This is a genomic window from Cytobacillus pseudoceanisediminis (assembly GCF_023516215.1).
Classification (GTDB): domain Bacteria; phylum Bacillota; class Bacilli; order Bacillales; family Cytobacillaceae; genus Cytobacillus; species Cytobacillus pseudoceanisediminis.
The window spans coordinates 4,293,015-4,523,700 of record NZ_CP097349.1; the positions used below are offsets into that span (position 1 = coordinate 4,293,015).

196 protein-coding genes, 31 pseudogenes and 1 riboswitch (1 of these 228 running past the window's edge) are annotated in these 230,686 nt (G+C 44.1%); of the genes and pseudogenes, 188 read left to right on the plus strand and 39 right to left on the minus strand.

What is annotated here, in order from left to right:
• Together M5V91_RS23120 and M5V91_RS23125 are read right to left on the minus strand one after the other, a co-directional pair.
• Window positions 1–197 carry the beginning of an ABC transporter permease gene (locus tag M5V91_RS23120; RefSeq protein WP_251174335.1) on the minus strand. Its footprint begins 832 nt before the window's first position, so 197 of the gene's 1,029 nt are visible here — the first part of the coding sequence; it begins with the start codon at window positions 195–197; its stop codon lies beyond the left edge, outside the window.
• Window positions 194–918 (minus strand): annotated as a pseudogene (locus tag M5V91_RS23125) (ABC transporter ATP-binding protein). The gene M5V91_RS23120 and the pseudogene M5V91_RS23125 overlap by 4 nt, the downstream one beginning before the upstream one ends.
• Before the next feature lie 208 nt (window positions 919–1,126).
• Here M5V91_RS23125 and M5V91_RS23130 point away from each other — a divergent pair.
• The 3 genes from M5V91_RS23130 to M5V91_RS31135 all read left to right on the plus strand — a co-directional run bounded on the left by M5V91_RS23130 (window position 1,127) and on the right by M5V91_RS31135 (window position 2,503).
• On the plus strand, window positions 1,127–1,849 hold the full coding sequence (locus M5V91_RS23130) for a Crp/Fnr family transcriptional regulator (RefSeq protein ID WP_019380553.1): 723 nt from the start codon (window positions 1,127–1,129) through the stop codon (window positions 1,847–1,849).
• Between the two features lie 220 nt (window positions 1,850–2,069).
• Window positions 2,070–2,327 carry an SRPBCC family protein gene (locus tag M5V91_RS23135; protein WP_284521514.1) on the plus strand — a complete coding sequence of 86 codons (258 nt, stop codon included), beginning with the start codon at window positions 2,070–2,072 and terminating at the stop codon, window positions 2,325–2,327.
• Window positions 2,273–2,503, plus strand: a complete 231-nt coding sequence (locus M5V91_RS31135) for an SRPBCC family protein (protein ID WP_500797329.1) — start codon at window positions 2,273–2,275, stop codon at window positions 2,501–2,503. The genes M5V91_RS23135 and M5V91_RS31135 overlap by 55 nt, the downstream gene beginning before the upstream one ends.
• A gap of 111 nt (window positions 2,504–2,614) precedes the next feature.
• Here the strand turns inward: M5V91_RS31135 and M5V91_RS23145 are convergent, their stop codons facing one another.
• From M5V91_RS23145 to pdxK, 4 genes are all read right to left on the minus strand, one after another.
• Complete coding sequence (locus tag M5V91_RS23145) at window positions 2,615–5,911, minus strand: alpha-amylase family glycosyl hydrolase (RefSeq protein WP_019380555.1); 3,297 nt, start codon at window positions 5,909–5,911, stop codon at window positions 2,615–2,617.
• 206 nt (window positions 5,912–6,117) lie between these two features.
• Window positions 6,118–6,783, minus strand: coding sequence for a bacillithiol biosynthesis deacetylase BshB2 (gene bshB2 / locus M5V91_RS23150; RefSeq protein WP_026041611.1), 666 nt, complete (start codon window positions 6,781–6,783; stop codon window positions 6,118–6,120).
• Between the two features lie 43 nt (window positions 6,784–6,826).
• Entirely contained in the window at window positions 6,827–7,174 is a 348-nt protein-coding gene (locus M5V91_RS23155; protein WP_251174334.1) for a YojF family protein, read from the minus strand.
• A gap of 281 nt (window positions 7,175–7,455) precedes the next feature.
• Window positions 7,456–8,283: a pyridoxine/pyridoxal/pyridoxamine kinase gene (gene pdxK / locus M5V91_RS23160; protein WP_251156332.1), complete on the minus strand. Its 828-nt coding sequence runs from the start codon at window positions 8,281–8,283 to the stop codon at window positions 7,456–7,458.
• A 411-nt stretch (window positions 8,284–8,694) separates the two neighbouring features.
• Between pdxK and mobA the strand changes: the two are divergent.
• From mobA to M5V91_RS23190, 5 genes and pseudogenes are all read left to right on the plus strand, one after another.
• Window positions 8,695–9,251 (plus strand): annotated as a pseudogene (gene mobA / locus M5V91_RS30685) (molybdenum cofactor guanylyltransferase).
• Window positions 9,252–9,313: 62 nt separating this feature from the next.
• Window positions 9,314–9,777, plus strand: a pseudogene (locus tag M5V91_RS23175) (molybdenum cofactor biosynthesis protein MoaE).
• On the plus strand, window positions 9,770–10,000 hold the full coding sequence (moaD, locus tag M5V91_RS23180; RefSeq protein ID WP_019380562.1) for a molybdopterin converting factor subunit 1: 231 nt from the start codon (window positions 9,770–9,772) through the stop codon (window positions 9,998–10,000). The pseudogene M5V91_RS23175 and the gene moaD overlap by 8 nt, the downstream one beginning before the upstream one ends.
• A 28-nt stretch (window positions 10,001–10,028) precedes the next feature.
• On the plus strand, window positions 10,029–11,048 hold the full coding sequence (locus M5V91_RS23185) for a thiazole biosynthesis adenylyltransferase ThiF (RefSeq protein WP_217026008.1): 1,020 nt from the start codon (window positions 10,029–10,031) through the stop codon (window positions 11,046–11,048).
• Window positions 11,049–11,209: 161 nt separating this feature from the next.
• Complete coding sequence (locus M5V91_RS23190) at window positions 11,210–11,542, plus strand: hypothetical protein (RefSeq protein WP_284521518.1); 333 nt, start codon at window positions 11,210–11,212, stop codon at window positions 11,540–11,542.
• A gap of 229 nt (window positions 11,543–11,771) precedes the next feature.
• Here the strand turns inward: M5V91_RS23190 and M5V91_RS23195 are convergent, their stop codons facing one another.
• Window positions 11,772–12,101 carry a YflT domain-containing protein gene (locus tag M5V91_RS23195; protein WP_251174333.1) on the minus strand — a complete coding sequence of 110 codons (330 nt, stop codon included), beginning with the start codon at window positions 12,099–12,101 and terminating at the stop codon, window positions 11,772–11,774.
• A 183-nt stretch (window positions 12,102–12,284) separates the two neighbouring features.
• Here M5V91_RS23195 and M5V91_RS23200 point away from each other — a divergent pair.
• The 3 genes and pseudogenes from M5V91_RS23200 (at window position 12,285) to M5V91_RS23210 (ending at window position 14,118) form a co-directional block, all read left to right on the plus strand.
• Window positions 12,285–12,961, plus strand: a pseudogene (locus tag M5V91_RS23200) (uracil-DNA glycosylase).
• 483 nt (window positions 12,962–13,444) lie between these two features.
• On the plus strand, window positions 13,445–13,720 hold the full coding sequence (locus tag M5V91_RS23205; RefSeq protein ID WP_009332335.1) for a YwdI family protein: 276 nt from the start codon (window positions 13,445–13,447) through the stop codon (window positions 13,718–13,720).
• A 26-nt stretch (window positions 13,721–13,746) separates the two neighbouring features.
• Window positions 13,747–14,118 (plus strand): DUF423 domain-containing protein, encoded by a 372-nt coding sequence (locus M5V91_RS23210; RefSeq protein ID WP_009332334.1) that lies wholly within the window; start codon window positions 13,747–13,749, stop codon window positions 14,116–14,118.
• Between the two features lie 39 nt (window positions 14,119–14,157).
• On the opposite strand, the gene gerQ is transcribed toward M5V91_RS23210, so the two are convergent.
• From gerQ to hemQ, 3 genes and pseudogenes are all read right to left on the minus strand, one after another.
• Window positions 14,158–14,676, minus strand: coding sequence for a spore coat protein GerQ (gerQ, locus tag M5V91_RS23215; protein WP_251174332.1), 519 nt, complete (start codon window positions 14,674–14,676; stop codon window positions 14,158–14,160).
• A gap of 45 nt (window positions 14,677–14,721) precedes the next feature.
• Window positions 14,722–15,131, minus strand: a pseudogene (locus M5V91_RS23220) (cell wall hydrolase).
• A gap of 153 nt (window positions 15,132–15,284) precedes the next feature.
• The gene (hemQ, locus tag M5V91_RS23225) at window positions 15,285–16,028 is read right to left on the minus strand and encodes a hydrogen peroxide-dependent heme synthase (RefSeq protein ID WP_009332332.1); all 744 of its coding nucleotides are present in this window, start codon (window positions 16,026–16,028) and stop codon (window positions 15,285–15,287) included.
• A 383-nt stretch (window positions 16,029–16,411) separates the two neighbouring features.
• Between hemQ and pta the strand changes: the two are divergent.
• Window positions 16,412–17,388, plus strand: a pseudogene (gene pta, locus M5V91_RS23230) (phosphate acetyltransferase).
• A gap of 215 nt (window positions 17,389–17,603) precedes the next feature.
• On the plus strand, window positions 17,604–18,446 hold the full coding sequence (gene lipL, locus M5V91_RS23235) for an octanoyl-[GcvH]:protein N-octanoyltransferase (protein ID WP_034296184.1): 843 nt from the start codon (window positions 17,604–17,606) through the stop codon (window positions 18,444–18,446).
• 152 nt (window positions 18,447–18,598) lie between these two features.
• Here lipL and M5V91_RS23240 read toward each other — a convergent pair whose 3' ends face one another.
• Entirely contained in the window at window positions 18,599–19,351 is a 753-nt protein-coding gene (locus M5V91_RS23240) for an RsfA family transcriptional regulator (protein ID WP_009332329.1), read from the minus strand.
• Window positions 19,352–19,731: 380 nt separating this feature from the next.
• Here M5V91_RS23240 and M5V91_RS23245 point away from each other — a divergent pair, with 380 nt between their 5' ends.
• The 3 genes and pseudogenes from M5V91_RS23245 (at window position 19,732) to M5V91_RS23255 (ending at window position 22,108) form a co-directional block, all read left to right on the plus strand.
• Window positions 19,732–19,956, plus strand: a complete 225-nt coding sequence (locus M5V91_RS23245; RefSeq protein WP_009332328.1) for a YuzB family protein — start codon at window positions 19,732–19,734, stop codon at window positions 19,954–19,956.
• Window positions 19,957–20,239: 283 nt separating this feature from the next.
• Window positions 20,240–21,541: an HD domain-containing protein gene (locus M5V91_RS23250; protein WP_009332327.1), complete on the plus strand. Its 1,302-nt coding sequence runs from the start codon at window positions 20,240–20,242 to the stop codon at window positions 21,539–21,541.
• 58 nt (window positions 21,542–21,599) lie between these two features.
• Window positions 21,600–22,108, plus strand: a pseudogene (locus M5V91_RS23255) (YwgA family protein).
• 235 nt (window positions 22,109–22,343) lie between these two features.
• Here M5V91_RS23255 and thmT read toward each other — a convergent pair.
• Entirely contained in the window at window positions 22,344–22,529 is a 186-nt protein-coding gene (thmT, locus tag M5V91_RS23260; RefSeq protein ID WP_009332324.1) for a 2-hydroxymuconate tautomerase, read from the minus strand.
• Window positions 22,530–22,708: 179 nt separating this feature from the next.
• Between thmT and M5V91_RS23265 the strand changes: the two genes are divergently transcribed.
• Together M5V91_RS23265 and M5V91_RS23270 are read left to right on the plus strand one after the other, a co-directional pair.
• Window positions 22,709–23,368 (plus strand): site-2 protease family protein, encoded by a 660-nt coding sequence (locus M5V91_RS23265; protein ID WP_019380571.1) that lies wholly within the window; start codon window positions 22,709–22,711, stop codon window positions 23,366–23,368.
• Window positions 23,369–23,440: 72 nt separating this feature from the next.
• Window positions 23,441–23,916: pseudogene (locus tag M5V91_RS23270) on the plus strand (YwhD family protein).
• A gap of 222 nt (window positions 23,917–24,138) precedes the next feature.
• Here M5V91_RS23270 and M5V91_RS23275 read toward each other — a convergent pair.
• Entirely contained in the window at window positions 24,139–26,208 is a 2,070-nt protein-coding gene (locus M5V91_RS23275; protein WP_251174330.1) for a transglycosylase domain-containing protein, read from the minus strand.
• A 365-nt stretch (window positions 26,209–26,573) separates the two neighbouring features.
• Here M5V91_RS23275 and speE point away from each other — a divergent pair.
• The 9 genes and pseudogenes from speE to M5V91_RS23320 all read left to right on the plus strand — a co-directional run bounded on the left by speE (window position 26,574) and on the right by M5V91_RS23320 (window position 32,801).
• A pseudogene (gene speE / locus M5V91_RS23280) lies at window positions 26,574–27,400 on the plus strand (spermidine synthase).
• A gap of 60 nt (window positions 27,401–27,460) precedes the next feature.
• Window positions 27,461–28,339 carry an agmatinase gene (gene speB, locus M5V91_RS23285; RefSeq protein ID WP_026041615.1) on the plus strand — a complete coding sequence of 293 codons (879 nt, stop codon included), beginning with the start codon at window positions 27,461–27,463 and terminating at the stop codon, window positions 28,337–28,339.
• A 254-nt stretch (window positions 28,340–28,593) separates the two neighbouring features.
• Entirely contained in the window at window positions 28,594–29,046 is a 453-nt protein-coding gene (locus M5V91_RS23290) for a YwiB family protein (protein WP_019380575.1), read from the plus strand.
• Window positions 29,033–30,700: an arginine--tRNA ligase gene (gene argS, locus M5V91_RS23295; protein WP_019380576.1), complete on the plus strand. Its 1,668-nt coding sequence runs from the start codon at window positions 29,033–29,035 to the stop codon at window positions 30,698–30,700. The genes M5V91_RS23290 and argS overlap by 14 nt, the downstream gene beginning before the upstream one ends.
• Window positions 30,701–30,791: 91 nt before the next feature.
• Window positions 30,792–30,971 carry a XapX domain-containing protein gene (locus tag M5V91_RS23300; RefSeq protein ID WP_009332314.1) on the plus strand — a complete coding sequence of 60 codons (180 nt, stop codon included), beginning with the start codon at window positions 30,792–30,794 and terminating at the stop codon, window positions 30,969–30,971.
• Window positions 30,971–31,222: a hypothetical protein gene (locus M5V91_RS23305; RefSeq protein WP_251174329.1), complete on the plus strand. Its 252-nt coding sequence runs from the start codon at window positions 30,971–30,973 to the stop codon at window positions 31,220–31,222. The genes M5V91_RS23300 and M5V91_RS23305 overlap by 1 nt, the downstream gene beginning before the upstream one ends.
• A 103-nt stretch (window positions 31,223–31,325) precedes the next feature.
• Window positions 31,326–32,228 (plus strand): DMT family transporter, encoded by a 903-nt coding sequence (locus tag M5V91_RS23310; RefSeq protein WP_251174328.1) that lies wholly within the window; start codon window positions 31,326–31,328, stop codon window positions 32,226–32,228.
• A gap of 25 nt (window positions 32,229–32,253) precedes the next feature.
• The gene (locus M5V91_RS23315; protein WP_284521519.1) at window positions 32,254–32,631 is read left to right on the plus strand and encodes a cupin domain-containing protein; all 378 of its coding nucleotides are present in this window, start codon (window positions 32,254–32,256) and stop codon (window positions 32,629–32,631) included.
• Window positions 32,628–32,801: a hypothetical protein gene (locus M5V91_RS23320; protein WP_284521520.1), complete on the plus strand. Its 174-nt coding sequence runs from the start codon at window positions 32,628–32,630 to the stop codon at window positions 32,799–32,801. Before M5V91_RS23315 ends, M5V91_RS23320 begins: the two co-directional genes overlap by 4 nt.
• Window positions 32,802–32,984: 183 nt before the next feature.
• Here the strand turns inward: M5V91_RS23320 and uvsE are convergent, their stop codons facing one another.
• The gene (uvsE, locus tag M5V91_RS23325) at window positions 32,985–33,941 is read right to left on the minus strand and encodes a UV DNA damage repair endonuclease UvsE (protein WP_251174326.1); all 957 of its coding nucleotides are present in this window, start codon (window positions 33,939–33,941) and stop codon (window positions 32,985–32,987) included.
• Window positions 33,942–34,333: 392 nt separating this feature from the next.
• Window positions 34,334–35,515 carry a cardiolipin synthase gene (gene cls / locus M5V91_RS23330; protein ID WP_251174382.1) on the minus strand — a complete coding sequence of 394 codons (1,182 nt, stop codon included), beginning with the start codon at window positions 35,513–35,515 and terminating at the stop codon, window positions 34,334–34,336.
• Between the two features lie 276 nt (window positions 35,516–35,791).
• Between cls and M5V91_RS23335 the strand changes: the two genes are divergently transcribed.
• From M5V91_RS23335 to hxlA, 22 genes and pseudogenes are all read left to right on the plus strand, one after another.
• The gene (locus tag M5V91_RS23335; protein ID WP_009332309.1) at window positions 35,792–37,903 is read left to right on the plus strand and encodes a (Fe-S)-binding protein; all 2,112 of its coding nucleotides are present in this window, start codon (window positions 35,792–35,794) and stop codon (window positions 37,901–37,903) included.
• Window positions 37,904–38,230: 327 nt separating this feature from the next.
• Complete coding sequence (locus M5V91_RS23340; RefSeq protein WP_251174325.1) at window positions 38,231–39,418, plus strand: acetyl-CoA C-acetyltransferase; 1,188 nt, start codon at window positions 38,231–38,233, stop codon at window positions 39,416–39,418.
• Between the two features lie 700 nt (window positions 39,419–40,118).
• Window positions 40,119–40,973 (plus strand): 3-hydroxybutyryl-CoA dehydrogenase, encoded by an 855-nt coding sequence (locus M5V91_RS23345; RefSeq protein WP_009332307.1) that lies wholly within the window; start codon window positions 40,119–40,121, stop codon window positions 40,971–40,973.
• A gap of 49 nt (window positions 40,974–41,022) precedes the next feature.
• Window positions 41,023–42,153, plus strand: coding sequence for an acyl-CoA dehydrogenase (locus M5V91_RS23350; protein WP_009332306.1), 1,131 nt, complete (start codon window positions 41,023–41,025; stop codon window positions 42,151–42,153).
• 264 nt (window positions 42,154–42,417) lie between these two features.
• On the plus strand, window positions 42,418–43,557 hold the full coding sequence (locus M5V91_RS23355; protein WP_019380585.1) for an acyl-CoA dehydrogenase: 1,140 nt from the start codon (window positions 42,418–42,420) through the stop codon (window positions 43,555–43,557).
• Between the two features lie 326 nt (window positions 43,558–43,883).
• Window positions 43,884–44,526 (plus strand): annotated as a pseudogene (locus M5V91_RS23360) (TetR/AcrR family transcriptional regulator).
• A gap of 58 nt (window positions 44,527–44,584) precedes the next feature.
• Window positions 44,585–47,851: a fused isobutyryl-CoA mutase/GTPase IcmF gene (gene icmF / locus M5V91_RS23365; RefSeq protein ID WP_251174324.1), complete on the plus strand. Its 3,267-nt coding sequence runs from the start codon at window positions 44,585–44,587 to the stop codon at window positions 47,849–47,851.
• Between the two features lie 148 nt (window positions 47,852–47,999).
• Entirely contained in the window at window positions 48,000–48,176 is a 177-nt protein-coding gene (locus tag M5V91_RS23370) for a hypothetical protein (protein ID WP_019380588.1), read from the plus strand.
• Window positions 48,177–48,584: 408 nt separating this feature from the next.
• Window positions 48,585–49,163: a DNA-directed RNA polymerase subunit delta gene (rpoE, locus tag M5V91_RS23375; protein WP_019380590.1), complete on the plus strand. Its 579-nt coding sequence runs from the start codon at window positions 48,585–48,587 to the stop codon at window positions 49,161–49,163.
• 272 nt (window positions 49,164–49,435) lie between these two features.
• Window positions 49,436–51,043 carry a CTP synthase gene (pyrG, locus tag M5V91_RS23380; RefSeq protein ID WP_009332300.1) on the plus strand — a complete coding sequence of 536 codons (1,608 nt, stop codon included), beginning with the start codon at window positions 49,436–49,438 and terminating at the stop codon, window positions 51,041–51,043.
• 197 nt (window positions 51,044–51,240) lie between these two features.
• Window positions 51,241–52,229 (plus strand): annotated as a pseudogene (locus M5V91_RS23385) (LacI family DNA-binding transcriptional regulator).
• 20 nt (window positions 52,230–52,249) lie between these two features.
• Window positions 52,250–53,206 (plus strand): sugar kinase, encoded by a 957-nt coding sequence (locus M5V91_RS23390; RefSeq protein WP_009332298.1) that lies wholly within the window; start codon window positions 52,250–52,252, stop codon window positions 53,204–53,206.
• 11 nt (window positions 53,207–53,217) lie between these two features.
• Complete coding sequence (locus M5V91_RS23395; protein ID WP_284521521.1) at window positions 53,218–53,649, plus strand: SIS domain-containing protein; 432 nt, start codon at window positions 53,218–53,220, stop codon at window positions 53,647–53,649.
• Between the two features lie 123 nt (window positions 53,650–53,772).
• The gene (allD, locus tag M5V91_RS23400; RefSeq protein WP_251174322.1) at window positions 53,773–54,783 is read left to right on the plus strand and encodes an ureidoglycolate dehydrogenase; all 1,011 of its coding nucleotides are present in this window, start codon (window positions 53,773–53,775) and stop codon (window positions 54,781–54,783) included.
• 27 nt (window positions 54,784–54,810) lie between these two features.
• Window positions 54,811–55,815 carry a TRAP transporter substrate-binding protein gene (locus M5V91_RS23405; protein WP_174751741.1) on the plus strand — a complete coding sequence of 335 codons (1,005 nt, stop codon included), beginning with the start codon at window positions 54,811–54,813 and terminating at the stop codon, window positions 55,813–55,815.
• A 78-nt stretch (window positions 55,816–55,893) separates the two neighbouring features.
• A complete protein-coding gene (locus M5V91_RS23410; protein WP_019380594.1) occupies window positions 55,894–56,388 on the plus strand; it encodes a TRAP transporter small permease in 495 nt (164 codons plus the stop codon).
• Window positions 56,385–57,659 (plus strand): TRAP transporter large permease, encoded by a 1,275-nt coding sequence (locus M5V91_RS23415; RefSeq protein WP_009332293.1) that lies wholly within the window; start codon window positions 56,385–56,387, stop codon window positions 57,657–57,659. Before M5V91_RS23410 ends, M5V91_RS23415 begins: the two co-directional genes overlap by 4 nt.
• Window positions 57,660–57,671: 12 nt before the next feature.
• Entirely contained in the window at window positions 57,672–58,691 is a 1,020-nt protein-coding gene (locus tag M5V91_RS23420) for a zinc-binding alcohol dehydrogenase family protein (protein ID WP_009332292.1), read from the plus strand.
• An 11-nt stretch (window positions 58,692–58,702) separates the two neighbouring features.
• Window positions 58,703–59,338 (plus strand): bifunctional 2-keto-4-hydroxyglutarate aldolase/2-keto-3-deoxy-6-phosphogluconate aldolase, encoded by a 636-nt coding sequence (locus tag M5V91_RS23425; protein ID WP_251174321.1) that lies wholly within the window; start codon window positions 58,703–58,705, stop codon window positions 59,336–59,338.
• Entirely contained in the window at window positions 59,335–60,396 is a 1,062-nt protein-coding gene (uxuA, locus tag M5V91_RS23430; protein ID WP_251174320.1) for a mannonate dehydratase, read from the plus strand. The genes M5V91_RS23425 and uxuA overlap by 4 nt, the downstream gene beginning before the upstream one ends.
• Before the next feature lie 11 nt (window positions 60,397–60,407).
• Window positions 60,408–61,247, plus strand: coding sequence for an SDR family oxidoreductase (locus M5V91_RS23435; RefSeq protein WP_009332289.1), 840 nt, complete (start codon window positions 60,408–60,410; stop codon window positions 61,245–61,247).
• A gap of 92 nt (window positions 61,248–61,339) precedes the next feature.
• Window positions 61,340–61,966, plus strand: coding sequence for a 3-hexulose-6-phosphate synthase (gene hxlA / locus M5V91_RS23440; RefSeq protein WP_009332288.1), 627 nt, complete (start codon window positions 61,340–61,342; stop codon window positions 61,964–61,966).
• Window positions 61,967–62,010: 44 nt separating this feature from the next.
• Here hxlA and M5V91_RS23445 read toward each other — a convergent pair whose 3' ends face one another.
• Window positions 62,011–62,532 carry a DUF2529 domain-containing protein gene (locus M5V91_RS23445; protein ID WP_009332287.1) on the minus strand — a complete coding sequence of 174 codons (522 nt, stop codon included), beginning with the start codon at window positions 62,530–62,532 and terminating at the stop codon, window positions 62,011–62,013.
• 218 nt (window positions 62,533–62,750) lie between these two features.
• On the opposite strand from M5V91_RS23445, the gene M5V91_RS23450 reads away from it, so the two are divergent.
• From M5V91_RS23450 to M5V91_RS23490, 9 genes and pseudogenes are all read left to right on the plus strand, one after another.
• Complete coding sequence (locus M5V91_RS23450) at window positions 62,751–63,128, plus strand: response regulator (protein WP_175502221.1); 378 nt, start codon at window positions 62,751–62,753, stop codon at window positions 63,126–63,128.
• Between the two features lie 254 nt (window positions 63,129–63,382).
• Window positions 63,383–64,239 (plus strand): annotated as a pseudogene (locus M5V91_RS23455) (class II fructose-bisphosphate aldolase).
• A gap of 192 nt (window positions 64,240–64,431) precedes the next feature.
• Window positions 64,432–65,076 carry a fructose-6-phosphate aldolase gene (gene fsa, locus M5V91_RS23460; RefSeq protein ID WP_009332284.1) on the plus strand — a complete coding sequence of 215 codons (645 nt, stop codon included), beginning with the start codon at window positions 64,432–64,434 and terminating at the stop codon, window positions 65,074–65,076.
• Window positions 65,077–65,607: 531 nt separating this feature from the next.
• The gene (murA, locus tag M5V91_RS23465; RefSeq protein ID WP_251174318.1) at window positions 65,608–66,894 is read left to right on the plus strand and encodes a UDP-N-acetylglucosamine 1-carboxyvinyltransferase; all 1,287 of its coding nucleotides are present in this window, start codon (window positions 65,608–65,610) and stop codon (window positions 66,892–66,894) included.
• 166 nt (window positions 66,895–67,060) lie between these two features.
• Window positions 67,061–68,023: a class II fructose-bisphosphatase gene (glpX, locus tag M5V91_RS23470; RefSeq protein WP_251174317.1), complete on the plus strand. Its 963-nt coding sequence runs from the start codon at window positions 67,061–67,063 to the stop codon at window positions 68,021–68,023.
• 402 nt (window positions 68,024–68,425) lie between these two features.
• Window positions 68,426–69,691 (plus strand): transcription termination factor Rho, encoded by a 1,266-nt coding sequence (gene rho / locus M5V91_RS23475; protein WP_009332281.1) that lies wholly within the window; start codon window positions 68,426–68,428, stop codon window positions 69,689–69,691.
• A 330-nt stretch (window positions 69,692–70,021) separates the two neighbouring features.
• Window positions 70,022–70,234 carry a 50S ribosomal protein L31 gene (gene rpmE / locus M5V91_RS23480; RefSeq protein ID WP_009332279.1) on the plus strand — a complete coding sequence of 71 codons (213 nt, stop codon included), beginning with the start codon at window positions 70,022–70,024 and terminating at the stop codon, window positions 70,232–70,234.
• Window positions 70,235–70,437: 203 nt separating this feature from the next.
• A complete protein-coding gene (locus M5V91_RS23485; protein WP_009332277.1) occupies window positions 70,438–71,058 on the plus strand; it encodes a thymidine kinase in 621 nt (206 codons plus the stop codon).
• Window positions 71,059–71,528: 470 nt separating this feature from the next.
• Window positions 71,529–71,969, plus strand: coding sequence for a putative periplasmic lipoprotein (locus M5V91_RS23490; protein WP_251174316.1), 441 nt, complete (start codon window positions 71,529–71,531; stop codon window positions 71,967–71,969).
• Between the two features lie 29 nt (window positions 71,970–71,998).
• Here M5V91_RS23490 and M5V91_RS23495 read toward each other — a convergent pair whose 3' ends face one another.
• Both M5V91_RS23495 and M5V91_RS23500 read right to left on the minus strand, forming a co-directional pair.
• Window positions 71,999–72,961: a DMT family transporter gene (locus M5V91_RS23495; RefSeq protein WP_251174315.1), complete on the minus strand. Its 963-nt coding sequence runs from the start codon at window positions 72,959–72,961 to the stop codon at window positions 71,999–72,001.
• A gap of 11 nt (window positions 72,962–72,972) precedes the next feature.
• Window positions 72,973–73,626: a GntR family transcriptional regulator gene (locus tag M5V91_RS23500; protein ID WP_071159486.1), complete on the minus strand. Its 654-nt coding sequence runs from the start codon at window positions 73,624–73,626 to the stop codon at window positions 72,973–72,975.
• 217 nt (window positions 73,627–73,843) lie between these two features.
• Here M5V91_RS23500 and prfA point away from each other — a divergent pair, with 217 nt between their 5' ends.
• The 34 genes and pseudogenes from prfA to M5V91_RS23670 all read left to right on the plus strand — a co-directional run bounded on the left by prfA (window position 73,844) and on the right by M5V91_RS23670 (window position 103,153).
• On the plus strand, window positions 73,844–74,917 hold the full coding sequence (gene prfA / locus M5V91_RS23505; RefSeq protein ID WP_019380601.1) for a peptide chain release factor 1: 1,074 nt from the start codon (window positions 73,844–73,846) through the stop codon (window positions 74,915–74,917).
• 7 nt (window positions 74,918–74,924) lie between these two features.
• Window positions 74,925–75,778: pseudogene (gene prmC / locus M5V91_RS23510) on the plus strand (peptide chain release factor N(5)-glutamine methyltransferase).
• Window positions 75,779–75,915: 137 nt separating this feature from the next.
• Complete coding sequence (gene spoIIR, locus M5V91_RS23515) at window positions 75,916–76,590, plus strand: stage II sporulation protein R (protein ID WP_026041616.1); 675 nt, start codon at window positions 75,916–75,918, stop codon at window positions 76,588–76,590.
• 170 nt (window positions 76,591–76,760) lie between these two features.
• Complete coding sequence (gene gsiB / locus M5V91_RS23520) at window positions 76,761–77,141, plus strand: glucose starvation-inducible protein GsiB (RefSeq protein WP_251174313.1); 381 nt, start codon at window positions 76,761–76,763, stop codon at window positions 77,139–77,141.
• A gap of 184 nt (window positions 77,142–77,325) precedes the next feature.
• The gene (locus tag M5V91_RS23525) at window positions 77,326–77,772 is read left to right on the plus strand and encodes a GNAT family N-acetyltransferase (protein ID WP_019380603.1); all 447 of its coding nucleotides are present in this window, start codon (window positions 77,326–77,328) and stop codon (window positions 77,770–77,772) included.
• Between the two features lie 176 nt (window positions 77,773–77,948).
• Window positions 77,949–78,990: pseudogene (locus M5V91_RS23530) on the plus strand (L-threonylcarbamoyladenylate synthase).
• 111 nt (window positions 78,991–79,101) lie between these two features.
• Window positions 79,102–79,653 carry a manganese efflux pump MntP gene (locus M5V91_RS23535; RefSeq protein WP_009332258.1) on the plus strand — a complete coding sequence of 184 codons (552 nt, stop codon included), beginning with the start codon at window positions 79,102–79,104 and terminating at the stop codon, window positions 79,651–79,653.
• Between the two features lie 190 nt (window positions 79,654–79,843).
• A complete protein-coding gene (locus M5V91_RS23540; protein WP_251174312.1) occupies window positions 79,844–80,284 on the plus strand; it encodes a low molecular weight protein arginine phosphatase in 441 nt (146 codons plus the stop codon).
• 16 nt (window positions 80,285–80,300) lie between these two features.
• A complete protein-coding gene (locus M5V91_RS23545) occupies window positions 80,301–81,596 on the plus strand; it encodes a methyl-accepting chemotaxis protein (RefSeq protein ID WP_251266801.1) in 1,296 nt (431 codons plus the stop codon).
• A gap of 104 nt (window positions 81,597–81,700) precedes the next feature.
• Window positions 81,701–82,141: a ribose 5-phosphate isomerase B gene (gene rpiB, locus M5V91_RS23550; protein ID WP_009332252.1), complete on the plus strand. Its 441-nt coding sequence runs from the start codon at window positions 81,701–81,703 to the stop codon at window positions 82,139–82,141.
• Window positions 82,142–82,163: 22 nt separating this feature from the next.
• Window positions 82,164–82,730, plus strand: coding sequence for a TIGR01440 family protein (locus tag M5V91_RS23555; protein ID WP_251174310.1), 567 nt, complete (start codon window positions 82,164–82,166; stop codon window positions 82,728–82,730).
• Between the two features lie 136 nt (window positions 82,731–82,866).
• Entirely contained in the window at window positions 82,867–83,208 is a 342-nt protein-coding gene (locus M5V91_RS23560; RefSeq protein WP_284521522.1) for a sigma-70 family RNA polymerase sigma factor, read from the plus strand.
• Window positions 83,209–83,216: 8 nt separating this feature from the next.
• Window positions 83,217–83,399, plus strand: coding sequence for an RNA polymerase sigma factor (locus M5V91_RS23565; protein ID WP_284521523.1), 183 nt, complete (start codon window positions 83,217–83,219; stop codon window positions 83,397–83,399).
• Window positions 83,392–84,387, plus strand: coding sequence for an anti-sigma factor (locus M5V91_RS23570; protein ID WP_251174309.1), 996 nt, complete (start codon window positions 83,392–83,394; stop codon window positions 84,385–84,387). Before M5V91_RS23565 ends, M5V91_RS23570 begins: the two co-directional genes overlap by 8 nt.
• 177 nt (window positions 84,388–84,564) lie before the next feature.
• Window positions 84,565–85,806, plus strand: coding sequence for a serine hydroxymethyltransferase (gene glyA / locus M5V91_RS23575; protein ID WP_251174308.1), 1,242 nt, complete (start codon window positions 84,565–84,567; stop codon window positions 85,804–85,806).
• 468 nt (window positions 85,807–86,274) lie between these two features.
• Window positions 86,275–86,904, plus strand: a complete 630-nt coding sequence (upp, locus tag M5V91_RS23580; protein WP_217025985.1) for a uracil phosphoribosyltransferase — start codon at window positions 86,275–86,277, stop codon at window positions 86,902–86,904.
• A gap of 60 nt (window positions 86,905–86,964) precedes the next feature.
• Entirely contained in the window at window positions 86,965–88,110 is a 1,146-nt protein-coding gene (gene wecB / locus M5V91_RS23585) for a non-hydrolyzing UDP-N-acetylglucosamine 2-epimerase (RefSeq protein ID WP_251174307.1), read from the plus strand.
• A gap of 69 nt (window positions 88,111–88,179) precedes the next feature.
• Complete coding sequence (locus M5V91_RS23590) at window positions 88,180–88,371, plus strand: hypothetical protein (RefSeq protein WP_251174306.1); 192 nt, start codon at window positions 88,180–88,182, stop codon at window positions 88,369–88,371.
• 240 nt (window positions 88,372–88,611) lie between these two features.
• A complete protein-coding gene (locus M5V91_RS23595; protein WP_192907957.1) occupies window positions 88,612–89,208 on the plus strand; it encodes a hypothetical protein in 597 nt (198 codons plus the stop codon).
• Window positions 89,209–89,296: 88 nt separating this feature from the next.
• On the plus strand, window positions 89,297–89,536 hold the full coding sequence (locus tag M5V91_RS23600; RefSeq protein ID WP_009332231.1) for a hypothetical protein: 240 nt from the start codon (window positions 89,297–89,299) through the stop codon (window positions 89,534–89,536).
• A 166-nt stretch (window positions 89,537–89,702) separates the two neighbouring features.
• Window positions 89,703–90,992: a serine hydrolase gene (locus tag M5V91_RS23605; protein ID WP_251174305.1), complete on the plus strand. Its 1,290-nt coding sequence runs from the start codon at window positions 89,703–89,705 to the stop codon at window positions 90,990–90,992.
• A 78-nt stretch (window positions 90,993–91,070) separates the two neighbouring features.
• The gene (locus M5V91_RS23610; protein WP_284521524.1) at window positions 91,071–93,338 is read left to right on the plus strand and encodes a S8 family serine peptidase; all 2,268 of its coding nucleotides are present in this window, start codon (window positions 91,071–91,073) and stop codon (window positions 93,336–93,338) included.
• A gap of 302 nt (window positions 93,339–93,640) precedes the next feature.
• On the plus strand, window positions 93,641–93,862 hold the full coding sequence (locus M5V91_RS23615) for an AtpZ/AtpI family protein (protein ID WP_009332225.1): 222 nt from the start codon (window positions 93,641–93,643) through the stop codon (window positions 93,860–93,862).
• A gap of 5 nt (window positions 93,863–93,867) precedes the next feature.
• Entirely contained in the window at window positions 93,868–94,242 is a 375-nt protein-coding gene (locus tag M5V91_RS23620; RefSeq protein ID WP_009332224.1) for an ATP synthase subunit I, read from the plus strand.
• Window positions 94,243–94,263: 21 nt separating this feature from the next.
• Window positions 94,264–94,977 (plus strand): F0F1 ATP synthase subunit A, encoded by a 714-nt coding sequence (gene atpB, locus M5V91_RS23625; RefSeq protein WP_009332222.1) that lies wholly within the window; start codon window positions 94,264–94,266, stop codon window positions 94,975–94,977.
• 75 nt (window positions 94,978–95,052) lie between these two features.
• Entirely contained in the window at window positions 95,053–95,265 is a 213-nt protein-coding gene (gene atpE / locus M5V91_RS23630) for a F0F1 ATP synthase subunit C (protein WP_009332220.1), read from the plus strand.
• 149 nt (window positions 95,266–95,414) lie between these two features.
• Window positions 95,415–95,936 (plus strand): F0F1 ATP synthase subunit B, encoded by a 522-nt coding sequence (locus M5V91_RS23635; protein WP_009332218.1) that lies wholly within the window; start codon window positions 95,415–95,417, stop codon window positions 95,934–95,936.
• A pseudogene (locus M5V91_RS23640) lies at window positions 95,933–96,467 on the plus strand (F0F1 ATP synthase subunit delta). Before M5V91_RS23635 ends, M5V91_RS23640 begins: the two are co-directional and overlap by 4 nt.
• Window positions 96,468–96,491: 24 nt before the next feature.
• Window positions 96,492–98,000 (plus strand): F0F1 ATP synthase subunit alpha, encoded by a 1,509-nt coding sequence (gene atpA / locus M5V91_RS23645; RefSeq protein ID WP_009332214.1) that lies wholly within the window; start codon window positions 96,492–96,494, stop codon window positions 97,998–98,000.
• 86 nt (window positions 98,001–98,086) lie between these two features.
• The gene (locus tag M5V91_RS23650; RefSeq protein ID WP_009332212.1) at window positions 98,087–98,944 is read left to right on the plus strand and encodes a F0F1 ATP synthase subunit gamma; all 858 of its coding nucleotides are present in this window, start codon (window positions 98,087–98,089) and stop codon (window positions 98,942–98,944) included.
• A 193-nt stretch (window positions 98,945–99,137) separates the two neighbouring features.
• Window positions 99,138–100,559, plus strand: coding sequence for a F0F1 ATP synthase subunit beta (gene atpD / locus M5V91_RS23655; RefSeq protein ID WP_009332211.1), 1,422 nt, complete (start codon window positions 99,138–99,140; stop codon window positions 100,557–100,559).
• Window positions 100,560–100,581: 22 nt separating this feature from the next.
• Window positions 100,582–100,989, plus strand: a complete 408-nt coding sequence (locus M5V91_RS23660) for a F0F1 ATP synthase subunit epsilon (protein ID WP_009332209.1) — start codon at window positions 100,582–100,584, stop codon at window positions 100,987–100,989.
• A gap of 209 nt (window positions 100,990–101,198) precedes the next feature.
• A complete protein-coding gene (ftsZ, locus tag M5V91_RS23665) occupies window positions 101,199–102,359 on the plus strand; it encodes a cell division protein FtsZ (protein WP_217026595.1) in 1,161 nt (386 codons plus the stop codon).
• A gap of 563 nt (window positions 102,360–102,922) precedes the next feature.
• On the plus strand, window positions 102,923–103,153 hold the full coding sequence (locus tag M5V91_RS23670) for a hypothetical protein (RefSeq protein ID WP_019380615.1): 231 nt from the start codon (window positions 102,923–102,925) through the stop codon (window positions 103,151–103,153).
• 62 nt (window positions 103,154–103,215) lie between these two features.
• Here M5V91_RS23670 and M5V91_RS23675 read toward each other — a convergent pair whose 3' ends face one another.
• A complete protein-coding gene (locus tag M5V91_RS23675) occupies window positions 103,216–103,932 on the minus strand; it encodes a LysM peptidoglycan-binding and 3D domain-containing protein (RefSeq protein ID WP_251174304.1) in 717 nt (238 codons plus the stop codon).
• A gap of 646 nt (window positions 103,933–104,578) precedes the next feature.
• Here M5V91_RS23675 and M5V91_RS23680 point away from each other — a divergent pair.
• The 20 genes and pseudogenes from M5V91_RS23680 to M5V91_RS23780 all read left to right on the plus strand — a co-directional run bounded on the left by M5V91_RS23680 (window position 104,579) and on the right by M5V91_RS23780 (window position 125,788).
• Window positions 104,579–104,953 (plus strand): NADH-quinone oxidoreductase subunit A, encoded by a 375-nt coding sequence (locus tag M5V91_RS23680; protein ID WP_009332205.1) that lies wholly within the window; start codon window positions 104,579–104,581, stop codon window positions 104,951–104,953.
• The gene (locus tag M5V91_RS23685; protein WP_019380617.1) at window positions 104,944–105,456 is read left to right on the plus strand and encodes a NuoB/complex I 20 kDa subunit family protein; all 513 of its coding nucleotides are present in this window, start codon (window positions 104,944–104,946) and stop codon (window positions 105,454–105,456) included. Before M5V91_RS23680 ends, M5V91_RS23685 begins: the two co-directional genes overlap by 10 nt.
• 3 nt (window positions 105,457–105,459) lie before the next feature.
• Window positions 105,460–106,837 (plus strand): annotated as a pseudogene (locus M5V91_RS23695) (NADH-quinone oxidoreductase subunit C).
• A 21-nt stretch (window positions 106,838–106,858) separates the two neighbouring features.
• Window positions 106,859–107,874: pseudogene (locus M5V91_RS23700) on the plus strand (NADH-quinone oxidoreductase subunit D); the annotation flags it as partial.
• A gap of 65 nt (window positions 107,875–107,939) precedes the next feature.
• Window positions 107,940–108,946, plus strand: a pseudogene (nuoH, locus tag M5V91_RS23705) (NADH-quinone oxidoreductase subunit NuoH).
• A gap of 393 nt (window positions 108,947–109,339) precedes the next feature.
• Entirely contained in the window at window positions 109,340–109,759 is a 420-nt protein-coding gene (gene nuoI / locus M5V91_RS23710; protein WP_009332200.1) for an NADH-quinone oxidoreductase subunit NuoI, read from the plus strand.
• Window positions 109,756–110,277: an NADH-quinone oxidoreductase subunit J gene (locus M5V91_RS23715; RefSeq protein ID WP_019380621.1), complete on the plus strand. Its 522-nt coding sequence runs from the start codon at window positions 109,756–109,758 to the stop codon at window positions 110,275–110,277. The genes nuoI and M5V91_RS23715 overlap by 4 nt, the downstream gene beginning before the upstream one ends.
• Window positions 110,274–110,588 carry an NADH-quinone oxidoreductase subunit NuoK gene (nuoK, locus tag M5V91_RS23720; protein WP_009332198.1) on the plus strand — a complete coding sequence of 105 codons (315 nt, stop codon included), beginning with the start codon at window positions 110,274–110,276 and terminating at the stop codon, window positions 110,586–110,588. The genes M5V91_RS23715 and nuoK overlap by 4 nt, the downstream gene beginning before the upstream one ends.
• A 144-nt stretch (window positions 110,589–110,732) precedes the next feature.
• Complete coding sequence (gene nuoL, locus M5V91_RS23725; protein ID WP_439649948.1) at window positions 110,733–114,113, plus strand: NADH-quinone oxidoreductase subunit L; 3,381 nt, start codon at window positions 110,733–110,735, stop codon at window positions 114,111–114,113.
• Window positions 114,114–114,119: 6 nt separating this feature from the next.
• Window positions 114,120–115,633 (plus strand): annotated as a pseudogene (gene nuoN / locus M5V91_RS23730) (NADH-quinone oxidoreductase subunit NuoN).
• A 291-nt stretch (window positions 115,634–115,924) separates the two neighbouring features.
• On the plus strand, window positions 115,925–116,176 hold the full coding sequence (locus M5V91_RS23735) for a DUF1146 family protein (RefSeq protein WP_009332194.1): 252 nt from the start codon (window positions 115,925–115,927) through the stop codon (window positions 116,174–116,176).
• A gap of 272 nt (window positions 116,177–116,448) precedes the next feature.
• Entirely contained in the window at window positions 116,449–117,192 is a 744-nt protein-coding gene (locus M5V91_RS23740) for a YwmB family TATA-box binding protein (RefSeq protein ID WP_217035403.1), read from the plus strand.
• A gap of 33 nt (window positions 117,193–117,225) precedes the next feature.
• Window positions 117,226–118,536: a UDP-N-acetylglucosamine 1-carboxyvinyltransferase gene (gene murA, locus M5V91_RS23745; protein WP_251174299.1), complete on the plus strand. Its 1,311-nt coding sequence runs from the start codon at window positions 117,226–117,228 to the stop codon at window positions 118,534–118,536.
• Window positions 118,537–118,911: 375 nt separating this feature from the next.
• Entirely contained in the window at window positions 118,912–119,142 is a 231-nt protein-coding gene (locus tag M5V91_RS23750; RefSeq protein WP_284521527.1) for a hypothetical protein, read from the plus strand.
• 62 nt (window positions 119,143–119,204) lie between these two features.
• Entirely contained in the window at window positions 119,205–120,497 is a 1,293-nt protein-coding gene (locus M5V91_RS23755) for a sensor histidine kinase (protein WP_284521528.1), read from the plus strand.
• Window positions 120,498–120,518: 21 nt separating this feature from the next.
• Window positions 120,519–121,205 carry a response regulator gene (locus tag M5V91_RS23760; protein WP_009332190.1) on the plus strand — a complete coding sequence of 229 codons (687 nt, stop codon included), beginning with the start codon at window positions 120,519–120,521 and terminating at the stop codon, window positions 121,203–121,205.
• A 182-nt stretch (window positions 121,206–121,387) separates the two neighbouring features.
• The gene (locus tag M5V91_RS23765) at window positions 121,388–122,365 is read left to right on the plus strand and encodes a tripartite tricarboxylate transporter substrate binding protein (protein WP_019380628.1); all 978 of its coding nucleotides are present in this window, start codon (window positions 121,388–121,390) and stop codon (window positions 122,363–122,365) included.
• 12 nt (window positions 122,366–122,377) lie between these two features.
• Entirely contained in the window at window positions 122,378–122,827 is a 450-nt protein-coding gene (locus M5V91_RS23770; RefSeq protein ID WP_019380629.1) for a tripartite tricarboxylate transporter TctB family protein, read from the plus strand.
• Window positions 122,828–122,848: 21 nt separating this feature from the next.
• Complete coding sequence (locus tag M5V91_RS23775; protein WP_009332187.1) at window positions 122,849–124,354, plus strand: tripartite tricarboxylate transporter permease; 1,506 nt, start codon at window positions 122,849–122,851, stop codon at window positions 124,352–124,354.
• A gap of 66 nt (window positions 124,355–124,420) precedes the next feature.
• On the plus strand, window positions 124,421–125,788 hold the full coding sequence (locus M5V91_RS23780) for an SLC13 family permease (RefSeq protein WP_251174297.1): 1,368 nt from the start codon (window positions 124,421–124,423) through the stop codon (window positions 125,786–125,788).
• Window positions 125,789–125,863: 75 nt separating this feature from the next.
• On the opposite strand, the pseudogene tcuA reads toward M5V91_RS23780, so the two are convergent.
• Window positions 125,864–127,362, minus strand: a pseudogene (gene tcuA, locus M5V91_RS23785) (FAD-dependent tricarballylate dehydrogenase TcuA).
• Between the two features lie 123 nt (window positions 127,363–127,485).
• Here tcuA and M5V91_RS23790 point away from each other — a divergent pair.
• Both M5V91_RS23790 and spoIID read left to right on the plus strand, forming a co-directional pair.
• Complete coding sequence (locus M5V91_RS23790) at window positions 127,486–128,343, plus strand: LysR family transcriptional regulator (protein ID WP_071157178.1); 858 nt, start codon at window positions 127,486–127,488, stop codon at window positions 128,341–128,343.
• A gap of 105 nt (window positions 128,344–128,448) precedes the next feature.
• Window positions 128,449–129,480, plus strand: coding sequence for a stage II sporulation protein D (gene spoIID, locus M5V91_RS23795; RefSeq protein WP_251174295.1), 1,032 nt, complete (start codon window positions 128,449–128,451; stop codon window positions 129,478–129,480).
• A gap of 31 nt (window positions 129,481–129,511) precedes the next feature.
• Here spoIID and M5V91_RS23800 read toward each other — a convergent pair whose 3' ends face one another.
• On the minus strand, window positions 129,512–129,931 hold the full coding sequence (locus tag M5V91_RS23800) for a VanZ family protein (protein ID WP_019380634.1): 420 nt from the start codon (window positions 129,929–129,931) through the stop codon (window positions 129,512–129,514).
• A gap of 141 nt (window positions 129,932–130,072) precedes the next feature.
• Here M5V91_RS23800 and spoIIQ point away from each other — a divergent pair, with 141 nt between their 5' ends.
• The 7 genes and pseudogenes from spoIIQ (at window position 130,073) to M5V91_RS23835 (ending at window position 137,152) form a co-directional block, all read left to right on the plus strand.
• Window positions 130,073–131,038: a stage II sporulation protein SpoIIQ gene (gene spoIIQ, locus M5V91_RS23805; protein ID WP_009332181.1), complete on the plus strand. Its 966-nt coding sequence runs from the start codon at window positions 130,073–130,075 to the stop codon at window positions 131,036–131,038.
• Window positions 131,039–131,276: 238 nt separating this feature from the next.
• A complete protein-coding gene (locus tag M5V91_RS23810) occupies window positions 131,277–131,882 on the plus strand; it encodes a pyroglutamyl-peptidase I (protein WP_251174294.1) in 606 nt (201 codons plus the stop codon).
• Window positions 131,883–132,190: 308 nt separating this feature from the next.
• A complete protein-coding gene (locus M5V91_RS23815) occupies window positions 132,191–132,373 on the plus strand; it encodes a hypothetical protein (protein ID WP_009332179.1) in 183 nt (60 codons plus the stop codon).
• 117 nt (window positions 132,374–132,490) lie between these two features.
• Complete coding sequence (locus M5V91_RS23820) at window positions 132,491–132,820, plus strand: DUF4212 domain-containing protein (RefSeq protein WP_284522301.1); 330 nt, start codon at window positions 132,491–132,493, stop codon at window positions 132,818–132,820.
• 93 nt (window positions 132,821–132,913) lie between these two features.
• Window positions 132,914–134,583 (plus strand): annotated as a pseudogene (locus M5V91_RS23825) (sodium:solute symporter family protein).
• Window positions 134,564–136,474 (plus strand): DUF294 nucleotidyltransferase-like domain-containing protein, encoded by a 1,911-nt coding sequence (locus M5V91_RS23830; protein ID WP_251174293.1) that lies wholly within the window; start codon window positions 134,564–134,566, stop codon window positions 136,472–136,474. The pseudogene M5V91_RS23825 and the gene M5V91_RS23830 overlap by 20 nt, the downstream one beginning before the upstream one ends.
• A gap of 17 nt (window positions 136,475–136,491) precedes the next feature.
• A pseudogene (locus M5V91_RS23835) lies at window positions 136,492–137,152 on the plus strand (3'-5' exonuclease).
• 83 nt (window positions 137,153–137,235) lie between these two features.
• On the opposite strand, the gene M5V91_RS23840 reads toward M5V91_RS23835, so the two are convergent.
• Window positions 137,236–137,874, minus strand: a complete 639-nt coding sequence (locus M5V91_RS23840; RefSeq protein ID WP_009332174.1) for a LysM peptidoglycan-binding domain-containing protein — start codon at window positions 137,872–137,874, stop codon at window positions 137,236–137,238.
• A gap of 692 nt (window positions 137,875–138,566) precedes the next feature.
• Between M5V91_RS23840 and spoIIID the strand changes: the two are divergent.
• The 7 genes and pseudogenes from spoIIID (at window position 138,567) to M5V91_RS23875 (ending at window position 143,679) form a co-directional block, all read left to right on the plus strand.
• A pseudogene (gene spoIIID, locus M5V91_RS23845) lies at window positions 138,567–138,838 on the plus strand (sporulation transcriptional regulator SpoIIID).
• Between the two features lie 521 nt (window positions 138,839–139,359).
• Window positions 139,360–140,360: pseudogene (locus M5V91_RS23850) on the plus strand (rod shape-determining protein).
• Between the two features lie 328 nt (window positions 140,361–140,688).
• Window positions 140,689–141,528, plus strand: coding sequence for a flagellar hook-basal body protein (locus M5V91_RS23855; RefSeq protein ID WP_251174292.1), 840 nt, complete (start codon window positions 140,689–140,691; stop codon window positions 141,526–141,528).
• Window positions 141,529–141,562: 34 nt separating this feature from the next.
• On the plus strand, window positions 141,563–142,390 hold the full coding sequence (locus M5V91_RS23860) for a flagellar hook-basal body protein (RefSeq protein WP_217035385.1): 828 nt from the start codon (window positions 141,563–141,565) through the stop codon (window positions 142,388–142,390).
• 17 nt (window positions 142,391–142,407) lie between these two features.
• The gene (locus M5V91_RS23865) at window positions 142,408–142,677 is read left to right on the plus strand and encodes a DNA-directed RNA polymerase subunit beta (RefSeq protein ID WP_251174291.1); all 270 of its coding nucleotides are present in this window, start codon (window positions 142,408–142,410) and stop codon (window positions 142,675–142,677) included.
• 127 nt (window positions 142,678–142,804) lie between these two features.
• Window positions 142,805–143,233, plus strand: a complete 429-nt coding sequence (gene fabZ / locus M5V91_RS23870) for a 3-hydroxyacyl-ACP dehydratase FabZ (RefSeq protein WP_009332168.1) — start codon at window positions 142,805–142,807, stop codon at window positions 143,231–143,233.
• Window positions 143,234–143,370: 137 nt separating this feature from the next.
• Window positions 143,371–143,679: a hypothetical protein gene (locus M5V91_RS23875; RefSeq protein ID WP_251174290.1), complete on the plus strand. Its 309-nt coding sequence runs from the start codon at window positions 143,371–143,373 to the stop codon at window positions 143,677–143,679.
• Between the two features lie 49 nt (window positions 143,680–143,728).
• Here M5V91_RS23875 and M5V91_RS23880 read toward each other — a convergent pair.
• A pseudogene (locus M5V91_RS23880) lies at window positions 143,729–144,186 on the minus strand (YwpF-like family protein).
• Between the two features lie 268 nt (window positions 144,187–144,454).
• On the opposite strand from M5V91_RS23880, the gene ssb reads away from it, so the two are divergent.
• The 3 genes from ssb (at window position 144,455) to M5V91_RS23895 (ending at window position 145,620) form a co-directional block, all read left to right on the plus strand.
• On the plus strand, window positions 144,455–144,823 hold the full coding sequence (gene ssb / locus M5V91_RS23885; RefSeq protein WP_009332165.1) for a single-stranded DNA-binding protein: 369 nt from the start codon (window positions 144,455–144,457) through the stop codon (window positions 144,821–144,823).
• Window positions 144,824–144,828: 5 nt separating this feature from the next.
• Window positions 144,829–145,011 carry a hypothetical protein gene (locus tag M5V91_RS23890; RefSeq protein ID WP_226280796.1) on the plus strand — a complete coding sequence of 61 codons (183 nt, stop codon included), beginning with the start codon at window positions 144,829–144,831 and terminating at the stop codon, window positions 145,009–145,011.
• A 222-nt stretch (window positions 145,012–145,233) separates the two neighbouring features.
• Window positions 145,234–145,620, plus strand: a complete 387-nt coding sequence (locus M5V91_RS23895) for a hypothetical protein (protein WP_009332163.1) — start codon at window positions 145,234–145,236, stop codon at window positions 145,618–145,620.
• A gap of 7 nt (window positions 145,621–145,627) precedes the next feature.
• On the opposite strand, the pseudogene M5V91_RS23900 reads toward M5V91_RS23895, so the two are convergent.
• From M5V91_RS23900 to M5V91_RS23910, 3 genes and pseudogenes are all read right to left on the minus strand, one after another.
• Window positions 145,628–148,446, minus strand: a pseudogene (locus tag M5V91_RS23900) (DEAD/DEAH box helicase).
• Entirely contained in the window at window positions 148,439–149,212 is a 774-nt protein-coding gene (locus tag M5V91_RS23905) for a hypothetical protein (protein WP_284521529.1), read from the minus strand. The pseudogene M5V91_RS23900 and the gene M5V91_RS23905 overlap by 8 nt, the downstream one beginning before the upstream one ends.
• A complete protein-coding gene (locus M5V91_RS23910) occupies window positions 149,116–150,057 on the minus strand; it encodes an SWIM zinc finger family protein (RefSeq protein WP_284521530.1) in 942 nt (313 codons plus the stop codon). The genes M5V91_RS23905 and M5V91_RS23910 overlap by 97 nt, the downstream gene beginning before the upstream one ends.
• Before the next feature lie 267 nt (window positions 150,058–150,324).
• Here M5V91_RS23910 and M5V91_RS23915 point away from each other — a divergent pair, with 267 nt between their 5' ends.
• Window positions 150,325–151,536 carry an MFS transporter gene (locus M5V91_RS23915; protein WP_251174288.1) on the plus strand — a complete coding sequence of 404 codons (1,212 nt, stop codon included), beginning with the start codon at window positions 150,325–150,327 and terminating at the stop codon, window positions 151,534–151,536.
• A gap of 478 nt (window positions 151,537–152,014) precedes the next feature.
• Here the strand turns inward: M5V91_RS23915 and M5V91_RS23920 are convergent, their stop codons facing one another.
• Window positions 152,015–153,562 carry an alpha/beta hydrolase gene (locus M5V91_RS23920; RefSeq protein ID WP_251266806.1) on the minus strand — a complete coding sequence of 516 codons (1,548 nt, stop codon included), beginning with the start codon at window positions 153,560–153,562 and terminating at the stop codon, window positions 152,015–152,017.
• 145 nt (window positions 153,563–153,707) lie between these two features.
• A riboswitch (cyclic di-GMP riboswitch) is annotated at window positions 153,708–153,791 on the plus strand.
• 60 nt (window positions 153,792–153,851) lie between these two features.
• Between M5V91_RS23920 and M5V91_RS23925 the strand changes: the two genes are divergently transcribed.
• The 20 genes and pseudogenes from M5V91_RS23925 (at window position 153,852) to M5V91_RS24020 (ending at window position 175,722) form a co-directional block, all read left to right on the plus strand.
• Entirely contained in the window at window positions 153,852–154,781 is a 930-nt protein-coding gene (locus M5V91_RS23925; RefSeq protein WP_071157188.1) for a methyl-accepting chemotaxis protein, read from the plus strand.
• A 110-nt stretch (window positions 154,782–154,891) separates the two neighbouring features.
• Window positions 154,892–155,296 carry a hypothetical protein gene (locus M5V91_RS23930; protein WP_251174287.1) on the plus strand — a complete coding sequence of 135 codons (405 nt, stop codon included), beginning with the start codon at window positions 154,892–154,894 and terminating at the stop codon, window positions 155,294–155,296.
• 20 nt (window positions 155,297–155,316) lie between these two features.
• A complete protein-coding gene (locus tag M5V91_RS23935) occupies window positions 155,317–156,123 on the plus strand; it encodes a YwqG family protein (protein ID WP_251174286.1) in 807 nt (268 codons plus the stop codon).
• Window positions 156,124–156,513: 390 nt separating this feature from the next.
• Window positions 156,514–157,445 (plus strand): annotated as a pseudogene (yhfZ, locus tag M5V91_RS23940) (GntR family transcriptional regulator YhfZ).
• 67 nt (window positions 157,446–157,512) lie between these two features.
• Entirely contained in the window at window positions 157,513–157,887 is a 375-nt protein-coding gene (locus M5V91_RS23945) for a PRD domain-containing protein (protein WP_009332153.1), read from the plus strand.
• Between the two features lies 1 nt (window position 157,888).
• Window positions 157,889–158,247: pseudogene (locus M5V91_RS23950) on the plus strand (DUF2620 domain-containing protein).
• A gap of 27 nt (window positions 158,248–158,274) precedes the next feature.
• Window positions 158,275–159,567 carry a YhfT family protein gene (locus M5V91_RS23955; protein ID WP_217026567.1) on the plus strand — a complete coding sequence of 431 codons (1,293 nt, stop codon included), beginning with the start codon at window positions 158,275–158,277 and terminating at the stop codon, window positions 159,565–159,567.
• A 33-nt stretch (window positions 159,568–159,600) separates the two neighbouring features.
• Window positions 159,601–160,518, plus strand: a complete 918-nt coding sequence (locus M5V91_RS23960) for a phosphotriesterase family protein (RefSeq protein WP_251174285.1) — start codon at window positions 159,601–159,603, stop codon at window positions 160,516–160,518.
• The gene (locus M5V91_RS23965) at window positions 160,518–161,660 is read left to right on the plus strand and encodes an aminotransferase class V-fold PLP-dependent enzyme (RefSeq protein ID WP_019380671.1); all 1,143 of its coding nucleotides are present in this window, start codon (window positions 160,518–160,520) and stop codon (window positions 161,658–161,660) included. The genes M5V91_RS23960 and M5V91_RS23965 overlap by 1 nt, the downstream gene beginning before the upstream one ends.
• Window positions 161,661–161,687: 27 nt before the next feature.
• Window positions 161,688–162,848, plus strand: a complete 1,161-nt coding sequence (locus M5V91_RS23970) for a YhfX family PLP-dependent enzyme (protein WP_251174284.1) — start codon at window positions 161,688–161,690, stop codon at window positions 162,846–162,848.
• 2 nt (window positions 162,849–162,850) lie between these two features.
• On the plus strand, window positions 162,851–164,044 hold the full coding sequence (locus M5V91_RS23975) for a phosphopentomutase (protein ID WP_251174283.1): 1,194 nt from the start codon (window positions 162,851–162,853) through the stop codon (window positions 164,042–164,044).
• A gap of 661 nt (window positions 164,045–164,705) precedes the next feature.
• A complete protein-coding gene (locus M5V91_RS23980; protein ID WP_251174282.1) occupies window positions 164,706–166,013 on the plus strand; it encodes a M14 family zinc carboxypeptidase in 1,308 nt (435 codons plus the stop codon).
• Between the two features lie 653 nt (window positions 166,014–166,666).
• Window positions 166,667–166,855, plus strand: a complete 189-nt coding sequence (locus M5V91_RS23985; protein WP_284521531.1) for a hypothetical protein — start codon at window positions 166,667–166,669, stop codon at window positions 166,853–166,855.
• The gene (locus M5V91_RS23990; protein WP_284521532.1) at window positions 166,852–167,361 is read left to right on the plus strand and encodes a hypothetical protein; all 510 of its coding nucleotides are present in this window, start codon (window positions 166,852–166,854) and stop codon (window positions 167,359–167,361) included. Before M5V91_RS23985 ends, M5V91_RS23990 begins: the two co-directional genes overlap by 4 nt.
• The gene (locus tag M5V91_RS23995) at window positions 167,354–168,400 is read left to right on the plus strand and encodes a methyl-accepting chemotaxis protein (protein ID WP_284521533.1); all 1,047 of its coding nucleotides are present in this window, start codon (window positions 167,354–167,356) and stop codon (window positions 168,398–168,400) included. Before M5V91_RS23990 ends, M5V91_RS23995 begins: the two co-directional genes overlap by 8 nt.
• A gap of 238 nt (window positions 168,401–168,638) precedes the next feature.
• Window positions 168,639–169,256 carry a cell wall hydrolase gene (locus M5V91_RS24000; RefSeq protein WP_251266810.1) on the plus strand — a complete coding sequence of 206 codons (618 nt, stop codon included), beginning with the start codon at window positions 168,639–168,641 and terminating at the stop codon, window positions 169,254–169,256.
• A gap of 194 nt (window positions 169,257–169,450) precedes the next feature.
• A complete protein-coding gene (locus M5V91_RS24005; protein ID WP_251174279.1) occupies window positions 169,451–170,017 on the plus strand; it encodes a 3D domain-containing protein in 567 nt (188 codons plus the stop codon).
• 228 nt (window positions 170,018–170,245) lie between these two features.
• On the plus strand, window positions 170,246–172,993 hold the full coding sequence (locus M5V91_RS24010) for a DUF8508 domain-containing protein (protein WP_305137864.1): 2,748 nt from the start codon (window positions 170,246–170,248) through the stop codon (window positions 172,991–172,993).
• 109 nt (window positions 172,994–173,102) lie between these two features.
• Window positions 173,103–175,085 carry a bifunctional metallophosphatase/5'-nucleotidase gene (locus tag M5V91_RS24015; RefSeq protein ID WP_251174277.1) on the plus strand — a complete coding sequence of 661 codons (1,983 nt, stop codon included), beginning with the start codon at window positions 173,103–173,105 and terminating at the stop codon, window positions 175,083–175,085.
• A gap of 145 nt (window positions 175,086–175,230) precedes the next feature.
• On the plus strand, window positions 175,231–175,722 hold the full coding sequence (locus M5V91_RS24020) for a hypothetical protein (protein WP_251174276.1): 492 nt from the start codon (window positions 175,231–175,233) through the stop codon (window positions 175,720–175,722).
• Between the two features lie 100 nt (window positions 175,723–175,822).
• Here the strand turns inward: M5V91_RS24020 and M5V91_RS24025 are convergent, their stop codons facing one another.
• Window positions 175,823–177,937, minus strand: a complete 2,115-nt coding sequence (locus tag M5V91_RS24025; protein ID WP_251174275.1) for an SA1320 family protein — start codon at window positions 177,935–177,937, stop codon at window positions 175,823–175,825.
• 13 nt (window positions 177,938–177,950) lie between these two features.
• A complete protein-coding gene (locus M5V91_RS24030) occupies window positions 177,951–178,892 on the minus strand; it encodes a DUF1672 family protein (protein WP_251174274.1) in 942 nt (313 codons plus the stop codon).
• Window positions 178,893–179,202: 310 nt separating this feature from the next.
• Here M5V91_RS24030 and M5V91_RS24035 point away from each other — a divergent pair, with 310 nt between their 5' ends.
• From M5V91_RS24035 to M5V91_RS24070, 8 genes are all read left to right on the plus strand, one after another.
• Complete coding sequence (locus tag M5V91_RS24035; RefSeq protein WP_019380682.1) at window positions 179,203–180,498, plus strand: amidohydrolase; 1,296 nt, start codon at window positions 179,203–179,205, stop codon at window positions 180,496–180,498.
• A gap of 16 nt (window positions 180,499–180,514) precedes the next feature.
• The gene (locus M5V91_RS24040; RefSeq protein WP_251174273.1) at window positions 180,515–181,942 is read left to right on the plus strand and encodes a M20 family metallopeptidase; all 1,428 of its coding nucleotides are present in this window, start codon (window positions 180,515–180,517) and stop codon (window positions 181,940–181,942) included.
• 491 nt (window positions 181,943–182,433) lie between these two features.
• Window positions 182,434–183,981 carry an AbgT family transporter gene (locus M5V91_RS24045; RefSeq protein ID WP_251174272.1) on the plus strand — a complete coding sequence of 516 codons (1,548 nt, stop codon included), beginning with the start codon at window positions 182,434–182,436 and terminating at the stop codon, window positions 183,979–183,981.
• A gap of 20 nt (window positions 183,982–184,001) precedes the next feature.
• Window positions 184,002–185,276, plus strand: coding sequence for a M20 family metallo-hydrolase (locus M5V91_RS24050; protein WP_251174271.1), 1,275 nt, complete (start codon window positions 184,002–184,004; stop codon window positions 185,274–185,276).
• Between the two features lie 63 nt (window positions 185,277–185,339).
• On the plus strand, window positions 185,340–186,578 hold the full coding sequence (locus M5V91_RS24055) for a M20 family metallo-hydrolase (protein ID WP_251174270.1): 1,239 nt from the start codon (window positions 185,340–185,342) through the stop codon (window positions 186,576–186,578).
• Between the two features lie 21 nt (window positions 186,579–186,599).
• Window positions 186,600–187,910 (plus strand): helix-turn-helix domain-containing protein, encoded by a 1,311-nt coding sequence (locus M5V91_RS24060; protein WP_019380687.1) that lies wholly within the window; start codon window positions 186,600–186,602, stop codon window positions 187,908–187,910.
• A gap of 268 nt (window positions 187,911–188,178) precedes the next feature.
• Window positions 188,179–189,069 (plus strand): acyl-ACP desaturase, encoded by an 891-nt coding sequence (locus M5V91_RS24065; RefSeq protein WP_251174269.1) that lies wholly within the window; start codon window positions 188,179–188,181, stop codon window positions 189,067–189,069.
• Window positions 189,070–189,333: 264 nt separating this feature from the next.
• Window positions 189,334–189,633, plus strand: coding sequence for a SpoIIAA family protein (locus M5V91_RS24070; protein ID WP_251174268.1), 300 nt, complete (start codon window positions 189,334–189,336; stop codon window positions 189,631–189,633).
• Window positions 189,634–189,817: 184 nt separating this feature from the next.
• Here the strand turns inward: M5V91_RS24070 and M5V91_RS30690 are convergent, their stop codons facing one another.
• The 4 genes and pseudogenes from M5V91_RS30690 to M5V91_RS24085 all read right to left on the minus strand — a co-directional run bounded on the left by M5V91_RS30690 (window position 189,818) and on the right by M5V91_RS24085 (window position 191,203).
• Window positions 189,818–189,934: a hypothetical protein gene (locus M5V91_RS30690; protein ID WP_369425999.1), complete on the minus strand. Its 117-nt coding sequence runs from the start codon at window positions 189,932–189,934 to the stop codon at window positions 189,818–189,820.
• Window positions 189,935–189,963: 29 nt separating this feature from the next.
• Window positions 189,964–190,191, minus strand: a complete 228-nt coding sequence (locus tag M5V91_RS31140; protein WP_500797330.1) for an AAA-type ATPase lid domain-containing protein — start codon at window positions 190,189–190,191, stop codon at window positions 189,964–189,966.
• 96 nt (window positions 190,192–190,287) lie between these two features.
• A pseudogene (locus M5V91_RS31145) lies at window positions 190,288–190,790 on the minus strand (sigma 54-interacting transcriptional regulator); the annotation flags it as partial.
• Window positions 190,787–191,203, minus strand: a complete 417-nt coding sequence (locus M5V91_RS24085) for a PAS domain-containing protein (protein ID WP_284521535.1) — start codon at window positions 191,201–191,203, stop codon at window positions 190,787–190,789. The pseudogene M5V91_RS31145 and the gene M5V91_RS24085, both read right to left, overlap by 4 nt.
• A 231-nt stretch (window positions 191,204–191,434) precedes the next feature.
• Between M5V91_RS24085 and M5V91_RS24090 the strand changes: the two genes are divergently transcribed.
• From M5V91_RS24090 to M5V91_RS24190, 21 genes and pseudogenes are all read left to right on the plus strand, one after another.
• Window positions 191,435–192,691: a Zn-dependent hydrolase gene (locus M5V91_RS24090; protein WP_251174266.1), complete on the plus strand. Its 1,257-nt coding sequence runs from the start codon at window positions 191,435–191,437 to the stop codon at window positions 192,689–192,691.
• An 81-nt stretch (window positions 192,692–192,772) separates the two neighbouring features.
• The gene (locus M5V91_RS24095; protein ID WP_251174265.1) at window positions 192,773–193,987 is read left to right on the plus strand and encodes a M20 family metallopeptidase; all 1,215 of its coding nucleotides are present in this window, start codon (window positions 192,773–192,775) and stop codon (window positions 193,985–193,987) included.
• Window positions 193,988–194,007: 20 nt separating this feature from the next.
• Entirely contained in the window at window positions 194,008–194,715 is a 708-nt protein-coding gene (locus tag M5V91_RS24100; RefSeq protein WP_251174264.1) for a DUF5058 family protein, read from the plus strand.
• A gap of 15 nt (window positions 194,716–194,730) precedes the next feature.
• Window positions 194,731–195,444, plus strand: coding sequence for a small-conductance mechanosensitive channel (locus tag M5V91_RS24105; protein WP_251174263.1), 714 nt, complete (start codon window positions 194,731–194,733; stop codon window positions 195,442–195,444).
• 85 nt (window positions 195,445–195,529) lie between these two features.
• On the plus strand, window positions 195,530–196,300 hold the full coding sequence (locus M5V91_RS24110; RefSeq protein ID WP_284521536.1) for an amidase family protein: 771 nt from the start codon (window positions 195,530–195,532) through the stop codon (window positions 196,298–196,300).
• Window positions 196,301–196,311: 11 nt separating this feature from the next.
• A complete protein-coding gene (locus M5V91_RS24115) occupies window positions 196,312–196,956 on the plus strand; it encodes an amidase family protein (RefSeq protein WP_284522303.1) in 645 nt (214 codons plus the stop codon).
• Between the two features lie 536 nt (window positions 196,957–197,492).
• Complete coding sequence (gene codB / locus M5V91_RS24120; protein WP_009332129.1) at window positions 197,493–198,761, plus strand: cytosine permease; 1,269 nt, start codon at window positions 197,493–197,495, stop codon at window positions 198,759–198,761.
• The gene (locus M5V91_RS24125) at window positions 198,751–200,016 is read left to right on the plus strand and encodes a cytosine deaminase (RefSeq protein ID WP_251174261.1); all 1,266 of its coding nucleotides are present in this window, start codon (window positions 198,751–198,753) and stop codon (window positions 200,014–200,016) included. The genes codB and M5V91_RS24125 overlap by 11 nt, the downstream gene beginning before the upstream one ends.
• Window positions 200,017–200,373: 357 nt before the next feature.
• Complete coding sequence (locus tag M5V91_RS24130; RefSeq protein WP_251174260.1) at window positions 200,374–201,990, plus strand: ABC transporter substrate-binding protein; 1,617 nt, start codon at window positions 200,374–200,376, stop codon at window positions 201,988–201,990.
• 60 nt (window positions 201,991–202,050) lie between these two features.
• Window positions 202,051–203,117: pseudogene (locus M5V91_RS24135) on the plus strand (M42 family metallopeptidase).
• Window positions 203,118–203,556: 439 nt separating this feature from the next.
• On the plus strand, window positions 203,557–204,498 hold the full coding sequence (locus M5V91_RS24140; RefSeq protein ID WP_251174258.1) for a 3-hydroxyacyl-CoA dehydrogenase family protein: 942 nt from the start codon (window positions 203,557–203,559) through the stop codon (window positions 204,496–204,498).
• 12 nt (window positions 204,499–204,510) lie between these two features.
• Entirely contained in the window at window positions 204,511–205,272 is a 762-nt protein-coding gene (locus tag M5V91_RS24145) for an SDR family NAD(P)-dependent oxidoreductase (RefSeq protein WP_251174257.1), read from the plus strand.
• Between the two features lie 56 nt (window positions 205,273–205,328).
• Entirely contained in the window at window positions 205,329–206,612 is a 1,284-nt protein-coding gene (gene hisD / locus M5V91_RS24150) for a histidinol dehydrogenase (protein ID WP_251174256.1), read from the plus strand.
• Window positions 206,613–206,663: 51 nt separating this feature from the next.
• A complete protein-coding gene (locus M5V91_RS24155; RefSeq protein ID WP_284521537.1) occupies window positions 206,664–207,668 on the plus strand; it encodes a LacI family DNA-binding transcriptional regulator in 1,005 nt (334 codons plus the stop codon).
• A gap of 193 nt (window positions 207,669–207,861) precedes the next feature.
• On the plus strand, window positions 207,862–209,172 hold the full coding sequence (locus tag M5V91_RS24160) for a GntP family permease (RefSeq protein WP_009332117.1): 1,311 nt from the start codon (window positions 207,862–207,864) through the stop codon (window positions 209,170–209,172).
• A gap of 307 nt (window positions 209,173–209,479) precedes the next feature.
• On the plus strand, window positions 209,480–211,264 hold the full coding sequence (locus M5V91_RS24165) for a sigma-54-dependent Fis family transcriptional regulator (protein WP_251174255.1): 1,785 nt from the start codon (window positions 209,480–209,482) through the stop codon (window positions 211,262–211,264).
• Between the two features lie 151 nt (window positions 211,265–211,415).
• Window positions 211,416–212,610, plus strand: a pseudogene (locus M5V91_RS24170) (iron-containing alcohol dehydrogenase).
• A 15-nt stretch (window positions 212,611–212,625) separates the two neighbouring features.
• Window positions 212,626–213,978, plus strand: coding sequence for a GntP family permease (locus tag M5V91_RS24175; protein ID WP_251174253.1), 1,353 nt, complete (start codon window positions 212,626–212,628; stop codon window positions 213,976–213,978).
• A gap of 37 nt (window positions 213,979–214,015) precedes the next feature.
• Window positions 214,016–215,473, plus strand: coding sequence for a CoA-acylating methylmalonate-semialdehyde dehydrogenase (locus M5V91_RS24180; protein WP_009332113.1), 1,458 nt, complete (start codon window positions 214,016–214,018; stop codon window positions 215,471–215,473).
• A gap of 142 nt (window positions 215,474–215,615) precedes the next feature.
• A complete protein-coding gene (locus M5V91_RS24185) occupies window positions 215,616–216,584 on the plus strand; it encodes a methyl-accepting chemotaxis protein (RefSeq protein WP_284521538.1) in 969 nt (322 codons plus the stop codon).
• A 20-nt stretch (window positions 216,585–216,604) separates the two neighbouring features.
• Window positions 216,605–218,602 carry a HAMP domain-containing methyl-accepting chemotaxis protein gene (locus M5V91_RS24190; RefSeq protein ID WP_251174252.1) on the plus strand — a complete coding sequence of 666 codons (1,998 nt, stop codon included), beginning with the start codon at window positions 216,605–216,607 and terminating at the stop codon, window positions 218,600–218,602.
• 504 nt (window positions 218,603–219,106) lie between these two features.
• Here M5V91_RS24190 and M5V91_RS24195 read toward each other — a convergent pair.
• From M5V91_RS24195 to M5V91_RS24220, 6 genes are all read right to left on the minus strand, one after another.
• Window positions 219,107–219,382 carry a hypothetical protein gene (locus M5V91_RS24195; RefSeq protein WP_019380720.1) on the minus strand — a complete coding sequence of 92 codons (276 nt, stop codon included), beginning with the start codon at window positions 219,380–219,382 and terminating at the stop codon, window positions 219,107–219,109.
• A 4-nt stretch (window positions 219,383–219,386) separates the two neighbouring features.
• Window positions 219,387–219,626 carry a CGCGG family putative rSAM-modified RiPP protein gene (locus M5V91_RS24200; RefSeq protein WP_369425913.1) on the minus strand — a complete coding sequence of 80 codons (240 nt, stop codon included), beginning with the start codon at window positions 219,624–219,626 and terminating at the stop codon, window positions 219,387–219,389.
• A gap of 63 nt (window positions 219,627–219,689) precedes the next feature.
• Window positions 219,690–220,655 (minus strand): nuclease-related domain-containing protein, encoded by a 966-nt coding sequence (locus M5V91_RS24205; RefSeq protein WP_251174251.1) that lies wholly within the window; start codon window positions 220,653–220,655, stop codon window positions 219,690–219,692.
• 113 nt (window positions 220,656–220,768) lie between these two features.
• On the minus strand, window positions 220,769–221,098 hold the full coding sequence (locus tag M5V91_RS24210; protein WP_251174250.1) for a hypothetical protein: 330 nt from the start codon (window positions 221,096–221,098) through the stop codon (window positions 220,769–220,771).
• A gap of 111 nt (window positions 221,099–221,209) precedes the next feature.
• Window positions 221,210–222,622, minus strand: a complete 1,413-nt coding sequence (locus M5V91_RS24215) for a COG1470 family protein (protein WP_284521539.1) — start codon at window positions 222,620–222,622, stop codon at window positions 221,210–221,212.
• Between the two features lie 83 nt (window positions 222,623–222,705).
• Entirely contained in the window at window positions 222,706–223,713 is a 1,008-nt protein-coding gene (locus M5V91_RS24220; protein WP_284521540.1) for a PIG-L family deacetylase, read from the minus strand.
• A 311-nt stretch (window positions 223,714–224,024) separates the two neighbouring features.
• Here M5V91_RS24220 and M5V91_RS24225 point away from each other — a divergent pair, with 311 nt between their 5' ends.
• From M5V91_RS24225 to argH, 7 genes are read left to right on the plus strand one after another with little or no spacing between them, the layout of a single operon-like run.
• The gene (locus tag M5V91_RS24225; protein ID WP_284521541.1) at window positions 224,025–224,552 is read left to right on the plus strand and encodes an ROK family transcriptional regulator; all 528 of its coding nucleotides are present in this window, start codon (window positions 224,025–224,027) and stop codon (window positions 224,550–224,552) included.
• Entirely contained in the window at window positions 224,462–224,968 is a 507-nt protein-coding gene (locus M5V91_RS24230; protein ID WP_284522304.1) for an ROK family protein, read from the plus strand. Before M5V91_RS24225 ends, M5V91_RS24230 begins: the two co-directional genes overlap by 91 nt.
• A gap of 32 nt (window positions 224,969–225,000) precedes the next feature.
• Complete coding sequence (locus M5V91_RS24235; RefSeq protein WP_284522305.1) at window positions 225,001–225,234, plus strand: ROK family protein; 234 nt, start codon at window positions 225,001–225,003, stop codon at window positions 225,232–225,234.
• Window positions 225,235–225,251: 17 nt separating this feature from the next.
• Window positions 225,252–226,346 (plus strand): extracellular solute-binding protein, encoded by a 1,095-nt coding sequence (locus M5V91_RS24240; protein WP_251174247.1) that lies wholly within the window; start codon window positions 225,252–225,254, stop codon window positions 226,344–226,346.
• A gap of 14 nt (window positions 226,347–226,360) precedes the next feature.
• A complete protein-coding gene (locus M5V91_RS24245) occupies window positions 226,361–227,467 on the plus strand; it encodes an ABC transporter ATP-binding protein (protein WP_019380724.1) in 1,107 nt (368 codons plus the stop codon).
• Complete coding sequence (locus M5V91_RS24250; protein WP_251174246.1) at window positions 227,464–229,155, plus strand: ABC transporter permease; 1,692 nt, start codon at window positions 227,464–227,466, stop codon at window positions 229,153–229,155. Before M5V91_RS24245 ends, M5V91_RS24250 begins: the two co-directional genes overlap by 4 nt.
• Window positions 229,156–229,170: 15 nt before the next feature.
• Window positions 229,171–230,661 carry an argininosuccinate lyase gene (argH, locus tag M5V91_RS24255; protein WP_251174245.1) on the plus strand — a complete coding sequence of 497 codons (1,491 nt, stop codon included), beginning with the start codon at window positions 229,171–229,173 and terminating at the stop codon, window positions 230,659–230,661.
• Window positions 230,662–230,686: the final 25 nt, after the last annotated feature.

Consider the following 230,686-nt stretch of genomic DNA (forward strand, 5'->3'; position numbering starts at 1 on the left):
GCATCTTCCAGGTTAAGCTGAGATTCCAGTTTTTCAGAGATATCAATGAGGCCAATTTCAGGCGTATATTCATCTCCGTTAAACACAAGGTGAAGCATAGTCAGGACCAGGATAGGAGCGAAGATCAATAGAGCCATCGTCCGTTTATCTCTTACAATCTGGCGGAGTATCCGTATAACCAGGGCCATAATCCTCATACTTGCGCACCTCCATATGCCAGGAAGGCATCTTCAATATTGGCAGAGCTGGTCTGCTGCATCAATTCTTCCGGTGTTCCAGCTGCAATGAGCTGTCCGTCTCTAATCATGCCAAGTCTGTCACACTTTCCAGCTTCATCCATAACATGAGTCGTCACCAGGATAGTCGTTCCGTTTTCCTTCAGACTTTTAAAAGATTCCCAGATGCTTTTTCTGAGGACAGGATCGATTCCTACAGTAGGTTCATCCAGTATGAGGAGACCAGGGCTATGCAGAAGGGAAATGGCAAGGGAAAGTCTTCTTTTCATACCCCCTGAATAATCAGAAACCAGCTTGCCGAGATGGTCAGTTAACGAAACAATTTCCATTACCTCATTCATCCGCTGCTTTTTTCTTTTCCTTTTAATCCATACAGCGCTGCAAAAAAATCAAGATTTTCCTTTGCTGTTAAGTCAGTATATAGAGCGTCAGATTGTGCCATATAGCCAATTCGTTTGATCAAATCCAGCTGGGGCATTTTTTCGCTGAAAATATGGTTTTCCCCCTGTGTTGGCACCTCCAGTCCTGCCAGTTGTTTAACAAGCGTCGTCTTGCCGGCTCCAGATGGGCCGAGCAGGCCAAAAATTTCACCCTCGTAAATTTCAAGGTTAATACCTTTTAAAACCTGGTGCTTTCCATAAGTCTTGGATACATTTTGGATGGAAACAATTGAATTTTTCATTGGTTCACTCCTTTTCAACTAGAAAGTGAGTAATCACTCACACCAATCATAAAGGGAAAACAGTCTATTTGTAAAGTGAGTAATCACTCATTAATTTCGACAAATGGAATTTCAAGCAATGAGCAGGCTTTTGTGAGTTAAGTCACTTCTTCCTAAACCCATCTTAGCTAAAATATTTCTAATAGAAATGTAAAAGCGGGGGATGGGAATGGAAAATGAAAAGCAGGATCATAGACCGTTGATCGATGAATTTTTAGGCAAGATTGAAATTTTTAAAGAGCTCCCCAGTGAATCCATACAGCTGATCGATAAACGAATTATTAAGAAAGCTTATTTGAAGGGCGAAAGAATTATGTCTGAATATGATGTCGCCAAAGGAGTTTACTTTGTTCATTCCGGCATTGTGAAGCTGACGAAACAGGATGAACATGGCAACGAACTGATTGTCTGCATTAAGAAAAAAGGCGAGATTTTTGCAGAAGCCAACCTTTTTAACCAGACGGGCCAAACCTATCCTGCGACGGGTACAATGGTGCAGGATGGTGAAATCTACTTTCTGAACACGGATGATCTGGAACAGGAGCTTCTGTATTCACCGGAAATGGCTGTTCAGATTATCCGCTATATGAGTGAATCGCTGCGTGATATGACCTCTATTCTGAGGGACATCGCCCTGCTTGATGTGTACTCGAAAACTGTCCGGACATTGGAAAGGCTCGCGGAAAAATTCGGCGCCAACCACTGTAATCGGATGCATCTTGAGCTTCCCATAACCGTCCAGGAATTCTCCACCCTTGTCGGAACATCCCGGGAAAGTGTCAGCCGGGTTTTTTCCAGACTGAAAAAAGAAGGAATCATCGAAATTACAGGCAGAAAAATCGTCATTGTGGACTGGTGCAAATTCTGCTCCCTTTACCATCAGAGGCTGTAAGGGCGAGTTGCTTTTTAAGGTGAGAACATATATGAAATTCGAGAACTGTCTTGCTCCACAAGGAATGCTCCGGCAGCTTTATCATCGCACGACTAAAAGTGCAAGCCTTTGGAAGGATATGGCGTTCTCAGTCTGTGTTCGCACTTCCGCTTTTCTTAGTCAGCCCGGCTTTTTTGTTATATAATAGAGTCATAGACTCTATGACTCTGAGGTGCAAAGCATGGCTGATTTTCGTTCCAGTGAGATTATCAATAAACCTGTACATGAAGTATTCGATTATATGATTAAAATGGAAAATGTCCCTGAACTCATGCCGTTTGTTGTGAACGTGGAAAAACAGACCGAGGGCGAGATCGGAAAAGGAACAAGGTTCATCGAAACCCGTATGGTCAGAGGGAAAAAATCAGTGCAGATATTGAAATTATTGATTTTGAACAAGACAGAACCTATACCACCCGCAGCAATGCAAATGGACTGATAACAGAATATAAATATGATTTTCATGAAATAGAAGAAGGAACGCAGGTGGAGATGGAAGCAAACGTTAAAACCAGCGGCCTTGTCGCCAAATTAACGAAGCGTTTCATCGTGAATATTGTGAAGCGGGAAGATGGAAGCCAGCTTCAGTATTTGAAGGAAATGATGGAGAAATAAGCAAAGCGCAAGGCGCCTTGACTATCCCCCACACCTTTAACGGTTTTCGTCGTACCTTGAGCTAAACAGTAAAACAGGGAGCCTCTCCATTAGAGAGGCTCCCTGACTTTATTAATCCCTTTTTTCATCCAAAACTAGAATGACCGTACCGCCCTCATTTCTGCCGGGCAGTTTGACTTTAATCTGCTGATTTTTGTCCACTGAATATTTCTTTCCGGAATATTGGTCAATGACCTTGCTGCCGGCGGCAAATGGGACCTTTACTGTTACTTTCTTTTTATCCGTCATAGTGTTTATGCCTACAACAGCATTTATGCCGTTATAGGAGCGGTTAAAGACTAAATACCCATTAGCGTCTCTGCCTGCGAGCTTTTCGCGTGTACCTTTTGAAAACACTGCCGAGTAATCTTTCCGGATGTTAAGGAGCTTCTGGTAGTGCTTGTGCATGTCATTTCCGATTAGGGACCAGTCAAAGTCATAGCGGTTTTCATTAAATTCTCCTTTATCCATATCTCCTGCATGTTTGCCGGAAAGGCCGATTTCTTCCCCATAATAGATAACTGGCTGTCCCTTTGCTGTTATTTGGAGGGCAGATGCGATTTTCATTTTGCCCCAATCATTGCCCGCACTTGTGATCAGGAAGCCGTCTTCATCATGGCTGCTTAAGAATTGGCCAAGAGCTGCCGTATTTGAGAGCTTATCATTTCGAGCCTGCAATTTTGCTTCAGCTGCGTCGATTTTGCCGTTAATGAAATCAGCAGCGGTATGTTTAAAATCAAAATCGAGGATGGAATCCATTTCGCCGCTGTTCAGAAAGCCTCCATGTTCATCGATGTGGCCGCCGTAATATTCTCCGATGATTTTAAAGTCAGGCCTGATTTCAGTCAGGGCATTTTTAAATGCTTTCCAGGTTGTATGCTCCACGTGCTTAACGGTATCCACACGGAAGTAGTCAATCGTATCCCCGCGGTCTGTTCTTGCTTTTTCAAGCCAGTCTGTCTGCCAGTCAATAATTTGTCTGCGGACCTCTTCTTCCTCAGTTTTAAAATCAGGCAATCCGGCCAGCTCGCCGCGGATGGTATCATTTCCTCCATCCCGCAGCATGCCGGCAAAGCGCTCGCGGTCAGCATCAGAAGGGAAGTTGGGAATTCCAAGCCCAATGGAGGGATCGTTTTCCTTTAATCCATATCCGGTATGGTTCAGTACCACATCCACCATCACTTTTATGCCGCGGTCATGCGCTTTTTCCAAAAGTTCCTGGAATGTCTTAATGTCCCCAAGATGCTCATCCAATTTTGTAAAATCCTTTGCCCAGTAGCCATGATAGCCATATTGGTTTCCATCTTTATCATGGCGCAGGTCCCAATTGATGTTGTCGACGATCGGTGTAATCCAAATCGTGTTAATGCCAAGGTCCTCGAGATAATCCAGTCTTTCAATCACACCCTGGAAATCCCCGCCATGATAGGTTTCCAGATGGGACGTATCATAATTTGAATGGTTTGGATCATCGTTGGTAGAATCTCCATTGTTGAAGCGGTCTGTCAGCATAAAGTAAATGCGTGCTTCATCCCAATCAAAATCATCCTTTTTGCCGCTGAAGGTGCGGGTTTTGACTTCAACGGAAGCTTCTCCCGCATGAAAATTCCCATATTCATCAATCACTGTGATCGGCAGCTTCTTAATGCCTGCCGTTACAGATTGATCAATGGAAATGGTGTGTGCATTTAATGCCGGGTCAATACTGACTTTGCTGCTTCCGCCGATAGCAGATAGGTCTGCGTAAGCTTCTTTAATAGATACCTCAGGATCTGAAAGTATTGTTTCAATAGACAAAACGGCATTTTCATTGTATGAAACTTTATTTGGACTCACGTCAGTTCTGATCTCTGCTGCTGGGTTTTTATAGGTGATGGATGACTTTTCATTAAAAGGATCTTTTATTTCAGAAGTCTCTCCATCTCTAGTAACAAGGAAAGAGTACTCGTATGTGCCTTCTTTTAAGTGATCAATCGTCACAAAGAAACGTTCTTCCTTAAGGGAATACTGCATATCATAAATCTGTCCATTCAACTTTGCCTGAACCTTTTCAATCGAATCCATTTTTCCCTGTTTGAACAGCGCCGGATCTCTAAAATAAAGAGTAAGACTGCCATTGTTTAGAAGAGGACCCGTAATAGAAGGGACCTGATAGAATTCACTCTGGCCGCTTTTGACAATAACCTTGGTGTACTTGTCATTCCCTGTTTTAATATAGCGGTCGGCTCCATAAGGATCCTTTTGATCCCAGCCTGTTCCTTTGCGAAGCACAAATCCCATTTGCTCACTCTGCTGGCCAATTTCAATCAATGCAACAGCCCCCTTGTCATTGACTTCGGTAAAATCTGCCTGCCCATCCTTTAAGCCAGTCTGCCAGGTCCAAATGTTCCAGCCTTCATAATCGTGATTGTCTCTTACATACGTAAACTCAATAAAACGACGGTTATCTCCAGCATTCCGATCGTCAAATTCCTCTTTTGAGTAATAAACGGTTTGGTCGCCCTCAGCGAGCCATACTTCTGCCTCATTTTGGCCATCAGGCATGGTGATGGTTCTGGAAACATCCTGAGTATCCCAGTTTCCGGGACGGGGAATGACATGGATTTTACTCGAAGGAACAGAAATCTCAGCTTGGGCAAATCCTTCTGTCCGGTTTGTAAATGGGTAAGCCTTGCCATTTTTTCCGTCCTCCCATGCCCATAAATCCCAATTGAATTGCTCACCGTCATCGCGCCAGTAGTTTATTGTATAGCTATTCATCTGACCGATAATGCTGAAGCTATGCTCCAGTGTATAGCCATTGAATTCGCCAATGACAGTTACGCTTCCTGCTTCAGCAGAATTGGAGATTGCCAGCTGATTATTTTTCACCTCAACGCCATTTGCTTCAGTTTTTAATCTCCAGGCTGGCTGCACATCTTCGATAGTGCCGTTGCTATGTACTAATTTGGCTGAAAGAGGAATCAGGGTATCTTTTACAGCATCAGCAGGCATTTCAGTCGTTAATCCGCTAATAGCCAGTAAGCTGTTTCCGTTACCAGTCTTGCTATTTGCCGGATCGGCAATCCAATTGCCGTCATCCAGAATAAATTTATATTCATAGACTCCAGGTGATAAATGAATAGTCTTTGACCATATATTGTTTTCGCCTTTCGTCATTGCCAATGCTCCATCTTGCCAGCCGGTAAAACTGCCGGCGACCCGGACCTGCTGAGCTTCTCCCTGATAGGAGAAAGTAACTTGACTCCCGTCTATTACTGGACTTTCGCCTGTGCTGGCAGAGGATGAATGCGGGTGAATTCCTGTGAATAAACTGAGAATCAGGCTTAGGAGCATGATCAAGATGCCAGCTTTCCTATATTTGTCCATAAAATTCCCTCCCTATAATTGGTTAGCTAAAGTGTGTAAGGGTGTAGTGCAAGCGATTGCACCAAGAAGCAAATGAAATCGCTTGCAGATACTTAAGGAAATTCTAACATCATAATAGGGAAAGCTCATGGGCAGAAAGTAGTTAATATTCAGAAAAAACAAACACTAAAAAGCCGCTCTGAAACCAGAGGCGGCGTGCTCTATCTTTAGAATTTATAGGTCCAAAAACGTTCTTTATACATTCTGGCCAATACTTCAGGCTCTTGCTTTTTAATGCTTTCTTCCATATTCGCTGCCATCAGCTGTGTCTGTGAGGCATGTGCCTTGATCGCTGCAACTTTCCGGTCTGCAACCGCACTGACGTCATTGACAATATCTGCCTGGCCGATTTCTTCCTCACAGTTATTGGAGAATGCGACACAGTGAACCTTCGGACGCTTGTCAGCAGGCAGCTCTTTTACCGCACGGATCACAGCGGCGCCTGTTGCGTCATGATCCGGGTGCACAGCGTATCCCGGATAGAACGTGATGATGAGGGAAGGGTTTGTCTCACCGATGATGACTCCTAGTCTGTTCGCGAGCTTTTCTTCATCCTCAAACTCCACGGTTTTATCCCGGTACCCCAGCATTCTTAAGTCCTGGATGCCCAGAACCCTGGCTGCTTCCTCCAGCTCTTCTTTGCGGATTTTCGGCAGAGTTTCCCTGGTGGCAAAAGGGGGATTACCCATATTGCGCCCCATTTCTCCAAGCGTCAGGCATGCGTAGGTGACAGGTGTGCCGTTATCGATATGTAAGGAAATCGTTCCTGAAACGCCAAATGCTTCATCGTCCGGATGAGGGAAGATGACGAGTACATGTCTTTCCTTTTCCATCATGGTCGTGCTCCTTTCCATTTGATGTCCTCTGAGCCCCTATTTATTCAAAAGGATTTTCACTAATTTGCAGGGCGACTGCAAGCTTGCCGCTGAAATCGTGGCCGGCTAAAAGGAGCCTGTCTTCTTTATCGACTTCAAAGTGGGTAATTCCTTCAGCATACACCCAGCCAAAATTCATTTTCAATCCAACCCGGTAAGGGCCTTTTCCGGTGATTTTTCCATGCTCATAAACCAATTTGGCATTGCGGATATAGGCGCCTGAAGAAAAGAAGCTTTCATCAAAATGGGAAGCATACGCTCCATTTGTTGTTTCCAGATGAATAAAGACCTCTTTATTGGCAAAGCGGTCAATCTCTTTTTGCACGTGTTCTTTCACTGCTGGTTCCACTCTATAGTCCCCCTTCCGTTTTATCTTCATATATTCGTTTGAGACGGTATTTATATGTTTATCTTACTAAAAAAAGAAATGAAAAGCGAAAAAGTAATCTCAGAAAGGGTGCTAAAAAGATATAACCGCGAAATTGTTATATTATCCGCGAAAAAACAAATATAACCGCGGAAATTTAATTTTATCCGCGAAAAAAATCAATATATCCGCTAAATCCCCGTTTTATCGGGTGAATTGCCAATTGCAAAAAACAGAGCCCCTCGGACTCTGTTTCACCATGCTTATTCTGAATCAAGACTGCCTGCGCTATATTTGCGGTAAGCACCAGGCATCGTAGGGCCAACATACTCATTTAGCTTAAAGCCATGGTTGATGGCGGCAGTGATGAAATCCTTCGCTGTTTGAACCGCTTCTTTGACAGGTTTGCCTTTCGCGATTTCTGCTGTGATTGCAGAAGAGTAGGTGCAGCCTGCGCCATGAGTGTAAGTCGTTTCAACGCGTTCGCTTTCATAAAGAGTGAACTCTTGTCCATCATATAGAAGGTCAACGGCTTTTTCGTGCTGAAGCTTGCTGCCGCCCTTGATTAATACATACTTCGCACCAAGTTCATGAATTTTGACAGCCGCTTCTTTCATGTCCTCCACAGTTTTGATTGGACCTGTTTTAGCCAGCTGCCATGCTTCAAATAAATTTGGTGTTACCACTGTTGCAAGCGGCACAAGCAAATCTCTTAATGCTTCGTTCAATTCAGGATGAATCGGCTCATCTTCACCTTTGCAGACCATGACCGGGTCGATGATAACATGGTCCAGGCTGTTTTCTTTAATGGTCTTGGCCGCAATTTTAATCACTTCTTCAGAACCTAGCATGCCAGTTTTCATCGCATCAATACCTGTAGATATGATCGTTTCGATCTGTGTTTCCAGAATGTCTGTAGAAATCGGGAACACGTTGTGGCTCCAGTTATTTTTAGGATCCATCGTCACAATGGTAGTCAGCGCAGTCATCCCGTAAACGCCAAGCTCCTGGAATGTCTTAAGGTCTGCCTGGATTCCCGCGCCGCCGCTCGTATCTGAACCGGCAATGGTCATTACTTTTTTCATCGTCATATGCATAGTTCCTCCTTGAAGTACTGCTGGATATCTTTTTCTAATTATAACAATAATTGAAAAAGGTAAAAACTATAACGGACTGCAGATAGCATTAAGTTAACCGCTCCTTTAGGCAAAAATACGATGCACATCACTTGAACGCACATAAAAAAGGCTATGCACACATAAATCACGCTTATCCGCACGTAAAAAAATTTATCCGCTCATAAACTTCGTCTATCCGCACATAAATTAACTTCAGAAAAAAATCCTGCTGAACGTCACAATATTGCCAACTCCAGCGGCCTTCGTATAAGAAACAGGCCGGAATAGATGGTAAAATAAAAGGATAACGATAAGATACATTGAAAGACGGTGAGGAAAATGAGCAGTACAGGCATCATTTTGGCAGGAGGGCATTCAAGCCGGATGGGGGAGAATAAAGCCCTGCTGAAAATAGGCGGCAAAACGGTAATTGAACGAATCGCCGATCAGCTGTCTTCTATATTGCCCAATGTCATCATCGTAGCCAATAAACAGGAAGATTATCAGTTTCTCGGCCTTCCCCTTGTGAGCGACCGCTGGAAAGAAAAAGGGCCACTGGCTGGAATCCATGCCGGCCTGTCTGAATCCAGGACCCAAAAAATCTGATTGTGGCCTGTGATATGCCATTCATATCCGGGGAGCTTGCCAGGCTTCTTCTTGAACAGCTGGATCAGCATCAGGCATCCGTACTTGAAATCGGAGGGCAGCTTCACCCGCTTTTTGCCGCTTACCGAAAGGATGCAAAAGATGCAGCAGAGCTGGCATTGAGAGAAAATAAGCTGCGGATCCGCCAATTTCTGCAGGAAATAGATAGCAGAATCATAAAAGATGAAGAGCTTAAGAATATGGGGTTTTTATATAGGGATGCGCACTTTTTTAACATGAACCGTCCTGATGAATACCGGCAGGCACTGAAACTGGCCGAAGATGCCTCAAAATAAGAATGCATTCATTTCCATTCCGGCTCTGTCTATGTCAAAATCAAATAAAAAGAGGTGATTCCATGAATTTTGAGATTTCTAAAGATCCGATCGATATCCAAAGTGTGATCGATAAAGTGGTGCAGCGGGAAGCGGGAGCGATTACGACCTTTATCGGAACCGTCCGCGAGCTGACACATGGAAAAAAACACTTTACTTAATATATGAAGCATATGAATCAATGGCTGTGAAAAAACTGGAGCAGATCGGAACCGAGATAAAAGAGCGCTGGAACGGGGCAGAAGTGGCAATTACCCACCGGACAGGCAAGCTGGATATCACCGATGTAGCGGTCGTCATTGCCGTTTCCACTCCACACCGTGCGGATGCTTATGAAGCAAACCGCTATGCGATTGAAAGAATTAAAGAAATTGTGCCGATTTGGAAAAAGGAACATTGGGAAGATGGCGAAGAATGGATCGGCAATCAGCTGGAAACAGTGGCATACCCAAAAGGAAAACCGGAGGAGAAGGATTTACATGAATAAAATTATGTTTTTTGCCCATTTGCGGGACCGTGTTGGAGAAGAGTCTTTGACAAAGGATGTCAGCGGCAAAACAATCTCTGAACTGAAACAGATGCTTGAGGAAAATTACGGGCTGAAGCTTGATTCAGTCATGGCAGCCGTGAATGAAGAGTTTGCTTCTGATGATGAAGTCATTCAGGACGGAGATACAATCGCCTTTATCCCTCCAGTCAGCGGAGGGTAATGGCAGCTTCAAGAGAGGAGGGGGCGCATTGTCTGAAAGGTATTCTCGCCAGGCTTTGTTTCCGCCTATTGGAAAAGTGGGGCAGGAAAAAATCCGCTCCAAGCATGTGCTGATAGTCGGTGCCGGCGCTCTTGGCTCGGGAAATGCGGAATTGATGGCGCGTTCAGGTGCCGCCAAACTGACGATCATTGACCGGGATTATGTCGAGGAAAGCAACCTGCAGCGCCAGCAGCTTTTTGCAGAAAGCGACGCCTTAGATAAAATGCCAAAAGCGGCCGCAGCAGAAAAACGGCTAAAACAAATTAATAGCGAGGTCGAAATCCGCTCGATTATTGGCGATGCTACTCCGGAAAAGCTGGAAGAGCTTGCTGAAGGGGTGGATCTGATCCTGGATTCGACCGATAACTTTGAAACCAGGATGACCATTAATGATATCTCTCAAAAATTTAATATTCCATGGATTTATGGAGCCTGTGTCGGCAGCTTTGGCATGAGCATGACAATCATTCCCGGGAAAACGCCATGCATGAATTGCCTGCTGAAAAAGATTCCGATCCAGGGGATGACTTGTGACACCGGAGGAATCATTGCCCCAGCTGTGCAAATGGTCGTCGCCCATCAGGCAGCTGAAGCGCTGAAAATTCTGGCTGAGGACTGGGAAGCCGTGCGTACCGCTATGGTCAGTTTTGATTTATGGCGAAACCAGTACACCAGCATGAAGGTGTCAAAAGCGAAGGATGAAGGCTGCTTATCTTGCGGAACAGAAAGAACATATCCTTATCTGCAGCCGGAAAATATGATGAAATCCACTGTTCTCTGCGGAAGGGACACTGTTCAGATCCGCCCGCCAAAGGAGCAGGAAATCGAATTCGCTGAAATCGCACGGCAGCTGAAAGCACTTGGCTACCAGGTGAAAGGCAATCCGTATCTGCTTTCCATCGAAATGGAGGAGCAGCGCCTTGTCCTCTTTAAAGACGGACGCGCCCTTATTCATGGCACAAAGGATTTAGCGCAGGCGAAGTCCATTTATCAGCGGATTATGGGTTAAAGTGAACTTCAATCAGTGGGGTTCTGTTTAGTTGGGGCCCACAGGACGTGGCGTTTTGGCCTTTACGGTCAGTAAGAGTCCGATAAACTAGTGCTTTTTCATTATATATAAGCCCCTTCCTTTTTTGTAAAATAAAGACAAAAAGACAGAAGAGGTTAATAATGATTACATTCATGTATTTTTTCGGCTATTTGTTTGACCAGCTGCTGGTCAATTTTATAGGGATGGTCCTGATCCTTTACAGCTTTATCATTCCGGTTACCCCTATGTATAAAACCAAGCGTCCTGCAGATCTAATCGTGCATATAAGCCGGATTCTTTTCGCTATCATTCTCCCATTCCTGAACTTTTTCTATTTTTTATTCAATAGCGGGGACTGGGCGACAGGGGAAGGCATTGCAGCACCGGAGCATTTTAGCACTTTCATCTGGGTTCAGGCTGGTTTGATTGTGCTGCCTGAACTGGTTTTTTCATCCTGTCAAAAGTCAATATAACCAGAGTCTGGTGGTATGTGCTATACCCGGCTCTGCTGATTGGGCTATGGGTTTGGATGTTTTAAGGGCATAAAAAAAGCGATGAAAAATTTTTCATCGCTTTTTTATACTGTCTAGCTGCTCCAGCGCCTACCCCCTCGAGGTCACAAGCTTGTCTAGTTTCGGCTCCTAGGGACTCGGGGTCATAAGTCGTTTCCTTCCAGAAGGAAAAACGCCTCCGCTTTTCTAATTATTTTACTTCGTCTGTACCTACAATAACTAACTTGCCTTCATCCAATACTTTTTCATATTGTTCTGCTTCTACCGTCGTTAACCCAACAGATTCAAATTTTGTACGAAGCTCATCTCCGCGTTTTTTGAACACGTTGCCGACAGAATCGAGTAGGCCCTGCTCCTTCATGCCGACTTCGCCTGTATCCGTCGCGTCAGAAAGGTGCTCTGAGCGATCCTTGTCATGTGCGAAAATATAGATGTTTTCCTTATTGAATCCCTGGCTTTGCAGCATTCCAATCGTATCTGTAGCCTGTACACCATTTTCAACAACTTTAATTTTATACATATATAACATCCTCCTTAAAAGATTTGCAGATTTATTTAAATGGCAGCATGTCCTGCCGTTATATTTATTACATATCCGTTCTAAAAAATTTTAAACATGTATGCAAGAATGAAAGATTATGCCATGATAACCAATGGGTATTAAGAATAGGACTTTTCAAATAAGAGGAGGGAGAGTTGGCGGATGAAGCGTATCTTAAGCAATGACTGGCAGGAGATTTTGGCAGAGGAATTCGAGAAACCTTATTATCTCCATCTTCGTGAATTTTTAAAAAAGAATATGAGGAGCAAACCATTTATCCGAGGCAGGAGGATATTTTCAATGCGCTCCAATATACAGCTTATAAAGACGCAAAGGCAGTAATATTGGGGCAGGATCCTTATCATGGGCCGGGGCAGGCACATGGATTGAGCTTTTCGGTACAGCCTGATGTAAAGCTGCCTCCTTCGCTGAAAAATATATTCAAGGAAATGCAGGATGACCTGGGCTTCGAGGTGCCAAACAATGGCTATCTATTAAAATGGGCCCGAGAAGGAGTGCTGCTCTTAAATACCGTTCTGACCGTCCGCAAAGGGCAGGCGCACTCGCATAAGGGGAAAGGATGGGAAACTTTCACCGACACGGTTATACAAAAACTGAATGAGAGGGAAAAGCCCGTGGTTTTTATTTTATGGGGCAAACCGGCTCAGGAAAAAGAAGTGCTGATTGATGCTTCTAAACACTATATAGTAAAATCGCCGCATCCAAGTCCATTTTCGGCGAGAAAAGGGTTCTTTGGCAGCAGGCCATTTTCAAGAACGAATGAGATATTACAAGAGCTTGGGGAGGAGCCCATTGACTGGCAGATTCATGATCTCTGATTCTTTTCGTCATGTTTCACGTGAAACATACCGTTTCGTGTAAGAGAATAAGAGAAGTGCTCGAAATATGCATGTTCGAGAAGGGAAAGGAAAATGAGTTCACAGAAAATGGCTTGTTTTAAATGCAAATAATTCTGTGTTACTGGGACCGGTACTATCCAAAAGGCTGCAGGGCTTTTCAGTTTACCCTGTCTAGCTCAGCGCCTACCCCCTCCAGGGTTGGGGGTGGGCGAAAGGCGCGTCCGCTTTTCTTTAAAACCAGGCGGATGCCCTCTCTCGAAGTTTTCCGGGCATCTGGCCATCCTTGTTTGCGTTTTGAAAAGGAAAACTGATAAACTTTATATGGCCGGTAACATTGGCGATTTTTTAAAAAGAATGTATACTTTTTTTGGACTTCAGGAATTGTCTAGCAGAAGCAGCCTGACACTTGAGGGTAGAGGGTGGCAAGGCGCTTGTGCTTTTTTACAGAAAGAGGTGTAGAGAATGAATATCTCTGTTCAGAAGCTTTTAGGGAAGATGGAAAAGGAATTGCTGGAAGCAAAAAGCAGCTCTTCAGACGCCAGAATAAGAGAAAGAGTGCAGGCGATCAAGTCATTATGCGAGCTGGTTTTGGAAGAGTCGGATACAGGAAGTGTGTCTGCTGTTGCTTCTATTAGCCATACATACAATGCACCGCCTGCGGCTCAGCCAGCGGGTCTGCAGCCAAAGAAAATGCAGATGGAAGATGAGGCAAACGGCGATTCATTATTCGATTTTTAATAAAACGATAAGAGGTGCAGGGGATTATGAAGCTATTTATTATAATTGGAGCCATTAATGCTTTTTTAGCAGTTGCATTAGGTGCATTCGGAGCGCATGGGCTTGAGGGGAAAGTGGAGCCGAAGTATTTGGAGATATGGAAAACAGGTGTAACCTACCAGATGTTCCACGCAACAGGCCTTTTGATTATTGGCGTCCTGCTTGGCAAATTGCCGGCGACATCTTTATTATCCTGGTCAGGCTGGCTGATGCTGATCGGCATTATCCTTTTCTCAGGAAGCTTATATGTTTTAACATTAACAAAAATCAGCGTGTTGGGTGCCATCACCCCGCTTGGCGGAGTCTCTTTCCTTGCGGCTTGGGTGCTGCTGATCATTGCGGCGGTAAAATATTTATAATAGGAAAGGAGCTTTGACGGGGTCAAAGCTCCTTTTTCATTACCTCGGCGAATATTGCGACATTCCTTGCCCTCCGCCAAACGGATATTCATATTCTATTTCTTCATCAAATGTTACATAGTCTAAGTAGATCATTGGAAGAAGGATGCGTTGGCCTGTTTGCGGATCGCTCAGTATCAAGTGATCCCGTCCGGCTGCTTCAATGATGCCTTTAAATATTTTGGCGTTCCATTCCGTATTGTTTTCGAATGTTGCATAAACAGTCGCGAGTTTTCCTCTGTTCAGGCGAAGAATATTTTCGATGTAGGATTGTTCAAGCGGGAGCATGCCTGGAATAGAAGGAGCAGCTGAAGGGGCACCCATACCGCCGCCGGCGCCTGCACCTGGAAACATCCCGCCCGAACTCGTACCCGGAATTGTTCCGCCTGTTTGAACGGGCTGGAACTGCGGCTGACCCTGCGGCTGGCCCTGAAAGTTCTGAGGCATTTGGGTGCCGTCCGTGTAACGCTGCTGCTGGTAACCATAAAAAGGGTATTGACCATAATTTGATTGACTCAATTTTTTCCCTCCTAAAATTAAAATCAGCCATTTCTATCCGCATTGCTAGTAGACTGTCGGACAGTCCTGCGGGGTAGATTTATAAAAGCAATGGGCTATAAACCGTCCGGCATTCCCTTGGCTGTACCATTGGGCCGGGCAGCTGCCTTGTGGCCGAAAGAACCATAATGCACTGCTGGCAGAGTAGTGTTGGTGACCGCTTATTACTTTGCGGGCGAGGTCAATCTCACTGCCGCGCACCTTGATAAAAATTGCCTTTTTGGTTGGCTTCAATCCCGCTTGGGTTCTGATAGACCATTCTCCTGATGGAGCAGGTATCCTTGAAGGCCCAGACATTCACCCCGGACACGGTTAACCCCTCACATTCCCAACCATCAGCATGCCGTGCTTCCCATCGCACGCATGAGCCGGCCGAGGAGCTTAACATCTTCCTCGGTGTAAGGGATAACTCCAATCTCTTCACCTCTCTTTAATAAGCCATGATGCTGCGGATAAGAGAATTGCTTAGGTATAAGAGAAACTCACTATTTCATTACTATGTAGAGGCATGTTTTTTTATGACCTCCGGAAAAAGAAAAACTCCCAGCAGAAGCCGGGAGTTTTAAACATTATACGTGAAGGAATTTTTCAACCTTGTCCTCTTCAAGGATGTTGCCAACGAAGAAGGAGCCGAATTCACCGTAGCGGGCACTGACTTCATCGAAGCGCATTTCATAAACAAGCTTTTTAAACTGAAGAACATCATCAGAGAAGAGGGTAACGCCCCATTCGTAATCGTCGAAGCCGACTGAACCTGTGATGATCTGCTTTACCTTTCCTGCATACTGGCGCCCGATCATGCCGTGGCTGCGCATCATATTGCGGCGGTCTTCCATCGGAAGCATGTACCAGTTGTCATTGCCCTGGCGGCGCTTGTCCATCGGATAGAAGCAGACATGCTTTGCTTTCGGAAGTTCTGGGTAAAGGCGTGCCAGGATCTGAGGATTCTGGTAAGGATCTTCTCCTGCCGGCAGGTAGTTGCTCAGCTCGACAACAGAAACATATGAATGAGCAGGGATCGTGAATTCAGCTAACTTAGTTTTGTTGAATTCGTTTTCAATTTCATTTAGCTCTTCCATTGTAGGCCTTAAGATCATCATCATAAAATCAGCTTTTTGGCCGACAATTGTATAAAGGGCATGGCTGCCGTTTTTCCCGCTTTGTGTTGTATTCCACTTGTCCACTAGGGCCATAAATTCGTGGATCGCTGCCTGACGCTCTTCGCTGGGAGCCATTTTCCAAGTTGTCCAATCAACTGTGCGGAAGTCATGTAAACAATACCAGCCATCAAGCGTTACTGCTGCTTCACTCATTATAATCACTCCTAATATGTACTAAAATTCTCATCATTACTATAACATAGTTTCTCCAATTAACATGTGTACAAAACTTGAAATGTTGGAATTCAGCAGGGTGACAGGCACCTATACCAATTTGCCGAACTGGCATAGGTGCCTGTCACCGCAAATTCCCGTTTACAAAGAGGGGATTATGGATATCTTAAAAAAGGTATAAAGGTGGACTGTCAGAAGGATATTTATTATTGGAAATTTACCGAAAACAAAAACTTTTTTGTTGTAAACGCTAACAGTATGTGAACTCCTTGAAATTCTTAGGATGAGGAGTATTCTAAGGGAGTATATAGGAGAATTTCTATTGAATTGAACGGAAATTTAGTGCCGTAGGAGGAATTAGCATGAGTGATTTATTCACAGTATTGAAAGAAAAAGTAACAGGGCAGAATTTAAGAATCGTTTTTCCGGAAGGACAGGATGAGCGTATTTTAGCGGCTGCAGGAAGATTGGCTGCGGAAAAAATCATCACTCCGATCCTTATTGGAAACATCGCAGAAATTGAAGCAAAAGCAAAAGACATGGATATCAGCCTGGAATCAGCTGAAATTTATGACCCGAATAACTTTTTAATGATGGATGAGCTTGTGGCTGCATTTGTTGAAAGACGCAAAGGCAAAGCGACAGAAGAAGATGCACGCAGGATCCTTCTTGATGAAAACTATTTTGGAACCATGCTTGTCTATGCGAACAAAGCAGACGGCCTTGTGAGCGGAGCTGCCCATTCAACAGCTGACACAGTGCGCCCGGCTCTTCAAATCATTAAAACAAAAGAAGGCGTGCGCAAAACATCTGGTGTATTCATCATGGTCCGTGACGGTGAGAAATATGTTTTTGCCGATTGTGCCATCAACATCTCACCGGACAGCCAGGACCTGGCGGAAATCGCGATTGAAAGCTCGAAAACAGCCAGAATGTTCGATATCGAACCGCGTGTGGCCATGCTGAGCTTCTCAACAAAGGGATCTGCCAAGTCACCTGAAACGGAAAAAGTTGCGGCGGCACTTGAAGCGGCTAAAGTTCGCGATCCGCTTTTAATCATCGATGGGGAATTCCAGTTTGATGCAGCATTCGTTCCATCGGTAGCTGAGAAAAAGCTCCGGATTCACCAATCCAGGGAGATGCAAATGTATTTGTTTTCCCTAGCCTGGAAGCCGGAAACATCGGCTACAAAATTGCCCAGCGCCTAGGAAACTTCGAGGCAGTGGGACCAATCCTTCAAGGCTTGAACCGTCCGGTTAATGACCTGTCCCGCGGCTGCAACGAGGAAGACGTTTACAAGCTTGCTTTAATTACTGCAGCTCAAGCTTTACATCAATAATACAGCAGCTTAGAAGCCGGTCCCTTGTGACTGGCTTTTTTGCTATAATGTATCTGTTATGGGCCTTTGGCCGATAAAGGCTCAAGTTTGGCCGCTAAAATGCCATATTTGGCCGATAAAACTATAACTTAGGCTGATAAACCAGCTGATTTGGCCGTTAAATAGATAAATTCTGCCGATTAACTCGAATATCGGCAAAAGGGGATCAAATGAAGATGAATTCGCTACAAGACTTACTGTTTCAGGAAGAATGGAGGGTTATTGACCAGTCTGCTGCAGGCATCCACTTAAATGCCCTGCACTCTTTCGGGATGGACGATACACTATGTGCTTCTGTCGGATCGGGTGAGGCGCCTGCGACCGCGAGGACATGGGTTCACCATAATACCATTGTGCTTGGAATCCAGGATACGAAGCTGCCTTTTTTAACTGAAGGCATCCAGTCTTTAAAGAGCCAGGGGTACGAAGTGATTGTACGAAATTCCGGCGGCCTGGCAGTTGTCCTGGATCAAGGGGTCCTGAATATTTCGCTGATTTTTCCTGAAAGTGAAAAGGGAATTGATATAAACCGCGGATATGATGCGATGTGGATGCTCATCCAAGAGATGTTTTTCGATTTTCATATAGAAATAGAAGCGCGTGAAATTGTCGGCTCCTATTGCCCGGGAAGCTATGATTTAAGCATCGGGGGACAAAAGTTTGCCGGCATCTCGCAAAGGCGCCTCCGCAATGGCGTGGCGGTCCAGATCTATCTGTGCGTGGATGGCAGTGGAAGTGAGCGGGCCGATTTGATTGGCAAATTCTATTCTCTTGCTAAAAAAGAAGAACAGACAAAGTTCCAGTACCCTGAAATTCAGCCGGCTGTGATGGCATCACTATCGGAATTGCTGGGTACAGAACTGACGGTACAGGATGTGATGCTACGCTTTTTGCAGTCATTGAAAAAGAAAGCAGGCCGCCTTTATGCAGGGCAGCTGACAAATGTGGAAGCAGGCCTGTTTGAAGCCTATTACCGCCGTGTGATAGAACGGAATGAGAAAGTACTTGGCAGCGAATAAATAAAAGAAGAGCCGCAGTCATAAACGATCTGCGGCCCTCCTTGAAAGGAATTGCTGCCATTTTCTCCTGCTCCCGCTGCCGGGAACACCTTTTTTGTTTTAGAATTTTCAGCGCCTGCACCCTTGGGCGGGCAAGGCGCTTTTAGTTTTTCTTATTCAGCTACTCTTTCCAAATTGCCGTTGCGGTCCATTTTAAACTTGGATGCCGGCCTTTCTTCTTCATCAAACAGAACAAAATTGCGGGCTCTGTTCATGATTTTCATCAGTGTCTCGTAATCTTCCTGAATGGTTACCGTATTCTGCTCCAATTCGCCGATTTTGCCTTCAAGCTCTTCGTTTCGGCTTCTGAGATCGGCATTTTCCCGCTTCAATCTTTCATTCTCACTCTTTAGTATATCAAGCTGAATGCCTGAATGATTCAATGTTTGCAAGTATGTGATAACGGTATCCATATCCAGCTGTGCAGGCGCAGTATAAACCGGCTCTGAATAGGTGAAGGATGAGACCGTCTCTGTTTGGGTATGCGATTCATCCTCTGTGCGCTCTTCGTAAAAATCTGCCGGTGATGGCGGTAGGACCGCATTTGTCTTAATTGGCGCTGCTTCAACCTCCTGCATAGTTGGAACCGGCGGAGAGTATAAGAGTTTCTTTTTGCCGCCCTGATCCTTTCCTAGCATTCTTTGTCTCTGCTTGCGCTGTTTCTTGGCTAATTGAAGTGCTTTTTCATACTGGTGCCTCACTACAGCGTTCCAGCGGAATCCGCATGCCGCAGATGTGCGGTTCAGCTTGTCCCCAACTTCCTCAAAAGCGTTTAACTGAGTGCTGCCTTCCCTCACATGCCGCAAAACAGTTTCTGCCAGCAATAAATCGTTTTCATCTGTCCAAGCGTCCTGACGTATTTTCATGTAACCTCAACTCCCTAAATTATTACTTTTTGCTGTTGCCTTAGTTAAAGGATGGACAAACTTGGCAGGTTTTATACAAAGGTGATTAAAAGGATAGTAGATTTTTTAAAATTTTATTTTTCGCTAGATACGTATGGCGGTTTTGTGAAGATTACTAAGATTCACCACCCAAGTTAATGATTACAGCTTGCAATAGAGCTGGATAAGTTTTAAAATAGCCTGTAGCAGTTGGCAGGGCAGTCCTTTTTATCTGAATAGGAATGCTTTGCAGCGGATATGCTTTAACGAAGAAGATGACGAGGCGCGCCATGCGCTGTTAAAGCTCCCGGAACGGGGAGCGCATAATATAAAAGATTGACCGCAGAAAGGGTTGTAATAAAATGGCAAACGAATTTCGTGTTTGCGACGATTGTCAGGCTGTAAATCTGAAGACATTAATACCGCGATTAAAAGAAATAGATCCTGAAGCAAAAATTGATGTCGGCTGCCAGTCCTATTGCGGGCCAGGCCGCAAAAAAACATTTGCTTTCGTCAATAACCGTCCCCTTGCCGCACTGACGGAAGAGGAATTGATGGAGAAAATTAATAAAAAGCTGAAAAAATAAAGATCACCCTGACTCCTGTCCTGAGGTGATTTTATTTTTTGCCTGAGTTTATGATTGAGCTTCGATTGGTAAATAGACTTAGGAGGCAATATTCGTTTTTAGAAAAGTCGAAAAATATTTCCAGGGAAGATGATTGCTGTATTGCGGTTTCTGTCGAACAGCCATGAAAAACAAAGAATTTTGTGATGAATTGACACCGTGATCGGGATATAATAGGTATACGCCAGAAAATGGGAACAGCAGGTTTGGAACTCGTGGACACAGGAAAAGCGGAGGGTACGGAATGGCATATTCAGCGGAAAAGTTAAGTGAGGAAAAAGTATTTAAAGATCCCGTTCATCGTTACATACACGTAAGAGACAGAGTAATCTGGGATTTAATCGGGACAAAAGAGTTTCAGCGTCTTAGAAGAATTAAGCAGCTCGGGACAACTTATTTAACCTTCCATGGTGCTGAGCATAGCCGCTTTAACCACTCGCTCGGAGTTTACGAGATTGTGCGGCGCATTTCCGATGACGTCTTTTTGGGCAGGCCGGAATGGGATGAAGAAGACCGCATCCTGACCTTATGCGCGGCACTTCTCCATGATTTGGGACACGGCCCGTTCTCACACTCCTTCGAAAAAGTATTCGACCTCGATCATGAACATTATACGAGGGCAATCATTCTCGGCGATACCGAGGTCCATCAGGTGCTCACCAGGGTAAGTGCCGATTTTCCTCAGAAAGTGGCAGATGTGATTGCCAAAACTTCTAAAAATAAGCTGGTCGTCAGCCTGATTTCCAGCCAGATTGATGCGGACCGGATGGATTATCTGCAGCGGGATGCTTATTTTACGGGTGTCAGTTATGGCCACTTTGACATGGAGCGGATCCTGCGTGTCATGAGGCCGCGGGAAGACCAGGTCGTGATCAAACAGAGCGGGATGCATGCCGTTGAGGATTACATTATGAGCCGGTATCAGATGTATTGGCAGGTGTATTTTCACCCGGTTACACGCAGTGCCGAGGTGATCCTGACCAAAATCCTTCATCGCGCGAAAGATTTGCATGAACAGAAATACAGGTTTAAATATGATCCAATCCATTTTTACTCTTTATTCAATGGTGAAATCACTCTTGAAGATTATATAAAGCTCGATGAAGCTATTATTCTTTATTATTTTCAGATGTGGCAGGAGGAAGAAGATCCGATACTGAAAGATCTCTGCTGCCGATTTATGGACCGGAATTTATATAAATATGTGGAATTCGACCCGGCGAAAGAGTACAAGAAGCTGGCGGAGCTGTCGGCTTTGTTCAAAAAGGCAGGCATCGATCCGGAATATTACCTGGTCGTCGATTCTTCATCTGATTTGCCTTATGATTTTTACCGTCCTGGCGAGGAAGAAGAAAGATTGCCGATCCATTTGCTGCTGAAAAATGGGGATATCCGCGAGCTTTCCCGCGAATCGGAGATCGTGGATGCCATTTCCGGGAAGCGACGCACTGATCATAAGCTTTACTATCCGGCTGATTTTATTGCAGACGACAGCAAAAAGCCAAACATTAAAAAACAGATTAGAACGCTGCTGGAAATCGATTAAAACTACATAATTGGTTTTCTATAGATACGGGAAAAAACGGAGTAGGAGATGAAGAGCTTTGTTAAAGGATCACGCCAAACTAATGCATGCCATTGCAGTCTCTGAAGAAATCGTGGGACGGAAAAAGCTGCAGAAAATGATTTATATCGCCAAAAACATCGCATTTCCCTTTCAGGAAAGATTTCAATTTCACTTTTACGGGCCATATTCGGAAGAATTGACACTAAGGGTCGAAGAACTCTGCAACATGGGATTTTTAAACGAAGTAAAGGAAAAAAGGGCGGCTATTACCAGTATCGGTACACCCTTACTGAAACCGGCAAGGAATTTCTGGACATTAATGCAGTCGAAATGCCCAGTCTGCAGGATTGCCTGCTTGATATGAACGGCCAGAATGCAAGATTCCTTGAACTCGTCTCAACGGTCCTTTATTTTAATGACCTCCCAAAAGAAGAAGTGAAAGAAAAAGTCTTTACCCTAAAAAGCAAACAGCGCTACACGGATGAAGAAGTGGAACAGGCGTATCAATATATTGGAAGCTTAAGAGAAAAAGCCGGGCTGCATTAAGCGCCTGGCTCTTCTTTTTGCTGAAAAAGTCTTACCGCACATAAATCAGGTTATCCGCACGGAATTTTTTTATGCGAAAGTAAAATCATACTATGTGCAAATAAGATTTTTTATGCGAAAGTAAAATCGGTCTATGTACAAATAAATTTCTTTATCCGCAAGTAAAACCTCTCATTATGCAAAAAACCATAAAAAAGCAGCTTCCGTAATGGAAAACTGCCTTCTTTACGCAATTCTACTGATCGCTTAAGCGTTTTCCGCCGACAGCATAGTGATTTTTGGACATTTCTTCGATAAATACGACGATTTTATCTTCAGGGGCTCCAGTCGTTTCGCTTACGGCAGCTGTTACTTTTTCAGCGAGCGCTTTTTTCTGTTCTTCAGTGCGGCCTTCAAGCATTTTAACGGTTACGTATGGCATTTTCTTTTCCTCCTCACTATTTATGCTTGTATTTTTCCACTTTTTCTCGCAATGTGCAAGCCTGATTCCCTTTGCTCAGGCGTTCATGTATACTTTTAGGTAAATAGCATCGGCTTTTCCTACATAGTATGTATAAATAAAGCCTGGCATTTCAGCCGGCAGGAGAGGGGTTTTGGCATTTGGAACAATTTTTGGCGTTTTCTCTCAGGGAGATTCCCTATGTCGCGGTAACATTGATGATTGCCTTTACGGTCCATGAATTTGCCCATGCCTATGTGGCTTATAAGTTTGGAGATCCCACTGCAAAAAATCAGGGCAGATTAACACTAAATCCCATGCAGCATCTGGATCCGATTGGAACAATCCTGATTTTTATTGCCGGTTTCGGATGGGCCAGGCCGGTACCGGTCAACCGCTTCTTTTTCAAAAATCCGAAGCTTGCCGGGATATCTGTTTCAATTGCGGGACCGATATCCAATCTGGTGATGGCTGTCCTGGGTTTTTTCATCTGGTATGCTCTTGCCGGAACTGGACTCGCAGCTTCATTTCCAGCGTTTGTGGCAGATTTCCTGAATATCTTTATTCAGCTGAATTTAGTGCTGTTTGTATTCAACCTGCTGCCGTTTCCGCCGCTTGATGGCTACAGAATTATTGAAGATTTGGCGCCAGCCCATATTCGCCCGAAAATGACTCAGTTTGAGGCGTATGGCTCCGTTATTTTCCTTATTCTTGTCATTACACCGCTGGATCAATACACCATCCAGCCGATATTTAACACCGTATTGCCGGTACTTGCGAGCGGCCTAAATGATTTTTTCTATGAAATATTTATGACATAATAATAAGAGCCTAATTTTTGCTTAGGAGGACTTGAAAATGGAAGAAAAAAGAAAAAGAAACTCGATTTTAATATAATCAAGAGCGACCCGACTGAAGGACATGGCGGTTTTGGGGTCGGGACTCTGAGCCTTGATAATGTGACACCGGTTATTATTGATGTGGATGCCGGTGAGGCGTCTATTGAAGTGGGCGCCATGCATGCGCGCAGCCCTGTTGAAAAAGGCATCAAGTTTTTGAAAACCAAAGAAGAAGTGCCTAACGGGAAGCCGTACTGGCTGATTTGGGTCACCATTGACCGCAAAGAGGGAGGCGCTTATTATGCAGGTGTTACTGCATGTGAGATGACGGTCGACAGAGAAATCCGCCGGGGCTACAAATCGCTGCCAGAGCATGTGAACCGCATGGATAAATCGATTAAAAGACACATCATAGTGGATCATATGGACGAGAAATCCAAAAAGTGCTGGCAGATTTCCTGAAAAACCATGACGCCGGCATGTGGGAAAGATCAGCGGAACAGCTAAAAAAAGATTTACAAGCCATTTAGAAAAAAGTCTAATTTTGTGACGAAATTGTGACATTTTTTTGACGTGATTTTCTAACTACTTGTACAATTCCAATAAAAAAAGTAAACTATTTAACAGTGTGAAGGCACAATATAGCACTAGGACACGAAAAACCCCGGGATTCGGACCCCGGGGTTTTTCACTTTTATTAAAATGACAGGCACCTATACCAGTTTTACAAGTGGTATAGATGCCTGTCACCGTTACGAAGCCCACCGAAACAGTTTCTTATACCAAGGTGTGTCAGGCTTCTTTTCCGGCTGCTCAGTTTTATTCTCTTCTTTATGGCTCAAGTGGTCTGTACAGTATTCCGCAGGTTCTGTGCCTTCTGCGAAGTAGGTTAGGCGCTTGACCGGGCAGTTTTCCCCGGCAATTTTCCCGTTGGATGGATCAATGTAGACGCCGACTGTATCTTTGGGCGCTTTGAATTCCTTGGCCGGCTTTCCTTTATGGGCTTCCTCCATGAACCGGATCCAAATGTTTTTGGCATACGTTTTATCAACGGTTTTTGTAATGACCTGGCCTTTGTCATAGCCGGTCCATACCGCTGTGACAAGCTGTGGTGTAAAGCCGGCCATCCAGCTGTCTGTTTCTGTTGAACCGGACTTGCCGGCGTAAGGGCGGGTCATATCGTTGATGACTGTGCTTCCCGTTACTTGGGCATAACCGTTCAGCTTCCGGTCAAAAATACCTGTCATCATGTGGGTCATAACGAAAGCAAGGTCAGGCTTCAGAATCTTCATCTGGAATGGCTCCTGCTCGTAGATGACTTCGCCTTTATGGTTCTCCACACGCTTAATCAGTACCGGGGAGATCTTTTTTCCTCCATTGGCGAACATGCTGTAAGCGTTGGCAAGCTCAATGACTCTCATGCCGGATGTGCCGAGTGCAAGGGACGGCACCTTCGCCATCTTAGAGGTAATGCCAAATTTCTTGGCTGTATTGACAAGCGTCTCTTCCCCTAAAAATAAATGAGTTTTCACCGCGTAGACATTGTCAGATAGAGCAAGGGCCTGGGCCATTGTGATATCGTCATCCGCATACTTGCTGTTGAAGTTATGCGGTGTGTAGTCCGGCGTACCGTCTTCAAACCGAAAAGTCGTCTGCTCGCTCCGGATTGGGGTGGAAGGGGTGAAGCCCTGCTCCAATGCCGCGTAATAGAGAAGAGGCTTTATCGTCGATCCTGGCTGCCTGACTGCCTGGACTGCACGGTTAAAGGGACTTGCCTCATAATCACGTCCGCCAACCATTGCTTTCACATACCCGTTTTTCGGATTCATGGCAACAACTCCGACCTGAATCTCCGAGTCTTTTGAAATAAGCTTATCTATTGTTTCTTCCGCGATTTCCTGTTCCTTCAGATTCAAAGTGGTATAAACCTTTAATCCGCCCAATTCAATCGTACGGTCATCCAGATTCAGCTGTGTTTTAAGAGCATTGCGGACAGCATCCTGAAAATATGGGGCTGTTTTCGATCTTGGGTGCATGTGCTCGCCAACCAGCTCAAGCTCTTCTGCTGCCGCAAGATCTGCTTCTTTTTGGCTGATGAGCCCGTTCTTCACCATCGTCTGCAGAATCACTTTCTGACGCTGATCTGCTTTTTCTGCTGATGCAAATGGCGAGTAGATGCCAGGACCCTTAGGGATGCCGGATAAAATGGAAGCCTCAGCTAATGACAGCTCACTTGCATCCTTCCCGAAATAGAACTGGCTTGCTGCCTGTGCGCCGTAAGCTCCATTGCCGTAATAAATCGTATTTAAATAGCCTTCAAGGATTTCCTTTTTCGTATAATTCATCTCAAGCCTGATGGTATAAAAGGCCTCAAGCAATTTCCGCTTCCAGGTTTTTTCATGTTCAAGAAACAGGTTGCGGGCATATTGCTGGCTGATGGTGCTGGCACCCTGAACTTTGGCCATTGCCTTTATATCAGCGAGGGCGGCACCTGCGATTCTTTTATAATCAAATCCATTGTGCTCGAAAAAATTCTTATCCTCTATCGAGACCGTCGCATCAATTAAATGCGGGCTGATGTCATCGAGTGGTGCCCAATAGCGTTTTTGGCCGTTGCTGCTTTCACCGATAACCGTGCCATCATCCGAGAAAAATAAAGTCGATTGCGGAACAGCGAGCGGCGGCGGCCCCAAAATTTTGGCATATACCAGAATGCCTCCGATCATCACGGCGGCTAAAGCCATTCCTATTAAGCTAATAATGAGAACCGCACGCAAATATTTCATCGTTTTTCGAAAACGCTGATCCGTCATTAATTCCATATCAAGCACCCCCTATTTATCTGTTTTTTATAGTGAAAAGTTGATACAGCGCCAAGTGACCAAAAAGATAAAAACTGACCGATAAAGGTTCCAAAGTGGCCGATAAAATTAAAAGCTGACCGATAAGTGCGGCGAAGTATCCAAATAATTCCCTAATAAGTGCTCTATGTATCAGTATTGAAAAAACAGAGCGATTTTAAACATCTTTCTCTACTAATTAGCGAAATTTTTCTTGCAATTTTGCTAGATTCATCTATACTTTTTCTGTGTTTGTTATTTGCATGTTAGGGAAGTATAAAAGATGAAAATGCTTTTTGCTGCTCTTTAGTGATAATTCATTTTTTTATGGAAGGAATGATTAAAGAATGGGACTTTGGTTTACAGAGAAACAAACAGAGAACTTTGGCATCACGATGAAGGTGAAGCGTACTTTACATACAGAACAGACAGAATTCCAAAAGCTTGATATGGTGGAAACAGAAGAGTGGGGCAATATGCTTCTTCTTGATGACATGGTTATGACTTCAATCAAGGATGAGTTTGTTTACCATGAGATGGTTGCGCATATTCCTTTGTTCACACATCCAAACCCTGAAAACGTTCTTGTTGTTGGCGGCGGTGACGGCGGCGTCATCCGTGAAGTCCTTAAGCACCCAAGCGTGAAAAAGGCGACTCTTGTGGATATCGATGGAAAGGTTATTGAGTACTCAAAAAATTCCTTCCTGAGATTGCAGGCAAGCTTGATGACCCTCGCGTTGATGTGCAGGTAGGTGATGGCTTCATGCACATTGCCGAAAGCGAAAATGAATATGACGTGATCATGGTTGACTCAACTGAGCCGGTAGGACCTGCGGTAAATCTATTCACGAAAGGCTTCTATGCTGGAATCTCTAAAGCCTTAAAAGAAGACGGCATCTTTGTGGCCCAGTCTGACAACCCTTGGTTCAAAGCGGACCTTATCCGCAACGTACAGCGCGATGTGAAAGAAATTTTCCCAATCACTCGTCTTTACACTGCGAATATCCCTACTTACCCAAGCGGCATGTGGGCGTTCACAATCGGATCTAAAAAATACGATCCATTAGAAGTAAGCGAAGATCGCTTCCATGAGATCGAAACAAAATACTATACGAAAGAATTGCATAAAGCGGCATTTGTATTGCCTAAATTTGTTGCAGATTTAGTGAAGTAATGGACAGGCTGCGTTTCAGAGCAGCCTTCTTGAATACATAAAAAGTGAGGGATGACCTTGGTGCGTTTTGATGAAGCCTATTCAGGCAATGTGTTTATTAAAAGCCATCCTAGTTATGAGGAAAGTGAAGCGGTCATTTATGGAATGCCAATGGACTGGACAGTCAGCTATCGTCCGGGCTCCCGTTTCGGCCCTGCCCGTATCCGAGAAGTGTCAATCGGGCTTGAAGAGTATAGCCCATACCTGGACCGTGAGCTTGAAGAGGTAAAATATTATGATGCCGGCGATATTCCGCTGCCATTCGGAAATCCGCAGAAAAGCATCGATATGATTGAGGAGTTTATCGATCAGCTTCTGGCGGAGGATAAATTTCCGCTTGGCATGGGCGGAGAACATTTGGTTTCCTGGCCTGTCATCAAAGCAATGTACAAAAAATATCCAGATTTGGCGATTATCCACATGGACGCCCATACAGACCTTCGTGTGGATTATGAAGGGGAGCCATTATCTCATTCAACGCCAATCCGCAAAGCAGCTGATTTGATTGGTCCTGGCAATATCTATTCTTTTGGCATCCGTTCCGGCATGAAAGAAGAATTCCAGTGGGCGAAGGAAGTCGGCATGCACATTTCAAAATTCGAAGTGCATAAGCCATTGAAAGATATTCTTCCTAAGCTTGCAGGACGTCCGGTCTATGTAACGATTGATATTGATGTTCTGGACCCTGCCCACGCGCCGGGAACAGGCACAGTCGACGCAGGCGGCATTACGTCAAGAGAGCTTCTTGCTTCTATTCATGAAATTGCCCATTCAGATGTTAAAGTCGTTGGAGCTGACCTTGTCGAGGTTGCGCCCATCTATGATCCATCTGAACAAACAGCCAATACAGCAAGCAAACTGATCCGGGAAATGATTCTTGGATGGGTTAATAAAAAATAAACGGGGACTTCGGTCTCCGTTTTTTTATTCAAGAAATACTGAACGTCGATAACTGTCTAGCTCCAGCGCCCACCCCTTCGAGGTCACAAGCCAATCCTCCCAAAAAGGCAAAGAACGCCTTTCTGGGAGGCCCGTCTTGTGCTTGTCGGGGGTGGGCAAGGCGCTTCCACTTTTCTTTCTGTCACCTTCTTGCACTTTCCCCAGCGAGTATTTATACTTATATAGTTATATATGATGAAAAGGAAGTGTTGCCGTTGTCCAGTCGCTCAGCGGAACAAATGCCTGTGAAGATTAATGTGAAGACAGATATTCGCAAGCTTGGCAGCAAAGAGACTTTTGAATTGACTGCTTTTGGCCGATACTATATAAAAGATTCTGCCCGATTCCTTCAGTATGATGAAGTAATGGAAGAGGGAACAGTAAAGACGATCATAAAAATGTCCGATGCAGACGGACTGATTTTACGAAGCGGCGCCGTAAAGATGAGGCTCCCTTTTAGAATGAATAAAAAGCTCCGCGGCAGCTATGAAACGCCTTACGGAGTGTTTGAAATGGGCACGGTGACAAAGCGTATGGTCCATCAATATGATCACGAATCTGGTGAAGGTTCGATTGATATTTTATACGATCTGAAAATGCAGGGATCCCAGGCAGGTACATATCATTTGGCGATTACGTTTGAGGAGGAGAACAATGAACATAGTTGAGCAGGTGCAAGGCAAATTAAAGCAGGAAATTAAGGATGCGGTTGTAAAGGCTGGCTTAGCAGCGGAAGAGCAGATTCCTGATGTAATTCTGGAAATCCCGAAGGAAAAGGCTCATGGAGACTATTCCACGAATATGGCAATGCAATTAGCACGTGTGGCAAAAAAAGCGCCAAGAATGATTGCAGAGGAGCTTATTGCTCATTTTGACAGCTCAAAGGCTTCAATTGAAAAAATTGAAATCGCAGGACCTGGCTTCATTAATTTTTACATGAATAATTCTTATTTGACTGATCTGATTCCTGCCGTTCTGGAAGCAGGAGATCGGTACGGAGAAACAACAGTTGGAAACAGCCAGAAGATCCAGGTCGAGTTTGTTTCAGCTAACCCAACAGGGGACTTGCATCTTGGACATGCCCGCGGGGCAGCTGTCGGCGACTCCCTATGCAACATTTTAGACAAAGCTGGCTATGAGGTTTCCCGTGAGTACTATATCAATGATGCCGGCAACCAGATTAACAATCTTGCTCTATCGGTTGAAGCGCGATATTTCCAGGCTCTTGGCCTTGAAAAAGAAATGCCGGCTGACGGCTACCATGGCGAAGACATCATCGGCATCGGCAAAAAGCTGGCTGATGAGTATGGCGATAAGTATGTACATGCGGATGAAAAAGAGCGTTTTGACTTTTTCCGTGAATACGGCCTGAAATATGAAATGGCAAAGCTGAAGCAGGATCTGGAAGATTTCCGTGTGCCATTTGATGTTTGGTATTCTGAAACATCTCTTTATAATAATGGCAAAATCGACACAGCCCTTCAGGCATTGAAGGATAACGGCCACATCTACGAAGAAGAGGGTGCAACCTGGTTCCGCTCAACTGCTTTCGGTGATGACAAAGACCGTGTTCTTATTAAAAATGACGGCTCTTACACATATCTGACTCCAGATATCGCTTACCATAAAGACAAGCTTGAAAGAGGCTTTGAAAAGCTGATCAACATTTGGGGTGCTGACCACCATGGCTACATTCCGCGCATGAAAGCGGCCATCCAGGCGCTTGGTTATGACCGTGAGGCGCTCGAAGTCGAAATCATTCAGCTTGTACACTTGTACAAAAACGGCGAAAAAATGAAGATGAGCAAACGTACCGGCAAAGCGGTAACGATGCGTGACCTTGTGGAAGAAGTAGGTCTGGACGCAACACGCTATTTCTTCGCGATGAGAAGCGCAGATACGCATCTTGATTTTGACCTTGATCTGGCTGTCTCACAATCAAATGAAAACCCTGTTTACTATGCCCAGTACGCACACGCGCGTATTTCCAGCATCCTGCGCCAGGGTGAAGAACAGGGCATGTCTGCCGAAGCTGCAGATTACTCCCTGATTCAGGCAGAAAAGGAAATCGACGTTCTGAAGAAAATCGGCGAATTCCCGCAGGCTGTCGGCGAAGCTGCGCAAAAGCGCATGCCGCACAGAATCACGAACTATATTTATGAACTGGCTTCTTCTTTCCACAGCTTCTATAATGCTGAAAAAGTACTGGATGCGGAAAATCCGGAAAGAACCAAAGCCCGATTGGCACTGATCAAAGCAGTCCAGACTACCTTGAAGAACGCACTGAAATTAATCGGAGTATCTGCTCCGGAAAAAATGTAAAACTCAAAGCTGGCACTTATAGGTGCCGGCTTTTTCATGTTTTTGACGAAAAAGGGAAAGCTAAAGGCATATGTTATTTTAGGAGGATCTCATGAAAATCGTTCTTTTATCCATACTTACAGGATTTCTCGTCGGATTTGTCTTTGCTTTCATGAAGCTGCCGATTCCCGCACCGCCCGCACTGCCTGGCATTATGGGGATAGTCGGCATTTACCTCGGGTTTAAAGCATATGAAGTGGTTCTGCCCTGGCTGCAGGGAATATTGAGATAATGGAAAAGGGTGTCCACGTAAGTTATGGGCACCCTTTATGTCTAAATGTGAACTTTACAAATAAATCCGGAATGTTGCAAATAAACCTGGGAAATCAGCAAACAATAGCTAAAATTGGCAAACAAATCAGGAAAAAAGCAAACAAACCTGGTAAACCTGCAAACAAACCGAAAACAGGCAGCAAACCAAAAAGTTACGGGCTAATCCTCAGAAAATTAGTCAGCCAACCCGGCAAATCAGCAAAAAAATAATAAATTTTGCATACAATCCGCAAGTAAATCAAACTAAACTCCGCATTTTACTTCGGGACGAGCATATCATGGTAGAAACCTTCCCGAAAGGACATGCTCGCCCATGAAGCCACAATTGGCAGCCTCTTTTTACGCAACCATTTCGATCAGTTTTTGGGGAGTCTCTTTTGTTTCCACAAAAGCTGTTTTGGATAAGCTGGACCCTTATACATTGATCATGCTCCGGTTTGCCATCGGGGCAGCTTTTCTGCTCCTTGTGCTTCTCTTGAAAAGATATCCGCTCCAGATTCCGCTCAAATATATTCCCCATTTAATTGTTCTCGGTGTACTCGGCGTTTTCATCCATCAGGTCATCCAGGTATCAGCTCTAAAGACAATAGACGCCTCATCTGCGGGGTGGATCATTTCTTTTTCACCTGTTTTTACCGTGCTTCTCTCCATGATTTTTCTCCATGAAAAATTGACATTTCTTAAGACGCTGGGCATTTTAACTGCGATTTCCGGGGTCCTCATGGTAACAGGAGCGAGAAGCGGCCAGACGCTGGGATTTGCTTTAAATATAGGGTATTTCCTCATGATCCTAAGTACACTGAATTGGGCCGTATATTCGATTTTGGTGAGAAAACTGCAAATTAAGCTTCCTTCCCTTGTGGTCACTTTTTATATGAGTTTGCTTGGATGCGTGTTGACCATTCCCTTTTTAATGAGAGACAGAGGGTGGGAGAAGTTCCATCTTTTATCCGATTCTGAATGGGCTCATATATTGTTTCTGGGCATATTTGTGTCGGGGATTGGCTACTGGTACTGGTCCAAGGCTCTCGAGGTTTTGGAAGCTTCCAAAGTATCAATGTTTATCTATATGGAGCCGCTATTTACCTTTATTGCGGCCGTTTTATTGCTTCGTGAAAAAATTTTCTTCATAAGCTTCATGGGCGGGATCATAATTATTATAGGAGTGATTATGGTGAATGGTCAGCTGAAATATTTTTCATGGAGGAAACGATAATCCAGAGTAAAGGGGGAGTCGTTTAATGGCCTTGAAGGAACGGTTTAAAAACAGTTTGGATTCATTGAAATCACCTTCTGCAGAAGAACTTAGAAAGGCTTTGGCATCACTTGATATCAAACTTGAGGAGTTGTTTCCTCACTTGCAGCCGGCAGATGGAAAACCCTACTACCGCAAGCTGCTTTACCAAAGTGAAGAAGTGGAGCTGCTCGTCATGAACTGGTCAGATATAGAATGCGCCCCGCATGATCATGGAAATTCAAAGGGATGGATTCAAGTGTTAAATGGAGATGTGGAAAATACTGTTTATGAAGTGAAGGAAGACGTCCCAATTGAGCTTTTTGCAGAGATAAAGTCCAAAGACTCCTTCTTTTTTGCTCTCAAAAAGGGGTGCACAAAATGAAGAGTGCAGGCAGGGAGAACCTTGTCACACTGCATCTTTATTCACCTCCGATTACTGGTATGAAGGTGTACGACCTTCAAAAGTGCTCTGCCTGTGTAGTCTCTGAAGACTGTGGGGCCTGGTGGCCTGAGGAGCAGAGGCAGAAGGTGAAGGAGATTCAGTTAAAATAAAGGGGCGTTCCGCATGCGGAACGCCTTCCATTACGAATGACAAACTTCGGAATTAGATAACTGTCTAGCTGCGGCGCCTACCCCCTCGAGGTCACAAGTCAATCCTCCCAAAAAGGCAAAGAACGCCTTTCCATGAGGCTCATCTTGTGCTTGTCGGGGGTGAGCAAGGCGCCTCCGCTCTTCTTATTTCCATTCTACCTCCGCCCCGCCAATCCTCTTCACCCCGCGGATGCTGCTGATATCTTCTGTCAGCTTAAGCGCCGCCTTGTCCTTTGCTTTAGCTTCAATCATGAAATCGATATCCCGGTTAAAGGTTTTCAGCAGATCGAGAAGCGGCCTGATGAAATCAATGTCAACATAATCGGCATGGGACCGGAAGGCTTTTTCTGATTTGGGAGAGGAAATGTGGATTTTCGGCTTGAGTCCTGTTTGTTCCCACGTCTGAAAAATCCCAGGGAGAAGCTCATCCAGCGGGCGGGTGCCGAGGTTCGCCATATGGTGGTGATAATCGAACACAAGGGGAATGTTTTCTTTCTGGCAGGCCAGGAGAGTTTCCTCCGCGTTATAGGTTTTGTCATCATTCTCGAGTGTCATTTGCTTTTTAATAAGAGATGGCAGTGTCTTGAGATTTTCATGGAAACGGTGGATGGTCGTGAGCTTGTCACCATAAGCCCCGCCAATATGGATATTAATGAAGCTCTCGTTTTCAACCCCCATGGCCTCGAACATCCGGTAATGGTATTCCATATCTTTGACTGCATTTCTTGTCACATCGTCGCGCGGAGAAGTGAACAGGGTGAATTGATTGGGGTGAAAGCTGACGCGTAGCCCGTGTTTTTTAATCAATTCACCAATTTCAAGCCATTTTTCCTTAAAGGGTGTGACAAAATCCCATAAAACCTCCGGATGTGTGGCCAGAGGTACGATGGAGCTTGAAAGCCGATATAGCTGAATTTCATGGGCGATATTAAAATAAAGCATTCTTAACGTATTTTGCAAATTCACTGCTGTGACGGCCTTCAGCTTTTCCAGCCTTTCTTCCTCAGGCAATTGCTGATAGCGCGTAAAAGTCAATGTTCTCGCAGGAGATGCCTCCCACAGGCTGATGGCATGAGAAACATATCCCAGTCTTATTTTCAATTTGCAGCACCTTCTTTATGCTGGTCTATAATCTAACAGAATGTAAATCTTTGTATTTCGAGAGCTGTCTAGCGCAAGCAGCCTACCCCCACGAGGTCACAAGACAGTTCCTTTCAGAAGGAAGAACGCCTTCTTACAGGAACTGTCTTATGCCTGTCATCCCTGGGCAGTCACCTCCACATTTCGGGCAATCCTCCTAAAAAGGCAAAGAACGCCTTTCCAGGACGCTCGTCTTGTGCTTGGGGCCCCCAGGACAAGGAAGGCTTCGTCAGCATAATCATCGCACGACCAAAAGTGGCAGCTTTTGGGAGGATGGGGGTCATGCAGACGTTGCCACAGGACGTGGCGTTCTTAGTCTGCGTTCCTTCGTGGGCAAGGCGCTTCCGCTTTTCTTACAGGAAGCTTGCCACAGACCGGGCAAGCATTTCCTTGAATGTCCGTAAAGGGTCCAGCCGGTTTAATTCTTTTAGCGTCAATCTCTTTGCATTGTCTATGTCTTTGTCCAGAACAGACCTGATCTGCTTTATGAACTCTTTGTCATAAATAAAGCAATTGATTTCATAATTTAAAAACAGGCTCCGTTTATCAAAATTGGCTGTTCCAATATCGCTGATTTCATCATCGATGATGATCGCCTTCGCATGGTAAAAGCCATTTTTGTATTCATACACATAAGCTCCTTGTTTAATCAAGGTTCTTAAGTAAAGATAGGAGGCTTCCTTAACAAGAATATGATCGGTAATGCATGGGACAAGTATCCTGACAGTTACCCCGCGTTCCAGGGCATGGATTAAATCCTGAAAAAGCCTTTTGCCCGGAATAAAATAGGGTGTCCCAATCGTAATGCTCTTTTTCGCATTCCGAATTAAGGAGGAGAAGCTTTCTTCTAAAAATGCTCCTTTATAAGATGCGAACTGATGGCGGTAATCTCCTGCAGGCTGCTCAGGAAAATAGACTCTGTTTGCGAGCAGGTCAGTCTTTGTTGCTTTATACCAATCGATTAGAAACTCTCTTTGCAGATCCTCTACCCCTTCACCACGGAATTTCAAATGATAGTCACGCCAGGGACTCAGCTTTTTATCCAGATTGATGTATTCTTTGCCAATATTGAAGCCTCCGCTGTAACCGATCTTTCCGTCAATAACGGTGATTTTCCGATGGTTCCTGGCCTGGAAAGAATAGAAGAGAAATGGAAGCTTTGGCACATGTGCAAACGAAAACTTAATGCCGCTGCTTTTAAGATCCTTAACGGTTTTTCGTTTAACCGGAAAGCTTCCGGCCCAATCCAGCAAAAGGCGGACTTCCACTCCTTCTTTTGCTTTACCCTTTAAAATGGTTAAAAACTCCTTGCTGATTTTATCATCCTTCACAATATAAAATAAAATATGGATGTGCTTTTGCGCTCTTCTTAGCTCGGAGAATAAATCATCAAACAAAGCAGGTCCGTCTGCAAATAGTTCCATATCAGACTGCCGGATGGGTAAGGCGGTCCGCTCAAGCTTTTTCATATGGCTTTTCCGGCCCCATGTAAAATCGATATAGAGCCATAAGGAGATGACGAGTAAAACGGCCATAATGATATTCCAGACAGTCAATGCAATCTTCCTCTCGACAGGATTTTCCTGTTAGTATTTCCTGCAGAGCTTTTTCTATCATGGAATCTCCCAAAATGGGAGGACTTTTCACCTTTATAAAGAATTTAATAAATGAAAATAATGAAATTTTTCGAACAAGTTTAACTAAAAATGGTTGACTGAATGCTCATTCATAATATAATGGGAGTAAGAGTAAATTCAGAAAATTATATTGTTTTTAAAATTTTCTAAGATGAAGAAAGGAGCACCATGCCTATGAACGGTTTATTATGGATCAACTTAATTGCATTTCTTCTTGTAACCGCTTACGCCATCAGCCTGTTTGTCTATGTTGTGAAGACGCGGATTGAATATATCAAGCTTGGCAAAAAGGTGGAGTTTGACGGCAAGGTGAAAGAACGCCTTGAGAAGATCTGGGTCAACGTATTTGGCCAGAAGAAGCTTTTAAAGGATAAGAAAAGCGGAATTATCCACGTGATGTTTTTCTACGGCTTCATTCTTGTCCAATTTGGAGCAATCGATTTTATTATCAAGGGAATTAAGCCAGGTGCGCATTTGCCGCTTGGACCATTATATCCTGGCTTCACCTTTTTCCAGGAAATTGTGACCTTGATGATCCTTGTAGCGGTAATCTGGGCTTTCCACCGCCGTTATGTGGAAAAGCTTGTCCGTTTAAAACGCGGATTCAAATCAGGTCTCGTTCTTATTTTTATCGGAGGGCTCATGCTTTCCGTACTGCTTGGCAATGGAATGGGCATGATTTGGCATGGCCATGAAGGAACCTGGACAGAACCGGTTGCTTCTCTGATTGCCGGTGCATTCGCATGGATGGGTGAAACGGCTTCAATAGTTGTGTTTTACATCTCATGGTGGATTCACTTAGTATTCCTTCTCGCTTTCCTTGTGTACGTGCCGCAATCCAAGCACGCTCACTTAATCGCCGGACCGGCCAACGTATATTTCAACCGTCTGGATAATCCGGGAAAATTAAAAGCAATCGACTTTGAAGATGAGTCACAGGAAAGCTTTGGTGTCGGAAAGATTGAAGATTTTACACAGCATCAGATGATCGATTTCTATGCATGTGTGGAATGCGGACGCTGTACCAATATGTGTCCGGCAACCGGCACGGGAAAAATGCTTTCTCCGATGGATTTAATCCTGAAATTGCGTGACCATTTAACCAATCATGGTGCTGTTGTCACTTCGAAGCAGCCTTGGGTGCCGACATTTGCGTTTTCAAATACGAAAGGCAATCAGCTTGCCCTTGCTGCTGCAGGCCAGGGTGCAGAAGAAGCTGCTGCAGGCCTTGCATACAGCCCTAGCCTGATTGGCGAAGTCATTACAGAAGAAGAAATCTGGGCTTGTACGACTTGCCGAAACTGTGAAGACCAATGCCCGGTTATGAATGAACATGTTGATAAGATTATTGATCTGCGCCGCTACCTTGTTTTAACAGAGGGTAAAATGGATGCGGATGCACAGCGCGCCATGACCAATATCGAGCGCCAGGGAAATCCTTGGGGACTGAACCGCAAGGAGCGCGAAGACTGGAGAGAAGCACGCGAAGATGTTCATGTTCCGACAGTGAAGGAAATGAAAAAGGCAGGAGAAGAGTTTGAATACTTATTCTGGGTTGGCTCCATGGGATCTTATGATAACCGCAGCCAAAAGATCGCTCTTTCCTTTGCGAAACTAATGAATGAGGCAGGCGTTAAATTTGCGATCCTTGGAAACAAAGAAAAGAACTCTGGTGACACACCAAGACGTCTTGGAAACGAGTTCTTATTCCAGGAGCTTGCCACAAAGAATATTGAAGAGTTTGAGAAAAATGAAGTGAAGAAGATCGTAACGATCGATCCTCATGCCTACAACATTTTCAAAAATGAGTATCCGGATTTTGGATTAGAGGCAGAGGTTTATCACCATACTGAAGTTCTTGCTAAGCTTGTAGAAGAAGGCAAGCTGAAGCCGCAATATGCTGTGGAAGAAACGATCACATTCCATGATTCCTGCTATCTTGGACGCTACAACGAGGTGTACGATCCTCCTCGTGAAATCCTTAAGAGCATTCCTGGCGTTAAGCTTGTGGAAATGGAAAGAAACCGCGAAACCGGCATGTGCTGCGGAGCAGGCGGCGGCTTAATGTGGATGGAAGAAGAAACAGGGCACCGCATCAACGTCTCACGCACAGAGCAGGCACTCGCAGTGAATCCATCCGTGATCAGCTCCGGATGCCCATACTGCTTAACGATGCTTTCAGATGGCACGAAAGCAAAAGAAGTGGAAGAACAGGTTCATACGTACGATGTTGCCGAAATTCTCGAAAAGTCTGTTATAGGTGAAAGCCAGAACTTAGCATCCTAACATATTGAAAGTGGAAATTGAAGCACTGAAGCAAATTTCAGCTAAAGCATTTTGACGAAAAATGTTTTTACCAGAATTTTGTGTAAAGTGTTTCAATTTCTGCTATTTTTCTAGTAAAATAGAACATGATAAAGCGCTTACAATTTTGCTTGTTTGCTGATGAGGGAGAAAATCCTTTGATTTCGCGGTTTTTTCGAGCGAGCGTTCAGTCAGCCAACGCGCCTTCACTGATATTTAACTTCAACCAGAACTGCTTCATAGACCCGATTTTTTTTCAAATTAATTATTAGAACATTTTAAATTAATAGTACAAGGGAGCGATTCTTAATGGGGAAAACCGTAATTCTTAGCGGAGTAAGAACACCTTTTGGAAAATTTGCCGGAGCGCTTAGCAGCTTTACAGCTTCTGACCTTGGCGGATTTGCAGTAAAAGAAGCGCTGAACCGCGCCGGCGTCAATCCAGAGGACGTAGATGAAGTGATTATCGGAACCGTTCTTCAGGGCGGCCAGGGCCAGATCCCTTCACGTCAGGCTGCCAGAAAAGCAGGCTTGCCATGGGAAGTGAAAACGGAAACGATCAATAAAGTATGTGCTTCCGGCATGCGTAGCGTAACATTAGGGGATCAGATTATCCGGGCGGGTGACGAGGAAGTCATCGTGGCCGGGGGCATGGAATCCATGAGCAATGCTCCTTATATTTTGCCGAAAGCGCGCTGGGGGCTGCGCATGGGTGATTCAACGGTTAAGGACTTAATGGTTCATGACGGATTAAGCTGCAGCTTCACAGGCGTCCATATGGGAACATACGGAAACTCGACAGCTAAAGAGTTTGAAATCAGCCGTGAAGCGCAGGACAACTGGGCACTAAGAAGCCATGAACGTGCCATTGCAGCAATGGAATCCGGCAGATTGGCAGAGGAAATCGTGCCGGTGGAAGTGCCGCAGCGAAAAGGTGAGCCAATCGTTGTTTCCCAGGATGAATCGCCGCGTAAAGATACTTCCCTAGAAAAGCTGGCTAAGCTGGGGTCGGTTTTTAACTCCGATGGTACGATCACTGCGGGGAATGCGCCTGGCGTTAACGACGGAGCAGCAGCCTTAGTATTGATGAGCGAAGAGCGGGCAGAACGCGAAGGCAAAAAGCCGGGAGCTTATATTCTTGGCCATACAGCGCTTGCAGTGGAAGCCAAGGATTTCCCGCAAACCCCTGGACTTGTCATTAATGCTCTATTGAAAAAGACAGGAAAAACCCTGGAAGAGATTGACCTATTTGAAATTAACGAAGCATTTGCGGCTGTTGCTTTAACAAGCGGAAAAATTGCCGGTCTTGATGAAGAGAAAGTGAATGTTAACGGCGGTGCCGTTGCCCTTGGACACCCAATCGGCGCGAGCGGAGCGAGAATCATCCTAACACTGATGCATGAACTGAAGCGCCGCGGAGGCGGAATCGGCATTGCGGCCATCTGCAGCGGCGGAGGCCAGGGAGATGCGGTGATGATTGAGGTTCCGAAGCAGTAATCTGTTTTAGGACGGCGGTGCAGCCAGAATAGCACCGGTGAAGAGGAAAATGGTAGTTAATCAAGGTGAATTACGCCGAAAAAGCAACAGCGAAGAGGGAAATGGTAGTTAATCAAGGTGAATAACGCCGAAAAAGCGGCGGTGAAAAGGAAAATGGTAGTTAATCAAGGTGAATAACGCCGAAAAAGCGGCGGTGAAAAGGAAAATGGTAGTTAATCAAGGTGAATAACGCCGAAAAAGCGGCGGTAAAAAGGGAAATGGTAGTTAATCAAGGTGAATAACGCCGAAAAAGCGGCGGTGAAAAGGAAAATGGTAGTTAATCAAGGTGAATAACGCCGAAAAAGCGGCGGTGAAAAGGAAAATGGTAGTTAATCAAGGTGAATAACGCCGAAAAAGCGGCGGTGAGAAGGAAAATGGTAGTTAATCAAGGTGAATAACGCCGAAAAAGCGGCGGTGAGAAGGAAAATGGTAGTTAATCAAGGTGAATAACGCCGAAAAAGCGGCGGTGAAGAGGAAAATGGTAGTTAATCAAGGTTATTAACGCCGAAAAAGCGCCGGTGAAGAGGAAAATGGTAGTTAATCAAGAAGGAATGACGCCAAAAAGAAGAAAGCACAGAGAAAAATGACAGTTAATCAAAACAAACAAGCATTCAAATAAAAGAGTAATACAGGCCAAAGCCCAAGATCGGAGGATACAAATATGAACGTAAAAAACATTATGGTAATCGGTGCTGGACAAATGGGTTCAGGAATCGCGCAGGTTTGTGCGCAGGCAGGCTACAGCGTCATCTTAAACGACCTAAAGCCGGATTTTGTTGAACGCGGCATTGGCGTAATTAAAAAGAATCTTTCCCGCCAGGTGGAAAAAGAGCGCATGACAGCGGAAGACATGGAAACAGTGCTGAAAAATGTAACCGCTTCAACTGATCTGCAGGACGCAAAGAACGTTGAGCTCATCATCGAAGCAGCCGTTGAAAATATGGAGATTAAAACAAAGATCTTCAGCCAGCTGGATGAAATCGCTCCAGAACATGCGATTCTGGCAAGCAATACATCATCCCTTCCTATCACAGAAATCGCGGCTGCCACAAAACGTCCGGAAAAAGTCATCGGCATGCATTTTATGAACCCGGTACCAGTGATGAAGCTAGTAGAAATCATCCGTGGCCTTGCAACTGCAGACGAAGTGTATCAAACCATTGAAGACATCACAAAGACGCTTAAAAAAGTGCCGGTAGAAGTGAATGACTTTCCTGGATTCGTATCCAACCGCATCCTGATGCCGATGATTAATGAAGCAATCTTCACGCTTTATGAAGGGGTTGCGACAAAAGAGGCCATTGATGAAGTGATGAAGCTTGGCATGAACCATCCAATGGGGCCGCTGACTTTGGCTGATTTCATTGGCCTGGATACATGCCTGTATATTATGGAAACCCTGCATGAAGGCTTTGGCGATGATAAATACCGTCCATGCCCGCTTTTAAGAAAATATGTAAAAGCTGGCTGGCTTGGCAAGAAGACAGGCAGAGGCTTCTACGTTTACGAAAAATAATCACAGGAGCCCGGCTGAATAGAGCCAGGCGGCATCGGAGGGTATACAAATGAACCTGAGATTTACAGAAGAACAGGAAATGATGAGGAAAATGGTGCGTGATTTTGCGCAAACGGAAATCGCCCCTTTTGTGGAAAAAATGGAGCAGGGCGAGTTTCCAAGGGAGATTCTCCGCAAAATGGGCGAGCTTGGCCTGATGGGGATACCGATTCCTGAAAAATACGGCGGATCCGAAATGGACTTTACCTCCTACATTATCGCCATCCATGAACTGTCCCGTGTGAGTGCGACAGTGGGCGTTATTTTATCGGTCCACACATCGGTTGGAACAAACCCAATCCTTTACTTCGGTACGGAAGAGCAAAAGCAGAAATATATTCCGAAGCTTGCTTCAGGCGAGTACCTCGGAGCTTTTTGCCTCACTGAACCGAGCGCAGGCTCGGATGCGGGAAGCCTGAAATCCCGTGCGGTAAAAGATGGAGACCATTATGTCATTAATGGTTCAAAAGTGTTCATCACGAATGCTGGCGAAGCAGACGTATATATTGTATTTGCATCCACAAATCCGGAGCTTGGCAGCAAAGGCATCTCCGCTTTTATTGTAGAGAAAGATACGCCAGGCCTTGTATTTGGGAAGGATGAGCACAAAATGGGCTTGCACGGCTCAAGAACGCTTCAGCTGACATTTGAGGATATGCGTGTTCCTTCTGAAAATCTTCTCGGCAATGAAGGAGAAGGCTTCAAGATTGCGATGGCCAATCTGGACGCCGGACGGATCGGTATTGCTTCACAGGCGCTTGGAATCGCAGAAGCAGCCTTTGAAGCAGCCGCAAGCTATGCGAAGGAACGTGTACAGTTCGGCAAGCCGATCGCTGCTCAGCAAGGTGTCGGATTCAAGCTTGCAGACATGGCGACAAGCGTCGAAGCTGCAAAACTATTAATCTATCGCGCAGCAGACATGCGCCAACGCGGCATTAAATGCGGACTGGAAGCCTCAATGGCAAAGCTGTTTGCATCCAAAACAGCAGTAGACGTGTCAACAGAAGCCATTCAGGTATTCGGCGGCTACGGCTACACGGAAGACTACCCGGTTGAGCGCTACTTCCGTGATGCCAAAATTACCGAAATCTATGAAGGCACAAGCGAAATTCAGCGGATTGTCATCAGCAAACAGCTGTAAAGTTGTGAAATATGTTTTTGAAAGTGTGCTTAATGGCGCCTAACTTTTAAATGCTGAGTTGATTGTAGCGGAAGGCACTTGATCCTCGAAAATGCTGCCGCATTTTCTTCGTGCAGAGTCATTCAAGGATGTTTATTCAACGTCCTGCGGGAGGAGGCTCCCATTCCTCCCCGCGGAAAGCAAGTGCCCCGTGCTGAAATCAACGGGCAGAATTATAAGGCCTGCTAATATATCAACGAATCCATATAAAGCGAGGGAAAGACAATGAATTTCCAATTGAGTGAAGAGCATGAAATGATCAGAAAAATGGTGCGCGATTTTGCCAGGAATGAAGTGGCGCCGACTGCTGCTGAACGCGACGAAGAAGAGCGCTTTGACAGAGAGATTTTCGACAAAATGGCGGAGCTTGGCTTAACAGGGATTCCGTGGCCTGAAGAGTATGGCGGAATCGGCAGTGATTACCTTGCTTACTGCATCGCAGTTGAAGAGCTTTCCAGAGTATGTGCCTCTACAGGTGTAACTCTTTCAGCACATACATCTCTGGCAGGCTGGCCGATTTTCAAATTCGGAAGCGAAGAGCAAAAGCAAAAATACCTGAAGCCTATGGCCCAGGGTGAAAAAATTGGCGCTTATGGCCTTACTGAGCCAGGCAGCGGATCTGATGCCGGCGGAATGAGAACAACGGCACGTCTTGAGGGTGATCATTACGTCTTAAACGGCAGCAAAATTTTCATCACAAACGGCGGAATCGCAGATATCTATGTTGTATTTGCCCTGACAGATCCAGCTTCCAAACATAAAGGAACAACAGCGTTTATCGTGGAATCCGGCTTTGAAGGCTTCTCAGTGGGCAAGAAGGAAAAGAAACTGGGTATACGTTCCTCACCTACAACTGAAATCATTTTTGAAGAGTGCAAGGTTCCGGTTGAGAACGTTCTAGGAAACGTAGGCGAAGGCTTTAAAATTGCCATGATGACACTTGACGGCGGCCGCAACGGCATAGCTGCCCAGGCAGTCGGGATCGCGCAGGGCGCACTGGATGCTTCAGTTGAATATGCAAAAGAACGCCAGCAGTTTGGCAAGCCTATTGCTGCCCAGCAGGGAATCGGATTTAAGCTGGCAGACATGGCCACAAGCATTGAAGCTTCAAGACTATTAACGTACCAGGCAGCATGGCTGGAGTCAGAAGGGCTTCCATACGGAAAAGAATCTGCCATGTCCAAACTGCTTGCTGGTGATACGGCTATGAAAGTAACAACAGATGCCGTCCAAATCTTTGGCGGCTACGGATATACAAAGGATTATCCGGTAGAACGCTTCATGCGTGACGCCAAAATTACGCAAATCTACGAAGGCACACAGGAAATTCAGCGTCTCGTAATCTCTCGTATGGTAACGAAATAATTGTTCTAAAACGGGTCGTTTTGGTAAAATTTGTGTCTTTAGAGCTGCTGACTAAGTTTAAGCAATGAGTTGATTGCAGCGGAAGGTGCGAGATCCTCGAAAATGCTATCGCATTTTCTTCGTGCGGTGTTTTTTCTGGGAAGCTTATTCAACGTCCTGCGGGGTAGCGGGACAGGTGAGACCCCGCAGACGCAGAGCGTCGAGGAGGCTCACCGCCCGCCCCGCGGAAAGCGAGCATCCTGGAGCGGAAATCAACGGGCAGAATTCATAAGTTAATACACATTTATAAACAGGCATTATGATTCACGGGAGGCGGTAGGTAAACAATGAAAAAACGGGAAGTGCAGGCTTCTGTTAAAGATGAGCGTCTTGTCAAAAAGAGACGTGATCAGATGATTAAAGGTGCCGTCACCCTTTTTATCCAAAAAGGGTTCCATCGTACAACAACTAGAGAAATCGCGAAGGCATCTGGTTTTAGTATTGGAACGCTTTATGAATACATCCGTACGAAGGAAGACGTACTATATCTGGTTTGTGACAGCATTTATGACCAGGTCGCTGAACGGCTTCAAAAAGGTCTTGATACGAAACAGGGCACGCTTGAAAGCCTGAAACAGGGCATCGCCGACTATTTCAAGGTTGTCGATGAAATGCAGGATGAAGTGCTCGTCATGTACCAGGAAGTAAAGGCTCTGACAAAGGATGCGCTTCCATATGTTCTGAAAAAGAAATTGAAATGGTCGGCATGTTCGAGCATGTCATTACACTTTGTGTCGAGAACGGGGAACTGGACCTGCCGGAGAAAAAATCAAAATGATTGCCCATAACATTTTTGTCCAGGGGCAAATGTGGGCATTCCGCCGCTGGTCACTGCAGAAAATGTACAGCATCGATGAATATATCCAGCTGCAGACCAATCTCCTTATTCAAGGAATAAAGGATCCGGGAAGAGTTTCGGAAAAAGCTTAATAATAGCGTGCAGGCAACAGTGCACAGTTGCCTGCGCTTACGGACAAGGGGGAGAACGATGAGCAATCCAGAAGTCTATAAGCCGAAAAATCATATTCGCTTCGTTACGGCTTCCAGCCTATTTGACGGACATGATGCTTCCATTAATATTATGCGCCGCATCATTCAGGCAAGCGGTGCAGAGGTCATCCACCTCGGGCATAACCGTTCTGTGGAGGAAGTCGTAAATGCTGCAATCCAGGAAGATGTGCAGGGAATCGCTATTTCCTCTTATCAGGGAGGACATGTAGAGTACTTCAAATATATGTATGACCTTTTGAAGGAGCGGGGCGCATCCCACATCCGCATTTATGGCGGAGGGGGCGGTGTCATTATCCCGAAGGAAATCAAAGAATTGCATGACTACGGAATCGCGAGGATTTTCTCTCCGGAAGATGGCCGCCAATACGGCCTCCAGGGGATGATTGATCAAATGATCAAGGAGTGTGATTTCCCGACTTTCACAGCTGAAGCATCCGAGCAGATTGAAAAGCTTCAGGATGGGGAAACCAATGCCATTGCCAAGCTGATTACACTGGCTGAGCATCAGGTAACCGTAGGCAAAGAAGCGGCAGCATCGCTTGAGCCGGTCATGGAGAAAGTGAAGTCACTGGAAAAGCAGGTACCTGTAGTGGGAATTACGGGTACAGGCGGTGCTGGAAAAAGCTCGCTGACTGACGAACTGATCCGCCGTTTCATTAATGAAATTCCGGAGAAAAAAGTTGCGATCCTTTCTGTTGATCCGACAAAGCAAAAAACAGGCGGTGCGCTTCTTGGCGACCGTATCCGCATGAACGCCATCTTTAATCCGCGAGTCTACATGCGAAGCCTGGCAACAAGAAATTCCCGCAGCGAGCTGTCGCTTGCGATTCAGGATGCCATATCAGTTGTCAAAGCAGCCGGCTTTGATCTGATTATTGTAGAAACAAGCGGAATCGGGCAGGGAGATGCCGGCATTACTGAAATTTGTGATGCTTCCATGTATGTCATGACAAGTGAATTCGGCGCGCCTTCCCAGCTTGAGAAAATTGATATGATCGATTATGCAGACTTGATCGTCATTAATAAATTTGAGCGCAAAGGTTCTGAAGATGCCATGCGGCAGGTGCAAAAGCAGTACCAGCGCAGCCGGATGCTTTTTGAAAAAGAGCTGGAAGACATGCCTGTCTACGGAACCATTGCCAGCCAGTTTAATGATCCTGGCACAAATGCGGTGTTTGCGGCACTTGTGGAAACAATTAATGAAAAAGCAGGTACAGACTGGAAGACAAGTTTTACAAAAAACGCAAAAGTTGAAAAGCAGAATGTGATTATCCCGAATGAACAGCGCTATTATCTGCGCGAAGTGTCTGAAACAGTCCGCGGCTACCACAAGAAAGCGGAGGAGCAGGCCGATCTTGCCCGCAAACTGTTCCAGCTCGAAGGGGCTCTGCTTGCTGTGAAAGAACAAGAAGGAAATGAACAAGTCATTGCTTCTCTTGACGCCATTAAATCAGCAGCAGAAGAAAAGCTGTCTGCTGAAACAAAGAAAATCCTTTCTGGCTGGGATGATCTAAAGGAAAAATACTCAGGCGAGCAATTTGTGACAAAAATCCGCGATAAAGAAATCGTGACGGTTTTAAAAACAAAAAGCTTATCCGGCCTATCCATTCCAAAAGTGGCACTGCCTAAGTATAAGGATTACGGAGAAATCATCCGCTGGGTATACAGAGAAAACGTGCCGGGTTCATTCCCTTATACAGCTGGTGTTTTTCCATTTAAACGCGAGGGTGAAGATCCGAAGAGACAGTTTGCCGGAGAAGGTACACCTGAACGGACAAATCGCCGCTTCCATTATCTGTCCAAGGATGATGCCGCGAAGCGTCTGAGCACAGCGTTTGATTCTGTAACCCTATACGGGGAAGATCCTGACTATCGCCCGGACATTTACGGAAAAGTCGGGGAAAGCGGAGTCAGCATCTGTACGCTGGATGATATGAAGAAATTGTATGCAGGATTCGATTTGTGCCATCCATCTACATCTGTATCGATGACGATTAATGGGCCGGCACCGATTATTTTGGCGATGTTCATGAATACGGCCATCGAACAGCAGATTGAAGTAAAAGAGCAGGAGCTTGGCCGCGTGCTGACACCTGAAGAATTCACAGAAGTTAGGGCGAAAACACTGCAGACTGTCCGCGGGACGGTTCAGGCTGACATTTTAAAGGAAGATCAGGGACAGAATACTTGTATCTTCTCGACTGAGTTTGCTTTGAGGATGATGGGGGATATCCAGCAGTACTTTATCGACCATAAAGTCCGAAATTATTACTCTGTTTCTATTTCCGGTTACCATATCGCAGAAGCGGGCGCAAACCCGATTTCTCAGCTTGCCTTTACACTGGCAAATGGCTTCACCTATGTCGAGTACTATTTGAGCAGAGGCATGAACATCAATGATTTTGCACCAAACCTTTCATTCTTCTTCTCCAATGGACTTGATCCGGAGTATACGGTGCTGGGCCGTGTGGCGCGCCGCATCTGGGCAACGGTTATGAGAGATAAATATGGCGCCAATGAAAGAAGCCAGAAACTGAAGTACCATATCCAGACTTCAGGGCGCTCTCTGCATGCACAGGAAATTGATTTTAACGATATCCGCACAACGCTGCAGGCATTAATGGCGCTTCAGGATAACTGTAACTCCCTTCATACTAATGCTTATGATGAAGCCATTACGACACCGACAGAAGAATCTGTCCGCCGTGCGATGGCCATCCAGATGATCATTACTAAAGAGCATGGATTATCGAAAAATGAAAACCCGCTTCAGGGTGCATTTATTGTAGATGAATTGACAGACCTTGTGGAAGAGCAGGTGCTGAGAGAGTTCGAACGCATCAATGACCGCGGCGGCGTGCTTGGCGCCATGGAAACTCAATACCAGCGCGGCAAAATCCAGGATGAGTCCATGTATTATGAAATGAAGAAGCACACTGGTGAGCTTCCAATTATTGGAGTTAACACGTACTTAAATCCTAATCCTCCTTCAGAGGATGAAATGAATAACATGGAGCTTGCACGGGCAACGAAGGAAGAAAAAGAAACACAGATCCGCAATCTGCGCAGCTTCCAGGACCGCAACAAAGGCAAATCGGAAGAGGCGCTGAAACAATTGAAGGAAGCAGCAGTCAGCGGCGGCAACATTTTTGCCGAACTGATGGAAACCGTCAAAGTGGCAAGCCTTGGCCAAATCACCCGTGCTTTATACGAAGTGGGTGGACAGTACCGCCGGAATATGTAAAACCAAATGGATCAACAGGGCCTGCAGCTGCAGGCCCTTGTTTTCTGCACTTTTATTTAACATAGAATTAATATAAAATACATCCATATCCTATATAATGGAATCAATACATAGCAGTGCACTTCGGGGACCCTGAGGATGTGAAAAAATGAAAAAAATCTTGCTCTACGCAGCCATACTTGCAGCTGCTGCAGGAGTTTACTTTTTATATGGAAAACAGCTGGGAGCCATTGCATTCTTTGTGCTCTCCTTCTACTTCACCTGGCTCGCCTATAAAAAATGGGACCGGCCGGTAAAGGGGAGGAGAAAGAGGAGGGTAAATTAGCTTCTTTTTAACGGATAATGTAAAAAAGTTAATTGTCTTGTTAATACAATGAGAGTTTTTCTGCTGAGTTAATTGGAGTGGAGGACACTTGATCCTCGAAAATGCTGGCGCATTTCCTTCGTGCGGTGTTCATTCGAGGAAGCTTATTCAATGTCCTGCGGGAGTCCCCGCTCCTCCCCGCGGAAAGCAAGTGCCCGCAGATAATTTAAAATCAAGAATAAATCGCATAAAAATACGCAGAACAGCAGATATAACTGGCATAAACCGTAAAAATTTGTTTATAATGAAGAATATGCCTTCTTGGAGGCTGTCCGCACGCATTTTCATACAGTTGCGGAACTTCAGCTTTAATAGTTTGTGATTTGCGCTGCAGAATGAGCGTTTACATAGGGAAAGGAAGTGCTGATATTGAGTTTGGAACAGTTCTCAAAAGAAGAATTACAAGAAATGTCATTAATCGAAGTGGCTTATGAACTTCTGACAAGCAAAAAAGAACCAATGGCCTTTAATGACATTATGAATGAAGTGGCTAAACTTATGAACCTTTCAGAGGAACAAGTCAGGGGAAAAATTGCACAATTCTATACAGATTTAAATATAGATGGCCATTTTATCGGATTGGGCGATAACCGCTGGGGCCTTCGTTCATGGTATCCGGTTGACCAATATGAAGAAGAAATCGTTACCGTAATCAAGCCTAAGAAGAAAAAGGCGAAGAAAAAGGACGACGAGGATCTCGATCTTGAAGATTATGATGAGCTTGATGAAGAAGATATCGATTACGACGATATCGACGGATTTGACGATGATGATCTGACAGAAGACGATGATGACGATCTTCTTGACGATGACGATGATCTTGATGATGATGAGTTCGAGGACGATGATGAAATAATCGAAAAAGATGAAGAATACGACCTTGGCGATGAGGACGAAGAGCTTGAGGAAGATGATCTAGACGCTGACGAAGAGGAAGAAGATTTATAATCTTGACATTTCGTTTCAGGGCTTGTAGAATACTTTTTGGGCTCCTTAAAAAAGGACGATTCGTTTAGACGCTAATAGCGCTCCCTTACTTACTTAAGTAAGAGGGGCGCTTTTTATTTTTTTATAGGCCATGTGCCTTTTTAAAAGAGCTAAACCATCCCTTTGCGATAAGCTTCCGCTGAAAAAATCGGAGGCTGAACAATAGAATTTTTATCATCAAGTCTTTAAACCGGCATCATTATGCACAAACTGATATCAAGGGGGAATTTTTCATGACTAAGTATATTTTTGTTACGGGCGGAGTTGTTTCGTCACTAGGAAAAGGAATCACGGCAGCATCACTTGGCCGCTTATTGAAAAACAGAGGGTTAACGGTTACGATTCAGAAATTCGACCCTTACATAAATGTGGATCCGGGAACAATGAGCCCGTACCAGCATGGTGAGGTGTTTGTAACAGGTGACGGCGCGGAGACTGACCTGGACTTAGGTCACTATGAGCGTTTTGTTGATATTAACCTGACTAAGTACAGCAGTGTAACAACTGGTAAAATTTACTCAACTGTCCTAAGAAAAGAGCGCCGCGGCGACTATAACGGCGGAACGGTACAGGTTATTCCGCATATCACAAATGAAATCAAGGATAAGGTTTTCCGTGCAGGCCATGAAACGAATTCTGATGTGGTCATCACAGAAATCGGCGGAACAGTAGGGGATATTGAGTCACTTCCATTCCTTGAAGCGATCCGCCAGATTAAGAGCGATATCGGCCGCGATAATGTGATGTACATTCACTGTACATTGGTTCCTTATATCAAGGCAGCAGGTGAAATGAAAACAAAGCCTACACAGCACAGTGTGAAAGAACTGAGAAGCCTTGGCATTCAGCCAAACGTCATCGTTCTTCGTACAGAAATGCCAATTTCCCAGGATATGAAGGATAAAATTGCGCTATTCTGTGATATCGATAAAGAAGCAGTTATTGAAGCAACAGATGCGGATACATTATATTCTATACCACTATCTCTTCAAGATCAGAAGCTTGATGAAATTGTCTGCAAGCATTTGAAGCTGAATTGCGGAGAAGCGGACATGACAGAGTGGAAGCAGCTGGTCGACAAGGTTCTGAACCTTTCCAGAAAAACCAGAATTGCCCTTGTCGGTAAATATGTTGAATTGCAGGATGCTTACATTTCAGTCGTCGAAGCCCTAAAACATGCGGGTTATGCTTTTGATTCTGATATTGAAATCAAATGGATCAACTCGGAAGAAGTGGACAGCAGTAATGTCAATGAACTGCTTCAGGATGCTGACGGAATTCTGGTTCCAGGCGGATTTGGCGACCGTGGCATTGAAGGGAAAATCCTTGCGATTCAATATGCCCGTGAGAACAAAAGGCCATTCCTTGGCATCTGTCTTGGGATGCAGCTGGCTTCGATTGAATTTGCAAGAAATGTACTGGGTCTTGAAGGGGCACACTCAGCAGAAATTGCTCCTGAAACACCGCATCCAATTATCGACCTTCTGCCTGAGCAAAAGGATATTGAGGATTTAGGCGGAACTCTAAGACTTGGATTGCAAGCTTGTAAATTGAATGAAGAGACAAAAGCCTTTGAGGCATACCAGGACGAAGTGGTATATGAGCGTCATCGCCATCGCTATGAGTTCAATAACCACTACCGCCAGGATATGGAGAAAGCGGGCTTTGTCTTCTCTGGTACAAGCCCGGATGGCCGCTTAGTGGAAATCATCGAAGTGAAGGATCACCCTTGGTTCGTTGCTTCCCAGTTCCATCCTGAATTTATCTCAAGACCAACTCGCCCTCAGCCATTATTCCGTGAATTTGTGGGGGCTTCATTGAAATTTAGCGAGAAATTATAATGTGGAAAAATCCCTCCGGATGCGGAGGGATTTTTTTGTTCAAACCGTTGTTGAATGATTCCTGCTAAAAATAAAATTCAGAAATTTTAGTATTGATTTTGAAAAGGTTTTCATTTATACTTTCCCTAAACCGGTTTACTAAACCGATTTACTAAATCGGTTTAGCGAGAGGATAGTACAACATGAAAAAAATAACGATGTTAGATGTTGCGCAAAAAGCAAATGTATCAAAGAGCACAGTTTCACAGTATATCAATAATCGCTACGAGTATATGGCGGAATCTACTAAAATGCGAATTGAAGATGCCATTCGCGAGCTGGGATATATCCCTAATTTCGTAGCTAAAAGTTTGAAGCAAAAGAAGTCATCAACCATTGGAGTGATTGTTGCCAATATACTTCATACGTTTTCGACAGAAATTATCAGGGCCATTGAAGATGTTTGCGAAAAAAATGAATTTCATTTGTTTGTCTGTAACGCAGACGATAATCCGGAAAAAGAACGTGCATACATTGATATGCTCTTAGCTAAACAAGTTGATGGACTGATTATCTTTCCGACCATCGGAAATGAAGATCAATATAAACGGCTGAAACTTTCAAATTTCCCTATTGTTTTTGTAGATAGAAAGCTTGAAAAAACAATTTATCCAACACTGCTTTTGGATAACGAGAGAGCAGCTGAGATTGCCGTTCAGGAAATTGTCCAAAAAGGCCATAGGAAAATAGGGCTGGTATCCATGTCCTTAAGCCAAAAAGTGACACCCCGGATCGAACGGATAAATGGATACAAGAAAACGCTGAAACAAAATGATTTGCCTGTAAAGGATGATTGGATTATTGCGGCAGAAAGAAAAGACATTATCCCTGAACTAGAAAAAATGTGGCTGAAAGAAGAAACGCCAGAGGCATTTTTTGCTACAAACGACCTTTCACTCATTGAACTTTTGAAATTTTTAAGAAAAAGAATTTGAAGGTTCCTGATGATGTAAGCGTTATTGCAGTAGATGACTCTGATTTCCTGGAAATCTCGGCAACACCAATAACAGCCATCAAACAGCCGACTTTTGAAATTGGCAATGATGCCGCTTCAGTTTTATTAGATTTAATTAGAAATCCTCAGTTTGAGGAAGTATATGAGATTAAAAGATATGCTCCTGCTTTAGTTGAGCGGGAATCTTTATAGAGTGTTAGGAGAGAAAAATAATGTCATCACCATTCAAAGTTTTAACAATCGGAGATGCCATGATAACACTGAACCCAGCTGTAAAAGGACCACTTAGATATGTCACCCAGTTTGAACGCAAGGTGGGCGGTGCAGAACTTAACTTTGCCATTGGATGTGCAAGGCTTGGGTTAGACAGCAAGTGGATTAGCCGGCTGGGGGAAGATGAGTTTGGCAGAGTCATATATAACTTCGCTCGGGGAGAGGGCGTAGATGTATCGGGTGTGGATTTTGTAAGCGGCTGCCCGACATCACTTAACTTTAAGGAAATTAATGAGGATGGATCAGGCAAGACATTCTATTACCGATATAACTCGCCTATCTTAACCTTGACACCGGAAATGATTCAGGAAGAACTGTTTGAAAATGTAGATCTTGTCCATCTTACAGGTGTTTTCCTTGCTATTGATTCAAAGAACATCGAAACTGCCGCAAAAGTGATTGAAGTCGCAAAACAAAAAAAGATTCCAATCTCCTTTGATCCAAATATCAGACTGAAGCTTTGGTCGATTGAAGAAGCGAGAAAAGCATATAAAGAAATTCTTCCGCATGTTGATATCCTGCTGACTGGATTAGAAGAGATCAGGCTAATAAGCGGAATGGAAGAAGAAGATGAACTTGCACTTTTTGCCAGAGAATATGGCATTAGGGATTTGGTCTTAAAGGATGGCGCTAATGGATCAAAGCTATTCCGGAATGGCGATTGGACACGGGCAGAAAGCTTCCGTGTGACTCCTGTTGATACTGTCGGAGCCGGGGATGGATTCGATGCGGGATACATTTATGGCTGGCTGAACGGCTTCAGCAAGGAAAGACTGCTTCAATTTGCTAATGGCGTAGGTGCTCTGGTTACAACCGTCTCAGGAGATAATGAAGGTCTTCCTTATCTTAGTGAAGTAAACGCATTTATTAATAATGACCTTATTGTTGAAAGATAAGGGGTGGACAAATGGATACGATTCTTACAATTCTTAAAGAAATGAGAGCAGTATGCACACATGTCGATAAGAACGAATACGGCTCTTTCGTAGCACTTTTAAAGAGTGACGCTCGTTTCTTCTTTACTGGGGAAGGCCGTTCAGGCCTAGTGGCAAAGGCGATTGCCATGCGTCTTATGCATAGCGGAAAAACAGTCTATGTTTTGGGAGAAACGACAACACCGGCCATACAGGAGAACGATATACTAATCGTTTTATCTGGCTCAGCCAAAACAGGACAGACCATAAGTTTTTCTGAAAACGCCTTCAAGGCGGGGGCGAAAGTATTTCTGATCACAACTGACAAAGAGGCTATTCACCAGCCATGCTTTACGGGGGAATGCAGATTCCTGCGGCAACAAAATACCGCCTTTCAGGAGAACCAGATACGATTCAGCCTCTAGGGAATCAGTTTGATCAGGCTGCACATCTTATTTTAGATGCAGCAATCATTGATAGTTTATCAGAAAGAAATTCGAACGAAGAAATGGTCAAGAAACATACCAACCTGGAGTAGGGGGATCATTATGTCTACTGTGACAATTCATCATGAAGAAGCCAAGAAGCTAGTAGTTCAGAAATTAACAGATGCTGGCTTGCTGCATGAACATGCAGAAAAAGTTGCGGAAATCCTGGTTCATGCGGATTTAAGAAATGTTAATTCACATGGTGTACTTCGTACTGAACATTATGTGAACCGTTTAAATGCGGGAGGTATCAATCCCGCTGCCGAGATTTCATTCAATAAAACTGGTCCTGTGACAGGGGTAGTCGATGGGGATGACGGATTTGGACACGTCATTGCAGATGAAGCCATGAATCATGCCATCCAGATGGCAAAGGAAAATGGTGTGGGAATGGTCACAGCCATTAACAGCAGCCATTGCGGGGCACTTAGCTATTTTGTTCAAAATGCCGCAGAGGAAAACCTGATTGGAATTGCGATGACACATACCGATAAAATTGTCGTGCCATTTGGAGGCAAAGATGCTTTCCTTGGAACCAATCCGATTGCCTATGGTGTACCGGCAAAAACACAGAAGCCATTCATCCTGGATATGGCAACATCGAATGTAGCTCTGGGGAAAATCCTTCAATATAAAGAAGAAGGAAAAGAAATTCCAAAAGGATGGGGTGTAGACGAGAATGGGGAAACCGTAACAGATCCTTCCAAAGTCGTTTCACTTTCTCCGTTTGGCGGGCCTAAGGGCTATGGACTATCAATGATTGTCGACATCTTCTCGGGTTTGCTTGCAGGTGCAGCTTTTGGGCCGCATGTAGCCAAGATGTATGGAGACCTGGATAAGAAGCGGAAGCTTGGCCATTATTTCTGTGCAATTAATCCAGCATTCTTCACGGATGCAGAAGCATTCCTGGAAAATATGGATCAAATGATGGAGGAAATCCGTCAGGCCCCTCCAGCTCCGGGTTTTAAAAGTGTTCTTGTGCCAGGTGAAATTGAACAAATGAATGAAGAAAGAAACCTTGAAAAAGGGATAACAATTGCTTCAACGGTCCATCAGTTTTTAACAAACTAAACCTATAGAAAAAAGGGGAGAAACATAATGAAATTGAAGTGGTTATCTGGTGTTTTAGCAGCGACATTGATGCTTAGTGCCTGCGGTTCGGGCGGTTCTAATGGGGCAAGCGGCGAGAAGCAAGAGGGAGAAGTAATCAAGTGGAAGTTTGGCCACTTGGCAGATGAGAATCACATTTGGCATAAAACGGCTGAGGAATTTGCAGATCTGGTTAATGAAAAAACAGAAGGGCAAATTGAAATTCAGATATTCCCGAATAACTCTCTTGGCGGAGAAACAGATACAATCAATGCCATTCAGGCGGGTACAGCTGACTTGGTTATTTCTGGTGAAACCATGCAAAACTGGGCACCTAAGGCTGCTTTAATGGCAGTACCGTATGCCTTCCGTGATCTTGACCATGTAAAAACGGTTGTAGAAGGGGAAATCGGTGAAGAAATTGAGAAGGAAATCACTGAAAAAGTTGGCTTGACTCCTTTGTATTATCATACACGTGCTCCACGTAACTTGACTTCAAGTGAGCCAATTGAGTCACCATCTGATTTAAAGGGTTTTTCTATGCGTGTGCCAAATGTTCCATTGTTCCTGAAAGTCTGGGAAGCCGCAGGTGCTAAGCCGCAGGTTATGGACTTCAATGAAGTATTTACTGGCCTCCAGCAAGGAGTTATTAAAGGACAGGAAAATCCGGTTGATTTAATACAGAGCGGCGGGTTGTATGAAGTTCAAAAGTATGTGAATCGTACAGAGCATGTATATTCATGGATTTATATCCTAATTGGCAACAAGCAGTTTGAGGCCTTGAATGATGAACAGAAAAAAGCAGTGACAGAAGCAGCTGCAGAAGCGCAGGCATTTGGAGAAAAACTTTATGATGAAGAAATTTCCAAGATAGAGTCTGAGCTTGAAAGTGAAGGAATGGAGTTTGTTGAAGTTGACCAGGATGCCTTCCGTGAAAAAATGCAGCCTGCGATTAAAGATAGCCTTAAGCCAGAACAGTATGAGCTTTATGAAAAAATTCTAGAGGTAGAATAATAGTCTTATTGGAACAAGTTAAAGGCACCGCTGACTATTTTGCCAGCAGTGCCTTTAATTAAAGGAAGGAATGAAAAAATGAAAATACGAATTTGGCTTGACCGAATATTAGCCTTCTTGACTGTTATAAGTTTTTCCGGGGTTATTATCGTGGTTACCATTCAAATCATGTCGCGCTATCTTCCCTACACAGCAATTTGGACGGAAGAGCTTACGCGCTATTTGTTTATATACTCCATTTGCTTTGGGGCACCGCTAGCTTTGCTTCGAGGCGAGTTTATTAATGTAGATCTGATTCTTACAAAAATGTCACATGCTTTTCGCCGGTATTATGAAATTGGAATTTATTTGCTGATTATATTGTTAAGCGGGGTTCTCGTTAAAGAAGGATGGTTCTTTACACAGCTAGGGGAAAATCAGACTTCAGCCACAATGCCTTTTCAAATGTCGGTAATCCACGCTGCAATATTTATCATGAGTGCATTTTTATTATTGTATTCAATTGTCAAAATCATTAGGCTAATCCGAAATGAAGAAGATTTTAATTCACAAATGGGTGGTGGGGAGCTATGATGGCAGCCATTTTGTTTTTCTCGTTCATAATCCTGATATTCCTAGGCGTGCCAGTAGCATTCAGCCTTGGCCTATCTTCACTTTTTTATTTAATACTGGCTGATATCCCGTTAAGCATCATTCCGCAAAAAATGTTTGGAGGGCTAAACTCCTTTGTTTTGCTCTGTATCCCCGGGTTTATTCTGGCAGGAAACTTAATGAATGCTGGCGGTATTACAGATCGCATCATTCAGTTTGCAAATAATTGCTTCGGCCATATCCGAGGGGGACTTGGCTTAGCGAATGTAGGATCATCGATGGGGTTTGCAGGTATTTCAGGTACAGCTTTGGCAGACACAGCCAGTATAGGAGCTATTCTTATTCCTGCTATGAAAAAAGAAGGGTACGGAGCAGGTTTTTCTGCAGCTGTAACGGCATCTTCATCAACAGTTGGCCCGATTATTCCTCCGTCTCTTCCGATGATTATTGTCGGGACACTTGCATCAGTATCTATTGGCGATCTGTTTTTGGCTGGTGCCCTGCCAGGGTTATTACTTGGCCTGGGATTAATGATTCCAACCTATATTATTTCTGTTAAAAGAAATTATCCAAAAGGGGAAAGAAAGTCACTAAAGGAAATATGGAAAAGCTTCACTGGGGCGTTCTGGGCACTATTTATGACAGTTATCATTATGTATGGAATTCTCGGAGGCTACTTCACACCGACTGAAGCGTCTGTCATTGCAGTATTGTATGCCTTTGTTATTGGAATCTTCGTTTATAAAGAGCTTCCCATTAAAAAAATTCCGGAAATTATGCTTTCTTCCATGACAGGTACGGCTTCTATCATGCTTCTCGTAGGTTTTGCAAACCTTTTTGGCTGGATTATGGTAAGTGAGCAGATTCCACAAATGGTTGCAGATGCAATTCTCGGAATCTCGTCAAACCCAATTGTCGTTATTTTATTGATTAACTTGCTGTTATTGTTTGTTGGAACGTTCATGGAGACGATTGCGGCTCTAGTCATTCTGTTCCCGGTGTTATTACCGGTAGCTGCTTCCATTGGTATGGATCCGGTTCAATTTGGGGTCATGATGGTATTAAACCTTGTTATTGGCCTAGTAACGCCTCCTGTTGGTGTTTGTCTATTTGTAGCATCACAAATCGGCAAGATCTCAATTGGAAAAACAGCAAAAGAATTACTGCCATTCTTAGGAGTCAGTCTGGCTGTCTTAATGCTTGTGGCTTTTGTGCCGCAAATCTCACTGTTTCTTCCAAGTTTATTTGAATAGGGGGTAGTAATAATGAAAGCAGTACAAATTCCAAGTGCAATGGAAATGGAAGTCATTGATATAGAAAAACCAGTTATCCGCAATCCTGATGAGGTTCTAGTAAAAGTTAAAAGAGTTGGAATATGCGGGTCTGATATGCATATTTACCATGGGACAAATCCACTTGCAACCTACCCAAGAATTGTTGGCCATGAAGTGGCAGGAGAAGTCGTTGAAGTCGGGTCAAATGTTTCAGGAATGAAACCAGGTGACCATGTTGTAGTGGAGCCAATCCGCTATTGCGGAGAGTGCTACGCATGCCGAAAAGGACGCCCGAATGTATGTCAGTCTTTATCTGTTTTTGGTGTTCATGAAGATGGAGGGTTGCGGGAATTCTTTGTACTGCCTGAAAATCAGCTTCATGTTGTGAATTCATCATTAGAATGGGATGAAATTGTATTGGCTGAACCCTACACCATTGGAGCTCAGGCTGTATGGCGCGGGGCCGTTGGAGAAGGAGATACTGTATTCATCCAGGGAAGCGGCCCGATAGGCATATGCATTTTAAAAATGGCGAAGCTGCAGGGTGCAAGGGTTATTATCAGTGATTTGAAGCAGGAACGACTAGCATTTGCCAAGGAAAATGGGGCAGATGAAATCATTAATGCATCGGAAGAGTCTGTAGAAGATCGGGTATTGGAATTGACAGATGGTGAAGGACCAAATGTAGTGATTGATGCAGTATGTCTGCCTTCTACCTTTGAGCTTGGCGTAAATCTTGTATCACCTGCCGGCACGGTAGTTGTTCTGGGGTTTGATGAACGGCCATCCTCTATTCCGCAATTGCCAATAACGAAAAAAGAAGTAACTATTGTCGGTTCGCGGCTCCAGACAAACCAATTTGAAAAGGTTGTATCTCTGCTGAATGTAGAAAAACTTCAATCAAACGGTTTTATTACCCACCATTTTCCGATAAGTGAAGTGCAGGAAGCATTCCGATATGTAGAGAAGAATCCTGACCAGGTTCGAAAAGCAGTTATTGTTTTCGATTAAGGGGAGATTAGATGAACTTAAAAATAGAGAAACTTAATCAGCTGGTAGAATCAAAAGTGGTTGCAGTTGTGCGAGGAAAAACACCTGAAGCAGCGATTAGTATTTCTGAAGCAGCTATTGAAGGCGGATTTCGTGCTATTGAAGTGACTTATACTACACCTGCAGCGGAAAAAGTGTTTGAGGCTTTAAGAGGTTCAGACGGTGTAATCGGTGCTGGGACAGTTCTGGATTCGGAAACAGCCCGACATGCCATTTTAAATGGGGCGGAATTTGTTGTGAGTCCGCATTTTGATAAGAATATAGCCTTGATTTGCAATCGCTACAGCATTCCATACCTTCCTGGATGCATGACCATAACTGAAATCATGACAGCACTCGAATATGGCTGCGACATTGTAAAGCTGTTTCCGGCCAATCGTTTTGATCCATCATTTATAGGTGCAGTCAATGGTCCCCTGCCCCAGGTGCGAATCATGCCCACTGGCGGGGTGAATTTAGATAATGTAGGTGCGTGGCTTGAAGCTGGCGCTGTCGCAGCCGGAATTGGAAGTGACTTAAACAAGGCATACAAAGCTGGCGGTAAAGAATCAGTAAAAGCACTTTGTGAAAAATATGTCGAAGCTATAAATGGAGGCACCGAAAAATGAATATGACCTTTCGCTGGTATGGCAGGGATAATGATACTGTAACCCTTGAGCAAGTAAAACAGATTCCCAATGTGAAAGGAATCGTTTGGGCCCTTCACAGAAAACCTGTCGGGGAAGTCTGGGAGACAGACGAGATCAAATCTGAAGTTGAGTATATAAAGTCCTTTGGGTTTCATGCAGATGTAGTGGAAAGTGTTAATATACATGAATCTATTAAGTTGGGAAACAATGAAAGGGATTTATTTATAGAAAATTATAAAAAAACCATTCGGAACCTGGGTGAATTTGGGGTTAAAGTTATTTGTTATAACTTCATGCCTGTCTTTGATTGGACACGAACTGACTTATACCGCTCACTTCCAGATGGCTCAACGGCATTATTTTATGAAAAGAACAAAGTGGAAGAACTGGATCCGCAAGATTTAATCAAAACGGTTTCCGAGGCTTCTGATCTGACTCTGCCTGGCTGGGAGCCAGAGAAAATGTCACGGATTCAAGAGCTATTTGCAGCGTATCAGCATGTAAGTGCAGAGGACTTATGGGAAAACCTGAGCTATTTCTTACAGGAAATTTTGCCAGTGGCAGAAGAAGCAGGCATCAAGATGGCTATCCACCCGGATGATCCGCCATGGTCTATTTTTGGCCTGCCGCGAATCATGACGGGAGATGAAAGTCTGCAGAAGCTCCTTTCTATCTCTGATTCACCTTCCAACGGCATTACTTTTTGCACGGGATCGCTAGGGGCCAACCCGCAAAACGATATGGTTGAACTCGCAAGAAAATTTGCCGAAAGGTCACCATTTGCACATATCCGAAATGTAAAGATTTTCGAGAACGGTGATTTTATTGAAACTTCTCATTTAACAGCAGATGGTTCCATCAATATTAAAGGGGTCGTCAAGGAGTTATCTGAGATTCAATATGAGGGGTACGTGCGTCCTGACCACGGCAGGCATCTTTGGGGTGAAGAATGCAGACCAGGTTACGGATTATATGACCGGGCTCTTGGAATCATGTATCTTCACGGATTATGGGATGCCTATCAATCTGAGAAATAAGGAGAATGCTAATGTTTCCAATACACGGAAATTTAAATGGAAAAACAGCTGTAATTACGGGCGGAAGCGGCGTGCTATGCTCGGAAATGGCCAGGGAGCTCGCAAGACATGGGGTGAAAGTGGCCATTCTTAATCGTACGGCAGAAAAGGGAGCTGCAGTATCAGCCGAAATTGAGAAAGCAGGGGGGACAGCGATTGCTGTTGCAGCAGACGTCTTAGATCGTGAATCCCTGGAAAAGGCAAGGGAAGAAGTGATCAGCCACTTTGGCAGGGTGGATATATTAATTAACGGTGCAGGCGGGAATCACCCGGATGCCATTACTTCTGTAGAAACCCATAATGTGGAGCCTTCTTCTGAAAAGTCCTTCTTTGATATGGATGAGAGAGGCTTCTCCCAAGTATTTGCCAGCAACTTTACCGGAACTTTTTTAGCCAGCCAGGTTTTTGGCAAAGAACTGTTAAAGCAGGAATCGCCTATCATTATTAATATCTCATCAATGAGTTCCTACTCACCAATGACAAAAGTGCCTGCCTATAGTGCAGCCAAATCAGCCATTAACAATTTTACAATGTGGATGGCTGTACATTTCGCAGAAACAGGTTTGCGGGTAAATGCAATTGCACCGGGCTTTTTCTTAACAACTCAGAACCGCAATTTATTATTGAATCAAGATGGTTCCCATACGGCCAGGTCAGAGAAAATTATTGCTCATACACCAATGAAAAGGTTTGGCCAGCCGAAGGATTTGCTTGGTGTACTGCTGTGGCTGGCTGACGAAGAATACTCGGGTTTTGTAACAGGTGTTACAGTACCAGTTGACGGCGGATTTATGGCATACTCAGGAGTTTAATATGAAAAATAGGGCCACAGGAAGTATTCCTGTGGTTTTTGTTTCAGGCTTCTTCCTTTTTAAAATACAATTCTAAACGAAGGAGAATAGAAGTGAAAATTCAGCTTGCACTTGACCGTTTAACCGAGCAGGAATGTTTCCGTATTGCAGATGAAACTTGTGAAAATATAGATTGGATTGAGATCGGAACGGGCGTGATTAAAGAATATGGTATGAAGATAATTCGGGAAATGAAGGCTGCTTATCCAGATAAAACAATTGTGGCGGATATGAAAACTTGTGACGCAGGAAAATATGAAGCAGAACAGGCCTTTAGAGCAGGGGCGGACATTATGACTGTGATGGGCTTTTCACATGACAGCACGATAAAACAGGCATTAGAGATTGCAAATACCGCCAATAGAAGAATTATGATTGATTTGCTGGGAGTTCAGGACGCAGAAAGAGTAAAGAGCCTATATGATTTAGGGGCGGACTTATTTTGTCTCCATATAGGAAAGGATATGCAGAAAGAGGGGGCTATAGCAGATCCCGATTTATTTAGCCTGGTAAAAGGGTTAAATGACATAGAGGTTGCTATTGCAGGCGGGATTTCAGAAAAAACAATCGGAGAATTGAAGGACAGTATTGCCGATGTAGTCATTGTTGGAAGTGCCATTACAGGGAATCAAGCCCCAAAAGAAGCTAGCTCGGCAATAAAAAACAACCTACAAAAATGACAGCAGAATCAGCCCTCGAAGTGGGTGCTGATTCTGCTCATCTATTATTCATACTCCGCCAAAATCTCTTCAATCGTAAACTTAATTCCATAATAAACAAATAAAGCAGCCATGGAAGCCGGATAGCCGAAGCGGTTTCCTTCTTCATCAGGCAGAAGCCCTTTAGCAAGCTTTAAATCAATATGGACATCAGCCAAATCAGCGAGATTTTCACTGCTTTCGGTTTTGATGGTGCTCACTGCCACAAAGGGAATTCCTTTTTCGGACAAAGATTTTGCCAGAGCGGCTGCGTCTTCATCATCTGAATGTCTTGAGAAGATGATTACTCTGTCTGTTTCTGAGACTTCCTCATCACTTTTCAAAATCGCTGCATCTCTAAGCGGTTCCTGGCTTTGAACGGCTTCATAGCCGATTGCAGCCATTTCTTTTGTACCATAAATATATATTTTCCCATCACCGGCGGCAGCCTGAGCCAATAAGCGTGCACTGTCCTCGATGGAAAACTCTTCCTTTTCCTGAAGTCTTTTAAACAAGCCTGTCAGCTGGGTAGAAAACATCTTTAGCAAATTATTTCACTCCTTCGGTCACTGCACTTAGAGGTTCTATTATAGTGAAAAGGAAGGGAAAGGTAAAATATTCACATTTGAAATTGCAAATACCAGCAGGAATAATCATGTTTCACAGAGAATTTAGCTGTAGGAGAATGTATAGTTAAGTGACCTGCAGTCATAATTCAGTATTGGTTTTAAACCTAAGTGCTTTTAATACGACAGGAAGAGGTGGCTTGATGAAAGGGAAAATATTAATTGTAGATGATCAGTTCGGAATCCGTATTTTGCTTAATGAGGTACTACAGAAAGAAGGGTACGACACATACCAGGCTGCCAATGGAGTCCAGGCTCTCGACATTGTTTCCAAGCATTCGCCTGATCTTGTTCTTCTCGACATGAAAATACCGGGAATGGACGGGATTGAAATTTTAAAAAGAATGAGAGTGGTGGATAAAGATATCCGTGTCATTATCATGACTGCATATGGTGAACTCGATATGATTCAGGAGGCCAAGGATTTGGGAGCTCTTACTCATTTTGCGAAGCCATTCGATATTGATGACATCAGGGCAGCGGTAAAGAAATATTTGCCTGTGCCTAACTCGAAATAATCCAAAATTAACCGTTTTTAACCTGAAATTCCATCGCTATAAAAATGATAGCGTTTGCTTTATGACAATTAACAAAAACGCTCTGGAATAATGGCTTTTCTAAGTCCTTTTTGGTATGATAACAGATGAATTCCAAAGGATCGTCTTCGTTTAGCGGACTATTTTAAGGGTACATATTCGATAGTGTTAAGGGGAAAACTTTAACAGTATTTAGTCTGACGAACTTAAACGATTATCAATAAGGAGGAAGAAAAATGCCTTTAGTTTCTATGACTGAAATGCTTAATAAAGCAAAATCAGAAGGCTATGCAGTAGGTCAATTTAACTTAAACAACCTTGAGTTTACTCAAGCTATCCTGCAGGCGGCAGAAGAAGAAAAATCACCTGTTATCCTTGGTGTTTCCGAAGGTGCTGCACGATACATGGGCGGTTTCAAAACGGTTGTAAAGATGGTTGAAGGACTGCTGGAAGATTACAAAATTTCCGTTCCAGTGGCTATCCACTTAGACCACGGTTCAAGTTTTGATAAATGTAAAGAAGCAATTGATGCAGGATTCACATCCGTTATGATTGATGCTTCACATGATCCATTTGAACAAAACGTTGAGACTACTTCAAAAGTAGTTGAATATGCACATTCAAAAGGCGTTTCAGTAGAAGCGGAGTTAGGAACTGTCGGCGGACAGGAAGACGATGTTGTTGCTGATGGCGTTATTTATGCTGATGCTAAAGAATGTGAAGAACTGGTAAAACGCACAGGCATCGACTGCCTTGCTCCTGCACTAGGTTCTGTTCATGGCCCATATAAAGGTGAGCCAAATCTTGGCTTTGCTGAAATGGAAGAGATCGGAAGCCTTACTGGTGTTCCTTTAGTTCTTCATGGCGGAACTGGAATCCCAACAAAGGATATCCAAAAGTCTATCTCTTTAGGAACTGCAAAAATCAATGTAAACACTGAAAACCAAATTGCTTCTGCAAACGCGTTCGCGAAGTATTGGCAGCAGACACAGAAGTATACGATCCACGCAAATACTTAGGACCAGCACGCGAAGCGATTAAAGAAACTGTAATCGGCAAAATGCGCGAGTTCGGTTCTTCAAACAAAGCATAATAAATATCATTGGATAAGAAACCGCTTCTAGTTTTAGGGGCGGTTTCCCTGTATTTTATCTGGCGGTTCGCTGAGTGCCAGCTGGGGATTTCTGCTTCCAAATGTAAGGCTTTACAGAATCACAACTTTATTTAATAATACATAGATATCCGCAACAAAAATTATCAAAATATTAAACAAGGTGGGATTATTATGAAGTTTTTCATCGATACAGCAAACATGGACGAAATTAAAGAAGCATATGCCCTTGGAGTAGTAGCAGGGGTAACAACCAATCCATCATTGGTGGCAAAGGAAAAGAATGTATCCTTCCCTGACCGTCTTCGCGAAATCACGGATTTGGTGCCAGGCTCAGTAAGCGCCGAGGTCATCGCCCTTGATGCTGAAGGCATGATTAAAGAAGGAAGAGAGCTGGCAGCGATTGCACCAAACATCACAATCAAGGTGCCAATGACACCCGATGGCCTAAAAGCAGTAAGTGCTTTCTCGAAAGAAGGCATTAAAACAAATGTAACGTTAATTTTCAGTGCAAACCAGGCGCTGCTTGCTGCAAGAGCAGGTGCTACATACGTTTCTCCATTCCTTGGACGTTTGGACGATATTGGCCATAACGGTCTGGATCTCATTTCCACAATCGCAGAAATCTTTGCGATTCATGACATTGATACAGAAATCATTGCCGCTTCCATCAGACATCCTCAGCACGTGACGGATGCAGCATTAAGAGGAGCTCATATTGCGACAGTTCCTTATAAAGTCATCCAGCAATTATTCAACCATCCTCTGACAGATAAGGGAATCGAAGCATTCCTGGCAGACTGGAACTCAAGAGGATAATGGAATCTGCGAAAAAATAACTTTAGGATACTGGCTTTGCTTATTTAATACTTTGAGAGCTGTCTAGCGCAAGCAGCCTACCCCTCGAGGTGTCGGGGGTGGGCAAGGCGCCTGCGCTTTTCTTGAGCAAAGCCTGCCCCATCATTTGTACCCCGGATTTTAGTGCTTCTCTCTTAATTTTAACTTTTTTTGAATACAATACATGAGATTTGATTTTTCGTGTAAACTATAGGATAAAGATAATGTCGGAATCTGTAAAAAACGAATGGAAAATTGTTCCATGTTCATCTTGCGATGTTGCAAAATGCAGATACATGATAATATGAAAGTGCATATTTTCCCAAAGACTATTTTTCCGATATTAAAAATAGACAGGCCTATTTGGTTTCTTATAGAATCTGGGGCTATTTTCTGGCGGAATTGGTTAGAAAAGTAGTGTGTAGCTTTTGCTGTAAGGGCTATCAATTTTTATAATATTGAAGTCAAATGTCAGCATGAGTGTTTTAACAACGGCTTAGAAGGGAGTTACAAATGGAAAAGCTAATGATTGCAGGCGGATATCCATTAAAAGGAACAGTCCGGATCAGCGGAGCGAAGAATAGTGCTGTAGCATTGATTCCAGCTACCATTTTAGCGGAATCCCCTGTGACAATTGAAGGTTTGCCGGATATTTCGGATGTACAAATTCTAAAAGATTTGCTTGAAGAAATAGGGGGCACTGTCGAATTCTCTGAAAATGATATGACAGTGGATCCCTCTTCCATGATTTCCATGCCTTTGCCGAACGGAAAAGTGAAAAAATTACGCGCTTCCTATTATTTAATGGGAGCGATGCTCGGCCGATTTAAAAAAGCGGTTATTGGACTTCCTGGCGGATGTCATCTCGGACCAAGGCCGATTGACCAGCATATCAAAGGTTTTGAAGCTCTTGGCGCGCGTGTGACCAATGAGCAGGGAGCCATTTACCTTCGTGCCGATGAGCTTCGCGGAGCCCGTATTTATCTCGATGTTGTCAGCGTTGGGGCAACCATCAATATCATGCTTGCTGCTGTCAGGGCAAAAGGCAGAACAATAATTGAAAATGCTGCAAAAGAGCCTGAAATCATTGATGTTGCTACGCTTTTAACCAATATGGGGGCGAAAATCAAGGGTGCCGGCACAGATGTGATCCGCATCGATGGCGTAGACCAGCTGCATGGCTGCCAGCATACGATTATCCCAGACCGGATTGAAGCGGGGACCTATATGATTGTTGGTGCAGCGGCTGGAGAAGGTGTGCTGATTGACAATGTCATCCCCCATCACCTTGAGTCCCTAATAGCAAAGCTGCGCGAAATGGGCGTTCAGGTTGAAACGAACGACGATCAGGTATTTGTTGGGCCAGCTGAAAAAATGAAAGCAGTGGATATTAAAACGCTTGTTTATCCTGGATTCCCAACAGACCTTCAGCAGCCGCTGACTTCTCTGTTAACTGGTGCAGTAGGGACAAGCATGGTTACGGATACCATTTATAGTGCCCGTTTCAAGCATATTGATGAGCTGCGCAGGATGAATGCCAACATTAAAGTTGAAGGACGCTCGGCAATCATCAATGGGCCAATTCAGCTTCAGGGTGCTAAAGTTAAGGCGAGTGATTTGCGCGCAGGCGCAGCACTGGTAATTGCCGGCTTGATGGCTGAGGGAGTTACCGAAGTCACTGGTTTAGAGCATATCGACAGAGGCTATAGCCACCTTGTTGAAAAGCTGAATGGACTCGGTGCCACAATCTGGCGCGAAGAAATGAGCAAAGACGAAATGGAACAAATGAAGAACGCATAATAGAGAAACATCTTGTGATATTGACAGCTGACTGATTTACTTGGGCCAAAGCCTAAGTGACATCAGCAGACAAATATAAATTAAGGCGGGCTTTTGCGGTGCCGGCGGTAATAGCCGGTCTGCATTCGCCATGCTGCCAGCCTTAGAATCTGGGGAGGAAGAATCGATGGAAAGAAGTTTGTCAATGGAATTAGTTCGCGTAACAGAAGGTGCCGCTTTAGCATCAGCACGCTGGATGGGCCGCGGATTAAAAGATGAAGCGGATGATGCTGCTACTTCTGCAATGAGAGATGTATTCGATACTGTGCCAATGAAGGGAACAGTTGTTATCGGAGAGGGCGAAATGGATGAAGCGCCAATGCTTTATATCGGGGAAAAGCTTGGAACAGGCTATGGTCCGCGTGTAGATGTTGCTGTCGATCCGCTCGAAGGCACCAACATCGTAGCATCTGGAGGCTGGAATGCATTAGCTGTTCTTGCGGTAGCTGACCACGGAAACCTTCTGCATGCTCCGGATATGTACATGGACAAAATTGCAGTCGGTCCTGAAGCGGTTGGACAAATTGATATTAACGCTTCTATTTTGGATAATTTGAAAGCGGTCGCAAGAGCAAAAAACAAAGATATCCAGGATGTTGTGGCTACAGTGCTTAACCGTGAGCGCCATGAGCACATCATCAGCCAGCTTCGTGAAGCTGGTGCCAGAATTAAATTGATCAATGATGGGGACGTGGCTGGAGCCATTAATACCGCATTTGATGAGACTGGCGTTGATATTCTTTTCGGATCTGGTGGAGCACCTGAAGGCGTATTGGCAGCTGTTGCCCTTAAGTGCCTTGGCGGAGAAATTCAAGGAAAACTTCTTCCGCAAAATGACGCAGAGGCTGAGCGCTGCTTGAAGATGGGCCTCGATATTAATAAAGTCCTTCTTATGGAAGACCTGGTAAAAGGCGATGATGCCATTTTTGCTGCAACAGGTGTAACAGACGGAGAGCTTCTGAAAGGCGTACAATTTAAAGGTTCGTATGGTTCGACCCATTCGCTTGTCATGCGTGCCAAATCAGGTACGGTCCGCTTTGTCGAAGGACGCCATAGTCTAAAGAAAAAGCCAAATCTTGTTATTAAATAATTTTCATAAAAGATAGATAAGAAAATGAGAGCTGGCCATCTGCGCCAGCCTGCTCATTTTCATTTCCTTCCTGCTATATTTTCCATCTCAAATTTAGTTATTGATTAATTTTCATATTAAGGGGTAAAATAGAGATTGTTTTTTAAATTGGCTCCAGCGCTTCCCCCGAGGGTCAGGCAAGGCGCTTACGCATTTCGGAGAAGAGGATGCCTCCAATATCAACTAAAAAACGGACAATAAACCGTTCCATTCCTCGAAACCTTTAATTAAGAACATAATGATAGATTCTTCAGCTATTTTCAGTGCCTCAAGTATCTTTCCCTTTCCTTTCATATAAAGTCCATTATTTGTACAGCTGCATATGGAGGAAATGATTGAAAATTTCAAAAGTGTGGTGTAAAAATGGGTTTAAACATTTCAAGTTTAGAAAATATGAAGCTGAAAGAGCTTTATGAACTTGCCCGTGAATATAAAGTTTCTTATTACAGCAAGTTATCGAAAAAAGAATTGATTTTTGCCATCCTGAAAGCAAGAGCAGAGCAGGAAGGCTACTTTTTCATGGAAGGTGTCCTGGAGATCATTCAGTCAGAAGGATTCGGCTTCCTTCGTCCAATCAATTATTCACCAAGCTCTGAGGATATTTATATTTCCGCTTCCCAGATTCGCCGTTTCGACTTGAGAAACGGAGATAAGGTTTCAGGAAAAGTCCGTCCTCCAAAAGAAAATGAGCGTTATTTCGGCCTTTTGCAAGTTGAAGCCGTAAATGGCGATGATCCGGAATCAGCAAAAGAGCGTGTTCACTTCCCTGGTCTGACTCCTTTATATCCAAACCGCCATATGAAACTGGAAACAGGTACAAGACAGCTGTCTACAAGAATTATGGACCTGCTTGCACCGGTTGGATTCGGGCAGCGCGGTCTGATTGTCGCGCCGCCAAAAGCAGGTAAGACCATGCTGTTAAAAGAAATTGCCAATAGCATTACAACCAACCACCCGGAAGCGGAACTGATTGTTTTATTAATTGACGAGCGCCCGGAAGAGGTAACAGACATCGAGCGTTCAGTTGCAGGCGATGTGGTCAGCTCTACATTTGATGAAGTGCCTGAAAACCATATTAAAGTGGCCGAGCTCGTTCTTGAACGCGCTATGCGCCTGGTTGAGCACAAGCGTGATGTTGTTATTTTGATGGACAGCATTACAAGACTGGCAAGAGCGTATAACCTGGTTATTCCTCCAAGCGGAAGAACACTTTCCGGCGGTATTGACCCGGCTGCATTCCACCGTCCGAAGCGTTTCTTCGGTGCAGCGCGTAACATTGAAGAGGGCGGAAGCTTGACGATTTTGGCAACTGCACTCGTTGACACGGGTTCACGCATGGATGACGTTATTTACGAAGAATTTAAGGGGACAGGCAATATGGAGCTGCACCTTGACCGCTCCTTGGCTGAAAGAAGAATCTTCCCGGCCATCGACATCCGCCGATCCGGAACGCGCAAAGAAGAACTTCTTATACAGAAAGATCATCTGGACAAGCTGTGGGCAATCCGCAAATCCATGTCCGATTCACCGGATTTTGCTGAAAAACTGCTTCGCAAGCTAAGACAGACAAAATCGAACGAAGAGTTTTTTGCTAACTTGGCAGAAGAAATGAAGGCTAAGCGTTCTTAATAACCTTGAATGCTCATGTAGCTATTTAGAAACGCTGTTTATGTTAAGTTTGTTTTCTGCAGTAATCTAAATTATTCTACTGAGTTGGTTGGAGCGAAGGCCCCGGTTCCTTACCGCGGAAAGCAAGTGCCCGCAGCGGAAATCAGCGGACGCCTTTAATAAGCAAAAACAGCATTCTGGAAATTCCAGGATGCGGAATTCGCATATTGCAAAATATACATGGACTTGTTATAATGATGACAGTGTGTTTTTGAAGTTTACGGCAATTCATGATTGCCCGTAATATATAACTCTGTTTCGAATGATTCAGGGCGGAAGGAGATGAAAAGAATGAAATCAGGAATTCATCCTAACTATAAAAAAGCAATGGTGAAATGTGCTTGCGGTAACGAGTTCGAAACCGGTTCTGTTCAAGAAGAGATCCGCGTTGAAACTTGCTCTGAGTGCCACCCATTCTATACTGGACGTCAAAAATTCGCTGAAGCTGGCGGACGTGTTGACCGTTTCAATAAGAAATACGGCATTAAGTCAGAACAAAAATAATAAACAACAAAAACAGGCAAGTTAACTATCTTGCCTGTTTTTTATTGCGAAATAAGCCTTATTGGATATGAAGAACTGTTTTGAGTGGACTTTTTTGCCTTGAAAAAAGCCGAGTATAATACAAATTACAGCTCGACCCTTTCTTCATAAATTAATGATAACAAGCCATTCTATTAGTTAGAACGAGGAAGGAGAGGCCGTTCATGTACGTTATGAATCATCACGGATGGGTGGAAGTCATTTGCGGCAGCATGTTCTCCGGCAAATCAGAAGAACTGATTCGCCGTGTGCGCAGAGCTCAGTTCGCCAAACAGCAAATCGCTGTATTTAAGCCGCAGATCGATAACCGATACAGTGATGAAGCTGTCGTTTCACATAATGGAACTTCGGTCATAGCTAGACCCATTTCCCAGTCTACCGATATTTTTAAATACATTACAGCTGACATTGACTTGATTGCGATTGATGAAGTGCAATTTTTTGATGATGAAATTGTAAAAGTCATTCAGCACCTGGCTGACAGCGGACATCGTGTCATCGCTGCCGGGCTTGACCAGGACTTCCGCGGGGAGCCGTTTGGCCAAATGCCTGCCATCATGTCGATAGCAGAATTGGTTACAAAGCTTCAAGCCGTCTGTGCCGTTTGCGGTTCACCTGCAAGCCGTACACAGCGCCTGATCAATGGAAAGCCAGCTTCATATGATGACCCGGTTATTTTGGTCGGCGCATCAGAAGCATATGAACCGCGCTGCCGCCATCACCATGAAGTTCCCAAGTCGCCAAATGTTCTAGACAAACATAAAACAACCGAGTTTTTATCATAATTTTATACTAAACGATCTCTCTGCCCTGGCATGTTCCGGGCAGTTTTTTTGTTTGCGGGGTTTTTTATGGTGCAGGAAAAGGAAAACGGAAGGCGAAATTAAAAATTTCGTCATGAGCGGCTCATAAAAATGAAAACGAAGCGAGAAAAGGTCGGCATGACCGCCTCATGAAGCCGAAAAACAGAAGGTAAGCCGGGAAAAGGGCGCCATGACCGCTCCATGAAGCCGAAAAACAGAAGGGAAGCCGGAAAAAGGTCGCCATGAAGGCTTCATGAAGCCCAAAAACCAAAAGGAAGCTGCGAAAAGGTCGGCATGACCGCCTCATGAAGCCGAAAAACGAAAGGGCAGCCGAAAAAGCCGCCATGAACGTTCAAGCCGCTAACTCAAATCCTTCACTACCCCAGCTCTGCCTTATATTGGACTGCACATTCCTCCTAATAGCGGACATGCTATAAAAAGGAGGTGCAGTAATGAAAAAACTTAGTGTTTTCCTTTTGATGCTCGCCTTTATGGCTGGCTGTGCCAACAATCAGGCAACTGAGAGTGAGTATGACCATGAGACCCAGGATGGAGTTTCATTTATAAATAATGATCTGGACCGTACAGAGGACAATGATACATTGGACAGGACGATGAGCGGAGAGCAGAACCCAAACTTTATCAATTTTGACGGCAAACGTCTGGATAATCAGGATGATATCGACCAGGCCCGCAAGGTCGTTGCTGCTCACGAGGGGTATCGCCCGGGAGCTGTTTGGGTAAATGGAGAGGATATGTGGGTGACTGCATATCGACAAGGCAATATGACCCACCAGGAAAAGATTAATTCACAGGCTCGATTGCACAAAGATCTCATTAAAGCTCTTCCGACTTATCACATTGAAGTAAAGGTTCAGGAAGACCGCACATAAAAAAGGCCCTGCTTACCTAGGGCCTTTTTTTACGCAGCCTTTCTTTTTAATTTTACTTTATTTGAAGTTACATAACTGTGCAGCACCATGCCGATGATCACAAGTGCCATCCCTGTCAAAGAAATTCCAGATGGCAGGGGGCTTGACAGCAGCAGCACTTCGCCGAGAACAGCAAAAAGGACCTCGAGAGACTGGGTTGCTTCCACCGCACCTAGTTTTTGCATATTGCCGCGGACAAGGTCAGTGGCTGCAAAGAAAAGCACCGTGGCAAAGACCCCGGAAAAAAGGGCTACTAAACCGGACTGAGTGACCTGGCCAAAGCTGGGCACTCCGCTTGTTGCCATGGCAGCTGCAGAAAGAATGACCCAGAACGGAAGACTGGCAATTGTCATTCCGAGCACACGCTGGTAGGCATCCAGCCGATTTTCACACACATCCATCATTTTGCGGTTGCCTAATGGATAGGCAAAGGATGCGATAACTAAAGGAATGATTACAAGCATGGTATCCCGAAATGAAATGGAGGAGGCATGCTCGACTTGCATCACAGCAACTCCAAGAAGAATGATCAGGCTCATCATCAGACCGCGAAATGGTACCTTTCCTCTAGCCTTAACAGTTCCTTTTCCAGTTCGATATGCAACGAAAAACAGCGGTGCAAGCAGGGAGCCGGAGATTATCGTAATCTGCCAGGTCCCGGCAATCAGCCAGCCGGGACCATAGGCTGCTGCAAAACATAACGGAGCATAAAATAAACCGAAGCCAACAAAGCTCCATAACAGCCATTGCCCGGGAGTTTTTTTCATCTCAGTAAATAATGGCCGTAAATTCCCTCTGAATGCCACAATGGCACCCAAGAGGGGAATCATGAAAAAATAGCGGAGCGATGCACTCCACAGCCAGCTCCCGCCATCCATTTCCATTGCCCGGTTCAAAACAAATGTAAAAGCAAAAAAGAAGGCGGAGCAAACGCCTAATAGAATAGCCTTCATGCGAGTTCACCTCATTTCCCTGTTAAAAGCCCGCCAAGGCTCAGCCAGTTTTCCTCCACCAGTCTGGATGCCAGCTGCTCCTGGCCTTGCCTGCTAGCTTCCATAATTTTTTTGTGCTGTTCAACAGATTTCAGCCCATTCATAGATCCGAATTGAGCAATTTCCAGACGCTGAATTTTGGGCATAATTCTCTTTAATGCTGAGATAATTTCGGGATTATCTGCAGCAGAAAGATAAACCTCGTGGAAGGCTTCATCTGCTTTTACTGCACCAAGAATATCCTGTTTTTTCATAGCGGCCTCCAAATTTTTATTGGCTGCCTCAAGCCTTTTAAAATCACTTGGCACTAAGCGGGGAACGCCAAGCCTGGCACCTAAAGCATGCAGGGAAGCTGCCACAGGAAAGGCGTGGCTGGCACCTTCTTCATTTAGAGGGGTGACTCGGGTTGATGAACCGGGCGTCGATACAACAAGCCCTTCATCCTCAAGCCGTTTTAAGGCTTCCCGGACAGGCGTGCGGCTGATCCCAAAGTCTTCTGCCAGTTCCTTGTCATGAAGGCGCGAACCCGGTTCAAAATCAAGCTGGATAATATTTTTCTTAATTGTTTCGTATACTTCATCTCTAAGGGACAAACGTTTGATGGGTGTAATGTTTTTGTTTTTCATAAAACCAATATATCGGATATCACAAAAATCCGCAATGATTTTTCAGAAAATTTATTAACAGGGAAGAAGTCATCCTTATTCCCGAATGGTTTTGACTGCAACAATCACCTATACTATAATTAGAATGTTATGGAGTTACGGCTTTAAATAAAATGAAACTATACCCCGCTGGGACAATATCCGGCGGTTATTGGATAAAAAATTGAGGTGAATGGCTGTGTTTGATCGTCTTCAATCTGTCGAGGACCGTTATGAAAGATTAAATGAGCTTTTGAGCGATCCGGAAATTGTCAATGATCCGAAAAAGCTTCGCGAATATTCAAAAGAACAGTCTGGTATTCAGGAAACTGTGGACACATACCGCGAATATAAAGAAGTGAAAGAGCAGTATCAGGATGCGCGTGCCATGCTTGAAGAGAAGCTTGATGCCGAAATGCGCGAAATGGTAAAAGAAGAATTGTCCGAGCTTGAGGAAAGAAAAGAGGATCTGGAAGCACGTCTGAAAATCCTCCTCATTCCTAAAGATCCTAATGATGATAAAAACGTTATTATGGAAATCCGAGGTGCAGCCGGCGGTGATGAAGCTGCATTATTTGCAGGTGACTTATACCGTATGTACAGCCGCTATGCCGAGACGCAGGGCTGGAAGATCGATGTCATTGAGGCAAGCTCTACGGGCGTTGGAGGCTATAAGGAAATCATCTTTATGATCAACGGAAATGGCGCTTATTCCAAGCTTAAGTTTGAAAATGGCGCACACCGTGTTCAACGTGTGCCGGAAACTGAATCCGGCGGGCGCATCCACACTTCAACTGCAACAGTTGCGGTTCTTCCTGAAGCAGAAGAAGTGGAAATTGACATTCATGAAAAAGATATCCGTGTGGATACATTTGCTTCAAGCGGACCGGGCGGACAGAGTGTTAACACGACGATGTCAGCTGTTCGTCTGACTCACTTGCCGACAGGTACGGTTGTATCCTGCCAGGATGAAAAATCACAGATTAAAAATAAAGAAAAAGCGATGAAAGTTCTTCGTGCCCGTGTTTATGATAAATTCCAGCAGGAAGCACAGGCCGAATATGACCAGCAGCGTAAATCAGCAGTTGGTACCGGAGACCGCTCTGAGCGTATCCGGACGTACAACTTCCCGCAAAACCGTGTAACGGATCACCGCATCGGCTTGACAATCCAAAAGCTTGATCAGATCCTTCAAGGCAAGCTCGATGAGGTTATTGACGCGCTGATCGTTGAAGAGCAATCTGCGAAGCTGGACAGTGCATCCAATGAGTAATCCAACTATGAAAGTATATGAAGCCCTCAACTGGGCTTCTTCTTTTTAAAAGAGTCAAACCGCGATGAGAATGCCGGTGAGCTGTTATTGCAGCATTTTATGAAGATGACCAGGGCAAGCTTTTTGGCTAATTTACGTGAAGATTTGAATCCGGAAGTCCTGGATGAATTCCAGAAGGCAGTGCAATCACACGCTGCGGGCCAGCCTGTTCAGTATATCATCGGCTCTGAAGAATTCTATGGGCGCGCCTTCCAGGTGAATGAAGATGTACTTATTCCAAGGCCAGAAACGGAAGAACTGGTTTATAACGCTCTGCAGAAGATAAATAAGCTGTTCGGCTCTGTGAATGGACTTGAAATGGCAGACATCGGTACAGGCAGCGGGGCGATTGCCGTTACGATGAAGCTTGAAAAACCGGAATTAAATGTCACGGCCACAGATATCTACGGACCAACCCTTGAACTGGCTGAGAAAAATGCAGAACAGAATGGCTCGGAAATCGATTTTTATCAGGGTGACCTTCTCCAGCCTCTTATTTCAAAAGGGAAGAAATTTGATATCATTCTATCCAATCCTCCATATATACCGGAAAAGGATATCGAGTGGATGTCAGATATAGTTACCGAGCACGAACCGCACCGCGCCCTCTTTGCGGGTGAAGACGGACTGGACTTATACAGGCGCTTCATGGAAGAGCTGCCAGCTGTCATCAAAGACCGTGCCATCATCGGCTTCGAGGTGGGTGCCGGCCAAAGTGAAGCAGTTTCATTACTCCTGAAGCAGGCATTCCCGCAGGCAAATGTGGAAACAGTCTATGACATTAACGGCAAAGACCGGATGGTTTTTGCGGAAATAGAGTAACACAGCCGCCGGCATGGCGGTTTTTTATTAGGTGAGAGGCACTGCATCAGAATACTATAAAAAAATTTAATTTTAATAGTTTAAGATTCTGGCAACCTGTCCACACTGTGGATAGTGAAGGGATGGTGCCGGAAATGATGAATACAAAAACGATTGTGAAATTATATGTACTGATTTTATCCTTAGGAACCATTTTAAGTTTATATATACCGCAAACAGAAGTGACGGCAGATGAGCCGATGGTCATACCAAGTGAGGCAATCAGGCTGCGCATTCTGGCCAACAGCGATAATGAAGAAGACCAGGCGATTAAGAGGAAAGTAAGGGACGCAATAAATGCAGAGATCACTGAGTGGGTGGCAGATTTAACTTCAATCGAAGATGCACGTGAACTGATCCAGTCCAGATTGCCTGAGATTCAAAAGATTGCAGAAGAAGTTGTAGCTGATGAAGGATCTGATCAGAAAGTAAATGCCGACTTTGGAAAAGTCAGCTTCCCGACGAAATTATACGGACAGTTTTTATATCCGGCTGGCGAATACGAAGCGATCTTGATCACTCTTGGCGAAGGAAAAGGAGCCAACTGGTGGTGTGTGCTTTTCCCTCCTCTTTGCTTCCTTGATTTCTCAAACGGTGTGGCTGTAAGCGAAGGCTTTGAAGAAGGAGAAAAGAAGGGAGAAGTAAAAGCAGAAGAAATCGCTGCTGATACAGATTCCGAAAAAGAAACAGCACCTGTTTATACAGAAGAAGATGAAGAACCTGTGGAAGTAAAATTCTTTTTAGCTGAAATATGGGAGAAAATCTTCGGTTAGTCCTTGCTGCAGAGCGAGGTCTTCCTTTTTAGAATCATTATAAAAACTGGAAATCAAATTACATTTAAGACAAGCATTTAACATCTTCTTTTCATGCGTTTGATTCTACTAAAAACGGATATTTAAAGTAGTGTAACAACAAAACATAAACAAAAAGGAGATGAAAGATAATGGCTAAAAACAACAATAATAACAACGATAAAATGTCTCGTGAGGAAAGGGGACGCATGGGTGGAGAAGCAACAAGCCGCAACCATGATAAGGAATTCTATCAGGAAATAGGCCAAAAGGGCGGAGAAGCAACAAGCCAGAACCATGACAAGGAATTCTATCAGGAAATAGGCCAAAAAGGCGGAGAAGCAACAGCGGAAAATCATGATAGTGAATTCTATCAGGAGATTGGCCAAAAAGGCGGAGAAGCGACAGCGGAAAATCATGACAAGGAATTCTATCAGGAAATTGGACGCAAAGGCGGAGAAGCAACAAGTGAAAACCATGACCGCGATTTCTACGAAGAAATCGGCAGAAAAGGCGGCAACTCGAACGACTAAACCCGCCGCAGAAAAATTGCATATGATAGTAATATAAACACGGCAGCGGAATTCAAACAGCTGCCGTGTTTTGTTTTACAATAATCTTTCTTTCTCTCACATCCTGAAATATTTTTCAAATCTAGTTCTACTTTTTCTATTTTTTCATATTCATAGAGTGACAATTAGAAAATGGGGTGAAGAAATGGAAACAGGTGTAGTGAGATGTGCTGATGCTTCAGATGTGGAGAATCTGGCATCTTTTCTGGAATCGGCAAACTTAAGTACGGATGGGATAAGGGAAGCAATCGAATATTTTTTGATTATGGAGAGTGATTCCGGGGATATTAAGGCTACCCTGGGAATTGAACCCCATGGAAAGATTGGTCTTTTGAGATCACTTGTGATGACATCCACAGCATCAGAAAAAGATCTATTTATTTTGTTTGAGCAAATATTATTGCTGGCAAGGGATCGGGGCATGGAATCCTTATATCTCGCATCAAATAAAAGAAACTCGCTGGCATTTTTCAGCCTGCTTGGCTTTAAACAGGAAGAAACAGCCCACTTGCCGGAAGTTTTATTCGAGTCGGAGCATGTTAAGCATATCATGACTGTGGATAACTCTTTCTTTTTGAAATTATCCATGTGAATTGTGGGTATCTTGCTAAAGTTATACACAAATCCCTCTTATTTATACACAATTTGTGGATAAGACTTGAGTTATCCAGCTTCTTCTACTATACTTTCCAAAGGAATGTTCAAAAAAATGTCGAAAACATAGGAATTTTGACAGCAAAAAAACATTTTTTGTGAAGGTGGATAACAATGATTACAAAAAGATGGTCGGTGGATAACAGTGTGGATAAAGAAGATAGTTATTCACAGTGTTCACAAGCTGCCGATCTGTTAAAAAAATGAAGTGGTCGCTTTCCCCACAGAAACCGTATATGGATTAGGCGGGAATGCGGAAAATGATGAAGCGGTCAGAAAAATATTTGAGGCGAAGGGACGTCCGAGTGATAATCCCCTGATTATTCATATTGCTGACAAAGGCAAGCTTGATGCTTTTGTAACCGAAATTCCGCAAAATGCGCAGGCGCTCATGGATCGATTTTGGCCGGGACCGCTTACGCTCATTTTTAATCTAAAGGAAGGTGTTCTTTCCCATTATGCAACGGCAGATTTATCTACAGTTGCTGTGAGAATGCCTGATCATCCAGTAGCCCTGGCGCTGCTGAATAAAACAGGATTGCCAATTGCCGCTCCAAGTGCGAATCGCTCGGGAAGGCCCAGTCCGACAACGGCTGACCATGTGTGGGAAGACTTGAATGGAAGAATAGCTGGATTAGTGGATGGAGGTCCGACAGGCGTTGGCGTGGAATCCACCGTAGTGGATTGTACAGGTGATGTGCCTGTCATCTTAAGGCCAGGCGGCATTACGAGAGAACAGCTTGAAGAGGCTGTAGGCGAGATCATCGTAGATCCTGCATTAGCGGATGAAAGCCAGGCGCCAAAATCTCCCGGCATGAAATACCGTCACTATGCGCCGGATGCTCCGCTTTATCTAGTAGAAGGAACAAAAGAAGACATCCAGTATTTTGTTGAGGATAAAAAGAAGGAAGGCCTTTCTGTGGGGGTTCTGACAACATCGGAAAACCTGGAATTTTATCGCGCTGATTTTATCTATGCCTGCGGACAGCGGGATAAGCTTGAAACCGTGGCCAGCTCGCTCTATGAAGCATTAAGATACTTCAACACAACAAATGCTGATATTATTTTCTGTGAGATGTTCCCGGGTGAAGGTGTCGGGCACGCAATCATGAACCGCCTGATGAAAGCAGCAGGACACAGGGTCATTAGGAGATAGATAATGAAACCGTTTCGTCATGAGGCGGTTTTTTGTTTTGGAAAACGGTCGGCATTCTAAAACCGTCTGGACGTGCATATGCTGAATTAGCAAGTCCAAGGAGGCGGAAAAATGTCTGTAATGATCGGGGAAATTTTAACACTGGCTCTAATGGCATTCGCATTGGGGATGGATGCCTTTTCGGTAGGTCTTGGCATGGGGATGTACAAACTCCGCCTCAGACAAATAGCAAAAATCGGCATCACCATTGGACTTTTCCATGTATGGATGCCTTTATTGGGAATGATAGCAGGCCGATTTCTATCAAATACATTCGGAGCCATTGCCGGTTATGCAGGCGGGGGATTGCTCCTTTTATTAGGTGTGCAGATGATTTGGTCAAGCTTCAGGGATGATGAAGACAGCTTAATCACCCCTGTGGGCATAGGGCTGATGATTTTTGCCTTGAGCGTCAGCCTTGATAGTTTTTCAGTAGGCCTCAGCCTCGGAATCTACGGTGCCAAAACCTTGCTTGTGCTCGTGTTCTTCGGAGCCGGGGCGACCATCCTCACATGGGCTGGCCTCCTCACTGGCAGGAAGGTACAAAGCTGGATCGGCTCCTACAGCGAGGCGCTCGGTGGTGCCATCCTCCTTGCCTTCGGGGTAAAACTCTTATTTTTATAAAAGTGAGCCTGTGTTTAAATGTTAATATTTTGTGAAAAATGGAAAGGGTGCGGGTCGCCCTTTTTCTTTTTTTGCAAGGGAGCTATAGGTGTTATGGGAATTTTGACTTATAATGTAAGAAAAGTGCAAACTGAAATATTTGAATAAAATTTTATGGTTATAGACCGATATATAAGGAGGGAGTATCTCTGTGACAAAAATATTATTTGTATGTACAGGAAATACTTGCAGAAGCCCGATGGCAGAAGCCATTTTAAAAAGCAAATCGCTCCCGGGTGTAGAAGTGAAATCGGCTGGAGTCTTTGCAGCAGACGGCAGCGAGGCGTCCCCGCATACAAAAAGTGTGCTGGAGGAGCATGGGATACCGCTGCAGCATCAGTCTTCCAGTATGAGTAAAGAGTTAATTGACTGGGCGACCTATATTTTAACAATGACAGCCGGCCACAAAAATACCGTTCTGTCCATGTTTCCTGATGCGGGAGACAAAACCTTCACACTAAAAGAGTTTGCCGGAGCCGCGGGAGATATTATCGATCCATATGGGGGACCGGTTGAGATATATAGAAATACATTTAAAGATCTGACAGAAGCGATTGAACAAATGTTGGATCGCGTAAAGAGACCAGATTAATCAGGGGGACAACATAATGGGGGAGAAAAAGGGCTATAAGTTTGGCCTTAGGAAAAAGCTCGTATTCTTTATCACATCGCTGGCCATCATTACATACACCACAAGTGCCATATTTCTTTACTTTCTATTTCCTGGTATTGAAGAAATGCTTCCATTTGGAGAGGCTGTTTTTACTATTATAACTTTAGGAATGGGTATTTTTTGGTCAGGTGTTCTTGCTTTTTTTGCTGCAGGTTTCATTATCAAACCTTTACAGAAACTTGAAAAAACGGCACTCATGGCTGCCAATGGCGATATCGGCCAGGACGCAGAGCTTTCCAAGTCAGATGATGAAATCCGTTCATTGGGCATTGCATTCAATCATATGCTTTTCAATTTAAGGGATATGGTCCATAAAATTGACGAGAATTTTAGAGAAACGAATGAAAAGGTCATTGCGATGTCTTCCGAGTCTTCAGCAGCTGCAGAGCAGGCAGATTCGATTGCTAGAACCATTAGCGAAATTTCCCAGGGAGCAGATAGTTCTGCGGTTTCCATTCAATCAACAGCTGAATCAATGGAAGATGTCCTGAGAATTGCTCAGGAGGTCCAGGATACAGCAAAAGCATCACAAAATGTTTCCGGCGAAATGGTTCAGGACTTGATGGAATCAAAGAAAGTGATCCATTCACTTATTTCAGGTATAGAAAAATTGGCCCGCGATAATGAGGAATCATTGCAGACAGTGAAGCGCCTTGAACAAAATGCCGTGAAAGTGGAGCAGATTATTCAGCTTGTCGGTGATATTGCAGCGCAGACTAACCTTCTTGCTTTAAATGCTTCCATTGAAGCAGCCCGTGAGGGGGACCATGGCAAAGGGTTCGCCGTAGTCGCTGAGGAAGTGCGTAAACTTGCAGATGAAAGTGCACAGGCAGTGCAGGGCATCTCAGAATTGATAAAAAACATTCAGGAAGAGGTCCGCAATGTTGTTACGCAAATCTCTTATCAAGTGGAGACTGCTAATAATGAAGTGAAAAAGGGGACGAAAACAAACGAAGTGATTGAAGAAATGGCGAAAGTGGTCAATGAAATGGCTGCATCTGTGTCTGCTATTTCAGGCTTGGTTGATAACCAGATGGAGGGAATACAGCTTACATCCACACAATCCCAGGAAGTTGCGGCGATTGCTGAAGAAACATCAGCAGGCGCACAGGAGGTTTCAGCAGCCACTCAGCATCAGACTGCTGTGATTGGAAATGTAGAAAGACTGGCCATCGAGCTTAAAGAACAAGCGGAAAAATTAAATAGCACAATTACTAAGTTTAAACTTTAAGGGAGCCCAAAATGCAGCTCCCTTTCTTTATATTTTCAATGTTTTGTGTCAAAATAAAAGCATAATGTCAAAATTAAGCGGGCTTCAAACAGGAGGGTTTCATAATGAAAATTGCAATTGCATCAGACCATGGCGGACTTAATCTCCGCGAGGAAATCAAAAGCCTAATGGATGAAATGAACATTGAGTATGAGGATTTCGGCTGTGAATGCGAAACTTCAGTAGATTATCCGGATTATGCATTGCCTGTTGCTGAAAAGGTAGCAGGAGGGGAATTCGATAAAGGCATTCTGATCTGCGGGACGGGGATTGGCATGAGCATCTCCGCTAACAAAGTGAAGGGAATTCGCTGTGCGCTTGTGCATGATGTATTCAGTGCCAAAGCAACCCGTGAACATAATGACAGCAACATCCTCGCTATGGGTGAACGAGTGATTGGCCCAGGCCTGGCTCGTGAAATTGCAAAAGTGTGGCTTTCAACGGAATTTGAAGGCGGCCGCCATGAAAACCGTGTAGGAAAGATTACAGCTTACGAAACGAAGTGAATCTTCCGAAAGGGTGAGCATTTTGATTGAACAATGGAAAAAAGAACTGGATATAATCATTCGTGAATTTAGCGAACAAGTACTTCTAAGAGAAAAGCATATTATAGTAGTTGGCTGCAGCACAAGTGAAGTGGCCGGGAAAAGTATCGGCACAGCCGGAACGGAACAAGTGGCTGAAATGATTTTTGAACGTCTGGACAAGCTCCACAAGGATACGGGGGCAGCTCTCGCCTTTCAATGCTGTGAACATTTGAACAGGGCACTCGTAGTTGAGAGGGCTGTTGCTGAAGCAAAAAGCCTGGATGAAGTAACCGTCATCCCTCACCGCACGGCCGGCGGCGCGATGGCAGCATATGCCTATGAACACTTCAAAGATCCCGTCATGGTAGAGTTTGTCAAGGCAGATGCGGGAATTGATATCGGCGACACCCTGATCGGCATGCATCTGAAGCATGTAGCCGTTCCGATCAGGACCTCACAAAAATCAGTGGGCGAGGCCCACGTCACCATGGCCAAAACCAGGCCGAAACTGATCGGCGGGGCACGGGCGATCTATGAACGTAAACCAGAAAATGAATCATGCAGTTAAACTCTATGGGTGACAGGCACCTATACCACTTCATCAAACTGGTATAGGTGCCTGTCACTTTTTTATGGAACGTGTAACATTCAGGAAGGAAGAACGTGTATAAAGTGCAGCTTTTCTTGAGAAAGGGGAGAAACCGTTGAAAGAAAACAGGCGGGATAGGCTGGATGATTTATATCGGCATTATGCCAGACCGCTTTATTACTATTTATATAAAATGTCAGGCTCCAAGGAAACAGCGGAGGATTTAACTCAGGAAACATTCATTAAGGCAACGATTTCTCTCTCTTTCTATAAACAGGAAGATGTAAGGGCATGGCTATTCAAAGTAGCAAGGAACGCCTATTTGGATGAATGGAGGAAACGGCAGAGGAGAAAGAAGGTTCCTTTTGCCGGCTATTTATTTTCCAGAGATGAAATGACAAGTCCCTATGGGCTGCCGGAGGATGAAGCATTAAATAAAGAATCGAAGAAAAAGTAGCAGACCTTATGAGCTGCCTGCCGGAACAGTATCGGTCCATTTTATATTTAAGAGAATTTGAGTCTTTTAGCTATAGTGAAATCCAGGAGGCGCTGGATCTATCGGAAAATCAAGTAAAGGTGACACTGCATCGGGCCCGGAAAAAGCTGACACAGCTCGCCGATGAACATTGGAGGGAAAAACATGACTGACTGGAACAAAGACCGCGAAAAGAAAATCATGGCCAAATACCGTTTTACCTTAACATTCAGAGTAATGAGGGTCATCGCTGCCTGTCTGCTTTTGTTCTGGGTTTATATGATGGCCGTGAATATATTATCCGATGCCGCCAATAGTGAAAAGAAGCATGTATTTTACAGCAAGGTAGCTCTTGATTGGAAGCATCCGAATCTATATGAGGATTTTGGTGGTTTTGTTAATAAAGAACTAACACCCTTTCTGACACAGAAAATATCTTATCCGATTTCCAGCCAGATTGGCCGCGAATCTCAAACAATCGGGGAGGTTCACATTGAGAAAAGGCTGCTAAATTCGTATTCAACCTTAAAAATCCAGAAATATAAGCCGCAAAACGAAAACATTTACCGTTTCTCTCTGCCTGAAAATCCGAAAAGCGGAAAAAGGCTATCAGCTGAAGGGAAACCAGGTGTTTGGGCATCTCTTGACAAAATACACGACGGGACTGTGGCGGAAATGGCATTTTCCACACAGTCATTCATGGAACCTGAAGATCTTCTGACCTTGTTAGAGCCCTATGACCTGGAAGTCCTTTGGATGCCGCTCTATACAGGGGAACTGAAGGAATTTCAGACGGGGTATGGAAGCGGAGGCAACTCAATCGAATTAACATCCATTTATGGTCTGACTGGAGGAAGGGAAGCAGGAGAAGATTATATGTCAGAGTCGAAATTGGCTCTTAATGAGGAATTTATGGAAGAAAATAAAAAGTTGATGCTGAAACAGATGGAAAACCTGTTAAAAAATGAATCTCAAAGCTATTATGAAAACTTTTTAGGACTGGATCATCTGAAAGAACGTCATCAATATCTGCAAAAAAACGGCTTCACTGTCTATGGAGCAGTCGTTACCGGCCCGGTAAAAGAGCTATTAAAGCTAAAAGAAGAAAAGCAAATCCGTGCGCCATACCTTGGCGAAGTGGATTATTGGAACTGGGAATAAAAGGATGGTGACAGGCACCTATACCACTTCATCAAACTGGTATAGGTGCCTGTCACTTTTTCGGAAAACATGCTAAAATGAAAAAGAATTTTCACAAAAAGATCGATACATAAAAATGGAGAGCCTTAACAAAGCTTTCCTTTATTAAAAGTGTGTTGGAGAAAAGGGAGGATTCTTATGAAGCATTTAGCACAGCAGGATGAGCAGGTTTTCAAGTCGATTCAGGAAGAATTGGGACGCCAGAGATCAAAGATTGAATTAATCGCTTCTGAAAACTTTGTCAGTGAAGCGGTAATGGAAGCACAGGGTTCTGTTTTAACAAACAAGTATGCTGAAGGCTACCCAGGCCGACGCTATTATGGCGGTTGTGAACATGTGGATGTAGTCGAAGATTTAGCACGTGACCGTGCGAAGGAAATTTTCGGAGCAGAGCATGTGAACGTGCAGCCGCACTCAGGTGCACAGGCAAATATGGCTGTATACTTCACTGTCCTTGAACAGGGAGACACTGTTCTTGGCATGAATCTATCCCATGGTGGTCATTTAACTCATGGCAGCCCTGTTAACTTCAGCGGCGTGCAGTACAATTTCGTCGAATATGGGGTGGATAAAGAAACACATCGCATCAATTATGATGATGTGCTTGAAAAGGCCCGTCAGCATAAACCGAAACTAATTGTAGCGGGTGCAAGTGCCTATCCGCGTGAAATTGACTTCAAGCGTTTCCGTGAAATTGCCGATGAAGTCGGTGCCATGCTGATGGTTGATATGGCTCATATTGCAGGTCTTGTAGCTGCTGGGCTTCATCAGAATCCGGTTCCGTTCGCGGACTTTGTTACAACTACCACGCACAAGACATTACGTGGACCGCGCGGCGGCATGATTCTCTGCAAAGAAGAATATGCGAAGAAAATTGATAAATCCATTTTCCCTGGAATCCAGGGCGGTCCTTTAATGCATGTTATTGCGGCAAAAGCGGTTGCCTTCGGCGAAGCGCTTCAGGAAGACTTCAAAACATATGCAGGCAATATTATTTCTAATGCCAAAAAGCTGGCGGAAGCATTGCAGGCTGAAGGAATTGACCTTGTATCACAGGGTACAGACAACCATCTGCTCTTAGTTGATCTCCGCTCCCTTGGTTTAACAGGGAAAGTTGCTGAGAAAGTACTTGATGAGGTCGGCATTACAGTCAACAAAAACACGATTCCTTTCGATCCGGAAAGCCCATTCGTGACAAGCGGCTTCCGCATCGGAACAGCGGCTGTTACGTCCCGCGGATTTGGCGAAAAAGAAATGCAAGAAATTGCATCCATTATTGCCTTCACACTAAAGAATCATGAAGATGAAGGGAAGCTTCAAGAAGCGGCTCAGCGCGTCGAAGCCTTAACAGGCAGCTTCACTTTATACCCTGAATATTAATCAATCAGCCGGCCACAGCAAGAGGCCGGCTTTTGTATGGTTATATAAGGAAATTTCGAACTTCGAGAACTGTCTGGCGCAAGCAGCCTGCCCCCTCGAGGTTACAAGCTTGTCTAGCTGGGGCTCCAGGGACTCTAGGTCTAAGCCCGTTTCCTTTCAAAGGGAAAAATGGCTTCTTACAGGAACCGTCTTATGCTTGAGGCCCGCAGGTCAAGGAAGGCTTCGTCAGCATAATCCTCGCACGAACAAAAGCGGCAGCTTTTGGGAGGATGCGGGTCATGCAGACTCTGCCACAGGACGTGACGCTCTTAGCCTGCGTTCCTTAGGTGAACGAGGCGCTTACGCTTTTCTTTTAAAAATGACTTTTCTTTAACAAAAGCGAATCATAGTTGCCGATGGAACTGTTTTTCTGTAAAATTAGACGAAGTGTGGTTCGACTAATCTGCATATTGAAAAGGAGAGATAATCATGGCAAAGGTTTACGTTTTTGACCATCCATTAATTCAGCATAAGCTTACATACATTCGTGAAAAAAGTACGGGAACAAAGGAATTTCGTGAGCTTGTCGATGAAGTGGCAACACTTATGGCATTCGAAATCACCCGTGATATGCCTTTAGAAGAAATTACAATAGAAACTCCAGTAAGCACGATGAAGTCCAGCGTACTAGCAGGTAAGAAGATAGGAATTATCCCTATTCTGCGTGCAGGAATTGGAATGGTTGACGGCATCTTGAAGCTAATTCCAGCTGCAAAAGTGGGTCATATCGGTTTATACCGCGACCCGGAAACACTGCAGCCGGTTGAATACTATGCAAAGCTTCCAAGTGATGTGGAAGAAAGAGATTTCATCGTGGTTGACCCAATGCTTGCAACTGGAGGTTCCGCAATTGAAGCCATCCACTCTCTTAAAAAGCGCGGAGGCAAAAACATTAAATTCATGTGCCTGATTGCTGCTCCTGAAGGGGTAGAGGCTGTACAGGAAGCTCACCCTGACGTTGACATCTATATCGCAGCATTAGACGAAAAATTGAACGAAAAAGGCTATATTGTTCCTGGTCTCGGTGATGCAGGCGACCGTTTATTCGGAACGAAATAATCTCAGCTCATTGATGGACAAAAAGATTGAAAATATCTTTTAAAAAAGAAGGTGCTCCGAATGATTCGTCCAATTAAAGTGATGACGATTTTCGGGACAAGGCCGGAAGCCATTAAAATGGCACCCCTTGTTCTTGAATTGGAAAAACGCCCTGATCAGTTTGAATCGATTGTCACCGTTACGGCACAGCATCGTGAAATGCTGGATCAAGTATTAAATATTTTTAAGGTCACACCAGATTATGATCTGAATATCATGAAAGATCGCCAGACACTGGTGGATGTGACAACACGCGGACTTGAGGGTCTTGATAAGATCATGAAGGAAGTAAAGCCGGATATCGTGCTTGTACATGGAGATACCACTACAACGTTTATTGCAAGCCTTGCCGCTTTCTATAATCAGATCGTAGTCGGCCATGTGGAAGCGGGACTGCGCACATGGAATAAATACTCCCCGTTCCCTGAGGAAATGAACCGCCAGCTTACAGGTGTCATGGCTGATCTGCATTTCTCGCCAACATCGAAGTCAGCGGAAAACCTTTTAAATGAAAATAAAAAGAAGGATAGTATTTATATCACTGGAAACACGGCAATCGATGCACTTAAAACGACTGTTAAGGACGCGTATCATCATGAAGTCCTTGAGAAAATTGGCGATGACCGCCTTGTGCTTCTGACTGCACACCGCCGTGAAAACCTGGGCGAGCCAATGCGGAACATGTTCAAGGCTATTAAAAGGCTGGTGGAAGAACAGAAAGATATACAAGTCGTATATCCAGTTCACTTGAACCCGGCTGTACGGGAAATCGCATCAGAAATCCTCGGCAGCGATAGCCGCATTCATCTTATTGAACCTCTTGACGTCATTGATTTCCATAACTTTGCATCAAGAGCTCATCTGATTTTGACAGATTCGGGCGGAGTCCAGGAAGAAGCGCCTTCCCTTGGTGTGCCTGTACTTGTCCTCCGTGATACAACGGAAAGGCCAGAAGGAATTGAAGCCGGCACCCTTAAGCTTGCCGGCATTGAGGAACAGCCTATTTACGAACTGGCAACTGAACTTCTGACTGACCGGGCAGCTTATGAAAAAATGGCAAAGGCCGTAAATCCATATGGTGACGGAAATGCCTCCAGTAGAATTTGCGAAGCAATCCGCTACCATTTTCAACAGACTAATGATCGTCCGGAAGAATATAAACCGTAAAACTAAAAAAATGCACCTCTCTTAAAAGGAGGTGCATTTTTCTGTTCTTTTCTATAAAGGGGAGGGGAGATGAGTGTCAAACTACTGCAAAATTACATGGTTGATATGTTGGTGGTTGGGTGGGTGATCATGAGTAGATGGATTTTTATAGTATTAATCAATAATTATGTTAAAAGTCTCTTTCCCCGCAAAGCTGGAAAAGTTATGATAGAGTATAGGAGAAATGGAAGTAAAATTCATGTTGAAATAGTAAGCGGTTAACATGTTGATGGTTGGATGGATATTTGCAAAATGTTGATATATAAGTGTTTATAAGTTTTTTGGAGTGATTAATTGGCCTGGTCATGGTTGAAGAAATGGCGGCTGAAATGGCTTCGTTGATGGGGAATTCACCGCAAAAATATTGATGGTGGTTTTGTTGGCGGTTAGGTGGTTAGTCATAGGTAATGCCCAGAGGCGGCTGGGTGAATCGGTAAGATACCAAGAAAGGTGCTGAGGACGTTGGCAAATCAGTATTTGACAATGAAGGAGCTCAAAGAAGCACTTCCGGACATACCTGAGAATAGCTTAAAGCGTTATTTGCAGGAGCATGCAGAATACATAAATTATCGGAAAGAACACAATCGCTATAAAATCCAGGCTTCCGAAATCGAAAAGCTTAAATTCATCCGGAAATTGTATTCAGATGGGTTAAAGAAAGAGGAAGTCACAGCAAAGCTTGAGGATGCAGGCATCCCAGTGATTATTACAGTGGAAGATGACGAAGAAAGCAGCACCACTTCACTGGTGAATGTGAATTCAGAACTGACAGATATGAAAAAGCTGGTCAGCTTTCTCGTTCAGCAAAATGAACAATCCCGTCTAACCCAAAATAAAATCAGAGAACAAAACAAACAGCTGATACATGAGGTGCATGAGCTCAAACTCACAATTGAAGATTTAAGAAATGCCCATGCACAAGGCTATGAAAAAGAGAGCGAAAAAGTCACTTCCCTCTATGAAAAACTGATGGCGACACAAAAGTCTGTAGAAGAAGTAGCCGGTGCATTGGAAGCTGAAAAAAGCAAAAGCATCTGGCAGAAGATTTTTGGAAAGTAAAGGCAATCCCAAATTGCAAGATGTACGTTTAGACTCCTGTCTTCAGGGTATTGGCATAATGATTTTAAATACTCGGGAGGTCGAATAAATGAGAGCATTAGCCGTAGTAGAAGGAGCATTAATTGTCTGGATCATCATGCTGCTGGGTTCATTAATGAATACCTTCATGTCCGAAGGTTTTATCGCCCTGGTATTTAAACTGGCAGAAGGAAAAGGAATTCTGCTTACATTATTATTAATAGCCGCGACGCTAACGGATATGTGGAGAGATAAGAAGCGTGACCGGTTAATTCAAAAGGGGAAACTTGAACCGAATCAGCTGTTTTAATACATAAAGGGAGTAAGCCATCATTTATTTGATGGCTTATTTTTTTCGTGATAATCTAAAAGTACTATTTTCTGAAAATACTAAAAACTATATTGATAATCGATTGAAAGATAGATAATATTAATTATACAAAATATTGTATATTGGTTATAAAGGAGATGAAAATTTGAAAAGGTTAAAGACATTGTTAATAGTATTGGCATTAGCCTTAAGTTCTGCAGTATTTTCTGGAAATATGGTGAATGCCACAGAACGGTCCGGGCAAAAATTAAGTCATGCTGATCCGAAAAAGGCTGGCTTTGATCCTGTCAAATTAAAGGGTATTGATAGAGCAATTACGGAGGCTATTGAGGATGGTATTACACCCGGTGCAGTAGTTCTTGTGGCAAAGGATGGAAAAATCGTCAAAGTGGAAGCATATGGATATGCACAAAAATACGATATGGGGGAATTACTCAGTAATCCCCGAAAAATGAAAAAGAGAACAATCTTCGATCTTGCTTCAGTTACGAAGGTGATGGGAACAACTCAGGGCATTATGAAACTGGTAAGTGACGGTGAACTTTCAGTCAATGACAAGGTATCTGAATATATACCTGAGTTTGCTCAGCGTGGAAAAGAAGATATTACAATAGCCGACTTGCTGACACACACCTCAGGATTGACTCCTTGGAAACCGACATACCTATATGCTGACAATTCGGAAGAGGTTCTGAGTTATATAAACCAGCTGCCCCTTGAATACCCGACTGGAACGGACAGAAGATATAGCGATTTTAGCTTTATGATGTTGGGTTTTTTAATTGAAGAGATAAGTGGACAAAAATTGGATAAATACTTAGAGGAAAATATATATAATCCCTTAAAAATGCATGATACGATGTTTACTCCTCCTGAACATTTCAAACATAAAATTGCAGCTACTTCCTGGGGGAATCCTTATGAATATAAAATGATTGATGACCCTAATTTTGGGTACTATGTTGAAGAAAGTCCGGATATGTTTAAATACTGGAGAAATTACACACTAATTGGAGAAGTTAATGATGGGAATAGCTTCTATGGCAATAAAGGTATTGCTGGCCATGCTGGTTTATTTTCGACAGCAAGGGACCTTGCCGTATTGGGCCAGACCATGTTAAATGGCGGAACATATGGAAAAACCAAAATGTATGATAAAGAAGTGATTGATATCTTTACCTCTCCTCAGCGCTTTGGCCAGGGATATGGCTGGGAGCTGGATAAAAGCTGGTATATGGGAGATCACTATTCTGACATAGCCTTTGGCCATACTGGTTTTACTGGAACCCAGGTTATTGTAGATCCAAAGGAAAACCTCCAGATTATCCTGCTGACGAACAAACAAAACAATGATCCTTTACCAAGCGGATCATACCGCAGCACAGGAGCACTTTCAAAAGAAGTAGCTAATATTGTTTATGAATCCTTGAACTAGCCGTTTATTTTATATCAATTTACGCATACATGGCACCTATTCAGCCCACCCTAAAACAAAAAGAGGGTGGGTTATCTTATGAAAAAATTCTTGCTGATCTTAACATTCATATCCTTCTTTTGGAGTCAAAGTACTGTTTTGGCCCGGACATTTTCACACCCTCCTATTCCGGAGGAGCCACCTGATATAGAAAAAGTGGCTATCGTCGTTCTGAAAGATGCGAAGAACGAACAGGGGATTAAGAAAATGATAGATCAAAATCCTGATCTGCAAATTAGGCATACATTCAATCAGGCGTTGAACGGCTTTTCAGTTATAGGAAAGCAATCTGCATTGCAAAGCCTGCAAAAGATAGAGTCAGTATCTTCTGTTTCACCGGTTAATACCTATCATGTACATTCCGATGACAATATCAAGCTGATTGGCGGCATTAATGCCAGAGGCTATTATGACAGAGATAATCAGCGCCTCACAGGCAAGGGTGTGAAAGTAGGCGTAATCGACACCGGCATCGATTATAATCATCCAGACTTGCGAAGGAGCTATGGCGGTGGACATGATCTGGTGGATAATGATAAGGATCCGATGGAAACAAAAGCTGCAGGGGGACAAGGCACACTGCACGGCACTCACGTCGCGGGAATCATTGCGGCAAATGGCAGAATTCAAGGGGTTGCACCAGAAGCAACCATTATCGCCTACCGGGCTCTCGGACCAGGCGGCAGCGGAACAACAGAACAAGTGATAGCGGCCATCGAACAGGCAATAAAGGATAAAGTTGATGTGTTAAACCTTTCCTTGGGAAATAACGTGAACGGACCTGACCTTCCGATAAGCATGGCCCTTAATAAAGCAGTTGAAAAGGGAATAACGGCTGTCACTTCATCGGGCAATTCGGGTCCGAATATTTGGACGGTCGGATCACCGGGAACAGCCTCGAAGGCCATTTCTGTAGGAGCCTCAACACCAACAATGAAGGTGCCATTTTTGAGCATAGGCGGGCGGGAAATTCGTCTTGATTTGCTGCAGGGTTCAAAGGATTGGGAATTTGACCGATCCTTTGAATTGGTCGATGGAGGACTCGGTCATCCTGAAGAATTGAAGAATGCCAAAGGGAAAATGGTATTAGTGGAACGAGGGGAACTAACGTTTACTGATAAGGCAGTCCATGCAATGGAAGCAGGAGCAGAGGGAATCATTATTTTTAATAATACAAAAGGCAGGTTCTTTGGCAATCTGGACAGTGGTGTTCCAATTCCAGTAGCGGCGTTATCAAAGGAAGAAGGAGAGGAGCTCAAGAAGAACATTAATGAAGGAAGACTCCTTGCCCGGACTAATATAATAGAAGAAAGGGATATCCTGGCTGACTTCAGTTCCCGCGGACCCGTTACATCAACATGGGAAATCAAGCCGGATGTTGTGGCACCTGGAGTCGCCATAAATAGCACCATTCCTGGCGGTTACCTGCCGCTGCAGGGGACTAGCATGGCCGCTCCGCACGTCGCAGGGGCCTGTGCCATCCTGAAACAGTCTCATCCCGAATGGGGGCCGGAACGGATTAAGGCAGTACTTATGAATACGGCTAAGCTTCTTATGAATACAGAAGGAAAAACATATAGAACTTATGAGCAGGGAGCAGGCAGAATCCAGCTTGATCAAGCGCTGAGAGCAGAAACGCTTGTCCTCCCGGCCTCTCTGCAGTTTGGGAAATTTCAGATCGCGGACAGGCTGCATGAACACAGCAGTTTTATAGCGGTTGAAAATATTAGTGAGAAAACGCAGACCTACTCCTTTTCTGTACCTTATAAGGCACAGGGCATCAATTGGGAAATGCCTATGACATTTCAATTAAACCCAGGTGATAAGAAAAAGGTGGAAATCAAAATGTCGGCAGACCCGACTCTTTTAAAGAAAAAGATCTATGATGGGTACCTGCTTATGAAGGCAGGTGCCGAAAGCATCAGAATTCCCTATCTTTATGTGCTTGAAGAGCCGGATTATCCAAGGGTGATGGGATTCGGACTGGGCAAAGGAGATAAGCCGGGCACGTATCGCTATGAAGTGTATCTTCCTGGCGGGGCAGAAGAGTTCGGAATTGCCATGTTTGATTCGGAAAGCCTCCGCTTCATGGGATATCTTGACTGGAAAAGAAATGCAGGCAAAGGACAGCTGCTGCAGGAAATTCCGGCAGATAAGCTTCCCGGGCCTGGGCTGTACCTTGCAAAGGTGTTTGCCAAAAAAGCCGGCAAGGAAGATTGGATTGAAACCTACCTATTTGTGAGGCCGGATGGGCAGCTCGGGGACCCGGAACCTTCGGTAAACAAGCGGACCACTCAAAGTAAGTGATAATGTTAATTTAAAGCGTTTTCAGGAGCGATGCAGAAACTCGCTCCTTTTTCAATAGATATCCAAAAATTAAATGTGATAAATATGTGAACATACCATATTTTTACCTTTTTGTTTGTGAACTTTTTCACTCCAAACGCATTGACATTGACAAAGCCCTATTGTATGCTTACAAAGGGTAAAAGATGATAGGGTTTTCAAAATATTTGTGCAGACATATTTCCCACTTCTGCATGATGTTAATATGATTAATTATGGCCTCAAAACCCACTTACCATTCTCTTAAGGGAGGATGCGTTTTTATGCGTCAAAAAGACCGCAACCCATTTAAGGCGATGGCCTTAATGTCCGCCATTCTTTCTCAGTTAGTAGGTTCCACGCTCATTGGCATTTTCGCCGGAAGGTGGCTTGACAGCAAGGCAGGAACAGAGCCGTTATTCCTATTGGTCGGTTTGTTCATTGGACTGGGCGCCGGGATTTACGCCATGCTTCGCTTAATCCAACATTTCTTCACAGGAGAATGAACATCATGCCGGAAATCAAAGTAACTTTTCAAAGACAGCGAAAATACATATTCCTTTTGTTGTCTGTATACGTTCTCGGCTGGGGGTTTACACCTTATCAATCTATTTTTCTGGGCTTGATATTTGGTACAAGCTTAAGCCTGTTCAATTTGTGGCTGATTTCACGAAAGGCGCTGCAGTTTGGAGAGGCAGTCGAGAGAGGCGAGAAGGTGCGTTCACTTGGAACGGTATCCAGAATGGCTACAGCAGTATTTGCTGTGATGATCGCTCTGGAATATCCGGATAAGCTGCATCTGATCAGTGTGGTATTTGGATTAATGACATCCTATATTGTCATTATGATAGATTATTTTCTTCAATCTTTTCAATTACGTAAATAGCGGGAAGAGAGGTGAACACTATTGCATCATGAAGCTCCTATAGTGGACTTTTTAGGATTGAATTTTAACTTATCAAACGTACTGATGATTACAGTGGCAAGTGCTATTGTTTTCATTATTGCTTTGCTTTCAACCCGTCGATTGGCCATGAAACCAACGGGGATGCAAAATTTCTTCGAATGGATTATGGATTTTGTTAAGAATATCATTAACAGCACGATGGACTGGAAGACAGGCGGAAGATTCCACATCCTTGGATTAACCCTGATCATGTATATCTTTGTTTCAAACATGCTCGGACTTCCGTTCGCAATCACTTATGATCACACTTTATGGTGGAAATCGCCGACAGCCGATCCTGTTATCACATTAACATTAGCGGCAATGGTTGTTGGGCTTTCGCATTACTATGGCGTAAAGCTTAAAGGAGTAGGAGAATACGGCCGGGATTTTATCAGGCCAATGCCTTTCTTGTTCCCATTGAAAATCATTGAAGAGTTTGCAAACACTCTGACGTTGGGACTTCGTCTTTACGGTAATATCTATGCAGGTGAAATCCTGCTGACATTGCTTGTCGGAGGACTGGCTCACGCCGGTGTAGGCGGAATGCTTGCAGCAATCCTGCCGACACTTGTATGGCAAGGATTCTCAATCTTTGTCGGATCTATCCAGGCATTCATTTTCTGTATGTTAACAATGGTTTATATGGCACACAAAGTGAGCCATGACCATTAATATATACCTGTTCATTTCATGGACAAAACATTTTAAACAAATAAATTTTCATACAATTTAAGGAGGAACTCAATAATGGGTCTTTTAGCAGCAGCAATTGCAATCGGTTTAGCAGCACTAGGTGCCGGTATCGGTAACGGTCTTATCGTATCAAAAACAGTTGAAGGTATGGCTCGCCAGCCAGAAGCTCGCGGTATGCTTCAAACTACAATGTTCATCGGGGTTGCGTTAGTAGAGGCTGTTCCGATCATCGGCGTAGTTATCGCGTTCATGGTTATCGGCGGTTAATTAATACTGTACCAATCGTTCTAAATGGCGAAGATCATTCTATGAACCTTCGCCATTCCTTTATGTTTTTTTACCTTAAAACTAATTCGGAATCATGCATATGACTCCGTTTCATAAGTGGAACAACTCTTGAAGGGAGTGAATCGAGGGTGTTAACAAACAGTCTAGTATTAGGCGCTGCAGGCGGCGGTTTTAACGGCGGGGACATTTTGTACCAGCTGATCATGTTCATCATCTTGTTGGCATTGCTGAAAAAATTCGCGTGGGGTCCTTTAATGGGCATTATGCAGCAGCGTGAAGAGCACATTGCCAGTGAAATCCAAGCGGCAGAAGAAAGCCGTACAGAAGCAAAAAAACTTTTAGAAGAGCAAAGAAATCTTTTAAAAGAAGCACGTACAGAAGCACAGGGCCTTATCGAAAATGCGAAGAAACAAGGCGACGTGCAGCGTGAGGAAATCATTGCGGCTGCCCGCACTGAGTCTGAACGCATTAAGGAATCTGCTAAGCTTGAAATCGAGCAGCAGAAAGAACAGGCGGTTGCCGCTATCCGCGAGCAGGTCGCTTCATTGTCTGTCCTAATTGCTTCCAAGGTTATTGAGAAGGAATTAAGCGCAGCTGATCAAGAAAAGCTGATCAATGAATACATTCAAGAGGCAGGAGAAAAGCGATGACGGGCTCCACAGTAGCAAAGCGCTACGCGTTGGCTCTTTTCCAGCTTGCGAATGAACACCAGCTTCTTGACCAAATGGAAGAAGAGCTTCGTGCAGTGAAAGAAGTAGTAACTAATAACTCAGATTTAAAGTCTGTATTGAAATCTCCAAAGCTTTCAATTGAGAAGAAAAAGAGATTTTAAAAGACGCATTTGCATCTGTGAACACGTTTGTATTAAATACGTTAATGATACTAATTGAACGCCACCGAGAAGATCATATCTCTGATGTGGCAGATCATTTTATAAGCCTTGCGAATGACAAAAAAGGGATTGCGGATGCGAAAGTTTACACTGTTCGTCCGCTGACTGAAGCAGAGAAGGAAGCATTATCTGTGTCATTTGCAGCTAAGGTTGGAAAAAATCACTTCGTATTGACAATATAGTTGATACTAACTTGCTCGGCGGCATCAAGCTTCGAATCGGAAACCGGATTTTCGACGGCAGCTTGCGCGGGAAGCTTGAGCGTCTTGAACGTCAATTATTAGGCTAAGATTCGTAGATAGGGGTGAAACTCATGAGCATCAATGCTGAAGAAATCAGTGCGCTGATAAAAAAGCAAATCGAAAACTATCAGTCGGAAATTCAAGTGAGTGATGTAGGTACGGTTATCTCTGTTGGTGACGGTATCGCTCGTGCTCATGGCCTCGACAATGTCATGGCTGGAGAACTTGTTGAATTTTCAAACGGCGTTATGGGTATGGCACAAAACCTTGAAGAAAATAACGTCGGTATTATCATTTTAGGACCATTTACAGAAATCCGTGAAGGCGATGAAGTACGCCGTACGGGCCGCATCATGGAGGTACCGGTTGGTGAAGAACTAATCGGCCGCGTAGTAAACCCTCTTGGACAGCCAGTAGATGGCATGGGACCAATCAACACAACAAAATCACGTCCAATTGAAAGCCCGGCACCAGGTGTTATGGATCGTAAATCTGTACACGAGCCGCTTCAGACAGGCATCAAGGCGATTGACGCTCTTGTGCCAATCGGCCGCGGACAGCGTGAGTTAATCATCGGTGACCGTCAAACAGGTAAAACATCCGTTGCAATTGATACAATCCTGAACCAAAAAGATCAGGATATGGTATGTATCTATGTAGCAATCGGACAAAAAGAATCTACTGTTCGTAATGCAGTAGAAACACTTCGTAAGCAGGGTGCCTTAGATTACACAATTGTTGTAACAGCATCTGCATCACAGCCTGCTCCATTGCTATACTTAGCTCCTTACGCTGGTGTAACAATGGGTGAAGAGTTCATGTACAACGGGAAGCACGTTCTTGTTGTGTATGATGACTTAACAAAGCAAGCTTCTGCTTACCGTGAGCTTTCATTGCTATTGCGCCGTCCTCCAGGCCGTGAAGCATATCCAGGGGACGTATTCTACTTGCACAGCCGCTTGCTTGAGCGCGCTGCGAAGCTAAGCGATGCGAAAGGTGCAGGTTCAATCACTGCGCTTCCATTTATCGAAACACAAGCAGGGGACGTATCTGCTTATATTCCAACAAACGTTATCTCAATCACTGACGGACAAATTTTCCTTCAGTCAGACCTATTCTTCTCCGGTGTACGTCCGGCGATCAACGCAGGTCTTTCTGTATCACGGGTAGGTGGATCTGCACAGATCAAAGCAATGAAAAAGGTTGCAGGTACACTGCGTCTTGACCTTGCTTCATACCGTGAACTTGAATCTTTTGCCCAGTTCGGTTCTGACCTTGATAAAGCAACACAGGCTAAACTTAACCGTGGTGCCCGTACAGTAGAGGTTCTAAAGCAGGATCTTAACAAGCCGTTAAAAGTTGAGAAGCAGGTTGCAATCCTTTACGCTCTAACTCGCGGCTTCTTAGATGACATTCCTGTACAGGATATTCGTCGTTTCGAATCTGAATTCCTTTCATGGTTAGACCATAACCGCAAAGATTTGTTAGACCATATCGTGGCTACTAAAGAACTTCCTTCTGATGACGATATGGCATCTGCGATTAACGACTTTAAGAAAACTTTCGCAGTATCCGAATAATCGAGATTGCCCGGATGGGGAAGTGCTCCCCATCTAAGGCACCTCAATTCGGTTCTGACAAACTTGTATAAGGGTGGTGAGAACCTGTGGCATCATTACGCGATATAAAAAATCGTATTACTTCTACGAAGAAAACGAGTCAAATTACAAAAGCAATGCAGATGGTATCAGCTGCGAAAATGAATAAGGCAGAAATGAATGCAAAGTCATTCGTGCCTTACATGGAGAAAATCCAGGAAGTTACGGCATCCATCGCTTTGGGAAGCAAAGATGTATCACATCCAATGCTGACCAGCCGCCCTGTCAAGAAAACTGGTTACCTGGTAATCACGTCTGACCGCGGACTTGCGGGAGCTTATAACAGTAACGTATTGCGAAATGTCTACCAGACGATTCAAAAGCGCCATAAATCACCTGATGAGTATGCAATCATTGCGATCGGACGTGTTGGCCGCGACTTTTTCAAAAAGCGCAATATGAACGTCATTCTGGATATCGTTGCCGTTGCAGACCAGCCAGCATTTGCTGAAATCAAAGATATTGCCAGCAAAACAGTTGGCATGTTTGCTGATGAGACATTTGATGAATTATATATGTACTACAGCCATTATGTCAGCGCGATTCAACAGGATGTAACAGAGAAGAAGCTTCTTCCGCTTACGGATATCTCCAGCTCGAAAAAGCTTACATCATATGAGTTTGAACCTTCCGCTGAAGAAATTTTAAAAGTATTGCTGCCTCAATACGCTGAAAGCTTAATCTACGGTGCGCTATTAGACAGTAAGGCAAGTGAGCATGCTGCAAGGATGACAGCGATGCAGAATGCAACGGATAATGCTAAAGATCTTATTAACTCATTAAGCTTAAGCTACAACCGTGCACGTCAGGCAGCCATCACGCAGGAAATTACCGAAATCGTCGGCGGAGCAGCCGCGTTAGAATAATAAAGAAAAGCAGAAGCGCCTCGATCAGCCCCTAAAAGCATAAGACGAGCCCTGCAGGAAGGTGTTCTATCCTTCCGGAAGGAAATGGCTTATGACTCGAGGGGCTAGGCGCCGGAGCTAGACAAACGAAAAGCGGAGTTAGCAGGTGAGTGTTGCCTGCTCTCCATTATGTAAAACGAACGGAGGGAAAAAGATGAACAAAGGACGCGTTCTTCAAGTTATGGGTCCGGTTGTTGACGTAAAGTTCGAAAGCGGCCAGCTTCCTGAGATCTATAATGCATTGACTGTTACAAATCCTGCGCGTAACGAATCTGAAGTTGACATCAACTTAACCCTTGAAGTTGCCCTTCATTTAGGTGATGATACAGTCCGTACCATTGCAATGTCTTCTACTGACGGCTTACAGCGCGGAAGTGAAGTTGTTGACACGGGTGCTTCAATCTCTGTACCAGTAGGTGATGTAACACTTGGACGTGTATTCAACGTACTTGGTGAATCAATCGACTTAGATCCTGCAATCCCTGCAGATGCCCGTCGTGATTCTATCCACAGAGAGGCTCCTAAGTTTGAGCAGCTTTCTACTGAAGTAGAAATTCTTGAAACTGGAATTAAGGTAGTAGACCTTCTTGCTCCATACATTAAAGGTGGTAAGATCGGTCTGTTCGGTGGTGCCGGTGTAGGTAAAACCGTATTAATCCAGGAATTGATCAATAACATCGCTCAGGAGCACGGCGGTATTTCCGTATTTGCCGGTGTAGGTGAGCGTACTCGTGAAGGTAATGACCTTTATCATGAAATGACAGATTCAGGCGTTATCAAGAAAACAGCGATGGTATTCGGTCAGATGAACGAGCCGCCAGGAGCGCGTATGCGTGTTGCCCTGACAGGTTTGACAATGGCAGAATTCTTCCGTGATGACCAGGGACAGGACGTTCTTTTCTTCATGGATAACATCTTCCGTTTCACACAGGCAGGTTCAGAGGTATCAGCCCTATTAGGCCGTATGCCATCTGCCGTTGGTTACCAGCCGACACTTGCAACTGAAATGGGTAAATTACAGGAACGTATCACATCTACTAACGTAGGTTCTGTTACTTCCATCCAGGCGATTTACGTACCAGCCGATGACTATACGGATCCGGCTCCGGCTACAACTTTCGCCCACTTAGATGCAACAACTAACCTTGAGCGTAAGCTTTCTGAGATGGGTATCTACCCAGCGGTGGATCCGCTCGCTTCCACTTCCCGTGCATTGTCACCGGAAATCGTTGGCGAAGAGCACTACTCAGTTGCACGCCAGGTGCAGCAGACATTACAGCGTTACAGAGAACTTCAGGATATCATCGCGATTCTTGGTATGGACGAGCTTTCTGATGAAGATAAGCTAGTCGTAGCACGTGCACGCCGTATCCAGTTCTTCTTATCACAAAACTTCCACGTCGCTGAGCAGTTTACTGGCCAGCCAGGTTCATACGTACCGGTTAAAGAAACTGTTAAAGGTTTCAAAGATATTCTTGAAGGAAAGTATGACCACCTGCCAGAAGATGCATTCCGACTTGTCGGCCGAATCGAAGAAGTTATCGAGAGTGCTAAGAAAATGGGCGTAGAGGTCTAATTCTGGACCAGGAGGGTAAAAAATGAAGACGATTAAAGTCAGTGTTGTTACTCCCGATGGCCCGGTGTATGAATCAGATGTGGAAATGGTAAGCACAAAAGCTCAAAGCGGTGAGCTTGGAATTTTACCTGGACACATTCCAATGGTTGCACCGTTACAAATTGGAGCCGTTCGTTTAAAAAACGGCGGAAAAACTGATTTCGTCGCAGTCAGCGGCGGATTCCTGGAAGTTCGTCCGGAGCAGGTAACGATATTAGCGCAATCTGCTGAGCAGGCAGAAGAAATTGATGTAGAGCGTGCCGTTCGTGCGAAACAGCGTGCTGAACAGCGCCTGAATGAGCAGAAGCGTGAAAACATTGATTTTCGCCGTGCAGAGCTTGCACTTCAGCGTGCAATTAATCGGATCGAAGTTTCGGAAAGAAAGTTCTAATAAAAACATCAGCACCCCTGGCTTTGCTGGGGGTGTTTTTTATAGTAATATTTACCACCGGAATTTTAAGAAAATTGCCCCAAAAAATAGATAAATCACTCGAATTCTTTCATATAGGCCTTTACAATAGAAGAGAGTAGACCTTTAAAGGGTTACTCTCTTTTTTAAAGCAATCATGCAAGTCTATTTGAATTAAAGGAGGAGCCGCAATGCTGGAGTTTGATACAAATATAGACCAATATGCTACGATCAAAGTCATCGGTGTCGGAGGCGGGGGAAACAACGCTGTAAACAGGATGATTGAACATGGAGTTGAGGGAGTAGAGTTTATTGCTGTTAATACAGATGGACAAGCTCTAAATCAATCAAAGGCAGAAGTAACCATGCAAATCGGCGCTACCTTAACGAGGGGCCTGGGAGCAGGGGCAAATCCTGATGTAGGCAGGAAGGCGGCTGAAGAAAGTGAAAGCCAGCTTCGTGAAGTATTGAAGGGTGCTGACATGGTATTCGTTACTGCCGGAATGGGCGGCGGAACTGGAACTGGTGCTGCTCCTGCCATTGCACGCATTGCCCGTGAAGTAGGCGCTCTGACAATTGGTGTGGTAACCCGCCCCTTCAAGTTCGAGGGCCGCAAGCGTGCAGCCAATGCAGATGCAGGCATTGAGGCAATGAAAAAAGCAGTCGATACGCTAATTATTATTCCAAATGATCGCTTATTAGAGATTATTGATAAGAAAACACCTATGCTTGAAGCGTTTATGGAAGCGGATAATGTCCTCCGCCAGGGAGTCCAGGGTATTTCTGATTTGATTGCCGTTCCTGGTTTAATCAATCTCGATTTTGCCGATGTTAAAACAGTTATGTCCCATAAAGGAACAGCCTTGATGGGGATTGGAATTGCCACAGGGGAAGACCGTGCGGCTGAAGCAGCCCGTAAAGCAATATCAAGTCCTTTATTAGAAACGTCCATTAATGGAGCCCGCGGCGTCATCATGAATATTACAGGCGGTGCTAATATCAGCTTATATGAAGTGCAAGAGGCTGCAGATATCGTCGCCTCCGCTTCAGACGAGGAAGTGAATATGATTTTTGGCTCGGTCATCAATGATTCCCTAAAGGAAGAAATACTTGTTACGGTTATTGCGACTGGCTTTAACGAGCAAGAGGAATTACGTGCCAAACCTAGTTCAAAACCATCAGCAGAAAGAGACTATGCTCATACATATCAGTATGCAGAAGAACCAAGCAATCGCCGGCCGGTTAGAGAACAAAGGGAACCGATTCAGGAAGATTACCGGGTGCAGGCTGACCCGCAAGAAGAGTCACTTGATACCCCGGCGTTCCTTAGAAACCGAAGAAGACGCTATTAATAAAAAACAGGCTGCCTTTTAGAGGGCAGCCTGTTTTTAGGTGAACTTAATCGAATGGAATTGATGGTTGATATGTTGGTGGGTGAGTGGCTAATAGCCGCAATCCGGGTTTTATACATAAGAAAGGACAGGCATAGGCCTGTCCTTGTATTATTTTAATACTTTGTCTGGTCATATAGGGTTAACTGATCCAGGTTTTTATGCACGGTCATAAGCTTTTTGAGAAGGCTCATGAACTTTTGTTTATCTTCAAAAGGAGTGACGTCTAGTTCTTTTTTAGCTCATTGCTTTTTTTAACGAGCTCATCGAATTTTTGAATAACTGGGCAGTTGTTTTTAGTCATATGAATTTCTCCTAATTTAAGCTCTTGAGATAACTTTATCACAAAATATAATTTCATGGGAAACAGCCGTGTGACATTTATATTAAAAACAAATGGCCTTTTTAACTAATTTAACTATTTTGTTAAATGTGTCAGATTCTGTTGAAACCCGGGGAATAGAGTCATATATTATCAACATGGCTTAGAATGACAAGGCTTAAGAAAACCAGGGGTGAGATCCTTGTCGACTGTATTATTTGGAACGATAGAATACTATGAAAGAGAATTAATCAGCTACTTTACAAATAATCATATAAGCAATAAGGGTGATGCAACCATGAAAATATTCATCATGCTTGAAGCGGAGATTTTCAATGTATTTTTATTTGACGAAGCGATTCGGATAAAATGTATGCAAAATCTATTAAAAGCCTTTTGCCGGGTGTCTGAAACATACCTGGTTAAAAAGTAGCCATTATTATGAATAGCACAATTAAGAGGTCCCTGTGTGAGAGACCTCTTCGTTAATTGCAATTAATTCAGAATCGTAACTTTTACCTCTTTTCTTCCCCATTGCATGGCATCTGGTGTGGCAGGAATAAACACATCAATTTCATTTCCCTTAATTCCTCCGCCAATATCCTCGGCAGTAGCATACCCGTATCCTTCTACAAATACTTTAGAACCCAAAGGAATTACGTCCGGATCCACCGCAATAACTTTTGCATCCGGGTTATCAATAAGATTTACTCCTGTTTTAGTAATGCCGATGCATCCTTCACAGCTGGCTGTATAGGCAGTTGCCGTGACAGTCAGGTTTTTGCCTGCTTCAGCTACAGGCTGTCCTGTGTTAGCGGCTTTTACAACTGTTTTAGATTTTATTTCCTTCGCAGAGCCATTTTTATAGATGATAAGCTCTAAACCGGGTTTAATAACGTCTGAGTTTAGCTGATTCCATTTTTTGAGGTTATGTACTGTAATACCGTATGTTTTGGCAATATTCCATAGTGTATCACCGGATTTTACTATGTATATTTCTTCAGGTGAAACATCGAGTTTATCATTTGGATGAATCAAATCCCCGGCTAGACCATTCCAGTTTTTAATATCCTGAACGGTCACTTCATGTTTTTGTGCTATGGACCAAAGGGTATCCCCTTTGTTTACAGTTACTTCTTCTGCATATGCGCTCGCACCTGCTGTACTCCAGATGGTTAAAGCTGTGAGCAGATAATAAAAATATTTTTTCATATTAAAGCCTCCTAATAGCTTGGTTGACAATTTCTATGCTAGCACAGAAAATTCAGAGAAAAAGAACAGGGGAGTTATAATTTAATTACGCACATTTCAAGAAATTAACGAAGAAACGGCAAAACATAATAATGTTCATAATAGATGAACAAAAAGCATCAGAAATGGTCATATTTGATACATTTAATCCTTAAGATGGTTTAAATAGAAACTTTTGTATGTGATTTATTTTCCGATATGTCGGTGCTGTATATTGATAGAACAGAAACTGACCGATAAATTGGAAAAGTGGCCGATAAACTTAAGGAGCAATGAATGCAAAAAACTCAGGCTTAAAATAAAAAACTCTTTTAAGGTGTTAAATATCTCACTGACAAAGCAGGGGGTTTAATTTTTAATGGTAGATAAATATAAATGAAGATTTTAATGGATATTGACTGGGGGCAAGCTCATATAATCTGGAGAAGGTGTTAAACCAGCTGGGAAGTGCGTATGGAAATTCTCTTCCGGCGATCCGATTTGAGGCCTAGATAGAATTTCCAATAATAGTCTGAGGTTGTGTCGACACATGGGGGAGTAGGGTGTATAATGGTTACGGTTACATGTTTAAATGTTGTGAAAATTTTCAGCATTGGAGGGGATAGGCATGGAGCTTTGGAATTTATATCAGAATAACTATTTGATAGTTTTTGTGTTTTTGTGCCTGGGAGTTTTACTGCCTGTGGTGGCTTTGTTTTTGGGAAAGCTTTTGCGGCCCTATAAGCCATATGATACGAAGTATACCACATATGAGAGCGGGATTGAGCCATTCCATGATTCGAGGGTGCAGTTCAATGTCCGCTATTATATTTTTGCCCTGATGTTTGTCATTTTTGATGTAGAGACGGTATTTTTGTATCCTTGGGCTGTGGCCTATGAGAAACTTGGTATTTTTGCATTGATTGAGATGCTGATTTTTGTATTTATGCTAGTAATTGGACTTGTTTATGCATGGAAAAAGAAGGTGCTGAAATGGATTTAAAGTTGGATAATATTTCACCAGAAGAAATGGAAGAACTGCAGCGAAATGTGTTTATGGCAACTTTGGAACAGATTAAAGCGTGGGCGCGGAGTAATTCATTGTGGCCAATGACCTTCGGGCTTGCTTGTTGTGCCATTGAAATGATGGGTGTTGGTTCATCGCATTACGATTTGGACCGTTTCGGATCTTTTTTCCGTACATCTCCCCGCCAGTCTGATGTCATGATTGTTTCAGGTACAGTAACAAAGAAAATGGCGCCAATCGTCCGCCGTCTTTACGATCAAATGCCTGAACCAAAATGGGTGATTGCAATGGGCTCCTGTGCAACAGCGGGAGGGCCATATGTTAAATCTTATTCAGTTGTAAAAGGGGTCGACCAGATTGTCCCTGTTGATGTATACATACCAGGATGCCCGCCGAACCCGGCAGCATTGATTTATGGAATTAATAAGCTAAAGGAAAAAATCCGTTATGAGGCTAAGACTGGGAAGAAGGTGATCTAACCTATGAGCGGAGAAAAGGATCTTGAACAGCTGAAAAAGAAGCAGCAGCTAAAGCGAAGGCTGCAGCTCTGGCTAAAATGAAGGCGAAAGAGCAGGGTGAAGCGAAGGAAGAAACACCTGCAGAAGACATGGATCTGGCTAAGCAAAAAGCCGCCGCAGCTGCGAAGGCAAAGGCTGCTGCCCTAGCAAAGATGAAAGCGAAAGAACAGGGGGAAGCGAAAGAAGAATCCCCAGCAGAAGACATGGATCTGGCCAAGCAAAAAGCTGCTGCCGCTGCGAAGGCAAAGGCCGAAGCACTGGCTAAAATGAAGGCGAAAGAGCAGGGGAAGCGAAAGAAGAAACCCCAACAGAAGACATGGATCTGGCCAAGCAAAAAGCCGCCGCAGCTGCGAAGGCAAAGGCTGCAGCACTGGCTAAAATGAAGGCGAAAGAGCAGGGCGAAGCGAAGGAAGAATCCCCAGCAGAAGACATGGATCTGGCCAAGCAAAAAGCCGCTGCCGCTGCGAAGGCGAAGGCTGCAGCACTGGCTAAAGTGAAGGCGAAAGAGCAGGGTGAAGCGAAGGAAGAATCCCCAGCAGAAGATATGGACATTGCCAAGCAAAAAGCCGCCGCCGCCGCAAAAGCAAAGGCCGCCGCAGCAGCTAAGGCGAAAGCCGCTGCTCAAGCAAAACAAGCTGGCGGGGATGACGAGAAAGCAAAGGCTATTGCAGCCGCAAAGGCGAAAGCCGCCGCTGCAGCAAAAGCAAAATTAGCTGCGGCAGGCAAAGCTGGCGGATCAGCTGATGATGAAAAGGCCAAGGCAATCGCAGCCGCAAAGGCAAAGGCCGCCGCCGCAGCTGCCGCAAAGGCAAAAGCTGCCGGAAGCAAGGCAGACACTGAACCGGCTGCAGAAAAAGCGCCATCCGTTAATCAGCCTTATCTTGATAAATATGTAAAGGTAATTGAAGAGAATCTTGGTGCTGACGTTCTTGAAGAGTACTATATTAATGATCTTTCCAAGGATGTGCCTACTTTAGTGGCCAAGGCTGAATCATATTTTAAATTGGCAGAATTCCTGAAATATAATGAACAACTTGGTTTTGATTACCTATCAGAGCTTCATGGCACTGATTTTGAGACGCATATGGAAGTGTATGCTCATTTATACTCATACAAAAAGCGCCAATCTGTAGCCCTTAAGGTTAAAATTGACCGCGATAAGCCGGAAATTGATTCTCTGCAGCCGTTATGGGCTGGAGCGGATTGGCCGGAATGTGAAACGTATGATTTGCTGGGCATTCAGTTCAAGGGCCACCCTAATTTATATCGGATTATGCTTGGGGAAGACTGGATTGGGCATCCGCTGCGCAAAGACTATGAACCGTACGATGTGGAGGTGTAACCAATGCTGCGAACCGAAGAAATGCTTTTGAATGTTGGACCTCAGCATCCAAGTACGCACGGTGTTTTCCGCCTTGTTCTGAAAATTGACGGTGAGATCATCAAAGAGGCGAAACCGGTCATCGGCTATCTGCACCGCGGAACGGAGAAATTGGCTGAAAACCTGCAGTATACGCAAATTATTCCTTATACAGACAGAATGGATTATCTTGCCGCCATGACGAATAACTATATCCTTGTGCATGCCGTTGAAACGATGATGGATCTTAAAATTCCGGATCGGGCCGAATATCTTCGGATAATTACCATGGAACTTGGCCGGATTGCCAGCCATCTCGTATGGTGGGGTACCTATTTGCTGGATATTGGAGCGACAAGCCCATTCCTGTATGCATTCAGAGAACGTGAAATGATCATCAATATGCTGAATGAAATATCCGGGGGCCGCTTAACGTTTAACTATATGCGTGTCGGCGGTGTAAAATGGGATGCTCCTGAAGGCTGGATTGAAAAAGTAAGAGAGTTTGTTCCCTATATGCGTGAACAGCTGAAAGGCTATCATCAGCTTGTAACAGGAAATGAAATTTTCATGAACCGTGTCAAAGGGGTAGGAAAGTATACGAAAGAGGATGCTTTAAACTACTCCCTGAGCGGTGCAAATCTTCGCTGCACAGGCGTGAAATGGGATCTCAGGAAAGATGAGCCGTATTCAATCTATGACCGCTTCGATTTCGATGTTGCCGTTCAGGACGGCGGGGATGCGTGGGCCAGGTATCATGTGCGCATGAAGGAAATTGAAGAATCATTAAAAATCCTTGAACAGGCAGTGGAACAATTCCCTTCAGAAGGCGAAATACTGGCAAAAGTTCCGAAAATCATCAAAGCGCCAAAAGGGGAAGCGTTTGTAAGAATCGAATCTCCGCGGGGGAAATCGGCTGCTATATCGCGAGTGATGGAAAGAAGGAGCCATATCGCTTAAAATTCCGAAGGCCATCATTCTATAATCTTCAAATTCTCCCTAAACTGCTTGAAGGCGAAAACATTGCGAACTTGATTGCTATTTTAGGGGCAATTGATATTGTCCTTGGGGAGGTGGACGGTTAATGGTAGAAGAACTTCTTTATTCCGAAGCAGGTCTGCTGAATTTCGGTATTTTCTTCTTGCTTGCCACCGTTTTGCTATTAGTCGTTTTGGGGTTTGTTACTTATGCCATCCTGGCAGAACGTAAAGTCATGGGGTTTATGCAGCTGCGCCATGGCCCGAATCAGGTCGGAGGACGCTGGGGGCTTCTTCAGACCGTTTCTGATGTATTAAAGCTTTTATTAAAAGAAGACACCATTCCTAAACTTGCAGACAGGCCGCTGTTCATTCTTGCACCGGTCATTGCGTTTGCACCGGCATTTATGGTGCTGGCAACGATTCCTTTTACAGATAAACTTCAGTTTGCTGATATTGGAGTTGGACTGCTGTATTACATAGCCATTTCCGGACTGACAACAGTCGGTATTGTCACCGGAGCTTGGGCTTCCAATAATAAATATGCCCTGCTTGGGGGATGCGTGCTGCGGCCCAGATGATTTCTTATGAGATCCCGCTCGTTATGTCTGTATTAGGCATTATCCTTTTAACAGGCAGCTTAAACCTCAATGAGATCGTGGAAGCGCAAAAGAATGGCTGGTTCATCATTTGGCAGCCAATTGCTTTCATCGTATTCCTGATTGCTTCGACAGCTGAGCTGAACCGTGTTCCATTTGACTTGCCTGAAGCTGAATCAGAGCTGGTCGCAGGTTTCCATGTTGAATATTCCGGCTTCCGCTGGGCGTTCTTCATGCTTGCGGAATATGTATATTTCTTTGCAATGGCTTCGTTGACAACCGTATTATTCCTTGGCGGGTGGCTGCCGCTTCCATTCCTGGAATTCATTCCGGGTGCCGTTTGGTTTGCACTTAAATTCACGGCTGTAATCTTTATCTTGGTTTGGTTTCGTGTCACATTCCCGCGCCTTCGTGCAGACCAGCTCATGGAATTTGGCTGGAAGGTTCTGCTGCCCGTAGCGCTTGCGAATATCTTCTTAACAGCTTTGCTGAAAGAATGGCTGAATATATTTTAATTGAAGACCGGCCTCATAAAGTTTCGTGAACTGTCTAGCTCCACAAGGAACGATTCGACAGCATCTTCATCGCAGGACTAAAAAGCGTTAGCTTTTAGGAGCGCCTACCCCCTCGAGGTCACAAGCTTGTCTAGTTGCGGCTCCTAGGGACGAAAGACTAGCCAATCCCTTTCAGAAGGAAAGAACACCTTCTGAAAGGGCTCGTCTTGTGCTTGTCGGGGGTGGGCAAGGCGCTTCCGCATTTCTAAAATTGTCCAGCTCCAGGCGCCATCGGCTCTCGGGTCTAAGCCAATCCGTCCAAAAGGTAAAAAAACAACCTTTTAGCCGGCTCGTCTTATGCTTGTCGCCGATAAGCGGGCGCCTTATGCATTTCTTAACAAGGGGTGAAAAAACATGCTTGGTTTAGCGAAAGGATTATCGTATACCCTAAAAAACCTGACACGCAAAAAGGTAACCTATGACTATCCGAATGAACCGCTTCCGCTTCCGGACAGGTTCAGGGGAATTCAAAAGTTTTATCCTGAAAAGTGCATCGTGTGCAATCAGTGTGCAAATATTTGTCCAACCGATTGTATCCAGCTGACAGGCAAAAAGCATCCGGACCCTGCCAAAAAGGGAAAAATCATTGATACCTATGACATCAATTTCGAAATTTGCATCCTTTGCGACTTGTGCACAGAAGTCTGCCCAACCGAAGCGATTATCATGACCAATAATTTTGAACTGGCGGAATATAGCCGGGATGAGCTGTTTAAAAATCTTGAATGGCTTGATGAAAATGATGAAAATATACGGAAGGTGAATAAAGCATGACGTTTTCAGGTGAGTTTTTAGCGTTTATGTCTCTAGCTTTAGTTGCGGTCATCGGCGGCGTGCTTTTATTAAACCTTACCAAAGTCGTGCATATGGTTGTCGCTCTGGTATTTACATTTGTAAGCATTGCCGGAATTTATGTGCTGCTTTCAGCTGAATTCCTGGCTGCCGTTCAGATCTTAATTTACTCCGGTGCCATTACCATCATCATGCTGTTCGGAATCATGCTGACACGCCATAACGATACAAGCGAGCCGAAAACAGGACGCTTTCGAAAGCTGTTATTATTCCTGGGTGTGCTTGGCTTTGCTTTCGCGGTGTACATCGGGATTTATAACCTCGATTTGCCGTCAGCACCGAATGACCTTCATGTCAATAATACAGAGCAAATCGGAATTGAGCTTTACTCAAAATTCATAATTCCATTTGAAGTAACATCTGTCCTATTATTGGTCGCTTTAATTGGTTCAATTGTTTTGGCTAAGAGAGATGATGAAAAGGAGGCGGAAAAGGAATGAGTACAGTTCCCGTTCAAGCCTACCTGGCATTGGCTTTAATTCTTTTCTGCATCGGGCTGTATGGTGCCTTGACAAAGCGCAATACCGTGATTGTCCTGATTTCAATCGAACTGATGCTGAATGCGGTCAATATCAATCTGGTGGCATTCAGCAAATACGGCATTATGCCATCCATAACAGGCCAGATATTTGCTTTGTTTACAATCACTGTTGCAGCAGCAGAAGCAGCAGTTGGCCTGGCGATATTAATTGCTCTGTACCGTAATAAAAAGAGTGTTAATATTGATGAAATGGATGCTATGAAGCACTAAAGAGACTGTGGAAATGCAGCCGGACTGGCTGAGAATAGAGAGTAGTGAAGGCTGCCATATATGGCGCCGCCTTTATGGACCTGAAAAAAGGTCCCAATCTGACACGCCAAGCATTAGGGTGTGTTCAAAAAGGGGATTGTGATAATGATGGAGAATGCATGGATCATACCGCTTTTCCCGCTTTTATCGTTTTTGTTCCTTATTTTATTCGGCAAACGGCTAAAAGAAGCGAGTGCTTATATAGGAATTCTGTTTACCCTGGCATCGCTTGTCTATTCAATATTGGTGCTATTTGACCGGTTTTCGGCACCAACTTTTAAAGCAGAAGGCGTTTGGCTGACTATAGGGGATGTTCAGTTAACAGCGGGTTTTGAAGTTAATCAGTTAAATGCATTGATGCTGGTAATTGTATCACTTGTCAGTTTCCTGGTACATACGTATTCGAAAGGGTATATGCAGGGTGATGACCGCTTCCCTGTTTTCTATGCTTATTTAGGGTTATTTACATTTGCCATGCTGGGCCTTGTCATCTCGCCTAATCTGCTTCAGACGTACTTCTTCTGGGAACTTGTCGGACTTGGTTCCTTCCTGCTGATCGGATTCTATTTTTACAAAGAGGAAGCAAAGGCTGCGGCTAAAAAAGCATTTATCATGACCCGTATTGGGGACGTCGGCCTTTTGATCGGAATGATTCTATTATTCTGGCAGGCTGGCAGCTTTGAGTATGATGAAATTTTTGCAGCTGTTGAAGCTGGTGCCATTTCTGGCACAATGATTACGTTAACAGCCATTCTTATCTTTGTAGGGGCTGTCGGTAAATCGGGCCAATTCCCGCTGCATACCTGGCTTCCGGACGCAATGGAAGGACCGACGCCGGTCTCCGCATTAATCCATGCTGCGACAATGGTAGCGGCAGGTGTGTATTTAGTGGCAGCGCTGTTCCCGCTGTTTACAGCAAGTGAAACAGCACTGATGACTGTTGCTGTAATTGGGGCATTCACAGCCATTTTTGCGGCAAGCATCGGCCTGGTCCAAAAGGATATAAAGCGGGTGCTCGCTTATTCAACCGTCAGCCAGCTTGGCTATATGATGCTGGCGCTCGGTTCTGCCGGATATGTAGCCGGTGTATTCCATTTAATGACACATGCCTTTTTCAAGGCCTTGCTGTTTCTTGCAGCCGGAAGTGTCATCCACGCGGTTCATACACAGAATATTGAACATATGGGCGGATTATGGAAAAAGCTGCGCGTGACTGGCCCTCTATTCCTGATTGGGACACTGGCGATCAGCGGGGTTCCATTATTTTCAGGGTTCTTCAGTAAAGATGAGATTTTAATTGCTGCCTGGGCGCATGGGAATACAGTACTGTTCTGGCTAGCGGTGATTGCTGCGTTCTTTACGGCATTTTATATGTTCCGTCTGTTTTTTATGGTTTTCGCTGGTGAAGCAAGAATCGATATGAAAAATGTTCACGAGTCGCCTAGTGTAATGACGCTGCCAATGGTGGTCCTAGGAGTGCTGGCTGTAGTGGCTGGATATGTGAATACGCCATGGTTTGGTACGTTTCTTGGTGATTGGCTCGTGGAAGATAACCATGCTCTGGGCCATGGCCATATTGAGGGACCTGCATGGATAATGATTGTCGCCACTGCTGTATCCCTGCTTGGAATTTTCCTTGCCTGGCTAATGTACGGCAAACGTTCGCTTGCCCGTGACTGGCTTACAAGCAGAATGCCGCTTTCATACAACGTTCTGTACAATAAATACTATATTGATGAACTCTATTCGCTGACAGTGGTGAATGGTGCGAAATTCATTAGCTCATTTCTGCGATTCCTGGAAGTGTTCCTGGTTGAGGGACTCGTGAAGAGCGTTACTGGAATCACGTCTGCACTCGGAAGACTGGGTTCTAAATTTCAAAATGGCCAGATTCAGACATACGGAACAGCAGCGTTTGTCGGGCTTGCTATTTTAGTTGTCATCTATGCGTTTACGGGGGTACTTAAAATGAACTTAGCGTATTTTCTATCCATTTTAGTTTTCTCCCCGCTCCTTGGTATTTTAGTATTATCATTCCTGCCGAAAACACAGGAAACATTGATCAAGACCGTAGGAGTTTTGGCTACCATTCCGGCACTGATATTGGCGCTGATAGCCTATTTTCAATACCGGGCAGGTGCAAGTCTGGAACAGCTGAATGAAAAAGTCAGCTGGATTCAGTTTGGAGATTCCGGCCAGCTGGGCAACCTTTTTTCCATTGATTATGAACTGGGGCTGGATGGATTTTCATTAATCATGGTTGTGCTCACTGCTGTGCTTTCTACACTGGCAGCTATTGCTTCTATTCATATTAAAAAAGAATGGAAGGGCTACTTCATGCTGTTCCTGCTGCTTGAAGTCGGCATGCTTGGTGTATTTGCGGCTGAAAACCTGATTCTTTTCTTTATTTTCTTTGAAATCACCTTGATTCCGACCTTCTTCCTGATCGGGAAATGGGGTTACTTTGAAAAGGAAAATGCCGCTTACAGCTTCCTGATCTATAACGGTCTCGGATCTGCTGTGCTGCTGATTGTCATTATGGTGCTGTTTGCCCGTACTGGCACAGCTAATATTGATGCTTTGATGGCCGCAATGAACGCGGATAATCCGCAGCTAGTTGCGCCAATCTCTGAAAATATGAAAATGGGCATGCTGATTGCGCTTTTAATTGCGTTTGGAGTGAAGCTTCCTATATTCCCGCTGCACAGCTGGATGGTAAGGGTGCACGTACAAGCTCCGCCATCAATCGTCATGCTGCATGCCGGAGTGCTTTTGAAAATTGGTGCCTTCGGTTTAATCCGCTTTGGTATGGGAATATTTCCTGAGCAATTCCAAAGTATTGCTGTATGGCTGGCTGTACTCGGAGTCGTGAATTTACTGTATGGAGCATTTCTGGCATTTGTTCAGACCGATTTTAAAATGGTGCTTGCCTACTCCTCTATTTCCCACATGGGAATCGTTTTAATCGGGTTAGGCGCATTAAATGAGGCAGGAATCCAGGGGGCGATTTTCCAGGTTGTTTCCCACGGTTTAATCGCAGCACTTTTATTCTTCCTTGTCGGTGTTTTTTATGAACGCGTTCAAACATCCAATATTCAAAATCTCGGCGGTTTGGCAAAAGGGATGCCGATTACAGCAGGCTTCCTGCTTGCAGGGGCTATGGCCTCACTTGGCCTGCCTGGCATGTCAGGGTTTGTAAGTGAATTTATGGCCTTCCTTGGCCTGTTTAAAGAAATGCCGATTCTTGCCGCAGTCGGTGCGATCGGAATCATTATGACAGCTGTTTACCTGCTTCGAGCGGTACTGGGCATCACATACGGCAAAGCGCTTAGAGATTTTGCCGGCGTAACGGATATGAAGAAGTTTGAGTTTGTGCCTGTCCTGGTCTTAGTCGGCTTAATTGTCCTGATTGGTGTTTATCCGAGTGTACTGAGCGAACCGCTGACATCAACACTTGAAACGATCATGCTGGGGATAGGAGGGTGATGAAGGATGGATCTCGAAACATTATTATCATATGAATGGGGCATTATGACGCCGGAGTTCATCATCCTTGGTGTTGCGACCGCTCTTTCACTAATGGATTTGTTTATGCCGAAATCACAAAGCCGTAAAATTCTCGGCTGGGTCGGCTTTGCCGGAATTCTGGCAGCACTTGTTTCTTTACTTGGCCTTATCGGACACGGCCCGGAATCCATTTTGCTTGATACATTCAGGCTTGATTCATTTGCAAAAGCTTTTAAGCTGCTGCTTTTGATCGGATCGGCAATGGTACTGCTGATTGCCATTGGCTATGAGCCAAATGAAGGATTGGAAGAGTTCAGGGGGAATTTTTCTATTTATTCATGGCTGCATTGCTTGGAGCGATGATCATGTCTTCAAGCGGAGACTTAATCACCCTGTTTGTGGGACTTGAGCTTCTTTCCATCTCGTCTTATATTCTGGCAGGCATGAGAAAAAGAAATCTGCATTCAAATGAATCTGCCATGAAATATGTGATAAATGGCAGTATCGCCACAGCAATCACTTTGTTTGGAATGAGTTATGTATACGGTTTAACTGGAACTACGAACTTAAAGGAAATGGCAGGATTTTTGACATCCGTCTATAACGAGCAGCATATTTACCTGCTTGGCCTTGCGTTCTTTATGATTGTGGTGGGGCTATCCTTCAAGTTGGCAGCAGCACCGTTCCATATGTGGGCGCCTGATGTGTACCAGGGCGCACCAACACCTGTAACAGCTTTTTTAAGTGTAGTTTCTAAAACAGCCGGGTTCATCATTATAATCCGCATCCTGTTCTCAATCTTTTCAAATGCACCATCCGGTGAGGCTCAGGGGCTGCCGATGATTCTTGCTCTCCAGGATTACATAGCCTTCCTGGCCGGCGCCACGATGATCATTGGGAACCTGATTGCGTTAAGACAGCGGAATATCAAGCGTTTGTTTGCCTATTCCAGTATCGCACAGGCTGGTTATCTGCTGGTCGTCATTGCGAGCATGTCATTGTTCATGTTTGATACACTCTGGTTTTATCTGGGAGCCTACTTATTCATGAACTTGGGTGCTTTTGCGATCATCCAGCATGTAACACATAAATCGGGCTCTGAAGATATCAGCCAATTTGCCGGCCTATACCGCCGCGCGCCGTTCCTGGCCATTGCCATGGCCATCTTCCTGCTCTCGCTTGCAGGAATTCCCGGAACAGCCGGTTTTATTGGCAAACTGAATATCTTTATGGGTGCATTAGTGCCGAGTGAAGGACATTATGTATTAGTATCGATTATGATTGCGACAACAGTTGTTTCATACTTCTATTACTTCGGCGTAATGGTGCAAATGTTCTTCAGGCCAGCAGGTGATACAGGGAAGGTTAAGATCCCAGCTGCATTAACAGCTGTTATCGGAATTAGCCTGGCAGCAACAATCCTATTTGGAGTTGCACCGAATATCGCATTTGACTTCCTGCAGGGCAATTTCAATCAGTTCACTGATTTCTTTCAGTAAGGTTAAAATCGCTTTATAGGATGGGGATTATAAAAAAGCTTTTACAAAAAGGGGACAAAAGGGGTATTAATAAGAGAGGGGGATTTTTCCCTTCTTTTTGTTTGCCCCTGTTTACACTTCGTGTTTTTTCGACAATTCGATATAATGGACATATAAACTGCGAAAAAGAAAGAAACTTAATTTTCAAAAAATATCCATTCGTGAAACTTACCTGGTAAGATAAACGTCAAATGGTATTGTAGCGCACAAAGCAGGTAAGCGACGTGGCAAATTGTTAAGGGAGGGAAGAAGATGGTATCAGGATTTGGGCAACAGGCACTTATCAGCATTATGTCTCATCTGGTGTTTATTGCGCTGGCCTGGTGGGCACTTCAGGCACTGCGGTTCGAAACGCTATTGCGGGCGAATCATGTTTTTCAGGCAAGGGTACTGTATGTTCTGCTTTCCATTGTGATTGGATCAGCCGTAAGCAATTTCTTTCTCGATTATCTTCTATGGTCCCAGCAGCTGCCGCTTATTCTGCAGAACATCACCTTTCTTTAGGAGATGCATTTGATGGCCATATTTTTTATAAATATAGGTCTTCATACATGTTTTCATTTTGATAATTATTGAGTAAAATCTTTTTGTTGCTTGTTTTCCTGCATACATACTAGTTTGTGAAATGGTTTTCAAAGTATGCAAAAAAGGGCAGGAATAGCATCGGAGTTAACAGTGATTTTGCTGCCTTTTCAGTTTGTCAAAAAGTGACGACAATTCCCAAGTATGCTCTCTCTATCCTTGGTAACAATGGTACTAAGGGGAGGAGTTTAGAGATGAAAAAATTATTCATGACATTATCCATTATTGCCATTATTGGTTTCATGATGATAAACATTGGGAATAAGACGACTGTAGCCAAAGGGGAGCTTGACCTGTTAACGATGGCCTCGGTTTTACAGGGCGAGAATATTTTAATCAAGAATTGGACTTTGCATGCGAGAGAAAAAATGGAAAACCTTCAAACCCTTCAGGAAGTGAAAGCATTCACCGATGAATTGCAGTCGAAATATCCTGATTGGGAATGGAGCTTTCAAAGATCAGAAAAGGCTTGGGAAGCAGAAGCTATTATTATGAAAACAGATACTCAGTCAGAAGCAGTAAAAGTTTTATCGACCCCCACAAAAGGTCAAGTTCAGACGTATGTGATTTATGAGGCCAAAGGTCAGGGGTGGAAGAAAGAACAAAGCGAACTGGCTGCAGAACTGAAAAGTAAGATTTCTGACATTTTTCGAGGAAATGCCACAATTTTCTCTTGTATCCAGGGTGAATTCAATGATAAGATGAATAAGTCTTTGCCTGATACTGCAGCTCAATTGCTGGCAGCTTTTAATGCAACAGAAATAGAAGCACTAAAAGAAGACCAATTTATTTCAGCATCAGCAAATTCACCGCTCTTTGGTGAATCCATTGAGACAAATGGCAATAAAATGAACATGCAGCTTGGATTACGGACACAAGGAATGGGCGCCAAGACAAACATAGTTATTGGCACACCCATCATTACGATTGAATATTAATATAGAGAAATTGGACGCGGAGGGGAATACACTTTGGATAAAATCATCGTCCGCGGCGGAAATAGGTTAAGCGGTACTGTCAAAGTAGAAGGAGCAAAAAACGCTGTCTTACCGGTTATCGCCGCAACACTGTTAGCAAGTGATGGCAAAAGCGTAATTCGTGATGTCCCAACACTCTCCGATGTATATACTATTAATGAAGTATTACGCTATTTAAACGCCGAAGTGGAGTTTGAAAATAATACAGTAACAGTAAATGCATCTCGAGAGTTGAAGGTAGAAGCACCTTTTGAATATGTACGCAAAATGCGTGCTTCAGTTTTAGTCATGGGATCTTTATTAGCAAGAAATGGCCGTGCCCGTGTGGCATTGCCAGGGGGCTGCGCAATTGGTTCCCGCCCGATCGATCAGCATTTAAAAGGCTTTGAAGCGATGGGTGCGAAAGTAAAGGTTGGTAATGGCTTTATTGAAGCGGAAGCACCAGAAGGCCGCTTGCATGGAGCAAAAATATATCTCGATTTCCCTAGTGTTGGTGCTACGGAAAACATTATGATGGCTGCAACATTAGCCAAAGGCACAACGATTTTGGAAAACGTAGCAAAGGAACCGGAAATTGTTGACTTAGCTAACTTCCTGAATAAAATGGGTGCCAAGGTTAAAGGGGCAGGAACTGGCACGATCCGCATTGAAGGCGTGGACGTACTGTTTGGTGCAGAGCACAACATCATTCCTGACCGCATTGAAGCAGGTACATTCATGGTAGCAGCTGCCATAACAGGCGGAGACGTTCTTGTAAAGGGTGCTGTTCCTGAGCATTCCGCTTCTTTGATCGCCAAGATGGAAGAAATGGGTGTTACCTTCATCGAAGAAGCTGAAGGAATTCGTGTACTGGGTCCAGATAAATTAAAGGCAGCTGATATTAAAACAATGCCTCACCCTGGCTTCCCGACAGACATGCAATCACAGATGATGGCCCTATTGCTTCATGCTCAGGGTACAAGTGTGATCACGGAAACTGTATTCGAAAACCGATTCATGCATGTGGAGGAATTCCGCCGCATGAACGCTGATATTAAAATTGAAGGCCGTTCTGTCATTATGAACGGACCAAGCAATCTGCAGGGTGCAGAAGTAGCTGCTACAGATCTTCGTGCAGCCGCTGCGTTGATCCTGACTGGATTGGTGGCAGATGGCGTAACACGCGTAACAGAGCTGAAGCATCTTGACCGCGGATACGTGAATTTCCACGAAAAGCTTGCTGCACTCGGTGCAGATATCGAACGTGTGACAGAAGTGGAAGAAACACCTGTTAATAACAGCATTGTTTCTGACATGAACGCGTAAGTAATGCCAATCAAGGCGGCCACCTGCAAGTCGTCAAAATAGTCGCCTTGCGCGCATTCCAAACTGAAACCGCAGAATCGAGCTGTCAGAGGACTGACAAATCGATTCTGCGGTTTTTAATTTCTGATATTAATAACATTTGAACGTTGATTACTGCTCCAGCCCTCTCCGAGAGGCTCGACTTGTGCTTGTCGGGGGTGAGCACCTAAGGGAAGCTTCCTTGGGTGTTCTTCGCACGGAACAAGCGGCTTGTTCCGAAGGCGCTTGCGCTTTTCTTATTGGCCGACTAGTAAGAAGTATTCATGGATAATTTTGAATATTTATACTAATATAATAGAAAAAGATGGGATATAGTGAACAGCTAATGAAGATATCATGAAAAAATTCCTAAAGGTTTCATTGAAGGTGAAAATTCTGGGATTGGTCCTCATGCTGATTATATTTATCATCACTTCTTTATCAGGTCTATTTATTTATATGAAGCAGGCTGATGATGTGGTAAAGGCGAGGGAAATTTCCTTGGAAACGGCCAAGACCCTGTCTTATATGCCTGCCCTGCAAGATTTTTTCGGCATGGCGGCGAATATGAAAATATCAATATATTGATGGACCAGATTAAATATCAATCCAAGCCCATGACTGTATTTTTTCAGGGCCGTGATGGGAGGATGATTGCTTCAACAGATGAACAGGGTTTATATAAAATGCTGAATAATGACAATGCAGATAAAGCGCTTACTTATGGGAGCTATTACGTACTCCAAACAACGGAAAACGGCAGAAAGGTGCTTAAAGCGATTGCCCCAGTTATGGTGGATTATGGGCCATATAAAAAAGTGGAGGGTACAGTCGTTGTTTTATATGAAATGGATGCGATATATATTTCTATTTGGGATGACATCGCAAAGATTCTAAAGGCCTCCGTATTGATCTTAATCATTGGGATTTTTGGAAGCTTCCTATTGGCCAACAGCATTCGCAAAGATACTCTCAATCTGGAACCATATGAAATTGCCGCTTTGTTCAGAGAAAGAAATGCAATCCTGCAATCGGTGCGAGAGGGAATCATTGCTGTGGATGCACAAGGAGTTATCACCATGATGAACTCGTCTGCACAGCATATGCTGGATATTGAGGCACAGGCAGAAGGTCGGCCCTTAACTGAAGTAATTGGCTCCTCAGAAATGTTAAAGATCCTTTCAAACAATGAAAAACAAATGAATGTTGAAATACAATACAAAGATAAAATTATGATCGTCAGCACTGAGCCAATTATTGAAGAAGAACAAAAGAAAGGGATGGTCGGAAGCTTTCGTGATCGGACAGAGATTAAGCATATGATTGATGCCCTATCCGAGGTTAGGCAGTATTCCGATGACCTGAGAGCTCAAGCTCATGAATTCACCAATAAGCTGTATGCCATTCTCGGCCTTCTTCAGCTGAATAAGAAAAGGGAAGCGATTGAGTTTATTAAAAATGAGGCACATATCCATTCAATAGAGGAAGATTTATTACTATCGAAAATACAGGATGAAAAAGTCCAGGCTATCCTATTAGGGAAAATGGCGCAGGCATCGGAAAAGAAGATAAATTTTGTTATTGACCCAGAAAGCTCGCTGGAATCCCTACCGGAAAAATTCAAGCTATCTTCCCTGATCATTATTTTGGGAAATCTCATTAATAATGCATTTGATGCCGTTGCAGAAAAAGAAGAAAAGATGGTTCATTTCTTTGTGACAGATATCGGAAATGACGTAATTTTTGAAATCAATGACAATGGCAAGGGAATTAAGGATGAGGATAAGCCGTTTATTTTTCAAACCGGTTTTTCTTCTAAGGGAAAACATAGAGGATATGGACTTGGGAATGTAAACGATGAAGCACGATCATTAGGCGGAATGATTGAATTTGACAGTAATGAAGAAAATGGTACGGTGTTCACTGTCTACTTGCCAAAATGATTATCTCTTATAAAGGGGAATTTGAGTGGGGTAATCAATGTTGTAATTGCTGAGGATGATTTCCGAATTGCGCAAATCCATGAAGAATTTTTATCAAGGGTTAAGGGCATGAAGTTAGTCGGGAAGGCCTTAAATGCTAGGGAAACCATGAATTTATTGAACGTCCATCAAGTGGATTTGCTGCTGCTGGACATATATATGCCGGATAGATTGGGAACAGACCTGCTGCTGGAAATCCGTGAAAAGTTCCCCACACTGGATGTTATTTTGATATCAGCCGCCAGAGAAAAAGAATATTTGCAAAAAGCCTTGAAATTTGGCGTCCATAACTATTTGATTAAGCCGGTAACAATGGAGACCTTTGTCGGAACAGTTGAGAAATATAGGAAAGATAAGCAGATCCTGGACTCAATAGCGGAAGTGAATCAGGATGCCATTGACCGGTTATTTGGAAGCCGCAAGGTGAAAGAGGATAAACTTGATTTGCCAGCAGGAATTGACTACCTTACCTTAAACAAAGTAAGCCAAATACTAAAGAAAGAGACGAAAGGCATGTCCGCTGACAAGGTTGGCGAAAAAATGGGCGCATCCAGGACTACGGCCAGAAGGTATCTTGAATATTTGGTAAGTGCCAATAAAGCGTATGTGGAGCAGGAGTATGGGATTGTAGGACGGCCGGAACGAAATTATTACATAAAAGAAGGATGAGGAAAGGTCCGAGTGATCAGGGCTTTTTCTTTTTTTATAAAAATGTGAACCAATGAACATATGAACATAATGAACAAAATGCATATAAAGGTTTATATGGACATTTTTTTGAAAACGTTTACACTATGGTGTTTAGAATTTATTATAAATTCAGAATAAATAACTTATAAGGAGTGGATACCATGAAAAAACTTGGAATATTAATATTATCTGTAGTATTGCTTTCGGCATGTTCATCAGGTAAAGCATCTAACAGTGCAGATTACCCTTCTAAGAACATTGAAATTGTAGCCCCTGCATCTCCGGGTGGAGGATGGGATTTGACTGCCCGATCCGTACAGAAAATCTTAAAAGATAACAAACTAGTCAAGAGTAATGTAAATGTCATTAATAAGCCGGGAGGCGGCGGTGAGGTGGGCTGGAACTATCTGCACAGCAAAGACTCTCATAACCTTGCAGTAAATTCGAGTTTGCTCCTGACGAATAATTTACTGGGACAAAGTAAGCTGACGCACAAAGAATTTACTCCGTTAGCAACTCTGGCCACTGAATGGCAGGCAATTGCCGTATCGGTTGATTCTCCATATAAATCCATCAATGACTTAATGGACCAGATCAAGAAGGATCCAAAGTCCATTAAAATCGGAGTTGGCCCTGGATTAGGAAATGATGACCATCTGGCATTTGTACAGGTTGCAGACATGAAAGGGATCACACCAGCAGATTTGAATTTCCTTGTTTATGATGGTGGCGGGGGAGATGTGGTTACCGCTTTGATGGGGAACCATGTGGATGCTGTAACCACATCGTTATCAGAGGTTAAGGATCAGCACTTGGCTGGAAAGCTTAGAATCTTGACTGTATCCTCTGATAAGACATTGGAAGAGCTCGAAGATGTGCCTACACTTCAGGAAGAAGGAATAGATATGGTCTTTCCTCACTGGAGAGGTATTATGGGCCCGCCTGACATGACTGAAGAAGAAATCAAATATTGGGATGAGAAGTTAACGGAAATGGTTAAAACGGATGAATGGAAGAAGCTGCTTGAGAATAATGACTGGGATGACTTCTATCAAAATAGTGAAGAAACCAAAGCGTTTTTTGATGAACAGGAGAAGTTATACAAAGATCTGATCAATGATTCTGGATTGGTTAAGTAAGGGAGCGATGGGATGAAAGCCGTAAAAATAGGAATGCCTTTGTTAATGATCATCATTGCCGGTTTCTTTTTAATCAGCTCATTCGCCATTCCAAAGGCAAATCTCGGAAACCCAAACGGGCCTTTATACTTTCCGATAGGATTAAGTATTTTCATGCTGGTGCTTAGCGTCATCTATCTCTTTAACGAATTAAAAACCCTGCATGAACATAATGGGAAAATCCAGGGGCTTTTTGAGGGGAGAACATTGAAATTAATAGCAGTGACCATCGCCCTGGGAGTGATTTACGCTTTTATTTTCGAACCTTTTGGATTTCTGGCTTCTACCATTATTTTCCTGGGATGTCTGCTCTTCTATGTGAATGGATGGAAGAAGTGGAAGGCTAATATCATTGTCACGGTTTCATTTTCGTTCATAACCTGGTACGGCTTTAGTGAATTATTGGGTGTGAGTTTACCATAAATATGGAGGTGAGAAGTTAGCATGGATGCTTTCTTGCAAGGGTTCCAGATCGTTTTACAGCCAATGAATATCTTTTGGGTTGTAATTGGCGGGTTTTTAGGCACGATTGTCGGCATGCTCCCAGGCCTGGGGCCAGCTACAGCTGTTGCGGTGTTAATACCCATTACCTTTGGGATGGACCCGACAAGTGCGATCATTTTAATGGCTGCCATTTATTATGGTGCCATGTATGGCGGCTCAAGAAGTTCGATTCTCCTCAATACACCGGGGGATGGATCTGCCATCGCGGCCACCTTTGACGGATATCCGATGGCTCAAAAGGGACAGGCAGGAGAGGCAATGGCCATTTCCGCAGTGGCTTCCTTTATCGGCGGTGTATTGGCGGTCTTTGGTTTTATCTTTTTGGCAAAGCCGCTGGCAAACTTCGCTTTAAAATTTGGCCCATCAGAATATTTCCTATTAATGCTTTTAACATTATCGGCCATTGTATCACTTTCTATCGGTAAAATGGTGAAAGGCTTCATCGCGATGGCGCTGGGTCTTCTGATCAGTACCATTGGAATTGACCCCCAGACGGGGGTGCACCGTTTTACAATGGATATTCCCCATTTAAGTGAAGGTATTGAATTCCTCATTGTTATTATCGGTGTTTATGCAGTAGGAGAAGTTTTTTATAACTTTTTAACTATTGATAAAGTAAAAAAAGAAAAGAAAAAGGTTGGCAGAATCTGGTTTACCAAGGAACAATGGAAAAGGTCGAAGTGGCCGATACTTCGCAGTGCTCCATTAGGATTTATCGTTGGTGTCCTCCCTGGGGCGGGAGGATCGATTGCTTCCATGATGAGTTATTCTTCTGAGAAGCAGCTATCAAAGAAGCCTGAGGAGTTCGGTGAAGGTGCTGTTGAGGGACTTGCAGCTCCGGAATCATCCAATAATGCTGCTTCTGTTGGGGCAATGATTCCGCTTTTGACCATGGGAATTCCAGGTTCAGGCACGACAGCGGTCATGCTGGGAGCTCTTATTATGCTGGGAGTGAGACCTGGCCCCTTGCTTTTTGAAAATGATCCTGGAATGGTATGGGCCCTGATCAACAGCATGTTTATTGGAAATATCGCATTAGTCATCATCAATATTCTCCTTGTCGGCTTATTGGTGAAAATCCTGGATACACCAGCTAAGGTTCTATATCCGCTTATCATCATGCTGGCGTTTATAGGCACATACACACTCAGCTATAGCACCGTTGATTATTTCCTGCTGCTTCTTTTTGGCGTAATTGGGCTTTTTATGAAAATAATGGACTTCCCAATTGCCCCTCTGGTGCTGGCAATTATTGTGGGCGGGGATATGGAGCAGAATTTCCGGATGGCCCTGACTTCATCTAACGGCAGCTTAAGTATATTCTTTTCTTCCGGAATATCGATTACACTGATTGTGCTGACTGTACTTTCTTTGTTCTATCCAATTGTGATCAATAAGTTCAAGAAGAAAAGCAGAAATGATGATAAAGATGCTATCTCTGCTTAATATGGATCCAGGAAAGTCCACCAGAATAATGGTGGATTTTCCTGTTTACGCAGAAGGAGAAACATTATGAAAAAGAAACTTCTAATGATTATAGCAATCGCGCTGTATCTTTTCTTTTTTATCCTCCCGATGCAATGGAATATAAAAGTACAGTCGCTCGTCGCGCTTGTGATCATCCAGCTATTATGGGTGGGAAACGTATTTCCCCTGGCCTACAGCTCACTACTAGTCATGCTGATGTTTTCCTTTCATTTTTTTACTTATGAAGAGGTGCTGGCATATATTAGTTCTGATGTTGTCTGGCTGCTGGTTTCTACATTTATCATCTCAAGAGCCTTTATCGATACTGGATTAGCCGCCAGGCTTTCCCTGGTGATTTTGAAATGGTCGCGCGGTGCAGGCAAGGTGCTTGTCTTCATCTCATTTTTCCTTGTCTTTATTTTATCGGTCCTTGTACCGTCCAATGTCGGGAAAGCAAGTCTTATTTCCTCCGTATTTGATAGTCTGATCAGAAGCTTAAAGTCAATGGACGAATCAAGCAATCTGGCGAAATCCTTGTTCATCGGCATCACCTATCTGATCCCGATTACTGGTGCTTTTGTTGCTACAGGAGCAAGTTCAACGATCTATGCTTACAGTCTTTTGTCCGATAGTGGCCATCATATTGATTATCTGCAATGGACTCTTACTTTTGGAGTGCCAATCGCTATTTTTGCCGTGCTGCTCGGTCTGGCATTCATCATCATGTTTCCGCCGGAGAAAATGAACAAAGAGCATTTGCTGTGTCTGATTGAATCCAAAATCAGTGAATTGGGAAACATCAGTGCAAGAGAAAAGAAAATGCTTGTGATTATGGGCGTTACACTTACTCTTTGGATCACGCAGACCATACATGGATACTCAATTCCCCTCATTGGACTTTTGGGCGCCTGTCTGACCATATTCCCGGGAATCGGAATCTGGGAATGGGAGCGGGCAAGAAAATCGATTAATTGGGATATCGTTCTGTTTTTTGCTTCCACGCTCATGGTCTCAGGGATGCTGTTAAGTACAGGCACCATCGATTTGCTGGTTAAGTATCTCACCCCAATCCTTGCCCTGAAGACTCCGTTTATGACTGTTTTGATTTTAATTCTATTAACTTCATTGATGAGAATCATGTTTGTGAATGTCTTAGGTTTCCTGGCCATCATGCTCCCTTTAGTTATTTCACTGGGGGATGTATTAAGCGGCTTCCCAGCTCTGAACCTGGTGAAGGCCGTGCTTTTGGCAGGTATTCCAGGCTTCTTCTTTATCACCCAATCGCCTGTCCATTTAATCAGTTATTCATATGGCCATTTTAGTGAGAGAGATTTGCTTAAAGCGGGTGCTGTTTCCTTTTTGATTTGGATCGGGGTTATTTTAGGAGCGTTCGCATTTTATTGGCAGGGATGAGGCGACTTACGGCTGTCTCTTCTTCAATTTTGAAGAAAAAATGGCGTGCTCACTAAACTGAGCACGCCATTATAGTTATTTAATTGAAGCCTTGGATTGATTCACAGCGAATGAGGCGGCCTGAGTTCCGGCGACTTTGCCATAAACGGCACCGGACATTAAGCCTGATCCGCCTGGATAGTTTTTATAAAAGATTCCGCCGACCATCTCTCCTGCTGCAAAAAGCCCTGGAATTGGGGTCTGTTCTTTATTTAGTACTTCTCCATCGGTGTTAACATGTAGTCCGCCAAAGGCAAAGGTAATTCCGCATGTAACCGGGAAGGCATAGAAGGGTCCTTTCTCAGCCCGCAGTGCCCAGTTCGTTTTTTCAGGAGTGATGCCTGATGTTGATTTTCCATCTTTGACAGACGGATTATAATCACCATCTTGAACAGCATCATTATATTCTTGAATGGTTTTTAAAAACTGTTCTTTTTCTACAGGGAGCTGCTCCGCTAATTCCTGGAGCGTGTCTGCCTGATAAACAGTTGCTTCTTCCAGATTATATTCTTTGCGCAGAAGAGGTCTCACTTGGCTATCAAAGATCTGGTAAGCAACATGTCCAGGCTGTTTTAAAATTTCGCGTCCATATTTTGCATAGGTATAGTTCCTGAAGTCGGCGCCTTCATCCACAAAGCGGTACCCCTCTTTATTTAGCATGATTCCAAGCGGGTATGAATGCTTCTTGAAGATATCGCCTGGCTTTGTGAAATCACCGACCTTTGGAACATTATAGTCTGTACCAATGGAGTGGCATCCTGACCATTCACCAAATGTTTCGGCTCCAGCCTCAATCGCCATATTGATTCCGTCACCTGTATTGAATTCTGTGCCCCGGACAGCAGCTGCTTCCACTCAGGTCCTAAATTCCTGGAGCGCATTTCTTTATTGGCTTCAAAGCTTCCGCAGGCAAGCACGACGCTGTTTGCCTCTACGATAAGTTCTTTCTCTTTTTGCTGAACGACTGCGCCGGTTATTCTGCTATCTTCGGTTAATAACTTTGTTGCCTGGGCCTCATACCATATGTCAATCCCTGCTTCCTTAGCACGCTGGAAAAGTGCTTTCATTAAGCCAATTCCTTTTTCCTTAGTTTTAACAGGAAGGCCGCCCCAGAAGTGAATTTTGTCATCCTTTTTAAATGATTGATTATCATAATTCAGTTCAAATTCGACACCCTGCTCTTTCATCCAAACGATTGTTTCGTAAGACTTAGAAACAAGCTGATTTGCCAGCTCCGGATGGCTCTGGCCTTCAGTCACCCTCATTAAATCATTATAATAGTCAGAATCACTGTACTCCGGCATCACAATTTTACCGGCTTCTTCATCTGTCAATGAGGGCATGATTCTTCTAATATCGCTTAAATCGTTATAAGCAAAACGGATGGCCCCATCTGTAAAATAAGAATTGCCTCCGCGCTTATGTTCAGGACCTTTTTCAAGGATCAGGACGCTTGCCCCATTCTCCTTTGCCGAAATCGCCGCACATAGTGCCGCATTGCCGGCTCCTACCACTACTACATCATATTTAGCCATTTTAAGTACCTCCCGACGAATTTTTACTATTTATAACTTTATTGTAGGGGGAATGGTAAAATAAATGAAATATTGATATTTTATTGTTAACGATAAAAAATTTCTATTTCAATGGAGGCAGAAATGGACGAAAAAGATTGGCTCATCCTGCAGACAATCCATAAAGAACGGAATATTACGAAAGCTGCGGAACAGTTGTATATCTCGCAGCCTTCATTGACGTACAGGATTCAGCAGCTGGAAAAAGAATTTGCTGTAAAAATCCTATCACGAAGAAAGAGAGGAGTGGATTTTACATCTGAAGGGGAATATTTAGTGGAATATGCCAATAGGATGATTCATCAGCTAAGGGAAACGAAGGATTTTCTCAGCAGCATGGAGGGTGAGGTAAGAGGAGCATTAAGGCTTGGAGTCTCACAAACGTATGCCAGATATAAATTGCCTGAAATACTGGCTGCATTTCTAATTCAATATCCACAGGTAGACCTGAAGTTAAAAACCGGCTTCAGCTATGAAGTAATCCAAATGGTTCATAAAGAAGAAGCGAATATTGGCATCGTCCGTGATCCTTATGATTGGAAGGGGCCAAAAATTTTAATAGATGAAGAGAGAATCTTCCTTGCTTCAAACGATAAAATCGATTTAGAACAGCTTCCATATCTGCCGAGAATAGATTATAACACCGATCCATCCTTAAAAAATATTATCGATCTTTGGTGGAAGGAAAACTTTAACCATCCTCCTACTATTACAATGGAAGTAGATATTATCGATACATGCCGTGAAATGGTTCTGAATGGGCTGGGTTATGGAATCCTGCCGGAAATTTGCCTTAAAGGCTGCACAGATCTAAACACATGGGAATTGAACTTAAAGGGTGAAACGCTTTACCGGAAAACATGGCTTGTATTTAATGAAAGTTCACTGAATCTCTCCGTCTCAAATGCTTTTATTGAATTTATCCGCGGCAGTAAAGCATAAATTGGTTAAATGGCAGTCCGGTTCATTAAGTTGTCATAATAGCTTGTCCATAGCCATAAACATGAAATGAGTTCGAATTATTTATTTGCTATGGAGGCTTAAAACATGACAAAATTCAAACCTTTCATCGTACTAGCCGCACTGTTGTTTGCCGTCACGCTTATCGTTCCCGCCCTGCTTGTGATTCCCTTTACAGAAGGAAAAGTCAGCGGGAAACTTGGCGAGGAGCTTAAGACTGAGACGAAAAAAGAGACAGCGGCAGAAATTCCTCAAGGGCCAGCCATAGAGGTAGGGGTCTACCGCCTTGCACAGAAAAAGCTGGAGACGGTTCCGCTTGAAGAGTATATCGTCGGAGTAGTAGCATCGGAAATGCCGGCTGAGTTTGAAGAGGAGGCTTTGAAGGCTCAGGCATTGGCAGCCAGGACATTCATTGTGAAGCAGTTAATGAATAAAGATAGCGTTGAACTTCCTAAGGGGGCATTAGTTTACGATACAGTAACCCATCAGGTTTATAAAAGTGATGAGGAATTGAGACAGCAATGGAAACAAGATTATAAGTGGAAAATCGAAAAGGTAAGAGAAGCCGTTACCGAAACGCAAGGCCAGATTCTTACTTTCGACGGCTCACCGATTACAGCCTCCTTCTTTTCAACAAGCAATGGCTTTACGGAAAATTCCGAAGCTATCTGGCCAAATTCTGTTCCTTACTTAAAAAGTGTAGAAAGCAAATGGGACCTGCATTCTCCGAAGTTTAACGGCAGAGAGGTATTCACAGTCCAGGATTTTGAAAGGAAATTGGGTGTACAGCTTCCTAATGATAGCACGATTGGCACCGTAACTGAACGCACAGCCGGCCAGCGGGTCGCAAAAGTGGATATTAACGGAAAAGTCGTCAGCGGTAAAGACATCCGGGAGAAGCTTGGCCTGAAATCAACAGACTTTACCTGGGAACGCAAAGGAGACAATATCATCATCAATACCCAGGGCTACGGCCATGGAGTCGGCATGAGCCAATACGGCGCAAACGGCATGGCAGTTGAAGGAAAGAGCTACAAAGAAATCGTTGCCCATTATTATAAAGGGGTGGAAATTGCCGCTTCTGACCAGCTGCTGACGAAAGTCACGGCTAAGAAATAAGGAAAAGAGCTGATTCATTGAATCAGCTCTTTCAATTTGCTTTATTAAAAAAACCAAGAAAATTAGCAAGCTTTTTAAACTTCCCATAAAAAAGAGCCCGGCTGATCAAATACCAGCACACCAGCACACCGGTAATATCCTTGACAGCGTCAATCACAGTAGCAGACCGATAAGGTACAAACGATTGATGAATTTCATCGAGAATCCCGTAAAAGCAAGCCAATACGGCCAATAAAATATTTACTCCCGGGGTTAGCTTAAATACTGTTAAAGCAGCTAAAACCAGAAGAACATACAAAATACCAAACTCAATCAGATGCATAGATTCTTTTAAAAAACGGTCCACCGCCAGATCCGGCAGCTCCACCACTGCATCTGCCGGCATGCTGGACAGGACCCAAATAAGCGCCATATAAAGGAAAGGCAGCACCCGTATTATCCACTTAACCATCTATAAGTAACTCCTTATAAATTTTTTCCCAAATCATGCATAATCCGAAAACCTTTGTCGAAAAATAAGCCCAAAAAATTTTTTTGAGAAATGTATATAATCCTCTCAATCTGTTCAGACTGATTGCTGAGGTGATGATAAATGAGAGAGGAAGAAAAGAAACGATCTTCTCAAGATTCCAGCTTTAAACGCTTTATGAAGAAGCGGTGGGCATTCCCAGCTATCTACATTGCAAGTGCAGCAATCATTCTAACCGGTGTTCTTTGGTATCAAACAAGCGACAACGCTACAGACACTGACAGCTACGATTACGAAGCCACTGATATTACCGGCAAAAAGTACGACGAGCCAGCATTGGAAGTTAACCGCGCAATGGAAAACTTCGTAATGCCTGTCAAAGATCCAGACTCAGCTGTCATTCAAAAACAATTCTATGACTATGACGGCAAGGCTGAAGAACAGGAAGCTGCTCTAGTATTTTACAATAACACATACCATCCGAACACAGGTATTGATATTGCTACAAAGGATGGAGAAACTTTTGATGTCCTTGCTGCATTAAGCGGAAAAGTAACTAAGGTAGAAGAAGATTCACTTTTGGGCAATGTCATTGAAGTGGAGCATGACAAAGGAATTGTAACACAATATCAATCTGTTACAGAGATGAATGTTAAGGTTGGCGACCAGGTAGAACAAGGTGATGCCCTTGCGAAGGCAGGCGAAAGCTTGTTTAATGAAGAAGCAGGCGTACATGTACACTTTGAAATCCGTAAAGACGGAATGCCGGTCAATCCGCTTGATTACTTCAATAAGCCGCTTAGCTCTTTACAGGAGTTAGACACAACTGACAAAGCTAATGCTGAAGAAAACAGCGGTGCAACTGAAGGAAACGACGAAGCTGCTCCTTCTGAGGACAAGTCAGCTGAAGAGTCTGGCAAAACGGAAGACGAAGGTTCTGCTGAAGAACCTGCGGATGAAAATGCCGGAAATACGGAAGAAGACGAGTCTGCTGATACAGAAGAAGATCCAGCTGGAACTTCTGAAGACGAAGGTCAAACTGACGACCAAGTTGAGGAAGACACTGCAACTGAATCAACTGACGCATAATGATAGGGAGTCTGCCGAAATGGCGGGCTCTTTTTTTGACAGAATGTATGAATCCTGAAGTTTGATAACTGTCTAGTGCAAGCAGCCTGCCCCCTCGATTTGTAGGGGTGGGCAAGGCGCTTCCGCTTTTCTTTTGACAGGTACCACCCGATTTTTGTCGAATCAACATTTTTTAGACAATTCTGCCATTATCCTGTATAATATTTCGGAAAGCGAAGAGTTATACAGGGGGAGAAATATGAAGAAACTTCTATTAACCGGATTTGAACCTTTTCTTGATTTTCCAATCAATCCGACGGAAAAGATTGTAAATGCATTGGATGGCAAAGCTGTTGGAGACTATGAAATTATGGGGCACCTTTTGCCGGTGGATTTTAATCTCGCCCCTAAGGAAATAGCAGAGGAAGTAATGGCGAAAAAACCGGATGCAGTGATTTCTCTTGGACTGGCAGCTGGCCGTACAGCCATCACACCTGAAAGAATCGCGATCAATTGCCAGGACGGGGAGCCGGATAATAGCGGAGTCGCCCCTGAAGACAAACTGATAGAGGAAAATGGTCCCGATGGCTATTTTTCAACGCTTCCAATCCGCCGGATGGTTAATAGGCTTAAAGAAGCGGGATATCCTTCTGCCATCTCGAACTCAGCGGGGACTTATTTATGCAATAACGTTATGTACTCTGTGCTTCATCTGCTAAAATCCGCAAACACTGAAGTACCGGCGGGTTTTGTGCATATTCCTGCTTCCCACGAGCTGGCAGCTGCCAGCAAAAAAGGCATGGCAAGCTGGTCTGATTCAGATTTGCTGGAGGCAATTACTCTTATCATCAAAGAATTGGATTAAAGAGCCGGACAGGCTCTTTTTTTCGAAGTTTTTATTATCACTATAGTGTTTTCCTCTAATGCCCTAAAGCCTCCGCCATCCATACTTGCGGACAAAAACCCTTAAGTATCAATGGGAGCAGTTGGTTCTTTTAAAAAATTTAATATATTTCCAGCATGTACTTGACCTGGAAATGATTTTTGTACATAATGAAGTATGAATTTTCTTAAAATTAAATGAAGTCAGAAAATAACTCGGATGACTATTTTAAAACTTAAAGCAGAAAGCGGCAAAAAATGACAGCGCTTTCTAAAAAGGAGGGAACCAAATTGCTTACGTTAATGTCTATGATGATTATTACAGGTATCTGCCTTTTTCTAGCTTTAAGAAAGAAAAGACCAATCTTCCTGGCAGTTCCATTTCTATCAATCTTTGCTTACTTCCTCGTTCAAATCATTCTTGTTCCCGCACCTTTCATGGATACAGTCAAATTTATTTTCAGTTTAAGGTAATGGTTTTGTCCGGGTCCGGATAACGGATCCGGTGAAATAGCGGCGATTCAGCTGCAGATAACCGATAAAGGAGTGATTCCTGACAATAAAGTCTGTTAATCAGAATCAAGAGTGCGAATTTATCATTTTTACCGGGGGTGGAGTTTTGAAAAAATTGATAAAAAAGTAGCAGACAGTTATTTCCGCGAAAAGACTCGGAACATGATCATTTATTTTGCTATTGGATTTCTTGCCTCTTTTGGCGTGGTCTTTTTTGCAGAACCATTAAGCGATATTTCGATTAACGGATTTCCATTCCATTACTTCATGGGCGCACAGGGCGCGGTCCTGACCTTTATCATTCTGCTGTTCGTTAATGCCAAAATGGGGGATGCCATTGACCGGAAATATGGAATTGATGAAAACAAAAATGAACAGATTAGCTCAGGGAAAGTTCTTGATCATTAATTAATGAAAAATGAGCGGCTGTTCAAGCCGCCGCTATAAATAGAGAAAAAAGGGGCGTCATATAAATTTTTTACGGAATAAAGGGGGATGTCTTTGGATACACAATTTTTGGTCTCATTATCCATTATTTTAGCTACATTTGCTTTATATATTGGAATAGCCATTTATAATAAGGCAAAAGAAACATCGGAGTTCTATGTTGCCGGCCGCGGGGTGCCGCCAGTCTTTAATGGAATGGCGATAGGCGCCGACTGGATGAGTGCCGCTTCCTTTATCGGGATGGCGGGAACGATCATGCTCCTGGGCTATGACGGTCTTGCCTATATTATGGGCTGGACGGGCGGATATCTGCTCTTAACCTTCCTTTTGGCACCACAGCTGAGGAAATACGGCCGCTACACGGTTCCTGAATTCATCGGTGACCGGTTTGACAGCCACACAGCCCGTGTGATTGCAGCCCTTTGTACGATCATTATCAGCTTCACTTATTCGATTGGCCAGCTTTCCGGTTCAGGAGTGGTTATTGGCCGCCTGTTTGAAATTGATGCGAAGCTTGGAACCATGATCGGTGTCGTTCTTATTGCCTTTTATGCTGCATTCGGCGGTATGAAGGGGATTACTTGGACGCAGGTTGCTCAGTATGTCATTTTGATTATCGCATATATCATTCCAGTCGTTTTCATGTCCCTTCAAATTACAGGAAACCCGGCCCCATGGCTTTCTTATGGGGAGCTTGTCGGTAAAATGGGTGAACTTGACCGGGAGCTTGGAATCTCTGAATATTTTGCACCATTTACAAATGGAACAAAGTGGCAGTTCCTGGCTCTTATGTTTACACTGATGGCTGGTACAGCCGGTCTTCCGCACGTAATTGTCCGTTTCTATACGGTATCAACGATGAAGGCCGCCCGCTGGTCTGGGGCATGGGCATTGCTGTTCATCGGCTTGCTTTATCTATCTGCACCTGCATACTCTGCATTCTCCCGTTTCATTTTAATGACACAGGTTGCCGGCAGCAAAATTACAGAACTGCCTGCCTGGACGAAGACATGGGTTGATACAGGCAAGCTGCAAGTAGCTGATGGTAATGGCGATGGGGTACTGCAATGGAATGAACTCATTATCTCGAACGATATAGTCGTTATGGCGACACCTGAAATTGCCAATCTTGGCATGTTTGTCATCGGTCTTGTGGCGGCTGGGGCAATGGCTGCTGCATTATCAACAGCCGGCGGTTTGATGATTGCGATATCTTCTGCCTTTGCCCACGATATTTTTTACCGGGTGCTAAAACCGAATTCAACTGAAAAGACACGTCTTTCTGTTGCTCGCTGGTCCATTGTAATCGCCACTCTTTTAGCAGGTGTAATCGCACTTAACCCTCCAGGAGCGATTACGCAAATTGTTGCCTGGGCATTCGCACTCGCGACCGGAACATTCTTCCCTGCGCTCGTTCTGGGGGTCTGGTGGAAGCGTTCAAACTCACAGGGGTTATTGCCGGCTTGCTGGTCGGATTAGGTGTAACTTTGGCTTACATCTTTGCAGCTAAATATGGCGGCTTCACCATCCTGGGTATTATTGATACAGGTGCTGGTGTGTTTGGTGCCGCTGCAGCATTTGCAGCTAATATCATTGTTTCTCTCATGACAGCTGCCCCTTCGCAAAAAATTCAGGAGGAGGTTATGGATCTTCGCTATCCGGAGCAAATGGTCTACAAAGATGGTGAAGTATGGATGAACGATGATGGATCAAAATCTGTATAACCTATACCATTTGGAGGCTGTGCGGTTTCACCCCTTTTTTCAAGGGGTGGAATTTGACACAGCCCTTTCACTTCTATCTTTGTGTGAAGTCCGCCGCTATGGGAAAAATGAAATTATCCTGAAAAAAGATAAACCGCGTGAAGGCCTTCTGCTCCTCTTAGAAGGTCTTTCAGAGGTATTGGTAAAAAATGAACATAATGGACGGGAAGAAGTGCTTGAAGTAGTCCAGGCAGGGGAAATGATTGGTTTTTCCAGCCTCGCCGATTTCCTGGGGGTTTCCAAAAAGATCGATACAGAGTCAATGGTCGAAGTCAAAGCCTCCAGCGAGGTAAGGGCGATGTTCATTCCGTTTGAAGTGGTGAGAAAAAGATGGGATGACCCTGCTGTTCATGATTACTTGCTGACACAGGTAGTCATCAGATTGAAAGATGTTTACGCTTCTCTTGCAGAACAGGTAAAACTTGCGACAGATCATGGAGAAAATGACCCATTCATAATCCGGGTTCAGGATGTCATGAGTACTGAGGCGGCTGCAGTCAGTCCGGGCGCATCCATTCAGGAGGCCGCTAAATTAATGCATAATAGTAAAATAAGTTCGATCCTCGTTGCAGAGAATGACTGCTTGTTAGGGATTATTACGGAAAGAGACATAGTGGAACGGGTAGCTGCTGCAGGTGCTGATTTATCTGCTCAGGCAAGAACCATTATGACAGAAAATCCAGTCACGATATCAAGGTTTGCGTATTATTATGAGGCCCTTTCACTGATTCTGTTTAAGGGCGTCAAACACCTGCCTGTCAAGGAAGATTCTAAGGTGGTAGGGATTGTGACGCTATCAGATTTGCTGAGAAAGAAAAACGAGAATGTGATGAAGACTGTTCGACAAATTGAAAAAGCCGACCGGGACAATCTTCCGCAAATCAAAACGTGCATATATGACATTATTGATTCTTTAATAAGTGATCGTGTTCCCATATTAAAAATGCTTGAAATCATTACAAAGCTATACGATCGTCTGGCAGCAAGGATTATAGCTCTATCTATTTCTGAACTGAGAGAAAAAGGTTTACAGCAGCCATGCAAATTTGTTTTCTATCAAATGGGCTCAAGCGGCCGTGGAGAACAGTTCATGCTCACAGACCAGGATCATTTCCTCGTTTATGAGAGTCAATCAGAAGAAGCCACGGCATTTTTTGAAGAGCTGGGAAAAAGAATCACCTCTAATATGGAAGCAGCTGGCTATGCACGCTGCAAAGGGCTCATGATGTGCAGTGAACAGAAATGGCGCGGCTCATTGACAGTATGGAAAGAGAGGCTGCGAACATGGATGCTCCATTCAACAAATGACCATTTATTATTAGCGCAAAACTTCTTCTCCTATCGGCTAATTGCGGGGAGTGAAGGGCTGCATGCGGAATTTGAAGCGCTGGCCGCTGAACAGGTTAAGCGGTCCAGAATTTTTTTATACCGGCTGGCACAGCTGGAAAAGGAACATGCCATACCCGCCCTGGATCAGCCGATCCGATCCCTATTCAAGCTGCATCGAAAGAACATCGATATGAAAAAAGATATTCTATTTCCCTATCATCATAGTCTGCAGATCCTGTCACTTATACATGGAAAACTATCAGGCACACCAATGGAAAAAATAGATTTCCTGCAGGAGAAGCAGGTGTTCTCAAAGGAGTTTGCATCCGATTTGAAGGAAGCGGTAAGCACAATTATGACATTGTATGTCACCCAGCGATGGCAGCAGGAGAAAGCAGGTGCCTCTTTCTCTTCCGTTATATCATTTACAAGAATGTCTACCCGCGAAAAAGAAGAATTGATTCTAAGCTTAAAGACATTAAGGGAGCTGCAGAGCCAGGCAATCGCAAGATTCTCTCTATAGATCTGAAGGAGGCTGGTATGTTTTTTCTCAGAAAGAATGTGACATGTTCCTTAACGTATGAGAATATTCCGTTATCCACGCCGCTTGAAGATCTGAGTTTTATTGTATTTGATACTGAAACAACAGGATTTCAAGTATCTGCAGCAGACCGGATCATTGAGATTGGTGCCGTCCCGGTAAAAGGATTTCAAGTGCAGGAAAAGGACCTTTTTCAGACATATGTTAACCCAAAACGACAAATTTCTCGGGAAATAAGAGAATTAACCTCTATTTCCGATGAGCTGGTTAAAGATGCCCCGCAGGCATTGGAAGCCATTCTAAGCTTTTTGATTATGTTGAATCAAGGGAAGCTGTATGCCTGGTTGGCCATTATGTAGGCTTTGATGCACTTGCTATCAAAAGTGAATTTAAGCGCGAAAAGCTTGCTTTGAAAAATTTCCTTACTATTGACACGCTGGATTTAATTGGCTTTATCGCCCCGTCCTATGATATGCGCGACCTTGAGAGATATGCCATGGCATTCGGCACCCGCATATATGACCGCCATAGTGCAGTAGGGGATGCTTTAACTACCGCATACCTATATGTTGAATTGCTCTTTCAGTTTCAGCAGAGGGGCCAAAAAACCTGGGGGAATTGATTAAAGCAACCGACAGTCAAATGAGATCCCTATTTTAATGACAGTGGTTGGAATGTTGGTGAGTGGATGAGTGATGCGGTTAAACCAGTGGAAAGCCGGCAGAATGCGGCTTTCCATGCCTTTACTGTATATCGATCAGTGAACCGTCCTTATAAACCACCAGGACTTCTTTTCCTGACATTTTTTGATAGGTTTGTGCTGTTCCATAAGGTACCTTCAGTGTGAAATAATCATCCCCATTTTTAAATTCCACCGTAAAATTGTCTGCCGCACCAGTGATGACTGCTTTTATTTTGGAAATATCCCCTTTAATGGTCAATTTCTGATTAATGAGTACCATATCACTTTTTAACTTGTTTAATCTTTTCAGTTCATTGACATTCATGCGGTAGCGCTTTGCGATTCCCCATAGTGTATCGCCCGGCACCACGGTATAAACAGCTGTCTCATTATTGAACGGTTCTTCTGTATGACGCTCAGTCCGAACCTCCAGTGATTGCCCTGGATGAATTGTGTCAGACTTCAGATGGTTAACCGCCTTCAATTCTTTAACAGTCATATCATGTTCCCTGGAGATTTTATATAATGTATCTCCATGCTTCACTTTGTAGGTGCCTGTCAATGCCTGAGCTTCTTTTGATGAAACGCTGAAACCGGCTGATGCGATTACTGCAGCGAACACAGTGCTGGCTGCCGCCATTCCTCTTGCTTTTATCTTCTTTCTTTTATCGTTTAGAATTCTTTCCTTGCGTGTTTGCATACTATGTTCATCCTATCCGTTGGAATATAATGGTTTTATAACCAATTAAATGAATTGTTTTCCGAGAAAAATAGTACGGTAAAAATATCCGGTTCACAATAGGGAGGAGTTCCTGGCTCTTTACCCTTGTTTCCGATGATGTATATAGTTCAATCCACTCTGCAATTCCTAGATTTATGCATTTATCTGATTCTAAAGAAATTGTTTATGTCTATAGAAATGAATGATCCGGCAATGAAGGGTTTTGATGGATATGCGGGAAAAGTACTGGATTTTATTAATGAAGCAATTAAAATTAGGAAAGTCTTCACTGGTCTTTAGGCTGCTTATTTTTCAAATACCCCAAAGGATTTTTGAAAACATTTCTGATTTTTGGCCTCCAGATGTCCTATTTTCAAAAAATTTACACAAAACCTTGTCCCTATTGAGTTTTTCGTGCATATTACCTCAACCAAGCTAATAAACTGTTACAAACCTTACAAAGAGAATGTATGAGGTGAGGGATCGTTTTACTAAAACTAATGAATATGTTGAGGACATGTTTAATTATCGCAAGCTGAAAGCAAGCCTTTCAGGCGCATGCACGATTAAGCTCATTTAATCATGAATCCATGCGGAATACAGTTAAAAACCAGACAGAAAGCGAGTCTCATTTCACACTTCTCACATCCAAATCGGGGAGGGCGAGTGGTGTGCACGATTACATCAAAGAGAGAACTATCAAGATTGGAAAGTATATCGTGGAGACGAAAAAACGGTTCGCGTAATCGCGAAGGAGTTTGGCGTATCCAAAAGTACAGTCCATAAAGACTTGACGGAAAGACTACCTGAAATCAATCCTGAACTGGCAAACGAAGTAAAGGAAATCCTGGATTATCATAAATCGATCCGCCATCTGCGCGGCGGCGAAGCCACAAAAATGAAATACAAAAAAGAGGAAATGGAAGAAGAGCCAGTTAAATGAAAAGATTCAAAAGGCGCTGATAAAGGCGTCAAAGGCTAAAGACTGCTGTTTTTAGCAGTATCATGGCAATTTTTGTTTTGCTGTACATGATGAACCTTCATGCGGCTCCGGGGGCTAAAAGATCATAAGCTGTTTCCATGGCCTGAACCAAGGCTTTGCTATATGGATTTAAGCCCCTTCCTAAGTCGCCTGCATCTATTTCCCCATTTCGACAAAAACCCTCAAAAAGTCTCACAAAATCTGTCAAAATGTTACTGCTTTCACAAGGAATGTGTTAAAATATAAAATTAGGATAGAACTTGGTTCGTAAAGACTAGGACTCCTAATGAGAACGCCGGGCAAAATCATTTCTTTTTAAAAAGAACTGATTTTTTTGCGTGGCTTAAACTGCAGTTGCGAATAATGACTTGAACATCTAACTAAAAATTTATAAGCGAAGTTCGCTTTAAGAATGCCTAAATAGAGAGAGCCTTCAAAGGTGCGGACAGAAGCTGGCCATTTTGCAAGGAGGAAAAAGAGAAATGTTTGCTAGGGATATTGGGATTGATTTAGGAACTGCCAACGTGCTAATCCACGTTAAAGGACGCGGAATTGTGCTGAATGAACCATCTGTAGTGGCAATTGATAAAAATACAAACAAAGTACTGGCCGTCGGGGAAGAGGCGCGCCGCATGGTCGGACGCACACCAGGGAACATTGTGGCAATCCGCCCGCTAAAAGACGGTGTTATTGCCGACTTTGATGTGACAGAAGCGATGCTGAAGCACTTTATCAATAAACTGAATGTTAAAGGCTTCTTATCAAAGCCGCGCATTTTAATCTGCTGCCCGACAAATGTTACAGGTGTTGAGCAGAAGGCGATTAGGGAAGCTGCTGAAAAAAGCGGCGGCAAAAAGATATATCTTGAAGAAGAACCAAAAGTTGCGGCAATCGGAGCAGGCATGGATATCTTCCAGCCGAGCGGAAACATGGTTGTCGATATCGGCGGCGGTACAACAGATGTAGCGGTTTTATCAATGGGAGACATTGTTACGTCTTCTTCTATTAAGATGGCCGGAGATAAATTTGACAACGAAATTCTTCAATATATCAAAAAAGAATACAAGCTTCTAATCGGCGAAAGAACTGCCGAAAATATTAAAGTAACAATCGGGACCGTATTTCCTGGCGGCAAAAGCGAGGAAATGGAAATCCGGGGCCGTGACATGGTTTCAGGTCTGCCGAGAACGATTACCGTACGCTCTGAAGAAGTTCAGGGTGCTCTGGCAGAATCTGTTGATGTCATCGTACAGGCTGCCAAAAGCGTGCTTGAACGCACACCGCCTGAACTGTCTGCAGATATCATCGACCGCGGGGTTATTTTAACAGGCGGGGGGCCCTTCTTCACGGAATCGACCAGCTTCTGGCTGAAGAGCTGAAAGTCCCTGTTTTAATTGCAGAAAACCCGATGGATTGCGTAGCCGTTGGAACAGGTATCATGCTTGATAATATTGATAAGCTTCCAAAGAAGAAGCTTGTATAATTGTGGACCCGTCTTTTTGGCGGGTTTTTCTTTTGGGAACAGCTCAAGTGCTGTTTTTGCACGAAGTGACCAATAAATTTAGAAATCCACCGGTAAAATTCTAAATTGGCCGATAAATAAAAAATGTGACCGGTAAAAATGAAATCTGACCGATATCAATAAGTGAATATCTTTAGTAAACTTTCTCCTATTCCAGCCGATTAAAAAAAGGTACAGCTTTTTTCAAAATCTGACTCAATTCTTCAAAATTTTTAATGTTTATTGTCGGAAAGTTTCTTATAATAGAGGTAAATAGATGTTCGGAATTGCAATTTAGAGGTGATTAAAGATGTTTAGAGGTTTCTACACGGCTGCTTCCGGGATGCTTGCGCAGCAGCGGAGGACAGAAGTGCTGACGAATAATATGGCGAATGCCAATACACCAGGTTTTAAAGCAGATCAGACAAGCTTAAGGGCTTTTCCTGAGATGCTTTTGCAGCGAATTGGCCAGAAGACAGTTCCGACCGAGAAAGGCCTTAATCTTCCTGTTAATCAGGAAGTGGGCAGCCTGAATTCAGGGGTCTATATGCAGGAGACACTGCCATCCTTCATGCAGGGAGATATGAAGGAAACAGGCCTGAATACGGACCTGGCCTTGCTTGATCTTAATCTTCCCGTTAATCCGGATACTGGCTTAAGTGGATCTGTCTTTTATACAGCAGCAGGTATTGATGGCGAGCAGCGCTATACAAGGAATGGAAATTTTACCCTTGATGGAGAAGGTTATTTAACGACAGCGGGCGGATTATATATTCTGGATGATGCGGGTGAACGGATTCAGCTCTCCAGTGACCGCTTTAAAGTGAGTGAAGATGGTGTGATAACAGGTGAAGCGGGTGAAACAGCGAGACTGGGCATTATGTATGCACAAAACCCTGAAAGCCTGCGTAAAGAGGGTGACGGACTGTTTGCAGTGACAGAAGAAAGCGTCCTTGAGAATGCCTATAATGCACAGAATGTCCAATTCAAGCTGCAGCAGGGCTATTTGGAGCGTTCCAATGTAGATGCTTCCCGGACGATGACAGATATGATGACCGCCTATCGCTCTTTTGAAGCAAACCAAAAGGTCCTGCAGGCTTATGACCGCAGTATGGAGAAAGCCGCAAATGAAATCGGGCGGATCGGGTAATGTCCTGCGGCAGACCCGCTAAGGGGGAAGAACAATGAATAGAACCATGATCACAGCAACGAATACTCTGGCACAGCTGCAGAAGCAGATGGATATTGTCAGTCATAATGTGGCCAACATTGATACAGCGGGCTATAAAAGAAGAGAAGCCAATTTTACCGATTTGCTTTTTCAACAGTTCAATAATCAGCGGAATCCGAATGCGGAGACCGCAAGACTAACACCTGCAGGCATCAGGCAAGGTGTAGGGGCAAAGCTCGCGCAATCCCAAATTGTCATGAAGCAGGGTGCCTTAAAGGCAACCGAACGGCCGCTTGATCTAGCCTTCACAAAAGAAGGGCAGTATTTTCGTGTGCTCGAGCAGACCGAAGAGGGAGCAGCTGTGCGTTTTACCAGATCAGGCGCCTTTTATTTAACACCGGTTTCAGATAATGAGACCATGCTTGTAACAGGTGACGGACTTCCTGTTCTTGATGAAAATAATAATTCGATTATAATAAATGGACAAGCTAAAAATTTTAAAGTGACCGAAACAGGGAGCTTTTTGGCAGAAGCAGCCAATGGTTCCATCCAGGAATTCAATCTTGGAGTGGTTCTGATTAACAAGCCTCAATTCCTGGAGCAAAAAGGGGATAATCTTCTTGGCCTTCCTGATGGAGTTGACGGCGAGGGGATCTATACAGAGCTGAATGGTGCGCTCCGCGGCCAGATAGGAATGGCCCAGGGTTCCCTTGAACAATCCAATGTGGATATGTCCAAGGAAATGACAGATTTGATCAACCTGCAGCGGGCATATCAGTTTCAGTCAAGATCTGTCTCCATGGCTGATCAAATGATGGGGCTGATCAACGGAATACGTTAGGTAAAAGGGGAAATAAAATGTCAGTAAACAACAGTAATCAAGAAGCAGTCAAGACGCGTGAACAACTGAAAAAAGAACACAGCAAAGAAGAATCACCGCGTGAAGGGCGTGTTCGCATTCGCCTCATTCCGATCTGGCTTCGGATTATTATTGTCGTGCTTTTAATTTTCCTGAGCGTTACGGCTGGAGCTGCGGTCGGGTATGGAGTCATCGGCGGCGGGGAAGTAAAGGATATTTTTACAAAGTCCACATGGATGCATATTGTGGAGTTAGTTGAAAAAGAATAGAAAATGAAGAGGAGGGCGATGATGCCCTTCTTTTTTGTTTCCACTTTGCGTTCGCCCATTTTTTTAGTAAAATAAATATAAGCTATTATTAGTATCTGGTACTAAATACTGCAGGGGAGCGATACATATGAAGTTGAATGTTGAAGAAATTAAAGAAATAATCCCTCACCGATACCCATTTCTGTTTGTGGATTCCATTGAAGAGCTTGAGCCTGGAAAAAGAGCTGTCGGCAAAAAGAATGTAAGTGCCAACGAGGAAGTGTTCAATGGGCATTTCCCGAATTACAATGTATTTCCAGGATGCCTGACACTTGAAGCCTGTGCACAGACAGGTGCTGTTGCCCTGCTGTCATTGGATGAATATAAAGGAAAGCTTGCCTTTTTTGCCGGTGTGGAGAAATGCCGCTGGAAACGCCAGGTGCGGCCGGGCGATACACTCATCATGGAAGTCGAACTGCTCTCCGTCCGCAGGGGAATCGGAAAAGGAAAAGCCGTTGCGACTGTAGAGGGCGAAGTGGCGATGGAAGCTGAAATTATGTTTGCAATTGAAAGGTAATGATAAAACAAATCCCGTACGAAGCGTACGGGATTTTTTCTGTAAAAAAATATGCAAGTTGTTTCGGTTTTTGGGAAATATAAAGGAAGACCAATGCAGCAGGTCAACAATAAAACCCTATGAAAGGAGCTTTTACGATGAATAAAAAGCTTTTAACACTTATCGGAGGATCTGTTCTTTCTGCCATGCTTCTAGCAGGCTGTGCCACAGATAACCAGGATCCGCCGCCGGAAGATGATACAATTACGGAGGATAATGGAAACGTAGATGAAGGCGGTATGAACGGTGACAACGGCGATATGACTAATGATCTGAACGAAAATACGGATGACAACGATATCAACACAGATGATGACGGCGACATGATGGAAGATAACAACGAGCCGGGCGAAGATGCAATCGAAGATAACAAAGATATGCAGGATAAAGATAATAAAGATAAGTAAAAAGGCAAGGACAGGGGTGAACCTGTCCTTTTCTAAAGAAAAACTCCCGTCATGATTGAGCGGGAGTTTCTTTATTTTCCTTTTTGGCAGCAGCCAGGCGCGGCTTGCTTTGCATCTTACCCTTGAATTCATCAAGCAGGCTGTCTCCAATAAAGCCCTTTTCCAGGAGGTCCTGAAGCAGCAGTTCGGCATAATCATTTTTTGTTCTTTTGAGTGATCCTTCAAAAAGGATGCTGATATGGTTTTCCAGTTCACTGATAGAGGTAATTTTAGTTTGGAATGCGGCTGGATCGTTTTCTTTTTCGTAATAACAACTTGGATGGTCAGCTCGTCCTTGTCATCAGCGCGCTTTTTGAAGTACTCAAGATAGGATTTATCAATAAATGCCTCCAGGAGCCAGGTGCTCTTCTCGTCTTCTTTATTGATAATCAACCCATCATCCAGTTGAATATCAATCAGGCCATTTTCTTCCACTAATTGCAGAGAAACAAGTTTAAATGTTTTCATGGCTTACCTCCATCTCTAAAATAAGTTGTTTTATAAAAAATTATAACACAGGCCAAACTGAAAGCGAATTTGAGGGTTTGTCGAATTTTCTTATTTTGTATGTTGAAAATAAGATTTTAGGTGCTGTTTTTTGCGGAAAAGAGGCTGAAAAATGAATTTTTATGGTGTTTTTGCCGAAAAAACACTGCAAAAAACTCTTTTTGTCTTTTTTACACAGTGAATGAATTCCGGATATGATAAGGCTATCAAAGAGAGGAGATGAAAACCTATGATTAATCAAGTGACCCTGGTTGGAAGACTGACAAGGGATCCCGAGCTGAAACGGACACAGGAAGGCATTCCGGTGACAAATGTGACGCTGGCAGTAAACCGCCAATACCGCAATCAGAAGGGTGAAATCGATGCGGATTTTGTACAATGCACCTTATGGAAGAAAACGGCGGAAAATACATCCCAGTATTGCCGGAAGGGCACCTTGATTGGGATAACCGGGAGAATTCAGACGAGGCATTATGATAATCAGGAAAAGAAACGCATTTATGTAACAGAGGTGGTAGCGGAATCGGTCCGCTTTCTTGACCGGAAGAAGACAGAAGAATTCCCGGTGACCGTGACCAAGGAGGAACTGCCATTTTGAAAGAAGTGTCTGAAAGAGAAAAGGCATTGGAATATATGCTCGAAAGCCTCATAAAGATGCTCGGTAAATCGAACCAAAGAGTCGATGACTTGAATATACGGGTTCTCCAGCTTGAATCCTTCATTCGTGAAACCGCTATGCAAAACGGTCCCCGGGAGAAATCCGGAAGATTAACCTTCATGAACTGACGGCTTCCCCAACCAGCTGTCCACATATTTTCCTTCCCTATAGAGAATCAATCCTATCCCCAGCACTTCCCCTAAATTTGAAACCCGGTACTCCTGTGCCGGGTTATTTCTAACTCTGTTTGTGAAAACAAATATTACATATGGCCATTAAGAACCAGGGAGGATTTTCACAGAATGTGTCGAATATACTTTTTGAAAATAATAAAGAGGAGGTGCAATTTAGTGGATAAAGGAGATAAAACCGGATACCTGTATTTTCAAACAGCAAATAAAAGATTAAACACCAATCATCAGCCAAGCTTCTTTGATGCACTTCAGCTTATTCAGCTGCAGAGTAATAAATCCTATCATAGAATTCCTCTTAGAAGCCATACTTCACTCACATTTAACGATAAGGAAAGTTTTCTTCACTACAAATTCAACTTCTTATTCGGCCAGGTGGCAATAAACGCCGGGAACAAGAATCCTACATACCAGCTGCTATCCTGTTTCATTATTAAAGAAGGCAGCAAAGTAACTTTTCTGACTCAAAAGCCTAACAAGCCTGAATATGCGATAATAAAAAAACAGCCTTCAAGCCTTTATGCATATCAAGGACTTGAAGACTGAACAAAATTTATGTCAGGTGAACCAGATCTCTCAGCTCATCTGTTGAAAGCTCGGTAATCCAATTCTCGCTCGTAATAATTTGATCATTAAGGGACTGTTTTTTTCGAGCATGGCATCAATCTTCTCTTCGAGCGTCCCGGTGGCAATCATTTTATGGACATGAACAAAGCGTTTTTGCCCAATTCGGTATGCGCGGTCGGTTGCCTGGTTTTCGACGGCGGGATTCCACCAGCGGTCATAATGGATGACATGGTTTGCTGCCGTCAGATTCAAACCGGTTCCGCCAGCTTTAAGCGACAGCAGGAAAACCGGGAATTCATGATCTTGAAAACGGCTGATCATATTGTCCCGTTCCTGCTTTGGCACGCTGCCGTTTAAAAATGGAACGTCGAATCCGAATTGTTTTTTCAGCAAGCGGGCGATCATGTTCCCCATTTCAATATACTGGGTAAAAATCAGGCAGCTTTCTCCCTGCTCATGTACAGCACTGACAAGCTCGCTTAACTTTTCAAGCTTTACAGAACGTTCAAGGACATGCTTAGGCTTCTCCTCTTTTAAATAAAGGGCCGGGTGGTTGCACAGCTGCTTTAAGCGGCTTAATAACTGCAGGATCAGACCTTTACGCTCAAACCCGGACAGCTTTTCGATCTGTGCGAATGTATCCTGGACAAGCTGCTCGTATAGCGAGGCCTGCTCAGCAGTAAGAGGACAATATTCCTTCTGCTCAAGCTTATCAGGCAGGTTCAAGGCCACATCCTCATCCTTCTTCGTGCGGCGGAGGAGGAAGGGACGGATATATGCCTGCAGCTGCCTGACTTTATCCTTGTCATCATCCTTTTCAATCGGCAGTACATAGCGCTTCTGAAACTGCCCGAGGCTGCCGAGATAGCCATGGTTCGTAAAGTCAAAAATGGACCAGAGCTCGGTCAGCCGGTTTTCCATGGGCGTGCCGGTGAGGGCAATATGGTGCTTGCCTTTTAACTTTCGGACAGCCCGCGATTGCTTTGTCTGGGCATTTTTAATATTTTGAGCTTCATCAATTGAAATTGAGCTCCACTCGATGGTTTCAAAATCCTCCAGATCCATATGGGTTAGTCCATAGGAGGTCAGCACAATATCAGACTCCATTACTTTTTCAGAAAAGCTTTCACCCTTCAGACGATTTGAACCGTAATGGAGATAAACATTCATGCCAGGTGCAAAGCGCTCGATTTCCTTCTGCCAGTTGCCGAGGACAGATGTAGGGCAGACGATAAGCGATGGGCCGCTGTCTTCCTCTTTCTTTACCTTTAACAGATAAGAGATCAGCTGAATCGTTTTTCCAAGCCCCATATCATCTGCCAGAATGGCGCCAAAACCATATCGGCGCAGAAACAGCAGCCAGCTCATGCCGAGCTTCTGATAAGGGCGAAGATCACCCTTGAAGCTTGCAGGGACCTCTTCAAGCGGAAGACTTTTGATATCGCGAAGCTGCTTCACCATCTGTTTCCATTGGCGGTTAAGCTCGATCTGAATGCGGGCAAAAGCCTTAGGATTATCCAGCTCGTCTTCCTGCGTGCTCTCGTCAGCCATAAGCTCCTGTTCTATCAAGTCACGGACATGCAATCCTTCTTTTTCCGCTTTCTTCATTAAATCCTGAATATGGCGGACAAAATGGGGATCCAGCTTGATCCAGCGGCCGCGAATGTAGACAAGCCTTCTTTTTTCCTCAACCATACCCCGGAATTCATCCTCTGTTAAATCAACGCCATTCATGCTGAAGCGCCAATCATAATCAAGCATGGACTGAAGCCCGACAAACGAAGGACGGTGGCTCCCGGTTCCTTTCACTTTTGCTTTGACCTTTAGGCTTGCATTTTTCATAGCCTGCCACCACGAAGGAAGCAGGATTTCCACGCCAAGTGCCAGCAGGGTTTCGCTCGCTTCAGTGAGAAAGGTCCAGGCTTCATCTTCAGTCAGTGAAGTGGAGATCATTCCAGGCTTGCCTTCAAGCCATGGGAATAGCTCAAGCCAGCGCTCGATCTCTTTGTCAATAGAATCTTCAAAATCATGCCAGTCGTGGGGATAGTTCGAATAGTCCTTGAAGTCGACAAAGACATCAGAATTATTTTTTCCGCGGAGGAATATCGCCAGATCCCAGCTGGAATCAATTTCCCCGGGCTCTTCCAGCTTAAGTCCAATCGAAAAAGGAGCTTCATTTGATTTAACCCCGATCCATTCCTGCCAGCTTTCTTCATCAAAATAAGCAGCAAGATCCTTTGGTGAGAGGTGCTCACTCCGCAATGCTTCAAGCTTTTCACCGAACTGTGCTTTCGCTTCCTGATTCTGATTCATATAGCCATCAAGGGAGCGGTGAAATAAATCTCCGATAAACTCCCTGACAGGTGAGCCTTCTACAGCCTGGTCCCAAAAGTTTGTGCCGAATTCGGTAACCACACTTTCCGGCAGTGCCCAGCGGAATTGATCCTGTTCCCAGGCGGCGAAATCCGGCATCCATTCTTTTTCCACGATCGAATCGTAAAGAGCATGAGAGGAAGCCAGCAGGATTTCGGCAGTTTCATCCCAGCTCCAATCAATCAAACGGTTGAACTGCTCAGCCGCAAACAGGGTAACGAGCTGCCAGCCGCTTACAGAGATCCCTTTGATTCCGTCCGCATCAACAGCATCAAGCATTGTTCCAAAGAAACTTTCTCTGTGATGGTTAAAAAGAAGCGGCTTCCATTCTTTTGGGGACAGGAGGCGGCCTTCTTCATTGACGGCAAAAATCAGGTAGCGGTCATTGTTTATTGGTTTCACTTTCACATGGAGAAATCTCGTTTTAAGCATCGATTAGCTTACCCCTTTTGCATTCTTCCTGAAAGGCGCGGAGACGTTTCGTTTTTTCAAGCAGCAATTCAAGAAAAAGCTGCCAGTCTTCCTGGCGTTTCAGCTTATTGTACAGCGTGCGAAGCTTTTTCATTTTCCGGACAGCCTCACGGTAATGATCCCTGTTTTTCATATTGATATGGGCAGTGATGGCCTGGTGATAGAGCGGCAGGAGTATGGAGGGTTCCTTTTTGCTGATTTCCCTGATCCGGTCCTTGCCTAAAGAATCAATATCAAAGCCAATAAACGCCTGCAGATCGGCCCACTTTATGAATTCGCCTTTTTCAAAAAGGAGGTATTCATAGTCGCTGTAGCTGTACGGCAGCGTTTCCATCAAGGCTTTCTCGTATAAATCCATTTTGCTGCTTTCCAGGCAATACGGAGAAATAGCCTTGATGGCCATCCTGGTAAAATCCATGCAGGCATAATAGTCATCAGATTGTTTCAAGTAATCCCGTAATTTATGGATAAATGCTTCTGCATAAGGACCCATCCGATTCCAGTCCTTATTGGCTGAAAAATAATCGATCCAGTAAAGCATGTAAGGAGTCATTAAATGATTTGGCACATTTAAAACACTGAGTGCCTGTTCATCATTACGTTCAAGGATATGAAGATGCACATAGCCTGTCACAGACGGAAGGCTGGGCGATTCCTCTTTGATGGAGGATTCCAGCTTCTGGATCTCCGCTTCACGCCATTCTTTCTTTTTAAAAAATGTGTCCATAACAGCCGATATAAATGGGCCCGCTCATAATCCAACCCAAAAGAACCGGTGATCAGCCCGGCGGAATCATCTTTCAGTTTTTCAATATATTGATCGAAAGCGAAGGGAAGGGAGTGCACCGACAGTTTGTTCATTATCTCAACCGAATCTTCCATCAGGGACTGATAGAGATGGCGGTAATAACGGTCAATCAATTCTTCGCCATGGCCGTACTTCCTGCTCAGCGCCATTAGCTTTTTAAAAGAAAAGACATAGCCGACAAGCAGATACAGCAGCTTCCATTCCTGTTCAACCGGTGCTCCCGCTTTCATGCGCCGCAGATAAACATGGAAAAGCTCAGGGAGTACATAGGGACGAGGCTCTCCCTGTTTTTCCAGCAGCTCGGTAAAGCTTTCCTCGAATCCGGCAACCCAGCCGTCGTAACCTGTCTTCATCTGACCGGAGGATTTCAAAAGATCCTTCGCTCTTTGAAGCCCCCAATTCTTGGCTGTCTGCTTTTCCTTTATCGGCTTCCTCCACTCTTCAATCCACATGGACACACTTTTGGCTTTGGAAAGAAGCTGCAGAAATACCGCAGTCTGATGGCGGCAAAAACCTTCAGCCGGACAGGAACACTCGCTCAAATGAATGAACTCAAGATTAAGTTCAACCTTTGCGGGAGTCACATCCTGGACCGTCGCCAAAACCTTATCATCTTCGAAGCGAAGCTGATACACAAGCCCCTGCCGAAAAAGCATCAGCCCCTTCTGCACCAGGCGCGCATCTTCCTCATTCTCTGCCCGCAGTAACCCCTTCAGCTCATTCGCTGCAAACTCTAAAGGCTCCAAAAACCGCTCCGGAATCATTTCACAACCCCCTTGTTGGTGTGGGACAAAGGGACAGATTCCTTGTCCCATCTACCCGTAGGGGACAATCAGCCAGTCCCCATGTTCCAAAGTACATTCCTATATTATAACATTTAGGGCAGTTGGAATGAAGGTGTGCGCTGTTTCAAAAATAGCTGAGGGAAGTTCTTAATGGGAATTGTGCGGGAAAAAAATATCGGAATTTTCGATCCATTTCAAATAAAATGGTATGATGGATTTAATGCTTTATAGGAACTGGGTGGGAAAATGACTGCTGTAAATGCTAGACAACAGGAAGCTGATAAATATTCGCTGCATGATGCCGGCTTCAAAAAAATTATGATTGCGATGACGAGTGCATCCATTTTAGTATTCGCTAATTTATACTTTGTGCAGCCGATTATGCCGCTGCTCGTGAAATCATTTGACATCACATCTGCAGCAGCCGGTTTATCACTGTCTGCTGCTGTGGTTTCTATGATTTTCGGATTGTTATTTTTCGGGTTTCTATCTGATCGAATTGGGCGGGTTTCCATAATGAATATTACGCTTGTTTGCACTATTATTCCGTTAGTGCTTTTGCCCGTTTCGCCTAATTTCGAAACGTTTCTGGTGCTGCGTTTCCTGCAGGGCATTTGTATAGCGGGCCTGCCTGCAGCTGCCATCGCGTATCTAGGGGAGGAACTTGATTCTAGAAGCGTCAGTCTCGGCATCACCATGTATATTGCAGCCAATGCCATTGGCGGAATGGCCGGCCGCATCTTCGTCGGGTACATTGCTGATATGGCCAGCTGGCAGACTTCTGTTTACTTCCTATTTGGATTCTCCATTCTGTTATTCATCATTTATTTTATGACTCTGCCAAAATCTCATTATTTTAAGCCCAGTAAAATATCAGTTCAAAAAGACTTATCAGGCATGGGCTCACATCTGAAAAACACGAAACTTTTCCCTGCGTTCGCGATGGGAATCCTCCTCCAATTCTCGTTTACAGGAGTATGGACGTACCTGCCTTTTTACCTCGAACAGGATCCTTTTAATCTTTCTGTAAAAAATATTTCGTTTACTTACCTGGCATACAGCTTCGGTATAGTTGGCTCCATTCTGGGCGGAAGGCTATCTGCTCATTTTAGGCAAGCTACACTGGTCTCGGTCGGAACTGTCATTTTAATAGGAGGGACCTTGCTTACCAATGTGCACTCTTTATCAGTAATTGTAATAGGTCTATGCCTGACCTGTCTTGGATTCTTTGTGGCGCATTCACTGATGGCGGCCATTGTAAATGAGCGCGCTGCCCATCACAAAGCCGGTGCCTCGAGCATCTATCTCGTAAGCTATTACCTTGGAGTGGCAACCGGAGGGACGCTTGCCGGCCTGGTATGGCAGACTGGGGGCTGGACGGGGATTACGGTGGTTTCCTTTGGTCTGCTTCCGGTTGTGGTGTGGCTGATGGCAGGCAGCAGGAAGGTTCATCGCTGATATGATAGAGGGGCTTCGGACAGACTGAGCGGCAATTTAATCGGAGTCCGAACCCGTGTCGCCTTCGGACATGCTAAGCAGAAATTAGTCAGTTAGAGTCCGAACCGTGTCAGAGTCTGACAGTAGGAATAATCCAGTTGGAGTCCGTACTTTTGTCAGCTTCGGGCCAGCAGAGCAGAAATTTCCTTATTGAAGTTCGTCACAAGGCGGATTTATCGAAAATGAACCGTTCATTTACTAAAAACATTTAATACGAAGCTTAAAAGCCCCAATCCAAAACGATTGGGGCATATTTCTTCCATAAAAACCGCACTGAGATGCCTTCATGTATCATTAAAATCAGTTTATGTGCGGATAGACTCAACTTACTTGCGGATAAAATTTTTTCTGTGCTTATAACCACAATTTACGTGCGGATAGAAATTTTTTCGTGCGGTTAGCCATTTTTAAGACTGCAGACCAACACTCCTGCCTCAACCTAACGGGGATCCCGTTCCTGCCCCGTTTTTAAATCAATAACCTTAACCGGGTTCTCTGGAGCATTGACCGTTTTGCTCTCAGGAGCAGCTTTCCCGTTTTCCACCCAGTCGATAAGCAAGTCGAATGACTGGTGAGCGTAAGGCAACAAAGGCTGAAGTTCTTTATCCGGATCGGCGGAGCTGTTCCAGACAAGGCTGTCAACATGGTTCCCATTCTCAATAGTATACATTCGGTGCAGATCCTGCTTTCCGGCTTTCTTGACCAGCTTTTGATATCCCTTTGCATGAATATCCGGGAATATCAGCGAATCAAGGGAACCAGTGAAAGAGATGAGCGGCACATCTATATCTCCAGTATTGGCCACTTCCTTAATATTTTCTTTCACTTCTTTTGGACGGGTCACATATTTATAATCTTCAAAGACAGAATCAAAGGATCGGTCTCTCACGCCATTAACAAAGTTCAGGTAATTGCTCCAATGGGTACGGCCTGGGGCTTCCGGATCGAAATGGTCCCGATAGATATTCAGCGAGACAAACCAGTATACCTGATCATGATAGGCCCATAGTTTTTCCGATCCTTTGGGCAATCCAGCTTTGTATAGCTCTTTAATCGCTTTCTGCTTTATTTTGCCGCTTCCAAACAAAGCTTCCTCCGCATGATTCACTACGGTGGTCAGAGAACTGATTAAATTTGGCTTTTCTTCCGTCCATAACACGCCTTCCCAATCAACTCCTCCATCAAAAAGACGCGGTTCGCCAGTCTTCTCTGGATGGTCATTTTCAAGGGCATAGCGCACGACGTATCCGCCATTGGAAATTCCCATCGCATATGTAGGAATTTTATGCACTGCCGATACTAAATCGCTCGCCGGGTCAGTAGAATCTGCCGGATCGATCAGACCATCGGAATAATGGCTGACTAAGTATCGCTGTGCGGCTTTCGTAACCTGCCGGAACCGCTGGTGCCATTCTGCTACGCTATCATCCTCAGCGGCTAAGGCATTCTTTACTTTTGCAAATGGATCAGCTGAATCAGCGTCACCCTGGGTGCCTTTATCAATCGCTGCAAAAGCATATCCTTTTTCCAGGACATAGTCGCTGAAAAGCAGGTCGGTTGATGTTTCATTTCTTGTAGCCGGGATTCCCGAAACAACCAGCCGGCCATTCCAGTGATCCGGAACCCTTATGACAAACTGGGCATCTTCAAAAATACCATTTACCTGTGTTCCCGTTACAGAAGAAGGCTTATACATTTGATGCCATCCGGTTCCTTCCTCGGCATTTCCCCAGAGATAAGGAGCAAGACCGATGTTTCCGTAAAGGGTCGCCTGCTGATATTGGAGGGGATTCTTGGTGGTCAGCCAGTTGTTGTTCACACCATCAAAGTATTGTTCCGTTACTGTATGCGCACCAGGTATTATGGCCTGGTTTTCCGCAGCAGTTTGCTCGGCAAAACTTCTTTCCGGAAAAAGTGAAAAGCTTAAAGCAGATGCCAGTGATAACGCAATTAGCTTATTTTTCAGATAAATCAATCCCTTCTGCATAATCTCTTACAGTTCTATTCTACTTTTACTAATTATGGGAATCATGGGTCTTAGTAATTAATTATTTGAATTTTCAGTATAAATGAAAGCAGAGCATTGAGAATTGTGATGACTGACCGATGCTAGTACTATAGCCTTACATGCGGGACAAGTTGGAAGCAATGGGAATTCAAGTAGATATGGGCGCTTTAATGAATTCGAGCTAGTAGCGCAACCGGCCAGCACTTACATGGGACCAGTCCCCTTGTAGGGATATGTTCTGACAACCTTTTTTGAAAAGAGGAAGAGCATGCTTACAACTTATAAGCCTAGTCATTTTAAAAGCACACAGGTTCTTGAAAAAGAAGCTGTTTTGGCTGCAATTGAAAATTCTCTGGCTATGATTGAATTTGATAGTAACGGGAAAGTGCTGTGGGCAAATGAGAATTTTGCCCGCACTGTCAAATATCGTGCAGAAGAAATGCCAAATATGATGCATAAGCAATTTTGCACCCCTGAATTTGCCGCCAGCAGGGAATATCAGGAGCTTTGGAGAAATCTGCGCAATGGCAAAAGCTTTCAGGAAAAAATTCAGCGTGTGAACAAGCAAGGAGATCTTATCTGGCTCGAAGCGACTTACACACCGGTATTTGGGAATGATGGCAGTGTAGAAAGTGTTGTAAAGGTTGCTACGGATATTACAGAAAGGGAAACGAATACAGCGCAGGTAGCATTCCAGCTTCAGGCAATGTCAGAAGCCCTTAGTGAAAAAGCAAAAGCTGGAATTGAAAGAAGCAAAGAGGCAGCTCAGGCAATAGCCAAGCTCGTTTATGAGTCCAAAGGGAACCTGGAAATTCTCCATTCTCTCAAATCACAGACACAATCCATCGGCAGCATCGTAAAAACAATCCGTGAAATCGCGGCCCAAACGAACCTCCTGGCATTAAATGCAGCTATTGAAGCAGCACGTGCCGGCGAACATGGCAGAGGCTTCAACGTCGTTGCCGGAGAAGTGCGAAAGCTCGCAAACCGGGTGCAGGACTCCATCCAGGAAGTCAGTGCCCACATCAAAGGAATATCAGATGAAATCAACAAAATTAGTGACGCAACTCTGCAATCACAGTCAGGCATAAGTGAAAACCAGGTTCATAATGAACATGCTGTATCTGCTTTTAAAGATATCGGGGAAGCTGCAAGAAAGCTGGATGAACAGGCGAAGGGTTTTAAGAGTATTTTATAGGAAAATGTGGGCTGCTTTATAGCAGCTCTTTTTTCTGCAGATAGGAAGAATGGATGAGGCTGGCGAATTTACATATATTCTGTTTATTTTTGATGAGAGAAGATGTTTTTATGAAATATTTCCACAGGACATTCACTTCAGAGTTAAAGGGGAAGATTCATAGAATTGAAAAGGAACTAAAAGAACAAATTGAAAAGCTTCTAAGAGAGAATAAAGCGGCTTTTTCAAAGAAAGGCCTGAAACTCGAGGCTGAATTTAATCAGGAGGGCAGAGATGTTTTCCAGCCTGGATACAGTTCCTCCATTTCACTGGGGATTTCTGATAAAAGAGGGGATCTCATAGATGTAAAAATCATTAAAATTTGGGAATGCGAATACTTTTTTCTTGGAATGCCGGTATCGAAAAAAATCCCTGGAAGCAAGTTGTTTGGGGAGCTTCTGGATGAATCTTCACAAGAAATAACAACGGAGTTAGAACAATGGATAGCTGAATTTTGGGATGAACTTACCAATTAAGAGAAACAGGAGGAAAAAGTATGGGAAATCAATCTTTAAAGCTGCCTAAGGAATTTGAAAAACATCGGAGCGAATTAGAAAAAACAGTTAAATCGTTTGTCTGCATACATGCAGAAAGAGGGGAGACCACACTTTATGAAAGCAAGTTCGGAGGAAAGCCCTACCTTCCAAAAACGAGCGAACATCCAAAGGATGAGCAGGGAAATTATATGAATCTATTTGCGCAAATCAATTTCGAAGAAGTTCCTCACATTGAGCCTATGCCTGAGAGCGGAATTCTTCAATTCTATCTCTCGCCGGCTGATGATATGTACGGACTTGATTTTGATAACCCGGCTGATCAAAAAAATTTTCGGGTTGTTTATCATCCAAATGGCGTGAAAGATGAGTCAGACCTTGTGACAGATTTTTCGTATATGCCTGATTTAGGTGATGAATATGATCCGATAGTCCAGGAAGCAAAGATGATTTTTAACCTTAAGTTCGCTCCTGTACCTGCTGAGGATTTCCGATTTGAGGACATGGTCAAAATTGACTTATTTGAATCCATCGATCATCCGGATTATGAGGATTTATATGAGCTTTACTCCGAGGAATTAGGTGCAGAGGGCCATAAAGTTGGCGGCTATCCCTACTTCACCCAGCAGGATCCTAGAGAAAAAGGGGACCCAACAGGTGATTATAAGATTTTGCTATTCCAGGCGGATACGGACGATGATATTGAGCTGATGTTTGGGGACAGCGGTGTTGCCAACTTCTTTATTAAGGAAGAGGATTTGCGGAAGAGGAATTTTACAGATGTTCTTTATAATTGGGATTGCTGCTAACGTACCAACCCCCAATTATGAGGAGATAACTGAATGGGGGGTTCACATTTGGACAGAAAAAGGATAAACCTGAGCGGCTGAGTCCGAACCTGAAGCGCCCCTTCGGACAGAAGAAGCAGAAATTCGGGCGAGTGAGTCCGAACATTTAGCCCCTTCGGACAGGAGAAGCAGAAACCCGAGAGATGGAGTCTGGACATGGCAAACTAATTGTCCGCGGTGGAAATCAACAGACTCATTTACAAGCGAAACCCCTATCTAAGAAGAATAAAGGAAATTAGCAATATTAAATTGCGGAAAAGTTAGAAAACTCTTGAATTAATAAAAAATAACCGCTACACTTATAATATACAGTTTTTCGTATATTGATTAAAGGTAAAGAGGTATTACATTATGAGCCGTATTTGGGAAAGTTTATATTCAAAGAATGGGCTGGCTGCAAAGTTTATTGCAAAGGAGCTTATTCAGTTTTCAGAGGGAGAGAGAATCCCCCGCGTAAGTGATTTTACGGAAAAGCTATCCTTGGGCAGGGGAACTGTTCAGGGGGCATTAAGAGTGCTGGAAGATTTGCATGCCATAGCTCTTGAATCCAGAGGACATCTTGGGACCTTTCTGAAGAAGAGGGACATCAACCTGCTGTATGAGATTGCCGGCATCGGACCAGTGATGGGCGTAATGCCGCTGCCTTATTCCCGCAAGTATGAGGGATTGGCGACTGGCATTGTCGAAGGGTTTGAGGAAATCAACAAGAAGTCTGGCCTTGCATATATGAGAGGAGCGAGAAGGCGGATCGAATCATTAAAAACCCGGCGCTACGATTTTGCGATCATGTCTCAGCTGGCGGCAGAAGAGGCAGTGCAGGAGTTTGAGGGCCTGGAAATTCTCCATACACTTGGGCCCGAGACCTATGTAACGTCCCATAGAGTCTTTTTTCAGATAGCAAAAACAGCGAGATTACCGATGGCATGAAAATAGGAATTGACTATTCATCTGCCGACCAGGCAAATATTACCCTCCTTGAATGTGAAAAGCACAAGGTTGAACTGATAAAGGTGGACTATATGCAGCTTTTCAATATGCTGAAAAACGGCAGTATTGATGCAGCGGTCTGGAATGCAGATGAAGCGAGGGCGCTAAAAACGTTTGCCTCCTCTGACTTTAAATCAAAAAAGGCAAAGGAACTGGCCATAAAAGCAACCACAGCAGCCATTGTCATAGAAAGTGAAAGAACAAATATCAGGGAACAAATCCAGCTCCTCCAGTTTAATAAAGTGGAAGAGACCCAAAGGCTGGTGGAGGAAGGAAACAAGTATCCTCACTATTAAGAAACTGAAGTTCTAGTTTCTTATCAGCACTAATATACTAAATACTGTATTCTGGAGGGATTTAAACATGGATTTAAATCAATTGAAAGAAAGAATGGACATTCTTTTAGCTTCATCTGTTGTCAGTACCAAAGCAGCTGATATAAGCACGTTAGCGTTTATGCATTTACAGTCACACTTGAAAAAAGATGCCATAGATGGAGCTGAAATGCTGTTCACCCATTTGCCGACAGCTCTGACGAGAATTGAAAAGGGTGAACAGGTTGAGGCTCCCCATCCTGCCTTGCTGGATGAAGTTAAACAGTCACTAGAAGCATCAGTGGCAATAAAAGAAATCGATTACGTACAGCAGCTATGGAAGAATCAGCTCCCCCAAGAAGAAATCGATTTTCTGGTCATACATTACACAAATGTACTGCAAATCAACAAAGGAGGAAATTAAGATGAAAATTGTAGTTGGCGGACAGGTTGATAAAAAAGAGATTGAGAGCTTGATAAAAGAGATTGATAGCAGCATAACAACGATGGTTAAGTCGGATCTGGAGGCTGCGATGGCTGTTAAGACGGGACAGGCAGATTATTATGTGGGAGCCTGCCACACAGGCGGCGGCGGAGCTTTGGCCATGGCGATTGCACTACTCGGCAAGCCAAATTGCGAGACCGTCTCCATGCCAGGAAAAAGCCTGTTGAGGAGAAAATTGTAATCGCTGTCAATGAAGGGAAGAAAGCGTTTGGATTTACAGCTGACCACAAAGAGACCGCAGTGCCTATGATTATCAAAGCTTTAAAGAATAAAAGCTAATCCATTTTATCTGAGGGGGAAATAGAAATGGAAATGACGTTAATTATCCTGATTGGTGCCGTTGCTGCTGTTTTGGCCAATATGAATATTGCGGTTTTCAATGATGGGCTTCGTCCAATTGTCTCCGAACACGTCGAGGGAAGGATGACGAGACGGGATCTTGCCTTCACTGCCTTTGCGATGAGTTTCGGCCTTGTAATCGGATTTGGAATACCTTTTACACTCTCGGCCAGTATCATCCTCGTTCACAGCATCCTGCTGGGAACAGATATTATCGGTTTGCTGACACCGAAAAATAAATGGGGAACACCGCTTGCGGCTGTGATTGGCGGTGCTTATGGAGCAGGGCTGTTAATCGGGCTCGAAGGCTTTGTGAAGCTGTTTGATTATCTGCCGCTTAATTTCCTTGAAGCGATGGGAGCCGTTGGAACACCGGTTGTCGTAACATTTATGGCATTCCCGGCGCTTGCGGTTGCTTTGCAGTTCAGCGTGAAAAAAGGGGTCATAACGTTTATCGTTTCAGCATTAATCCGTCAGCTCGCTGTCTGGCTGAATGAAAGCGGAGTCCTTACGATTTCAGGAACTACAGTAACACTGAACCAGGAAGGAATGGCCCTTATTACAGGAATGATCTTCCTTCTTGTATTTGCCATGAAGGAAAAGGCAGAAGAAGGCTCTTCCATCGACCTTGCCGCAGTATTCAGTGACAAAGTGGCGAAAATCAGAAAAAATGTCGTGTTCTTTATGATTATTGGCGGTCTTATTGCTGCTGCTACGAATCTATGGATCATGGCAGGAGATCCGATTTCTCTAAATCTATTAGCGGAAGGCAAAGCAACAGATGCCGGAATTGCAGCGGCTGCCCGTGCACTAGGTTTTATTCCGCTTGTAGCCAGTACAGCAATTGCAACAGGCGTATACAGCCCGGTCGGATTTACGCTCATTTTCGTCGTCGGATTTTTCTCCCCGAATGTTTGGGTGGCTTTAATCGGCGGGGTCATTATTATTTTCATTGAAGTTATGCTATTAAGTTCAATTGCGAGATTCCTTGATAAATATCCCGGTGTGCGTAATTCCGGAGAAAATATCCGCAGTGCGATGACCAAGCTTCTGGAAGTAGCCCTATTAATCGGCGGAGCAAATGCCGCTAATGCGATTGCGCCGGGGTTCGGATTCTTCTTCATCGCCGGATTCTATTTGCTGAATGAAGCGGCAGGACGTCCGATTGTCCGCATTGCGGTCGGCCCTGTGGGTGCCATTGCAGTCGGAATCATTGCCAATATTTTGGTTGCACTTGGAATCATGAACATACCTCAGTAAAGGAACCAAATAAAGAGAACGGAGTGGACAGCCATGATACAAACCGTACTTGGAAAAATTGCTCCGGAAGAATTGGGGATTTGCTCGGCTCACGAGCATCTCTCCATTGACCTTTCGCGAGTGAAAAAAGATCCGGATACCATACTGGATGATGAACAGGGCATGCGTGAGGAACTGGAGGACTTCTATCGTCTCGGCGGAAGGTCAATGGTGGAAGTGACGAATGACGGCATGGGCCGGGATGCTCATGTGCTAAAAAGGCTGAGCGAGGCAACAGGGGTTCACCTTATTACATGCACAGGCTTCTATAAAGATCCTTATATCCCCCATTTTGCAGACGGCTGGTATGCGGAGCAGTTTGCACAGCATTTTATAAAAGAAGCCAAGGAAGGGATTGCCGAAACGGGCATTCTCCCGGGTGTCATCGGGGAAGTGGGCACTAGCAAAAATGAAATGAAGCCGATTGAACGTGAGCTCTTAATTGGTGCCGCTATGGCCGGAGCCGAAACCGGCCTTCCGGTGACCACTCATACAACGCTCGGAACACTCGGGCTTGAGCAGGTGCAGCTGCTGACAAAGCATGGCCTTCCGGCTGATCAGATCATCATCGGCCATCAGGACCTTAACCCGAATAAAGACGAGGTTCTGGCTGTTTTGGAAACAGGAGCCTATATCGCTTTTGATACGATCGGAAAAAATAATTACCGTCCCGATGAAGAAAGAGCCGCTTTCCTCCTTGATTTCATAAACCTCGGGCTTGAAAAGCAAATTCTTCTTTCAGCAGACTTAACCCGCAAGTCGCATTGGAAGAAGCACGGAGGACCGGGATACGGTCTTGTGCTGGAGACCTTTATTCCAAGATTGAAAGAATCAGGAATTCCGGAAAGCATTCTTCATCAGTTTCTGACCGTTAATCCATCCAGAGCTTTTTCAATAAGGGAGCGATCATAGTGTCCACATATAACCGAGCTGAATTAAAGTACGCAAAATCAGTTTTGCCAAGCCTATCGATACAGGAAGCACAGGAAAAACAATTCAAATTGGTAGACAGAATGAGCCGCTATTTCAAAGGCAGGCAATTTCTTTCAATGGGGGACCTTGGTGTTTCTCCAGCTTATAAGCGTCCGGAACAGACGTATCTTGTGGAAAGAGTTCTGGCGGATTTCTTTGAAGCAGAAGACTGCGCCCTTGTCAGGGGAGCCGGAACAGGCGCGATCCGCAATATTCTAAGCATGCTTTTGTCTCCTGGAGATGAAATGTTCATTCACACTGCACCTGTTTATACGACGACAAAGGAAACGTTAAGGATATTGGGCATTAAAACCGTCCAGGCAGATTACAACCATCTTGAGGAGGTCAGAATGGCCATCAGAAGTAATCAAAATCCTAAAGTTTTCTACATTCAGCATGCACGCCAGCAGCCGACAGATCATTATCAATTAGCCGAAGTCATCAAAGCCGTGAAGGAAGAACGCCCGGATCTTCCAATCGTCGTGGATGACAATTATTGCGCGTTGAAGACAAAGGGAATTGGCGTGGAATTAGGAGCGGATTACTCAACCTTTTCCGGATTTAAGCTTCTCGGGCCGGAAGGAATTGCGGTCATTGCCGGCAAAAAAGAGGCCATCGAACGGGTGCATCACTATAACTACTCGGGCGGCGGCCAGGTTCAGGGCTACGAAGCCATGGAGCTTTTAAGAATGATGACATTTGCACCTGTATCGCTGGCTATTCAAAACGAGCAGGTGGAAGAGCTCTGCCGCCGTCTGAATGAAGGGGCTGTGAACGGGATTCGCGCCGCCTACATGACGAATGCCCAATCCAAAAATGTCATTGTAGAACTCGAAGATCCGATTGCCCAAAGAGTGATCAGCATCAGTGATGAGCATGGGGCGGCCACTCATCCGGTTGGGGCGGAATCAAAATATGAAATTATCCCGATGATTTACCGAGTTTCCGGCAGCTTTTTGGAAGCACAGCCCGAGCTGAAGGAATATGGACTGCGCATTAATCCGATGAAATCAGGAGCGGGCACGATCATCGGCATTCTGGAAAAAGTGATACCTCTTGCAAAAGAAGTGCAGCATCGTTGATACCCGTAAATAAAGGGGGAAACTTCAATGTTTTTAGATGTAACAAGGCGCAGAAATCCTAAGCTTATTCAATCAGGTGTCACTTTGCACCAAAGCGGGCAAATACCCCCGAATACGTACGTGATTGACCTCGATATACTCGGAGAGAATGTAGAAGCTCTGGCAGAAACGGCAAAAAATCATGACTTTACGCTTTATTTTATGAGCAAGCAGCTTGGAAGGCTTCCGTTTATAGGCCAGTTTATAGCAGAGCACGGAATCGAAAGAGCGGTTGCTGTTGAATTCGACGAAGCCAAAACATTGGCAGAAGGCGGCGTTAAACTAGGAAATGTCGGCCACCTGGTTCAGCCGGGGAAAAATCAGTGGCCGGAAGTGCTGTCGTGGAATCCGGAAGTCATTACCCTATTTTCCTTTGCGCGTGCCAGACAGCTTTCTGATGCAGCTGTTCAATCAGGCATGGTGCAGGATGTACTTCTCAGGGTGTATGCAGAAGGCGATATGATTTATCCCGGACAGCAGGGCGGCTTTCGATTGGAAAAGCTGGATGAAGAGCTTCTCGAACTGGCCGGGCTTCCAGGGATTAACATAGCAGGCGTCACGACCTTCCCGAACCTTCAGATATCTCAGGACAGGAGAAGCATGGAGCCGACTCCTAACTTTAAAACCCTCCTAAAAGCAAAAGAGGTTCTGGAGAAAAAGGGCATTATTGTAAAGCAGGTAAACGGTCCAAGTGCGACCAGCTGTGAAACCATACCGTTCCTGGCAGAACAGGGTGTAACACATGGAGAACCGGGACATGCCCTCACCGGAACGACCCCGCTGCATGCTTACCGGAATCTCCCTGAGAAACCTGCCATTGTATATGTAACGGAAGTGTCCCACAAGGATCAGGAGCATTATTACGTCATTGGCGGCGGCTATTACGGACGCTCCCATTTAACCGGGTGTCTGGTCGGAAACAATGAAAAAGACATATTGAGGCAGTATGTAAAAGCAATCGAACCGGCTCCTGAAGCGATTGATTACTATGGCGCGATTGAGAAACCGAACGGTTTTAAGATTTCTGAAGGTGATACAGCTGTTTTCTCTTTCCGTACCCAGGTGTTTGTCACGAGGGCCCATATAGCCCTGGTAAAAGGAATTCAGAGCGGAAAGCCGGAATTGGTTCACTTTGAGAGGAAGTGGTAAGGATGGCAAAAGCAATTCTGCTGGTGATTGACAGCTTTGGCATCGGGGCAATGGAGGATTGTGGAGAGTACAGCCCTGGTGACTGCAGGGCCAATACCTATAAGCATATCCGGGAATCGGTTGATTTTTTAAACATACCAACTCTATATCAGCTTGGGCTGGGAACGCTTGTCGATGGCAAGGCAGCCCCTGCCAATGCTTACGGATGCTCGGCACTGGCCCATCACGGGGCAGATACGTACCTCGGGCATCAGGAAATTGCCGGAAGTTGCCCGAAGCGCTCAAATAAAAGGCTGATGAAGGATATTCATCCGGATTTGGCACAAGCATTAATAGAAGCAGGCTGCCAGGTTGAATACCCATGGGAAGACAGGCCGGTGCTGCTGGTAAACGGTGCCTGTGTCATTGGGGATAATCTTGAATCTTCATTAGGAAATATCATCAATTTAACCGCTGATTTTAATAAAATGCCTTTCCAGGAGTTAAAGAAAGTCGGAAAGATTGTCCGCCAGAACGTAGACACCAGCCGTGTGATTGCTTTTGGAGGACCCTATACAACCATCGAACATATCCTGTCAGTTGTTCATGAAAGAAATTCCGGCCAGTGGGGAGTGGATGCCCCGAAGGCCAAGGTGTACGGCAAAGGCTATGAAGTCTATCACATGGGCTACGGTGTAAACATAGACGGACAATTTCCGATGATAGCTGCCAGACATGGCCTTAAAGTACATCGGATTGGCAAAACGGCCGATGTTTTGCATGGAGAAGGACCTGCAGATCCGATTGTGGATACCGAGAAGGTTTTGCGATCTTTAGAGAAATCTTATTTGGGAGAAAAAGAGGACGCGGCGTTTCTGGTTAATGTACAGGAGACAGACCTGGCCGGACATGCTGAGGATGCCGAATGGTATGCCAGACTGCTGAATACAACCGACCAGTGGCTCGCAGAATTCCTGCCCAAGATGGCAGAGGAGGATCTGATCATTATTATGGCCGACCATGGCAACGACCCGACTATCGGCCATTCCAACCATACGAGGGAATACGTTCCAATACTTGCTGCCGGGAAGCGGGTAAAACCGGTGAACATAGGGAAGCGTAATTCGATGGCTGACGTTGGGGCGACATTTAGCGAGTTTTTTAGATTGCCTGCGACTGAGGAAGGCGAGAGTTTTTTGAAGATGGTTGTAGATTGAGAGAGGTGGAAGCCTTGGGGTTATAAATTCAGATTATAGAGGATTAGACAAAATAGTGGAAGAACTGTTTTATCAGATGATCATGGAGATAGCGAAAAAGGTCTTCTCCTAAATGTCTTATTAAAAAAATAGCTTACCTAATTCGAACAGGACAATCTTTTAGAACAGATTGAATACTCTTGATAGAGGGAGACTTAAAGTTAATTTGAAATAAATAGAGTGTTTTATAAGAGGAAGGCGTCCAGATGATTGGAAGCCTTTTTCGTGTTCAAGATTAGAATGTAACTTTAGACTTTGATAACTGTCCAGCTCCATAAGTATTACTCGATAGAAATTACTCCGTACGGCGAAAAGGGGTGGCTTTTAGGAGGAGGTGCTACCGGCTCTGCTATATGGTCTTATGCGTGGCTAGTTGAACTCCCAAAACTCTTTGTCTAATTAGGCTGGCACCTTGCCCAGTTCTTATGAGCTATATGGTTCAAATCACTTATTTTCTCTATTTCTTTTTCCTTAAAAAGCAATCTGTATTTATGTCTTTTGGTTCATTTATCTAAAAATAAAATATTTTCAATTAACTTTATGGCTTTTGTCTATTAAACTATTTCTTAAGTAACACGAAAGTTTCGTTCTACATAATAATATTTATCTTAGGAGGATGAAAATGAAAAAGATTTCAAAAGCCGTAATACCTGCTGCACTTGCATTATCAATGGTTGCATCTACAACAGCTTTTGCAGACCCGCAATCAAACCCGAATGGCCCTTACATCGAGAATGAGCAAAACATTTCTTTATCCAGCTATATGTCAAATGAAGAGCTGTTTAAGAAGCTTCAAAACCTGGAATCTCAATCTAAAGGCAAAATGAAGCTTGAAATTGCCGGTTACTCCAACCAGTCTCCTGATGGCTACCAAACTGAAGAAGATAAAGGCGAGCCGCTATATGTTGTAAAGTTTGGTGATGCTGACTCCAATAAAAAACGGGTGCTAATTACGACACAAATTCATGGGAACGAGCAAATCGGCACAGAGGCTGCTATCGATATTATTCAAAAATTATCTTCAGGTGCGAAAGATGTAAATGAAATGCTGGACAAAGTGTCTATCTGGATTATGCCTCGTATCAATCCTGAAGGAGCAGACAATCTGTATGAAGGAAAATGGTACCCAACAAGGTATACTCACCAAACGTGGCTGCCGGAAAACATTGACCTTCCAGAAGGAACTGCTGCTCCATGGTATTATAACAGCGATGGAAGCGAAAGAGCTCAAAATAACAATGGGCGTGTAGTTTACGGAATTCCGGGATACGATCAAAATCGTGACTACAATCCGAATTTGAATTTTAGAGTGGAAGACCAGGATAAAGCAGAAGTTGCAGATTTTCTAAATAGCAGAGCAACAAATAATAGTAACTACGGCGGATTCTTTGTAACAGCTGAATCCAGAACAGTAACAAGTGTCTTCCAGGATTTACAGCCTGATGTGTATGTTGATGTACATCACCGCGGATTCAATACCGTCTCTGACGAAGACAATCGCTCTGTTCCAATGCAGCTGGCTGCTGTAGTGGCAGATCCATATATAGATCCATTCACAGGACAACAGTACGAAGTTGATGAAGATGTTCTTAAACTAGGCAAACAGGTAAATGCTCTTGCTTCTCAAACATTACAGAGAGGATTTTCCCACTATGGTGCAGTTCAGAAATATCCTGATGTAAATCTTCCAGGTACTGCACTTGGTGCATTTGCCTTAAATGATGCAGCGATTATGCTAATGGAGATTAAAGGTCAAAGCCAGACTTTAGGCCAAAAACAGGCTGGTATGCTGAAAGAGACGGTCAAGGCTCCTCTTTACGATTTATTCAACGCACTTGCAGATGGATCGATCGATGAAGTAGATCCTGCTGTGTATGACGCTATCCCGGAAGCTTCAAACAGTATCTCAGACCCGACTACAAGAGATTAAGAGTGAAATTTTTAATTGAAAAAGCCCCTTCGTTCAGTTGAATGGGGCTTATTTTATTAAGTTTATCATCTATTCTTCAATTTGTTTAAAAAGCTTATTTTAGAATTCTATTGAGTCAGCGGCCCCTTCCATATACCCTTTCTTAGAATGTCCAAATTCGAACTGTGAACGCTGCTTAAGCTCTGAGTGACGATTAGTTATTACTCTCTGCGGATTAGAAGCAGCAAGTTCAGTCCATAAAGTTCAGATGGAGTATTTCATATATTGAAAATAATAAAGCAACTGGCTCAGAATCAAAAGAAAGATAGGAATACCTTCTTTAGTGCCCCTCCACAATTTTCCGTTTTGAAGGTCCTCTTTAATGAATTAGACTTCTGTTACATGATCCTTCGTTATATTAGGCAACTAAACAAACTTTCAACCTTCACATGTGGAAGAAAAATTTGTACATACCTTAAAAAGACACTTACATCAATTATTATAATTATTTGTGAATAAGAACCAGATCATTAACCGGCATCAAAACACAGTAAAAAGTTTGGAGGGATAAGGTACCTGTCCCTTTATCCAGTTTTCCTGATTTTACTAGTGCTATTATACCGGGTTAAAAGTTATAATCCTTATATGAAATATTTACTAATGGAGTGAAATATATGAAAAAACTCAGCACTAGAATTGCAATGGTTATGGCTCTTGGAATGGCAATTGTTTTACTCGGCAATATTGCTATGCTCTACTTAAGCACGAAAAATTCAGTAGAGTCTTCTATTGAAAATTTTAGTATAAGCATTGCAGACAATATAGCTTCAAAGATGCAAACAGATAAGTATGAGGATTTTTGAAGAATCCCGAACAGTCTGAGGCCTATTGGGATCTTCGGGAACAGCTGAATGATTTTCGGGAGAAAACGGGTGCGTTTTACGTTTATACTTTAATGGCCGATTCCGAGAAGAAAGAGCTCTTTATAATGGTTGATGGCCTGCCGAAGAACTCGGATATGGCTGCGGAAATTAAAACACCGACAACTGCTACAGCGTATGAAGATATTTCTCCTGTATTAGATGGAAAAGCATCAAGCTCACCGATCGTTCATGATCCGGAATATGGGGATTATCTTTCAGCGTTTGTACCAATTAAAGCCGATGGAAAAGTAATCGGGATATTGGGTGTCGACATCAATGCAGAGAATGTTAATAGTATTTCAGATCAAGTACTGCAAAAAGAGCTCCCTATGAACCTGGTGATAAATATACTGTTAATCCTTGCAGTTGTTGCCATACTGTCCTGGTTCGTCAAAAAGACTGCACCCTCTGCAGAATATCAGTTCAGCAGCCCAATTGATGGCTGATGGAGATCTTCGGGGTGCAGAAGAGAAGGCTAATTCCATTAAGGTAAAAGGGGATGACGAAATTGGTTTTGTTACAGAGTCATTCAAAAAAATGACGCACCATACAAAAGTGATGGTTGAAGATATAAAAGCATCTTCAGAAGCACTCTTGGTCTCCTCGGGTAAAATAGAAAACAAGATGGAAGATATCAGCCAGGCCAGCAGCCTGATTGTCAGAGGGATTCAGGAAGTGGCAGGGGCTACTGATACACAGCTGATCAGAAGTGAGGAATCTGCAAAAGCAATAGAAGAAATGGCCATAGGCATACAGCGTATTGCGGAAGCTTCGACAGATGTGAGCGAACAATCCAATACAGTTACACAGCAGGTAAAGGAAGGATTTGATGAAATTCAATCCATCATCCGGCAGATCAATGAGATTAAAAAGACTGTAAATGATTCATCCTTATTTATAGAAGAGCTGGGTACGCAGGCTATTGAAATTGAGGATATTGTGAACCTGATTTCAGGCATAGCAGAGCAAACCAATCTGCTTGCATTAAATGCAGCCATTGAAGCAGCCAGAGCAGGCGAACATGGCAAAGGCTTCGCGGTTGTATCCCAGGAGGTTAAAAAGCTGGCAGAAGGCTCAAAAGCATCTGCTGCACAAATTGCCGAAAAGCTAAATCACTTTAGATCGTCCATTGAACAGGCAGTCGGAAATATGCATGCGAGCTCAGGTAAAGTGGAAGAAGGCACAGTTCTGGTCAATAGTGCCGGAGAGAAATTCAATCAGATTCTGCATGCTGTTGAAGGTGTTACTGGGGAAATTCAGGAGGTTTCTGCTGTAACAGAAGAGCTCTCTGCCGGATCAGAAGAGATTTCTGCATCCATTGATGAATTTGCGGGTCTGTCTAAAGACACAGCACAAATTTCCCGCGAAGTCGCAGCCTCAACAGACCAGCAGGAGGATGCGGTAGAAAAGATTTCAGAGCTGACCGTTCAGCTGAGTATGCTTTCTAAACAGCTGGAACAGTCGGTGGAGAAGTTTAGATTATAAGATGGAAGCCGTTCTCTATAGAGAGCGGTTTTTTATTTTGTTACTAAAAGTGAATGAAATTCGAAAGAGAAGTTCTAGAAGTGACACCAAAAATGTCCCCTTTGTCCCGTTTGAAAAAATAAACCATTTGACTGAGTTTTCTCACGGACCATCTAGGGAAACAAGCGAAGGTGAACTTATTACCTTATCAAAAGGGGGCAGCCCAGCTCAACATATCTACATAAAGAGGAGTGTTCAAATGAATTACATAAAGTGGATCGCGGCAGCAGCCGCAATGGTATTTGTGCTGAGCTTCAGCCAGCCCAAGGCAGATGCTGCTGTTCTAAAGAATGGCTCAGCAGGCCCGGAAGTTACATATATTCAATCAGCATTGCAAAAGCTTGGTTATTTTTATACAGACAATACAGGATATTATGGAACGGTAACAGAGAATGCAGTAAGAAACTTTCAATATGATTTCGGTTTAGCAGCTGATGGCATTGTAGGAGTTAACACAGCAGAAATGCTTAGAAATGTGGACATGCTGGCTCATGTGGTTTATGGGGAAGCGCGCGGGGAAAGCTATGAAGGCCAAGTGGCAGTTGCGGCTGTCGTTCTTAATCGTATGGAGTCCAATGAATTCCCGGATACTCTCTCAAATGTTATTTTTCAAAAGAATGCCATTACAGCTGTGAATGACGGTCAGTACTGGCTGCAGCCCGATGCTGAAGCTTATCAGGCAGTAAGAGATGCTTTTGATGGATGGGATCCAACTGGCGGTGCAGTCTATTATTACAATCCTTATACAGCTACAGATCAATGGATATTTACTAGAACAGTCATTAAACAAATCGGCAGTCACAATTTTGCCTACTAAATTGAGGCACCTTTCCTGTTCAAGCGGGGAAGGTGCCTTATTTAGTTCTTCTTATAATAAAAGAAAATCTGGTAATTTATATTACAAAAATATTAAAATCGCTTTAATCTGTAACATAAAAAGAGTTTTACTGAAATCTCTCTGTTATCTTATGGTGTTAATATGTTCCTATCAAGGGACATAAAGGAGATATCATGAAGAAATTAGTAATCTATCTAATCACAGCTGTTTTTCTATCGTTTGGATTTTCCAATGTCACTTCAGCCGCAGGAAATACGTATACAGTAAAAAAAGGGGACACGCTTTGGGCGATCTCTAAAAAACATAATGTTACCGTTAACCAAATTAAATCCTGGAATAAATTAAAATCAAATACAATCAAACCAAAACAAGTGCTAAAAGTTACTGCTTCATCGGCAAAAGCTGCAGCACCTAATAAGACAGCTGTAAAGGCTGCATCAACGAAAGCCTATAAAGAAATTAAAGTGAAAGCGACTGCCTACACTGCCAGCTGCAAAGGGTGCAGCGGCATTACTTATACAGGAATCAACCTGAAAAAGAACCCGAACGCCAAGGTGATTTCGGTGGATCCGAAGGTTATTCCACTGGGATCAAAAGTTTATGTACCTGGGTATGGAGAGGCAATTGCAGGCGACAAAGGCTCTGCAGTAAGAGGCAATAAAATTGACGTCTTCATTCCAAACAAACAGAAAGCCCTGCAATGGGGCAGCAAAACGGTTACTATTAAAGTTTATAAATAATAGAAATGAAGAGAATCTTCCTGGCGGGGATTCTCTTTTTGTTTGGGAAAAAATATCTCCGGTGCGCATCTGGGTTTTTAGACCTATTTATGAAACGGGGATATTTTCTCATTTTTACTTATTTACTCAATTTTTACAAATATCAGATTGTATACCAAAAAGAAGAGTGATTTACTAGAATGGTAGTGTCATGTAAACGTTTAAAATAAGGAAATAGGAGTGGATTACATGATTGGAAAGCAGCGGAAAAAGTTGCTTAGCTTTATTAGTGTCTTTGCTTTGATTCTTAGTCTTTTTAGTCCTTTTGCCACGGCAAGTGCAGAAGAAGTGAAGTCTGTGGCAGAAGCTATTGCGGATAATAACGGAGTTGCCACAGTCGAAGGTTATATTGTTGGAGTTACAAAGAGTACTTCAAGCTATAGCCATAGCGGTCCGTTTACAATGGCAACCAATATTGCCATGGCAGACTCACCCGATGAAAGAGATCCCGGTAAAATACTGCCGGTTCAGCTTCCGAGCGGGTATGTGAGATCAGGATTAAACCTGGTGGACAACCCTGATAACCTTGGAAAGAAAGTTCAAATTACCGGTTCACTGGAAGCCTACTTTACAGTTCCAGGATTAAAGAACTCATCGGCTTATTCTTGGGTGGAAGAAACAGACCCAACAAAGGTTTCAGCTGTAACTGCTTCCCCTGAAGCAGGTCCAGTTAAGCAGGGAACAGGTATTGTTTTATCGACAGAAACGGAAGGAGCAGTCATTCATTACACGGTGGATGGATCAGAGCCAACTTCTAAAAGTGATACATATACTGATCCGATTGTCATTAATGAAAGAACAACCATTAAAGCCTTTGCTGTTAAAGAAGGCTTAACAGACAGCAGAGTAGCTGAATTTACTTATACGCCTGCATTAGGCGGACTTCGCATTCATGATATTCAAGGTGCAGGGCATTATTCCGAATATGCCAACCAATATGCTGCGGATGTGGAAGGCATCGTCACAAAAGTGGCAGATGCAAACAATTTCTATATGCAGGACCTGCAGCCTGACCAGGATCCTAATACTTCTGAAGGAATTCTCGTTTACAAGAAAAATCACGGAGCACAAGCGGGCGATGTGGTTACAGTAACAGGACAGATTAAAGAATGGGTACTTGACGGCTATGCTGAAAAACTGGAGACAGATTTGCCTGTAACCGAAATTAATGCTTCAGCAATTAATAAAATAGCGTCAGGCCAGGAGCTTCCGGCTCCAGTCATTCTCAGTAAAGAAAACCTGCCAACTGAAGTGATCGATAATGACAGCTTTGGTGAGTTTGATCCGGAGCAGGATGGAATCGATTTTTATGAAAGCCTGGAAGGCATGCTTGTTCAGGTGGACAACCCTAAAGTAGTTGCGCCTCAAAAATACGGTGAGCTTGTGGTTGTTCCAGGAGATGTTGAAACAAACACAGCGGCAGGCGGACTGCGCATTTCAGAAAATGATTATAATCCTGAGAGAATCACATTGGATATTAACGATGAAGATTTTGTTGCCAAAATGGGCGACAGCTTTAAAGGCAGCGTCCAGGGTGTCGTCAGCTACGGATTCAGCAACTATAAAGTATTAAGTGATGCAGATTCATTGCCGGAATTTGAGGAAGGCCCTGCGGCAAGAGAAGAAACAAGTCTTATCCCTGAAGAAGATCAATTAACCATCGCGTCTTATAATGTTGAAAACTTCTCAACAAAAACGGATGCGGAAAAGGTTACGAGATTAGCAGAAGCAATCGTTAAAAATATGAAGCACCCGGATATCATTGGTCTGACAGAGGTTCAGGATAATGACGGACCAATAGATAGCGGCACAACAGAAGCCGATCTAAGTGCAGCATTATTAATTGAAAAAATAAAAGAACTGGGCGGTCCAGCTTACACATACACAGATATCGCTCCAGAAGATAAACAGGATGGCGGCCAGCCGGGAGGAAACATCCGTGTCGGCTTCCTTTATAACGCTGAAAGGGTAACATTATCGGAAGGCGAAAAAGGGTCAGCAACGGATGCGGTTGATTTTGAAGACGGCAAATTAACGCTAAACCCAGGACGCATTGATCCCTCCAATGAAGCATTTGAAGATAGCCGCAAAGCATTGGCGGCCCAGTTCGAATTCCAGGGCGAAAGCGTTATTGTTGTAGCTAACCATTTTAACTCGAAAGGCGGGGATTTTCCGTTATTCGGCAAAGTGCAGCCTCCCGTCTTAAACAGTGAAATTCAGCGCATGAAAATCGCTAACGTGGTTAACGGTTTCGTAAAGGAAGTAAAAGCAGAAAACCCTAATGCCAATATCGTCCTGCTTGGCGACTTTAATGATTTTGAATTCTCCAATCCTTTAAAGGCATTAAAGGGTGATGAATTAACCAACATGATTGAAAAGGTTCGGGCAGAAGAGCGCTATACGTACAACTACCAGGGAAATGCACAGGTGCTGGATCATATTTTAGTATCCAACAACCTTGCCAAGAAAACAGAGGTTGATATTCTTCATATTAACTCTGGCTTCATGGAAGAACACGGCCGTGCAAGTGACCATGACCCTGTCATGATTCAGACAAGCTTAAAGCCGGCAGTTAAACCGGAAGAGCCTAAATATGATCATGTTTTTAATCTAGTAAACTACCACGCGAAGAAATTCGTTGTTGGACCACATAATGCCTTGGTGATTATGGATGGAACATCCAGCCTCTCTCAAGGATTGTGGCTGAAGAAATCAGCCGCGGTTAAAGGCGATGGCCTGAAAAATACAAAAGTGGTTATCAGCTCTGCCAACAAAGGAGCAATTGTCGATTTAACAGGATCAGATATAAAGGAAGTCATGGTCGAAAGCAGCAAAGTTGTGGAAATCCGCGGTGCCGAAAATGTCCAAAAATGGACACTTGGGAAAAAGCGGATCCGTCTCATATTATTATCAAAGATTCGGAGGGGGAAGAAATAGATTCCCCATATGAGGAAGAGGAAGCAGCATAGCATTTAAAGCCGGAGTGTAATTACTTCGGCTTTCAATCCTCTTTTTAAAAATTAGCATCTGAAAGGAGCAGCAATTCATGAAATTGCCTATTAAAGTATTATCAACAGTAGCCTTATCAGCAGCATTAGCCATCTCTACAGCCGTTCCGGCAGGTTTGGTTTCAGCAAATGAATCACCAGCTGCAGATTTTACACTTTCCTTAATGCATACCAATGATTCACACGCCAATATGGACAGCGCCGCTAAAAAAGTGACGGCTGTAAAGGAAGCAAGAGAAGCAAATCCGGACGCCTTGCTTGTTGATGCAGGAGATGTTTTTTCCGGAACATTGTATTTTAATAAATTCCTTGGACAAGCTGACCTGGAATTCATGAATCTGATGGGCTATGATATTATGACTTTCGGAAATCATGAGTTCGACTTGGGTTCAAGCGCAGAAGGGCACAAAGCACTGGCGGACTTTGTAAAAGGTGCACAATTCCCATTTGTCAGTTCGAACGTAGATTTTTCTAAGGATGCAAACCTGCAGGGATTATTCAGTGATGTGATATCAAGCGAACCTGCTAATGGAAAAATATATAATGGCATCATCAAAGAAGTTAATGGAGAAAAAGTAGGGTTTTTTGGTTTGACTACAGCTGAGACGGCGAGTATTTCCAGTCCTGGTGATGTTACATTCAAGGACTATATCGAAGAAGCAGAAAAAGCAGTAAAAGCATTTGAGGGTATGGGAATCAATAAAATTGTGGCTGTAACTCATATTGGTTATGATGATAATCCGAATGTGGATAATGATTTAACTTTGGCTGCACAGGTAGATGGGATTGATGTGATTGTGGGAGGACACAGCCATACGCAATTAAATGAGCCAGTGGTTGTGGCAGCTGATGAAACAGGAGCAGCAAAGGACCCTACTGTCATTGTTCAAGCCGGCCAGTACAATAATTATCTCGGAACACTGGATGTACAATTTGATGAGGCCGGAACAGTAGTTGGGCAAGCTGGAGAGCTTGTTAAAATATCGGATAAAGCAGACGATCCTGAAGCTGCAGTGCTTCTTGAAAAATACTCCTCACAAATACAGGAATTAAAGAACACTGAAATTGGCGCAGAAACCGTGACTGCACTCGAGAATCCGCGGACAAGCGGAGACAGCACAGGGCCAAGTGTACGGAAAAATGAAACAGCGCTAGGCAACCTAATTACAGACGGCATGCTTGCAAAAGCCAAGCAGTATAACAGCAATGTCACCATGGCTCTTCAAAATGGAGGCGGTATTCGTGCAGGGATTGACGCAGGACCAATCACTGTTGGAGAAGTGATAACTGTTCTCCCATTTGGCAACACATTAGCAACTATGGAGCTGACGGGAGCTGAACTGAAGGAGGCTTTTGAAATCAGTATGGGTCAGTATCCGGCAGAAAACGGCGGCTTCCTGCATGTGTCCGGTGCAAAAGTAGAATTTGACTCCACAAAGCCTGCCGGTGAGCGAATCGTTTCGATCGCTTATAAAAATGATCAGGGCACATACACAGAAATCCAGGATAAGCAAACATACACAATCGCTACCAATGCTTTCACAGCCAAAGGCGGAGATGGTTATACAGTTTTCGCAAAAGCATACCAGGAGGGACGGGTAACAGATCTTGGACTTTCCGATTGGGAAAACTTTGCCGAACACCTATCCAGCCTGGGTACTATCACACCAGCAGTGGAGGGCAGAATTGTAGATGTTGACAGTCTGCCGCCAGTAACAGAGCTGGATTTTGAAAAGAAATATAATTTTACTGATGATAAAAAGAAGAAGCTAGTAGTGAACAAGGTTTCTTTTATTAATGTAGAAGAATCCGCAGAAATCAAAAACGGCATCTGGCTCAAAAACTCTGCTGTATTGCAGGGCAAAGGACTTAAGAACGTGAGTGTCCGTGTAACACCAAAGAAAGAGCCGATCATCGTAGACTTTAGCGGTGCAGAAGTGAAAGAAGTCATTGTTGAGAAAAGCGATTTAGTAGAGCTTAGAGGGGCAGAAAACGTTAAAAAGATTAGTTATCGTAAGTAATAGAAAATTAGTATCGAAGATGAAACTGCACACCGTAGATAGTGTGCAGCTTTCTTTAATGGCTCAAATGCTTCCTCCCTTTTGCTGCTCTTTTTGATATGATGGATTTAATATATTAAATGGTAATAATTTTGGAGGAGCAGGTATGGCTGGTATAAAATCAATAAACCTCGATGGGGAAGAAATCTATGTGTTTAACAGTGCCATCTATATTTTTGAATCGTCTGAAGGAAGTACGCTGGAAGTGGATCTGATTGTGAGCGAGGTTACTCTAAGAAAATATCAAGACAGGGAAAGCCTGATCACGGAAATTGAATTGGAAGATGGGCGATCACTAAGTTCATTTATGTTTCTAAAATCTGTACCGGGCAAGCTGCCAAGGTTAAGCTTATTTTGCGAACTTGATCCGGAGGAGTCATACGAAGGTGTTTTAAGAATAAATGAGGAACATCTGGACTTTCCGGATATTGAGGAGGGCATGACGTTAGAAGAAATCCGAAGAGTGGAAATGCCGAATGAAAAAATCACACTTAAATTAAACCTGCCGATTAACCAGGTGGAATGGCTGAAGGGGCAGAAAAATAAGGAATTGAATCAGTTTTTTAAAGAGCTGTTAAAGGGATATATGGAGAGGTAACAGAAGATTTAATAAGAAGAAAGAACAAAACCGAGCTGGCGGCTTAGCTCGGCTTTGTTCTTTTTGGCAATGGGACAAGGTGCCTATCCCAATGTCCCTGTTAATTAATCGTCCCGCGATCTACTTGTTCATAGAGAATTCCCATATTACTCTTCACCTTTTTGGATACCTCGCACAAAGCATCAATCGCTTCAGCTTTATGGTTTCCTAATTGATAAACCACATCATCAAATAGCATTTCCATCTCTCTTAAAATGGCGATGGATGCCAGGTTATAGAGGTGGACGTTAAAGTATCCGCTGTTGTCAAAAATGGCGGTTTCCACATAAGGTCTGAAATTATTTAATAGAGTTGGATATTCCACAATTAAACGCCCTAGCCCCTTACGTACACCTTCAATGGTAGCTGCCAATTCATCCAATGGCTCCAGAGCGTTTGCGATGCTGTTTCTAATTTTATCATCAAAATCTGAAAATAAGCTGATAAGCTTTCCAGGGATGGTATAGCTTAAAGCAAAATTGGCTGCCCCTTTGATACTGCTAGAAAGGATCTCCAGTGTGCTTTCGACGGCGAAAGTTAGAAGCTGTCCCTTCTCCAGAAGAGGGAAGAGCAGTGCCTGAGTCGATGCAGTAAATGCAGTGTAGGCAGTATCCATCTGAAATTCCTTTATTTTCATTCTCAATTCCATATAAGGGGAGTCTTCTAGTTTGTAAGTATTGGTTCCCTGTACCGAGATCGAATCGGAATGAGTAGACTTGCTCTTAATGGATTGCCCAAGAGATTGATCCCGCATTTGAAAGTTGGCTGCAACATCCTGTACTTGCTTTTGGAATTCGCTGATATGAGAGAGAAGCTTATCTCTGTTACCGTTGACAATACCGTAATGGGCGTTTAATTCACCTACTATTGCATCATACCAGGCATCCTTTCCGCCTCTAAATAGTTCAGGAATTTTGTCTGAGACAATGTTAATAATGCCTCTTGAGATGTTCTGAATATTAGACCTCAATTCATACAGCTGATTGCGAAGTTCTGCAAACAAGCTTTCTACACTGACATTCGTCCGGAAAATATGCTCAAGAAGCTCTGCCGGAGGAGAGTTTAGTATATAATTCAATGATTTGCTGTGGCTTTCCGCAATATTTAATAATGAAATCAAATGGTCGATTTCCGCCGTCAATCGGTTGCTTATAGCTGTGATGCCAAGAAACAGCGGCTCACTGATTATGTTTTCAAACAAATCCTCGAACGTATTTTGCAGCCGGTTAAGTCGCTCGTAAAACCGATTTCCTTCATCCTCTACAATGGCAACCGAATTGCCCAGGTACTCGTGAGCAAGGTTCAGTCTTTCCGTAACATGGCTTTGCAGAGAAGAAGCAAGTATATCCAGATTCTCTTTATTGATTTCAATGCGTTCTGAGTGTCCTCCATAGAGCGGGATTCCTGTCCAGATGCTTGACACGATATGAGCGTCTGCATCAATATAAATCCTGCCATATCCCGGCTTTCCGACTTCTCCTATCACATAGAACTGGGAGCCATCTTCGTTCCGCAAATAGCCTGTATGGTTTGTAGCAAGCTTAGAGAATTCAGGAATCCCATTGAAGATTTCATACTGTTTGCCTGGAATCCGGCCATGCAGATCCAATGCAATCAAAGTTTGAGTCAGCACATCGTAGCTGCTGAAGTAATTTGTAATATTATCATAAGTTTGATTAGGATCCACCATCCCCTCAGGAAGCAGGGCAGGGTTTAAAGTAACTGCATTTACTTCTGGGTTTTCAACTGCTACTGCACCAACCAGACCCCCGCCAAGTGAATTTCCCGCGATCGATTTAACGCCGCCAACCTGGTTAAATTTTTGATTCATTTCAGTATAATAGCTTCTTGCTGCAGCCAGCTGGGCGGGAGTTAGGTCACTTAAAAGCTGTGCATCAGTCAGAATATCTTTGTTGCCATATTTTCCGCTTGCATCTGTGCCTACATAAATGATGGATATTTCCTCTGTCTCCATATTTACGACTGTCATAGCATCAAGGCCAGTAGGGTCTTCATAACGAGTATCGATAACTGTATAGTCTGTATTATTTACCTGCAGAACCGATTCAAATAGCGGATAGGTATATGCATGAAGGCCTGCCAGTTCAACTAAATCTTTATCATTGTTTGCTGCTATACCTGTATTAATATTTGGTGAACCCTTAAGAGTACCCATATATTCACCTGCTTTATTCCTTAATAATGTAATCCGGGAATCCGCGTTTTAAAGAATTATCTTTAGCACCTTCCGAACTTTGTTTATCAATGAAGTTATCATTAAGAGAGAAGCTGTATGTGCCCTTAGGTATTGAGTCCATTTCTTCCAGCTCTTTCGTGATTTGATTAAATATTTCTTCACTTGGTTCTGCCTGCTTATCAGCCATAAATAATTGTATATTGATTTTGAAGTTTTCAGGATTAAACGAGCCCTCTTCATAGGCATTCCTCAAATTTTCCGTACTTTCATCAGGATTGCTTATATAAAGGTCATAAACTGGTTTAATAGCCTCTTCTTTACTTGTTAATGCAATAAAATAATATGGAGTCATATATCCGTGTCCGCCCACATTTTGGAGGGCATCCTTTGTTTTTCCGGTTACCTGACCTTCTGCTGCAATAGTCTCAAGATAGTCGTCGAGCTGTTGGAACTCTTCATTAAAGATCATGTGATACAATCCGCCTTTAATGGCATTTTCCACCTGGAATTGGTCCGCCCATATCTTTTCTGTCATCACTTTCTTTTCTAGTTCATCAATTGGTACTACAGCATAAGTGTAGAAATGCGGCTCACCTTTGGATTCTACAAACACAGTAGCCCCATCCTTAGCACCCACCACGTTATGCACCGTTACATCGGTCTTATATTTCTCCTTAAAAAACTCAATTGCAGCTTCCTCTATTTCATCAAGACTTTCATCAGCAATTTTATCGGTTTCTTTTCCATATGGAAGTGCATAGCCTTCACCGGTATAATCCTGAACACTGATCAGTGATTCTTCAGAAGGGGCAGCCTGTGTTTCTTTTGATTTTTCACTTTCCTGATTGTTATTTGCGCTATTCATACCAGAACATCCTCCAAGCATTAATGATATGCCGACACTGCAGAGTAAAATTTTCGTTTTCTTGTGCATTAGTTAAATGTCCTCCCTAAAGGAATGTGCCATTCAAAGTATATCCCTTATTTTAGCGGATAGAGTTATATTTTTACAGTTTAAACGTGGAAAATTACACTTTTTAGGTAAAAATAGGGATAAAGTCAGGGGTGAATAGGGAGTATTATACTAAAGATTTGCTAAATTCGGTTCTTGCTGTATAAAAATTCAACGAATCACATTTTAATAGTTAAAAGTTTACTTTGAATTTTCTAATAACATGTGTATAATACATTTAAGGTAATGAAACGGAAAATGTCCGAAATAATATTCAACAAGGGGGATCATGATGGACAGCAGCTTTTTAAAGGAAATAACTCCCCAGCTGATCAAATGGCGGCGCACTTTGCATGCTCTGCCTGAATTGGGGTTCATGGAGTACATCACTACATACAGAATCGGAAAAGAACTGGAGAAGATGGGTTTCAAGCTTTATTTAGGGAAAGACGCGCTTGACGAGAATTCCCGTATGGGGCTTCCTGCACAAGCTGATCTTGAAGCTCAAGAGAAGAAGGCGAGGGATTGGGGTGTTGAAGAGTCCTGGCTCGATCAAATGCGCGGCGGGAATACCGGGCTTGTGGCAGTCTGGGATACTAACAGAAACGGAGACCATGTTGGTTTCCGCTTTGATATTGACGCATTGCCAATAAACGAATCGACAGATCCTGCACATCGTCCAGCCAAATACGAATTTGGCTCGAAAGAAGAGAATGTGATGCACTCGTGCGGACATGACGGACATACTGCCATCGGACTTGGGGTAGCCCAGTATATTTCTTCCCATGGGGATCAACTAAAGGGCCGCTTTACCCTTTTGTTTCAGCCGGCTGAAGAAGGTGGAAGAGGGGCTCGGGCAATGACAGACAAGGGCTGGCTTGATGATGTCGATTATTTTTATTCAGGCCACATCGGCATTAAGTCCCTGCCCGTTGGAACAATTGCAGCCACAACGCCGGGATTCCTGGCTTCAACTAAATACAATGCTTATTTTAAAGGTGTTTCCTCACATGCCGGCATTAATCCGGAGCTCGGGAAAAATGCTTTATTGGCGGCGACAACGGCTGCTAACAACCTCTATGGCATTCCGCGCCATCATGATGGCGTCACCAGGGTGAATGTTGGGAAGCTTGCTGCAGGCAGCGGCCGGAACATCATCCCGGGAGACAGTTATATGGAAATAGAAGTGCGGGGTGAGACACCGGAGATTGCTCAATATATGGCTGAAAAAGCGACCCGGATTATTAAGGCGGCAGCAGATATGCATGATGTGTCCTGCACAATCGAAGCAGTCGGAGTTACGGAAGTGGTTGTCTGTGATAAAGAGCTGATACCTAAAATCACCGAATGGTGTGCATCAAGCGAGCTTGTGAAAGAAGTGCTTCCTTCAGTCCCTGTCTCCGGATCGGAAGATGTCAGCTTTATGATGAATAGGGTCCAGAAGCATGGCGGCAAAGCTACGTTTATGCTGTTTGGAACGAAGCTTGATTATCCTCACCACCATCCTCAATTTGATTTCGAGGAAGAAGCTTTATTGGTTGCGGTTGATGCTTATATTCATATCTTAAATGGCGGATCGGCCATTTAAATTAAAGGAGGAAATCATGTCGAACAACTTTGCAAAAACATTTTTAACAGAGAACAAAGAGACGTTTGAAAAAATCAGTGAGTATATCTATCATCATCCGGAAACTAGATTTGAAGAGTATGCATCAGCAGAATTTTTAGCTTCTGAGTGCGAAAAAGCAGGCTTTCAGGTGGAACGCAAATCCGGAAACATTGAAACCGCGTTTGTAGCTTCCTATGGAAGCGGAGCCCCTGTTATTGGCTTTCTCGGGGAGTTTGATGCTCTGTCCGGATTGGGGCAGGTGCCCAACAAGACTTCGTACGAGCCAACCGAGCTGAAAGTCGGTCACGGCTGCGGGCATAATCTGCTTGGGACCGGCGCTTTTGCGGCAGCCTGTGCAGCAAAAAAGTATTTAGAAGAAAACAATCTGCCTGGGACTGTAAAGTTTTTTGGCTGTCCGGGTGAAGAAGGCGGTTCCGGAAAAACCTTCATGGTCCGTGAAGGAGTATTTGATGGGGTGGACGCAGCCTTAACATGGCATCCATCTCCTGCCAACAGCATCATGAGCTTATCGAGTCTCGCAAACTATCAGGTTTATTTTCGATTTAAAGGCTTATCGTCACATGCGGCGAACTCACCTCATCTTGGACGAAGTGCCCTGGATGCGGTTGAGCTGATGAACGTGGGTGTGAATTACCTTCGCGAGCATGTCGTGCCGGAAGCCAGGATGCATTACGCCATCACCAACACAGGGGGCATCTCGCCAAATGTCGTACAAGCAGACGCTGAAGTGCTGTATCTGATCCGCGCACCAAAGGTTCAGCAGGTGGAGGAAATCTACAAGCGGGTTTGCAAAATCGCGGAGGGCGCGGCTCTGATGACAGAAACAGAGCTTACCATTGAGTTTGACAAGGCATGCTCCAATTATATTCCAAACCGCAGCCTTGAAAAAATTCTCCATCAAAGCCTTCAGGAAGCCGGCATCGAAAAACCGGACGAAGAAGAAAAGGCCTTTGCCGAAAAGCTTTGGACAACCCTATCAGAAGGTGAAAAAGAAAGCTATTTAGATATTTTAAGAGGATTTGGATATGTAGGGGACGGCAGTGAATTTGAAGGAAAGTACCTGGCAGAAACGATTTCAGCCTATGAACCTTCCAAAGAAGTTCTTGCCGGCTCTACAGATGTCTCAGATGTAAGCTGGGTCGTTCCAACCGCACAGCTGACAGCCTCAACATCAGCACTGGGCACACCGCTGCATACATGGCAGATGACCACCCAAGGCATCAGCAGCTATGCCCACAAAGGCATGCTCCGGGCAGCAGAAGCCATGGCTTTAACAGCTGTCAAACTGCTGACAGACCAGGAAGAATTAGAAGCTGTCAAACAGGAGTTCAATGAATTCAAACAAGCTAATCCTTACACATGTCCAATTCCTGAAGAGGTTAAGCCTTCTACATTAAAGTAACTTTCCATTCGGACAGGGAAAGCAGAAAAGCGGGAGAAGCAGTCTGAACCAGGCGCTCATTCGGACAGAAGAAGCGGAAAACAGGGAGAGAGAGTCCGAACTTAGCGCTCATTCGGACAGAAGAAGCAGAAAACAGGGAGAGAGAGTCCGAACCAGGCACCACTTCGGACAATAGAAGCAGAAAACAGGGAGAGTGAGTCCGAACTTAGCGCTACTTCGGACAGAAGAAGCAGAAAACAGGGAGAGAGAGTCCGAACTTAGCGCCACTTCGGACAGAAGAAGCAGAAAACAGGGAGAGAGAGTCCGAACTTAGCGTCACTTCGGACAGAAGAAGCGGAAAATAGGGAGAGTGAGTCCGAACCAGGCGCCGCTTCGGACAATAGAAGCAGAAATCGGGAACAGCAAGTCCGAACCTGGCCGCCGCAGCGGAAAGCATCGTCTACACTCAAACTTAAGAAAATACAAAAAAAACAGAAAAGCGAGGGGAGTATATGAAAACAGAAAAACAAGGACAGAAAGTGGTAACAGAAAATAAAAAAACAGGGATTGCCCAGAGATTCCTCAATGGAGTTGAGAAGGTCGGCAACAAGCTCCCGGATCCATTTATATTATTTGCCGGGCTCGCAGTGCTTGTGATTATTGTTTCAGCAATCTTTAGCGCCTTTGGGGCTACTGTTGTCCATCCCGGATCTGGAGAGGAGCTGGAAGTTAAGAACCTGGCATCTGCAGAAGGCCTGAATTTCATCCTGACATCCATGCTTGATAACTTCACCGGGTTCGCTCCGCTTGGCCTGGTTCTGTCCATGATGCTCGGGATCGGTCTTGCTGAGAAAGTCGGCATGCTGGATTATGCCATTAAGAAAACGATTTTAAAATCACCGCCTGCATTAATCACGTATACAGTTGTGTTTGTCGGTATTATGGGGAATATCGCTTCAGATGCTGCGATGGTTCTGGTGCCGCCGCTTGCTGCAATGGTTTTCTATAAAATCGGCCGTAACCCGATTGCCGGATTGGCTGCAGGATATGCATCAGCGGGTGCCGGGTTTACCGCAAACCTGCTGATTGCGGGAACGGACGCACTTTTGGCAGGGATTTCAACAGAAGCTGCCAAGATTATAGACGAGAATATTGTCGTTACGCCAATTGATAACTGGTATTTTAATATTGTTTCTGTATTTGTTTTAACCATTGTCGGCGGACTTGTTACGACGAAATTCATTGAACCGCGTCTTGGAGAATATAAAGGCGATGAGGTAAAGGAAGCTATTGCTGAAGATCCGCCTAATGCCGGCAAGGCTTTGCGGAATGCAGCCATTGCCGGGTTTGCCTATATTGCCCTTATTGTGGGAACGATCCTTATACCAAACAGCCCGTTAACCAATGAAGATGGCGGACTTGTTCCATCTCCATTCCTGGATGGCATTATTCCAATTATTCTGTTCTTCTTCATCATTATTGGTACTGTATATGGTATTACGGTTGGAAACATTAAGAGCAGTAAAGATGTTGCCAACTTTATGGCTGAATCGATGAAGGATATGGCGTCCTATATTGTCTTAATCTTCGCAATCGCCCAATTCATCGCATACTTCAGCTGGTCCAATATCGCTACATGGGTAGCGGTAAATGGGGCAGAATTCCTGAAGGACGTGGAGTTCACCGGAATCGGATTGATTATTGGCTACATCATTTTTACAGCTTCCTTGAACTTCCTGATCACTTCGGGTTCAGCAAAGTGGGCGCTTGAAGCACCTGTGTTTGTGCCAATGTTTATGCAGCTTGGCTATCACCCTGCATTCACGCAAGTGGCATACCGTGTAGCAGATTCATCTACGAATATCGTGACACCGATGATGCCATATATGGTTATCGCCCTGTCGTTTATGCAGAAGTATGATAAAAAAGCGGGAATTGGAACATTCATTTCATTAATGCTTCCGTACTCGGTTACGTTCCTGATCACGTGGATCATTATGCTTTTAGTGTTCGTCTTCTTTGGAATCCCGTTTGGTCCGGGAATCGGTCCTTATCTATAAGAATAGGATGTGGTTAAAAAGTGAGTAATCTTGAAAATCAATTAAAAGAGTGGCGGCGTGATTTTCACCGCTATCCAGAGGGAGGATTCCTGGAAATGCGGACAGCCTCCATTGTCGCATCGATCCTGGATGACCTTGGATTCCAGCTGGAAATGGGCAGGAAGGTAATGGCAGCTGATTATTTTATGGGGAAGCCGAATCAAGAGGAAACAGCCGCACATTATCGATGGGCTCTCGAAAACGGTGCGAAAAAAGAATATATCGAAGCTTTTACAGACGGCTATACAGGCATTGTCGCAACAATGGATACTAAAAAGGATGGCCCGGTGATTGCATTCCGTGTTGATATGGATGCATTGCCGATCCATGAATCAGAGGCAGACAGCCATTTTCCGCAAAAAGAAGGATTCAGGTCTGCAGTTCCAAACACCATGCATGCCTGCGGACACGATGCACATACAACCATCGGGCTTGGCCTGGCAAACTTAATTGCTGAAAATAAAGACAGCCTTAAGGGGAAAATCAAATTGATTTTTCAGCCTGCCGAGGAAGGCACCCGCGGGGCTCGTTCGATGTCCGAAGCAGGAGTTGTCGATGATGTGGATTATTTAATTGCCTCACATGTCGGTACAGGAGTTCCAGATGGACATTTTGTGGCATCAAAAAACGGATTCCTGGCTACGTCAAAACTTGATGTAACGTTTAAAGGAGTATCTTCCCATGCAGGCGGAAATCCGGAAGAGGGTAAAAACGCTTTGCTCGCCGCCGCTTCTGCTGCCCTGAATATTTACGCTATTCCGCGTCATTCAGAAGGGGCAACCCGCATCAACGTGGGTGAAATGCATGCAGGCTCAGGCCGAAATATCATCGCAGATAAAGCTGTGCTGAAGATAGAAACACGCGGGGAAACGACAAAAATTAACGAATATGTCAAAGCCCAGGCCGAAGCTGTTATCGCAGGATCAGCCCAAATGTATGGCGTAGAATACGAGATTCGTACTGTGGGCGAGGCCATTAGTGCTCAAGGTTCAAAAGAGCTGGCATCCGTCTTGCATGCCTGTGCACAAGAAGCTTCCTATATAAAGGAAAGTATTCTTGAAGATGATTCACCTGCGGGCTCAGAGGATGCAACCTTCTTCATGGAGCGTGTTCAGCAAAATGGAGGTCAGGCCACATACTGCATTTTCGGTACAGAACTGGCTGCAGGCCATCATAACGAAAAGTTTGATATTAATGAGGGCACAATGCTAAATGCCGTCCGGCTGCTGTTTGAATCTATAAAAAAATTAAACTAATAAATGGATGAGGCAGAGCAATCTGCCTCATTTTCTTCATGAGATCAGGGAGGAGTGCTGAAAATGAATGAATGGTTGGATAAGTATCTGAAAGCGTTAAATTTAACAGACAGCATGAACCAGGCTAAAGGGTTCTGCCGGTTAGGCTACACGGAAGAAGAATGGCGGGCCATTGATGTATTTGTTTCCATTGCAGAGGATATGGGGTTGAAGGTTCGAAGAGATGAAGCGGGGAATGCTATTGCCCGCTGGGAAGCTGAAGATTCCTCACCTGCTGTTGCCACAGGTTCTCATGTGGATACGGTCAAAGGCGGAGGTGGCTATGATGGTGTGGCCGGTGTCCTCTGCGGTCTGGCTGCCGTAAAGAAATTGAAAGAAGAAGGATTCGAACCTGCTTCACCCATTGAAGTCATTTGTTTTGCATCGGAGGAATCATCCCGTTTTGGCGTATCAACCATTGGCAGCAAGGCTATGAGCGGCCTGCTTAATAAGAGCGAAGTGGAAGATGTAACGGATGAGGATGGCATCACCATCCGTCAGGCAGTCGAGGGCATGGGTTTGTCGTGGGAAGCTATTGAAAAGGCTGAACGGCCGGAGTCAGCTCTAAAAAGTTTTATTGAGCTTCACATAGAGCAGGGGACCAGAATTGAAGATGCCGGTGCAGACTTTGGAGCAGTGACGGCAGTTGCCTGCCCAATCCGTTTAAAGGTAATCATCAATGGACAGATGGGGCACACAGGAACGACGCCGATGGGCAAACGAAAGGATGCCTTTGTAGCGGCTGCACCTCTCGTTTCATTCATATCAGAGACAGCTCTTTCTTTATCGGCTTCCAATGCGGTGCCGATTGTAGCGACAGCAAGCACCTTTGAACTAAAGCCGAACGCCATGAATGTGATTCCCGGAACGGTTGAGCTTGGAGTCGATATCCGCAGTGTGGAAGATTCGCTGAAAAAAGAAATGGAGGAGCTCATCCGAGAAAAATGTCTTCAGCTTTCTGAATCTTTTGGTGTTAAAATAGAAGTAAAAACGCTTGTTCATAATCCATCCGTTCAGCTGGATGAGGCAGTGATGCGGAAATTACAGCAATCAGGTGAAACTTTAGGATACAAAGCCTTGGTGCTTGAAAGCGGTGCTGGCCATGATGTCATGAATATGGCGGCCAAATGGCCTTCAGGGCTTTTATTCATTCCCTGCAAAAATGGGCTCAGCCACCATCCTGAGGAGTTTGCCTCTATTGAAGATCTGAGAATGGGAACAGAGATTATCGCTCAATATTTAAAAAATGAAACAAGCATATAAAGAAGAAGCAGGTGGAAAAGAATGAAGATTCGCGTTGGGGTAGTGGGGCCGGGAGACTCCGTTGGACACATTCTTGCCTTATCGCGTGAATACAGCGAGCTTGAGATGATTCCATACATTTATAAGGAAACAAAAGAAACGGAAAAAATTATCAGGGAACATAAAACGGAAATCGATTTATGGTTTTTCTCCGGACAGGCTCCTTATTATTACGCGCGTTCAAAAGGGCTGATCGGAGAAGAAAACGCGCATTATCCCCCACTATATGGCTCCAGCCTTCTGGGAACACTCCTTGAAGCGCATATCAGGGAAGGCGGATTTCAGCAGGCAAGCCTGGACACCATTCAGGAATCGGAGCTTGATATACTAAAGAATACATACTTTTTAGGGGACTTAAACATCCATACTTTTTCCTACAATGAATACGAGCCGGCAGAGGAAATAATCCGTTTTCATAAGAAGCTTTTTGAGGAAGGGAAGACGGAGGTCGCATTGACTTGTGTCCAGGAGGTACATGACCGGCTGAGGGAACAGGGAATCCCATGCTACCGGGTGGTCCCTTCCCCTGTCGCCATTAAACTTGTACTCCGCTACCTAAGGGAAAGAGGCCAGTCCAATTGGTATAAGCGCTCCCAGATAGCGATTATGGGAATGGAAGTCGTTCACTCTGCAAGCTCACTGGAAGAGCAGCATTTCACCTATGAAATGAAGCGGCATGAGCTGGAAATCAAGCAGGTCATGCTTGATTATGCGGAAAAAGTCCAAGGCTCCTTTGTGCAGATCGGGGATGGTCTATTCTTTATTTATACAACCCGGGGCGAAATGGAAATGCATTTTCAGGAAGCCTCCATGTACTCTCTAATAGAAGAAGCGAAAATCCACAGCAAGCTGAAGGTGAGAATCGGTGTCGGCTACGGGCTGACAGCATATGATGCAGAGCAAAATGTCCGGCTCGCCCTCCAATATGCCCGGGATCAGAAAGCTTCGCCTGTGGTTAGTGTCGATGAAACCAAACAAATTAAGGAACACCTTTCTGAATGCGGCGAAGAGGCGGTCTCCTACCAGCACCGCATTTGGGGAGAGGAATGGGAAGAACGCTTTAAGGGCGCCAAAATCAATCCGGCAATCGTATCCAAAATCGAATACCTATCAAGGCACTATCAAAAAAATATTGTCACTGCGCAGGAAGTCTCAAGATGGCTGAAAAACACAGAACGCAATTCGAGGAGGATTATGGCGGAGCTCGAACGGCTGGGGCTTGCCAAAGTGACGGGTGAAGAACAGCCTGGGCAGCGCGGGCGGCCGCGGAAGGTTTATGAGTTGAAGCTATAAAATGGATAAAAGGGTTTGTTTTAAGGAGGAGGCTTAGGCTTTCTTCTTTTTTTGTAAAGTCAATAACGGCAGAGCTATAAATTGGAATTGGATTGCCGTTATATATAAGAAAATGGAAACGTGTCGTGTTTAAAGTCCTAATTTCCTGAAAATTCGACTTTTAATTAGTAAGTTAAAGGGCTTATGTGATATAGTTAACTTATTACTAGGTCATAATAGTTAGTTATAAATTCTGGAATGGCAAACCATTTGTAATGGAGGTCTAAACTTGTTAACAAATCATCTCGATTTTCGTCTGGAGCCTAAGGTAAGGGAATTGTATGAAGAGCATAAGAAACGTGCTGAAAAAATAGACTGGGGATATCACGAGTTTCTCCCATGGGATAAAGCGCAGGATTTCCGCCGTGTTCCCTGGGATGAGAGTCAGGTGACACTCCCGGAGTCCGTCATTACCGCTGTGGAGACAGCACTATTAACAGAAGTGAATCTCCCATGGTTCACCTCTTATTTGGACCAGACATTTAGAGGTTCATTGAGTGTCATTAAGGAATTTGTGCATACATGGACAGCGGAAGAGGATCAGCACTCCAATCTGCTAGAAACCTATTTGTTAATCACTCGTAATGTCCATCCGGGCAGGCTTCACCAGCTACATAAGCAAACAGTGGAAAATGGATGGAATCCTGATTTCCATACGCCATTTGAAACGATGGTTTATACCTCCATGCAGGAGCTGGCCACCATGGTGTTTTACTATAATGTGGCGAAGGTGGCAGGGCCTCATGATAAGGATTTATCCAGCTTGCTGAGGCGATTGGCTAAAGATGAGACCCTTCATTATGCTTTTTACAGGGACGTTATTAAATATCACCTGCAATTGGAACCTAATTATTGCTACTATCTGGGGAACGTCATCATGAACTTTAAAATGCCAGGTGCTGTCATGCCGGACTTTGAAGATCGGATGGCTATCATCGCAAAAGAGGCCAATTATGGCCCGCTTGAATATTTTGATCAGGTCCTGGATGTCATTATAGAGTATTGGGAAATTGAAAAGCTGAGGCCGATTGCACCTGAAGCAGAGAAAGCAAGACTTGATATCCTAAACTATCATGCTCGCTTAAAAAGGGTGAGGGATCGGTTTTACAGCAAGAAATAATTTGTAGAACCGGCGGGGCTGGTTCTTTTTTTGTTTGAAAAGAACCGAATTGTGAACGCTACAAATTGAGTTTTCCAATCTGCAAATAGAAGGAAAGTCTTGCAAATAAAGTATTCAATTCTGCAAATAGAATAACAGTCTTGCAAATAGAGAGCAAAAACCTGCAAATAGTACCCTATTTCCAATAAAAAGCTCCTCACCGATAGTTTTGCATTCCTATGAATCGGGAAATTACCTCAATAAAACAACCTGGAGGTAATCATTATGCTGCAATTCATAGAATCCCGCTCTCCCTCTACAATTGCCCTCGCTTTCAATGGGAATGCGACCAAGGAAGATGCTGAAAAACTGGATCAATACGTGAGAGAAAATTTTAAAGGTGACCAGAAATTCAATATTCTAGCCATCATGACGGATGTAGACGGAACAACCTTCCAAGGAGCAGCGGAAGGAATAGAATTTGATATAAAAAGATGGAAACAGTTTAATAAATTCGCTGTTGTCAGTGACAAAGACTGGATAGGAACTGTTTCCCAAGCTTACAAACTACCTGCCTGGCATTAAAGTTGAATACTTTGAAGGCCATCAGCTTGAGGAAGCCTGGACTTGGATTAAGGAGTGAGAGGTTATCCATACATTTGATGGATTCCCTTTGCAATCCGGAAATGGAATAAGGAAATGTTAAAAGGGCCGGTTTCCAGTGAGCCGGCCTTTTGTGTGCATCCAAAGACAATTAGTGCACGAGACTCTATCGTTCATGCACCTTCAGTTTCTTGGCCTTTTTTACAACCGTCGATTGGTCAATCTTTAAGGCTTCGGCCACTCTTCTGGTGGTTTTATACTTTTGGAAAGCGGTTAATAGCATGTTCCTTTCTAATTGATCCACCGCTTCTTTCAGGGGGTGAATTCTTCGCTTTGGGTGTTGGGACTTGAGGCTTCGGTCATTTCGAGGATTTTTTCGGCTTCGATCGTATCCCCTATTGTGTTAATGACCAGTCTTTCAATCATATTTTGCAGTTCTCTTATATTTCCGGGGTAGTTGTAATCATATAGCGCCCTGATGGCTTCTTCGGAGAAGGTCTTTTTCATCTTATATTTATTATTCATGCTGTCAAGAAACATTTTGGCGAGGAAAAGCAGGTCTTCCTTACGCTCTCTTAGTGAAGGGATCGTAATGGGCACAACGTTCAGCCTGTAAAAGAGGTCCTCGCGGAATTGGCCGGCCCTCACCAGCTCCTTAATATCCTTATTGGTGGCTGCAATGATTCTGCAGTCTACTTTAAAAGATGCCGTTCCCCCGATTCTTCTTACAGTACGATCATCCAGAACATGCAGAAGCTTCACCTGCAGGCTCACAGGCATGTCTCCGATTTCATCCAGGAAAATGGTGCCGCTGCCGGCAGTTTCAAACAGCCCTTTTTTCCATCCTTTAGTGCACCTGTGAACGCCCCCTTTTCATAACCGAAAAGCTCTGATTCGAGCAGGTTTTCAGGTATGGCCCCGCAATTGATGGAAATAAAGGGCCGGTCCTTGCGATTGCTGACAGAATGAATCATATCGGCCATATACCCTTTTCCGACACCGGTTTCTCCCAATAATAAAACGGTTGCTTCCATATTGGCGATATGATGAACCAATTCAATGATTTTTTTCATATCCGGACTTTCAGAGGCCACTTTGCCCCTTTCCAGCTGAGTTCTTTTCATTAATTCCTGTTTCATCCACTCATGCTCTGCCTGAAGTCTTTTAAGGTCAGAGGCCAGCTTATCCGTTTCGGTAATATCCTTTGAGATGTTAATAATTTTCTCAATCTTTTTTCCCTATTAAAAATGGGAGTGCCGGTTACCAGGACCGTTTTATTGGCAGCTGTTTTCTGTATAATGGTGACCCTTCTTTTCTTGCGGATCACTTCGCAGGTGACTGAAATGCTGAAAAAACCTTGTTCTTCAAGTATAAAGGCATTTTTTCCAACCAGTTCAGATTCTGGTACACCGAAAATTTTCTCACAGGATTTGCTGATTCTGGTAAATACCCCTTCACCGTTTGTAATGGTGATTGCGCTATGGGTTGTATCCAAAATGAAGTTTAAATCCTCAAAGGCTTGCTTATATGTTTCCAGCTGATTATTCTCCATAAAAACCCCCACTTATTCGCTTGATGATTAAATTCATCAGATTTTGATGATATTTTTCATCACCAACAAAAGGACAGACCAATAAATACAGTGAAAATCAATGGATTAAAGTTGGCATGCTTCTTGCAACCTAGATTTAAATAACCATTTTTAATTTTCTAAAAATTATACCATTGACAACATGAGCAATGCCAGGGGTAAAAAACATTTTAATAGAAAGGGGGAGTTTGGTTGGAGATCAATCTCAGCCGGCTGATGAACGATTTTGAAAACATAGTAGGTTTTACCAGTACGCCGGGCAATGGCTGTACGAGATTCTCGTACAGTAAAGAGGATCAGAGAGTCAGAGAATATCTTTTTGCCCGGATGGAGGAGCTGGGGATGGACGTAAAGGTTGATGCCATCGGAAATATTAGGGCTACATACGGAAAAGAACTGAATAGGCCTTCCATTATGATTGGTTCTCATCACGATACTGTGAAAAATGGAGGGAAATACGACGGGTTAACGGGTGTATTAGCTGCACTGGAAATTATAAGAGTATTAAAAGAAGAGAAGGCAGAATTGCAGCAGCCAATTGAATTGGTAAGCTTCGCAGAAGAAGAAGGCTCCAATTTTGGCATAACCATGCTTGGCAGTAAAGTGTTTGCCGGAAAATATAGTTTGGAAGAATTAAAGACAATTAAGAATGCAAAGGGAAAGTCTGTTTACGAAACAGCTAAAGATTTTGGGCTTGAAATTGATCAAGCAGAAAGAGATATTCTCCAAAGAGGAGAAATAGACGCCATGATTGAGCTGCATATCGAACAGGGACAGATACTTGAAAGCCAGCAAAAATCAATTGGAATTGTCCAGGCTATTGCCGGTATGAGAACGTATAAGGTGACAATTGAGGGAGATTCGAATCATGCAGGGACCACTCCAATGGATTTAAGATCAGATCCAATGGCTGGTGCAGCTGAAATCATCTCCCAAATTCGAAAAACTGCTAAAAATGATGTATTACAGTCAACAGTGGCAACAGTCGGGAAAATAGAGTGCAGGCCAAATATTCCAAACGTGATTCCTCAGGAAGTCGAATTCTATGTGGACATCAGAGATGTTGAAGCTAAAGGAGTAGAAATTGTTTCCGGGAAGCTTGCTCAAAAGGTTAAAGAGGTATCTGATGAGCACTCGTTAAAATGCACAATCGAGCTGGTTGGCGAATCCAGAACAGTTAAGCTTTCATCCCGGCTTATTGAAAAGATTGAGGAAACGGCAATCGAGAAGAGATTTGATTATTTAAAGCTGAATAGCGGTGCTGTACATGATACAGCAATGTTAAGCGGATTGACTGATATAGGTATGATTTTTATTCCGAGCAAGGGAGGAAAAAGCCATTGCCCTGAGGAGTATACAAGTGAAATAGACCTTAAGGCAGGCTGTGATTTATTGCTGAATGTCGTGAGAAAGCTGGCATGCAAAAAAACGGAAAAGCAGAAGATCTAAAATACCTGCTTTTCTCTCTTTTTACATTTTTCATTTTACAGATAATTTTTAATATTAAATATTTTATAGGAGATGAAGAAAATGACAGAAAAGCTATTTGAAAGATTACAAGAGATTTATCCGGAGATGGTGAGTTTTAGAAGGGATCTTCACATGTATCCGGAGCTTTCCCATCATGAGGTGAATACGCCTGAGAAAGTGGCATGCTTTCTTGAAAATTTGGGATTGGAAGTGAAAAGGAACGTTGGCGGAAGAGGGGTAACAGGATTATTGAAGGGCGGTAAGCCTGGGAAGACGGTTGCATTGCGTGCGGATTTTGATGCTCTTCCGATTCAGGAAGAAAATGAAGTGGAATACAAATCCCGAATCCCGGGAGTTATGCATGCTTGCGGACATGATATTCATACCGCAGCTCTCCTGGGCGTGGCCAAAACATTATCCGAAGTGAAAGATCAGCTGAAAGGAAATGTCCTGTTTATTCATCAATTTGCTGAAGAAGTGATTCCAGGCGGGGCGAAGTCAATGATTGAAGATGGATGTCTTGATGGCGCAGACGTCATCTATGGTGCCCATGTCTGGTCCACCAATCGGACAGGCACGATCGGCGTAAGGGAAGGCGATGCCATGGCAGCGGGAGATACCTTTGAGATTAATATATTTGGAAAGGGCGGACATGCTGCGACGCCGCATTTGACCGTTGATCCAATTGCAGCAGGATGCCAGCTCATTTCAAATCTTCAGCAGGTTGTGGCAAGGAAGGTGGATCCTGTGAAAACAGCAGTCGTGTCTGTAGCAGCTTTTAACAGCGGTAACGGATTTAATGTCATTCCAGACAAAGCCAGGATTACCGGAACAGTCCGGACGTTTGATGAAGATGTCCGCAGCATGATTGAAAGCTTGATAGGGGAAATTGCCCACTCGACCTGTAAGGCTTTAGGGGCAACCGCCAAGTATGAATATGTCAGAGGCTATCCGGCTGTAAAAAATCATCCCGATGAAACAAAAAGGGTTGAAAGGCTGGCCGGAAAGATTGTGGGCGAAGAAAATGTCATTCACATGCCGGCGCAAATGGGCATGGAGGATTTTGCGTATTATCTGCAAAAGGTTCCCGGAACCTTCTTCTTTGTTGGAGGAAATTCAGAAGAGATTGAGGAATTTCCCCATCACCATCCGCGCTTTGATGTGGATGAACGTTCCATGATTGATATTGGGAAAGTGCTTATTTCCGCAGTGTTCGATTATCTGTCTGATGAAGGCGCTGCTGAACGCAAGCCTGCTGAAGTTCAGTCTAATTAAAAAAATAGGAGGTCATAGATATGGATGAGGTTTTAAGGTTTGCCAATAGCACTCCGGTATGGATTTTTGCCAGCATAGTTGTAGCTATCGTCATTTTTCAGGCTCTGATTTTCATCCGGATCGCTTCCCAGACAGCCCCAAACATCGGTATGACAAAGGATGAAACAAAAAGGGCCTTGAGAACAGGCTTTATCAGCAGTTTAGGACCTTCTTTCGGAATTGCAGTGGTCATTATCTCCCTTATTGCCGTCCTTGGTGGACCGTTCACATTGATGAGGATAGGAATCATAGGCTCAGCTGCAACTGAATTGACCGCAGCTGGTATTGGGGCTAATGCATATGGTGTAGAGCTGAATTCCCCTGATTTTGGTTTGAAGGCATTTACGACTGTTGTTTGGACCATGTGCCTTGGGGGAACGGGCTGGCTGATTTTTACTGCTCTCGCGACAAAATCACTGGGGAAAGTGGAAAAGAAAATTGTCAGCAAAAATGCCAAAATGATGACCATCGTGTCGACAGCTGCAATGCTTGGAGCATTTGCTTACCTTGCCAGTCAGCAAATGGTGAAGGGGTATAGTGAGACGGTTGCTGCCATAGCAGCAGGCGTATCGATGATGGTTATTCTTACATTTGCAAAAAAACGGGAAATCCGCTGGCTGCAGGAATGGGCGCTGGGCATTTCACTTGTCATCGCATTGACTATCAGCTATCTGACAACACTTATTTAAGAAAGGGGATGTATTATGTCAGTACCGACGAAAGCTGGAGTGACGGAAGCAAAGATTGAAGTAAGACAAACAACCATGAGCATGCAGGGATTCCATGGCAAGTCCGATTTTTGGGGGCAAACCACTCTTTGGATGCTGATTGTAATGTCTTTTGTGCCGCCGATCTATTTTTCATTCATACTGGGCTACCATCCAGGCTGGGGAGCCATTGCAGGGGGATTGATCGGATATGCAGCCTTTATCGGGATCATGTGGTTTCTTGAGCCCATAACTTATTATCCGGTGCTTGGGAAATCCGGAACCTATATTGCGTTTTTGACCGGTAATATCGCCAACATGTGTCTTCCGTGTTCAGCAGCCGCTCAGGAGTCAATTGGAGCAGAGCCCGGTACAAAAAAAGCGGAGGTTGCTGGTACGCTGGGGATTGCTGTCGCTTCCTTAACAAACATTGTCATTATCATCGCGGTTGTGTTAAGCGGTTCGTTTATCCTGACTATCATTCCGCAATCCGTCCAAAATGCCCTTCAATTCATTTTGCCTGCAATTTACGGAGGGGTTTTAGGGCAATTTGCCCTTAAAAAGCCTCTGTATGGATTGGTTGCTTTCGTAATCGGTATGGCTGTACTGTTTGCGCCGATTTTCAGCTTAATCAAAATCGTTCTTTGTGTGGCCATTACTATTGCTGTCGTTCTCTTTATTGAAAAATCAAAAAGCGGTGCGCCGGAGTAAGCTTTCACAGCTGTAACCCCCTTCGAATTAAGATTGGAGGGGGATTTCCTGAGTCAAATATGAATATAGGGGAGCGGTTATTGATATGGAGAGAGAACTTTGTTTTAATTCTGCGCGTAATCTTGCCAGGATGATTCAAGAACGGGATTTATCCGTCCGGGAAGTGATGGAAGCACACCTGGCACAAATTCAGCGGGTAAATCCAAAGGTAAATGCAATTGTGTCACTTAATGAGGAATTGGCGTTAAAGGAAGCAGACAAGGCGGATAAAATGCTTGATGCAGGTAAGCTATCCGGACCTTTCCATGGACTTCCGATCGCTATAAAGGATACTCACAATGCTGTTGGTTTTCCGGCAACAAGCGGATCCTTGATTTTCCGGGACCATTATCCAAGTGCGGATGATCTGATCGTTGAAAGGCTGCGGAAGGCAGGAGCCATTGTGGTCGGAAAAACAAACGTTCCTGAATTTGCAGCAGGCTCTCACACCTTCAATGAGCTGTTTGGCTCTACCAGAAACCCTTATGATCTAAGCAAAACAGCAGGCGGCAGCAGTGGAGGAGCAGCGGCTGCAGTGGCAAGCGGAATGATTCCTTTTGCGGATGGAAGTGATATGGGAGGATCCTTAAGAAATCCTGCCTGCTTTAACAATGTGGTTGGGCTGAGGCCTTCCCCAGGGCGTATTCCATTTTCCAGAACGGCGCTCTACTCGCCTCTGGCTGTGCAGGGCCCGATAACACGCAATGTAGATGACGCCTTTTTTATGCTCTCCGTAATTGCCGGACCTGATGGCCAGTCCCCCTTGCCATTGAGGAGCCAGGTTTCAGGTTTCTTGAGGAAGCTCAGTCTGATATAAAGGGCCTGCGCATTGCTTATTCTGCTGATTTTGGAGGCCTTCTTCCAATCGATCCGGAGGTAAGAAGCAACCTTGAAGAACAGGTTAAAGTCTTTGAGAGACTAGGTTGCATAGTGGATGAAGGATGCCCGGATTTAAAGGAAGCAGACGAAGTTTTCCAAGTGCTCCGAGCATGGGAGTTCGAGCTTTCTTATTCCGAAATCTTTGACCGATTCCGGGAAATGATTAAACCGAGTGTCATCTGGAACATTGAAAAGGGCAGAAGCCTGAGCGGTCCGGATGTGGGACGCGCCGAGCGGCTCCGGGCGCTTTTATATAACCGTATGAGTGAATTCTTTAATCAATATGATGCTCTTATCCTTCCAGTTAGCCAGGTTACAGCATTTGACGTAAATATTGAATATCCAACAGAAATTGACGGAGTGAAAATGGAAAATTACATCGACTGGATGCGGTCCTGCTATTATATTTCCGCTGCAGGAAATCCATCTGTCTCCGTCCCAAGCGGATTTTCAGCAGAAGGCATTCCAATTGGCCTGCAAATCGTGGGACCACACAGAGCTGACTTTGAGGTCCTAAGAATCGGCCGTGCCTTCGAACAGGCTACAGGTTATGGGAAAAGACGTCCGCAAATTGCTATTGAACAGACGACATAAAGAGTCGGAGCTGCTTCCTCATGGGGAGCAGCTCTGTATATTTCCAGCAGTCGAAACCTGCTTTTTGCCAGTGTAGAAATAAATCTTTTCCTGGGAAATTAGTGGTGAAATTGTCGAATATAGATGGTATAAAATCTTAAAGGTTAGTTTCTTTTTTTAAAATCCTTAGTTTTTTACTATGCTTGCAGTATGAAGTTGATTCCCCGCGGAGTGACCGATATAGAAGGCGCAGACCAAAATTGTGTGTAGAAAAAGCCCTCTGGAGAAGAAAACTCCTTAAGCACAGAGTTGACAGGTTCCTATATTTCTGAAATAATTATAAACAATTAAATACTGGTACCTTTAAATCAGTCCCGTGAGGCTGACAAGGACAGCGGAAGTATGATGCCAATGGGTGAGGTGCAGCCTGCCCATGGGTTCTTCATGCAGGAAAAAGGCTTCTTGTCGGAAAACGGCGAGAAGCCTTTTTCTTTTTCCATCCACTACTATCGAAAATCCTTCGGTACCAGTCCAAAAAAATGAATGGAGGAATTGGTATGAAAAAAATAGATTTGGATTTTTCGTTAGAGGCGGTACCCCAGGGGCATCGCAACGGTTTTTGGAAAATGCTTGTGGTGATGCTCGGTCTGACCTTCTTCTCAGCCAGCATGTGGTCAGGCGGAACGCTTGGAACAGGATTAACGTTCATTCAATTTATAGGAATCGTTCTGGCAGGCAACTTGATTTTAGGTGCATATACAGGAGCCCTTGCTTATATTGCCGCAAAGACAGGCTTATCAACGCACCTGCTTACCCGCTATGCCTTCGGTGAAAAAGGATCTTACCTATCATCCTTTTTGCTGGCTGCGACTCAGGTTGGGTGGTTTGGCGTTGGGGTAGCGATGTTTGCGCTGCCGGTTCAGAAAGTAACGGGAATTGATGCGTATCTCCTGATTGCAGCAGCAGGTCTGCTGATGACAGGCACAGCCTTCTTCGGCATGAAGGCACTGGCAATCCTGAGCTTCGTAGCTGTCCCTTTAATCACTATTCTAGGAAGCTTCTCGGTTTTTAAAGCGACAGAAACAGCAGGCGGCCTGGAGGGGCTTATGCAATATCAGCCAACAGAGGCCATTAGTCTGGCAGCAGCTTTAACGATTTGCGTAGGTTCGTTTATCAGTGCAGGTACGCTGACTCCGGACTTCGCGCGATTCTCAAATACAAAACGTTCAGCAGTAGTATCAACAGTCATCGCCTTCTTCATCGGAAACTCTATCATGTTCCTCTTCGGTGCAATTGGTGCAATCGCAACAGGGCAATCTGATATTTCAGAAGTCATGTTCATTCAAAAGCTGATTTTCCCGGCGATACTGGTCCTTGGTTTAAATATCTGGACAACGAACGATAACGCTTTATATGCATCAGGCTTAGGGTTTGCGAGCATTTTGAAGATCCGAAAAGGAAAGGTTGTCATCTTCAACGGGATTATCGGAACGATTGCGGCCATGTGGCTGTACAACAACTTTGTCGGGTTCTTGACAATTCTGGGATCGACGCTGCCATCCATCGGGGCTATCATCTTAGCAGATTACTTTATCGTGAATCGCGGAGAGTATAAGAAGTTTGCAGATATGAAGTTTAAGGCTGTTAACTGGATCGCCATCCTAGCATGGGCAGCCGGCGTGGCCATTGCAAATTTTGTGCCGGGAATCCCGCCAATCAACTCGCTGTTAGGATCAGCCGTAACATTTGTCCTAGTATCAAAATTGGCTGCTGCTTTACAAGGTAAGAAGACAGTCAGGGAAGGGGAATTAAGAAGTGATTATTAAAAATGCGAAACTAAGAGGCCGTGAAGGCTTTTGGAATATAACGATTAAAGATGGAAAGATTCATAGCTTATCACAAGGGGAAGCGGAAGCGGGCCAGGAAATCCTTGATGCTGCAGGATCCCTGGCTTCGGCACCCTTCATCGAGCCCCATATTCATCTGGATACAACCCTGACAGCCGGAGAGCCCGAATGGAACCAGAGCGGAACGTTATTTGAAGGCATTCAAAGATGGGCACAAAGAAAAGAAACCCTCACACATGAAGATGTAAAAACAAGGGCAAAAACAGCATTGAAATGGCAGATCGCCCAGGGGATTCAGCATGTCCGCACCCATGTGGATGTAACAGATCCCACTCTGACTGCTTTAAAAGCCCTTTTAGAAGTTAAAGAAGAAATGTCTGACTATGTGGACCTCCAGCTTGTAGCCTTCCCGCAGGAGGGGATCAATTCTTATCCAAGCGGTGCGGAGCTCATGGAGGAAGCACTGAAAATGGGCGCAGATGTGGTAGGAGGCATTCCTCATTTCGAATTCACAAGAGAATACGGCGTTGCTTCTATGAAAACTGCCTTTGACCTTGCTGAAAAATATGACCGCCTTGTCGACATCCATTGCGATGAAATCGATGATGAGCAGTCGCGTTTTGTGGAAGTAGTGGCTGCGGAAGCCTATGAACGCGGATTGGGCAGCCGGGTAACAGCCAGCCATACAACGGCAATGGGCTCGTATAATGATGCTTATACCTACAAGCTGTTCAGACTGTTAAAGCTATCAAACATTAATTTTGTCGCCAACCCGCTCGTAAACATCCATCTTCAGGGGCGCTTTGATACGTATCCGAAGCGCAGAGGGATTACAAGAGTAAAAGAACTGCTTGAAGCAGGGCTTAACGTAAGCTTCGGCCATGACGACATCTTTGATCCATGGTATCCGCTTGGCACCGGCAATATGCTGCAGGTGCTCCACATGGGCATCCATGTGTCACAGCTGATGGGCTACGAACAAATTGTTAACTCCTTCGACCTGATTACAAATAATAGTGCCAAAACATTAAATATTGAAGAGAAATATGGAATTGAAGAGGGGAAACCGGCCAACCTGATCATTCTTGATGAGGAAAATGAGTATGAAGCGATCAGGCGTCAGGCGGCTGTCAAGTATTCCATAAGAAATGGAAAAGTAATTGCTGAAACGAAACCAAGCGAGACATCTGTGATGTTTGGGGAGATAAAAGAGAAAGTAAACTTTCATAAATGATAGCTAGAAGACTGGCTCAGGCTGACTGGGTCAGTCTTTTTATGTTGTGAGGGAAATGAATATATTTTTATATTAATAGTTTTCTTTTACTATTAAATGTAAAAAAAATTATTATAAAACACAGGAATTGAATGTAAACGTTTACAAATAGAGTAACAAAGGATAAATCCCGATACTATATATTTCGACTCTGAAAATATAGTAGAATATTTCGTTAATCTAAGATATACTAATTTTTATTAAAAATATGAAAAATCAAAATATATAAAATTTAGTCAGTCATCTTTTGCTATTGGAAATAGCGGCATCTGATTTTTCAGCTCCGCTTACATAAAAAACACAAGGGGGAAAATAACGATGAAAGGCAAATCTTCACTAGCATTAAGCATTTTACTGATTCTTTCATTGCTGCTTTCAGCATGTTCCGGAGGCGGTGAAGAAGCATCAGGCAACAGCAGTGAACCAAAAGAGGGAGGTTCATTAATTTATGCCCGGGGTGCTGACGCTATTGGGCTGGACCCAATCAATGTAACAGATGGAGAGTCCATCCGTGTAACAAGCAATATCTTTGAAACCTTGTTTGTATATGACGAAAATCTTGAAGTCCAGCCAGGATTAGCGGAGTCTTACAAAGTCTCTGATGATGGAATGACCTGGACCATTACCCTTAAAAAGGGCATTAAGTTCCAGGATGGAACAGATTTTAATGCAGATGCAGTCGTGTTTAATTTCGACCGATGGATGGATCCCGAAAACCCCTACCATAAAGGGGATTTTCCATACTATCCGTTCTTATATGGGGGCTTTAAAGGCGATCCAAACCATAAAATCGAGTATGTAAAAGCAGTGGATGAATCCACAGTTGAGTTTAAATTAACTGAAAAGACAGCTCCGTTTATCAGCTACTTAGCTATTCCTATGTTTGGAATTGCCAGTCCGGCCGCGATTGAAAAGCACGGTGACAAGTTCTCAGAAAATCCAGTAGGAACAGGTCCTTTCGTATTTGATAGCTGGAAGCACAATGACAAAATAGTGCTGAAGAAAAATGAAAATTATGCAGGTGAAGGGCCATATCTTGATGAGCTGATCTTCAGGGTTATCCCTGAGAATTCTTCACGCCTGACTGCACTTCAAGCTGGTGAAGTAGATATCATCGATGGCTTAAACCCCGATGATGCAACAACTATAGAAGCCGATTCACAGCTTAGTCTTGTAAAGCGCCCAAGCTTTAACATTGGCTACATGGTTCTCAATACGCAAATGGCACCTTTCGATGATGTAAAAGTACGTCAGGCGGTCAATATGGCAATTGATAAACAAGCCATTGTGGATGCTTTCTATAATGGTTATGCAGAGGTAGCAAAAAATCCATTCCCATCTGTGCTGTGGGGCTATAATGACAGCATTGAAGACTACAAATTCAATGTGGAAGAAGCGAAAAAACTATTGGCAGAAGCAGGATATCCAGATGGATTCAAAACCCAGCTTTGGGCAATGAGCAATCCAAGACCATATATGCCGCAGCCAATGAAGGTGGCAGAAGCTATTCAGGCAGACCTGAAGAAAATCGGCATTGAAACAGAAATCGTTACCTATGAATGGGCAACGTACCTTCAAAAGTCAGGAAACGGGGAACACCCAATGGGATTATACGGCTGGACAGGCGTTATGGCCGATCCGGATAACTTCCTTTTCCCGAACCTGAGTGCAACGAATACTGCTAAACCTGCCAGCAACCGTGCGTTCTATGAAAACGAAGAATTCACGAAGCTTTTGCAGGATGCCCGTGTAACATTTGATCAGGACGAACGTGCAAAGCTTTACGAGCAGGCTCAGGAAATTTTCCACAAGGATGCCCCATGGGTGACTCTTGCACATACAACACCGCCAATCGCAATGGCAGGCTATGTCCAGGGATTCACTGCACACCCAATGGAGGATGATGATTTTACGAAGGTTTACCTGACGAATTAACAGCAAGAAGCCCCTGCAAACGCGGGGGATTTCTTTTCAAATTAATGGGAGGGTTTCACTGTGTATGAATTATTGAAAGGCCTGTGTGATATTGTGGGTTCCAGCGGTTTTGAACAGGATGTTCAAAGATTTATCTTAAATGAAGTGAAGGATTATGTAGATGAATACCACGTCGATCCGGTAGGAAACCTGATTGTGAAAAAGAAAGGGAACAGCGCGGATTTCCCTTCTTTAGTCATTGCAGCTCACACCGATGAAATTGGATTTATTGTAAAAAAGATTGAAGACAATGGGTTAATCCGATTTGAAAAACTAGGCGGATTCGATGACCGGATCCTTTTATCATTGCCAATTAAGATCCGTTCTGAAAATGGCACTGTGGATGGAGTGATCGGAACCATTTCAGCCCACTATGTGAAATGGGATGATCCAAAACGCATTTCCAGCCACCGTGATCTTTATATTGATATTGGAGCCCGCACAGCAGAAGAAGCCGCGGAAATGGGAATAAAGGTTGGACAGCCCATCAGCTATGGCACAGAGTTCAAAAAATAGGAAATAACCGTGTTATTGGCAAAGCCTTGGACGACCGGGCAGGCTGCGCACTACTGATCCGCTTACTTCAAAACATCGGAAGAAATGGGACACAGCATGGCGACATCTACGGGGCATTTACGGTTCAGGAGGAAGTAGGATTGAGAGGGGCTTCCGTTGTATCTGCTGCCGTAGATCCTGACTTTGCGCTGGCACTTGATACAACCCCAACCAGCGACACATTTGATGTCCTAATGACAGGCACGAGAAGCCTTGGCAGCGGCCCTTGCATCAAAATCGCTGATAAATCACTGATTGCCCATCCGCTTGTCACGCAGCACCTCGAAAAAGTGGCGATAGAAGGGAATATTCCATATCAGCATGAAGTCTTCATGGGAATTGGAACTGATGCCGGAGCCATACATATGACCAATAAAGGCGTCACAACGGGTGTTATATCAATCCCATCCCGTTATACTCATACTCCTATAGAAGTAGTCGACTTGGATGATATGGAGAACTCCTACAAACTGCTGCACGACTTTGTTGTGACATTGGATCAGCTGAAGGGAAAGACGTTTTTAGATACATAATCATATAAGAGAAGACAGGGGGATCAAGCTCTCTGTCTTTTTTATAAAAGCAGTCGTGCGAAACGGCCTATTTGCGGAATTCTCCCCTCTATATGCAGGTTTGGTCATTCTATATGCAGATTCAAGCAATCTATTTGCAAAATGAGCTATTCTATTTGCGGGTTTCCCGTTTCTATTAGTAATGTTCACATTCACGGGAAAGGGGACAGTCAACCTGTCCCCCAAGCAGCGGCCTGGCAGGGATTGATCTCTCAGTCATTTTGTTAAAATCAATCAAACGTTTGATTGGACCGGGGAAACCCCTGCAAACACTGCATTCCCGGATGAGAGAAGCACAAAACAATTTCATAATTTAGTATTTTAACTTGAAATTATAGCGCTTACATAGTATATTGAATACGTATTCAAAAAGTAGAAATTTCAGAAAGTTGGTGAGCGAATGGAGAGAATAGCTGTACTTGGGTGCGGCACGATGGGCCATTCCATTGCGCTTAATGCGGCCTGGGCCGGACTGAGTGTGAAAATGCAGGGCATTAGTGACGCCGACCTGGAACAGGGCTGGACCAATATGCTGAAGAAGCTTGAGGTTATGCTCAATAACGGTATTTTATCCGATTCGGAAGCTGCCCAAATTCAGGAAAATATTAAAATGACCGTATCTGTTGAAGAAGCGGTCACAGATGCTACTTTTGTAATTGAAGCTGTACCGGAAAACATTCAATTAAAGATTGACTTATTTAAGCGTCTTGACGCTCTTTGTGCTCCAGATGTCATTCTGGCCAGCAATACTTCCGGCCTCAGTCCAACGGAGATTGCCTCCGAGACAGTATATCCGGAACGGACAGTGGTGACGCACTTCTGGAACCCGGCTCATCTGATTCCTCTCGTAGAGGTCGTACGGGGTGAGAAGACTGGCGATGAAGCTGTGGAAAGATCTTTTCAGATTTTAAAGCAAATGAAGAAAAAGCCGATTGAAGTGAAAAAGGAAATTCCCGGTTTTGTCGGCAATCGCCTTCAATATGCACTCTTCCGCGAAGCCCAGTATCTTCTGGAGGAAGGCATCGCGAGCAAAGAAGATATTGATGATGCAGTTACTTACGGAATTGGACGCAGGCTGCCGGTTTCTGGCCCGCTGATGACGGCCGATATGGGCGGACTGGATGTCTTCTCGGCCATCTCTGATTATCTGTTCCAGCATTTATCCAGTGCTGAGGAATCCCTGCCGATTTTAAAGAAGCTTGTAGAAGAACAGAAGCTCGGCGATAAATCGGGTGAAGGCTACTACAAGTGGGATGAGGATTTTTCCAAACAATACAACCAGAAGAGGGAAGAAGAGCTGATCCGCTTTTTGAAAAAGGATCTGGGAATCCAATTAATCTGATGGAGGAATGGTATGAAGAACTTTCCCGATCTGGAGAATAAATCGGTGCTTGTCACAGGCGGAAGCAAAGGAATCGGAAGGGATATTGCCCTTTCCTTTGCCAAAAACGGAGCGAAGGTTGTGATCGTGGGGAGAGATGAAGAGGCTCTGCAGCAGACAACCGAAGAACTGAGAAAATTCAATCGCAGCAGCTTCTATGTTTCCGCTGATTTAAACAATGTTTCAGAGATTCAAAGAATGACAGAAGCGGCCGCAGATTATATGGGCTCTCTTGATGTGCTGGTCAATAACGCGGGAATTAACCGGGCCAAGCCTGCCATGGAAGTGACGGAAGAGGATTGGGATCTGACGCTTGATACCAATTTGAAAGCGGCTTTCTTCTGCAGCCAGAAAGCAGCCGAATATATGATCCCAAATCAATCCGGCAAAATTGTCAACATTGCTTCCCAGATGGCCTTTGTCGGCTATTACAAGCGGGCGGCTTATTGTGCCAGCAAAGGCGGCATGGTACAGCTGACGAAAGCACTTGCGGTGGAATGGGCCTCCCATGGGATTAATGTGAACGCAGTGGCTCCGACCTTTATTGAAACGGAGCTGACTTCAAAAATGTTCGAAGACAAGGAATTCGAAAAGGAAGTCTACAGCAGGATTCCGCTTGGAAAGCTTGCGGATGCAGGTGATGTTTCGGCAGCCACACTATTCCTTTCTTCCAATCTATCAAAGTTTATTACGGGTGATACGATAAAAGTAGATGGCGGATGGACAGCCATTTAATTTTTTACAGATATTTGCATACGTATTCAAAAATAAATAACTTGGAGTGATATCAAATGGCAACTTTCTTAAAACAGGGGAAAAATGTTCAAGAAGTACAGGAAGCAGACGTAAAAGTAAGGGAAGCGGTAAGCGCGGTTCTTAAAAATATTGAAGAGAACGGCGATTCAGAGGTCCGCAAGCTTTCTGAGCAGTTTGATAAATGGTCACCGGAACAATTCAGATTAAGTGATGAGCAAATTCAGGAGATTGTGGCATCTGTACCTGAACAAACGATCAATGACATCAAATTTGCTCAGGAGCAAATCCGCAATTTTGCCGAGCACCAGAAAGCAGCATTACAGGATATTGAAGTAGAAACATTGCCTGGCGTGTTCCTTGGCCATAAAAACATTCCGGTAAACAGTGTAGGATGCTATATTCCCGGCGGACGCTACCCGATGGTTGCTTCCTCCCACATGAGTGTTTTGACAGCGAAAGTGGCAGGCGTTAAGCGCGTAATTGCATGTACACCTCCGATTAAAGGAGAAATTCCTTCCGCAACCGTAGCCGCGATGCATCTTGCAGGCGCTGACGAGATTTACCTTCTTGGCGGAATCCAGGCGATGGGTGCAATGGCAATCGGAACGGAAACAATCGAGCCGGTTGATATGCTGGTTGGCCCTGGTAATGCATTTGTTGCAGAAGCGAAGCGTCAATTATATGGCAGAGTGGGAATCGACCTGTTTGCAGGACCAACTGAGGTTCTTGTCATTGCAGATGAAACATCCGATGCTGAAATAATTGCAACGGATTTATTAGGACAGGCTGAGCATGGACCTAACTCTCCGGCATGCCTCATTACAACTTCAGAGAAATTGGCAAACGAAACAGTGGCAGAAATTGAACGCCAGCTTGAGACTCTTCCAACAGCAGATGTTGCAGGCGCGGCATGGAAAGATTACGGTTCTATCATTCTTGTAGACAGCCTGGAAGAAGCCGTAGTGGAAGCGGATAAATTGGCTTATGAGCACGTGGAGGTATTAACTGAGGATCCAAACTACTTCCTTGAAAACATGACCAACTATGGAGCGCTTTTCCTTGGGCCGGAAACGAATGTTGCTTACGGGGATAAAGTCATTGGCACAAACCACACGCTTCCTACCAAAAAGGCAGCACGCTACACTGGCGGCCTATGGGTTGGCAAGTTCCTGAAAACATGCACATACCAGAGAACAACGCCTGAAGCAAGTGCAAAAATCGGTGAATATGCATCCCGTCTATGCGACCTTGAAGGCTTTAAAGGACATCAGGCACAGGCTGACCTTCGTGTGAAGCGCTATGGCAGCCTCGTGAAGTAAGCAAAATCTGTTATAATTTCTCTGTCTAGATTCAGGCAGGAGGAACATGCGTTGAAAAATAAAAAAGTGACAGCCATGGATGTCGCTCGGCTGGCAGGCGTTTCGCAATCGAGCGTGTCCAGGGCTTTTAGTGAAAATTCAAGTATCTCATCAAAAAAGAAAAAGCTTATTCTGGAGGCTGCTGAACAGCTGGGCTATCAGCCGAATGCCATTGCCCGCGGCCTGATCACGAATCAGTCCCGCATCATAGGGATTGTCATGCGGAATATCCAGAACCCTTTTTATCCGGAAATCCTCGATAAGTTCTACAGCAGGCTGGCTGAAAAAGGGTACAAGGTAATGTTTATCAACTCCCAGAATAACGAAATCCAAGAGGATGAAGTGAGCCATTTAATTGAGTACAGCGTGGAGGGAGCCATCATCACAGATGCGCTTTTGACCTCTTCGACTGTGCAGAAGTTTACCCGCAATGGCATCTCGGTCGTCCTGTTTAACCGATATGTGAACGATTCCTTAAGCAGTGCTGTTGTGTGCGATAACTTTGCTGCCGGTAAAAGGATAGGGCACTACTTGATAGAAAAAGGACATGAAAATCTCGCCTTTATCTCCGGACCGATGAATACATCAACAACAGTGGATCGGAAAAATGGGTTCCAGGAAGCTTTGAAGGAACACGGCATTTCTTCCTTTTTAACCGAAAATGGCCTTTATTCGTATGAAGGAGGAGTTGCAGCAGCGGAAAAGCTGCTGGAGCAGGATAAAAAGATAGATGCCATCTTCTGTGCAAATGATATATCCGCTTTTGGCGCAATGGATTATCTGAAGAAACAGGGTATCAGAATCCCTGAGGATATTTCGGTCATAGGCTTTGACAATGTGGCTATGTCGGATTGGTCATCCTATGAATTAACCACCTGGCATCAGCCGGTCGATGAAATGGTCGATTATTCGATTAACCTTCTTTTAGAGCACATTAACGGGGATATGGACACCCCTGAAATTCAAAGAATAGAAGGGCATTTGGTGGAAAGAGGATCGGTAGCGGACAGAAGGTGATGGAGAGAAGGCAGGGGTTTTAGTAAAACCAATTTTACATCTTTGAAGTTCGATAAGTGTCTAGCTCCAGGCGCCATCGGCTCGAGGTCATAAGCCAATCCGTCCAAAAGGTTAAAGAACAACCTTTCAGCCGGCTTGTCTTATGCTTGTCGCCGAAAGCGGGCGCCTTGCGCTTTTCTGATAGGAGGATCTTATGCTAAGTATGATTGGATTGCTTGGGGGGATTGGGCTTCTCATCTATTTAACGATGAGAGGGATGAACCTGCTGCTTGCTGCCCCTCTTGCCGCATTTATTGTTGCAATATTCAGTGGATTACCGATTTTTCCTCAGCTGGCAGGCGAGGGTGAAGTCAATTTTCTAACCAACTATATGAACGGGTTTGCCGGGTTTATTACATCCTGGTATTTGATGTTCTTATTCGGTGCCATTTTTGGAAAACTAATGGAGGATAGCGGAGCAGCAGATAGTGTTTCCAAATGGATTATCGACAAGATTGGCATGAAACGGGCAGCGTTGGCTGTTGTCATTGCCTGTGCGGTCTTAACATATGGCGGTGTAAGTCTGTTTGTTGTTGCATTTTCCGTCTATCCAATGGCCTTGAGCCTATTTAAGGAAGCCAACCTGCCAAGAAGGTTCATACCGGCAGCTCTTGCCTTCGGTTCGACTACATTTACCATGACGTCAGCGGGTTCACCGGAAATCCAGAACTGGATTCCGATTGAATTCCTGGGAACTTCCCCATATGCCGCCTGGGAAGTCAGCTTTATTGTTGCTGTCTTTATGATGGCATTTGGATACTGGTGGCTGAAGAAAATGATTAACAAAGCGATCCGCAATGGAGAAAAATTTGAGGCAAGAGAAACGGATTCTGCGTTGATCCGCGAAAACCTGCCAAGCCCGATGTTAAGTATGATTCCGCTCTTGGTCGTCCTTGTGATTTCATTTATCTTCCATGATTCATTGGCACAGTCAGCCCTTATTATCGCGTTATTGAGCGGCTGCTTTGCAACCTATTTTCTTAACCGCAAGTATTTTACAAATGTATGGGGAGCCGTGTCTGAAGGAACGATTGGCGCATTGATTGCCATTGCCAATACATCTGCGGTTGTAGGCTTTGGCGGTGTGGCTAAAGCAACACCTGCCTTTGCAAGTGCAGTTGATGCCATGACAAGCATTCCGGGAAGCCCATTAATCGGCGGAGCTCTGGCTGTTGCTGTCATTGCAGGTCTGACCGGATCTGCTTCAGGTGGCCAATCCATCGCATTGCCGCTGCTTGCCCCGCATTATCTGGATATGGGTGTCAATGCAAGTGAACTCCATCGTGTTGTGGCGATATCATCCGGATCGATTGATTCCTTGCCGCATGGCGGCTACGTTGTGACAACCATCCGTGCCATCTGCGGTGAATCGCATAAGGATGCCTATCCGGCATTTGGTGCATTGACAGTAATTGTTCCGATACTTGGTGTGATTTTAGCGGTCATTTTATTTTCGATTTTCTAAATGGCTTTAGCGGAAAGACAGAGGGGTTTAGTCTCTCTGTCTTTCTTTTTATAAAAAGCCGCTGTGTGCAGTGGTTTATTTGCAAAAATCCCACCTTTATTTGCAGCATTGGCCATTTATTTGCAGGTTCTAACAGTTTATTTGCAAATTAACATCTTTATTTGCAGGTTACCCGCTTTTATTTGCAAAGTTCACAATCGGCAACACAGAAAGCTACGCTCCTGCGCAGTTCGCAATTGACCTATCCTCTCTATTTGTTTTAAGAGTGCTATAATTTAGAAAATTATAATAGAAGGAGGAATCCTTTGTGCCGCAATTACATATTGATGAGCTTCTCTATGTGAAAAACTGGATGACACCCAGCCCTTTTTGTATTCAGCCGGGGCAAACACTGGGTGAAGCTGCAAAAATGATGGTGGATCTTCATCTGGAAAGCCTGCCAGTATTGGATGAGCAGAATGGGTTAGTCGGTATGATTACATCAAGAAAGCTGCTTAACTACTTTTCCCAGGGAAACTCAGGGGACACTTTGATTGGCAGTATCCCCAAATCGAATCTGGCAGCTGTCCGGCCAGATGATTCGATCCTTGATATTTTGTCGCTTCCATATGATCAGCTTCCTGTCATAGGTGAAAATGGCAAATTGCTTGGCATCCTGACAACCAGGGATATGCTTGACGGGCTTTCCAAATACCTGCATAACCTGAGGCAAAAGCAAAATTCAGATGGTGCTCTTGGCGCAATTTTGGAAAGTGCCTATGAGGGGATAGCCGTTGTTGATCAAAACGGCATCCTGCAGGAATTCAATGAAGCATACAGCCGTTTTACCGGAGTTAACCGGGAGGATGCGATTGGCAGGCATGTGACAGAAGTAATCGATAACACCCATCTTCATGAGACGGTAAAGACCGGAATAGCCGAACGCGGGGTTCTCCAGAACATCCAGGGGCATGACATGGTGGTGCACCGGATTCCGCTCAAGAAGGAAGGCAAGATTGTCGGGGCGATAGGAATGCTGATTTTTGAAGGGGTCTCGGAGGTTTATAAAATCTATGAAAGGCTGCAGGAAAATCAAACGGCTAAGCCGGATCTTTTCACAAAGAAAAAGGAAAGCGATAGCCGGATTACGATTGATCAGATCATTGGGAAAAGCGAAGGCATCTCAGATGTAAAGCGGCTGGCACGGAAGGCGGCAAGGACTGCGGCAACTGTTCTGATAACGGGTGAGAGCGGGACAGGTAAAGAGATGTTCGCAAAAAGCATCCACCATCTCAGCCCCTTTTCGACCGGGCCGTTCATCAGTGTGAACTGCGGGGCCATTCCAGAGCACTTATTCGAATCCGAACTCTTCGGCTATGAAGAAGGTGCATTTACCGGAGCGAAAAAGGGCGGCAAGCCCGGAAAATTCGAACTGGCAGACAACGGTACTATTTTTCTCGATGAAATCGGGGAGATGCCGCTTGTCATGCAGACCAAACTGCTGCGGGTTCTGCAGGAAAAAGAAGCCGAACGTGTCGGCGGTGTGAAGAAGTATCGAATCAATGTCAGAGTAATCGCAGCGACAAACCGTGACCTAATGCAAATGATTGAAACAGGGGAGTTCCGGGAGGATCTATACTACAGGCTGAACATTATCCAGCTTCACATCCCGCCGCTGCGTGAACGGAAAAAGGATATCCCCGTCCTGCTGATCCATTATCTGAGAGAAATTTGTGAGAGGTATCAGGTACCGGGAAAAATATTCACCTCTGAAGCGGTGAATGCATTTGTACGGCATCCATGGAGGGGAAATATTCGCGAGATGGTCAATACGGTGGAGCAGCTGGTTACCCTGGTGGATGGGAAGGTCATTGACTATCACCATTTGCCTGAGATGTTGAAAAGGTCTGAACCTATTACTAAAGATGGGAAAGAACCGTCATTAGCTGTCGGATCCATAGAGGAAGCCAGGTTTCTGGGAAATCAAAGAGAATCGGAATTAATTCTTGATGCTTTAAGAAAGGCGGGCGGGAATAAATCGAAGGCTGCTGATTTACTGGGGATACATCGGACGACCCTCTACCAAAAGCTGAAGAAGCATGGAATAACGTGAATGTAGTGTAGTGGTTTCGCTACAAGATATCTACAGTTGTAGTGTAGCAGCTACACTTTGGCAGAAATAGAACACTGACTTTACTGGGTTTCATAGTTGGCACACTCCTTGCAAGTATAGTAGTAACGAAGCAAAAGGGGTGGAATGTTCAATGGAGAAACCAGCAGTTTTCCGTGTGCCGGAAGCGATCTTATATGGAAGGGGATCTTCCGAAAAAGTTGGTGCTGAAGCGGCGCTTAGAGGGAAAAAGCATTAATAATCAGTGACAAAATAATGGATCAGCTCGGTTATGTAAGCGAATGCAGAACTCTTCTTCAGGAAGCCGGAGTAAAAAGCGAGGTATACCTTGGGGTAGCATCTGAACCAACTGATGAGTATGTAGTAGAAGCATTGACGCTTTTTCAAAAAGAGCAATGCGACATGGTCATCTCAGTAGGAGGCGGCAGCTGTATTGATACGGCGAAAGCCATCGCCGTTCTCGCAACGAATGGCGGCTATATCGGCGATTATATGGGAGGAAGGAAACTGGCACAGAATGCGCCTGTACCTCACATTGCCATTCCAACGACAGCCGGGACAGGCTCAGAGGCAACAGATGTAACAGTCATTACGAACTCATTCAATGATGTAAAAATGATGATTAAGCAGCCTGCCTTCATGCCGAGTGTAGCAATTGTGGATCCTTTGCTCACGATATCCTCTCCGAAGAATGTTACATCTGCAACAGGGGTGGATGCATTAAGCCATGCCATTGAAGCATATCTGTCTAAAAAAGCACATCCAATGACCGATACGATGGCGGTATCAGCTATGAAACTGATCGTGGAAAATATTTTAACCGCTTACAATGAGGGGAAAACGTCGATGCCCGTGAGGCGATGAGCCTTGGTTCTCTCCAGGCTGGAATGGCGTTCTCAAACGCATCCGTATGCCTTGTGCACGGAATGAGCCGTCCCATTGGAGCTTTATTCCATGTACCGCATGGAATCTCGAATGCCATGCTCTTGCCGGCCGTATTGGAATTCAGCCAGGAAGCATGTATTGATCGCTTAGCAGATATCGGACGAATTTTTCAGCCTGATAATGAAAGCCTTACCAGAGAAGAAGCAGCTGAAATCGCTGTTCAATCTGTTAAGGATTTGTGTTTGAAATTAAATATTCCTAACTTAAGAGGATGGGGAATTGACGAAGAAGCGTTTAAGGCTGCGATAAGTAAAATGGCAACTGATGCGATTGACAGCGGCAGCCCTGGCAACAATCCAAGAGTCCCGACTCAGAGCGAGCTGGAAGAGCTATACCATGTTTGCTATGAATATCAGTTTTCCTCTGAAACAGAAAAAGTGTAACAGGGGGACAATCAGATGCTTGGAATGCTGGGGTTAATCGCTTCACTGATTCTATTAATGTATCTAACAATGAAAGGCGTAAATATAATTATTGCCGCCATCATCAGCGCCGTTGTGGTTGCTGTTTCAGGAGGACTTAACCTTGAGACTGCCCTGACAGAGCATTATATGACGGGCTTTACAAATTATTTTTACTCATGGTTTCTAATCTTCCTGCTTGGGGCAGTTTTCGGAAAAATTATGCAGGTAACTAAGGCGGCTGACAGTATTGCGAATTGGGTTAAGGATACACTGGGCCCATCGAGAGCTGTATTTGCTGTCGTGGCCGCAGCGGCGATTATGACATATGGCGGCGTCAGCTTGTTTGTAGTCGGCTTCGCAGTGTATCCAATCGCTGTTTCCTTATTTAAAGTGGCCAATCTGCCGCATCGCTTTATCCCGGCCGCTTTGGTTTTCGGTTCGATTTCGTTTACGATGACAGCACCGGGCTCGCCGGAAATCCAAAACCTGATTCCAACTGAGTTTTTCGGAACAAAGCCGACTGCAGGTGGAATCATTGGAGTGTTAATGGCATTAATCATAATGATAACAGGCGGTATTTTACTAAGCCGAATGGTGAAAAAAGCGGTTCAAAATGGAGAGGTATTTTCTTTGCCGAATCAGCAGTCCGGTGCTGCAAATGAGTCGGCGGCTGCTCTGGAAACGGAGCTGTCCATGCAAAGGCCTGATGCTGCACCTGCAGGGAAGGACTTCCCGCATGTATTGATGGCGATATTGCCGCTGGCTTCCGTTATTGCCATATTAAACACAGCAGCCAACTTTACTTCGTCAACGGCGGCCGCTTTAATTTCCCTGACGAGCGGGATCATTTTGGCATGTGTATTGATGATTAAATATCTGGTTGGATTTTGGGAGGCTTTGGCAAAAGGTGCCCAGGATGCTTTAGTCGCTGCGGCTAATACGTGTGCGGTTGTGGGCTTCGGAAGTGTTGCCGCCCAGGTTGCTGCCTTTGATACATTCGTCGATGCTCTGGTCAATATTCCTGGACCTCCCTTAATGGGACTGGCGATAGCCGTTACGTTGATTTGCGGGATTACAGGCTCGGCTTCAGGCGGTTTGGGGATTGCCCTTCCGATTCTGGCGCCTATGTATATGGCCCAAGGCCTCGATCCTGGGGCGATGCACAGGATTTCAGCACTTGCTTCGGGCGGTCTGGATTCACTTCCGCATAATGGCTATGTCGTTACGACGATCCGGGCAATATGCGGGGAAACCCATAAGCGTTCCTACTGGCCAATTTTTATCCTGAGTGCAGCAATGCCAACGGCTGTGTTATTCCTGGCTGTGATCTTATATTCAATTTTTTAAAACAATAGACTTCTAATTTTGAAAGGGGATTTTACTCATGACAGCGACAACAACAAAGGTATTAAAGAACTTTATCAATGGCGAATGGGTGGATGCAAACACGGATAAATTCGAATTGGTGCCAAACCCTGCAACGGGCGAGGAGCTTGCACGCACTCCGATCTCAACCCGCGAAGATGTCGATAAAGCTGTTCAGGCTGCCAAAGAAGCGTTTAAAACCTGGAGCAAAACGCCGGTGCCAAAAAGAGCTAGAATTCTATTTAAATATCAGCAGCTTTTAGTAGATAACTGGGACGAGCTGGCAAAGCTGATTACACAGGAAAACGGCAAGAACTATAAAGAAGCATACGGTGAGGTTCAGCGCGGAATTGAATGTGTGGAATTTGCTGCAGGCGCGCCATCTCTTATGATGGGTAAGCAGCTTCCTGACATTGCAACGAATATAGAATCGGGCATGTACCGCTACCCGGTTGGGGTCATCGGCGGCATCACGCCTTTCAACTTCCCGATGATGGTACCTTGCTGGATGTTCCCGCTTGCGATTGCGTGCGGAAACACATTCGTCTTAAAGCCGTCTGAAAGAACGCCAATCCTGGCTAACCGCCTGGCAGAGCTGTTCACAGAAGCAGGTCTGCCGGCAGGGGTATTCAATATCGTCCATGGTGCGCATGATGTGGTGAACAGCCTGATCGACCATAAGGATGTACCGGCTATTTCTTTCGTTGGCTCCCAGCCTGTTGCCGAGTATATATACAAGTCAGCTACAGCGAACGGCAAACGCGTACAGGCGCTTGCTGGTGCGAAAAATCACTCTATAGTTATGCCTGATGCAGACCTTGATGGAGCTGTTAAAGAAATAATTGCTGCTGCTTACGGGTCAGCAGGTGAAAGGTGCATGGCCTGCTCTGTAGTAGTAGCTGTGGATTCTGTTGCCGACGAGCTTGTTGAGAAATTGAATGAGCAGGCAAGCCAGCTGACTATTGGAAACGGATTGGATGAGGATGTCTTCTTAGGACCAGTTATCCGCCAGGAAAACAAGGAGCGCACAAGCAATTATATTGAAATTGGCGAAAAAGAAGGAGCTTCTCTTGTGCGAGATGGCCGCAAAGACGAAGCATATCACGAAAATGGCTATTTCATTGGACCAACGATCTTTGACAATGTAAACCCATCCATGAAAATCTGGAAAGAAGAAATTTTCGCACCAGTTTTATCCATCGTACGTGTGAAGAGCCTGGAAGAAGCAATCGAGCTCACCAACAAATCCGACTTTGGTAATGGCGCCTGCCTGTTTACTCAAAATGGAAGCAGCGTCCGCTACTTCAGAGAAAACATTGAAGTAGGCATGCTCGGCGTCAACATCGGCGTACCGGCTCCAATGGCCTTCTTCCCATTCTCCGGCTGGAAGAATTCGTTCTATGGAGACCTTCACGCCAACGGAACAGATGGTGTGGAATTCTATACGAGGAGAAAGATGCTGACTGCACGCTGGTAAAAATAAGAGAGATGAGGCACCTGCAATGAAATGCAGGTGCCTCTTTTTGTTAATCACATAGACCCATATATTTTAAAAAAAGAGTGCAAAAGGTCACAAAATTTCACGTTTTCTGTCGATATAATAAAGGAGTATAAATGAGATGGGGAGATCAATGATGTTCGGAAAAGGAAAGTTGAAGCGGCTGGAGGAAGAAAAGAGGGAATTGGAATCAAGCATTCAGGCTGCTGAAGAAGAATTTCAGCGCAGGGAAAAGTATTATCAGACACTGATTCATTCTTTTAATGAAGATTTGACGAATACGGTAAGCCAGCATGAGATTGTTAATGGACAGCATTACATGCTGGGAGATTTGGTTTTGAAAATTAAAGACGGTTTTGAAAACGTAAAAAGACATAGTGAAGCTACTTTTACAAACAGCCTCACTTTATCTGATAAGGGGGAAAATCTGATCCAGTCTGCAAAAGAGATGGTAAAAAGCTCGGAGGAAGGCCGTGGATCCGTGAGCAAGTCTGAACAGCTTATTAAGCAGCTGGGTGAGCAATTAGAAGTGAATTCACAGAAGATGGAGGCGCTGAGCAAAAGGTCAAAAGAAATTGAGATGATTGTTCAGGTCATAAAAGATATCGCGGAACAAACAAATCTCCTGGCTTTGAATGCATCCATCGAAGCGGCACGCGCAGGCGAGCAGGGCAAAGGATTTGCTGTCGTTGCGGATGAGGTCCGGAAACTGGCTGAAAGCACAGCGACGAGTACGGCTAATATCAGTTCCCTGACGAAAAATATTCAGGACGATATTGAAGCAACACTGAACTCCACAGTCGCAAGCACCGAATTAATTAAAGATGGCATGTCCCTCAGCGGTCAAACAACCAGCAAAATTGATTCAATCACAAGCCTTATCCATACGGTTGAAACAGAAGTCAGTGAAGTAATTGAAATGATAAACGCTCAGAAGGGATATTCCCAGGAGGTGGCCGCTGAGATTTCGGAGACGAAGTCAGTTTTTGATCAAGTGAACGAGCTGATCCAGAGGCATATTGACGATGCAAGGGTCGTTGACGAGAAGCTCGAAGGTGCCATCTCGCAGGTTAAGGCGGTAAATTACTAAGTTTTCAAAAGGGGTCAATTATGAAAAAGAAAAAACAGAAAGAAAAAGGGTCGCTGTTTTCATTTACTATTAGAAAGAAATTATTGCTCTCATTTATTATTATTCTATTAATTCCATCGACTTCAATTGGATACATTTCCTATCAAAAGGCTCAAGAAGAAATAACAGGCCAGATTGAAATGAGTGCGGATGACAATGTAAAAATCCTTGACCAATTTATCATGGACTTTATTAAAACAAAAATGGAAGATACGAATTATTTTTCAAAGCGGATACAGAAGGATTTTTACACTGCGGAGGAATTAGAGGAGACGAATAAAGCCTTTAGTCAATATAAAGAGCTGAATCCGGAGGCAGTTGCCATTTATGCAGGCTCTGAAAATGGAGATTTAGTCATTTATCCGCGTGCAGATTTGCCGGCTGACTTTGATGCAACCACACGCCCCTGGTATCAGGGAGCCATGGAGGCAAAGGGAAAAGCCTTTATCACAGAGCCATATGTTGATGCTGTAAGCGGAAATATCCTAATCACAGTAGCCCAAAAGCTCGGCGACAGCTCCGGTGTTATCGGGATTGACTTAAGTCTCTCTGCTCTAAGTGAACTATCCAATAACATTAAGATTGGGAAAGAAGGCTATCCCGCTATCTTAAGTGCGGAGGGAAGCTTTTTAGTGCACCCTCAGGAGAAGCCAGGCACAGAGGCAGAGGGAAGCTGGCTGCCGGAAGTACTGGAAAAGGAAAAAGGGCAGGTAGAATACACTCTTGATGGCGAAAAGAAAGAAATGCACTTTACCACCAATGGCCTGACAGGCATGAAGGTGCTTGGCACAATGAATCTGGAAGAAGTAACATCAGCCGTACAGCCTATCTTAGTGTCGACGATTATATTCATAGCCATTTTCGTACTTATAGGTGCACTTATTTCCTATTTTATTGTCCGGTCGATCACACGCCCGCTCAATCAGCTGATCGCAGCAACTGATAAAGTCAGCGAGGGAGACCTGACTCAGAAATTTGAGGTTAAAAATAACGATGAAATCAGCAAACTGGGCATCAGCTTCAATAAGATGGTCGCCTCCCTTCAGCAATTAATCAACCAGGTAGGTGAAAAAGCGGTTCACCTTGCTTCATCATCGGAGCAGCTGACGGCAAGCTCCGAACAGAATAACATGGCAACAGAGCAGGTGGCCAACTCCATCCAGGAAGTAGCAACAGCTACTGAGCAGCAGACGGAAAAGGTGAAAGAAAGCACTTCTGTCGTAAAAGAGATGTCCGGCCGCATTCAGAGAATCATGCTCAACACAAATGTCGTTGCCCAAACAGCTAATGAAACAAATGAAGTGGTTGTAAAAGGAAATGAAGCGATCGACCTTTCAACAAACCAGATGAAAAATATTAACCTAACAGTCTCTGAACTAGGTTCAATTGTTCATACATTAGGGAAGCGATCAGAGGAAATTGGCCAGATTGTCAATGTCATTTCTGAAATTGCCGATCAGACGAATCTGCTCGCACTGAACGCAGCGATTGAAGCAGCAAGGGCAGGTGAGCACGGGAGAGGCTTCGCCGTTGTAGCTGATGAAGTCCGCAAGCTGGCGGAACAATCATCCAAATCGACGGAAAGCATCCGCGAACTGATCTCAACGATTCAAACGGACACAAGCAAGGCCATCACTTCAATGGAAAAGGGAACAGCGGAAGTGGAAAAAGGAATTGACCTGGTTAACAATGCAGGAGATGCCTTCAGCCACATCCAGCAATTTGCCGACACCGTTTCGGGCCAGATCGCGGAAGTTTCCTCATCCATCAAGGACATGGCCGAAGGTGCCGACCAGGTGGTGGAACTCGTAAGCGCAATCGAAGAAATTGCTGCTGTCACCACAGCTGAAAGCCAGGACGTATCCGCTGCTACAGAAGAGCAGCTGGCGTCCATGGAAGAAATTGCGGCATCTGCTGCTTCGCTTTCGGGGATGGCGGAGGAGCTGCTGGATTCTATTAAGAAGTTTAAAGTGAATTAAATTAAAGGACCCGCCGGTTTGGCGGGTCTGTTTTTATGTGGCGGCAGGTTCAGAATGTGAACCCTGCAAAAAGAGCACGGAAACATACAAATAGATGCTTAACCCTGCAAATAGAACTGGAAATTCTGCAAATAGAATAGGTAATTTACAAATAGTTAGCTGGATACTGCAAATAGATGAACTGCATAAGAACGGGAAACGGCTCGCTTAGTTGATTTGCAAATAGAACCGGGGATTCTGCAAATAAACCGGAGTATGCTGCAAATAGCAGGATAAATTCTGCAAATAGAACGGGAAAAGTACAAATACCAGGCTGCTACAAGCAAATAGACGAGCAGCAATAGATCGGGGGTCAGTCTAGGATGATCAAATTGCAAATAGAATCTTAGATTTTGGAAAAAGAACTGGGAGCTCGCAAATAGATTCAGGCTTCTTGCAAATAGATATATTCCTCCCAAATTAAAAAAAGCTGCAAAAGCGTATCCAGCGCTTTCGCAGCTCCGTTTAAGGAAAATAGATATCAAGACGATTTTTATCTCTCCGCATAATATAGTAATTTTGAAAATCCTCGCCTATCAATATATTACGATACTTCTTCGAGTTGATGGTTACGATCCGCTTTCTGTTTTTGATAAAATATATCGTCCCCTCGTGGACGTAAATCTCATTAAAGCTGATACCATCCCGATCAATAAGCCCCTCTTCATAATAATAATTCAAAATGACATGCCTGTTCTTATAATCGCACAAAATCGTCAGGTCCCTCACTTGTTTTTCCATACCCTCAAAACATACCCCCGCATCCGCATTGATCGATAAATTGAGTGTCTGCTTTATTTCCGAAGTATATGAGCAGCGCTTCAGTTAGATAGTTATCGGGATTACCTAACTCAGCTGGTGTGACTATATTGACATAATATCCTTTAGCTGTCTGGCTTACTGCCGCCATCGCATCGTTGATCAGAAGCTCCAAATCACTAGCGTAATTACCATGCTCAAGTGAAATAGACCAGTTCTGTTCCATATTAGCACCTCAATTCAGCCTGATTATAAAATAATTGATTAGAAATATTTGTGCAGTTAATCACTATTCAGGGGATTTTTGATAAATTCGGTGTCTTTTATTTCTTTTAAAAGAAAGGTTCATTCTGGAGAGTAATCTTGAAGCCGTATAGGGGGAGGGTATATGGGTAAATGAGCGGAATTCCCAGTTGGTAATTGACGGCTTAATAAGCCGGAAGTAGTCTTGGATAGCCGCTTCATGTGCCAGAGGGGAGGAAAACATACACATTGGGCAGTGCCATTTCCCCCAATGGAAAATCATCGGAAGGGAAGTGCATTTAGGACAGCTAACACCAGTGAGAACTTCCTCAGCTGAGACATTGAAGTGCTCGAGAATCTCGGATGGTGAAGGATTATGTTTTTTTAACAAAGTTCGGCACAGCTTCCGTATCTCTTTAGGGTCAGTTTTTTCTTGAGGGTACTTATTTTCAATCTCATTAATTCTGTATAAAAGATGATGGGAGTGTAGAACTTTGTTAGATATACTCAGTGGATCTTTATCGGTTTTAATAATGGTGGAAGGATGGCTGATCACAACTAAGAATTCTACAGGAATCCCGGGAAATCCATTAAAATTGAGCCACGTTCTAAACTGATTCGTCTGATGTCGGGCTTGTGAAATGGGGTCGTGAAACCCTTCCTCTTTGTCATTGTGAATGCGGAGGAGCTGCTGAAAATGAGGGTCGAAAATCAAAGTTCCTGTCCAATTTTTAACTTCTAAAATGAGAGCGTAGTTCGTAGTTATCAGCAATGCATCGATCTGGAAGAAGTGTGTTCCGCTTGATAGCCGCAGGTTATGAAAAATCCAATATTTTTTAGGATCTAGAAAGCTTAAGTAATAAAATAATCTTTCTTCTCCCTTAAAGCCAGCGCTTCTCATTTTATAATCTGAGGTCATTTTTTCTCGCGCAGGATGCTGTTCGGGCGTTCTTCTTAACAACGCTTCAAGCTGTAGGTTAATTTCGGGGATTTTCAGGCTTTTAATAATCAAGTATGTCTCTCCTTTCTATGATAATAAGTTATTTTCGATAGTAATCTTAATTTATTTTTTTATATAGGAGTTTATTTGCAGGTTTTTGTGCTCTATTTGCAAATTATCTAACTCTATATGCAAGTATTAGACAATGGCTGTTTCCCGAATATTTTATTAGCAGAAAGTAGGCTGCTATTTGCAAAACGACCCTTGCTATTTGCAGCTTTCCCACTTAATTTGCAAAGTCCACATGTCCCACCCCATACCCTCCACATCCACTTTATTTCCGAAGTGCCATCTGTTAAGTAGTCATCTGGATTTTCCAGCTTACCCGGTGTGACAATATTGACATAGTATCGCTTTGCTGTCTGGCTGACAGCTGCCATAGCATTATTGAGCAGCAGCCCTAGGTTATTTACATACTCACCATGCTCCAGGGAAGCAGACCAGTTCTTTTCCATGATGGCATCTCTCTTCAGTTATATCTTACAATACATGGAAAATTGATGATGTGAGTTGAATCACATGGGCATTAAAATAGAACAGCCGCATACGCAGCTGCCCATAATAAATTATTCATTTTGGCCGTAGCTGATCAAGTTTGTAAAAATGCGGTAGCCTCCCGGGACCTGGCCTTGAATCTGGCGATAGAATACCAGGTTGGTATAAAGGTAGGTGCCTTCTCCGTAATCGGCCATGAGAATGCCGCCATCAAATGGCTCCTCATTCGGATCCCCCATGCGAACGAAGGTTTCAAAGCGGTCATCCCACTGCATTGGATAGTATAATCCTCTTTCCTGTATCCAGTTGGCCCAGTCGTCTTCAGTAATGTTATTTGGATAGTTGAAGAGCGGCGATTCAGGCTGCAGAACGGTAACAGGTGCATTTTCATCGGTTACCCTCCATCTGATGGATGGGTTTCCGATAGTCAGCGGGTATGGGGCAGTGTCTTCCGTCACCCAGCCATCGTTCGGCTTATGGTATTGGACCACCATATGCCCGCCATTTGCGACGTATTCCTTTAAACGCTCATTATTTGCTGTTAAGTCTTCACGTGACAGGTAGGCACGGATACCAACAACGATTGTATCGTATTGGCTTAAGTCCCCTGAAGCAAGATCTGTCTCAGTAAGCTTCGTCACATCAAGTCCTGCATTGGACAAGTAATCTGCCACTTTATCAAAACCGCTTTCAATGTAGCCGACCTTTAGGCCTTCTGGTGCCAGCAATTCAAAGGCGACCCCATTGACCTGGGCTGGATAGAGGTAATAAAATGTTCCGATATGGTCATATTGAATTTCTTGAACTGTTGAATCAAAGCTCTTTCCATTTACGGCTGCCTCGGCGGATAGTTTAAAGTCACCTTCCTGAATATCCGCAGGCGGGTTCAGTGTAAAGGTAACCTCTTTTTCCTCCAATGAGGCTTCGAAGTAAACTTCAGCCTTTTCGGGGCTTACTGACCATCCTTCCGGAACATTTAAGGATACGGAAGCCTGTGCAGCTCCTTCACGGTAATTTTTCACTTTTACATTTACAGGCACTTCTTCCTGAACGTCAGCGGTATTTATAACCAGATCTTCAGGAGAAAGGGTAAGGCCAACGTCCGGCAGTACGGCAATGGTGCCATCCAGTTCAGAGACAGTCACTGTCTTTGCACCGGCTGATTCATAGCTGACCTTTGCCTGTATGGCAGGGGTTTCGTATGCGTGATAATACGCTGCATCAGCTGGAACTTGGACCTTAAAAGTAACTTCAGCCGTTTTACCGGGTGCAAGGTCAGCAGCCTTGGACTTATTAGAAACCTTCCAGCCCTCAGGAGTGATCAGTTCAACATCAGCTTTCTTCAGCTTCTGACTGCCATTATTCGTTAAGGTAACAGTAACAGCCGTTTTCTGCCCTTTTGTCAGGATATTGGTCTCCGCCTGTGCATTAATCTCAAGGTCGGAGGATACCAGGCTCACATTCAGCAGCTGTTCTTTTTTCACTTCCAGCTTATGAAGAAGATCAGACTTCAGCTGGGAATCAAGCTTGGATTTCTCCGTTTTCTTTACTAAACGGTCTGCTTCTTTTAATGCTTGCTGCGTCTTACTGAATACCTGGCGGCTAGGGTAGCTGGAGATAATTCCATCCAGGCTTTTTGGAATTTTGTAAAATGCACCTGCAATGCTTTTTCTTTCTTAGGAAACGTTTTTGCCCATTCGTTAAAATCATATGGGATACCGGCAAAAAGATCATTGCTGCCATTTGTTTCAACCGCACTATCTACTAACTCCAGATGCGTTTGTCTTGGCGCGACAGGGATGTCATTGCCCATTCCCTGGCTTTTGTGCATATAGCGTGATTCCTCGCCGATTTGCGGATAGGACATGCCGTAGATAGGATCAAGCATGCCTATTTCAATCGATGTATCTGCTGTATCTTTACTGTCTGCCGGCAAATAGAACTTCTTTGTCTGCCAGACGGATAATCCCTCTTTTAATTGTTCAGGAAAAATGTTAGGATCTGCGGCATCTTTGAAGGCTTCCTGGCTGAGAATGGTCATTGTGCGGTGGTGTCCGTGCTGGGTATCCGAGTCTCTGAAGGATGGCATGACGATATCTGGCTGGTAAGTACGAATAAAACGGATTAATCTTTCATAAGTAAGGTCCTTGCCCCAGTGGCTTAAGGTTTCATCCTTTGTTTTGGAAAAGCCGAAATCATAGATGGTATCAGAGGTTGTTTCACTCAAATGGTAGGCTTTAACTCCGGTGATCTTTGCTGCTTCAATCATTTCCCGGGAGCGGATAATTCCAAGGCCGTTCCCAAGCTCCTGCCCGATTTCATTCTGGCCGCCCTCGCCGCGGTTGGCAATCAGGCTTGAGGTTTTAACACCAAGTCCTCTTGATAAGTAAGCAAGAAAGTCACTGCGCTCATCGTCAGGATGTGCTCCTGTATTCAAAAAGCTGACTGTTGTGTCCAGCGGCTTCACTGCACTCCATAGGTCGGGGTCATGCTCTTCTGACTGGGCACTTCCGCTGAGAGGCAGAAGGGAGATAATTAACGCTAAGGACAAAAAATAAATAAAGATTTTTTTCAATTTGTGTAACCCCTTTCAAAATGGTTTAACAGCGCTACTCTTACACTCCTTTCATCATGGGTCTAAAGCAGGTTAGTTAAACATCCTAACTAACTACCTGCAACTACCCGCCTAATAAATTTCATAATAGGGTAAATCTGCTAATAATTCAATATTCTAAAAATTAATTTAATTAAAATCCTCCTTTAGTCATATAAATAATCGCAATTATCATAAAATTAAAAATGATGGGTTGTAAACGATTACCAGGTAGGTTATATTGAAGTTAATTAGTAATATTTACTAACCAAATCAATTAAGGCCGTGATGTGATGAATTTTAATGGGACACCGATGCAAATGAAATCAATCAATAAAAAGAGAGTACTTCAATGGATTCAGGAAAATTCACCGACTTCAAGGGCCGAGATTGCTGCGAAGATTTCCATAAGCAAGCCGACTGTTTCTTTACTGGTAGATGAATTGATAGGGGAAAAGTGGGTGTATGAAAAAGGGATAGGCGAATCGTCTTCACAAGGCGGAAGGAGACCGATACATCTTTATTTCAATGAAAAAGCGGCTTATGTAATCGGAACAGATATCGGCGGCACGAAAGTAAAGACAGTCATTAGCGATCTCGGAGGCAACATCGTCCATTCCAGCAGTTTTTCAACCTGTCAATTTTTAGAATCTGGACTTTTAAAACAAATCGCCAAAGAAGTGCAGTCCATGCTGGAGGAATGCCAAATCCCCTGGATCAGGTGCTTGGAATGGGAGCAGGGGTTCCGGGGATTACACAAACATCCAGCGGAGTCGTCTTGGAAGCACCAAGCCTCAACTGGATTCGATACCCGTTCTTAGCGGAAGCCAACAAATACTTCTCTTTCCCGGTTCATGTGGACAATGATGTGAATGTTGGAGCACTTGGGGAGCAATGGCTCGGAAATGCGAAAAATAAACAGAATGTTCTGTTTATGGCGGTCGGAACAGGCGTTGGAAGCGGAATTATTATCAATAATCAGCTGTACCGCGGGTATACAAATGCTGCTGGCGAGATGGGCTATATGGTGACGGATAAAACAGACATGAAAAAAGACTTTAAGCCAATCTTTCACCGCTACGGTTATTTGGAAAGCGTCGCCGGCGGAAAATCAATCGGAAAAAAACTGACGGAAGTCATTCATCAGGATCCGGACCACCCTGCCTACTCTCAGGCAATAAAGGGAGAACTGCCGGGGGAAATGGCCTTTGCGCTTGCGAAAAAGGCGACAAATTAGCCATTACGGTCATTGAAGAAGCAATTGAACATCTGGCCTATGGAATCATTAATGCCGCGAGCTTATTGAATCCTGAAGTCATTATTTTAGGAGGTGGTGTTCTAAAATCATCTGATTACATTTTGCCTAAATTGGACAGGATCGTGAATCACTATCTTCCAAGTTCAGTAGAATTAAAGATTTCAAGATTAGGTGATAATGCGGGAGTCCTGGGTGCTGTTTCACTCTTTTTGCGGGAGCATGATAGTATTATCAAATTTTCTTAAACGAGGGGGATTTTTCAATGAAAAATAAGAAAAGGGCATCGATTTTAACCACTTTATCCATTTCGGCTGCACTAATGCTTTCAGCTTGCAGTTCTGAACAGGGATCCAGCTCAAGCTCTGAGAATGAGCAGGGAGAGAAAGAGAATAAGATGGAAGAAAAGGTAGTTATCTATTCACCGCATGGAAAGGATATTCTATCAAAGTTTGAACAGCAATTCGAGGAAAAATATCAGATTGATGTGGAATGGCTTGATATGGGATCACAGGAAATCCTGGACCGGATCCGCTCCGAGAAAAACAATCCACAGGCTGATGTCTGGTGGGGAGCGCCATCTGTAAACTTCGATCAGGCAAAGGATGAAGGATTATTAAAGCCATATGAGCCTTCATATGCAGGAAGTCTGGCAGAAGGCTTCCATGATCCTGAGTGGCACTGGTCCGGAACAAGCCAAACACCGGAAGTCATTATGTATAACAGCAAAGAATTATCAGAAGATGAAGCGCCAAAAGACTGGGATGAGCTTCTCGATCCGAAGTGGAAGGATGAAATCATCATCCGCTACCCGCTGGCATCCGGAACAATGAGAACGATTTTTTCAGCGATGATTTACCGTGACTTTAAGGACTCCAAGGATACAGCGGCCGGTTACGAATGGCTTGAGAAATTGGATGCCAACACGAAAGAATACGCAGCAAATCCTGAAATGATGTACAACAAGGTGGCCAAAGGGGAAGGAAAGCTATCTGTCTGGGCAATGCCTGACGTTGTCATGTTAAAAGAAAATAAAAATTATCCATTTGAATTCATCATTCCGGAAAGCGGAACACCCGTCCTGACAGAAGGGATTGCCGTTGTGAATGATGCTCCGCATCCGAAGGCGGCTGAAGCATTCTATGAGTTTGTCAACACGCCTGAAGCAGCCAAAATTCTTGCAGAGGAATTCTACCGCATTCCAACAAGGGATGACGTAGAGGGACTGCCTGAGTGGATTACAGAAACAGAGATTAAGAGCATGGATATCGACTGGAAGGTATTCCAGGAGAACAGCGACAGCTGGATGAAGTATTGGGATGAAAACATTAAGAGCGGAGAAAAAGAAATTAAAGAATAGGAAGTGTAATAGGTATGGCGTCCATAAACATAGATAATGTCCAAAAAGCCTTTGGAAAGGTTATTGCAGTCGATCATTTAAATCTGGATATAAAGGATGGGGAATTCTTTACCTTCCTTGGACCAAGTGGATGCGGCAAGACCACCACACTTCGGATGATTGCTGGATTCTATTATCCTACTAAAGGTGTTGTCCGTTTCGGCGATAAGGATATGACGCGTGTACCTCCTGAAAAGAGAAATACGGGCATGGTTTTCCAAAACTATGCCCTTTTTCCTCACATGACGGTGTTTGAGAATGTCGCTTTTGGATTAAGGGTTAGAAAACTTGGCTCCAAGGAGCTCAATATAAAAGTCAAGGCTGTATTGCAAAAGGTGAGGCTTGAGCAGTACGCCGATCGTCAGGTGAGCCAGTTAAGCGGAGGTCAGCAGCAGCGTGTCGCGCTGGCAAGGGCATTGGTGATTGAACCGGAGATTTTGCTCCTGGATGAGCCACTCAGTAACCTGGATGCCAAGCTGCGCGATGAAATGAGAAGCGAAATACTGAGATTGCAAAAAGATTATAATATCACCACAATCTATGTTACTCATGATCAGGCAGAAGCTCTATCCATGAGCGATCGGATTGCGGTATTTAACTTTGGGGTCTGCCACCAGGTGGGAACACCCTCGGAAATCTATAATGAACCAGCCAATGATTTCGTAGCGGGGTTTATCGGGGAAATCAATCTGCTTCCTGTGAAGATCAGCAGGATAGAAGATGAAAACATTCTTGTACAAGTGCAGAACGGTGAAAGTGCCAGTGAGCTTTCCGTCCGGAATGCCCCATTTAATTATAATCAGGAAAACAAAGGGAACCTGGCGTTATCCATTCGTCCTGAATCTATTAAAATACTGGAAAAAGAGACGGAAGGGAAAAATATCTTCAAAGGAATGGTTGAGGAAGTTCATTTCTTTGGCTCCCTCATCAATGTTGTGGTCAGGGCTGCAGGCCTTAAGCTCCAGGTGAATGCCCTGAATAGCGGCTTATCCAGAAACCTGCAGGCGGGTGCAGAGGTTTGGGTGGAATTGCCTGAAGAGCAGATGCGGATCATTCCTGTGGTGACTGGTGATGCATCATGATTAAGAATCGGGATACAAGGCTGACTCTGCTCCTCCTTATTCCGGTCCTGCTGGTTCTCATAGCTTATGTTCTATACCCCTCTTTACGCACCATAATGGAGAGCCTTCAAAAAGAAGGCAGCATGACGTTCGGGAATTACAGTGACTTCTTTACCCAGGAATCCAAGACCAATCTGGAAGCCCTGTGGAATTCTGTATATATTTCGGTATTAAGTGTCCTGGCCAGTGCACTGATCGGCATCCCGCTGGCATTCATTTTTAACCGGTATGATTTTCCGGGCAGAGGCTTCTTTGCATCGGCTGCCATTATGCCGATCGTCCTGCCGTCATTGGTAGGGGTAATGGCGTTCATGTTCCTGTATGGGGAAACCGGATTGATTCCCAATGCCATTAAAGACCTATTCGGGCTGGATGAAGTGCCTTTCAAAATAGGCGGTATATCAGGCATTTTGATAGTCCATGCATATACTATGTATGTGTATTTCTATATGACTGTTTCATCAGCCATTAATAAAATTGATCCATCTCTTGAAGAAGCTGCGTACAATCTGGGGGCCAATCGTTTTAAAGTGTTTTGGAAAGTAACCTTTCCATTATTGACACCGGCTATTGTAGCCGCATCTTTATTGGTGTTTATGATCTCAATGGCATCCTTCAGTGCGCCGTTTCTCCTGGCAGGAGGATTCAGGGTGCTGAGCCTGCAGATTTATTTTTCGAAGATTAATGGCGATATGGAAGTGGCCGCCACACAATCGGTTATATTATCGGTTGTATCGATCAGCTTCCTGCTGTTTATGCGCTGGTACCAAAACCGCAAGGATTACCGGATGGCATCTAAAGGAATTGGCGCCCATCGCAGTGAAGTCAATAATCCTGTTTTGAAGTGGATACTGGTCTTTACAGGAATCGTGGGAGTCATCATTCTGCTGCTTCCGCATTTCACGATTCTCCTTCTATCGCTCGTACCGGACGGAACTTGGACGTGGCAGACCTATCCATCGGTATTTAATTTTGAAAATTATCGTTTGTTGTTCCAGGATCCGAACATATTCAAGCCATTGAAAAATAGCTTGATCCTGTCGGTTATTGCTACAGCAGGGAATCTGGTCTTTGGGGTATTGGCATCCTATGTGCTCGTTAAACGGAAATTTGTTGGAAAAAGCTTTGTGGATATTTTAGTTATGATTCCATGGGCTTTGCCGGCTACCGTTATCGGGATGAATCTGATTTTTGCTTTTAATGAGCCAACCATCTTCTCATTTGGCAACATTCTCGTCGGCACATTCTGGATTTTGCCTCTGGCCTATTTTATCCGCCATATTCCATTGGTCGTCAGATCCACCAATGCTGTACTGGAGCAATTGGATGATTCCATAGAAGAAGCCTCAAGAAGCCTTGGGGCAAAGTGGTTCTATACGTTCAGAAAAGTAATCCTTCCGATTATTATGCCAGGGGTTTTATCAGGGACATTACTGGCATTCGTGGAGTCAGTCGGTGAATTTCCGACTTCGGTATTGCTGTATACCCTTTCAAACCGCCCTATTTCCATCGAGATTATGAATCAGCTGAGAATGTTCAATATGGGCCAGGCGGCAGCTTACGGTATGATCCAGATTACTTTAATCGCACTGGTTCTGTTCATATCAAACAAGTTTTTTGGAGTTAAGGCTGAAAAATCATTGTCTTAAAACGGAGTTGAAAAAATGAGCAAATTAGAAGAGTTTATTAAAAATGAAGGCCTTGTCTTTCCCGGCAAAACATATGCAGAAGAACTGCTGATGCCCGTTTTTAATGACCAGCGGGACTATCTGTTCCATGTCATGTTCGATATTCATCGGGCACATGTGATCATGCTGGCAGAAAAGGGGATCATTCCTGAAGAAGAAGCAAGAACCATGCTGGAAGGAATTAATAAAGTGGCAATGTCAGACACCAGCTCATTATCCTACCAGCCTCAATTTGAAGATCTCTTTTTTATGATGGAAGCGAAAATAGGAGAAGAGATTGGCGATGAATTGGCCGGAAAAATCCACATTGCCCGGAGCCGGAATGATATGGGGATCGCGATGTACAGGCTGGTGCTAAGAGAACATTTGCTGCAGCTCCTTGGAAGTGCTTATCAGCTTAGTGAGGCATTGCTGGAGCAGGCTGAAGAGCATAAAGAGACCTATATGACCGGCTATACCCATACACAGCCGGCCCAGCCGACCACTTTGGGGCATTATCTCCTGGCCGTTTATGATGTTCTCCAAAGGGATATTAAACGGCTTTGGGCTGCTTATAAAACCGTTAACAAATCCTCGCTCGGTGCAGCGGCTCTTACGACGACCGGTTTTCCGATTTGCAGGGACCGCACCCGTGACCTATTGGGATTTGAAGGAATTATTGAAAACTCATATGACTCGATTGCGGGAGCAGATTACCTGCTGGAAACCTCATCAGCCCTGATGACCTGCATGGTGAATACCGGCCGGTGGATCCAGGACTTCCTTCAGCATGTAACAAGAGAGTTTGGCACCTTCCAGGTGGCGGATCCTTACGTGCAGGTAAGCAGCATTATGCCTCAAAAAAGGAACCCCGTTTCCATTGAGCACTCCAGATCCATTGCCAGCAGCGCCTACGGTGAAGCATATGCAGCCATGAACATGGTTCATAATACGCCATTTGGGGATATCGTTGATACAGAAGATGATCTGCAGCCTCATTTGTATCGTGCTTTTACGAATGCCAATCGGGTATTAAAGCTGATGTACGCAGTGATTGCCACTTTAAAAGTCAATAAAGACCATGCAAAAGAAATGGCCAAAAAGTCGTGCATCACGATCACCGAACTGGCGGACACTCTGGCAAGAGACTACAGCATACCTTTCCGGAAGGCCCACTCCATTGCCAGCTATATTTCAAAACAAACCGTGAAGGATCAGAAAGAACTGTGCGACTGGAAAGTGGAGGACGTGAATGAAGTCATTCAGGGATATGTTCCCGTTTCCCTTTCAGAGGAAGAGTGGAAGAAAATCATTTCTCCTGAATACTTTGTGCAGATCCGCAGCCTTCAGGGAGGACCGAATCCGGATGAGGTCTCGAGAATGATCAAGGATCGGAATGAAACCCTCACAGGGGATCTGTTGAGCTATGAGGGGATTGTGAGAGGGCTTAAGGAGAAGCGGGAGAATTTGATTAACTTTACATTTTAATTTGAAAAGCGAATTTCGCTGGAGC

Bases quoted from the DNA above. Each gene is read 5' to 3' on its own strand.
- M5V91_RS23130 (WP_019380553.1), top strand. From the start codon at position 1,127: ATGGAAAATGAAAAGCAGGATCATAGACCGTTGATCGATGAATTTTTA.
- M5V91_RS23135 (WP_284521514.1), top strand. From the start codon at position 2,070: ATGGCTGATTTTCGTTCCAGTGAGATTATCAATAAACCTGTACATGAA.
- M5V91_RS23145 (WP_019380555.1), bottom strand. From the start codon at position 5,911: ATGGACAAATATAGGAAAGCTGGCATCTTGATCATGCTCCTAAGCCTG.
- bshB2 (WP_026041611.1), bottom strand. From the start codon at position 6,783: ATGGAAAAGGAAAGACATGTACTCGTCATCTTCCCTCATCCGGACGAT.
- pdxK (WP_251156332.1), bottom strand. From the start codon at position 8,283: ATGACGATGAAAAAAGTAATGACCATTGCCGGTTCAGATACGAGCGGC.
- moaD (WP_019380562.1), top strand. From the start codon at position 9,770: ATGAATAAAATTATGTTTTTTGCCCATTTGCGGGACCGTGTTGGAGAA.
- M5V91_RS23190 (WP_284521518.1), top strand. From the start codon at position 11,210: ATGATTACATTCATGTATTTTTTCGGCTATTTGTTTGACCAGCTGCTG.
- M5V91_RS23195 (WP_251174333.1), bottom strand. From the start codon at position 12,101: ATGTATAAAATTAAAGTTGTTGAAAATGGTGTACAGGCTACAGATACG.
- M5V91_RS23205 (WP_009332335.1), top strand. From the start codon at position 13,445: ATGAATATCTCTGTTCAGAAGCTTTTAGGGAAGATGGAAAAGGAATTG.
- M5V91_RS23210 (WP_009332334.1), top strand. From the start codon at position 13,747: ATGAAGCTATTTATTATAATTGGAGCCATTAATGCTTTTTTAGCAGTT.
- hemQ (WP_009332332.1), bottom strand. From the start codon at position 16,028: ATGAGTGAAGCAGCAGTAACGCTTGATGGCTGGTATTGTTTACATGAC.
- lipL (WP_034296184.1), top strand. From the start codon at position 17,604: ATGAATTCGCTACAAGACTTACTGTTTCAGGAAGAATGGAGGGTTATT.
- M5V91_RS23240 (WP_009332329.1), bottom strand. From the start codon at position 19,351: ATGAAAATACGTCAGGACGCTTGGACAGATGAAAACGATTTATTGCTG.
- M5V91_RS23245 (WP_009332328.1), top strand. From the start codon at position 19,732: ATGGCAAACGAATTTCGTGTTTGCGACGATTGTCAGGCTGTAAATCTG.
- M5V91_RS23250 (WP_009332327.1), top strand. From the start codon at position 20,240: ATGGCATATTCAGCGGAAAAGTTAAGTGAGGAAAAAGTATTTAAAGAT.
- thmT (WP_009332324.1), bottom strand. From the start codon at position 22,529: ATGCCATACGTAACCGTTAAAATGCTTGAAGGCCGCACTGAAGAACAG.
- M5V91_RS23275 (WP_251174330.1), bottom strand. From the start codon at position 26,208: ATGGAATTAATGACGGATCAGCGTTTTCGAAAAACGATGAAATATTTG.
- argS (WP_019380576.1), top strand. From the start codon at position 29,033: ATGAACATAGTTGAGCAGGTGCAAGGCAAATTAAAGCAGGAAATTAAG.
- M5V91_RS23300 (WP_009332314.1), top strand. From the start codon at position 30,792: ATGAAAATCGTTCTTTTATCCATACTTACAGGATTTCTCGTCGGATTT.
- M5V91_RS23305 (WP_251174329.1), top strand. From the start codon at position 30,971: ATGGAAAAGGGTGTCCACGTAAGTTATGGGCACCCTTTATGTCTAAAT.
- M5V91_RS23310 (WP_251174328.1), top strand. From the start codon at position 31,326: ATGAAGCCACAATTGGCAGCCTCTTTTTACGCAACCATTTCGATCAGT.
- M5V91_RS23315 (WP_284521519.1), top strand. From the start codon at position 32,254: ATGGCCTTGAAGGAACGGTTTAAAAACAGTTTGGATTCATTGAAATCA.
- M5V91_RS23320 (WP_284521520.1), top strand. From the start codon at position 32,628: ATGAAGAGTGCAGGCAGGGAGAACCTTGTCACACTGCATCTTTATTCA.
- cls (WP_251174382.1), bottom strand. From the start codon at position 35,515: ATGGCCGTTTTACTCGTCATCTCCTTATGGCTCTATATCGATTTTACA.
- M5V91_RS23335 (WP_009332309.1), top strand. From the start codon at position 35,792: ATGAACGGTTTATTATGGATCAACTTAATTGCATTTCTTCTTGTAACC.
- M5V91_RS23340 (WP_251174325.1), top strand. From the start codon at position 38,231: ATGGGGAAAACCGTAATTCTTAGCGGAGTAAGAACACCTTTTGGAAAA.
- M5V91_RS23345 (WP_009332307.1), top strand. From the start codon at position 40,119: ATGAACGTAAAAAACATTATGGTAATCGGTGCTGGACAAATGGGTTCA.
- M5V91_RS23350 (WP_009332306.1), top strand. From the start codon at position 41,023: ATGAACCTGAGATTTACAGAAGAACAGGAAATGATGAGGAAAATGGTG.
- M5V91_RS23355 (WP_019380585.1), top strand. From the start codon at position 42,418: ATGAATTTCCAATTGAGTGAAGAGCATGAAATGATCAGAAAAATGGTG.
- icmF (WP_251174324.1), top strand. From the start codon at position 44,585: ATGAGCAATCCAGAAGTCTATAAGCCGAAAAATCATATTCGCTTCGTT.
- M5V91_RS23370 (WP_019380588.1), top strand. From the start codon at position 48,000: ATGAAAAAAATCTTGCTCTACGCAGCCATACTTGCAGCTGCTGCAGGA.
- pyrG (WP_009332300.1), top strand. From the start codon at position 49,436: ATGACTAAGTATATTTTTGTTACGGGCGGAGTTGTTTCGTCACTAGGA.
- M5V91_RS23390 (WP_009332298.1), top strand. From the start codon at position 52,250: ATGTCATCACCATTCAAAGTTTTAACAATCGGAGATGCCATGATAACA.
- M5V91_RS23395 (WP_284521521.1), top strand. From the start codon at position 53,218: ATGGATACGATTCTTACAATTCTTAAAGAAATGAGAGCAGTATGCACA.
- allD (WP_251174322.1), top strand. From the start codon at position 53,773: ATGTCTACTGTGACAATTCATCATGAAGAAGCCAAGAAGCTAGTAGTT.
- M5V91_RS23405 (WP_174751741.1), top strand. From the start codon at position 54,811: ATGAAATTGAAGTGGTTATCTGGTGTTTTAGCAGCGACATTGATGCTT.
- M5V91_RS23410 (WP_019380594.1), top strand. From the start codon at position 55,894: ATGAAAATACGAATTTGGCTTGACCGAATATTAGCCTTCTTGACTGTT.
- M5V91_RS23415 (WP_009332293.1), top strand. From the start codon at position 56,385: ATGATGGCAGCCATTTTGTTTTTCTCGTTCATAATCCTGATATTCCTA.
- M5V91_RS23420 (WP_009332292.1), top strand. From the start codon at position 57,672: ATGAAAGCAGTACAAATTCCAAGTGCAATGGAAATGGAAGTCATTGAT.
- M5V91_RS23425 (WP_251174321.1), top strand. From the start codon at position 58,703: ATGAACTTAAAAATAGAGAAACTTAATCAGCTGGTAGAATCAAAAGTG.
- uxuA (WP_251174320.1), top strand. From the start codon at position 59,335: ATGAATATGACCTTTCGCTGGTATGGCAGGGATAATGATACTGTAACC.
- M5V91_RS23435 (WP_009332289.1), top strand. From the start codon at position 60,408: ATGTTTCCAATACACGGAAATTTAAATGGAAAAACAGCTGTAATTACG.
- fsa (WP_009332284.1), top strand. From the start codon at position 64,432: ATGAAGTTTTTCATCGATACAGCAAACATGGACGAAATTAAAGAAGCA.
- murA (WP_251174318.1), top strand. From the start codon at position 65,608: ATGGAAAAGCTAATGATTGCAGGCGGATATCCATTAAAAGGAACAGTC.
- glpX (WP_251174317.1), top strand. From the start codon at position 67,061: ATGGAAAGAAGTTTGTCAATGGAATTAGTTCGCGTAACAGAAGGTGCC.
- rho (WP_009332281.1), top strand. From the start codon at position 68,426: ATGGGTTTAAACATTTCAAGTTTAGAAAATATGAAGCTGAAAGAGCTT.
- rpmE (WP_009332279.1), top strand. From the start codon at position 70,022: ATGAAATCAGGAATTCATCCTAACTATAAAAAAGCAATGGTGAAATGT.
- M5V91_RS23485 (WP_009332277.1), top strand. From the start codon at position 70,438: ATGTACGTTATGAATCATCACGGATGGGTGGAAGTCATTTGCGGCAGC.
- M5V91_RS23490 (WP_251174316.1), top strand. From the start codon at position 71,529: ATGAAAAAACTTAGTGTTTTCCTTTTGATGCTCGCCTTTATGGCTGGC.
- M5V91_RS23495 (WP_251174315.1), bottom strand. From the start codon at position 72,961: ATGAAGGCTATTCTATTAGGCGTTTGCTCCGCCTTCTTTTTTGCTTTT.
- M5V91_RS23500 (WP_071159486.1), bottom strand. From the start codon at position 73,626: ATGAAAAACAAAAACATTACACCCATCAAACGTTTGTCCCTTAGAGAT.
- spoIIR (WP_026041616.1), top strand. From the start codon at position 75,916: ATGAATACAAAAACGATTGTGAAATTATATGTACTGATTTTATCCTTA.
- gsiB (WP_251174313.1), top strand. From the start codon at position 76,761: ATGGCTAAAAACAACAATAATAACAACGATAAAATGTCTCGTGAGGAA.
- M5V91_RS23525 (WP_019380603.1), top strand. From the start codon at position 77,326: ATGGAAACAGGTGTAGTGAGATGTGCTGATGCTTCAGATGTGGAGAAT.
- M5V91_RS23535 (WP_009332258.1), top strand. From the start codon at position 79,102: ATGTCTGTAATGATCGGGGAAATTTTAACACTGGCTCTAATGGCATTC.
- M5V91_RS23545 (WP_251266801.1), top strand. From the start codon at position 80,301: ATGGGGGAGAAAAAGGGCTATAAGTTTGGCCTTAGGAAAAAGCTCGTA.
- rpiB (WP_009332252.1), top strand. From the start codon at position 81,701: ATGAAAATTGCAATTGCATCAGACCATGGCGGACTTAATCTCCGCGAG.
- M5V91_RS23565 (WP_284521523.1), top strand. From the start codon at position 83,217: ATGAGCTGCCTGCCGGAACAGTATCGGTCCATTTTATATTTAAGAGAA.
- M5V91_RS23570 (WP_251174309.1), top strand. From the start codon at position 83,392: ATGACTGACTGGAACAAAGACCGCGAAAAGAAAATCATGGCCAAATAC.
- glyA (WP_251174308.1), top strand. From the start codon at position 84,565: ATGAAGCATTTAGCACAGCAGGATGAGCAGGTTTTCAAGTCGATTCAG.
- upp (WP_217025985.1), top strand. From the start codon at position 86,275: ATGGCAAAGGTTTACGTTTTTGACCATCCATTAATTCAGCATAAGCTT.
- wecB (WP_251174307.1), top strand. From the start codon at position 86,965: ATGATTCGTCCAATTAAAGTGATGACGATTTTCGGGACAAGGCCGGAA.
- M5V91_RS23590 (WP_251174306.1), top strand. From the start codon at position 88,180: ATGAGTGTCAAACTACTGCAAAATTACATGGTTGATATGTTGGTGGTT.
- M5V91_RS23600 (WP_009332231.1), top strand. From the start codon at position 89,297: ATGAGAGCATTAGCCGTAGTAGAAGGAGCATTAATTGTCTGGATCATC.
- M5V91_RS23610 (WP_284521524.1), top strand. From the start codon at position 91,071: ATGAAAAAATTCTTGCTGATCTTAACATTCATATCCTTCTTTTGGAGT.
- M5V91_RS23615 (WP_009332225.1), top strand. From the start codon at position 93,641: ATGCGTCAAAAAGACCGCAACCCATTTAAGGCGATGGCCTTAATGTCC.
- M5V91_RS23620 (WP_009332224.1), top strand. From the start codon at position 93,868: ATGCCGGAAATCAAAGTAACTTTTCAAAGACAGCGAAAATACATATTC.
- atpE (WP_009332220.1), top strand. From the start codon at position 95,053: ATGGGTCTTTTAGCAGCAGCAATTGCAATCGGTTTAGCAGCACTAGGT.
- atpA (WP_009332214.1), top strand. From the start codon at position 96,492: ATGAGCATCAATGCTGAAGAAATCAGTGCGCTGATAAAAAAGCAAATC.
- atpD (WP_009332211.1), top strand. From the start codon at position 99,138: ATGAACAAAGGACGCGTTCTTCAAGTTATGGGTCCGGTTGTTGACGTA.
- M5V91_RS23660 (WP_009332209.1), top strand. From the start codon at position 100,582: ATGAAGACGATTAAAGTCAGTGTTGTTACTCCCGATGGCCCGGTGTAT.
- ftsZ (WP_217026595.1), top strand. From the start codon at position 101,199: ATGCTGGAGTTTGATACAAATATAGACCAATATGCTACGATCAAAGTC.
- M5V91_RS23675 (WP_251174304.1), bottom strand. From the start codon at position 103,932: ATGAAAAAATATTTTTATTATCTGCTCACAGCTTTAACCATCTGGAGT.
- M5V91_RS23680 (WP_009332205.1), top strand. From the start codon at position 104,579: ATGGAGCTTTGGAATTTATATCAGAATAACTATTTGATAGTTTTTGTG.
- M5V91_RS23685 (WP_019380617.1), top strand. From the start codon at position 104,944: ATGGATTTAAAGTTGGATAATATTTCACCAGAAGAAATGGAAGAACTG.
- nuoI (WP_009332200.1), top strand. From the start codon at position 109,340: ATGCTTGGTTTAGCGAAAGGATTATCGTATACCCTAAAAAACCTGACA.
- M5V91_RS23715 (WP_019380621.1), top strand. From the start codon at position 109,756: ATGACGTTTTCAGGTGAGTTTTTAGCGTTTATGTCTCTAGCTTTAGTT.
- nuoK (WP_009332198.1), top strand. From the start codon at position 110,274: ATGAGTACAGTTCCCGTTCAAGCCTACCTGGCATTGGCTTTAATTCTT.
- nuoL (WP_439649948.1), top strand. From the start codon at position 110,733: ATGATGGAGAATGCATGGATCATACCGCTTTTCCCGCTTTTATCGTTT.
- M5V91_RS23735 (WP_009332194.1), top strand. From the start codon at position 115,925: ATGGTATCAGGATTTGGGCAACAGGCACTTATCAGCATTATGTCTCAT.
- M5V91_RS23740 (WP_217035403.1), top strand. From the start codon at position 116,449: ATGAAAAAATTATTCATGACATTATCCATTATTGCCATTATTGGTTTC.
- M5V91_RS23750 (WP_284521527.1), top strand. From the start codon at position 118,912: ATGAAAAAATTCCTAAAGGTTTCATTGAAGGTGAAAATTCTGGGATTG.
- M5V91_RS23755 (WP_284521528.1), top strand. From the start codon at position 119,205: ATGATTGCTTCAACAGATGAACAGGGTTTATATAAAATGCTGAATAAT.
- M5V91_RS23765 (WP_019380628.1), top strand. From the start codon at position 121,388: ATGAAAAAACTTGGAATATTAATATTATCTGTAGTATTGCTTTCGGCA.
- M5V91_RS23770 (WP_019380629.1), top strand. From the start codon at position 122,378: ATGAAAGCCGTAAAAATAGGAATGCCTTTGTTAATGATCATCATTGCC.
- M5V91_RS23775 (WP_009332187.1), top strand. From the start codon at position 122,849: ATGGATGCTTTCTTGCAAGGGTTCCAGATCGTTTTACAGCCAATGAAT.
- M5V91_RS23780 (WP_251174297.1), top strand. From the start codon at position 124,421: ATGAAAAAGAAACTTCTAATGATTATAGCAATCGCGCTGTATCTTTTC.
- M5V91_RS23790 (WP_071157178.1), top strand. From the start codon at position 127,486: ATGGACGAAAAAGATTGGCTCATCCTGCAGACAATCCATAAAGAACGG.
- spoIID (WP_251174295.1), top strand. From the start codon at position 128,449: ATGACAAAATTCAAACCTTTCATCGTACTAGCCGCACTGTTGTTTGCC.
- M5V91_RS23800 (WP_019380634.1), bottom strand. From the start codon at position 129,931: ATGGTTAAGTGGATAATACGGGTGCTGCCTTTCCTTTATATGGCGCTT.
- spoIIQ (WP_009332181.1), top strand. From the start codon at position 130,073: ATGAGAGAGGAAGAAAAGAAACGATCTTCTCAAGATTCCAGCTTTAAA.
- M5V91_RS23810 (WP_251174294.1), top strand. From the start codon at position 131,277: ATGAAGAAACTTCTATTAACCGGATTTGAACCTTTTCTTGATTTTCCA.
- M5V91_RS23830 (WP_251174293.1), top strand. From the start codon at position 134,564: ATGGATCAAAATCTGTATAACCTATACCATTTGGAGGCTGTGCGGTTT.
- M5V91_RS23840 (WP_009332174.1), bottom strand. From the start codon at position 137,874: ATGCAAACACGCAAGGAAAGAATTCTAAACGATAAAAGAAAGAAGATA.
- M5V91_RS23855 (WP_251174292.1), top strand. From the start codon at position 140,689: ATGTTTAGAGGTTTCTACACGGCTGCTTCCGGGATGCTTGCGCAGCAG.
- M5V91_RS23860 (WP_217035385.1), top strand. From the start codon at position 141,563: ATGAATAGAACCATGATCACAGCAACGAATACTCTGGCACAGCTGCAG.
- M5V91_RS23865 (WP_251174291.1), top strand. From the start codon at position 142,408: ATGTCAGTAAACAACAGTAATCAAGAAGCAGTCAAGACGCGTGAACAA.
- fabZ (WP_009332168.1), top strand. From the start codon at position 142,805: ATGAAGTTGAATGTTGAAGAAATTAAAGAAATAATCCCTCACCGATAC.
- M5V91_RS23875 (WP_251174290.1), top strand. From the start codon at position 143,371: ATGAATAAAAAGCTTTTAACACTTATCGGAGGATCTGTTCTTTCTGCC.
- ssb (WP_009332165.1), top strand. From the start codon at position 144,455: ATGATTAATCAAGTGACCCTGGTTGGAAGACTGACAAGGGATCCCGAG.
- M5V91_RS23905 (WP_284521529.1), bottom strand. From the start codon at position 149,212: ATGGACACATTTTTTAAAAAGAAAGAATGGCGTGAAGCGGAGATCCAG.
- M5V91_RS23910 (WP_284521530.1), bottom strand. From the start codon at position 150,057: ATGATTCCGGAGCGGTTTTTGGAGCCTTTAGAGTTTGCAGCGAATGAG.
- M5V91_RS23915 (WP_251174288.1), top strand. From the start codon at position 150,325: ATGACTGCTGTAAATGCTAGACAACAGGAAGCTGATAAATATTCGCTG.
- M5V91_RS23920 (WP_251266806.1), bottom strand. From the start codon at position 153,562: ATGCAGAAGGGATTGATTTATCTGAAAAATAAGCTAATTGCGTTATCA.
- M5V91_RS23925 (WP_071157188.1), top strand. From the start codon at position 153,852: ATGCTTACAACTTATAAGCCTAGTCATTTTAAAAGCACACAGGTTCTT.
- M5V91_RS23930 (WP_251174287.1), top strand. From the start codon at position 154,892: ATGAAATATTTCCACAGGACATTCACTTCAGAGTTAAAGGGGAAGATT.
- M5V91_RS23935 (WP_251174286.1), top strand. From the start codon at position 155,317: ATGGGAAATCAATCTTTAAAGCTGCCTAAGGAATTTGAAAAACATCGG.
- M5V91_RS23945 (WP_009332153.1), top strand. From the start codon at position 157,513: ATGGATTTAAATCAATTGAAAGAAAGAATGGACATTCTTTTAGCTTCA.
- M5V91_RS23955 (WP_217026567.1), top strand. From the start codon at position 158,275: ATGGAAATGACGTTAATTATCCTGATTGGTGCCGTTGCTGCTGTTTTG.
- M5V91_RS23960 (WP_251174285.1), top strand. From the start codon at position 159,601: ATGATACAAACCGTACTTGGAAAAATTGCTCCGGAAGAATTGGGGATT.
- M5V91_RS23970 (WP_251174284.1), top strand. From the start codon at position 161,688: ATGTTTTTAGATGTAACAAGGCGCAGAAATCCTAAGCTTATTCAATCA.
- M5V91_RS23975 (WP_251174283.1), top strand. From the start codon at position 162,851: ATGGCAAAAGCAATTCTGCTGGTGATTGACAGCTTTGGCATCGGGGCA.
- M5V91_RS23980 (WP_251174282.1), top strand. From the start codon at position 164,706: ATGAAAAAGATTTCAAAAGCCGTAATACCTGCTGCACTTGCATTATCA.
- M5V91_RS23985 (WP_284521531.1), top strand. From the start codon at position 166,667: ATGAAAAAACTCAGCACTAGAATTGCAATGGTTATGGCTCTTGGAATG.
- M5V91_RS23995 (WP_284521533.1), top strand. From the start codon at position 167,354: ATGGCTGATGGAGATCTTCGGGGTGCAGAAGAGAAGGCTAATTCCATT.
- M5V91_RS24000 (WP_251266810.1), top strand. From the start codon at position 168,639: ATGAATTACATAAAGTGGATCGCGGCAGCAGCCGCAATGGTATTTGTG.
- M5V91_RS24005 (WP_251174279.1), top strand. From the start codon at position 169,451: ATGAAGAAATTAGTAATCTATCTAATCACAGCTGTTTTTCTATCGTTT.
- M5V91_RS24010 (WP_305137864.1), top strand. From the start codon at position 170,246: ATGATTGGAAAGCAGCGGAAAAAGTTGCTTAGCTTTATTAGTGTCTTT.
- M5V91_RS24015 (WP_251174277.1), top strand. From the start codon at position 173,103: ATGAAATTGCCTATTAAAGTATTATCAACAGTAGCCTTATCAGCAGCA.
- M5V91_RS24020 (WP_251174276.1), top strand. From the start codon at position 175,231: ATGGCTGGTATAAAATCAATAAACCTCGATGGGGAAGAAATCTATGTG.
- M5V91_RS24025 (WP_251174275.1), bottom strand. From the start codon at position 177,937: ATGGGTACTCTTAAGGGTTCACCAAATATTAATACAGGTATAGCAGCA.
- M5V91_RS24030 (WP_251174274.1), bottom strand. From the start codon at position 178,892: ATGCACAAGAAAACGAAAATTTTACTCTGCAGTGTCGGCATATCATTA.
- M5V91_RS24035 (WP_019380682.1), top strand. From the start codon at position 179,203: ATGGACAGCAGCTTTTTAAAGGAAATAACTCCCCAGCTGATCAAATGG.
- M5V91_RS24040 (WP_251174273.1), top strand. From the start codon at position 180,515: ATGTCGAACAACTTTGCAAAAACATTTTTAACAGAGAACAAAGAGACG.
- M5V91_RS24045 (WP_251174272.1), top strand. From the start codon at position 182,434: ATGAAAACAGAAAAACAAGGACAGAAAGTGGTAACAGAAAATAAAAAA.
- M5V91_RS24055 (WP_251174270.1), top strand. From the start codon at position 185,340: ATGAATGAATGGTTGGATAAGTATCTGAAAGCGTTAAATTTAACAGAC.
- M5V91_RS24060 (WP_019380687.1), top strand. From the start codon at position 186,600: ATGAAGATTCGCGTTGGGGTAGTGGGGCCGGGAGACTCCGTTGGACAC.
- M5V91_RS24070 (WP_251174268.1), top strand. From the start codon at position 189,334: ATGCTGCAATTCATAGAATCCCGCTCTCCCTCTACAATTGCCCTCGCT.
- M5V91_RS30690 (WP_369425999.1), bottom strand. From the start codon at position 189,934: ATGCTATTAACCGCTTTCCAAAAGTATAAAACCACCAGAAGAGTGGCC.
- M5V91_RS31140 (WP_500797330.1), bottom strand. From the start codon at position 190,191: ATGTTTCTTGACAGCATGAATAATAAATATAAGATGAAAAAGACCTTC.
- M5V91_RS24085 (WP_284521535.1), bottom strand. From the start codon at position 191,203: ATGGAGAATAATCAGCTGGAAACATATAAGCAAGCCTTTGAGGATTTA.
- M5V91_RS24095 (WP_251174265.1), top strand. From the start codon at position 192,773: ATGACAGAAAAGCTATTTGAAAGATTACAAGAGATTTATCCGGAGATG.
- M5V91_RS24100 (WP_251174264.1), top strand. From the start codon at position 194,008: ATGGATGAGGTTTTAAGGTTTGCCAATAGCACTCCGGTATGGATTTTT.
- M5V91_RS24105 (WP_251174263.1), top strand. From the start codon at position 194,731: ATGTCAGTACCGACGAAAGCTGGAGTGACGGAAGCAAAGATTGAAGTA.
- M5V91_RS24110 (WP_284521536.1), top strand. From the start codon at position 195,530: ATGGAGAGAGAACTTTGTTTTAATTCTGCGCGTAATCTTGCCAGGATG.
- codB (WP_009332129.1), top strand. From the start codon at position 197,493: ATGAAAAAAATAGATTTGGATTTTTCGTTAGAGGCGGTACCCCAGGGG.
- M5V91_RS24130 (WP_251174260.1), top strand. From the start codon at position 200,374: ATGAAAGGCAAATCTTCACTAGCATTAAGCATTTTACTGATTCTTTCA.
- M5V91_RS24140 (WP_251174258.1), top strand. From the start codon at position 203,557: ATGGAGAGAATAGCTGTACTTGGGTGCGGCACGATGGGCCATTCCATT.
- M5V91_RS24145 (WP_251174257.1), top strand. From the start codon at position 204,511: ATGAAGAACTTTCCCGATCTGGAGAATAAATCGGTGCTTGTCACAGGC.
- hisD (WP_251174256.1), top strand. From the start codon at position 205,329: ATGGCAACTTTCTTAAAACAGGGGAAAAATGTTCAAGAAGTACAGGAA.
- M5V91_RS24160 (WP_009332117.1), top strand. From the start codon at position 207,862: ATGCTAAGTATGATTGGATTGCTTGGGGGGATTGGGCTTCTCATCTAT.
- M5V91_RS24175 (WP_251174253.1), top strand. From the start codon at position 212,626: ATGCTTGGAATGCTGGGGTTAATCGCTTCACTGATTCTATTAATGTAT.
- M5V91_RS24180 (WP_009332113.1), top strand. From the start codon at position 214,016: ATGACAGCGACAACAACAAAGGTATTAAAGAACTTTATCAATGGCGAA.
- M5V91_RS24185 (WP_284521538.1), top strand. From the start codon at position 215,616: ATGGGGAGATCAATGATGTTCGGAAAAGGAAAGTTGAAGCGGCTGGAG.
- M5V91_RS24190 (WP_251174252.1), top strand. From the start codon at position 216,605: ATGAAAAAGAAAAAACAGAAAGAAAAAGGGTCGCTGTTTTCATTTACT.
- M5V91_RS24195 (WP_019380720.1), bottom strand. From the start codon at position 219,382: ATGGAAAAACAAGTGAGGGACCTGACGATTTTGTGCGATTATAAGAAC.
- M5V91_RS24200 (WP_369425913.1), bottom strand. From the start codon at position 219,626: ATGGAACAGAACTGGTCTATTTCACTTGAGCATGGTAATTACGCTAGT.
- M5V91_RS24210 (WP_251174250.1), bottom strand. From the start codon at position 221,098: ATGGAAAAGAACTGGTCTGCTTCCCTGGAGCATGGTGAGTATGTAAAT.
- M5V91_RS24225 (WP_284521541.1), top strand. From the start codon at position 224,025: ATGAATTTTAATGGGACACCGATGCAAATGAAATCAATCAATAAAAAG.
- M5V91_RS24230 (WP_284522304.1), top strand. From the start codon at position 224,462: ATGGGAGCAGGGGTTCCGGGGATTACACAAACATCCAGCGGAGTCGTC.
- M5V91_RS24240 (WP_251174247.1), top strand. From the start codon at position 225,252: ATGAAAAATAAGAAAAGGGCATCGATTTTAACCACTTTATCCATTTCG.
- M5V91_RS24245 (WP_019380724.1), top strand. From the start codon at position 226,361: ATGGCGTCCATAAACATAGATAATGTCCAAAAAGCCTTTGGAAAGGTT.
- M5V91_RS24250 (WP_251174246.1), top strand. From the start codon at position 227,464: ATGATTAAGAATCGGGATACAAGGCTGACTCTGCTCCTCCTTATTCCG.
- argH (WP_251174245.1), top strand. From the start codon at position 229,171: ATGAGCAAATTAGAAGAGTTTATTAAAAATGAAGGCCTTGTCTTTCCC.